Below are 230686 nucleotides of genomic sequence, written 5' to 3'. Positions count from 1 at the left end.
TGTCATGGGCAGGTTTCTTAGGTTGCACCAGTTACTTTGCTTCGCCAACAGGCGGCGTAAAAGGATTGGCAGGTAGCTTACTAACCAACATGACAGGCGTATTCTGGGCAATGGTGATTATCGAAAGCTCAACCTTCGCAGGGTTAGAGATTTTAGGCTATGTGATTACTGCTATTGTCGCTTTCTTTATGTGTATTCAAGCAAAACAAGCGTGGCTAGGTTATATCCCAGGAACCTTCATTGGTTGCTGTGCAACGTTTGCCGCAGGTGGCGATTGGCAACTTGTAGTGCCATCTTTACTGCTTGGTGGTGTATTTGGATACTTAATGAAAGCAACGGGGTTATGGCTTCACGAGAAATCGACCCAATCTTCGGAAGTTGTTGAACAACACGCTAAACAAGCAAAGGCTTAATTCGATAAGCTGGTCCTAGTTTAGTCACTGTGAACTCTTGCAAGATAACCCCCAATTAATTTGTATATCGATTTATACAGGCACACCATTTGGTGTGCCTTTTTTGGTTTTGGTTACTCTAAAAATACGATGCTCTTATCTACAGAAGAACTTATACCGTCTATCAGAAAAGCTAAAGGCTTAGGTATTCCCGTTTGCCATGGTGATAACACGTTTTAGCGTCCACCTTAACAACAATGGAATGCATTCTTGCCCTTGGTTTTCACAATGCGAGACGATAGCTAATGCAAGGTCTGGTTTTGCATGTTTCTTCAATACTTTAGCGACGACTTTCTTAGGAGGAATAGGGTGGTCGTAAGGGATCTTAACCATGTCACGGAAAAAGTTCTCGAATCCATTCATGTATAAGTAATGTTCGATGTCTTTGTCAGGCAACTCAGTTAAGCGATGACGTTCTTGGTCATTACCAAGTTTTGATAGCACGGTTGCTGCGTATTTTTTACCTGCTGCATCGCCGTCAGTCACCACATGCCAATCGATGCCAAATTCTTGCGCGACCTTAATCAATGCTTTGAGGCCTGATTGAGCGAATTCGATAATCTGCACACCTTCAGCAGCAAGGTTGTAACCACATTGGTTGGCTAACTCATTAAACAGCCATACTTCGGTTTCGCCCTCTACTAATAGCCAGCAACGCGCAAACAGTGCACCTGAACGGTGAAAGCGAATATGGAAACCAATTCGCCTTAGCTCATCTTTACTGAAGTGGTTCATGTTGAGTTGATTAGCGATGGTTTTGTCGGACTGACGTACCAATCGACGAATCGATTGAAGAGGTACAGCTGCGAGTAGATCGCCACTGTTGGTGGTGAGGATCTTCTGCATTGGCAGTTTTTGCATCAAACTCCAAGCCCTTGCCAAGTGGGTTGGATGCAATCGACCTTCGGGATCTTCAAGGATCAAAAGAGGGCGCGCGCATCGTCTTAAGTCATTTGGCCCTTTAGCCTGTAGATACGCGTTCAGTAACCCCATGAATAATAAGCGAGTTTGTTTGTTCTTAGTCTCTTCGACAAGCTGATGAATGCTCTGATCATTAGCACCTGCAGAATAGAGTAAGCCATCGCGCTGTTTTCTAGGATTACGTCGAGAGTTACTCTTGAAAGAAAAGTAGTGTTCAATCAGGCTTTGCATCGATTCTAAACTGCTGCGCATCTCGCCTTTGTTTACGTGGCCTGGAATCGCCATTAAACGTCGGCAGGTGTTATCAATGCGTTTTTCTATTCGAGCCTGACGAGCGTTTCCATTCCCATTTCCATTAGAAGCATGTCCATTGCCGTTGCCATTATTACCACCGTTACCGTTAGCTCCATTGCCGTTCGCATTGCCATGGATGTGGCCATTGTGGTTAAGTGACTTGCCATTGAATGGACGATCGAAGTGCCTTGCATCTCGTAAGCGAATCACAGGGTGCAAGGTCATTAATTCTTGAGCGAGCTTTTCAGAATGGTGAAGCTTGAGTGGGTTACCGTCCAAACCTAAAAATGCGTAGTGAGTGGTAGTTTCGTACTGTTCTAACGTGGCGCTGATTCGGTAATAAATACGATAGACACCGAACTCATCCTGAACCCAAATCGGTTTGAGTTTACGATAACGACCTGCGTTGAGTTCGCTCTTGTCGTTGGCCTTTAATGCGAGAACAATTTGAAGATGTTGAGATTGTGGGTGTGAAACAGAGTAATCGACATGAAAATCGGTCATTTCAAAGTGATATGGCACACCGTCTGAAGGAAGAACGACGGAAAGGGCATCCAATAATGAAGACTTACCCCAAGTATTTTCACCAATAAGCGTGGTTAGCTCGTCAAACGCGAGTGACATGCGCTTGATACCTCGAAAGCCAGAAATCTCGATTCTTTCTAATTGCATAGGCTTACTCCTAACGGAAGGCTCTGCTAATTGTTTGAAAGCTAACAGATATCTTTAATCATAATCGAAAATCACCAATTCGGTATGCTCTTCGGTCACAAAACCCATTGATTATTTATACGGCGCAAAATGAGATTTTTGATCTATCTCGAGTATTTTTTTGCAGTGCAGTTTCATAAAATTCACGATTCTGTCATGATTCTCGACCTAGTATGAAGGGACAAAGAGAGAAGAAAATATGACTAAAAAGAATAAGCCGACAAAAATAGTGTTGGCACACATCAACGACACCCACTCATACTTCGAACCAACCTCATTACAGCTATCACTTAAAATGAACAACCACATCATTGAACCTTATGTCAGTGCTGGTGGCTTTGCTCGAATTTCAACGCGCTTTAAACAGATAGAACAAGATGCCCAGCGACAAAAGGTTGGAACCCTGTTCCTGCATGCTGGGGACTGCTTTCAAGGCACCTTGTACTTTTCTCTGTTCAAGGGGAAAGCCAACGCCGATCTGTTGAATGCGCTCAATATTGATGCCATGACGCTTGGTAATCATGAATTAGACATGGGTAATGAACCTGTGGCGATTTTCGCGAAAAGAATCAAATTCCCACTGTTGGCCGGTAACTGGAATCTATCGAATGAGGATATCAATAAAACTCATACCTTAGCGGACAACAAGATTGTTAAGCCTTACCTGACGGAAACACGAAGTGCTTCTTTTATAACTAAAGAGTTTGATGGAGAGAAAGTTGCGATCTTCGGCTTAAGCATCGACAAGATGGCAGGTATTGCTAACCCAGATATTGATACACCGTTTGAAAACGCCTTAGAAACGGCAAAAGCAACGATAGAACAAATTCACCAGGCTGGTATTAACAAGATAGTGCTGCTTAGTCACCTTGGTTATGAAGCTGATTTAGAGCTAGCGGCGAATGTGCAAGGCATCGGTGTGATTGTTGGTGGCCACAGTCACCGCTTGCAAGGTGACTTCTCGGATATCGGCTTAGTGAAAGATGATGACTACGGTGTAAAAATTGGCGACACCTATGTTGTGCAAGCAGGTTTCCACGCAATGAGCCTAGGCCACTGTGAAATCGAGTTCGATGCTCAAGGTAAAGTGACGCACTTTAATGGTAAGAACGAACTGTTATTAGGTCGTCGACTCTTTATAGACGCGAAACTGAGTGAAGTCGGCCAAGGCGACGCACATGAGATGGCGTGTGAGTTTTTGAACAATCACCAGAACATCGCAGTGTGTAAGAAAGATCCTGAACTACAGAGTATTTTGACGGATAAGTATCAGCCTAGAGTTCGTAAGCTTCAGCAGCAAGTCATCGCTCATGCTGACAGTAAACTTCGTCATGTACGTATCCCTGATGAACAAGGGCCAAGTCAACTTGCGCCATTGGTGGCTCAGTCATTCCATTACTTGATGAACAAGAAAGGCCATCAGGTAGACTTTGCTATCCACAATTCTGGCGGTGTAAGAAATTCACTGAATAGCGGTGATGTTTCGGTTGCCGATATTGCCGGAAAACTACTACCGTTTGCCGTACCTATTGGTGTTTATGAAGTCAGAGGTGAAACGATCGCAGGCATGTTGGAAGGTGCTATCAATAACGCATTGGATAATGGTGTGGTTGGTACAGGGTCGGGTAGCTTCCCTTACACACACAACTTAAGGTTCTGTTACCACAAAGAAGCACCTTTAGGGCACAGAATTCATCACCTTGAAATCCACTCTGAAGAGGGTGGTTGGCAGGCAGTTTCGCGAGAACGTGTTTATCGCGGCGCATCATCAGCCTATACCATGAAAGGGAAAGAAGGTTATAACGCAGTCTTGGATATGATAGGAGATGGCATAGTCACAACCGACTCAATGGCAGACTGTTTCATTGCCTTTTTACAAGATCACCCTGAGTCACTTCAACACAACGAACCGTTGAATTGCATGGAATGTTTTAGGTAACAACGTCTAATATTTGCGCTTAGTATCATTATCTTGAGTGATTTATAAAATTGGCACTGTTTATGCTTTATTTCCCGGGTAACTTCCTGTGGAGGCAAAGCATGGATAGGAAAGATTGGTTAGACGCGGCTGCCGTTGTTGGTTGGGTGTCTGTTTGGTCTGCATTAGTGTACTTAGTACCAACAGCAGGTTTATAACTGTAGGTTTATAACACATGCGGTTTGAGATGCTCGTGAGTAGTTTGATTGAATAACGGGAATAGGGCAAAACCTGTTCATCGTATTCTTGGAATCAATACGAGTGTCGTTTTGACAAGCCGATAGAAATAAATAAGGAGCGTTTTGCTCCTTTTTTATTTATTTCTGCAAATTTATCTAGACGAAACAAAGTTAGGGGAATATTATCCACGCGTTTGGGGAGTAGTTAGCGCAAGTTTACATATCGTCATCTCGTTAGGCCAAGTGTCTATCCGGTATGTAAAGGTGAAATCCCATATTTCACTTCAACGAGACCAACGCAATCACAGTCAAGATCCGTAATGGAGCTTGATATGCTTTGTTTGCGGAAGGTCTTTGTACAGTTCTTCCGCCCGGAGGAATAATGAACTCAACTCAATCTCTATTATCTACAAATAGTGAATCCTTTTTTTCATCGCCGATCATGACGACTTATGCGGGCTTTTTCCTGCTGACGGTGATTCTTGTCTCTATTGATATCTATCAGACTCGTGGTGGCAACGTCACTATCAAGAAAGCGGCAATCTGGAGTGTTTTCTGGTTTGTACTTGCGTTTTTGTTTGCAGGTTCTATCTACCTATTTTGGGACATTTATGCGCCCAATAGCGACTACACAGCGCAAAAAGCAACAGTGTCATTTATTACCGGTTACTTGCTAGAGAAGTCATTGAGCGTAGACAACCTGTTTGTATTCGCGATGATCTTCGCTCAATACCAAGTTCCTGAGCATCTAAGACCACGTGCGCTTCTTTGGGGCGTAATTGGCGCATTGGTGCTTCGTGCAATTATGATCGCACTAGGCGCGCAACTATTGGCGGAATACCACTGGGTACTTTACGTGTTTGCTGCGTTCTTGATTGGTACTGGTATTAAACTGGCGTTAGACAAGGGCGAAGAAGAGAGTGTGAATACACTGCCTGAAAAGCTACTTCGTAAAATCATGCCGGTAACAGAAGACTTCCATGGCCCAGCGCTAATGATTAAGCAGGGTACCAAATGGGTACTAACACCAATGATGTTGGTGATTGGTGCTATCGCAGTCATGGACGTGATGTTTGCACTGGACTCTATCCCTGCAATCTTCGCGGTAACACAAGAACCGTTCTTGGTACTTGCTGCTAACGTGTTTGCGTTACTTGGCCTGCGTTCGTTGTACTTTGTACTTCAAGGCATGATGGATAAGTTCATCTACTTGAAGCCGGCACTGGCATTCATCATGGTCTTCATTGGTGTGAAAATGCTACTGGTCGACAGTGAATGGGCTATCCCAACTTACTGGTCTTTAGCGGTGCTGATTTCAACGATGACGATTGCGGTTATAGCGTCGATTTATGCAAAGAAGCCAGACATTGAACAAGTAAATTAAAACAAATATAACTTATCGAAAACTCGATAAGAGATAGGTGGTCGATGAAGCGGGAAATTTATTTATGTAAAATTTCTGTGACATCGACCACTTTTGTTTGAGGGGTATTTGTACTAAATGCATGATTTGAGCATTATATTGAATTTTAAATCACTGATAATGCATATGTATTTCGATGTGTTGTTAATGGTTTGTTTTATTAGAAAAACTAATCTGAATATCCAATTTTAGTCATTTTTTAACCTGCAAAAGATCACCTATTATTCTTGTCATCAGAACGAAACACACAAACAAATTTATAGAGAGGCAATCATGGCTCAAGCAGTACAAATGAATACTATCGCTGTTCCTAACTCTATGGATAAGAAGACCTACTCGGTTAACTTCAAAGGATTGATTGCACACATTTTCGATATTCTTTTCGTAGACAACTCTCCACGTAGTTACTACGCAAGCGACCTATCTGGTCACATGCAACGCGATATCGGTATCAACCGTTAATCTCAGCGTAAACGCATAGAATAAAAGAAAGACAGAATTTAAAAAACGCCAGCTTCTTAGCTGGCGTTTTTGTATCTGAAACAATTTGTATTTGAAAGAAAACGTTAAGTACCGCGGTCTATAGATAAGTAGCTTCTATGAGGATCACGGTATGTCACACGCCAAACACAACACATCATTGATCAAACTCTGCTTATTTGCCTTACCGATCGGCTTCTATTCTTCAGTGTCGAATGCACAAACCTGGAGTAACGAAGGGCAACCTGCGCAGGTTATCGAGCTGTTCACCTCTGAAGGTTGTTCGAGTTGTCCACCTGCTGATGCCTACCTCAGTACTTTTGAAGATGACCCAGCACTCTGGACACAAGTCATCCCACTCGCGTATCACGTCGATTACTGGGATTACCTCGGCTGGGGGGATAAGTTCGCAAGCAAAGCATTCAGTCAGAAGCAACGTTTGTATAAAGCTTATGGTGTAACGAGCGGGGTCTATACTCCAGGTTTTGTTGTTGATGGAAAAGAGTGGCGCGGTTATTTCAATTGGCTCGATAGAACGTTACCTTCGCTTCCACAACAGAATAATCCCAAGCTGACGGTCAATCATAAAGGCGACACGTTCAGCGTGAATTACGAAGGCAAAGGTAATTATGTGGCTCATATTGCCTTGTTAGCGATGAACGAAGTTACCAGCGTCAAAGCGGGCGAAAACAGAGGTAAGAAACTCGAACACGATTTTGTCGTGGTTTACGATGGTTACCAACGTGGTGAATCTGAGTGGCAATTCAATGTGGATTTTGATCCTCTTGTCGCTGCGCCCGATGCCGTAGCGGTATGGTTAACCGCACCTAATTCGTATGCACCTGAACAGACGGTAGCAGGGTGGTTGAATTAAACTCAGGGAACTCAATTTCAACAGTCCGATATTTATAAAGCAAAGCAGGTTGGGCGACACTAAACAGCTACTGTGTCGCCTTTGTCCCGTTCTGCTTGGTCTAAATTGCTGTTAGAGGCTTGAAATGGGCGATTTAGTTACGTAATACAGCTGAAATACGTTAATATAGCGCGCTATTATTTTAGCTTTGAGTTCCTGCAATTAATGACTAACACCACGACACCAACCAACTTCTCTGATCTTGGCTTAATTTCTCCTTTAATGGCTCGTCTTACCGAGCTTGAATACCAACAGCCAACGCCTATCCAAGCGCAAGTTATTCCAAGTGTGTTAGCAGGACGCGATCTAATTGCAGGCGCAAATACGGGTTCAGGTAAAACCGCGGCATTTGCACTTCCTCTGTTACAACAGATCCATGAAGATGCACCTTTGGACCGTCGTTCGGGCAAAGGTAACTTCGTTTCTGGCCTTATCTTAGTGCCTACTCGTGAACTGGCTAAGCAAGTTGCTGACAGCGTTAAATCTTACGCAGTCCATTTTAACGGTGCGATTAAAACGGTTTGTGTATTTGGTGGTGTGTCTGTGAACACTCAGATGCAAGCACTACGTGGCGGTACTGATATCTTGGTGGCGACACCGGGTCGTTTACTTGACCTTATTTCAAGCAACGCTATCAAGCTTGATAAAGTGAAAACGCTTGTGCTTGATGAAGCTGACCGTATGCTAAGCCTTGGCTTTACAGAAGAACTAGATGCTATCTTGAAGCTACTGCCAAGCAAGAAGCAAACTCTATTGTTCTCTGCAACGTTCCCAGAGCAAGTTCAAACGCTTACTCATGAGCTACTGACTGACCCAATTGAAGTCCAACTTCAAAGTGCTAACGCGAGCACACTGGTTCAGCGTGTATTCGAAGTAGAAAAAGGCCGTAAGACAGCATTGTTAGCTCACCTAATTCAACAACACGAATGGCGCCAAGCTCTGATCTTCGTGAATGCAAAAAACAGCTGTGAACACCTAGCAGACAAGCTATACAAGCGCGGTATCATTGCAGAAGTATTCCACGGTGATAAAGGCCAAGGTTCACGTACTCGTATCCTTGAAGATTTCAAATCTGGCGAGATCGATGTTCTGATCGCGACAGACATCGCAGCACGTGGTCTAGATATTGAAAAGCTTCCAGTGGTTATCAACTTTGATTTACCGCGTAGTCCATCAGACTACATGCACCGTATTGGCCGAAGTGGTCGTGCCGGTGAAGTTGGTCTAGCGTTGTCTCTGATCGATCATGAAGATTACCATCACTTCAAAATCATCGAGAAGAAGAACAAGATTCGTCTTGAGCGTGAGCAAATCGAAGGTTTTGAAGTCGATGAAGAAGCTACAGCTGAACTGATTGCCGCGCTTAAACCTGTTGCGCCACCTGCTGGCACGGGCAAGAAGAAAAAGAAGAAGAAAGCAGCACAAAACCAAGATGTGTGGCTGAAAAACAACTGATACTGATTCAGTAAACAATCGATATTTTAAAGGCGCTTAATTGCGCCTTTTTTGTGTCTGTAATACGAGGACTGTAAGTAGCTAGAGTAACGTGTACTGGTATTCAAATTCAGCTAAGTTTGTACGTAGGGTTGCGTCCTTCATAAGAGATTCCGTGATTTCACGCTTTGCTCATAACCTATTCGGGTTCTAAGCAACTGGGTAACGGCGTGAAGACCTCGATTAAACAAGTAATATTGGTAGCTTCACTCTTCATGGTTACTCATCCCGCAGCGATAGGTGCAGACTTCAATATTAAAGGGCTGAACAAAACTCTCACTGAAAATGTTGAGTTATACTTAGAACCTTTGGTTGATGTCCCAGCTTCACAGCTATCGCACACTAAGTTATTGAAACGGGTTCAAGACGCGCTCAACCCTTATGGCTACTATCATCCTGAGATAGATATCGAACTTGATGACAGCGATAACCTAACCTTGAACGTCGATTCTGGCCCTGTCATGTACATTGCAGAATCGGTTGTAAAAGTCACAGGTGAAGCGAGTAGAGATGAAGAATTCATCAAAATACTCACGGAAAGTCAGTTAGATTCAGGCTCACCATTATCCCATCAAGAATACGACCAAACTAAACGGGCGATTTTCTCTTTGGCAAAACGTAAAGGCTATTTCGACGGAAGGTTTGTCGAGTCTAAGATTGAAGTGATTCCTAGCGAAAATATCGCCAATATTCACCTGCATTTTTCAAGTGGCCCACGCTACAAGTTTGGCGCTATCAGTATTCCTGATGATGGTGTTGAACCTGGGCGTATCGAGAAAATTCCCACATTCAAACAAGGGGACGACTTTGACACCATCAAGTTGGGTGAGCTGCAGTCTGACTTGTTTGAAACTCAGTGGTTTCGCAGTGTCGTGGTACACGGTGACTTTAATCATCTTGATAACAATCTAGAAGTGCCAATCGAAATCATTGCTGAGCCAAGCTCTCGTAATGTTGTGCAGGTGGGTGGCGGTTATTCTACCGATCTGGGTTTAAGAGCGTCTTTAAATTGGTCAAAGCCTTGGTATAACCGAAGAGGACACAGCTTTGAAACACAGACGTATCTGTCTGAACAAGAGCAATCACTGCAACTAGGGTACAAAATCCCCACGGAGAAAGTCACGACCGATTACTTTGGTATTCAGTTTGAATCGAAACGAATTGATCATCGAGACACTAATAGCTTTTCAAACGATCTTAAGTTCGAACGTTATTGGCAATTAGACAGCGATTGGCAAAGCACCATTTACGTCAAGTACTTGCACGAACAGTACCGTCAGGCGTCTGAGGAAGACCAATCGCAATTACTGTTGCCTGGCATCAGTTTTTCTCAGGTTGATCGTAAAAATGATCAATTGGAGCTCAATCATCGACACATCTATTCTGTTGAGTATTCTGACCCTAATCTGTTCTCTGATTCAAGACTGTTGCGGTTGGAAGGAAACAGCGTGCTTTCGTGGGATATTAGCGAAAGTCAGAAGCTCCATTTCCGGTCAAATGTCGGCATTAACATAGCTAAATCGTTGTCGGATGTACCGTCGTCACTGCGTTTTTTTGCTGGTGGCGATGGGAACTTACGAGGCTATGGTTATGAATCGATTTCTCCAAAAGATGACAACGGTGAATTAACAGGTGCGCGTTATATGCTAACAGCAGGGCTTGAGTACCAACATCAGGTTTACCGCTCGATCTGGATGGGTGCGTTTCTGGATGTTGGTGATGCGTTTGATGATGAAGCTGATTGGAAGCGTGGTACAGGCCTTAGCCTGATTTGGAACTCACAATTGGTGCCTATAAAACTCGATTTTGCTTACGGGTTAGATGCGCCTCAAGGCGATGAGTTTCGTATTCACTTTTCTTTGGGGACTCAATTCTAATATTTGTGCGTTGTTTAAGCTCTCGCGAGGATACGATCCATCCAATGGGATTCAATCAAATCGACAGAGCGTAATAACCTTTGTGCTCTAGCAAACACAAAGGTAAAAACAATGAAAAAGGTACGATTTGGTGTATTTGGTAACATGGGCCCTGAAGCGGATGCTCTGTTCCAAGATATCGTCGCTAAGAAAGAGATTGAACACGGCGCGCTTAAAGACCAAGACCACATGGCCATGATTGTGGTTAAAAATTCAGATATCCCAGACCGCTCTGAAGCAATCAACGAAGGCGGTATCGACCCTGTTCCAGAGCTAATTGAGTCAGCAAGCATTTTAGAACACGCCAATGTTCAATTTGGCGTAATGACCTGCAATACCGCTCATTACTTCAGACCTGAAGTTCAAAAACATACCAATGTTTATATCGTCGATATGCTTCAAACCACGGTTGATCAAATCAAAGAGCAGAATCCTGAATCTATTGTCGGTATTTTATGTACCAACGGCACATACAACTCGGGAATCTATGACCGTTACCTAACTGACGCCAATCTCGTATTCGTTAAGCCAGATGCTTTTGAGCAAGAGCATAACGTTCATAGCGCTATCTATGGCGAAGTGACGGGCGAGATGACCGCATGTGGGCAAGCAATCCGAGAAACCAACGGCATTAAAGCGGGCGAGTTTGACCGTAATGCGGCACTTTTAGCTGTTGCGGTTCAAAGCATCGTAGAGAAGGGCGTTGATACGGTTATTTTGGGATGCACGGAACTCCCTTTGGTTAGAAAGCAACTTGAGACGGCATTTCCAACAGTCACTTTTATAGATCCGATGGAAGCGGTAGCTGAGCGTGTCGTTGATATTTATCGTCTCGCTGAGCAGTATGTTGAGCGTGGACATGTGGATTACGACATTAACGATGTTAATTCGATCTTCACAACGCTTGATATGGTGAACTACGTAGCCAAAAGAGCGATGACCTACCGTCTGTAAGCTTAGATACGTGTATTTGAACCATGAGAAAGCCGCGAATTACGCGGCTTTTTTGCATTTGGTGTACCGTCCTAAATATGGTTGACACATTTCCAACATGAAATTGGAGAGTGTCATGAAAACAACAAGTAGACGTACTCAACGAGATTATTCTCTTGCCTTTAAATTGGCAGTAGTAAGCCAAGTTGAAAAAGGCGAAATGACTTATAAGCAGGCTCAAGAGCGTTATGGGATCCAAGGTCGCTCTACCGTTTTAGTTTGGCTTCGCAAACATGGTCAACTAGATTGGTCTAAAGGAATAGAACAATCGAGAGCGTTAGGAGCGACTATGTCAAACTCTTCCTCAACTCAAACCCCAGAGCAACGAATCAAAGAACTCGAACAGCAATTAGAAGAAACTCAGCTTAAAGCTGAGTTCTTTGAAGCGGTTGTAAAAGTCATGGATCGAGATTTCGGTGTCCGAATCTCAAAGAAGCGCAAGGCCGAGTTATTAAGGAAAAAACGGTCAGAAAGTTGACCGTCACTAAAGCTTGTCACTTCATCGGTATTACACGACAAGCTTTCTACAAGCGCTGTGTTGCGGAAATTCATCAGACAAAGAAAGATGAATCAGTACTCGGTTTTGTGAAGGAGCAAAGGATGATGCACCCTCGTATAGGAACTCGTAAGATCAAGTATTTACTTGCTCAGAACGATATTGAAATCGGGCGAGACCGCTTATTCTCTCTACTGAGAATGAATCGATTATTAGTGCAGAATCGAAGGGCTTATCATCGAACCACAAACAGTAATCATCGCTTTTACTGCCATCCAAATCGAATCAAAGAAGGCTTAATACCGGAAAGACCAGAGCAATTATGGGTTGCCGATATTACTTATCTAGCAACGCGGTGTGGTAGTACTTATCTCAGTTTAGTGACGGACGCTTATTCAAGAAAAATCGTGGGCTATCACATAGGTGATGATATGAAAGCTCGCACGGTCAAGCAGGCCTTTTTAAACGCGTTGAAAGAGCGGAAGAATACAGGTGAGCTTGTTCATCACTCAGATCGAGGTGTTCAGTACTGCTCTGTTGAATACCAAGAGTTGCATCGACAGTATGATGTATCTTGCTCAATGACTGATGGCTATGACTGTTATCAAAATGCGTTAGCAGAGAGGATCAACGGAATATTGAAGATGGAGTATCTGTTGAATAAACCGAATGATTTAGATGAAGCAAAGAAAATGGTCGCCGAATCAGTAAAAATCTATAATGAATATAGGCCTCACACTGCTCTAAAATACAAAACGCCCAATGAAATACATCGAGCGTTTTAGTCAATCAAGTGTCAACCCATATCAGGACGGTACATGGACAGGTGAAAGATTAAAAACTAAAATTCGAAGCCCGACACTTAAAGCTCGAACTCGCCATTCATTTTTCGAAATAACCAATCTGGTACCTTGTTCCATGAACTGTAGTTTGGATTCTTAGTATGGCTTTGGTCTCCTGAAGTCCAGCTCGTCTCACCTGATTGTTCTCGCGATACAGCCCAGAACAAATCCTCTTTCTGACGTGTTAAGTAGTGTGTCACTTGCTTCGCAAACTCTTCACTCTCAATCAACACACCAAACTCAACGTTGAGAAAGTCTGATCTTGGATCAAAGTTAGAAGAGCCTATATAGGTTAGACGCTCATCTAAAATTACTGTCTTGTTGTGGTAGTAGGTATCAACATGAAAGTAGTGATCATCATTGATCGCTTGGCTTTTGTACTCGTAGATACTTATGCCTTTGTCGAGTAAAGTCTCACGGTGTTTTTCGTAATACGCAGGAACAAAGCCCGAATCATTAGAAGCCGATGAATTCGTCAGTAAGGTGACTTCGGCTTGATTATCTGTAAGCGCATCGATAAAGACAAACTGGTTATCGCTTGGAACCATGTAAGGCGTAGAAATCATAACCTTAGAAGGTGTCGGCACTTTTTGGTTCATTAAGTGCTCTGTACGTTGACGAAAGTAGGGCTTGTTGTCATTGAGTTTCTCTAATGAATCAAATAAAGGCGTTACCGATGCTTTAATAAATCTTGGTTCGCTCAGGCGGGTTATCTGTTGCTCAACATCGAAAGTAATCGGTTTTTTATTCTTCTCACCTTTATTTATTGCCTTGGTAAACGCTTTGTATTGGCCTTGTTCTTTGACTTTGATTCGTTCTTGAATTGGCACAACATATTCGCTATCCCAAAGTGCTTGGTAATTGTTGTCGAAAGACGCGATTACGTCACCTCGAAACAAAACGTCCATATCAAAGAAATTGGCATTCTCGCTATAGCCAAAGTAATCATTGCCAATGTTTCTTCCACCTAAAATCATCGAGTGATGATCAACGTTAAAGTACTTCTCGTGAAGCCGATTATCTAGTTGTTTTTGATGAGTGGAGAAGTTGAACGCACGACCAATCCAGCCAGCTTTACGTGATTCAAAAGGGTTGAAAAGTCGAATCTCAATATTAGGGTGTGAGTCCAATTCCGCTAGCCATTTATCATTAAAAACCAGTAGGTCATCTAAGGTTAGTCGCACGTGAACATCACGATCTGCCGCTTGCTTTAGCTCGTTTAGAAGCATCAAACCAAGTGTGTCACGTTCCCAAGAGAAGTAGGTCATATCAATAGAGTGTTGCGCTTGGCGAACGAGCTCGATACGACGAGCGAAGGCCTCTGGTGCAGTTGGGATCAGGTACACCTCAGCTTGGTGCTCCGTGCTTTGCCAGTTTGCTTCGAAGTCAGGTTCAACATCGGGGTATGGTTGGGCGCAGCCAGTTATCAAGATCGACAAAAGCAACACCATCAACGCATTAATACGTGTGAAGTTCATAATGGGGTTCCGCGTGGAATATATAAATGACAGTGGCCATTAATTGGCCACTGTTGAGGGGGCGCTACTGTTTTTCAGGAATCGAGTAATCGGGCATGTACTTCAATGTCAGACCCAAATCATTCAAGCCTTGAAGTCTGCCATTACGCATATCGGTGTCTTCACCAGCATTTTTAACTGAATCCCAGTCGACCTCTTGGCTTAGCGAACCATCACTATTAATAGAAAGCACGTTGTCCAGTTGTGTGCTGTACGTATAGTCGCTAAATAGACGGTCACTGAACCATAAACGCGACATGTCATTCATAAGTGCGCGATCTTTCGATGTTGGGCGAACTGATGTGCCGTCTAACTTTAATGGTTTGTTAAAAACAAACGGCAGTTCCGATGCATTACAAGCAGCTGAGATACATGCGATAGTTTTTAAAGCATCGCCAATATCTAGGTCACCATTCTCACCACTAGTGTTGTATGTCCAAACGTTAAAGCTAGGCTTATACGCAAAGTGGTACATAGACACTGGGGCGTTCATATCTTCAGAAGAAAGAATCGCTTGGTTTCGTGCAGGGGCTTGGAACAGCATGTCATTCATTAATGTCTTGAACTGTGACATGTTCTTTGTTGCACCACCAAGTTCATTCTCAGACCATGGCGCGTAATCGGATAAACCTAGTACATCATTGTTGAAGTCAGCATTGCCTAGACCGAAAAACAACTTAGTTACCGCTTCGTACGCCGTTGATGGCAATAAGTCGAGTAGGTCACCTAGTTCGATCTGTGTTTGAACTTCTTCTAACGAAAGCGCTGAAACTACATCGATTACTCGTTGTTGGTTGTCATCAACTTGAAGCCATACCGCTAATTCTAAATCTTTATTGCCTTCGCTAAGTGATTCAAAAGTACCGTTGTCGATATCCTCTTGTAATAACTCCAAAATAGTTGGAATCAAGAACGTGAGAGTAGGTAACATGCTCATAGTGTTAGCGTCTTTTTCATTGTTACCGATGACAGTTGGTACTGAAAAATTTTCAGATACCGGTTGGCTGGTTAGGTGTAAACCTTGATTTGTACCATTGCTGTCTATATATGGTGCAAATGGCATTAAATTCGACATTGGAGTATTGCTATCATCATTTATAACCCCTAGCACACTGTTTTCAGCCCAATTTAGTACCTTGTTTATTGGTGAAAGTAAGGTGTCACGTTGTGCTTCGAGGATCTTGTCTAGTGTTAAATTTTGTTGCTGATCGATAGAGTCATCTGCACATACAGTTACAGTTGCAAAATATGGCAGGTCATCGGCGATAGATTCCAAAACGTTTTGTATGTCCTCTGGTAGTATATTCAAAGTCAGTAAAGCTTCTAAAGCGACTTTTAAGGCATTTAATTGAGTCTTTGTATCAGTTGTCTCTAATGCTTCACACACAGATACACTACTATCTTGTGCTGTTGCGTTGCTTTTGTATTCAAAACCGTAAGGGTTACTCTGCATAATCGCACGATCAAAGTACTTCATGTCACCGTTAACATTGACTATAGAATCCACCACGTTATCTTGTTGAAGAATACCCACAGACATCGCACCTGATCCTTGTCCCATCAAAGTGACATCCTCAGCATTACCGCCAAATTTAGAAATGTTCTCGTTCACCCATTGAAGTGCACGTTTTTGATCACCGATGCCGAAATTACCGCTTTTTTCGTCGTCTACCCACATAGAACCCAAAAGCCCCAAACGGTAGTTAAACGACACATAGATAAAAGGATTACCTTCACTAGCACCTTGAGCTACAACATTATCGCCTTGAATCAGAGGCTCAGCACCTGAGCCATATTCAAAGTCACCACCGTGGATGAATACATAAACCGGTAGATCTGCATCAGAATCTACGCCTGCTGGACGCCAGATATTGAGGTTAAGGCAGTTCTCATCTTGTGTTTGTGATGTCGTTTTTAGTTGAGGACAAGCATCCCCAAATTTAGTTGCGTCAATAACTTCAAATTCATCTGTATTATCTGATAAAGTCAGCATATTGCTGTGCTCAAAGCGCTGAGCCTCGGCATATTGAATCCCTTTGAAAGACTCAACAGAAGCCAGTTTGTCATCTTCGGTATTCGAAGTTATAACCAGTTCTTCTATGGTCGCTTTAATCGTTACGTCACCGATTTGAGCATCAAACGGTTTAGCCGGTGCCGGAACTAACGGTTCAGGCTTGTCTGGTAATGGAACGGTAGGGGCAGTATCAGTATCGCAACCTGCTAAGGTTGCAGCAATTGTCAGAGCGATCATTGAACGGTATGCAATAGTCATAAAAAAGTTTCCACAATAGTATTCGGCGCAGTCTGTTTCATCGTCATCTACTTAGATAACAGAGCTACAAATTTCTTATCAAGAACAACCTGGTTTAAGGGCTAGGCTGATATTCAAAGTTCGGTGACTAGAATCGGTAACCCAGGTTCAGCGTTACAGCCGAACGAGTTTCGCCTTTGTTGTACAACATGGTCATGTTGTAGTTTTTGCCGATCTGCTTGTTAACTCCTGTTAGGAATGCCCACTGATCGATGTCGACACCAACGTCATAATCAAATTCGATGTCATCGGTTTTTACGGTACCTTGCATACGTGAATTTAAACCTTGGTATTCAGCACCCACGAAAAACTGAGCTCGATAATCGACTAATTGGTAACCCAGCATAGGTTGAACCGTGACAATGCCATCGCCCCAATCGTCTAGCCCTTTAAGGCGGGTTTGTGAGTAAGTGCCAGTAACAGAAGCAAAGAACTCTTTGTAACCAACAGACAACGTTGTACCTACACCGCGCAAGTCATATTCGAGGTGCAATGGGACATTTAAACGTCCACGGTTACACAGAGCAGAAACTTCTCTACAAAGCAGATCACCTGCGCCATCAAATTGATCATTGAGCTTGTCTTTTAAGTATTCACCTGCTGCGCCGGTATAAGAGGCGTCCACGTTCGCATCAACGTTTACCTTTCCTACGTATCCGAATACATTCCAGAATGGCAGGATATTTACGTCACCGCGTATCGAAACACTTTCCGCTTTGACCGTCGCAACACTATCTTCCGGGTCAAATAAATCATTCAAGCGCACACCACCAATCACGTAATCTGTCATCGGAATATCCATGTCTTGATTTCGATAAGCCACTGACACGCCGAATGGAAGGGGTAAATCGATACCTTGGCGTCGTACCATGTCGCCCATTAAAGGGAAGATACGGTCTAGCTTGACGCTCGCTTCTAACATTCTTGGGTCTGATACTTCTTGAAGCCTCGCTTCATTGACCACTTGTACGCCGTTATCCTCTTCATAAAACGCAACAGGCTCGACGATGCTCGTCATCTTCATTGGCTTGTTCTTGGTTGTACCAACCACTTGAGTTGTTTTTCGCGCGATGACTAACTTGTCCGTCGGTAAAGAGTGAAACTCAATCTCTTGCTGATAGCTTTCTACCTTGTAGGTATGGTGCTTGAATGGCTTTTCATTGCTGATCAGCATGCGTTTTGGTTCACCGTCGATTAACTCAATGTCGACATTCAAAAAACGGAAATATGCGATGTCTTGAGGGAGACCATATTTCGAATAATCGAAGCTGATGATTACTTTGTTATCGTCGATTTCTTTTACGCGAACCGAGGATGAATCAAAGCTTTCTGCATAGTCACGTAAGCGATATTCGGTACGTGTGAAGGCTTCTATTTCATCGAGCAGGTTTTCGTTATCATCCAGTTCTTCTGGGTTATATTTGATACGAAGATCGATGTTGCCTTTAGTGTCGGTGTTCTTAACGAGATAGACGCTTGAGTCACGAACGTCATCACCAATTTCTAGAGTACGATGTGCGTGTTCAACTAGGTGTTCGCCCTGTACAAGTGAACTGATTGCTAGCTTTGGTAAATCATGACTGATGCCATATTTGTCAAATAGTGCTCGACCTTTTTCCATGACTTCGCTGTAAGTCTTGGTTTCTGCTGCAGACGCAAAATTGGGTGTGGTAAGTAATAGGGCGCTCGCTAACACAGAAAGAGTATGGGTCTTACAGGCGCTGGTGCGTATTTCAAAAAAACTCATGACGGTTTCCACGCTGAGTGGCCTCAAACCTTCGAGACTCAAACAGTCGATGTAATACTGAACGTCGTGTTCAGTTGTTATGTATTTATCCGTTAGGATTGCTAGTGTGAATGTCGCGACTAAAAATGCATTGCGTCAATCAATGAGAGGATTTTAAGAGGAGGTGGCAGATCGCGTTAATCGCGTTTGATGGACGCTATCCTCACTTAGCAATAATTAGCGTTAATCAACTGATTTATATTGATTTTAAATAGATACAAAAACGGCCTGCGAAGTAAAAATACTTGGCAGGCCGTTTTGTTATGAGGGGATTTAGTGTATCCAGTTCTAAGCGGTTACTTTTACTCTGAATAGATCAGTAAACAGCTTCGCGATCATTAAAATGATCAAAATATTCACCAACATCAACAGTGGCGTTTCTATTCTATAAACAGGAGTGAGGTTAAGCGCACCAGATGTAAGAACAACCAACAAATTGATACCCAAAATTCGATGTACCATGAGCTTAGGTGTCGCGAACACTTTCCATATCACCATAATGTTAAGGAAGTAGAACAGCCCCAGCTCCCATAGTTCTGTCATTAATGGCATCACAAAGATGTATTGCAACAGAATCACCGACCCTGTACCCAACACACCATAAAAAGCATCCTTAATAACGCTTGGTGGCATGGTCGGCACCATAGAAGAGAATACACCGGCTAACATAGGAAATATGAAACCACCTGGAACTGGAAGATAAATCCAAATGAACAGCGATGTGATAAACATCGACACGCCTTGCAGCACCTTGCGCCCATCTTCATTCAAATGTTCAACAAACGTCCGATGAGCATGATGCCAAGACACGTCTTTATGAGCGCCCATGACATTGAGTTCACCCTCAACAAGAGATTGATCTGGTGTTAATACATCGAACGTCTTCAAGTTGTGAGTAAGAACTGCCCACTGGATATCTAAGTCTGATTCGCTGTTAATTTGTTTGAGTAATGTATCTTGGATATGTGCCATTTCATCGATACGCAAGCGCCATGTTTGGATGTTCTCTTTAAGGTGGTAGCTTCCAGTCAATGGCAGATCTAAAAGTTGATACAGCTTATCAATATTCGCGGTGTTGCTTTCAAGTGCGGCAATGTCGATGTTGTCTGTTTTTTCCATCGCATCTAACAAGGCTTGTTTACTGGTTTCGAAACGTTGTACAAAGTTGAGTTCAGTATTCACAGGCCACACGATGCGATACACAATAGAGAACACAACAACGCCTAATAGTGTTTCTTGAAGTCTAAGCACTGCAAAGTGAAAGGTGGTTTGGCTATCAAACCCGCCCATACAAGCAACAATCGAACACACGGCAAATCCTATTGAAAAGATATAGCCGTATTTCTCGTCGCTCGACATGAAGATACATACCCCAAGGAACAGGGTGAAAAATGTTAGAAACAAGAAGCGATCTTGAGAAAACATGGCGATAAGGAAAAAGGCATAACCGGTCCCTAACAAGGTTCCCATTAACCGGTTATGGCCTTTGTTTATTGAATGGGCGAAACTCTCGTTCAATGCCATCACTGCGACGGCTATCGCAGCCCAATACGGTTTTTCCCAACCGAACCACAACGCTAGGCAGATTGCGATAACGATAGAGAGTGCGGCTTTAATCGCGTCTTTAGTCGATGCAGTGAACATAAGAATCACCTAGCTATTTTTGATTATTTTGATCGAGGCAGTCATACCAACACGCAGTTGTACGTCTTCCGGTATTTTGTCTAACTTCACTTTGATAGGGATACGTTGAGCGAGACGTATCCATTGGAAGTTTGGATTCACGTTCGGCAATAAATCATTACCTGTGCTGCCGTCTTGCTTCGCGATACCAAAACCAATACTTTTGATATGGCCTTCTAGCTGAACATTGTTGTGCATCATTAAGGTCACATAAGCAGCGTCCTGAGCATCGACACCGACTAAATCAGTCTCTTTGAAATAACCTTCAATCCAGAAGCTATCTTCATCAATTAGTGCAACCACAGGTGAATTCGCGACAACTTGAGAGCCAACACGTAGGTTCAGGTTTGTGATATAGCCGTTAGTAGGCGCATATACCTTGGTGTACTCAAGGTTGAGATGTGCTTCTTCTACGTTCGCTTTTGCCAGTTCGACATTTGCGGCGCTGGTTTCTACCGCGTTGTTCAAGTTGTTTAGAGTAAGCACGGGCACGGCACCGGGCGTTCTTTTCTCTAAGTTCAACGCGCGTTGCTCTTCGTTTTTGGCTTTGGCGAGTAGGGCAAACGCTTGTTTTTGAGTCGCAAGTGCTTTTCTGTAGGTCGCCTTATAAATACTCGGATCGATTTCAAAAAGAAGATCGCCTTTTTTTACCTTCGAGTTGTCTTCGACATGCACTTCAATGACTTGACCCGTGACTCGAGGTGTAATCGAGACAATATAAGCGCTGACTTGTCCGTCTCTGGTCCATGGGTTACTTGAGTACGACTGGTAATAGCTATAAACCACAGTTCCTGCAGCAGCCAATAATAAAAGTGTGATGAGATAACGTTTGATCACAGTAAGTGCCTCAAAAAATGGTAATAAAATGGCCGATAGCGCCAGTAAAAATCACGATCAAGCTCAGTTCTGCTATTGCAGGAAAGGCGACGTACTTATGAAGGCCAAACCGTGTCGCGATTGACCCTGTTAGCATTGTCAGTATGTAAGCCAGTGCGATAACCAATAACAGCGGTGGGAAGTAGACTTCACCCCACACAAGCTCATGTGGCATTGTGTTCATGGTTCTGTTCTCTATTTGTTTGATGAATGCAACGATAACGGAGTTCGATTTATTGTGATAATCGCTTATAGAGGATCGGATCCATCAAAATCTAACTTTATTCGGTGATTATGCCGACTGCCTCTTTGTTGAGAGCCGTAAGCCAGTAAAACAAGGGTAGTTAGATTGGAGTTCTTGAAGTGAAAACACTTAATTGAAATTGATTTCGAAAATTATCTACTTTTGCTGGTTTAAGATAAATCTATTTAAAACAGTCACTTCAGATGTAGATTGAACTTAAATAACTCTTCAAACAGTTAAAGTGATGATTTGATCCATCAAATGGGATTACATAATAAAACCTTTTGTTCTTAATATTCGGTTCGAAGCAACGAGATGCTTTATTTATTTTGAATAATCCAACAAATATCATTATTAAGTTATTCGTTAGATTATTTACTCCTTATATTTAGTAACAAGAGTAAATTTGTCATGGACATTATTTCTAATCTGTTTGACATGGCACCATTTGTCGCACTATTTATTACACTATCATTAGGTTATATGGTTGGTAAAATTACTATCGGCCGATTTGTTTTAGGCGGAGTAGCCGGAACATTATTAATGGGCGTAATTATTGGGCAATTTGGTGTTCAGATTGATCCCGGCGTAAAAAGTATTTTCTTCGCGCTCTTTATTTATGCTGTGGGTTATCAAGGCGGTGCACAATTCTTTAAAGCACTTAACTTCAGAACCATTAACATTCTGCTCTCTGCGGTTGTGATGACGGTTTCAGGTTTATTGTGTGTACTTGCCGCTGCGTGGTTATTTGACCTAGATAGAGGTACAGCTGCAGGTCTAGCGGCTGGTGGCTTAACTCAATCTGCGATCATTGGTACTGCAGGTGATGCGATTGCACGTTTAGGCGGCGTATCTGAAGAAGCCAAACACCTGATGCAAACAAATGTAGCGGTTGGTTACGCGGTAACATACATCTTTGGTTCATTAGGCCCAATCTTGATGGTGACTTGGGTATTCCCAACGCTCATGAAGTGGGATATCCGATCTGAAGCTATCGCTCTAGAAGAGAAAAACTCTAACGGTAAACGTGATTTAGCAGACGGCGAATTTAACGCTGTCACGGCTTTAGTTACGCGTGCTTTCAAAGTGACTAACGACGACCAACTTGTTGGTAAAACATTAGCGCAATTGAACCAATCATCACTAGCTGCGTGTATTGAACTTGTTGAACGCGATGAAAAAGAGCTGAGTGCAGACAAGTTCACAGCGCTTAAAGTGGGCGACCTTGTTGTGGTTACTGGCCGTAGAAACGCGGTTCATGAGCTTCAGAGCAAGGCACAAAGCAATGAAGTCGCATTACCGGAAAGCTATGAAGTTATTGAAGAAAATCGTCAACTTATCGCTGATAACCGCAAGCTAATTGGTCGTTCGCTAAGAGAAATCAAAGACAGCTCAAACGAACGCTCATTCCGCGGCGTGTATGTGACAGATTACATCCGAGAAGGTGCTTCAGTCGCTATTACTGATGACCTAATTGTTGAGAAAAACGACGTTATTCAATTAACGGGTACCGCACAAGACATCAACCGAGTTGAAAAACACATCGGTAAGCGTATGGGTTCTGCGACTATGACTGATTTCATCGTACTGGGTTTCGGTATGGTATTGGGTCTTCTTATTGGCCTAATCAGCTTCAAGATTGCAGGTATTCCAGTAACGATTGGATCTGGTGCAGGTTGTTTGATTTCTGGCTTGCTTGTTGGGTGGTTACGCAGTCGAAACCCACATGTGGCTCAGTTCCCTGCGGGTGCAGCAAATTTCATTCGTGATTTTGGTTTAGCAGCGTTTGTTGGCATTGTTGGCTTAGAAGCTGGCCCTCAAGCGGTTGATACCATAAAAGAACACGGTATGTCGCTTCTGTTCTTGGGTATGGCGGTCACCATCATTCCACAGATTATTTCATTCTTTTTCTCGTACTTTGTATTGAAGATCAAGAACCCAGTAGAAGCGTTAGGTTGTGTGACTGGCGGTCGAAGTGCAAACCCAGCATTCGCAGCATTGATGGAAAAAACAGGCAATGCAACGCCAGTATTCTCTTTCACTGTGACTTACGCAGTAGCCAACGTATTACTGACGCTATGGGGACCAATTATCGTCGGGATTATTACCGTTAATGCGGGTATGTAATTAAAATCGCAAACTCATTATAGATTTAAAACAATCATCAACTTATTAACAGACCTACCCAATAAAAAAGAGTGGGCCTGAATAATCACACTTAAGTAAAACACTTTATTGAATTGCAAGTGTTTAAGATTAAATTATCAGGTAAATATTATGACTACACAAAATACTACGATCGACTTTTCAAAATTCGCTGATTTAAGCCCGTTTGAATTAAAAGATAAATTAATTGAAGTAGCACAAACAGTACCAGACCGTGCTTTATTAGACGCAGGACGTGGTAACCCAAACTTCCTAGCAACACTACCACGTAAAGCATTTATTCGTTTAGGTGAATTCGCAGTAATGGAAGCGGAGCGTACATACTCATATCTAGACGGTAGCTTTGGTGGTATTCCAGATGGTGTTGGTATTGTTGAGCGTTTTGATTCTTACGCAAACAGCAATCAACAGAACCTAGGCGTTCAGTTCATTGAAAAAGCTCTGAGCTACGCAAAAGACCGCTTAGGTATCGAGAAGCAAGTGTTCTTAAATGAGCTTGTGAATGCGTACTTAGCGTGTAACTACCCAGTACCGCCACGCATGCTGACGAATATTGAAAGCGTAGTAAAACAATACATTGCAGAAGAGATGTACGGCCCAATGCCAATGACGACAGATTTCGATCTATTTGCAACGGAAGGTGGTACGGCATCAATGACGTACACGTTCCAAACCATGTTTCACAACGGTCTACTAAAGAAAGGCGATAAGGTAGCGTTGATCACACCAATCTTCACACCTTACTTAGAAATCCCTGAGCTTTCAGAATACGAACTTGAGATTGTAGAGCTTCGTTTGGATGAGACAACATGGCAGTTACCTATGTCTGAAATCGAAAAACTTGAAGACAAAGACATTAAACTGCTGTGTGTGGTAAACCCAGCAAACCCAGCATCAGTGAAGTTCTCTGATGAGACTCTGAATAACCTATCAGACTTCGTCAACACACAACGTAGTGATCTGTTCATTATCACCGATGATGTGTACGGCACATTCGCAGACGATTTCGTTTCTCTGTTTGCCAAACTTCCATACAACACGCTTTGTGTTTACTCATTCTCTAAGTACTTCGGAGCGACAGGCTGGCGCCTTGGCTCAATTGCGATTCAGCACAACAACGTGTTCGATGATGCAATGCGCAGCCTACCAGAATCTCGTCAACTGGAACTGGATGATCGATACAAAACGCTAGACCCAGAACCACGCGGTATTAAATTCATCGACCGTATTGTTGCAGACAGCCGCAGTGTTGCACTAAACCACACTGCGGGTCTTTCACTACCACAACAAGTTCAGATGGCACTGTTCTCATTGAACTGCCTAATGGATTCAGAGCAAAACTACAAAGAAGCGTGCAAACGCATTATTCGCGAACGTTACAAAACTTTGTACAAAAACATGGGTGTCGAAATTGAAGAAAACAAAGATCGTGTGGACTACTACACATTGCTTGAGCTCGACACTTTGGGCGGCAAATTGTACGGACCAGCTTTCGTTGAATGGTTCAAAGCGAACGAGAAGGGCAAAGACTTCTTGTTCCGACTTGCACATGAAACTGGCGTTATCTTGCTTCCTGGCAAAGGCTTCGATGTAGTACACGCTTCTGTTCGTGTATCGCTAGCTAACCTTACTCACCATGAGTACGAACTGATTGGCCGCGCAACTCGCAAGGTGTTGGACGAGCACTTCGCTGAGTTCCAAGGCGCATAAGTTCTAATCAGGCTTAGAAGCGAATTCATGATTTTAAGCTAACGATCTTCATATCACTAAGAATAAGCCTCGGCGATGTCGAGGCTATTCCGACCAAATAAGCACAGTGTTCAAGTAGCTATCTATTGGATGCAATCGTTGTGTTTATTTAGTCGCCAAATCCAAACGAAATTCATTCCGACAAAATCAGAAGAGCGGCGTATGAAAAGTATTATTTCTATTCAATCTCACGTGGTTTATGGGCATGCAGGCAACAGCTCTGTGGTTTTTCCAATCCAAAGAATGGGACTCGATGTATGGCCAATCCATACTGTTCAGTTCTCTAATCACACTCAATATGAGCAAGGTTGGACAGGAAAGACATTTAGTTCAGATGACATTCGAAGTTTAATTCGAGGCTTAGACAACATCAGTGCATTGAAAGACTGTGGCGCGATCCTTTCGGGTTATCAAGGAAGTGCAGACCAATGTAAAGCGGTCGCCGAGGCGGTTAACCTCATCAAAGAAAAGAACCACAGCGCACTCTACATTTGTGACCCTGTAATGGGTGACCCAGATAAAGGTTGCATTGTTGATGATGGCGTGAAAGCGGCTATTGCCCAACATTTGCTGCCCATAGCTGATGTCATCGTGCCTAACCAATTTGAGTTGAGCGAATTGACCGATACCAAAATCCACTCGCTTTATGATGCGGTTACAGCCTGTAAAAAAGCTCTGGAACTTGGGCCAAAGATGGTGCTCGTGAAACATCTGCATTCGTTACCCGATGATGCGTTCAGCATGATCCTCGCAACGAAAAAAGCATGCTATTTAGCCCAGCGCCCGAATATCGAATTTGATAAACAGCCAGTTGGTGTTGGCGACCTTATCTCCGGTCTATTTGCAGCGGGATTAATGAAAAGAATGTCACCGGTGGCTGCATTCCGTCATGTAAACAACGCGGTTTATGGTGTGTTGGAGCTGACTAAGAGCTATGGCACTTGGGAGTTGCAAACCATTAATGCACAGTATGAATTTGTAGAGCCTACCCACGATTTCAACGTGGTCAAAATAGGCTAGAGCGATTAACTCCAACAGTGGTTAAGGTCAGTTAAGGGGGGCTACTATTCGATGGATAGCGTCCTACAAACGAGATTACGAGTTAAGCCGGATACTAGCTATATTACGACCACAAAGAGATGGACTTCACTTTATCCCTATTTATTAACCTCTCTGTTTTTTAGTTTTCTTATTTATAAACAGAGTCTCTGAATCACTTTAGAGAACACTAAATGAGCCTAAATATGAACCGTCTAATCTCTTCGGGTCTTACCGTTGCTTTGTCATTCTTGGTAGTGGCTTGCAGTTCACCTCACACGCTAGACGTACGTGTAAACAAAGATAATTACAAAGAAGTTACTGTAGAAGATGCATCATCAGTCGCTGAGCCATTGCGTATTTGGGCTAGTGAGTCACCAGACTTCTTATACTCTCCAGCCGATAAAACCACGCCGATTACCGTGTCAGGCGACCAATTGAATATCTTGGCCTTGTCGGGAGGTGGTGCCAACGGAGCCTTTGGTGCCGGTATCTTGATTGGGCTTGAAGAATCAGGCCAGCTGAAAGATTACTCGATAGTCACTGGTATCAGCGCAGGCGCTTTAATGGCACCGTTTGTGTTCATCGGAGGAGATGCGTTCTCTAAGATGAAGGACGTGATGTTGAACATAAACGATAAATCCGTACTCGGTAAAAAGAATTTTTTGAACACCGTCTTTAAAGATGCGTTTACCGATGGCGAAAACTTATATCAGTTTATTGCTGAAGCTTTCCCAGAACCGATGATCGAGCAAATCGCAGCACAACATCGTAGCGGTAAGCGTCTGTTTATAGGTAGCACTCATTTTGATTCTGGTGAACTTGTCATTTGGAATGTAGGTGCAATTGCAAATAGCGACATGCCAGATAAGTCTGAACTTATATATAAGGTGTTGGCCGCAAGTGCGTCTATTCCTGGTGTGTTCCCACCGCAGTTCATCGATGTAGAGCATGAAGGTGAAATCTTTGAAGAACTGCACGTCGATGGCGGTTTAGCGACTCAAGTGTTCTTCAATCCATCTAACTTCGACTATCAACAGATCTCAGATGCACTTGGGTTAGAAACTCAACCACAACTCGATGTTATTCGAAATGGCGCGCTAAAAGCCCCGTATCACTCGCTAAGAGATAAGGGACTCGATTTGGTAGCAAAGAGCGTCTCAAGCCTGACGCTTGCACAAACGCGTGGAGACTTATATCGAATGAAATACATCAGTGAAATCAACAATATTGATATGCAATTTACTTACATCGAGCACGACTTTAGTTACGCCAAACGAACCAAAGACATGTTTGATGAACATTACTTATTAACCATATATGAATATGGTTATCACAAAGCAACTCAGGGGAAACCTTGGGTAACCGAATTACCTTGATTAGGGATATTAAAAAATGAAAAGAACAGCATTAACGCTACTTATCTTAGCAACGTCTAGCGCTGCAATGGCACAAAACGCAACCTCAATGGACCAGCAAAAAGTCGATAACGACATGCTACAACTGGCCGACGTTCAGCAAGAAGCGGCGTTGATCATGGTCGAAGAGAATTCAGACTACGTGGCGATTGATTATATTGGAAAGTGGGTTGAGGTGAACAATTACGTCACACATAACGAAGCCAAGCAACGTCAACTTCAAAAGAGCACCAAGAAATACATTTACTCGCAAACGGGTGAAACTCTAGAGTCGATTGAGCAACGTATTGCTGAACACATTCAAGCGGATCAGCCTAGATACTTCAGTGTCGATGTTTACCGTAATTACCACGGTGACTCAGGCGATTTCAATTACCTAGCTCGTGTTATCGAATACATTTAAGTTATTCGTTACGCATTAATGATAGAACCTACTGACTTAAGTAGGTTTTTTTGTTTCAAAAAGACGAATTCATTTCACTATTATTATTCTAACAAAGTAGATATTTCGTCAACCTGTGATAATTTAAATACATAACGACTAAAAGTAAGCACAACAAAATGAATTTCAGCATTGAACAACTTCTCGCGTTCGTTACCGTTTATGATCAGCTCTCTTTCAGTAAAGCTGCCGTTAAGCTCAACAAGCACAGAACGACAATCGGGCAGGTGATTACAAACCTCGAAGACCAACTCGCGGTAAACCTTTTTGAAAGAGTCGGTCGCTCGGTAGAACCCACAGAAGACGGACATCTTCTTTATCACTATGCCAAGCAAACCATTGAGCAAGCACGTACCTTCGACAAAGTTGCGTTGAGCCTTTCTTATGGGGGATTAGAAAACATCACAATCGCTTATTCGAGCGTGATTCCTCAGCGTGTTTTGGTTGATATTCGAAAGCAGCTCAAACGTGATTTCCCAATGATGCGAGTTAACTTTCTGGTTCGTAATAAGAAAGCGATCAAGCAAGGAATACAGGACGGTGAGTATCACTTTGGTTTGGTGAATGTTCACGATAGCCGTGCGATGCACAGTTTAGACGCCACTTTTTTAGGTCATATTGAATTCTATCCGTTCGTACAAAAGGGCGGTGAATTTACCAATTTAGACAAAGAAGACGTACTGGTTGCTTTAAGAAACTCGAAACAGTTTGTACTGAGATCTCTGATTGAAGAAGGGATGTCGGAAAAAATCGTTGTAAGTTCAGACCACGAAGAGATCGATCAACTTGCGTTGGTGATCAAAATGGTGGAAGAAGGCTTGGGTTGGGCACTTTTACCTAAATCATTTTTCTCTGACCCAGAGTTTTCTCAACACGAAATTGAACCTATTCAAACAGCAGAGTTATTTGAAGGGTTCAAATTTGGTTTTGCACTGTGGTGTCCTCATTCGAAACAGGTCAGTGATATCAAGGGCTCTTTGACTTCAGTGATTTCAGAATACCGAGAGCGATTAATCAGTAACTACCGACCATAACTTATGTTTATTTGAATGGTTTATTTCAATGGTTAATATGTAGTAATTCTTAACCGTTACTTATACAGTTATTTCCCCAAAAGGCTCACTTAGAGCCTTTTTTTGTATCCGCATTCTGAGCTTCATCTCGTTAGTAAAGATCATGTTTTGATGGGTTTGCTCCTCTATATGAGAGTAGGGCAATACCAATGTTTGGCCTATTCTAGTCCTGTCGATTAAGGACCCCCTTTATTGGCAATAAGTGTTTAATTTCTATGTTTACTGCAAGGACGCAGACTTTCGGCCGGGTTTCATTACCCGGCCTTTTTTATGAGGCCAATCTTATGACTCGCTGCGGCGGCTTTGTTCTTCTTTCCTGCTCTCTGTTTACCACTTCTTCTTTAGCGTCGTTTTATGATCCTGTTGATGGTCAATTTGATATGGGGCATCACCTTGCAGAAAATGCCCATGGCTTTTTGCCTATTCCGATTTTGATTACCGAACCAGCGGTAGGTTACGGTGGCGGGGTAGCTGGCTTGTTCTTGCACGAGACAGATGAAGAGAAGCGACAACGAAAGCAGGCAGCGCTATCTGCTATTGATGGTGGTGCGCAGCTTGTTCCTTCTGCCATGTCAGTGGTTGGCGCAGTTGGTACAGAAAACGAGACTTGGTTTGTTTTTGGTGGTCACAGACGTTCATGGATGAATGACTCTATCCGTTATACAGGTGGTGGCGGCTTTGGTGTTGCGAATTTGGATTTGTATCTAACGGATAAGATTGGACTTGAAACGTCTACCGCTGTTGCTGTTATATCGCAACAAATTCAATTTAGGGTTGCAACAACACCTTGGATGTTAGGGGTAAAGCACTTGCTTGCTCAATCAACATTGGAATTAAATCTACCTTATTTAAATAAGTCATTAAAAGTTAACGACGATTCTGTAACTTCTGGAATAGGTTTAACTGCTGAATATGACACAAGAGATAACTTATTTTATCCAACGAAGGGCTATAAGTTGTCCGCGGATTACATGATTTTCGACGATGCGATTGGTAGTGACTACAATTACCGTAATTTGAATATTGATGGGGAAGCCTATATCCCAATTACCAATAAATGGACATTAGGCTTGGCCGCAAACTATCAAAATTTCGAACAGCAAGACCTGTTTGTATCGCCCACAGCAAAACCGTATGTGTCATTGCGTGGTGTGTCTTCTTATCGTTATCAAGGGGATGAGATTGAAACAATCCAAGGTCAATTGACGTATAGCATCAACCATCGTTGGAAGGTTTCAGGATTCTACGGTTCTGGAACTGCAAAACAAGATAGCAGTATAAGTCACGATAATACCGTGAATGCAGGAGGTGTCGGTTTCCGATATCAAATCGCAAGACGTTACGGTTTACACCTTGGAATGGACTACGCGCAAAGCCATGAAGAACGCGCTATCTACTTTAATATCGGTAGTGGTTTTTAAGACAACTCGTCAGTTGAATTTTTCCCAAGAAAAAAGGCGCTAGTCAGCGCCTTTTTTAATTTCTTATCACTGCTACAGTAAGATTACTTCTTACGGCAGAACTCAGCGATTACATACATTGATTGACCGCCGTTTGTTTTACCAGAAACAAGCTTAGGATCGTCACCAACGCTGATACCACGGATAACAGTACCTTGCTTAATCACTTGGTTAGTACCTTTGATTGGCAGGTCTTTGATTACTGTTACGTCGTCACCTTTCTTAAGTTCAACGCCGTTCACGTCAAGAGGTTTGTCATCAGCAGACATACCGATTTGTGCCCAAACTGACGTTTCTTCTTCAAGGTACATCATGTCTAGCGCGTCTTGAGCCCAGCTTTCTGTGTTCAGACGAGTAAGTTGACGCCATGCAGTTACTTGAACTGGCGCTTCTTGACTCCACATGCTGTCAGTTAGACAACGCCAGTGGTTGATATCTTTAGGATCGTCAATCTCACCAAGACATTTGTCACATACCATGATGCCGTGATCCACTGTTACGTGGCTGTGTGGCGGCACTGCGTATGCAGTAAGAGAAGAATCAGAACCACATAGTTCACATTTAGATTGGCAGCGTTCTAGCATAGTAGCTTCAGAAGACATAATGGACTCACATTTATTAGGTATTAAATTTACGGGGCTATTATCCACTTTATTTACAATAAAGAAAGAGGCCGTACGGTATTCTGTCTTGATTAATTTTAGCTGAGATCAACCATTTGTGTTTTAAAGTTTTATGCAAACGGTTAACTAGGGAAGGTTGGGCAGTCATAGAAATGAAAATGCCAGCGGTTAGGCTGGCATTTGGTATAGTCCTTGGTAAGCGGCAAGTTGATTATTCAAGTAAAGATGTGTCAGTCACTGCGTTGGTTACGCTATCAGTATCTAAGAAGTCAGCTGCTTGTGATCGCATTGATAATGTGTGGTCTTTATCAGATAGATCGGCTTGTGGGCCAATAATCGTAGAGTGCTTAGCTGTTTCGTTATACTGAATGAACAAACGGTTACCAATTGTAGGACTCGCTTTTGTAGAGTTGCTCAATCCTAACGTTGTACCTAACCCTTCAGAACCAACAAATGAAGCCGTAAAAGACGTGGCAATTCCGGTATTAGGAACTGTTTTGTCATTTTGCGACTGGATCAACAACGTTGGATAATTAGAGCTAAATGATGACAAATCTTCAGTATTGGACAGTGAATGTGGATCGACAGTATCAATAAGGGTTTGAGCGGCGACTTTAAATGCAACTAACTCAGTTTCAATTGCTGCAGCGTTAGTTGGATTTCCCTTAGCAAAAGCGGTGTAACAGTCACCATCTTCAATGTTGTTGGTCGCGCAAGCTGTAGCGACTGAATCCTTGTAAGCCGTATTCAGCTGCTTAGCTAAATTATGTTTAATTTCCGGGCCAAACGTTTCAGAAGCAAACAATAATTCAGCTATGTGACCACCTGAATTAGCATATACCGCCGAGCTAAATTTATGTGTGCCAGCAATTTCTGACGTAGCTACTGAAGTAAATCCAGTAATACCGCCCAGTGAGTGGCCCATAAACTTAACGGTTGTGTCTTTTACATCAACTCCTGCCAATGGTGTGCCGGAAAAATCATTCCCCACTTTTTCAAGAGCCATACGAAGACCTATTACATCAAGCGCACTTTGACGGATATTGTCACGGGCAACAGGCAAAGCACTTAGATTCAAGTAGTACAGAGCATTATCGTTCGTTGATATAGCACCGCCAGCAAGTGATCGCGAGCCATGAATAGGGTGATCAATTGCTATTACTGCAAGACCCTCGGCTGTTAAATTAGCAGCAAATGCATACGCATTCTCTTTTACAGTGGTAATACCGTGCTGATAAATAACTACACCTGAAGGAGTCCCTACTGTTGGTGTGAATAAAAGTACATCAACAGCCTCGAGTGATTTAATTTGTGGTATTGGCGAATACTGAGTGACAATGCGTTCACTATCTAGGGCTGTTCCACTCGAATCCTTTGTAAGTGTTTTTCCCATCAATGTAGTTACGTCTGCAGCACTGAGGTTTGCTGGGTCTAAGCCTAATGCTAATAGCTGAGCACCTACGTGAGAACTTGTAGAACTATCAGTTAGTGCATTTTTGATAACCGCTAAACTGTCCAATGCTGATGCAAATGGCGTCACTGAAAACTTAGTGGGATCAGTTTCTAAGAAGTAGGGAAGCTGAATGGTACCTTTGGTTACATTAACATCAGATCGGATAATAGCAGGGGAGTTTAAGGCGTAAATACCTTGGATCCCACCAATTAATGCAGCTGTTTCCGAATCACTGTCATTTCCGAGATATTTTTTGAAGTTGGCATCATCAGCGATTGCAGCGTCAAATAGTGCTGTTGATGACGTATCTAGGTTGAGATCATAAGCATTAGTTAAATCAACATTATTTGGGTTTGCGCTACCATTCCAGTAAGTGGAAAGTGGTGCTCCAGCATCTATCATTCCACCAATCAACGATGCTGTAGAGGCTAGAACATCACCAACGGAAGTTGTAGTAAACCAAGCAGAATAAACAATCTTTTCCGAATCGACACCAACAGCCGTAGCTATAGCTTCTTGACCTTTAATTAAAGTTTGCGCACTAGCTAAGTCACCTGTTGAATAAGTCTTAGTGTCTGTTTTGAGAGCCGCATAGCTTTGCGATGTACCTACTGGGTTACCATTTACATCAGTAACGTCGTCAGTAATTACAAGCAAATATTCAGACTTCTCATCAAAGGGAGTATTAGGCGTTATTGCTAGGTTTGAGCCAACTTTGATAACTCTGTATTCAGAGCTAGCAACAGGTGTTGGTACTTGCGCAGCTGTGGATGTGTCTGTTAACTTTTTAGAAAGCTTCAACAATGTCACTCCAGAAGTAATAACTGAAGGGGTGTCGCCAAAACCATCGCCTTCAAACTCGATGTAAATGGGCATGCTGGTCGAAAAGCCATCGGCATAGTTGAGTGCTGCTTTTGGGTTAGAAATGCTATCGTCTCCACTTGTTGGGATCGCTAGCGTGCCATCTGTAGAGTCAAATAATAGGTTATTGCTTAAAGGAACTGATGCATTACTGCCTTGCAAGAGCATTTTTTGAGTTGTCGCTCTTGCCAGAGACGTTTCTAGATAAGCTTCAAGTTGTTGGTTACTTGTACCCGAACTTTCAGTGTTGTCGCCACAACCTGCTAGTAGGATCGCTGAACATAGTAGAGAGATCTTAAAGTTACGTTTCATGATACGATCCTGATTTAGTTAAAGGTGTAATTAAGCTGAACTGAAGAAAGGTAAGCGGTGCCTTCTGCTTCGAAAGTCCTCTCTTGCTGGGCGCCATTTGTCTCAGTGAACTCACCGTCATCACTTACTACAAGTGCAAATCCGGCATCGACAGTCATATTTTCGCTCCAAACATAAGTGAAACCAGCGCTGTACCACATACGATCACTATCAGGAATACTTAAAGTTGCTTCACCAGCTTGTTCGTCATAAGCGTAACCGGCTCTTAATGTCCATTTACTGTTTAGTTGGTACGTTGCGCCTAGTGAATATCGATTGTTGTCTTCATATTTTTCCGGTTTGTAGAAGCACTGACCAGCTACACCGTTGTCAGTACAATCTGGACTTGTTGCTTTTAACTCTTTGAAAGTGCTCCAATCGGTTTGTTGCCAACCGTAGTGAATTGACCATTGTTCGTTAAGTTGGTGAAAGGCTGAAAGCTCCAGAATAGAAGGAAGCTCGATTTGAAGACGACCATCAACCTTGGGAGATGTTGCTCTACCTGAGTCGTAGCTGGTAAATTCTCCGTCATCGAAATCAAGATCAACAGAAGAGCGATAACCGATACTAAAGCGGTTATTTTCGTTCAACTCATACATCGCCCCAACGTTCCAACCATAGCTAAATGTTTCGCCAGTCATACCGATAAGTTTGTCAGACGGATTCCCACCAACCAAACCTGCTAGCTCACCTTTGTGGCGAGTAAGTTCAGCTTCCGCATACACAAGGTTTAGACCTGCACCAACGCTAAATGCTTCATTCACGCGATATGCAATGTTTGGATTGAGATTGACAGACAAGAGCGACGTATCACCAGCCATATCACCAGCCGAGATGTCATCAGGGTAATCTGTAGCAACACCATAATTGGTGAACATACCGATACCCCAAGCCCATTTTTCGTTAATTGGGCTGATGTAATATGCGGCTGGCACTACTTGCAATGGAGCAACATCTTTAGAATGCTCGTTAGCATCAACGTCGTAAACGTTAACCTCGGGATCAACGATAGAAACCGCGCCTGAAAACTGTGCTGTATCAAATAGGGTCATTGCGGCGGGGTTTCTCGCTAGTACACTCGCGTTATCAGCTACTGCACCTTCACCTGAAAAGGCTCGACCAAGACCTGAGGCAGAATGCTCAGCAACTTGGAAGCCAGCCGCAAGTGAGTTACATGCAAATAGTACTGAAAGTGAAACGAGAGAGCGTTGTATTGTTTTCATCCTTGACCCTCCTAGGGCATCGAATTTCGTTATTATGGTTTGAAAACACACTGAGCATTTTTGGTGTTGAAGCTCTAATGTAAATGGCATGTTAAATTCATATTTTATATAAAGTCAAAGAAAGAGTTGTTATTTTGTGAGGTTATGTTTTAAAGGGGCGGCACTTTAACATCAATAATATAAACATAATCAATGATTTATTTGTGGTTGGAGGTGTGACCAGAGTGTTTATGCATCGTTACGGTATAAATAGTGTTCAATAGCTCAATATGTAACAACTTTGTTTCTGTTTACCGCCATTCGCTAAATCGGCATAATATCGACTCATTTTGATAGTCATTAAATTGGAATTTTTAGTTTGGAATTACTCGCGATAGAGTTTCTTGGTAAACCGCTTCGTTTAGAAGGATCAATGGCAGGGTGGCAGCAACTGTTTTGGGACAACACGTTAGTGTCTCAACTGGATGCGACTTCAGAAGACGACGATGTAAGAACACACATATTTACGCTTCGTTCTGGTGAAGAAACGTTGCAGTGTCACGTTGAGTCTTCGGTTCAATGGCAACCCTTTGAGATGACGTATAAAGCATCGGTTAATGGGCAAACTATTACCGAAGGAAATCGCAGCACCAAAGATATCGAACAGCAAACACCAGTTGTGGCACCTAAGCCTGAAAAACGTTTTAGTTTGATTGGTTTGGTGTCACTCGGAATGAAAGCGCTGAAGAGTGCTAAGTTGATTAAAGTTGTGCTTGCTTCTGCCAGTTTAGCGGCATATTCATGGCTGTTTTCTATTCAGTTCGCACTGGCCCTGATTGCTTGTCTTATGTTCCATGAGTACGGCCATATCAGAGCGATGAAGTACTTTGGGATGAAGACAAAAGGGATCTACTTGATCCCGTTCCTTGGCGGATTAGCACTTTCAGACGAAAAGATTAATACTCGTTGGCAAGATGTGGTTATCTCGATCATGGGACCACTGTTTGGTCTGATACTGTCGTTGGTATTTACGGTCTTGTACTGGGCAACTGGCGAGATGTTCTTCGCTGGTCTTGCCGTGTTTAACGCCTTATTAAATCTATTCAATTTACTGCCAATTTTGCCACTCGATGGTGGCCACGTGTTGAAAAGTATCAGTTTTTCGATGAATAGCGTGTTGGGCATTGTACTGTGTGTCGCTGCAGCCGTAGCAGGTGTCGTGTTGAGTTACCAATTGAACTTAACCCTGTTTGGTTTCTTATTGATCATGGGTAGTGTCGAGATTCTGTTCGAGTGGAGAGGCCGTCACCATAGCCATTTATTGCCATTAAACAGATACGGCCAAATTGTATCCTTCCTTTGGTATGTGGGCTTAGTAACGGGATTGATCGGTGTTATCTGGTACTTCGCTTCAACCGGCGACCAATTACTGAGCCTACCGTTACAGATTCTAGGCACTTAACGCATATCTATAACTGAGTGACTGGTTCATAAAGCGCAGGGTCACCCAATACAAACAAAACGAAAAACGCCCTAACCATTTGGATAGGGCGTTTTAATATCTGCGGTTCTAACTTGTACGTTCGTCAAATCAAACTTTGCAATTTGGTTTAACAACGTTCGATTGAGGCAGTGTCGTGATCTTGGTTTGTAGATCTTTAATTCGGGTACTGTGAGAAGGGTGCGTCGAGAGTAATTCTGGTGGTTGACTGCCGCCTGATGCTTTCGCCATGTTCTTCCATAAATCGATACTCTGGTTTGGATCAAACCCAGCTTTCGCCATGTACTCTAGGCCAACAATATCAGCTTCAGATTCTTGAGTGCGACCATAAGGCAGAATCACACCATATTGAACACCCAAGCCTAATGCGGCCATGGTCATGCCTTGATACTGTTTGTATTCTGATGAGCCAAGAGCAACACTGGTGATCGACAAACCTGTATTGGCGAGTTGTGATTGTGATAGGCGTTCGTTACTGTGGTCAGCAAGAACGTGTGCCACCTCATGTCCAATAACCGTTGCCAGTTGGTCTTGGTTTACCGCAACATTGAGTAGACCCGTGTAGACGCCAATTTTTCCGCCTGGCAGAGCGAACGCATTCACTTGGTCGCTATCAAAAACCACCACTTCCCATTCACTAAAGCCTTGCTTAGGAATGTGTTGAGTAATACTGTTCGCTACGCACTGAACATACGCGTTGGTTTTTGCATCTTTACTGATGGGTTGCTCTTTCTTCATTTGTTCGAAAGACTGTGCCCCAAGCTGAGACATATCTTGGTCTGAAAAAAGCAACAGTTGGTTTCTTCCTGTCGGGGAAGCGCTACACGCGGTTAGGCCTGCAAGAGTGAGAAGCGAGGCAAACTTCGTCCATGACGTCATACAATATCCTCTGTGTATTCGGTTTTTATGCATGTTAACATCAACTTGCGTAATAACTAAGGGCTGTAAGATAACTAACAGCCAGTAATATAGAAAAAGCTATGCACGCGATAACAAGATCAATAATTAAGGACCCCACATGAGTATTTGGAAAAAGCCCGTTGACCTAGACACCTTCAACGCGACCTCAAAAAATACCTTAATTGAGCACCTCAACATTGTTTACACCGAGGTTAACGATAATTCCTTGGTGGCAACCATGCCAGTTTGTCATTTCACGCACCAGCCACTGGGCATGCTTCACGGCGGTGCATCCGTGGTTTTAGCAGAAACACTTGGCTCACTCGCTGCAAACTTCTGCGTACCCGATGGTTACTATTGCGTAGGGCTAGACATTAACGCTAATCACGTTCGTTCTATGCGTGAAGGGAACGTTATCGGCACCGCTGAGCCTATCCACCTTGGCGTATCTACTCAAGTATGGCAGATAAACATTACTGATGAACGTCAACGCTTGATTTGTACAAGCCGTTTGACCATTGCAGTGAAGAAACACAAACGTTAGTTCATTAATCAAGGTGAGGTGCAGTAATCATCCTAACCACACCTTATAAAACCTCATTTACACGCTGTTTATTTTAGTTAGAGAAATCCATGGTCATAACGTTTAAAAGTGGAAAAGTCATAGCAACCGCGCACGAATTGGTTGTTCGTTTGGATGGAGAGCATAGAGTCACATTACAAGCTCAAGTTGATGCAGTTCAGCTGATCGGAAAAGGGGCAAACGTCATTTCTGTAAATGGATCTGAGTGCAAATGGTCGATTAAATTAGACAACGAACAACAGCTTCGTGACATTGCCAATGAAATCGGCTGTGATGTGATGTAATTAGCGGTTATCACAGCGTTTATTTCAGCTTTTAACTCTCTGTTAGAGGCACTAAATCTGTTCACATTTGCAATCCCTTCGTAAAATAGTATTAAGTTCGATTGATTTTGACTCATAAAATAGGGAAACTGAATTCAATATCCTTTGAATAAGTTTTCCTCTTTATGAGTAGCCCAAGACTTCGCGTTCAATTTGAAACCCTTTTTGAATACTTCGATGGCAAAGATTCTGATGTTCAGCTTGATGACATAACAGATGTGCTCTGTTGTACACGTCGTAATGCCAGAATGGTACTGAATAAGCTCGAAGAAGAAGGCTGGGTAGAGTGGTTACCTGCAGCGGGGCGCGGTAAGTTATCTCAACTTATCTTTAAACAGAATCGTTGCGATGTTAGTGAGAACCTAGCACGCCGCTACTTAGAAGAAGGTAAAATTGGTCAAGCTCTGTCAGTACTTGACCAAAATGCCGCCAAACTTACTCAAGTTATTCAAAACTACTTAGGCGTGCAGTATCAAGAGGGTGAACAGGTTATTCGTTTACCTTACTACCGTCCGCTGTCCATGCTTAATCCAACCAAATCGATGCGACGTTCAGAGCAACACATCGCTTGTCAGGTATTCAGTGGGTTAACTCGCTTAGATGAGAACGATCAGCTTCAACCTGATCTCGCGCATTCATGGCAAAAGATAAACGACCACCAATGGCGATTTTTCCTAAGGCCGGGCGTCTGTTTCCATAATGGTGAACCGTTGTTAACGAGCCACGTTGTGGATACGCTGCTTTTACTCGAACCGCTCAATATGTTCTCACATATCAAAGACGTGTCTTCACCAGCAAATTGCGTGGTAGATGTCTTTTTAACGCGCCCAGATAAATACTTTCCACTCGCGTTAACTGAATCCGTCGCAAAAGTGACTCTGCCGATGATTTTACGTGGTGAAGATTACGATATTCGTCCAATTGGTACTGGCCCTTATCGCATTGAAAAGAATGACGAAAAACAGCTCGTGTTAACCGCTTTCAATGGATACTTTGGTTTTAGGCCGCTGATCGATCGTGTGGAGGTTTGGGTGGTTGATGAAGCCTATTCGTCGATGGTTTACCCAAGCCTTTCTAAGCCGATAATGGCAGACCGTGGTGATAGTGATGATGAAGTAGAACTTGATCCGGGCTGTACATATTTACTATTGAATAGAAAGAAGGGTATCGCACAAGATCCTGCTTGGGCTGAGTTTCTATCGAACGCGTTAAATGCGTCTGATTTGTTTGTGCATATTCCTAAAGAGACCGTTATCGACTTGGGTGTGCTCCATGCTTACGGAATCAAACCCGGTTGGTATGACATCAAGTTAAAGGTGCCAGTTTGTCCACCAGCAAGTGTTAAACCAAGTATCAAATTGGCGTATCAATGCCAACATCCGATGTTCCCAACCCTTGCAAAAGCGATTGTTACAGTGTTGAAGCAGTACAATGTCGATGTTGAGCTATTCGGTTACGAAACCGACCCGCCACACGCTGATGATGTCGATATTTGGATTAACCCAATGGGGATTGCCAACAACCGAGACGATGCATTGGCCGGATGGTTGATGGATTACAGCTTTCTGGATGAATCGAGCCCAGCAGAAGACTTTGATCAATGGTGTCACATGATTGATCGTTGGCGCTCCGGCGAGTTTGAACAATTTCCAGCAAGACAACTCGGTAAACAACTTGTACAAAGCAACCAATTGATTCCAATGTTCCACTGCTGGCTAGGCGTAAACAAAGACCAATGCGGTACGCTGCAAAACGCTAAGTGTAATGCACTCGGATGGTTCGACTTTAGCCAAGTTTGGGTAAAACCAGAAGTTGATTGAAACCAAGGATAACTCGATTAGGACAACACAATGCAAACCGTGATTATCACATTCATTACGCTGGTGGCATTTGCTGCCAATTCAGTATTGTGTCGTTGGGCTTTAATGGATCAAACGATTGATCCTTTGAGTTTTTCAGTCGTACGCATCTTATCGGGTGCACTCACACTGTTGATTTTATTGACCTTATCTTCAAACGCTAAACGCAAACAAGACAAGGTTGAAAACAGCACTTCTATGTATACCAAGATTCGCTCTGAGCTCAATTTAACTGCGATATTGGCGCTACTGGTTTACATGTTCGGCTTCTCGTTTGCTTACCTCACATTAGGTGCAGGGCTTGGAGCTTTGGTACTGTTTGTTGCGGTTCAATTCACCATGATTGCTGCACACCTATTCGCAGGCAACAGAATGTCGTCGATTGAATGGGGTGGCTGTTTGTTGTCTGCTGCGGGGCTTGTTTATTTGTTAATGCCGACGGGCGCAACAAGCTCACCAGATCTAATCTCCATTGTTCTGATGGTATTAGCTGGCAGTGGGTGGGGCGTTTACACACTGGCAGGCAAGAAATCTAAGAACGCACTTCAATCGACTACGGCCAATTTTGGTTTTGGTTCGTTAGTCATTCTTGCGTTGTTAAGTCTTCTAGCTTTCATTCCGAGCGTCACGGCACAAATATCCATAACCGAGCAAGGTTTGATCTACGCAGTATTGTCGGGAGCCGTAGCTTCTGGCGTGGGTTATAGCTTGTGGTATTACGTTGTGAAGAAACTAAACACAGTTGTTGCATCTATCGCACAGCTCTCTGTTCCGGTTATCGCAACACTAGGTGGTGTCTTACTGTTATCTGAGCCAGTCACTATGCAATTTGTTATCTCCTCGACTGTCATTTTACTGGGGATAAGCTTAGTTCTTGTCGCCCCTAAACTTAAGAAATAAAGAGTTCAATCACTAGGGCGTGTTGATCTTTCGAGCTGATTTTTGCAGCGAGTTGCTGGGTATTTATACAAGGCAGAGGCGTCGATGTGTAGCTAGCCTACATGAGAAGTCGATAACGTAGTAGAAATGACCAGCAAACGCTGCCCGAAGGGTTCGGCTAAAAGCGTTTTACTCTTTGTTGAGGGAGATTTGCTTAGAATGACTAGGCTACTTCTCCCTCGCCGCGATTAAAACGCTTTTATCTCGAACAAAATTTAACCACGAAAGGTCAACACGCCCTAACTACTATGGCTAAACCAAACAAGAAACAACCGACCAAGACGGTTCAGATTTTCTGTGCGAAATGTAAGACACAACTTTTCAAATATCGGAAAGGTGGCAAAGGTGCTCTCGTTAAGTGTTTTAAAGAACGCATCGTTGAAGATTTCACGACAGAGCCCTGCATTTGCCCTGAATGCGGTATAGAGTTCGCACGCGATACCTTAGTTCGAGGCACGCCAGCCTACAAGTTTGTTGGCGGTAAAGTAACGATGAAATAAAAATGCCACAGCACGAATTGTGTGTAGCATTTCAGACCTGCTTCTGAAGTTAAGAAATGTTATTGAAGTTAACAATCAGAGGCGAGTATCAATGAACTCTAACTCGCCCTTGAAGTTTGAGAAATAACAACGAGACTATCGCTCCGGTTGTATCGCAAAGCATGTCTTTCTGAGCGTCCCAAATATCACCTTGTGAGCCTAAGAATGCGATACCTTCATCACCACCTGCAATCTCCGCATACCACCACTCAATAATCTCATAACCTGCTGCAACACTCATGATGGCAAACAGAGCAAAGAAACACGCCAACACAGGTTGAGCCAATTTCTTACGGATCAGATACTCAGCGAGCGGGTAAGCGTAAAGACCAATCGAAAAGTGCGCGACGCGATCGAAGTTATTACGTTCAGATCCAATCAGGTTATTAAACCAATCAAAGGGGACTTCAGCGAAGGTGTATTTAGCGCCAATCGTATGCAGAACTAACCAGATGAACATCAAAACGTAAGCCGTCTTGGAAAAGGTGATCTTGGTAGAGAGCCACCATATCCCGACAAGAATACCGAGCGCAGGAATGATCTCAGCAATCCAAACGGCCCGAGAAGAGGGTGCAAACGCTGAAAAAAGAAAGATAACAAGATAGACAGTAGTTAATGAGAGTAGAGGTCTATTTTGAGCAAGTGGCGTAATTGTCATCATCAGATCCTATATAAGTTTCATCCATAGTTACACAATAATGAACACTGTTCAATTGTGGTTTTATCACCAAATTTGTTGAAAAGTAGCGTTATCGCCCAGTATCTAGACAAACGGTTGCGAGAGTTTCACAAAAGTTTGATTTACAACAAAGCGAACCATAAAATCCCTCTATCACTACATAACAAGAAAGAAAGTCATGAAACTGGAAACTGTCGATTATCTTGCTGACGACGCAGCAGAACAATTTGTTCGCTCTCTACGTGAAACTGGATTTGGTGTACTAAAAAACCACCCAATCCCGAAAGAGCTTGTTGAGTCAATTTACGAAAACTGGTACCAATTCTTCATTTCTGAAGAGAAAGAGAACTTCCACTTTAATGTTGAAACACAAGATGGATATTTTCCACCTTCAGTGTCGGAAGTTGCAAAGGGCCACACTGTAAAAGATATTAAAGAGTACTTTCATGTATACCCTTGGGGTCAGATTCCTGAACAGCTGAAAGAACAGATTCTAGATTACTACCAACGCGCTAATGCTTTTGCTCAAGAGCTATTAGGTTGGGTTGAAGCTCACGCGCCTCAAGAAGTACAAGAGAAGTTCTCAATCGCACTTTCTGAAATGATTAATGGCAGCGAGCAAACTCTGCTTCGCGTACTTCACTACCCACCAATGCAGGGTGATGAAGAGCCTGGCGCAATCCGTGCTGCTGCACACGAAGACATCAACCTTTTAACGGTTCTTCCTGCTGCAAACGAACCAGGTCTTCAGGTAAAAGCTCAGAATGATGAGTGGTTAGATGTACCGTGTGATTTCGGTAACATGATCATCAACATCGGTGACATGCTGCAAGAAGCGTCTGGTGGTTACTTCCCATCAACGACTCACCGTGTAATCAATCCATCTGGTGCTCGCCAAGAGAAATCTCGTATTTCTTTACCTCTATTCTTGCACCCGAAACCAGAAGTGGTTCTGTCTGAGAAGTACACAGCAAATGAATACCTAATGGAACGCCTAAGAGAGCTTGGCGTTATCTAATTAGTCAGATTTCATACTCTAAAGGCCAGCACATTGCTGGCCTTTTTGTTTGATAAGCACATAACTGATTGAAATTTATTTAGTTTGAAACTCGACAAACAGCACCAGATCGCTTTCAATTAATAAGATACACAAATGCATATGCCAATGGACTCAGTTAATCATGTTAGACAACACCGAATCATCGAGTCACCAAGATATTAGTCCTCAGTTTCAGGCTCATATGGAAAACCCGTTGCTTTGGCCGATCATGGAAGTGCTCAAACAAAAGCCGAGCGGATGGAAAGTGCATACTTTGGCGGCGCACCTCAACGAACTCGGTTTAGTTCCTGTATTAGATACCGTGCCTGAGAAAGAACTGTTTAAGAAGAACTTCTTAATCATGAATGCGCTCTATCAGTTGCAAGAGACCCTATATCCAGATAGCTGGCTTCAGGTCCAAGCCATGGACATTGAATTGATGAACGGGCGTTATCACGGCAGTACTCATACAATCGATCTTGAAGACCCACTGCGTGATTACTATATCAATTGGATCAACTATGAAGCTGATGAAGGTGAAGTAAAGCGGCTGTTGAATGAGTTTTGGACGCGCTACAAGAAGTTTGTCGGTGGCAGTGACACGGATATGGATCGAACCCATGCACTCAATTTATTCGAATTGCCACTGGACGCGACTCAACAGGATATTCGAAAGCGATGGAGACGCCTTGCGTTACGTTGGCATCCCGACAGGGACGAAGGCAACACGGCTAAGTTTCAAACGCTATGCGAAGCGTGGAATGTATTGCGCGGCTAAAAAATTCAGCTTGGCCGATTTGATTTATTAAGATGCCAGAAGATAGAAGACAAAAGAAAGCCCCACATGCGATCAGTGGGGCTTTGCGTTTTTTGCGAGTGAAAAGTAATGACTTATGAGTGGTCTTTACTCACTCCGCTCTTATGCTCAAATGCGTAATCAAGTACCTTACGAATGTATGGCGCACCAACTTTCGAGCCACCATTACCATGCTCGATAACCACTGTCGCAACGTATTCAGGATTATCATAAGGTGCAAACGCGGTATAAAGCGCGTGGTCGAGTAGGTGACGGGCTAATTTCTTCGAGTTATAGACCTGATCTTTTGCCAAGTCGAAAACTTGTGCCGTACCTGATTTACCACCACTGACGTAGTCTGCGCCCTTGAAGGCTCTTCGACCGCTACCTCGACTCCCGTTGTTTACCAACCTCATTGCATTAATTGGTACATCCCAAATTTCATCGGGAACTTCGTCAATTGATGCCATCTGTTTTGGTACAACAGGCGTTTGCGTATCAAAGTCTTCACCATGATCTAGTGTTGCTCTTAGAATATGTGGAGGCATTACCTTGCCGTGATTCACTAGCACAGAAGTGGCTTTGGCTAATTGCAATGGAGTAGAAGTCCAATAACCTTGCCCGATACCAATCGGCACAGTATCACCTTGATACCAAGGCGTACGATAGCGCATCATCTTCCAATCACGAGTCGGCATGTTTGCAGTACTTTCTTCATAGATGTCGATACCTGTCGGTTTACCAAATCCGAAGCGGTTCATCCACGTTGAAATGCGGTCGATGCCTAAATCAAAGGCCGTTTGATAGAAGAATGAATCCACTGACTCCTCAATCGCTTGTGTCACATCAACCGGGCCATGACCCCAACGTTTCCAATCTCGCCACGCTTTAGAGTTAGGTTTAGAACCGGGGATGCGCCATGAGCCGTGGTCATCACGAATGGTGTGCTCCGAGATAACATGCTCTTGCAAACCAGCAACGGCCATAAAAGGTTTTACGGTCGAAGCAGGTGGGTAAACACCTAATGTTGTGCGATTCACCAATGGGTGTGCAGGGTCGTTAAGCAGTGTTCGGTAGTTTTTGCTTGAAATGCCGTCCACGAACAGGTTTGGGTCATAGCTTGGGCTCGACGCCATTGCCAATACGCTGTTGTCTTTAGGATCTAGAATCACAGCACTGCCCGTTCGGTTATCGAGTTGGTCGAACACGTATTTTTGTAGCTCGATGTCGATGTTAAGGACAATGTCTTTACCTGCGACTGGAGGAACATACTGAATTGTTCTAACAATGCGTCCACGGCTGTTAACTTCAACTTCTTGATAACCCTTGGTGCCATGAAGGAGGTCTTCGTAGTATCTCTCTACACCGAGCTTACCGATAACGGTTGTTGCTTGGTAGTTGGACTCTTTACCTTGCTCATCAAGCTTTCTTAAATCGCTGTCGTTGATGTGTGCCACATAGCCCAAGACATGGGTAAGTATTTCACCATTTGGGTAGAAACGTTTTAGGCTGGTATCGATCGATAAGCCGGGGAATTGATATTGTTGAACAGAGAACTTAGCGATCTCTTCTTCGTTAAGACCTTCTAATATCGTGACGGGCTTAAAACGACGGGTATTGTGATAACGCTGTTTAAATCGCTCGATTTGTTCATCATTGAGAGGGATGAATTTATTGAGCTTGCTCAGCATAACATCAACGTCATCGGTCTTTTCAGGGATCATGGTTAAATCGAAGACGAGTTGGTTCTCGGCTAATAACACACCATTGCGATCGTAGATCAAACCGCGCGTAGGAGCGATGGGAAGTACTTTAATTCGGTTTCCGTCAGCTCGGGTTTGGTAACTTTTGAAATCTTGTACTTGGAGCCTGTAGAGGTTTCCAATCAGAACGAGGGTGAAGACTAAAATCCCTGCAAACGCGACGATTACTCGGTTTCGAAACAGGTTTACTTCGCTTTTATGATCACGCATTTTGACGCGTTGGTGGTTCATCAAAACCTCAGACTTTTACATTTAGTTACATTTGTAGAGTCGGGACTTTATCCGAATATCACTATGGCTTTGTAAAAGCTGTGTCATGATTCTTGGTATTTCCAAGATAAGTAGTGCTGTAGCCTACTAGAAGTGCTAGTTAGTCACGAGCCTACTGCATGGATCTGAACAACTAGTTGTGAATTGGTTTGTGAGATAGGCACTTCAGAAGGGATAGAAGGTAAATGGGGCTGCTAGGTAAACGAAGTAAAAAACGGCCCTCGAAAGTGAGAGCCGTTGAAAGGAATTACTGATGTTTAGCTAAATCTTAGTTCGAAGGTTTGAACTGAGATTTACGCATACGGTTCAAGGCAGCCATGATATCCAACGTTCTTGGTTTCGCTAGGTCACCATATTTCGGCATGTTAGCGTGCCATTCGTTTTCTAAAATAGTATTGAACTCTTTCGCTGGGTTGTTTGACCAACCTGGAGTTTGCGCAAACTGGAACCAAGCCCAGCCGATCGCATTGACCTCTGATGTTGACTCAAGTTGCTCTAACGCAGAAAGGTCGGCGAACTCTTTACCAAAGCGCAGTGATTCTTTGCCTTTCGCGCTAACACGGAACTTGCCATCCATAAGAATGTTCATCAGCGATGCGCGGTTCAATGAACGCGGCACAAACATCTCTAACGCCGTTTCACATTCATTCGAACGTTGAGTAGGGTGCTGAACAATCACTTCTTTTGCTTTTTCAGTCACGTCTACCGCTTGGTAGTCGTGCATTTGAATCACAGTGTTTGCTACGTCTAAGTAGTCACCTGAACCGCCCATTACCACGATGGTTGAGATGTCCATCTCTTCACGTAGTTGGCCAATACGGTCAACAAGTGGTGTGATTGGCTCGTCGCCTTTAGACACAAGCGCCTGCATGCGCTCATCACGAATCATGAAGTTAGTCGCTGACGTATCTTCATCGATAAGGAGCGTTTGTACACCGGCTTCAATCGACTCTTGTAACCAAGCTGCTTGCGACGTAGAACCCGAAGCATCTTGAGTGCTGAAGTCAGACGTATCTTTCTTCATTGGTAAATGGTTGATGTAGTTTGATAGGTTCAAGCTGTGCACACATCGACCATCTTCCGCACGAATTTTCATCGTATCAATCGCAGTCACAATACCTTCACGACCATCACCAGGGATATGGTTGTAGATAGAGCGTTCAACAGCGTTCAATAGTGTCGATTTACCGTGGAAACCACCACCAACGATCAGTGTGATGCCTTTAGGGATACCTAGGCCAGTCACATCACCTTGGTTTGGTGTGTTTAGTGTTACGCTCAATGATTCTGGCGCTGCAAAAGGAACGGCATCTTTCATTGGAAGATCACAGTTACCCGCGATACGCGGTAGCACACTGCCGTTAGCAACGAATGAAGCTAGGTTGTGCTCGTCTAATTGAGCACGAAGCGCTTCTTGGTCTTCAATCGTTTCACAATGTTTGATCATCGCATCGATGTTCAGTTCGCGTTCAAGCGTTGCACGACGAATAAACTTCGGTAAGTAAAAAGTGATGATGTTGATTGCTTTCTTAGCAAGGATGCTACGGCCATCAGCTGGTAGGTTGATACGGAAACGAAGTTCGATACCGTGCTCAGTGAACACTACCGATGTGCTGTCTAAAACCGTTTGGCCAGTAAGAGCGATTGAAACAGTCGATTCTTGCTTAGCGAATTCAGAAAAGCTGCGCGCAATAAAGTCACGAGCAGCAACTTGGTATTCGTAAGACTTTTCTTTCAGCCAATCTAACCCAGTTAACGACCACGCGCGTGTTGCGCGAAAACGAGAAGCTGACGCGTAAGGGTCACCTTGAATGTGGTCGATGTGTAATTCAAAATCAGCAAAGTCGTATTGACCTTTAATTTGTTGATATGCACGGTAGTTTTGTTTTTCGAGCTTTTTAAGCTTTGCAGTCAACTGATCCATAACGAGGAATGCCTATATAAGGGGAAAGATAAAAACAGAAAGGCGGCGATTATAAAAATCACCACCTTTAGAGTAAAGAGAAAGTAGGCCTAAATCCAAAACTAACTGCTCTTTTTCGCTTTAAGCGTAACGAGTTGTCCCCAAATAGTTTTGATTGATTAAGCTGTGTTCGAATTCTTGGCTCGGCATTGGTCTTCCATAGAGGTAACCTTGGCCAACATCGCAGCCTTCATCGATAATAAACTTCTCCTGAGCTTCTGATTCTATGCCTTCAATCGTGACTTTAAGGTCGAGTTTTTTCGCGATTTGGACAATCGAACGAACAATTTCCGAGTCTCCATCTGAGTTGAGCATTTGATCAATAAAGCTCTTATCAATCTTAATCGTGTCGAATGGAAATTTCTTCAGGTAACTGAAAGAGGCGTAGCCAGTGCCGAAGTCATCGAGTGACAATGTAACGCCTATATCATGCAAAGATTCCAACGTGTTCTTGGCGACAACTTCATCGGCGATCAAACCGCTTTCGGTGACTTCAAGCTCTAAGAAGCGGGGCTCGAGGTGATAGGTTTCCAATAGGTGAATCACTTGCTCTGCAAAATGCGCGTTTTTGAGTTGCACAGCAGAAACGTTAACCGCCATTTTGAAATCTTCAACGTATTCAGACCACTCTTTGGCTTTTTCAATCGCATTGCGTAAAACAAAGCTGCCCACTTCGAAAATCAAGCCATTTTGTTCAGCCATGTGTATCAGGGTTTCATTGGAGATATCGCCTAACACGGGATGTCTCCAGCGGAGCAGTGCTTCGGCGCCAACCCAGCGATGAGTCACAGGGCTTACTTTAGGTTGGAAGTAGAGCATCAAGTCATCATTACGAACGGCTTGTAGCAAATAGCCTTCAATCTTATTGATGTGGCTTTGTTCTTCTGTATGAGACTGAGAGTAGTAAGCGTATTTTTGACCAGAATCTTTACAGGCAAGCATCGCTTCTGATGATTTTTGAAGAATGCTCTCCGCATCATCCTCACTGTCTGTAATCGCAATCCCAATATAGGCATGCAAATGAACTTTATCACTTTCAATATCAAACTCGGAATGTCCGACTCGTACTAACGTTTGACTCAGCTCTTCGAGGCGGTGGTGAAGATCCTTCACACTGAATGCCAGAACAAGGTCGACAGAAGTAGGGCGCGCTGTTAAAACCTCGATGTCAGTAATGCTGTCGATACGGTGTCGATATTCTACAAGTACTTGGTCTAGCGCACTGTAACCGTAACGTGCTTGTATTCTCCTGCCGTTGGTAAATCCAATATGAATAACGGCGAAGGAACCTTCAGTCAGCCTTCGTTGTGCGATCAGCTTGTGATTTAAGCGAGATTCAAAGGCACTTCGGTTTAAAAATCCCGTACCGAGGTCATGATTCTTTTGGAAATTAATCTTCTGTTCAGCCGCTTTTCGCTTATCAATTTCTTGATTCAATGAGTAATTAAGGCTAGCAAGATCTTTAGTGCGATTGTAAACACGGTTTTTCAAGTCGCGATTCATTTGAGTAAGCTTGGCGTGTTGGAACAGGGTTTTAAGCTGAGATTCAATCGAAGTCCGAAAGCTCTCTAACAGTTTGATATAAGTAGAGGTGTAGTGGTTCTCTTTCGAGTCCAAGATACAAATGGTGCCGAACAGTTCACCGTTAGGCCAGAGTAATGGAATACCACAATAGGAGACTAAACCGAGTTTGATGTCTGGGTTGTTTTCCCACTTAGGATCGGTAAGCGCGTTAGGCACAAGAAGCTGTCGTTGAGTTTCCATCACGGTTTCGCAGTACAGCCCATTCCCCAACGTTTCAGAATCGCCTTTGTTGTATGGGTTATTCTCGCTGCGGCTGGTTGAGAAGACTTCAATGTAATTGGCGTGAACACGCATGATCAGTGCCGCGGGCACTTGAGTAATTTGAGCTAAGAGGTCGACAATATTCTGCCAACCGTGCTCCATATCGTCTGGGATATCTAAATCGAGAGTTTTTATTTTCTTCATATGACTCCGAGTCAATTATGCTAAATGCATCAACACATCCTGTGTTAATTATTATGAACCAAAGAAAACTGTGAATCTTACGTTAAGTAAGTATAAGAAATGTTGCACAAAAAAACCTCGGCAATTTTGCAGAGGTTTTCAAATGTGAATACGGGTCTCAGTAATGAGATAAATTTCGATTAGGGCTTTAATTTTATAAAGTCTTCGCTATTCAGTTTCTTACTGTAATCTACTGATGGTTGCGCGAACCCGTTTAGCTGTAAGAACTCATCTTTGAATCCTTGGTAATCACCCAAAGTTTGGAAATTGCTTTCGTCCATTTTATCCAGCAATTCGGTCACATGTGCTTGGGTTTCAGGATCTAACTCCCAATCATCCATACGAATCAGACGTTCACCATCAAGCGGAACTTTGGTTTGTCCATACAGTTTGCTGCTAAACAAGCGCTGCATCTGTTCGATACAACCTTCGTGGGTTTCTTTCTCTTTCATCACTTTGTACAAAGCAAGCAGGTAAGGGCTTAACCCTGGAATGAATACACTTGCTTTTGTTACCAACGCTTTACACACGGTAGCGTAAGCGTTGCCGTCGAAGTTAGCTAGTTCAAGGTTGAGTGCGTGACTGGTTTGATGAAGGTCGATCTTAGCGCGACCTAAAGTACCGTCTAGGTAGATAGGGTGCGTCACTTCAGGGCCAACGTAGGAGAACGCGATCGTCTTACAACCCGGAGCAATCGACTCCGCGTTGATCAGTTCATCTATCCAGTTTTCCCAATCTTCACCACCCATTACTTTGAGTGTGCTTTCGGCTTCTTCTTCTGTTGCAGCGTCGAGCGTGTTGGTCACCCAGTTGTCGTGCTCAAGAGAAATCGTCGCGCCAGTAACGCTTTCGCCAATCGGTTTGATAGCCGAGCGCCAAAATTCTTCAGAATCCGGTTTTGGTCTCACACCCGCGGCTAAGCTGTAGATGATGAGATCGACTTCACCTTCGAAATAGGTCTCGATGGCTTCGACAACTTGGGAGCGTGTTTCTTTAGAAAAGGCATCGCCAACGATGTTGATAGCAGTGCGCTGCTCGCGTTCGGCTTCTTTCTTGAAGTAGATGTTGTTGTACCAACCGGCACTACCGAGGGATTTTTCGTTGGGACCGCGTTCGAATGAGACGCCGATGGTATCAGCTTTTGCACCGCCAAAGGTAAGGGCGATACGAGCGGCAAGGCCGAAGCCAGAGGAAGCGCCGATGATCAGTACTCGTTTAGGGCCATCTTTGATTTGCGGCGCACTCTTAACAAACTTGATTTGTTGCTTTACGGCTTCTTGACAGCCAATAGGGTGAGCGCTTTTAGCTACCACACCCTTGATAACAGGTTCGATCAGCATAAATAACCTTACAGTTCACGGTGATATGCACTCAGGCTAACGTAAAGCTGTGTAAAATTTATTGAGCTAGACCATTAAAACCTAAAGATACTGATATAATTCTTCGGCGACAAATTCAGCGATCCAAGGTTGAGCTTCTGGTTTAGGATGCAAGCCATCGTTCATCATCCACTCAGGTTTAAGGATGATATGTTCTAGAAAGAACGGCAGAAGCGGCACATTTTGTTGATCAGCTAAAGCCGCAAAAACGTACTCAAATTGTTGGTTATAACGTTTACCGTAATTTGGTGGAATTTTAATCTGCATCATAATCGGTTTTGCGCCTGAGGCTTTTATCTGCTCAATGATTTGATCTAGGTTCGCAGACATCAGCTTAGGTGGAAAACCACGAAGGCCATCATTCGCTCCTAGCTCAATAAGAACGGTGTCTGGAGCATGTTCTTCAAGTAGTTGAGGCAAACGAGCTAAACCGTTGCCCGTTGTGTCACCAGAGATACTCCCGTTAACCACGGTAACCGCTTTATCATGTTTTGCTAGCGCGTCTGGTAACAAACTTGGCCAGCTCTGTTTGATATCCATGTTGTAACCAGCACTCAAACTATCGCCAAGTACCAATAACTTTGAATCTTGAGCTGACGCAGAGCCTTGAGCTAAAGAAGCGGTTGAAAATAAAATAAAGAATAAAAAGGAAATTAGTCGAGTCATGCATACATCCATCATTAAAGCAGAAGCTGTTTCCAAGACAGTGTCTACTAATCAAGAACATTTAACAATCCTAGAGCACGTTGATATCGATATTCGTGAAGGCGAAACAGTCGCGATCGTAGGCACGTCGGGTGCAGGTAAATCGACACTAATGACGCTGTTAGCAGGGCTTGACGTACCAACCAAAGGTGAGATTAGCCTCTTAGGACAACCACTTTCGCAACTTGATGATGAAGCAAGGGCTAAAATCCGTAGCGAATCCGTTGGGTTCGTATTTCAAAGCTTCTTGTTAATCCCAAGCCTGTCTGCACTACAAAACGTCACGCTTCCTTGTTTATTGAAAGGTGAAGACGAAGACATTGAACGAGCGACCGCTCTGCTTGAATCGGTTGGTTTAAAAGACAGACTTGATCACTTGCCGTCTCAGTTATCAGGTGGTGAACAACAAAGGGTCGCTTTAGCACGTGCCTTTATGATCAAGCCAAAAATCCTATTTGCTGACGAACCTACAGGCAACCTAGACCAACAAACTGCAGCCAAAATTGTGGAGTTACTGTTTGAATTGAACTCTTCGCACGGCACAACTCTAGTATTGGTGACACACGATCCTAAGCTTGCACAACGCTGCCAACGAACGCTTAAGATGCATGTCGGTCAAATAGAGGAAGTTTAAATTGAACTCATCAAACGGACTGAACAAACGCCTGTTTTCGTGGAGCATCGAAGAAATTCGACATGGTCAGCTGTGGCCGGTATCCATCGCGTTAACCTTGATCATCGCTTGTGTTTTCGCATTGTCGGCGCTCGCCGAGCGGATGGAGCAGGTGATCGTTAAGCAGGGTAAAGACGCACTGACTGCTGATAGTGTGTTTATCTCAGCAAATCCAATTCCACAATCTTTGCTCGACCTGACTCAAGTGGAGCAGCTAGAAAGTTCAGAGTTGACGCGTTTCTCCACCATGGCATTCAGTGATAACTCAATGCAATTGGTGACGGTAAAAGCGGTCGAAAGTAACTATCCACTGCGCGGTGAAATGATACTAGAAGGCGCTAATAATGCGTCGAGTAATCATGTTGAACCGGGTGAACTTTGGCTCGATGAGCGTATATTTGCGCAACTTGAAGTTAAAATCGGTGACAATGTCACTATTGGTGATGCCGATTTAACAATAACAGGGCGCATCACGCAAGAGCCGGGGTTGAGCTTTAATCCGTTCCAGCAAATGCCTGCTGTATTAATACACAAAAGTGATATCGACGCGACGGGTGCTATTCAGCCGGGAAGCCGTGTGAGCTTCAGGCTGTTCTTGAACGGTGATGATGCAAAGCTCAAAGCGGCACAAGACAGTATCGAGCTAACACCAAGTGATCGCTGGCGCACACAAGATTCGGCAAGTCGCACTAATGATATGTTTGAAAGCACGACGCAATACTTATCGTTGACTGTTGCTATTGTTGTGATCATGGCGGCAACCACTTTGGTACTCACGTGCCAACACTATGTGGCAAGCCGTCGTAAAACCATCGCTATGTTGAAAAGTTTGGGCGCAAGCAAACAGTGGATCGTTAAGTGGCTGTCGGTTCAGGTGTCTCTATTGGTCGTTATTGGTGCTGTGCTAGGTATCACGATTGGTATTGGCTTAGAATTTTTGCTTCGAATCCCACTGGGTGACTTATTGCCATCGCCACTTCCAAGCTATGGCATCGAACCAGCTATCTTGGCGATTTTATCAAGCATTCTGATTGGTGTGCCTGCCTTAGGGATCCCACTGATTGGCTTAGTTAATACATCAGCCATCAGCGTAATTCAATCAAGTCATAAATCACACGACAGCTACAAAAAGTTCGCGCTGCTGCTAGTACCTATCATCCCGATGATGCTGATGTACGGCGATAACCTATTGGTATGGATTGTTCTAGCCGGTATTGCGTGTCTGTTTTTGGTGTTAGCTGCTGTCAGCACGATTGTTCTGCGCTTGTTCGGCAAGTTACCGACGTCGACATCAATGCGCTTGGCGTTAAGCCGAATCAATCGTACTCCGCTAGCAACAGGTATTCAGTTTGGCTCGTTGGCGCTTTCGTTGATGTTGTTGTCGATTATTTGGTTGGTGAGAAGTGATCTGCTATCCGATTGGCAACAAACCTTGCCAGAGAACGCACCGAATGCGTTTGCGCTTAACATTGCGAGCTACGAGAAAGACAGTTACTTAGCGACCATCGACTCAAATGAAGTGGAGCGCACTCAAGCATTCCCAATCATCCGCGGAAGACTGACGACCATTAACGGCGTAGAAGCGGCTGAATACAGTGATACATCTGAACAAACTGACGCATTGAGTCGTGAAATCAACTTCACATGGGGTGATCAGTTACCTGAGTACAATGAAGTGCTTGAAGGCAGTTGGACGCAAGAGCAGGGCGTGTCTGTTGAATCGGATGTCGCTGAACAACTTGGTTTAAAAATTGGTGATGAGCTTTCATTCACTATTAACAGCCAAAATGTGTCAGCCAAACTTAATAGCATCCGAAAAGTAGAGTGGCGCGAAATGAAGCCAAACTTCTACTTCATCTTTACTCCAGATGTATTGAGTTCGATTCCATCAACCTGGTTGGTGAGCTTCAGACTCGAAGATAAACACGACCAAATGCTCAACGAGCTCTCTCGAAATCACCCAACCGTGAGTTTGATGGATATCCGTGTGATGGGTAGCAAGATCCAAGAACTGCTTAAGCAGATTGTTTGGTCAATCACGGTGCTCGCTGCGCTTGGTGTCGTTGCTGGGTTATTGCTTATCTTTACTCTGTTGCGTCTTAGCTTGTCTCAAAGGCAACAAGAGATTCGCTTGTATCGAACCTTAGGAGCGAGTAAGAAGCGCATCCTCAATACCATTTGGTGTGAATATGGGTTGATGGCGCTTGTGGCAGGTTCGATTGCGGCGCTGGGTTCCGAGCTCAGTGTTGCAGGAGTGATGAACTTTGGTTTTGAGCTAGAACCATCACTTCACCCGATGCTTTGGATTACATTACCGGTGCTCACGTTTATGACATTAGCTGCCGTCGTAAACAGCTTGATCAAGCGCTTATTGGCACCAGTAAACAAGGATTTCGGTTAATTAATCACTAAAGCGTCAATAGACTGAATGAAACGGCCTAGTCGCGAATATTTTATGGGTAGTAGCAAGCTATTTATAAAACCAAGCGATAGGCCGTTTTTTATTTGACCAACTGGTAGCATAAGTAAGAGATATCACACCCTAATTTCATCGGTTTTCAGCATAATTTAAAACTCATTGTTCAATAGTGCCGATTTAATGAACAGCGGTTAGTCCCTGTAAACAAAGGGTTTGCGCAACTTAGCAAGAACGTTATCAACAGTTATCCACAAAAACGGTGGATAACTTTAGGGATAAGTTAACATCTGTGTTTTAAGAGTATTGAGACAGCCTTTATGTGGCGTCACTTAGGACAAATTTGACTGTTAGAATAACCTTTAAAACTTCATATCGAGTTATTGAGTCAAGAGATTATTTATGTTTTTTACATAGATATTAATTAGCACCAAGCTAAGACCTTGATAAAAATGTGTTTTAATTCGTCGCCGAACAAAAGTAGAATAGCGTTAGTTAATCTTATTCTACAGAACACGATGAACCACAACAAAACGGATACAAATCAACCTTCTATTGCCATTGTTGGTGGTGGTATTGCCGGAACCACAAGCGCGATTCACTTTAGTGAGTTGGGTTTTAAGGTCACTATCTTGGAAAAAGGGCCGAGTTTGGTTAATGGTCCACCAATTTGCCACCTGCACGCCGGCGGCAATTTGTATCGAGATATTTCTGTAGAGCAGTGTCTTCAGTTGCTCACACAGTCAATTGATACCGTCCGCTTGTTCCCTCATACCATCAATATTCGCCCAACAATCATCGCTGTGCCACATAGTGATGGCGGTGAACCGATGGATCTACTTCCGCGTCTCAAGATAATCAAAAGCGCTTATGCTGAGCTTGTTAAACAAGATAAAAGCAACCAAGTGCTTGGTGACCCGGAAGAATACTACAAGCTCTACAGCAAAGAAGAGTTGTTAGAGATAGCTGAACGAACTCAGCCCCTAAAACCCATGTCGCTCGATGATTGGTGTATTCCTTTTGCTAAGCACACAGATTTAGACACGCTGAAATACCCAGTTGCTATGGTTCAAGAGTATGGTTGGAGCGTATTCCGACTCTCTGCCACGGCTCAACTGTCTTTAGGTCAGCAATCTAATTGCACCGTGTTAACCAACAGCCGTTTACAGTCGGTTGAATCAACTGGTGACGGTTGGTCTTTGACTTACACCGATCGTGAAAACCAAAGCTGCAATCTAACAACTGATTATCTGATTAATGCCAGTGGCTTCGAAACGGGCATTGTTGATGACTTTGTTGGTTCTAAGCAGCAGCGATTAGTCGAATTTAAAGCCGCGTACGTGACAGAGTGGCCATTCTCGCAAGAGTGTAAGGAAGAGTGGCCAGAGGTTATCTTTCATGGCCCTAGAGGCACACCACAAGGCATGGCTCAACTAACTCCGTATGCTGATGGTGTATTCCAACTTCATGGTATGACAGAAGGGATAACGCTATTTGAGGGCGGGCTTGTTTCATCGTCAACGGATTCATCACAGCCTCAGCTGCCATCCAAGCTTCTTAAGAAAATTGTATCAGGTTGGAGCGAGGAGCAACTGGAACTAAGAACTCGAGCTGCGATTACGCATATGTCTCAGTTCATCCCAAGTTTTCGTTCTGCACAAGTTGGTGGTAAGCCTCTGTTCGGGGCGCAGCAAATCCCCGGAACTGACCCTAGCTTAAGGGCTTCTGACGTGTCTTTCTGTGGTGAGCGTTATGCTCGACTTGAAGTAGTAAAGGCGTCTTCAACGTTAGAAGCAGCACAAAAAGTGGCAGAACAATGGTTTGATATTACTGAAGCGGTTTCTATTGAAGATACTCATTCAGTGACAATGTCACTTACATTAAATGATATTGAAAACAGAGCGATAGGTTTGACTCAGGAGCGCGGTTACCCAGATGCGCTTGCTAAGGTATCAGGTCAAGATCACGGTTAAAACTGGCTAAATTGCCTAGAGTTTTAATTATGACTGGCTCACCAAAAACAAAATCCCGCTTGCTGAAACAGTAAGCGGGATTTTTAGTCTATACGTCTCAGTTCGTGCTTTTAATCGAGTGGTATTCATTTACAGAGACAGTGCATCAATAACCGAAAAATTGCGCCCACTGACACCACACATCTTGTAAGCCCAATCGGTCGCCTTTACTAAACGATATTTCGTGCCCAGGTTTGGCTTGTGCTAAGCGCGGTAAGTCGATTCTCGCAACACAACCAATCTTTGGGTAACCACCAATAGTTTGTCGGTCGTTGAGCAACACTATAGGTTGCCCATCTTGGGGAATTTGAATAGCCCCAAGTGCAATGCCTTCCGACAATAAGGAAATATCTGGAGACTCAACCACATCGCCATTGAGCCGGTAACCCATTCGATTCGAGTTTTGGTCAACGGTGTATTGAGAGTTGTAGAAGGTCTCTTTTGCGGACTCTGAGAATAGCTCACTCTGATAGCCTTCAATCACGCGTAAGTTGACTGGCAAATTGTAATCCGGTTTGTATCGGAAGGTGATACTCACGGCCTTAAAAGGTTTAGATAGGTCATGTTGAGTAAAACTTATCTTTTGGCCTTTTTGACAAGGCTGCCCATCTTGCGTCAAGCCTCCAATCTTTTCTCGCGTCACAGTCGAGCTGCTATTGAGGGTATTAGCAACGTTGAAGCCGCCTTTAATCGCCAGATATGCTCGCAACCCATTCTTAGGTAATCCAAACGAGAGGACTTGTCCTTTAAAGGCTTGGAAGGTACTCCAATTATCTAATGGCTTTCCATCTAAGGAGGCTTGTAAATCGCCGCCGCACAACGCCATCTCGCAATCTGAGTCGATTTTTAATACACATTGTCCAAGAGTGATCTCTAATGCTGCTTGATTGACTGGGTTTCCAAGTAAATGATTAGCCCAACTATAAGAATAGTCATCAACAGGGCCACCTTGTGTAAGCCCGAGGTGAGCAACGCCAAAACGGCCAAAGTCTTGAATCAGACTCAATGGTCCAGGTTTGATTACGGTGAGGGTTGGATTGGCCTTTAACTTACCCATGAGCGTCACCTCCACCAATCTCCACAGACCTAAGCTCCATAAACTCGTGTTTTGATATCGATTTGAAACGCACACTGTCGCCGACATTAAGCAGGGATAATGGACCTTGTGTAACATTAACCTTACTCAATTGGCTATGGTCAAACAGCGATAAAGGGCAGTTACCAATAATGTTCCAACCACCTGGTGAATCAGATGGGTAAACCGCAGTTTTCGAGTCTGCAATTGCGATGCTGCCTTTAGGAACACTTAAACGTGGCGTTGACTGGCGAGGTAAAGCCAGTTCACTGACCACATCCGACATAAAAGCAAAGCCGGGAATGAATCCTATTGCGCTGACACTATATGTCTGTGAGGTGTGATGTTGAATGATATCGTCCAGAGATAATCCTTTCTCTTGATATCTATCTAAATCGAGTGCTGTTTCAGATGAATAATAGGCAGGAAGTTCAATAATGTTCGCCGTATCGGTGGTATTTGAAAATGAAGACAAGGCCTGAGTTAACAGTGAATTTAGCTGTGTAATAAACAGCTGTTCTGAAATTCTATAAGGTAGGTAGTCAACCAGTATAGTGTGGTAAGCCGGTGTCACATTCATTAAGACTGACGCTAGGTCTTGGCGAATAACATTGGAAAAATGCGCCATATACTGCGCATCGATAGCACTAGAGTGAGGTTTTGAAGGCATTAGCGTAACGAGAACGCTGCATTCAGCGACAGGATCTATATTGAATTCAATCTGATTTTTCGTCATTTCCTTTCCATACATTTATTTCAACTTCCATGTTGAGCGCAGTATCAGCTTACAAAGTGTTCTTAGCCAACGAGCAGAAACGGATTCAAGTCTCACTGGCATAAATTGAAAGCACTGATATTAATTAAAAGCGTTGAGGTCTTGTCGGATTTTTCTAATTAATGCGATGGATTGAGGGTTATCTCCGTGAACACAGATGGTATCAGCTTCAATAGGTAACCGTTCGCCCTCAATGGTTGTTACAGACCCGTAATTGATGATTTGCATGACTTGGTTATAAATATCGTCTTGATTGACGTACACCGAGCCTTTTTGTGTTCGTGGCGCTAGATGACCATTATTTAAGTAAGCTCTGTCGGCGAAGGCTTCAAACAAAAGCGGTAAATCATGATCGTCAGCAATATCCAGATACTGTTGATTGTCAGACGATGACAGGATCATCAGCGGAATATTGAATTCAGCCACAGCTTGAGCAACGGCGTTAAACACATCCGTGTTTGCCATCATATCGTTGTATAGAGCTCCATGAGGCTTCACATATCCAACCGTAGTATGGTGATAACGACAAAGGGCTTGTAGTGCACCGATCTGATAACACACCAACTCGCTGATCTCGTCCATGGTGTGGGGGATTGATCGACGTCCAAACCCAATAAGATCTTGATAACCCGGGTGAGCCCCAATTTGCGTGTTGTAGTGCTGCGCAAGCTTTATGGTCTTGGACATGACGTGAGGATCGGACGCATGAAAACCACAAGCGATGTTAGCCATATCGACCCATTCCATGACAGATTCATCATCTCCCATCTTCCAGTTGCCGAAACTTTCTCCCATGTCGCAATTAAGCAAAATCTTCGTTGTCACTTGGTGCTAATCCTTTACGTTGTGGTATCTAAAGACGTTCGTATAAATGACAGAATTAAACAGTGACCCAATTCAAAGTTTTGTTATTGATAATTTATTAGTACGGCATTTCATATATAGTTCCCATATCAAAAAAGAATACTATTTATTTGTAGATTAGGTGAGCGCATGATTTCCCGACCAGTTTGCTTAGGATTGGCATTAACCACACCTGCTTGTGTAATGGCTCAGGAAAACTCCTTAGATCAGCTCATGTCTATGAGCCTTGAAGAGCTGTCGATGCTTGATGTTGAAATGGAAACGGCATCTAAGGTCACACAAAAACTGACAGATATTCCGTCATCTGTGTACGTACTTTCCAATGAGAGGATTCAGCGCAGCGGTGCGAAAAGCATTGCCGAAGTTTTAATGCTGGTGCCGGGGCTAAAAGTCACTAAATTCAATGAAACGTCATGGTTTGTGTCTACTCGAGGTTTTCATGACGGTTTATACAATAAAATGCTCGTCATGATGGATGGACGTAGTTTGTTCAGCCCTGTTTATGGTGGCACTTATTGGAGCGACGTTGACTATATTCTTGCTGATATTGAACGAATCGAGGTGCTTAAAGGGCCGGGTGGCACAATTTGGGGCGGTAATGCCGTCAATGGTGTGGTCAACATCATCACGAAATCAGCTAGCGACACTCAAGGTACTTATATTTCTGGTTTAGCGTCTAGTACTGATAACTATGAAATCAGCGTCAGGCAAGGCTTAAGCTTAAATTCAGATGTGAATGCGCGTGCGTTCTACAAATACCGCGAAGAACCTTCTTACTGCTCTAACGAATCTGAAAAATGGAAAGCGCAATCTGCTGGAATGGTATTTCAACCAAGTGATGAAGAACAACATTGGTCTTTAAGGATTGGCGGAGAAAAGAGCTTTTACGAATCTGAGTTATATTCTGTTCAATACGATACCTCTGGTACTCTCGTTGATTACCAAGCTAATGATTTTGATAACGAAAGCCACTCTTTTTACCTACAGTTTAATAACGCTCAAAACATCAGTGACAACTCGACGCTCTCATACTCGTTATGGGGCGAATACAATAAAGATAACGCGCCCGACGCGCCGGGAAGTTATACCACCGTTGATTTTGACTCGACGTTGATCAATCAGTTATCACTGAGCCATCAGGTAACATTAGGCGGTGGACTGCGATACATGCACCTCGATTTCTCATCCAATCAGTTAAGTGACGTCGATTGGTATAACCCTAGCTATTACGGGCGTGCCTACAACATAGAAACGGCCAACGATTACATCGCCAATGCGTTCGTGCAGTCACAAATGCAATGGACAGAAGCACTTTCAATCACGATTGGCGCAAAATTAGAGCATTTCACTCAAAACCATTCTTCTGAGATTTCGCCTCAAATTCGCGGATTATATAAGCTCAATCTTCGTCACTCTATTTGGGCAGGTGTCAGTAAGGCGGTAGTTGCACCTTCTTATATGGACAGTAACTCCGCATATTACTTTAATAGTTACTATCCGGACTCTGGAGCGGGCTACTTAGATGTCTATAAATCGAATTCCAATCTTGATAACGAAAATGTTGTGACTGTTGAAGTGGGTTATCGCTACACCAACGATTCAGATTTTGAGCTAGATGCGACGATCTATTTAAGTGAACACGATAACCTTCGCTTTCATAGTTACGATCCTACGGATATTCCGGCTAATCACGTTTATGTCGGTGCATTGTCTGATGATTACCAAGCTCAAACCTATGGCCTAGAACTCGGTGCGACTTACAAACTGACGAAAGACGTTACCAGCTATTTTAGTTACGCCTACTCGACATTAGAGGGCGAAAGCAAAGGAAACGACCCTAAGTCCAACCCACAGAATAGCGTGTACTATGACATCGATAATGAACACTTAGCGACGGCGCAACTGATGTGGAACATTACAGATAGCTGGCAATTTGATGTGATTGGACAGTACATCAATGTGAATTACCCTGATTACTGGGTCGCTGAAGACGGAACTCAATATGAATGGCAATCTTACCCTCATGAGGTGACCTTTGATGCCCGATTGGCGTGGAAGAAATCACAAGCCGCTCCTTTAATTGAATTGGTCGTCGAGAACATTGGTAAAGATAATGGCTATCAGGCTGAAATGACTTCCGATAAAAGTGTCAATCAAGAGTCTGTCTATGTAAGGGTATCTCATGAGTTTTAGACGGTTAGTTAGCCGACTTATTTATTGCATGGTTTTTGCAATAACGTTCTCGCCGATTGTTAGCGCCGAGGGCTTTAAACCTTATGAAGTTAAAGCGGTTTACCTGTTTAGGATTGCCAATTTTATTCAATGGCACAATGAAAGTTCGATGGACTCTGTTCAGTTCTGCGTTATGGGGAATCAGAAAGTTGCCGAGACTTTAATTTCTATTACGAATGGTAAGTCGATTCGCTCATTGCCGATTCACGTTCAGCAAACTATTTCTCCCGAATGTAATATTACTTATCTATCTGATGTCGAACGCGGTTCGATTGAGACTGAACTCAATAGTAATGACGTATCGCCCAATATGGTTACCATTAGCGACACATTAAATTTCACTGAGCTCGGGGGAGTCATAGAGCTCACTCGCATCAACAATAAAATCAAGCCAAAGATCAACTTAACCAACGCTAAAAGAGGTAACTACATTATCGGCTCAAACCTTCTACGTATCTCAATTGTGGAGGGTAAGTAATGTTGTCTTTCATCAATAACATCTCCATTAAGAACAAGCTTATTCTGCCGATCATTCTGTTTATCTCGGTTGCGTTTATTACGATTCAATCAATAAATTACACTGTCACTTTTGAGCGCGAGAAAGATAACCTAATACAACGAGTGAAAGTCTTAGCGCAGGGCGTTGCTTATAACTTGCAAGCAGCCATCTTATTTGAAGATAAAACATCAGCTAACGAGATTCTATCGGCATTCGTAGCTGATGGAGACATTGTTCGAGTCAAACTGTTTGATAAGCAAGGCGAGCTATTCGCGAGCTATCAAGTCAGCGATATCGAACTACCAAGGCCTACTGCCGAGGAGCGCAAGGATATTGGCTCCCAACAATTTGCGATTTCAGAGAACTATATCTATCTGTTGGTGCCCGTGATTCTCGATAATGAAAACATCGCAAATCTACGCGTGACCATTTCTAAACAAACCTTTTCCAAGATCTTCACCAATATATTTAAAGTCGCAGGGATCTACCTTGTTCTTTTGATCGTGCTCGGAGGCGTGTTAGTTAAGCTTATACAACGTTTTATCATTGACCCAATGTTCGAACTTAACGAAGCAATGCAGGCGTTTGTAGAACGTCGCGCAGAGCAACCTAGACTGATTACGTCTAATAATGACGAGATAGGTGAACTGGTTCGTGCTTTCAACACCATGTTAGAGCGTTTAAAGCATCGCGACAGCCAAATCAATTTCACGCTTGATAAGCTACAAGAAGAGAAAGCTTTTGCGAATGAAGTAATCGAGACTGTTCAGCATTCGCTCCTCGTTGTCGATAACAAGGGAATGATTATACATGCCAACATGGCCACGCGTGACATATTCAAATGCACGGAGGCGTTTCTTGAAAACCTAACCATTCAAGAGTTAGTTCAAACCAAGCAGGCCGGTTTCTTACAAGGAATTATCGATTCTAATATTGAGCTAAACGATGAGTTAATCAAAGCTACTGATCTCTTTCAAAATAAACAGTGGCTTCAGGTGAGCAGCCGATCGCTATCCAAAAACGGGAATACCTTGTTTGCTATACAAGACGTAACCGATATAGAAACCGCCATGAGCCGTCAACGTATTGCGGCCGGTGTTTTTGAGAACAGTAAAGATGGATTGATCGTGCTGAACTCGTCAAACGTGATCACCATGGTTAACCCAGCAGTCACACAGCTACTTGGCTATCACGCAGATCTGCTGGTGGGCAAAACACCGTTTGAAGTCTTCTCTTGGCAACAGTTTTCATCGTTAATGCCTACAATTCGAAGCTCATTGGAAAATTATGGTCAATGGCAAGGGGAGGTGTGGGAGAAAAATGTATCCGGCACCGTGGTTCCGATGTTCGTCAAAGTGAACCGAGTTCTATCTGACAATAAAAAAGGTGAGTTTGATATGGTTCTGACTTTATCTGACTTATCTAATGTCAAAGAGATGGAGAGGCTTGAACATTTAGCCCATCACGACGCATTAACGGGCTTAGCCAATAGGGCACAACTGTACAAGTTTTTAGATGATGTTGTCACGTCTAGCCATTATTCAAATCAACACTTTGCTGTGATCTACTTAGATCTAGATGGTTTCAAGCACGTCAATGACACCTATGGTCATGATGCAGGCGATGAAATACTCAAAGAAATCTCTAGTCGCCTCTTATCACAAGTGCGCGCCGGTGATTTAGTGGCTCGTTTGTCGGGCGACGAATTTGTTCTTATTATTAAACAGACAAACAAGACCTTGTTAGCTAGGTTAGCTGAACGTTTGTTGGGGCTTATCGAGCAAGAAGTGAGTTATAAGCAGCGCTCACTGCATGTTGGAGCAAGCCTAGGCATCCATTTGGTTGACGGGGTAGAACGAGACCTTGATGGGATATTGAAACTTGCCGATGAGGCGATGTATCAAGCGAAACATAAAGGAAAAGGTCAGTTTGTGTTCTCTGATGAGAGCGAATAACTCCATAGGTTTGTGACCAGCACCTAAGTTGTTGTATCATAAGTGATAGGTTGAGTATTTTAAATTTAAGGTCTACTAAACATGAATGTTTTAGTTACAGGTGGCATGGGTTACATTGGCAGCCATACAAGTATCCAGATGATTCACGCAGGCATGACACCTGTTCTTTTCGATAACTTGTACAACAGTAAGCCAAGCGTTCTTGATCGTATCGAGAAGGTGTCTGGTGTTCGCCCTATTTTCATTGAAGGCGATATTCGCGATAAGGCACTCTTAGCTGAAACAATGAAGCAACATAATATCGAAGCGGTTATCCACTTTGCAGGACTAAAGGCTGTAGGAGAGTCCGTTGAGAAGCCTCTTGAATACTACGACAACAATGTGAACGGCACTTTGGTCCTGGTTGATGCGATGCGCGAATCTGGTGTAAAAACACTGGTATTCAGCTCATCAGCAACAGTATATGGCGATCCTGCTAGTGTTCCTATTACAGAAGACTTCCCAACAAGCGCGACTAACCCATACGGGCGCAGTAAGTTAATGGTTGAAGAGTGTCTTACTGACTTCCAAAAAGCGAATCCAGACTGGAGCATCACGCTACTTCGCTACTTTAACCCTGTTGGTTCACATCCAAGTGGTGAGCTAGGTGAAGATCCACAAGGCATCCCAAACAACCTAATGCCGTTTGTTTCTCAAGTAGCCGTAGGCCGCCGTGAATTCTTATCGGTATTTGGTAGCGATTATCCTACTAAAGATGGGACCGGTGTTCGTGATTACATCCACGTTATGGATCTTTCTGATGGACACATTGCAGCTCTTGAGAAAGTAGGGCGTAAAGACGGTCTTCATATCTATAACCTTGGTACAGGCAATGGTTCAAGTGTTTTAGACATGGTTAAGGCGTTTGAACAAGCAAGTGGTAAGGAAATCCCTTATAAACTTGTTGAGCGACGCGCTGGTGACATCGCAGAATGCTGGGCAGATCCGGCTAAAGCTCAGAAGGAGCTTGGGTGGAACGCGACACGTACACTGACAGAAATGACCGAAGATACATGGCGCTGGCAGTCAACTAACCCTGATGGTTTCCCTAGTTAATCTAGTTGTTTCATGAATGATTAACTTATAAAAAGATGCTTTAGGGCATCTTTTTTGATCTAAATCGAATAAAAAGTAAATTAGAGGTTAAAAAGTATCATTCTGTATTCGTTGTGTTACTATGCACGCGAATTATATGTTTAATGTTAATTTTCTTTGGAGTTAATCATGGAACTAGGCCTAATCATCACTTTCATCGTTGCTGCTGCAGTAATGGTTAAGAAAGAAATGGCAGAGAAGTAATTTCACTTTATACCTTTTTTATACAATTTTTAGTGAAATAGAAAAAAGCCAGCTTATAGCTGGCTTTTTAGTTTCTGCAATTCAGGTTTGTAACGAATTAGAATTCGTAGTTTGCAGATAAGCCCCAGTTACGACCAGGTTGAGACTTAATGTCTGTATTGAAGTCAGAATCGTGCGCGCTACCAGACATGTCGCTGTACAACCAGTACTTCTTATCTAGAGCGTTAAATAGACCCGCTCGCAGAGTTAAATCGGTCATCGGGCGGTAATAAGCCGTTAAATCAACAACTGTGTATCCAGATACATCGACATTGTCGTCAGAGTTCCAATCATCCTTCGAAGCAACCATTTTAACATTCAACGCTGAACCGAAGTTATCACGTTCAATACCTAAACCGATTGTACTTGTTAGAGGTGCAACTGAATCAATTGACTTACCAGTCGACTTGTCTTCGCCATCTGCATAAGCAACAGCTAAGCGAGTGTAAGTTCCGTAAGGTGCATCAAACAGAGTATCAAGGTTAATGGTTGACGAGAATTCAGCACCATAGATAGTTACTTCATCTAAGTTTTCTTTCGTAAATACGTCTTTTCCACCTTGCTCACCTGTTTTCGTTTCGTTGATGAAATCAGTGTAGTCAGTGTAGAAAGTGCTTAATTCGAAGCGAGCATACTGGTTGCTACCACGTAGACCTAGCTCATAAGAAAGGCTTCTTTCTGCTTTCAGGTTAGGGTTTGCCTCTACGATAGCGCCTTGGTTATAGAAGTAGTAAAGGTCATAAACAGAAGGAGCTTTGAAGCCTTGACCAATCTGACCAAATACAGACAAGCTATCATTGATGTGGTAAACCGAGCCTAATTTGGCTGTAAATGCGTCATCTTCATTCTTGTCGTATTCAGTTGTGTAGCCTTCGTCAGTTGATGGGTCAGCAACAAACGAGTCATAACGTAGACCACCCGTTACTATGAGCTTGTCATCCATGAAGAATGCTTGATCTTGAAGGAAAACACCCCATTGCGTGATTTTTGCGTCAGGGATACCTGTACTACCTGGAGTAACGGTACCTCGGTCAAACTTGTAGTCGGTGTTGTCTAACTCAAAATCATTTTGCAGGTAAGTGAAACCATACGTAAACTCATGATCAGCACCACTAATGTTCACCAACTTAGAAAGCTGCGTATCGACTTGCATGTTCACATCTGATGCATCACGTTCACGAAGTCGACGGCCGTTAAAGCCTGTTGTATCGTAGTTTTTATTCAGAGTACTTGAATCTTGGTAGCTTAAAGACCAGTCCAAAGAGTCTGCAATAGAAGAGTTAAGCTTAAGCTGCTGTTCCAATGTTGCACGGAAGCGTTTGTTGGTGTCTTCATTGTAGTTATCCGTGTATACAAAGCCCGGCATTAGCGTGTAACCGTTGTAATTTAACTCATCTTCATCATATTGACGCTGATAATGTTCTACGGTTAAGCCGATCTTGTTTGAATCCGATACATTATAAAATGCTTTTGCTAAAAAGTTGCTTAGTTCGGTATCTGCAGGGTTAGCTGCACCACGGTCAGGGCCTTCAATATCACTTCCTGACGAATGCGCTTCAGTTTCATGACCTTGAGCGTATGTCGCCATTACGATAGTTTCTAGCTTGTCTTTACGCATAGCCCAAGAAAGCGTGTTCTTAAACTGTTCGTCAGCAGAAGTGTAGCTAGATTTGATGCCAAAACGGTTTTCATCGCCGTCTGTTCTAAGCATATCCTCTGGGTTCTTCGTTCTTAGTAGTACAGCACCACCAATAGCGTCAGAACCATAAAGCGTAGAAGCAGGTCCTTTATTCACCTCGATCACACTCAATGTGTCTACTTCAATCGCATTCGAATATTTGCGTTGTTCAGATGCACCTGGATTATATGGAGTAGGTTGTTGAACACCATCGACCATCAATTTAACGCGGTCACCTTCAACACCACGAATGTTGAAGCCTGAAATACCAAAACGTCCACTACCTTGAGCTTCTACGCCAGGTGTGTACTGAAGTGCTTGCTTTATGTCGTTAGACATTTGATTATCAATATCTTCCGAAGATACTGATTCAATAGAGCTTGAAACATCTGCTTTGCTTTGTTCAGTACGAGTTGCCGATACAACAACCTCGTCAAATAGGGCATAATCTTCAGCAAAGGCTGATGTTGATGAAAGCGCTAAAACGATTGAAGCAGAGAGTAGGGATTGCTTATACATCTGATAGTTACCTTAATTCCATAGTATTATCTTGATTTCGCGAAAGATAATATTGGATCTAAATGATAATTACTATTATTTGCATTTCAATTTATTTGTACTTTTATCATTAAAAGCATGCTTAAACCGTATAACTCATTGTATTAAAAGACCTTTAATGGTTCCATTTATCTGGTGAATGCTTCCATTTTTGTGATTAACCTCTCATTTATAAAGTAGGAAACTGATGCATAGCCCAATAACACTTGAAGCGTTACACATCCTAGATGCCATTGATCGACGTGGAAGTTTCGCCGCTGCGGCCAATGAAATGGATAGAGCACCCTCATCACTTAGCTATCAAATTCAAAAGCTCGAGCAAGACCTAGATATCATGATTTTTGACCGTTCAGGTCACCGTGCAAACTTCACGGAAGCGGGGCAATTGATACTTGAGCAAGGCAGAGTCATTCTTGGTGCGACAGAAAGATTGGTAAACGAGGCGAGCATTCTAGCCAATGGTTGGGAGTTGGATTTGACCATCGCCTTTGATGGCATCATCCCAATTGCCAACTTCTTTCCACTTGTCGATGAACTAGGAAAAATCAGTAAGACACGTGTTCGATTGCAAGAAGAGATCCTTGCAGGTTGTTGGGAGTCACTGACCGATGGCCGTGCAGACTTGCTGGTGTGCCCGAAGGTCGACACAATTCCAAATGATATGAAAAGTGACGTAATTGGTAAAATGGAAATGGTTTGGGTTGCGGCATCAAGCCACTATGTTCACAAACGTTCTGGTGAGTTTGACCAAGCAGCAAGAGAAAGTTACAGGGTAATCGCAATTGCGGATACAGCCCGAGATCAACCTGCTTTAAGTCGTAATATTCTAGAGAAGCAGCCGCGGTTAACAGTAACAAGCTTCTCCGCAAAAGTAGAAGCGTTAACGACTGGACTAGGTATAGGAACCTTGCCTTGTAGTGTTGCTAAGCCTTTGATCGAATCGGGCGTTTTAATACAGATTGCCGGTACCGAGCCGCAGCCAATCGACATTGTGATGGCTTGGCGACGCAATAAAATGGGCGACGCCAAGTCTTGGTGTATTCAACACCTTAAAAAAACATGGTCACTCAAGTAACGGTAACACCATATCTGCCGTGCCATCTTCAAAACTGATATCTAGCTTAAAACCGAGTTTTTGAGCTAGTGTCAGCATTCCTCTATTGGTTGGCATCGTCATTCCAGACATCTGCTTGGTCTGTTTCGCACGGCAGTAATCGATTACTTTAGTCATCAAAATACGACCTAAGCCAACACCTTTCAGATCTGAACGAATCAGTATCGCAAACTCGGCATCTGTGTTCTCTGGGTTAATCAGCGCTCGGGATACACCAATAATCGCAGGAACGCCTTGTTCCTTACGCACCACAACAAAAGCGATCTCTCTATCAAAATCGATCTGAGTAAAGTTCGCTAATGCTTCGTGATTGAACTCACCGACATCACTAAAGAAGCGTTTATAGAGATCCTCTTTTGATACTCGGTTAATAAAGTCAGCATGAAGCGGCTCGTCTTCAGGAAGAATAGGGCGCAGCAGTACTTCAGTGCCGTCTTTCAACTGTATCGTCTCTTCAAGTTCGACTGGATACGGGCGAATCGCGAGTCGCTCCTGAGGATCGCCTTCATACGCTTTCAAGATTATATCGGCATCCAATATCGTGAATTTGTCTCCATTGGCAAGTACTGGATGGATATCCAAATCGTGTATTTCAGGGCAATCAACCACCATTTGAGATATACGAACCAACAATTCAGAAAGCCCCTCGATATCGATCGGGTTAGGTAATTTCTGCAAACGGATCTTGCCACTCTTTATCGCTCGAATAATCAAGTAACGAGCCAGTGTCATGTTAAGAGGTGGAAATGCGGCTGCCGCATCGATCGATTCGTCCCATTCAGAGCCCCCTTGGCCGAGTAGGATGATCGGCCCGAAGGTTTCATCGGTTGTTACTTTCACTCGAAGCTCTTGGCCGCCGGCAAGCTTGGCCATGCCTTGAATCAACAAACCGTGAATATGGGCGGTAGGGAATGACAACTGAGATCGGTCGAGAATCGCTTGAGCAGCGTTAGCGACCTCGCTGCTGTTTCTTAGATTAAGCATCACACCTTGTACATCTGACTTATGCGCGATGTCTGGAGAACGGAGTTTTACCGCAACGGGATAACCAATCGTTTCAGCAATATGTACCGCCTCGCTTGGGTCAGAAGCGATCCAAGTCGGTAGAACATCCAAGTTGAAGTGTTTGAAAAACTGGCTGTTTTGGTGGGTATCAAGACTAACTGTATCTTTATCCAGTAATTGGCGTTCAATCCAATTTTTCGCATCAGCCAAGTCTTCAATATGTACTTTTTCAGCCGTGGTTGGCGTTTCCATTAACTGACGCTGGTTACGTCGGTACTCGACCAAGTGCATGAAGGCAACCACCGAACTTTCTGGGGTGCGATAGGTTGGAATTCCCGCTTCAGTAAACAGTTTTCTCGCAGGCCTTGCGGTGAGCTCGCCAGACCAATTGGTTAAGATATTGAATCGTTTATGACGAGGATGCTTCTTGATCGCTTCGATGATTCTTTCCGCGGTTTGAGCCGAATGCGCGACAGCCGAAGGACTGTGCATAATCAGAATGGCATCGGCTTCATCACCATTAAGCAGAGTATTAATGGTATCGATGTAACGCTGATCGCCAGCATCACCAACAATGTCGATAGGATTGCTGTGAGACCAGCTTGATGGTAGCACCTTGCTGAGCTTATCAAGTGTCTCATCTGAGAGTTCTGCTAATTTACCACCACGATCAAATAGTGTATCCACCGCCATAATTGCAGGGCCACCGCCGTTAGTGACAATGGCAAGACGTTCACCACGCAGTGGTACAGAATGAGTTAGGGTTTCTACCGCAGCAAACAGCTCATGCAAGTTCTTAACTCGCAACATGCCACTGCGTCGAATTGCGGAATCATAGATAATATCTAGTGTGTCAGCGCCGCCAGTATGTGCCATAGCAGCAGCTCTTCCTTTCGCCGTTCGACCACCTTTTAATACGAGGATTCGTCGGTTACGTGAGGCTGCTCGAGCTGCAGAGATAAAACGCCTCGCATCAGTAATGCTGTCGACATAGAGCAAGATTGCTTCGGTGTGAGAATCGGTACTCAAGTAATCCAACAGTTCCGAAAACTCAATGTCACTGCCATTGCCGATTGATATAAACGCAGAGAAGCCAATCTCTTTGTCGTTGGCCCAATCGAGTATGGTGGTGCATACCGCTGCCGATTGAGAAACAAAGGCAATTTTTCCTGGAAGTGCAGTAACAGGAGAGAAAGAGGCATTTAGGTTTAGCCAAGGAACAATAACCCCTAAGCTATTTGAACCGAGCACGCGAATATTGTGTTTTTTGGCGATCGCTAGGCACCTTTCATCAAACGTCTCACCATTATCGCTTAGCTGTTGCATGTCCGAAGAAAGGACAATAACAGACGCAATTCCTTTCTCGGCTAGCTCTTCAAAAATGGCAACATTACGTGTCGCGTTAGTGCATAAGATGGCAAGATCGGGAACGATAGGCAGTGACAAAATGTTCTTATAAGAGAGAACACCCGCCACAGAGTCATATTTAGGTGTAACCGGCATCACGGCACCTTTAAAATCCCCGTGCAATAAATTATTCATAACAATATAACCCGCGCGCGTTTCTCGTTGCGAAGCGCCAACAACAGCGATAGAGCGGGGTTTAAGTAGGGGATCAAGATGATTCATAGACATATCCTAGCAATGCACGTAAGTTCATCGTAACTTACTTTTCGATGACAGGTTGATGGTAAATTCACCGAATTAAGATGAAGAAGCAAACACTGCATAAAGTTTGTGAAATAGGTCACCCACTAATGGTGTATAATCTCAAAGTTAACTTGATTCTAAACCGACGTATCGGCATGATTTATAGTAATTATTATTAAGGACATAGAGCTTTCCATGAAAAAAATTGCAATTGCGACTTTGCCTCTGCTCTTGGCTGCATGTGTATCTGAAAACTACATCACGGATGTGACTTCAGACAGTTATCAAGAAGAGTACAAAACTGCCAAAGTTGAAGCTCCAGTTGTATCTCAATCTGAGCAAACAGGCGTTGTTGAAGAGAACGTCGTTAACGTTATCAAGACTGAACCTGTAGAACAGAAAGTCACTCAAACAACTAGGGCTAAACCAGTTGCAACCGTGACAGGTCCGACGAAGAAACAACAGGACATGAACCAGCGCTTTGGTTACACGGTTCAAGTTGTTGCTGTTGGCAGCCAAAGTAAAGTCGACTCTTTCGTGAAAATGCTACCAACAACTTCTCAACCAGTTTGGGAAAACTACAAAATGGTTAACGGCACGAAGTGGTTCACAGTACTTTACGGTGACTACGCAACACGCTTAGAAGCAAAAAAGGCGATTTCAACACTGCCAACCACTTTCCAAAACTTGAAGCCGTTCGTTAAGAGTATTGATGACATCAAGAACTCTGAATACCCAACGCTTAACAAGTTAAACTAAGTTTTGATTCATAAAAGAGGGAGCAACTGCTCCTTCTTTTGTTTTAAGACTCGCTGTTTTGTTTAATTGTTAATCGCTCAATCTTTCGAACGCAATTTTGACAATCAAAACACTGTACCTATCTCGACTTTTGTTTATCATTGAAGTCAGTATTCCTAGTTTCAAGGACCGATTTTACCCATGAACAGCACAAACATTCTTCTACTTTGCGGCGGTGGATCTTCAGAGCATGAAGTGTCTTTAGTTTCAGCCAATTACCTTTTTGAACAACTCAATAGCGTTGCCGACTTCAACGTTGTAAGAGTTGAGATAAAGAACGAAGGCTGGTGTCTTGATTCAGGTGAATTGGTTTACCTTGATATTAACGATCAAACCCTACGTGGCGACAATCTAGAATCGAAAGTCGATTTCATCGTACCTTGTATTCACGGTTTCCCAGGTGAAACGGGTGATATCCAATCACTGTTCGAAATGGCTAAGATTCCATACCTAGGCTGTGGTTCTGAGGCGAGCAACAATAGCTTCAATAAAATCACATCAAAACTGTGGTATGACGCACTGGGCATTCCAAACACACCATACCTGTTCTTATCAGACAACACGGAACAAGCTCACGCACAAGCAACTCAAGCTTTTGAAACTTGGGGTAAAGTGTTCGTGAAGGCTGCACGTCAAGGTTCTTCTGTTGGTTGTTACCAAGTCAACAAAATCGAAGATCTAAGCGAAGCGATCAACAAAGCATTTACCTTCTCGGATCAAGTACTTGTTGAGAAATCAGTAGTACCAAGAGAGCTAGAAGTCGCAGCATATGAAATCGACGGCGAGCTACACATTAGTAAGCCGGGCGAGGTGATTGCACCGAATGGCGCGTTTTACTCTTATGAAGAGAAGTACAGTGCAGACAGTCACTCAATCACTGAAGTTGAAGCAAGTAACCTGACTGACGAACAGCGTGATTTGATCGCAGACAGCGCGCGTAAAGTATTTACACAGATGAAGCTTCGCCACTTATCTCGTATCGACTTCTTCTTAACACAAGATAACGAGATCTACCTAAACGAAGTAAACACCTTCCCAGGTATGACGCCAATTTCTATGTTCCCTAAAATGGTGGAACATGATGGCCACAAGTTCAGCCAGTTCCTAGAGAACTGCGTTAGAACGAGCCTTGCTTAATTCATCTAACGAACCTTCGTTCATCTGAACCTAACAACACAATGCCTTAAGCTTTCCGCCAAGGCATTGTTAGTTTTTAGAGGCCAATTTTTAACGCCTATGATGCTATTCGTAATTTCCTTGAGGAGTTTAGTGACCTGATGGCCAAAGCTTATTGCCAAGGAATCAAAGCTTTGAATTTCATTTTCTCGCTCTCAGCAGTCCCAGAATAACCCACATATTGAGCGGGCATAGCAGGGCTGAGCCAACGACCAAAATCCTGAATTTCTTTTACCTTAAGACCTTGTTTCGAAAGCTCTTGTGCAGCACCAACACGAATCGAGTTACCTGAGAAATGGTGGTTTTCTGCAAGCTGCAGTAAATCACTCGCTCTGCGTAAAATTCGATAGATTGACGAATCGTCCAAAGGTTGAAGCCCGATGTTTTCATGCTTATCTATTGCACGGAACACGGGCAAATCCTCTTGCGTTCCAATAAACGAAAGCCAACGACCTAGAGCGAAACTCGCGACTTGCGAAAGCTCATACACAGAATCCTTAATTGTGATTTGGTAATCGCTATCGGTACTCTCGATGTCGTTCGTCGATAACAACTTAAGTTCTGAACGCTTCAGAGCACACTCGAACATCACATTGTAAATAGCGATGTCACGAATCTCTTTTAAGTTGGCCTTATTATGCGAGAGCAATGTGTTTAACTCAGTGAGATGTGCAGACGTCATAGCGTTAGTTTGCTTCGAATCGCCCGCCATTCGAGCTTGCAAGTGGAGCAGGGTAAAGCGAACTTGTCGATGTTTGATAGGATTAGCGAAGCCAAGCACTGTGTGTAACAAGCTAAGCGTTGCAGTGTAACGTTTTAGCGATGCATATTTTCTGTCATTGGATTCAGTCTCTAGAAAACGACGAATAGCGGTCACAGATGCAGGGAGCGTATTGATACGGTTTTTATTACAGAACGCGTGGTAGCGATTCCAATCACTGTAGATGCCTAACAGTGAATTGCGAGAATACTGGTATCCTGTTAACTCATCTATAATTTCAATTGACGCAGTGTTGTTCAATTTTTCAACAAATGAATTAATTATCACAGAGTCAGATAAAATAGGGACTTTTTTTCTCAAATTACCGTACCTTAGCAGGTGTTTTTGCCATATTATGCTTGATATCATTAAAAGTATACTTATGATTAATGCAGCGAAAACAAAAAGATGATCAATAGATATGGCTAATTCAATTTACCGAAGCATCCATCTTCAATCGACGGATGCCACTAACACGGTTTGGCGTGCGAAGTTAAAAAATAATGTTATTCAAGGCAACCTAGCTGCCGTTAAGAAGAGTATTGATTGGTGGATTGAAACCGCATCTATTATTGATCCAAAAGAATTCACTGCGTTAAATAAGTCGAGAGGAACTGGTGGTTCGACCGAAAACTTCAACGGCTACCAAATCAAGAATGACACCGGTGAGCCTAATGCGTGGTATTGCATGTTTAATGGTCGCCTAATTAAAGGCGGCAAAATTGCGATTCAACGTCATATAGAAGCTTACTTACTCGCAAAACAAAAAGCAGAGCAACAAAAGAAGTAAATTATGAGCCTAGTATATTCAACAGAAACAGGTCGTATTAAGCCTGAAGAAGAGAAAGTCCAACGTCCCAAAGGCGATGGGATTATTCGAATCCAAAAAGAAACCAAAGGCCGTAAAGGCAAAGGCGTTTCTGTCGTAACTGGCTTAGACCTAGATGACGCACCATTAAAACTCATGGCAGCAGAACTTAAGAAAGTATGTGGCTGTGGCGGCTCAGTAAAAGATGGCAACATCGAAATTCAAGGCGACGCACGCGACAAGATCAAAGCGCATCTTGAAAAGAAAGGCTACAAAGTTAAATTCGCTGGCGGTTAATCTCTAACTAATACCAGGGTTAAAATCGAAGATTATTATCACTGGATATTAGGTATTTTATGGTAAATAACCATTATGGTTAAATACACAGTATAAATCAGAGAATATCGACAACAAATAAAGGCAGGGCATCACATAAAGATACCTGCCTTATAAACACCAAATTCAATTTAACAATTCTGGGTTTCAACGGTGTTCATGAATGAAGATGCTCCAAAATTAGCGCTAAGCACTTGTTGCCTATATGTTTTATTGTTCAAGCCAAAACTTTTCCAACTCATGAACCTCAATTTACTTCATGAACTGTCAATTCTCCGCTCAAATTTCGTTCAACTTCAGTTTCTAGGTTCATGAACCTTTTTCTTACTAATATGTATTTAACGCAACGTTTCATATCGTAATTGTCTTCTCTGAAGTAGCGCAGTTCACCAACTCGGTAATCACTTATCGGCTTAACGCACTGCGAAAAACAATTAATGTACTGTATTTCAAACTACTATCTCGACGATATCTTTGAGCAGCCATTGTGAATTCCATTTTCCTTTCAGTTTCTCTATTACCACTCACAGTACCAAGCAAAATTCGAATTACTTACAGCGGCGCAAAATCGAGTAGCTCGATTTCGATTCAAACGCTACAACGTCACTTTTAAGTGTAAAGGAAACTCAACGATAAGTGATAAAGAGAGGCAACAAAGACAAGCTAACCTAGAATCAGTTTTATCTACCAACACAAAGTTGGGCTTTGAATTGACGGATACGCTACTTTTGTTGGTTTTTCTGGCCAGAATATCGTGACATCGAATAGGTGTAACAATTAGGTGAAGAAAAGAGTAATGGTGGCCGCCAACTAACGAGGACGTTCTCAATAAGGATGTCCTTTTTAATAATCACAAACCATACGGTGGTTGGTATATCTCAACGAGACCGGACAATTATTTGAGTGGAGTGCTACCACAGTGAACGGAGTAGAGAGCAGGACGAATATTGGACGTGACGAACAAACCGTATTAGAAACAATTAGTAACAAACAAGAGATATGTCTAACCCCCTAGTTTTGAAGGGCTATAACACAAACGAATAATGCGAATTACCATTCGTTATATACAAAAACCATACAATAAAACATAACTTTTCCACATGGAGCGGCAATGAAACTCAAAGCAATCGCACTGGCAAGTTTAAGTCTTTTCGGGTCAAACGTACATGCATCAGAGCAAAAAATTTGGGAAATTGATACGGACGAGGGCTGGGCGACAGCTCCACTGGCGACCAAATTCGGGGACGAAGCTGATAGCCTGAAGATGGACACCCTGATTACTCGTCAAGTGTATCAAGCGTACGGGGACGTCTACTTCATCACGCCAATCTTCGTTCGTTGGTTAGACAACAATAAGCATGAAGAAATTTGTAACGAAACCAAGAAAGGAAACTGGAACACGCTGCCGATTGAAGTTAGTGGGGAGTGGATAACGATGAGCTACTGGTGCAGCAATGACACTATTGCATACATGCCACAGAAAGGTCGTGATCGAGCGAACCTTGACAATATATTCAAGCGAAGCCGGACAGTAACAGTTTTCGGTCACGAAGTGACCGCAACGGGCTATACAGCAACTAACAGTCAACTTAAGAACATGTATGGATTACGATAATGAAATTTAAACATCTACGCAACTACCTGATGATGCAAGTAACAGCGTTCGCACCGTTCCTGATTTACCCTGAGGGCGGGATCGCACTAATGGCAGTTGGGGTGATTCTGGCTTGGGGTGTAATGATGAAACTAAAAGCATGGGAAGCGTAATGGAAGCCATAAAGAAGAAAAGCGGAGTAGCTATATTCATCGGAGCGGCAATGACCTTTTGTATGTGGTCGATTACGATGGTTATTTGTATCTTCTTTAACATCGCAGTGTTCCATGACCTGAACGCATCTTGGTTCGGTGAGGCATTTGCGACAATCGGCTCAGCCGTCGGAGTCATCGCAGCAATAATGTACCCATTCTACAAAACATTTAAATACACAGAAGCTCAGTGATGAAGAAGTTATCAGTAGTTACCCTCAGCATCCTTGCGAAAGTTGTGTTGTTATCCGAAATCCAAGAAGAGCAGGGAAACAATACCTAATCCCTTGCTGAAAAGGAAAGTCTTACAAATAGCGTCCACATAAGGGCGTTTCAGCATGTTCCTTTTACATCTCCATTTGACGTATTTAGAACTCGATTATGTCTAACTCTATTGATAGGAAGTATCAAAGTACGATTCAGTTGCTAAGTAGTTTACTGAAAAAACACGAAATTCAAAGCATCAAAGAGCTGGTGCTGTCGTGCCGAAGCAACAGTGAATTCATGCAAGAATGGCTATCTATATGGAAAGAGTGTGCCATGAATAATGGTGGTAAATTAGGTTTGGGAACCGTTGGTACTATTATAGGGGCTTCTTTAGGTGGTGTTGGTATAGCAATGGCAGGGACGGCTTTTGGCGCTCCATTAGCTGCAATACTTGGTTTGGGTGGTCTCATCTCTGGCAGTTATCTTGATTCAATTGATTTGTTTTCAAAAGAAAAAATGTTGAAAACTAAGGTCTCAGAGGAACTATATAACAAGATAAAACACGACTCAGACTACCTTGATATTAATGTAGAGCAGCTACTTATAATCATGATTCACAGTTTCTATGAAAGAGATGGTACACGGGTGTCTCCAGTCGATATCAAATCTCAATAAGAAGAACTGAATGGGACAAAAACGCCTTAGTGTCAGATAATTACGTTTTGAGTGTGTTGACCTAGAACGACACACGCAGAGTTGATAAAGTGCAGCATATTATTAAAGAGTGACGTAACGGGTAATCGATGCGATTTTTTACTAAGAATAGAAGTTCAAAGAAAAGAATAATCGAAGAATGGGTATATGAGCTAGTTGCTGATGAACTGAGTGTTGGAGAAATACGCAAAGGTTTGTGGACTAAAGCTCGTGGGTTATCTGAAGGCGATACAAATAAATGTGAAAGCATTTATATACAGCTTAGAGCTGAATCGATTGTTGATGAAGCGAAGGTTCTCAATGAAGCTTGTGAAATGTTTGCTCGCAATGAGGCGAAAAGAGAAATAAAAGCAGCCACGGAACTACAAGAGCAAGCCTCAGAAGCTTGGGAATCTCATTTGCTATTATCTATTCACAATGAAGATTACGACAAGGTACATGGTGTCATTCGCTCTGGTGTCACTATCCCGAATGAGGAGTTTGCAGAAAAGTGCAAGTTTCTACTTATTAAGTGCAAGAGCCAAGATTTGGTTAAGCTTGTCACCTTTTTTCTGAAACAAAGTAACTACTAGTGCGATGATGTGGCCCTACGGTACAAATAGACTTAGGTATTGAATAAAATGTACTTCCATCAAATACTAAAATTGTTCGTTAAAGACAAGAAAACATCCCAAGTCGACGGGATAGTCAACACACAAAATAATAAGGTATCAGACACAAGCTTGGATGATTTAGTAACTAAATGTGATACAGAACAAAACGAGACTCTACCTGAAATTGATAGCGAGACCGACTCAATGCAAATGCAGCAGTCCAGTTTACCTTCCGATAAAGTAGTCCCGGAAATAAATCCACTTCAGGGGTTAGCTGAACGAGCGTTTAAGGAAAGTGGTGCGAGTTTTCATAGCGAGCTATTCCCCAATAATGAATCGAATAACACTAGGTCCAATCGAAACAACCCAAGAGTGATCGTTAAACCATCAAAAGAGAGCGATTTTTTTGATCTTTGTATGAATAACATCCGACACGTGAGTGTTGGTGACTATTTAAGGGTCAGACAAAATGGCATATATAACGATGCTAACTGTTTGGTGAGTGATTTCGATAGTGTAAGTCAAAAAATTAAGTATAGAGACAGCCTAAAAGTTGAAGAAGTGTTTGAGGCTACGCTTACTGCTCCTGCATATTTGAAAGTTGAGGTGATTGGTTATGAGTTGCTATTGGTTGATTATGTTGAACTAGAGCGTAAAAACGTCAAAACCCATGACGGACAAAACCTTTTATCAGTAGCAAGAGACTACGTTGAAAATACAAATCGATCAAAGAAAAATTATGGATACAAATTACACCTAGTTGAAGATGGATATACATACTACGTACTCCTTTATTACGGCTCAATAGAGCGAGCTAGTGTGATTGATTTTGGTATAGATGGTCAGGGTTCTGATGGCTGTATCGTATTAGGAACAGCATCGGCGGGGTTAATTTCTGATTCAACACGTTCTCAAATGTTTGAAGTTACAGATGAATATGACAGACCCCATCCTAGCCAGAGGTGCCTTGGATGGAAATCATCGTTAGAGCTAATCGTTGAACATGGAAAAATCTACCTATGTATATTTGATACTCAAAAGCCTGTTAGGCAGTTAAGCGATACGACTATAAGACATAACTCTCAGCCTAACAAAGCCAATGGTTATGTACGCCTAGAGAATGGAAAGTATCGCTGTGCGAGTACCGATGACATATTTGTATCTTGCTGGTTTTTCAGTAAAAAGCATAGTGTCAAACTTAGTGATGTGGATGTTTTGAGAGCAGCACAAGCAGATAGTATTAGACATGAGAAAAAATGCCGAATTGAGTTTGAATCCGCTAGGCAGGTTTGGGGTGACTACGTTTATATGTATCCAGAAAAGTGGCTTGAGCACCAAAGCCCAAGGCTTTGGTGAGTGTTTCCTTCAGAATCTTTGGATTAGCTTTGAGGCAAAGACTCGGCACAGTGTGAAAGTGGTCATGTTAGCCGACACCCAAGAAGAGTAGGAAACAAGACCTAATCCCTAGACGAGAAAGAAGGTAAAGTATTACAACAAACGTCCACATAAGGGCGCTCTATAGTAATCACGAATACTAATAATCATGAACCTAAAAAAACTACGCAATTCAAAGTTATGAACCTAAGTATTACCCCAACACATTTAACAATTCTGGGTTGTGGGCAGGTGCGTGAGTGAGTAAATGCTTATAATTGACGTTATTTTAGTCACTTACCGTCAAAGAAGTAACGAACTTGTACTCATGAACCTAAATTTAGTTCATAAATTAGCTCCTTTTATACTGTCGCGTGACATATCAGCATTTCAACTTCATGAACTATGAGACTCACTCTCAAGGCCAATTGCAGTGGGAATACTTCATTGCACCTGTAATGATACTGTACACCCTTCTGGGGTAACTTACACATATCCCATGTTTTGAGGAGCACAACGAAAGCAACCGACATTGCTTAAGTAATCCTGTATTTGTATCGTCCCGTAATTTATTGGAAGTAAGAAATCGATATTATCTGTATAGAATACATAGGAATAGCAGCTTCATTGATAGCTGTCTGCTATAGAAGGTATGATGTGCATGAGGTATACTAGTTGCTCCGTTGCATAAATACCTGATATCAATGAATGAGCTAGCATATATCCCGAGACATTTTAGAAAATGTGTGAAGTACAAAAATCTGATAAAAATCGAAGATTTCAAGAATAATGACAAACTTAACAAAGTTTGTACAAACGCATATAAGAAAGTTCAAACAGGGTGTGAGTGGACTGGTTCAATCAGTACTACGTCTGTTAAAGGCAAGAGGGCGTACACTTTATCTACACCAGAGTCACTGCTAGTCAATAACCTACTTATTAATAATATTAGTTATCGATATAAAACAAAATGTATCGACCGAGATGTAACTATACGGCTCCTAATATCACATCTTAAAGATTCTTATGGATTCACTGTACATCGATTAGATGTAAAGTCATTCTATGAGTCTTTCGACCGAAATAGTATTATTCATAAGTTAAAATCAGATGCAAAGTTGTCAAGAAAGACATTGTTTACATTAGATAACTTATTTAAAGAGCTAAATCTTCTCGGTGTAGAGGGGTTACCAAGAGGTATGGGTATAAGTTCTACACTGTCAGAATTAATGATGTCTGATTTTGATACTTGTTTAAGCTCAAAAAAGGGAATTTTATTTTACAGTAGATTTGTTGATGACATCATAATCCTATCTACACCGAGCGTAACAAAAAATAAATTGGCTGAATTTATATCGGATGCTCCGTTCCCAAAAGGACTAGAGTTCCATAAACATGGTCCTAAAGTAACTTACAAAAAGATAAAAAAGACATCTGAAGACTCTGAAATAATTGAGGATTTTGACTTTCTTGGTTATCAGTTTAAAGTGAAATCCATTGAAAATGAAATAGGCACCAAGTTGAAAGTTGGTAGGCGAATATTAGAAGTGGAAGTGTCTGATGAAAAGATCGAAAAAATAAAGAAAAGAATAATAAGCTCTTTCTGTAAGTTTATATCCAGTAACAAACCATTGGACGAAAAGCTTTCTATATTGAGGAAAAGATTAGATTTTCTATCTAAGAATTACCCTTTAGTGAATGCATCAGATAAAAGTCAGGTTTTATCAGGAATATATTTCAATTATAAATATACATCTAATCCAGATAAGATACGTAAAATTGATAACTTTTACAAAAGCTTATTATTTGGTAATAAAAGTAACTTAAGTAAACGAATTAGAAAAAAAATCAGTTACAAAGATAGATACATACTTTCAAAGATATCTTTCTTTGATGGATTTAACGAAAAGAGATTCTGCAAATTTTCATATAAAGATTTTAAAGAAATCAAGCAGGCTTGGATATAGTATGAAAAAAACGTTAAAAAAAGGGGACTATAACAGAGTTCTTCTTTCTGAAACTGCGCCACTTGATGTGCCTGTTATATTTTCGAACAATTGGTTTTATGAACATATTTCAGATTTTGATTTAGGCTCATCTTCAGAACTGAAGCGTAAAATAGTTGAGCATTTGTTTATATGCAAAGATCCAAATAAAGATTTTGTTCCTATTAAGTACTCTATACTCAAATCGAATGGTGGTACAAGACACCTTGGTTTACTTCACCCTTCAAGCCAAACACAAGCAATAGAACTTTATAGAATATTTTCAGATAGAATTATACACTCTTGCAAAAAGAGCTCTTATTCTATACGAAAACCTATCTCAATATCTTCATGTTATTATCTCAAGAGACAAAAAAGTAACACTTCTAATATTCATCAACCATCAACTTTTCTAAGCTATGGTAGTTATAGTAAGCTTAATAAATTCTTTGATTCGAGAGAGTTTCTTCTACTCGAAAGGAAGTTTAACCATTTTTGGTCCATTGATATTTCAAAATTTTTTGATAGCATCTATACACATTCGATATCATGGGCGCTAAAGAGCAAGGATTTTGCGAAAGAAAGTAGAGAAAAAAGTGATTACTCTTCTTTTTTCGATAAATTAATGCAGAGGTCTAATTATAATGAGACTAACGGCATCGTAATAGGGAATGAAGTTAGCCGTATCTTTGCTGAAACAATAATGCAAGCAATCGACTCAGATGTAGAGTATGAATTGGAAGAGAAATCTCAACTGAAACATGGAAGTGATTACTCAATTCGTCGGTATGTAGATGATTACTTCATATTTGGTAATAGTACATCTGATCTTGACTTGATTATATCGAAAATAGAATCAAAACTAAGATTTTATAAGCTTCACCTCAATGAAAAAAAGTTTATCAAGAGAAATAGACCTTTTATTACTAACATAACGAGAGCTAAGATTGATACTCTAGATGCTATCGGTTGGTTGTTCGATTTAATATTCGGGAAAAGTGATAGCCAAAAGCTTTCGCTTATAAAAAAACCTAATGTTGTTAAAAGGAAATTTATCGATAGAATAATGGCAGCATCTTATCAAGACCAAGATGCTTATGTTGTTATGTGTAATTATTCAATCGCAGCTATTGAGAACAAGATAAACTCTATAATAAAATCTGAAGAATTTATTTCATCGGATTTTTCTTCTCAAAAAAATGCGCTATTAACCTTGCTTGATATATCATTCCACTTGTTTAATATATCTCCTAATTCATCAAATAGTTTGAAGGTCAGTAAGGCCTGCTATTCAATCTATAAGTTCTTCCTTGAAAACCATGACGAAGATATAGATATGTTGGCTTTGGAGATAAGCAACCAGATAGAGTCATTTTTCTCTAGTGGTACATTTAATAACATGGCCTCAAATGTGAATGCATTTGTACCAATTGAATTTTCAAATATTTTATGTATATCAAAAGTGATGGGTGATCACTACCTTCTTACAAATTCAGCATTCTCTAATGTATTTAATATTGAAGGACTCCGTTCGACCTCTACAGAGTATTTAACAAGTGAAGACTGCTGCGATTACTTCCATATTATGACAGCATTGTATTATGCTGGTGATGTCGAGGAATATAGCCGATTCATTGACACAATAACTAAAGAGATAGGTAAAAGACTAGGCGATCTTTCACGTATAAGATTTGACGCAAGAATTTGTTACTTGTTTTTGGATTCTATGTCTTGCCCATACATAGATGGCAGACGAAAACGCAACTGGGCGAAAAAGTTTGAAAAAGACATGTTCAAAAGGGAATTGCCGGAGGATGAATCTGAAGAGCTGTATCAAACTTTGATTTCTAATACTTGGTTTATTTGTTGGGACAAGGAAAAAGTTCTTGAAAACCTGATGGAAAACAAAGAGTTGTTATTTGGTTACAGTTAGTGTATATTCCTTTTGAACGGTGACATCTGTGCAAGGCGCTTTTTAAGTGCTTCACAGTTACTTCAATAGTAATGTTGATTATAGCTGTCCCATTGACGTTTTTCCTAAGCCTTCCGGCTGTGGGCGAAATTTCATTGCGGTGCCACGCTCTAGCTTGGCACACACACCTAACAGTGTCACCTTTCCCCTTCGGGGCTTCCTTTTCAACCGTATGAAACCAGTATATTTTAAGTAACCACTGGTACTTCGACGATAATTATCTTGCTCAATTAAGTAAAGTATCTTTTCTCGTAAGTAGTAGCAGCCTTTAGTCGACTGTTTATCTTGATTTTAGTATTGATGTTGACAGTATTATCATTAACTGTGAATATACGCGACTTTTTGAGAACTACATGTCAATGACACTCGAAAGCCCAAGGTTATGTTCAACGTATCCACTAGCTTTAACCTCTTTTAAGAACATGCTTCCTGATACAACCCCTTATAAACAGGCAGCTCTCGATTCAACATGCCAAGTAAAAGATATCTATGGTCACAAAGTAACCCACCGTCATTTTGCGGGTTATAGGAGTTCACCAGCGTCGATTTTAGAGGCGATGATATGGCGATTACCACATAACCTAGTTCCCAGTTCTTTTCATGAACTGATTTATGACGTTTCAATTCCCAATGAAGATAACCCTAGGTTTCGCTTTGAGTATACTGCGATTCGCTCTACCGGAACATGTCCAGTGATGATGTTCGCAGATCTAGATGTTTTTGTCGGGCTTCTTTTGATTATGGACAAAAAAAGAGCCAATCGTGGAGGGGTGGTTGAATTTGATACGAGAGATGTATTGTCGCTTACAAACCCAAGGGTTACGAAAAATCGTAGATCTAGATATCAAGCTATCAATGAAAGTTTGCTGCGTATTTTGAATACGAAATTTGACTTAATATCACTAGCCGATGGTAATGAGCGTTCAAAGTTTGATTGGGTAAAATACCATCATAGTAAAGGCGTTTCTTGTTCATTAATGGAGTTTTGTGTCGCTCCAAATTTGGATTTACTACACCAACTCTTAAAATCTGTTTTTACACGTGAGGGTAGTTGGAATATTGTATCGGGCAGTCAGCGCCATAGCTTGAACTTAGATTACGGAATACCATTTGATGATGAGCAAGCCCCTCGCGAAACACTGTCAATGGAAAGAAAGATCAATAGGATTTATCGTTCTTATATGCAAAAGGATTAAACAACGATTCTTAAGGATTATAAATTGAAACCTCTGAGCTTTTTCTTTCACTTCATTTGATGTTTACACAACTAGTGTGGTGTGTCTCTGGTTAAAATCTATCTGCTTGTAGCAACGATGCAGACCGAAAGTAACGTTCTAAGTCATGACAAATAAGAGCGTTCGTATTCATTTTAGTTTCGAGGCAAAGATGGTGGGGGAGTTTTCTTTGCCATTTACAGCTAACTGCGCTCATACTAGTTCCCAAAATTGGAAAGCTCATGTTTATCTTAACCGAAACCCGCCTAAAACTTGTGCTTGATGGGTTTATGCGTGCGCATAAAACTAATATATTTAACCTGATTGAACGTTAGTTACCCGCAGATCTCCGCGCTCTCGTTTTATGGATCAATTGTCTTAGATATGTTTGTCGCTTGTGTCCTTTGTTACCACTGTTTATCGCATGTAAAAATGTCTCTTTAGCTCCAACAATATGCACACTAACCTTTGCTCTGGTTATGGCAGTATAGAGCCATGATCTATCAACTAGATTACAATATTTTTTGTTCTCACCCATTCGAATTAACCAGTCATCAACATAGAACTCACAAAACCTCCCCACAATCATAACCACTACATATTGTGTTGTCTTTTAGATTGATTGGACATATATTGTGTATCGCAAGTTATATGAAATCGATCTAATAACAAAACTAACAATAAGGACATGGCATGGCTACAGTTAAGTTTTATCCCGTCGGTAATGGGGATTCAAGTCTAATTACCTTACAAAATGGGAAGCATATTTTAATGGACTATCGACAGCATAATCTTGCTACTGATAGCTCAAAACCTCAATTCGACATAGCTACCGATATTAAGAAAACATTCGAAGAGGCTAATAAAGATTGCCTTGAGGTACTAGCTTTTACGCATGCAGATAAAGATCATATCGAGGGAAGTACAGAATTTTTTTACCTAGAACATGCCAATAAATATCAAGGCGAAGGCCGTATTAAGATTGAGCAACTTTGGGTTCCTGCCGCGATGTTACTGGAATCTGTTGATAGAGATAATCTTTCCTCAGAGTTTGCTATATGGCGCTCAGAGGCTCGTTATCGATTAAAGAACAAGAACGGGATACGTGTATTTTCACAACCGGACGAACTAGTAAAGTTAATCGAGAGCTGGCAGATGAACATCAATGAATTCTCTGATTTTATTGTTGATGCAGGCACTGTGGTTGATACATTTTCGCTCGAACGTGACAACGTCGAATTCTTTGTTCACTCACCGTTTATGGCGCACTGTGAAGAGTCAGGAAAAGACGTAAAGAAAATACGTAATCAGGCCTCTCTTATCTTCAATATTAGATTTAATGAAGGAGGTGAGGTTTATGATTATCTCGCAATTGGTGATTCAGAATGGGAGGTTTTAGAGGACATCGTTTCTATTACTCAATACTACAATAATGAAGATCGTTTACGTTGGGATCTGTTGAATATCCCTCATCACTGTAGCTACCTCGCTCTTTCGGATGAAAAGGGCGATAACGAAACAGAACCTACAGAAAAGGTCGCAGAACTTCTTTTATCAGGTAATAAAGATGCCTATTTGATCTGTTCAAGTAATTATTTTAATGAATCAACTTCTGAAGCATTAAGTTCAACTCAACCACCTCATTTACAAGCAAAACGTTGCTATGAACGATATCTGCGTGATGTTGGTGGACGTAGCTTAATCGTCACGATGGAAAATGAGAGTAAAACTAAGCCTAAGCCTGTAATTATAGAATTCACTTCTTCAGGCTTATCGAAAAAAAGTTGCAAGATGACAGCAGCGCTAACTACTGCTGCTGCGACTCCAACGCGCGCGGGATAATTTCCATGGCTGATTTCTTTCCTATTGAAGCAGATGAAATTGATCAGAAAAAAGTGGAGTTATCCGGCTCCATTTCCATGATCAAAGCAGTTGCTAAAGGCCGTAACACTACACTCATTGATCTACGTGCAAGAGTTTCCGCAGGTAAAAGAGTGGAATTTATTACTGTAGATGTTTGTAACGACGACGTGCCCTCTAGAAACTCGGTCGGTATCTGCTATCAAGAGCGCATCGTTTACGCATTTGACAAAGAAAGTGAATTACCGTCAACTTATGCCCTTCGCAAAGACTTTCCTATTACTATGCATCAGAACAGTCCGTCTGAAGATGCAGCCAAATCTCTCTGCTTATACCTCGACCCAACAGATGTAGTCGCAGCGTCATGGACAGCTGAAAAGCATTTGAAGCGTACTAACTGGTGGTTAACACAGGCATCTCTGGGTAAATTACATCCTGATGACCAAGGTATTGAACAACTATTTTTCAATCCACGATTAACACTTGTCCTACCGTATGATTACGATCGTGCTCAAAACCATGGAAGACAATTAAACGCGGTAGCGTATGAAAAAAAAGACAAAGTAGAAGGGGGAGCTTTTATTGTAACAGATTGGGAAAAGCAAAGCCCTTATCGATATGACGTATCAATAAATGTTGTGACCATTACAACCCCTTCTGTTGTTCACGGGATTGTTAATAGGAATGTAAACACGATATCAAAGCTCAATGACCTACTGAAACCGTTGGGAGTTGAACTTGTGCAGCTAATACGAGAACAATTGTTGGAAGCTATAAATTCTGGAGCATATCGTTTAGACATAGATACTACAGCTTTCATTCTAACTTTCCCAATGCAACGTTCTTCCAATGGCCCAGTAGAAGCTCGTCAAACGATGGCTATCATCGCCCTTGAATCATTAGCTGAATTAGCCGTTAAATTTGAGGTAACTAACGAAATCACTAATCTAGTCAGAACAAATGCCCTCGGTAAATTGCTACCAATGAATAGTGATGAGGTTGGTCTAAACATTGAATTCATGGAATGCCTAAAAAAAGCGGGGGCAGAAGAACGTCGTCTTCAGTCCGGCATTATAAAACCATTTGGCAAAGGAACAATTATCGGGGCTGGGGCGTTAGGAGGAGCTCTATTAGATTTTTGGGTGAAAGCAGGTTGGGGGTCATGGACTGTTGTTGATGAAGACTCCTTTCGACCACATAATTTTACTCGACACGTTATTCCCCCAACAGCTATTGGACAGAATAAGGCTGAGGTCGTCGCTGACCATTATTCAAGTTATTTTCAAGACTGTAAGTTAACTGGCATCAATATCGATGCAAAAAAATTCGAGACACCACAAGTTAAAGAATATCTAAGTCAATCAGACATTGTGATTGATGCTAGTGCATCTTTAAGCTACCCGCGGGCCATTAGTCAAAATGGATACGGCCCTAGGCATATATCTGCATTTTTCATTCCGAGTGGTAGCGGTGCAGTATTACTTGTCGAGGACAAGAAAAGGAAGGTGCGCCTTTCTTCATTAGAAGCACAATATTATAGAGTCATAATCAATAAACCTATTGGCGATAAGTACCTTGTAAGTAAACCTGATCAGTTTCGTTCAGGTGTAAGTTGTCGTGACAATTCATTTGTTATGTCTCACTCACGGGTTATGGCTTGTTCATCCTTGTTATCGGAACACATCATTAAAGCTAGTAATCAAGATGAGCCAATTATTATGATTTGGCATGATGACATTGAAACAGGAGAGCGTTCATCTTATAGGGCTGTCGCTCGTAAAAGTATCACGATCAACAATCACACTCTTAATAAGTTTAAAGTGTACTGGGACGAGGGTATTGAAGAGCGCATCAGAGAATTAAGAGCTCTAAGTTTACCCAATGAAACTGGAGGTATTTTGATTGGGTATCATGACATGACTCATAAGGTTGTTTATATCGTTGATGCATTACCTGCTCCAGACGATAGTATTGGCACTCCTACTTCATTTCAAAGAGGAACGAACGGTATTTTAGAAAAGTTAGATGAGGTTGCTAATCGCACAGCTAATAATGTGGGTTATATTGGTGAATGGCACAGTCACCCGAGAGGCGCATCCGCTCGTATGAGCACACTTGATATCGAACAGCTCACTAATCTAGCAATTAATTTATCAGAAGACGGGCTACCTGCGTACCAAATGATCGTTGGAGAGAATGAAACCAAAGTTTACGAGAAGGTGTTAGATAGTGAGTAACAGATCCAAAAAAGGTTTGGCTTTATCAGGCGGTGGCTTTAGAGCCACACTTTATGCGTTGGGCTCTCTATGGAGGATGAATGAGGATGGGTTGTTGACGAGCCTCGATACGATAACTTCTGTATCTGGTGGTTCTATTGCCGCAGGTTTATTAATGCTTAAGTGGGGCGACCTTACGTTTGAAGAAGTAGATGGTGCTCAAGGGCGTTATCGCGCAACTAACTTTGAAGAAGTAATAGCAGCCCCCCTCCTTGAATTTTGTTCTTTAACTATCACTTGTAAAGCTAGGATAATACTGCACACACTCAACCCAACAACAACAGCTGTAAATGAAGTTCGTAAGAAATATGAAAATTTGTTGTTCGGTGGAACCCGTCTTTGTGACATCCCTGATCACCATTTAGCTCCAGAATTTATTTTTTATGGTACAAACCTCGATACTGGTGCAAGCGTTAGAATCTCAAAGCATGAAATTCGAGATTATAATATCGGTTCCGCTTCAGAACACGGTATTACGTTGGCGCAAGCTATATCGATATCTAGTGGATTTCCTCCATTTTTAGCACCAATAAGGTTATACGGAAGAGCTTGGACTTGGAGTGACACACAATATAGTCGCCTCCCTTCAGAACAAATTACAAAGTTTCGTGAGTGCTTAAACTTATGTGATGGTGGTCTCTATGACAATATGGGGTTAGAGATGATATGGAAGCATGGTGCTGACAGAGAGTATGATTCAGTATTCTGTTGTGATGCAGGGGCACTGCTTCCTGTACCATGGGAAGGGTGGCTAAAGACAATAAAAAGTAAGTTTGGTTTATCCCTCAGAATGACTGACATTATGATTAATCAGCAAAGGGCATTACGCAAACGAACACTGATGCGTAATTACATTACTGGCGAATATAATGGTGGTTATTGGTCTATATCTAGTGATGTGAAAAACTTCCAAGCTATCGATCCACTGTTGTCCGATAGAAAAGCTGAACAGTATAAGCACCTTGCTAACCTAGGGACTCAATTAGACGGGTTCTCAGCCAGAGAGAACAAAATGCTCGTTAATTTAGGTTTTTGTCATGCAGATATGAGTATGAGATTAAACTACGATAAAACGCTTAGACGTCCTTCATTACCTTTTAGTACGAATACTAACGAAGATGATGCAACTCAAGACTCTCTTGCAAGTAGTCCACCACCACAATTCTAAATAGAAAGAAAGTAACTAGAATCAATGGCATTCCATCGTTGTCCATTCGTGGACAACGATGGACAATAAGCAAAGTTTTTCGACTTTAAATGCTTTTCCCGAAAGCGAATACAGTGCTAATTCCGATCTAAGCGTAATCACTCGTTGGAAAAATATTTTATAGTTAGCTATATGACGTTTTCATCCAATTCATAACCCTTAACCTTGGCTAATTTCTTGTCTACTTTGCCTTTAGTCCCACTAAGTAACGTTTACTTGGTTGATTTGGATCCAATGAATAAAGACTAATAGGAACGAGTGATTAACACATTTCATAAAAACATTGAGGATGTCAAATCAGTATGGGAAAAGTAGCCGTACGGTAATACTATTTGAGAAATATCTTATCGTAAAGAAGGCAACTGATAGAGCAGGCCGAGTTGGGTACAGATAGCTTTCAAAAATTAACTAATGCCCCTTTTTTAGACTATATCTGTTAAGCGTACATCTGTTTGCCTCCCCCAATCAGGTCTCCTCGCATAGGTGTAGGTTCTGGTCGAGTATATTCAAACGCTTCGGATATATGAAAGCGACTATCAGGTTTCTCAATGATGACTTCCCTTGCTAGGTCAGGTTTTAAACTGGGTGCATGTTCCTCTTGATTTACGGGAGAGGCTGGAGTTGCTTCTTGTTCTTTTGACGTATTTTCTCCCGGTTTGACTAGATTATCTAATATATATTCATCTACTTGTTCCTTCGCTTTGCCCTTAAAGAGATCAATTGCATAGTCTAAAAGGGTTTTCTGAGTTTTCGTTCCGCCTGTAACTATCTCAGTAACAACATTCCACATAGGTCCAAAGTACACCTGAGCGGCTTTATATTCGTCTTGCCTTGATATTAGTTCTAGTTCGGTTTCGCTGTATTCTATTTGAGGCCCCCTTGTATTAGCGCTTATTGTAGGGCCTTTGTGTGGAGGACTGGCTTTTATTGTCTCACCCACTAACCGACATCGATCGGGAGTCTGAATCGGTTGTTCAGTAATGTTTGTTAGAAACAGCTGAGATTTGGTTAGCGATTTTCTGTATTCGTCTAGAAATTGAGTCATTACTGCTCACCCACAATTGCTGATAGGTAGAGGTCGAGATAAAAATCAGCCTCCTCAGTATCGCTAAAGGGAGAATTGCTATCTAACGAATTTCCTATCACTTGAAGTTTCCACATACCTGTTTTCGGGTCGACATTGTGCAGCGCAGAGCCGCGAAATACTTGGTCCTTACCGCCTTTACCGTCGTTTCCAAAAGGTAATACCCTACCTAAATATATACTTCTATCGTCGTCATCAACTGACATAGAAGGCGGTTCAATTTTAACACGCCACGACTTTTTACTACTTCCAACCGAGACTCCTCTCATACGGACGTAGTCTAATCCACTAAATAAATTGTCAGGCATTTCGAATTGAATTAGGCCGCTCCCTATAGAGCTTGGATCCCAGCCTCCTGTTTCAGTGCTTAATTTTTTTATAGTGCAGTCATTTTTAATCGAAACACGAATCACGATATCTTGGTCGGATATAAGCCGCTGTTGCAAAACTAAGACTAATTGACGTGTCCAAGATTTCAACTTATCGAGGCTATCTACTGATGTCGGCGTAATGTTTGGGAAATCCGGTAAGCTTAGTTCATTTTGTTGGTTGAAATTAATCCCATATATCGGAGTGACCGCATCTCTAACAGATAATAAGCGGCGATATGCACCAGCTAGGTCGACATCGAACTGCTCTTTGATTGAATCGAACCTTTTTTTGTAATTTGTAGGGGAGCCATCCATCGCCATCCTACCGTTAATTACTTTCTGAGCGTCTAGCTCTGTATTGTATTTAGCTTCGATTGTACTTTTGCGAACTTCTTCCAATATTTGTTGGGATTTGTGTAATTCAATCTTCGCTTGAATTGTTTCACTTTCGAATCTTAAGTTCTCGTACTCGATAGTGTCTGTGCTACCGGTATAATTTCCTATCAACTGCTCAATAAAAACTTTGCGCTGAGTTACTGTCTCTAATTCAAGTTTGCTGGACTCATGATTGATGGTAAAAAGACCTTTGTTTATTTCTTTTAAAGTTTCCTCATGTATCTTTCTTTGTTTATAAGTAGATAATACCGTTCTAAAAAAACTCTCTTGTATGTCGTAGGCTAATTTTCGGCTATCTGTACACCTGTCCAGTAGCGAAATTGCTTCACTAAGGTTCTTCTCGAGTTGTAGTTTTTTGAAGTTTACATGTTGACTAAAATCGGCAGCATTGACTGCTTCGAAAGCATTAATGTCAATTGGGTCTAATAGTGAGTAACCGTTTTCAGTTTTGAAATCATCTAATTGACCACCGACTGTACTTATTAGTTCAGACCAAGACATTGTCATAATACCTTCCTTTTTACCATAAGACGTGCAATGAGAATTACGGGTGATAGTGTTTTCTTTCTCTCAGTTGAATGTAACAAGTATGAATATAGGAGATTTTTTAAGCTATATGCAATTTGATCTGATAAATCAGACACCAAACACAATAATGTGAAACGATATTTGTATTTTTTTGCATCTAAACTAGCTTTTCGAGGGAAACTATATCAATAGCTAACTAGATATCTACATGTCAGTAACTGAGTGGAGCGACATTAACTTGATACATTTTATATTAGCAGTAGCTATCGTTGGTTTTAGCTCTAGTTCATATGCTAATTGCTATAAAGCAGCCAAAAACGACATTGCATATTGCAGCTATAAACGGTTTGATGTTTGGCTGGCATGTAGACAGAGAGGAGCTATTCTTGCAACAGCAGAACTAGGGCCAGATACTGGCTCAGTAGATACGTCGAACCGAAACTATTTCCTAGATCCAACGGCAAATGAGCTTGGGTGTCAACAGTCGTCTGATAGCACATATGCATCGCATCATAAAGGCTATGATGTAGGACATCTAATTGCGATTGACCATTTTGACGATAGCTACGTAGACGCATTAGAAACTAACGTGATGGTAAACATGGTTCCTCAGGCAACTTCATTCAATAGAAATGGAGCTTGGAAAAAAACGGAATCTCTAACGGAATGTTTTCGAGATGAAAAGTCGTATGGCCCACTCACCATTTATGCTGGTGTAATATACGGCAACGACATAACTAATGATTACTACTCTGTAAGCCACGGTTTACCAAATACTCCTGACTACCTATGGAAGCTAATATTTTTCAATAGAGTAAACTCTTACGACCTATGGGTTATGAGTAACAAGGATGAATCTACAGCAAAAACATTATCTCAATCGAGAAGAACAATAGATTCTCTAATACAAACACTCGAGGGAGAAGATGAGAGTTACTATAATCCGGCTATTTTCGAACTATTGAAGATACGTGTAAAAAAACCTAAGCAGATTGAACTAAAGAACAACTCACGTTGCAGACAAAGAGTTGGCTGAGGAAATACCTGATATGACAACTAAGACTGAACTCATAAGCAAGCTTGAGAACAATACAAGAAACAAATATTTGTACAGCATAATAAAGTTGTCAGCGGTATTCTTTGTTATTGCAATGGTTGCTAGTCACTTTGGGCTAACAACGATGTCTACTGACCTAGGAATGATTTCAGAAAATACGTTCATGGCACATATAACGTTTATTGGTTTTATTATTCTAATTAATGAGAGGATTATTGAAGCCTTTAAACGAACATTTAGAAGACGTACTTCAACTGAGTATTTAAATGAATTAACAAGAGCACAAGACGACCTAGCGATGAACCCAACAGACGAGGCCTTGAAAGATAGAGTTAGAGTCTGGACTAGTGTAGTCAATGACTATTCAGCAGAGACGGGAAGAATGTGCTTAGTTGCTTCTCTACTAGTTGGATGTAGCCTAGCGTCCGTCGGTGCCGTGAGAGTACTCGGTGGTCTCGAAGACTCTAGTCAGTTTGCTAGTCCATTACATGTCATGCTGTTTGATAGTATTGATGTCGTATTAACTGGTTGGATTGTTTCGGGAGGGTCTGAAGGCTGGACAAATTTTCTATACAACGTGAAGTCAATGATTCCTGTTCATCCTAAATAAGTACAATTTCAGCGTATGCTAGGCACAATCCCACACTACAACCCATCGATTACGTTGGAGGTTAAGGAAATTATACGGATTTGTGTTCAATGTAACCTATTCCTAGTAGGTCGCTGTGTAGTGGCATAGTGAATTTGGTCACTTAGTTAGAGGTGATATCATCACCTCATAAGTTAATAGGTGACATTATGACAAAACGTACAAGACGACTGTTTAGTGCCGAATTCAAACTGGAAGCGGCACAGTTAGTGCTCGATCAAAACTACTCCGTAGCTGAAGCTGCTCAAGCCATGAATGTAGGTAAATCTACGATGGATAAATGGGTTCGCCAGCTTAGAGAAGAACGCCAAGGGAAAGCACCGAAAGCTTCACCTATGACTCCTGAGCAAATAGAAATTCGGGAATTAAAAAAGAAGCTGGCTCGCCTTGAAGAGCATAATGAAATATTAAAAAAAGCCACGGCTCTGTTGATGTCGGACTCACTGAACAATTCTTGATAATCAAGAAACTCAAGCAGAGCTACAGCGTAAAAACATTATGCGAAGTCTTCAATGTTCATCGAAGTAGTTATCACTATTGGCTTAAACGCCCAACGGTAATTAATGCTGAAACAGTAAAATTGCGTAGCTTAGTCAGTGAGGCTCACGCTGCAAGTAATGGCTCTGCGGGAGCGAGAACCATTGCAGATATAGTCACAAATCAGGGCGTAAAGTTGAGTCGTTACCGAGCAAAAAAACTGATGAGAACTCTTGGTTTAGTGAGTTGCCAAGAGCCAAAACATCGTTACAGAAAGGCTTCACAAGAACACATTGAAATTCCAAATCACTTAGGTCGCCAGTTTGCGGTTACCGCCCCAAATGAAGTTTGGGCTGGTGATGTTACGTATATTTGGACAGGTAATCGGTGGATGTATTTAGCGGTTGTTATCGATCTTTTTGCCCGTAAAGTGATTGGTTGGTCGATGTCGTTATCACCTGATTCAAGGCTAACAGGCAAAACTCTTTCGATGGCTTATGAGTCTCGTGGAAAGCCTAAAGGTGTCATGTTCCACAGCGATCAAGGTAGTCACTATACCAGTCGTAAATACCGCCAATTACTGTGGCGTTTTCAAATAAAGCAGAGTTTATCTCGTCGAGGAAACTGCTGGGATAATGCGCCGATGGAGCGCTTCTTTAGAAGTCTGAAAACGGAATGGGTGCCAACGGTGGGTTATCGTAGCTTTGCTGAGGCTCAATAAGAGATCACTCGCTACATCATTGGATATTACTGCCAACTCAGACCACATCAGTATAACGGTGGTCTAACTCCCAATGAATCAGAACGATTATATTGGGAAAATTCTAAAACCGTGGCCAATTTTAGTTGACCACTACACACTAACTATTTTACCCAGAATGCTGTTATGTATACGGACAGACTGGAATCTACAAACTTAAAATGACTCTTAATACAATTACTTATTTACAAATTTTACGCTTGTTTGCTTCGATATTTTCTTGGGCATGGACCCTTTTTTAATGCATGGGATTGTAAAAGCCTCATTTATGTTTCCGGCTGATGGCATAGGTATTTTATTACCATCTTTATCTTTTCGATATTTAACGACCCTACGAACAGTAACTTTGTTGCCAGCGACAGGGATGCCTAGATGCATGTTCCAACCCTTAAATATGGCTGAAAGTTTACAGAGCAAAGAGTAGCTTGTAGATTCATGTACCAAAGATTGAAGATAATTACGTACTTGATATTCGATGTCATCTTCAGATTCTAATCCCAATGAGGAAATAATTCGAGTGAGGTATGTTTCTGGAGATATGGGTAGATTTTCATTAAGTAGGCTTGCTTTGATCTTTTGTTTTATCAAGTAATGGGCAAAAGCGTAGATCGCCTCGGACACTTGGCTCTCAAGTTTGTGTCTTTTTACTATCTTAGAAACAAAATCGACAGACAATGCTAATTCTTCATTTTCCTCTACATAAGCAAGAATTTCTGATGGTTGAAACAAGGTACCTTGAGTGCCCCGGAATGCATAAGGATTAGGTGTCATACCAAATGCTTTTGATAGCATAGCTACACGAGATAACACTTGAGCGTTAACTTGAACCCCCGACATCTCTAGAACTTGGGATCTAGAGCGTAGATTACCAACATCTATATTTGCAAAGGACAGATCGTCCGTCACATCATAAATAATCGGTGTAATAAAGCCTGTATTCGATTCATGCGAGGCTTCTAAGCGGTGATGACCATTAAGGATTTCACCATCAAAAGAAATGAGAATGGGTTCCCCCGTAAGACACCATTTTCCGTTCTTCATCGAATCTGCGTACATTTTTACTCTTGTTCTGCTTATTTTCCGGTTTGCGTGACTAGAGTTAATCAAACCACGGCGGGAAAACTGCAACATATCACGTGCAAGCTGAGGGCTGATATAAATAACAATACACTTCAACGTTGTTTGAACAGTTCTTACACCAGAATAATAACGAGCCTTTGATTGAAAAATATCATCAATTTGTTGAGACGACAGTAATGCTGCTGTTTTTAACAACGCCTTTGAGCTACCCAAATAGCTATTTATTTTCTTTTCATCGCGTCGTAATAACAAGCTATCTACTATTGAGTCTTCCAAGTCATCATCTGATATCTCATTGATATTTTGACTATTTGTTTTATCTTTCATGCTAACACCTATCAATCGTGGCACAATCGCTATTTAATAACCTATGACTCTAAGGTACCTATATAGTATTGATCCGACATAGCTGTCGGATCAAGCTTTATTTTTGTATTAGAGTAAATTTACTCGGTAAGTGGATGTAATTCTTTGAAAATTTCAGATAAAAAAATTAGTGGTATGTTAGTTACGTCACAGGGGCGGACACAGAAAACGCTCATCACTACGATGCCAATGATAGAAATTGGGGCATACTTCAATACAAGTACGTTATTGAATGAAATGACGTGGGCTGTCGATGCTGCTGTTAACTCAAAAAATGCTGAAAAGGTTCAGCAAATACAGGCAGAGCTAGAGAGTATTGTAATGGAGCGGACAGTTGGTGTGCCGTTATCATTGACTTTTGCTGTTGTCGGTAGACCTGAACTTACAAATGCTTCTAGTAAACAGTCTTCTGTATTAGGTTATGACTCATCTAACACATGCGTTGTCGAAAACGTTTTAGGATTGATTGCAATCTGCAAATTTTTTGGCCTAAAAACATTTTTGTTTAGTTCAAGACTAAGTGTTAAAGAGACTAGTCAGAGAAGCGAACTAAGACAACGTCTAGCAATGGAGAGTGTTGAAGTGCGTATTGTTTTTGATAACGAACGCGGCATGGATGCTAAGCATGTTATTGAATTATTCAAGAACAGCAATATTTTCAATTCACCATTAAGCCTTCCACACCTTAGTAATGGGAAAAATTTGCTACCTGATGATTACTTCCCTTTAAAGCCTTTTATTGAAGAACTAATACAAGACACAGATATTGAATCTTATGGTGGTGTAAATTTTAACTCCAAACACGTAAAAGTGTCAGAGCATTACATAACAACGCAATATATCCTATTCAAGTTGATTGTCGGTGCTGTTGCGGGAATGGGTACGCAGGAATACAGTAAGATGTCGAAAGACGTAACGTTACCTGATGGTACGCAACTTACTTTAGCTCTATCTGAAGGTTATATGGATAAAATATCTTCGTTTATGAGCGCATGGCTTGAGTCGCTGAAAGATTCTTTTGTAAAAGACCGTTCTGGATATCATTTGTCCCCTCAAATTTGGCAAGCATTAGGCTTGACTATCCATCGACTAGCTAGCAATGGAGCTTCGCTAAGCGAATTGAAAGCGGCAGGCCAAGCATTAGGTACGCTTGATTACAGTAAGAGTGCGGCGCATTGGGATAACTGCTCAGTAATGGAACTAGATGTGAAAGGGCGTATTTACAAGAATTCAGCGACATCGACTCGGTTATTTAGAGTCGGGTTGTTTGAGCATTTTGTTAAGTTCTTGGCGCGATAGAATACAAACTCTACTGAAACCACACTTTGTTGTAGCTCTTAACCACTGATTCTAAAAGATTACAAATAATCTCTATTACTTTAGACAGGAATACGTTAGTTGAGCAACAGCGTTCAAGTTAGAGTCGACATCAATAATCTAAGCTTCTAGTAGATTTATTTTGACCTAGATATATCAATAATAACAACTACTAAACACTCACCTCGAATGCAGTTAATTGAATATTAAAAAGCGTAAGAATGTATATCCATGATAGGATAAACTCGGAATATGTGGGACTTATACATGTATACCCACTCAGACACCGAAAGGGGGGATTTAAGTTAAATGGCAATTATTGATAAACAAGTATTTTCCATCAAAGATATGCTCGAACTCCCTTTGACGATCCCGGATTATCAGCGCCCATATAAATGGCACGCAAGACATGTCAATCAACTACTCGATGATGTGCTACGTCATCGTAATAAAAGCAGTTACCGCCTTGGGACAGTGGTTATTCATGAAGAACAAGCAAACCAATCTCAATCTTTTCAACAACTTTCAATTGTTGATGGGCAACAGCGTTTATTGACATTAACGTTACTGTGTAACTTAATTGACAATAAACGTGTCTGTAACCCTACATTGCTAGAGCATAACTTTGATTCTCCGACTACAGTTAGAAACCTTCAGCACAATGCCGCGATTATTCAAAGCAGATTGAAACAACTCAGTGAAGCCGACCGTGAAGAGTTAGTCGAATTTCTATTGCATAAGTGCGAGTTAATAAGTGTAAAGCTTGATGACTTGAGTGAAGCCTTCCAATTCTTTGATTCACAAAATGCCCGAGGTAAGGCACTTGCACCTTACGACTTGTTAAAAGCTTTCCATTTACGTGAAATGGCCGTTAATAGTGAGCAAGAAAGATTAGCGTGTGTTGATAGTTGGGAGAGCGGTGTTAGCCCTGACAACAAAGCGCCTAGTTTACAAATGATCATGAGCGATATTCTTTTCAGACTAAGACGTTGGTCTGAAGGAGAACAAGGTAAATACTTTACCCGTAATAACATTGATGTATTCAAAGGTGTGAACTTAAGTTCTGCAACTTATCGTTATGCAGAATCTTTAAGGGCTATGGACTATATGGTTGATGAGTACAACTCCGACCGCGTGCGCCATTGGGATCAACAGATGATGCCTTACCCATTCTTGGTTGATCAAACCATACTCAACGGCAAGAGATTTTTCGAATACATTGAACACTATACAAAGGCCTACCAGAACCTATTTATTGATGAAAAGCCTGAACTGACAAAGATATTGAAAACCATCACAAGCTACAAAGGTCGTAACCGGGTAGGCGACCATTATGTCCGAAACCTCTTCTATTGCGCCGTGCTTTACTATTATGACAAATTTGGCGATGCCGAATTAGAAAAAGCGGCATTGCTATGTTTCGTTTGGAGCTATCGCATCCGCTTGGTACAGCACCGTGTTGTTATTGAATCGATAGATAACCCTGCAATGGAAAAACAGGGAATATTCAAGGTTATAAAGAAAGCGCTTCACCCTCATGAAGTCTTCTCTTTTGCCGTTGAACCTGTACACGAGTCCGATATTAAAGGGACAAAAATTGACGGGTTAATCGAGATGTTTAAAGCCTTGGGGTATGTACAAAGTGAGCAGTAATCAAAGCATTCAAGAGTTGTCAGTTGCCGAGCTCTTTCAACAAGGTGATTATATTATCCCAATCTATCAGCGTAATTACGCATGGGGGGAACCTGAAGTCGAACAACTCCTTCAAGATGTGTGGGATATTGCTTCAAAAAGTAAAGGGAAAAGCACTTATTACATTGGTAGTCTAGTCGCCTATAAACGCGATGATAATCGATATGAGACAATCGATGGGCAACAACGGCACACTACACTTAGTATCATCCTATCAGTGTTAAAGAATGAGTTTTCGACAATACTGCCAGATATTCAAAAATTGAATCTTGGTTTTGATAGCCGCCCTAAATCTGTTCAAACCTTACGAAAGCTGTTTAACGAGCCTAATCGTCGAGGGGATGAACTTGAAGAAGCAAACATTCGATCTGCTTATGAAATTTCAAAACGCTTCCTGTCTAATCACATAAAGGATATTGCACAATTTAGTGATTACTTGCTGAACAACGTGAGAATTCTACGGGTGATCGTTCCTGAAGATACAGATCTGAATCATTACTTTGAGATCATGAATAACCGTGGAGAACAACTCGAAAAGCATGAAGTCCTAAAAGCACGATTGATGTCTGAACTGATCAATGATGATGAGAGAAATGCGTTTGCAAGCGTATGGGATGCTTGCTCGGAAATGAATCGCTATGTTCAATTAGGGATTCATTCTAAGATCAGAAGTCATGTGTTTGGTTTAGATTGGAATCACATTCCTCAGAGTTTTGAGGTTCTGTGCCAGCAAATAAAAGCAGAGAGCACCAATAATCAAGTAAGAACCATGGCTGACATCATCGCAACCCCTCAGCTTCACGCAAAAAAGGTATCTTCTCCCGATGAGAATGAGGAAACAGGTACTTTTGGTTCCGTTATCAATTTCTCGAACTTCTTACTTCATGTACTGCGCGTTACACTGAAAAAAGACATCCCTTTGGATGATAAACGACTGTTGGAGATCTTTTCAGATGAAAAGCCCAACGCTCACCAGTTTTCCCTCAACTTGCTGAAATGTCGTATGTTATTCGATCGCTACATTATCAAGCGTGAGAACGATGAAGACTGGAGTTTAAAAACGCTGAAACTTTATGAAAATAAAAAGCGTACTTTTAGTTATACCAACAGTGCTTCCGAAGACCACAATCAGCAATTGATCATGTTACTTTCAATGTTTCATGTGTCTTTTCCTACTCTTGTCTATAAGCATTGGCTGAATGCTTCATTACACTATCTTTATGAAAATTCGTCAGAAAGTGGCGATGTTGACTCATCTGAGTATACGGCCTTCCTAGAACATTTAAGTGACCGATTCTTCTTTGGACGATTTGGACAACTAACTATTGATGCTGAACATACTGATTATTACGAACTAACGTTCACTGATGTTGAGCTACAAGAGGTAAAACTTGACCGTACGTATTTAAATCAAGGTACTGGAGTTCAGAACTTTATATTTAATCGACTTGATTACAAGCTTTGGAAGCAGCTCAAGAAAGGTAAGTCGTTCTCAGGTGTAAACATGGATTATGTACGCAAGCGTGTTGCAGGGTTCAGCTTTTCTTTCAGAACGTCGGTTGAGCATTATTTCCCACAGAATCCACTGGGTAGTGAACCAATAAATAAATCTGATGAGTTACCAATGGGCGTGGATAGTTTTGGTAACCTTTGCCTGATAAGTCGCCATAACAACTCTAAACTAAGTAACTATTTGCCGACAGCAAAGAAAGAGCATTACGAGAAAGCAACAACTGTCGAGAGCCTTAAACAGATCTTTATGATGAGCTATGGCCAATGGGGAGTAGGGAGTGAAGAGGGGCTTAAAAACATAGCAGATCATGAAACTATGATGATTGAAGAGCTTAGTACACGTTCGGCATAAGCGCACACGAATAGAGATAGCTTTAAACTATTGATATAAAATAACCTTTTTGAAATAATCGATAGATTAAGGTTATTTCTATTCGTAAGTTCGTACACATTAGGTTGGCGTTCAAACATTAGTCACAAAAGAAGGAACAGGGATGCGCTTCTCTCTGAAAGCATTAGTAAAAACATTGTTTGGCCGTCAATCTGAGCATTCGAGTAACAAGTCAGAAGCAGCAAGTAGTAATAGGGGCGTTGTACAGCAATTCACATCGAATAAGCAATCGTTGTTAACTGATTCTCAAATACTCTCTGTACTGGATTACTGGCTGGATTTTGAGTTATTTGATATTCCAGAATGCCCTTATGATTTCAAGAAAGGCATTGTTAGCGAACCTGCTGATGATTTTGATAAAAAGTGGTTGGATGATGAACAACCATTTCCTGCGATTAAGAAAGACAGCAAACTGTTTGTGATGTTTCAGTGCCATCGTGCCGGATATTTGTTCAAAAATGAGGATGGCGAAAACGGTAAGCCTTTACATCCTAATACGGTAACTCCTAAAAGCTATTTACTGGGTGTCGCTTTAATTCCAACCTTAAATACTCATGATTCTACAGGTGAGAAATATCTAACTTGGCAACTTTCCGAAGAAGATCAAGACAAAGTCGTTAACCTTGCAACTATCCGTACTATTTATCGACGATGTAGGTCTTCAGTGCCTGCCAATATGACTTTAACTGATTGGGTTAATACCTGTTTTGAATCAATTGATCAGCTGCTAAATAAACATCTTTCTGGGAAAAAAAATCCTGAAACTGATGCGGTAGAGCCTCTGACTACAGAACAGTTAAAGTCGGCAATCATTGAAATAAATCGCTGTATTGCAAGAGAGTTTTGGCCAACCCATGAATCACGAAAATTCATGGAGAAGTATGCTAAAGCTGTCGAATTAAACAAGCAAGATAGGTACGATGAAGCGATAAACCCTAGCAAGATTAAACCTCACTTAGAAGATATCACTACATTTCGTTGGCGCTTTTGTTATTACCCTGATGGGAATGAGCAAAATCAGTTAGGCCCATTTTTTGCCGATGATTTGAATTATATTGCGGAACAAATCGGTAACACATCTGCCAAGAATGCATTGTCTCCAGCGCTTTACCAATATTTACTCGGTAATGATGACCAAGTGATGCTTGGCTCTGCGAGAGAAGACGCTGATAAGTACCATAATATGACTAGAGGCTTCTTTAAAGGTCGCTGGCCTGAAAATCCGGATTATGGCTTGAGTCTATTGCAATCTTGCGCTGTAAACTTAGCGACAAAGAAAATTGATAACCCTATCGTGGCTGTTAACGGCCCTCCCGGTACTGGTAAAACGACATTACTCAAAGATGTTATCGCTGACCGATTTGTTACTAGAACAATTAAATTGCTTGAAGCTGAATCTGAAGATAAGGATTGGTTGGCATCTGATAGCGCGCTGGAAGCTGTACTAGATGCTTCAATTGTTGTTGCATCTAGTAACAACAAAGCGGTCGAAAACATATCAATGGAATTACCAGCTCTAGGTAAAATTCATGAATCATATCGCGATGATATCGGTTACTTCCGCCATCAATCACAAAGTGATGAATGGGGTATGTTCTGTGCTGTACTAGGAAACAGTAGCAATAGAAAAGCATTTTGTGACAATAAGTTAAACAAGTTATTACGATACCTAAAAGGGTTGAGTAATTACCTTGGTTTGTCTCCTTTAGTGTATCAGCTGAAAGAAAAATCTCTGGATGAAGCTCAGAGCCTGCTTAACGACTACTTTGGGGAATTAAAAGCAACAGGGAAAATTTCTGCTTTTATTCAAGGTATTGCGTCCAGTCAAAAATTCTTAAAAGCACATATGGGATTTTTAGCACCCTTGAGTGAAGCACTTGAAAAAGTAGCTGATGATGAACTGTTAGTTGAAGAGTTCATCAAAAAATGGTGCCAACTAGATGAAAAACTTTGGCTAGAATCCCTCACTGCTTTACAAAAATTAGCACAGGTTTGGTGGAAATCAGAGCTTTGGAAACATGAGTTAGAAGCTGAGTATAAAGATGCAAAGGATGTTTTTAACACTTTGCTTAAGAACCATAGTGATGCGCTAGAAGATTTAAACTCAAGTAATTTTGATAAATGGGGAATAGACCCATGTAGCCATTTAATTACTAAGGCTGCATTTGGGTTACAGGGTAATGAAGAAAACCATGATGCTGAAGCCCGTATCCAACAATTATCACCAATTGGCAGTAAGGGTATCAATCAGCTCAGAAGTGAGCTTTTCGTTGCGGCCTTGCGTGTTAACGAGGCAATGATAAAGCTAAATGCAGCTGAGCATCATAATACTTTCAAATTGTTACCACAGCTCATCAACGGTAAATATCAAAGTCATGAAAACACTCCTAACCATGAAACATTGTGGGGGCTTTTATTCCTTTTGTATCCAGTAATGTCGACATCGCTATCATCAGTAGAAAGCCAATTCCGCTTAATGCAAAAGAAAGCAACGATAGGCTTAGCAATGTTCGATGAGGCGGGACAGTCAGTTAATTATCATGTCGTTGGGTTACTCCAGCGCTGCAAACAGGCTATGGTTGTTGGGGATCCTATTCAGCTTGAACCTGTGGTTCCAGTGCAAGGCGAAATTGACAGAGGTATTGCATCTGATTTTATTGCTATATCCAACAAAGATGGTGAAACCTCGTGGGGTGACTGCTTCCTTGTTAGCGAGTCTTCAGCTCAGTTATTAGCAGATAGAGCCGGACCAATAAAAGCGTTGATAGGCCAACGACAGGTTGGACTGCCTTTGTTAGTTCACCGCCGCTGTACAGAACCAATGTTCTCTATTGCTAATAGTATTGCCTACGATAATAAAATGGTTATAGCTACAGTACCTTACAAGTGGAAATCTATTTCTTCAGGCTGGTTTAACGTGGTTGAGAGTAAAGATTCTATTAAACGCCAGCGTTACAATAACCATACTGAAGCCGATTCTGCATTTGAATTAGTACGTTACCTTGTTGAAAATCAGCCGAATATGGCGAAAGGTGGTATTTATCTAATTACACCTTTTACTCACATGAAGAATGAACTTCAGAGTAACTGGAAATCTTTATACAAACAGCCTTTGAACAAACAATGGATGCACCAAGCGGCTCAACTCGGTGGTAAAGGAGGGGCTGAAGTCGCTGATTTTATAAAAGATAACATTGGCACCGTTCATACTTTCCAAGGCAAAGAAGCATCTGTTGTTATCTTCTGTTTGGCCGCATCGAAGGCTAGGGGAACCACAGGTGGCATTAAGTGGGTAAACAGTAAGCCTAACCTGATAAATGTTGCTGTTACACGAGCAAAGCACCATTTATTCATTGTTGGTAACTACAAGGATTGGTGTCACGAATCTTGTTCAAGCCAACTTATTCGTGATGGTATGACAATCTATAACAGCATGGATGAGATCAGAGCTAATACGCCGTTATTACTGGAAGAACACTTAAAGAATACAGTTAATATTCCAGAAGAATGCGTAGATCCAAATTATTCTAATTTCAGTAATGTTTGGTAATTTTGTCTTCAAATAAGAACATAATTCTTGAGTATTTTGATTGCAGCATGTAAGCAGAATACTCTATATTTAGGTGATCTGATTTCTCTTTCGTCATATTCAGTTGTGAAGTTTACACAACGTTGGCTCAACAAACGTCAGTTACTGCTTTCCATCATTGCTTACCCAAGACTCTTTTTATTATTTGCTGTTTCTTTTCCTTTCTGCTAATTCCCGAATTAGATGATCAGCAAGTAAATCCTCAACATTGATAGGACTCTGTAGATCAACATACTCGATGATGTCTGTGACAGCTAGGATGTTACGCTCATACCTTGCCCTGAAGTCTTTAAGCTCACAATCAAGGCGGTTAGCCTTCTTTATATAGGCAGCTCCTGTTCGCCCATTAGCCAGCATGTCTTTCTCTTCGGTGGTTAATTCACGCTTACCATCCTCATGATTATTATGCTGCCGAAGTTTATAGTCATTGATGATGTCCCTCCGGGAAGTCAGGGTGCTAACTCCCCCCTTGATGATACCTTTGATCTTAAGGCGTGCATGGAGTGTAGCTGGTTGGATAGGGGACTTCTCAAGCCCCTCTCGAAGCATGGTTTGCAGTTCAGCTTTAATGTAATAAGTAAGCTCCGCCCCTTGAATTACTTTGTCATCAGCATTTCTACTCCGTGGTGTCTTAGCCATTATTCTCTTCCTTCTTTGCAGCATTTATCTCCAAGCGTTTCTGTTCGATAAAGAACAGGTCAGCAAGGGTTTTAGGGGTCTTACCAACTAACATTTGGTCATTAATTCTCGCAGCGATTCGCCTAAAAGGGTTGTCCATATCGTCCGATATGATATCTACTAGCTTCTTGGCTCTATGAGTCTCGATGGCATCAGCTTCCAAAGCTTCCAGCACAAGGAGAGCCTCTTCTTGCTCTTCTAAAGCGAATTTGAAATTAGGGTCATCTTCAGCTAATTTACGAAGCACAATAATCTCATCTTTCTTGACAGTCAGACGTCGAGATGCTTCTTCAGCTTCCCCCAAGCGACCTGTAAGAGTGAAGTAAGCACATGGTAATCCTGACTGACATTTCACTGAATGAGGGCAGCCCCAGCGAGCAACGTCACGTGTGCAACCACCGAACCCGAGAGGGTGAAGTTTTGCATGTCGCTCTAGTAGTTCTTTCGCCTTTTGTGCTAAGCCTTGCTGCACTAGCTTGTCATGAGCGGCTTTAAGCTCTGGGAGAAACTTATGCGACATTGCACCGGCTATGTAATCTGTAACTTCAGCAGTTGTTTCACCAAAAGTCTGCATATTCTGCTTAAGGTTATGCTCATCGCTAAGGTGAGGGTTTACTGCCATTGAAGCAGATGCTTTAACATTAGCAACGCCTGTGTTCTTGATAGATCTAGCTGTTCTGGCAAAGGCAGCCAACCGGCGATTAACCAACGACTTAGGTGGCTTATGTATTGCTGGTGCAGTAGGATCAGGCTGAAGTGCGGGTTCACCTACGATATCAAAGAGGGATAACTGATCATCCTTTGAAAGAGTCTTTTTGTTCTCCTCATAAGCTTTCTCTAGCATAGTCACTGCCAATGAAGCTGTTTGATATGACTGTGATTGGGCTTGGTGCTGATAGTATTTATTCTGGGTTATATCAACACGGCCCATCAAGATAGCTTGGATGTGGTCAGTCACGCCTGCGATAGCTAAGAAAGTATTGATGTTATGCCTTGGTACGTGCTTTTTAAGCTTAATTCGGGCCCCATCATCCTCGAATAAATTAAAGTAATCGAAGATAGATTTACGGGTATCATCGGGACTACCTAACCATGTCTCAACCGAATGCTCATCCAGAGGAACTATGTTCTGTAATGAAACAAAATCTTGAACAATACCAAAAGCACCTTTCGGCACAATGAACATTAAGTCTTCGTAGTTGAAATGCTCCCAGTCACCATTATCTTTTACCGACAACACACACTGGTGCCCATGCGTGAAATTCTTAGATTTGACATAACGACGATAGACGTAATCATTCAACTGCCCTTTGGTGAAATACCAATTATTCTCATTATTATCAATAGGGATGACATTAGGCTTATGACCAGCATATTCTAAAATTGACGAACGAATACTTACACCGACGTCTTTACGTGAACCGCCCGTACCAGTGAACATAATTCCAAAGAGTTCATCTTGCTCAATCCATTCATCTTGCAGTTCATAAATCTTACTAGGCAAAAAATTGGTGAAATTAGATTCCCTTAAGCCTTTTACTGTCTCACGGAACCCTGCGGTTAACTCTTCAACCTGTTCATAGATCATCTCTATGATTGGATAAGAGGTTGGTGCAAGCCAGTGAATTCGCCAACCTGATTTTTTTGCACCAAGATATTCGATACCTAGCTTGTAAGTAGGCCAGCCGTTGTCAATAGCGTGCTGGCGTTGACTCTCATCTGTGATTTCCCTTTTAACCAATGAATCCATCCTCATCGTCATATACTCTTGGAAGCGGAAGCCACAGATGATGCAAAGTAACAACATATTATAGAAGATACGTTGATAATCGTTTTCAGCTAGTGCCATCAACTCAATGACACTCATAAAAGCACGGATTGAGATAAGCTTTTTATCGTTAGTGTCATCTGGGTTTAATTGTTCAGCCTTCTTTCTTGCGTTTGTACCAACAGTAGTATTACGAGACTCATGTTTATTTTCGACTTCGATGTTCACCATAAACAGGTCGTATTGGCGGAGCCGTTTGATAATACTTACGGCAACATCACAATAGTCACTAACATTGGAAGGACTAGTCGAATTATCATAGTGACGATCCATGGCTGCATGAATGATGTCGGCAGTCAGATGCATTGGATGAGTACAACCGTTTGTTTGGACCATCTCCCAATACCAGCGCTTCATGACTTGCAATGGCTTATCCAGTGTTGAACCCGATAATGTGCCATCGGAAGTGCTAACCTGATACATGTGGTAGGCACGCATAAAGTCTTGAAACTCGATGGATATGCTCACTTTAGTGAGACCCTTCATGCGTTTTGAAACTTCTTCCCATTTAACCCCGTGGTTTTTAGTTTCTTTTAACCATGCAACACCTTTCTCTCCAAAAGGCCAAGAACCTGCATTCCAGTCCAATTGCCCAACTGCATTATGTTTAGCAAGTTCCTCCTCGAATTTAGCTTTATATTTGTCAATAAACGCGACTAAGTTCTTTGCATACTTATTATTTAGAGTTGTGACTTCCCGTGCCATTTATTCGCTTTCATCCTTGCTCTTAACCATTTTAATGCGAGCCATTACCTGAACTACATGATCTTTCCGACGTACTAACTCTGTCATTAGCGGGTGGTGTAGCAATCCAGCATCATCAGCAACGTTACGAATCTCGTCTAGTTCATCAAAAAATGAATTGAGTACTGCCTGATGGTTACCGTCAATAAAGGGCATAAAGTACAGGCACCCATAGCACCCACGACCTTGGGAGAAAGGGCAAATATTTTCTTCGTAATTGCAGCCACCGATGTGATGGTGTAATTTGCCACCAATTGATGCGGCAACCCGACGATCTTGCCATTCATTACTCAGGATTAGATTTCCAGTCAACATCAATGCGAGCATGTTTTTGAACACAGGATTTCGACCTAAAGCCTGCTCACGGATGTCAGATATTTCTGGGGTAGCTGCGATATATCTGTCAGCAACAGTAAAGGTAGACTGTCCCATGATGTAAGCAATTTCAGGGGCGCTCGCACCATTCATTGCCATAGAATGACCTACGTTATGGCGAAACAGACTCGCTGGGTATACAGGTAGCACGTAACCATCAGTCCACACTGCCTCTTGAATATCTTTGGGAGAGAATTTGAGAAGCATGCTCTTAATAGACTTATCAACCATTTTTACTGTAGAAACTTTGGAAGAAAACAACGGCTCTTCGTCTCCAATACCACTTAGATACTTATACAAACTGACCAATTTCCCAAGCTCTTCTGGAATAGCAACCCGAATTCGGTCGATGGTGAGTTTTGTCTTCTTGGCATATGGCACTAGCAACGAGTAGCGCATTCCTCTTTTATTTTCAGTGTCCACCACATAGTCACCTCCCGCCATTTTATTGATTTGAACTGGTCTTGCTCCCGTATAGTAGACTATGCCAATAATTATACAGTCTCTTAAAACATCGAGATTGGCGGCTTTCTTAACTTTTTTTATGTGGGTAAGCTTAAGTTCTTTGTTGTCTAGTTTCGGGCATAATTTGGATGACCATTGTTGTACACCGTTCTCGATCATTAGGCATACCTCATCAGGGATAACGAGGTCTAGGTTTTGGTAACGTCCCCAGTTACTGTTTCGAGGGCGTGGAACTTTGAGTAACAAATCTTCGAGGTCACCTTTAACACCAGTATATTTAAAGAATTTACTACGTTCGAGTTTGCGTAAGGCATATAGTGTGTAGTAGAACTGGCTATTGTCCGAGTGATTTCTGCCAACTTTGAAAACAAGCTGCTGTAACTTTTCAATAAGACTCTCGCGTCTAACTTCTTCAATCTCGGTAAAAGTTCTAGCAATTAAAATTGCGAATTTATCAGCAACTCCTGCAGAATTTTCCTTGATATATTCAAGAGTTAAGTATTTTATGAGGGTGATTGTTTCTGGCAAAAGATTACGAAAATGCGAACCACTACTGAAAAGGATGGCTTTGTTATCACCCGAAAATCTGTAGCGCCAATCACTAGGAATCAGGCTCAAAAACTGGTCATCAAACTCCGTTGCACTCACGAGGAGCAACCTTGACGGTAGATCGATATTTTTAATCCATTGAAGCTGCTCAGAGGTGAACATGGAAGACTTCTGTTTCAATGGACTCGGCTCTTGTGCAGAGTTATTAGTTAAATAAGTCGTCGAACGGGATTTCATCATCGTATCCATCATCTTTTAATGAGTTATCTGGTGATTCCACTTTATGTAGCGAAACCCTTCTTTCTGGTATAGCTGTCTGCCAATCCGCTCGCTTTGTTCGTCTGATATTGCTCTCGTTACTAACTATTTCAACGAATCGTTTTGCATACATTAAAGGAAGCTGACTCTTCACAGACCAGCCACCTAGTTTGCGAAGCTTTTCTACAGCAGCATCCATTTCGCCGTTCATCCTCGCTCGAATGCCGTAATCGCGAGCCATCATTAAGCTTTCTTTCAGAATTTCGTTGTAGATGAACTCAAGAGTGATGTACGCCCATGTATGTCGCCCAACATGGGGAGTCAAAGTAACCATGTAATCAATATTCATTTTGCCTTTTGCCCGATAATATGGGTAATGGGCAATAAAAATAGGGTCAATCTTGTCTCTGTAAAGGGTGCGTACCCCATCGTAAGATATAGGTGCTAACGTACCTCTGCTCTTGACGAACAGAACCTTATGGTCTTCGATACCTTGTTCTTTAAACAAAGGAGTACGATATTGTTCAATGAAAATCGTCAATAAGATGAAGTCATCATCAGTAAGTTCGATCTGACGATATGAGTGTTGCGTCTTTATAGACGGTGGTTTCTTCCTAGGGTCAATCACACCATCAGGTAAGTTCTGGACAATTAGGATGAATCGAGTCTTCCCGCGTGAATCAGGTAGCGTCTCCCCAATGGAGTCTAACGAAATCAACTGGACTTCACCGACACGCAAACCATAGGTATACATCAACCTATGCATAAGATAATTACGATATTGAAGAAACCCTTCTTTAAATGGGTTCTGTGGGTTGATCACTTCTTCAAAATGCTCACCAGTTTCCAGATCAGTAAAAGCTGGGGTAGAGGGGATAAGCATATTGTTCAGCTCGATGTTCTGCTGTTCCGAGATACTTTTATACCTATTGGCTGGTTCGTTTTTAGATACCTCTATACGATTGAAAGTACGTAGTTTTTCATCAAGCTGTTTAGAGTTTTCAGTAGTTATCTCGTGAGCTCTTACTGGGGATACATCTTGGTATTTTAAGTTCATGTATCGAAAATTGAGATACCGAAAAAAGCGACCAACATTTCTTATATGATTGCCATAGGTGACCTTATTTGTTTTGTAGATAGGAGTATCTAAGTGCACGAGAGCAATAATATCTTCGTTATCTTTACGATGTTGTTTACCGAGTAGGTAATTGAAGAATCCATCAATCTCATGGATAAAAGTTGAAATGTTGTACTTACGTTGATAGAAGTCGAAATCAAAGGTTTGCTTATATTTCTTATAGTAGTAGACGTAGAAGAACCGCAATGAAACAAGGATATTTTCCTGAGTCCCCAAACTTTTTTTGCTTAGTTCATTTCTTCCATAATTTGCAACGAAAATGGACGGTAAAGTCGTCACGTTATCGATCATAACGTGTGATCGCTGTCCGTTTCGTGAGATATGTAAGTTTGTGTACGTCATAACCCTAACGAAAGCCCTCAAATAATCGGGGCTGAGATATCTGTTTGGTCACCACGACACTTCTAGTCGTTGTGAGTTCAAAGAAATGACACTGAAGCTTTTCTACTTCGAAAAGGCGTGAAAGATCGTAACGTAAAACCGTAACATTATGCATACAAAACCCAAAGAACACTTCTACCTAACAATTAGCTAAGCACATAAAACCAATAAATGCCAAATATTGGGCTAAATAAACTTTTAATGAGAGCATATGCAGCGATTCCTGTGGCACAATGACTACATACGGTTACACTGTAACAGATTAATAAACTGGTTAATGACAATTAAGAAAAACTTAATCAGGAAAGTTGTTACACATAAAAAATAATTAGAGTTATATCGTTATTTATTTTTTTTACCTATTTAACTAGCAAAACACTAGATTCGATTGGTGTGCGAAAGAACAGTTTGAGAGATTAGCGATTTATAAATGCTCATGGAATACTAAGCTTGAAGCTATGCGGGAAAAGGAGGACATCATTCGTAACTCTCATTATGATAGTCAATCAGTAGAAATTGAGCCGAAATACAATGAACTTTTGCGGTTGCCAAGCACCAGACAAAGAATTGGACAAAGGTATTAGATTAAATCTCTGTCACGTGCTTTCTCAGATGCCAAGATAATTTAAGTTTTTTCGAAAGTTGTGACTTATAAGGTTAACAAGCTGACCAGCATTATAGATAGATCAGAAAGCACTTAAGAAGCATAAACAACTAAATGAGTAGAAAAGCAGGACATTTTTATATGTTACGTCTGGTATTTAAGGTGAGGGTGTTGTTCGCAACTCACTTTGAACCAAAAGTTAACACTCAGATTAAACAAGTTTCTATCTAATACATTTGTAACCCACAATACAATCGGGGAACATGGTAATACCAAAATATTGTTGTCCAAGAATGCTAAGCATTCGCAGAGCAACAATATTTATGGATATTAGCTATTTTATGGTAAATAAGCATACTGTTAAATACCATATCTATATGAACCTAACATAAACAGCATAATGTTAACTTATGAAGCTACTCGTAGCCTCATCACTAAAAATGGGAAGTGAATGACATAGTAGGTAAGTGACTGATTTAACCATAGGCATGAACCTAAGTATTAACCCAACATATTTAACATAACGTACATAATACGCAGTGGGATAGGCAAAAAATAAAGGCATCTTTCTTAACTAAATCAATTAGATACCCTTACTTTTTGCCTATCTGATTATGCAGTCTTTTTATCTTCGGTTAATCGCTCTAATGCTTCAATAGCACGCCCGTTTTTTGATCGTTCAGCAATAATAGCTAACAAAACAAAATCTACATCTAACCCCAATGTTTCTGCTATTTCACACGCTATATCATCGCTCATTGTGCCGCCGTGACGCCATCTTTGAACCGAAGGCTGACTTAATCCTAAGTATTTGGCGACCTGTCTATCGCTATCTAATTGTTTTTCAACACGTAATCGGTTGAGCAGTTCTAGTGTAGTTATCATGTTTTCACCTCTTAACTAAGGATAGATTACGTCACTGGTGATAAACAACTGACTATCATTCAAATTCAAAATGATCTTTAATCTACTTCGTCAAGTCGGGAGACTTTGCGAACATCCTTTAAGCCCCCTAATTGATTCGAAGCTTTTACGGGGGCTGTCTGAAAAGAAAAGTGATGTTCCAAGGCTTTAAGTATTGACCAGACTTATTAAAAAAGGATTAGAACCATGTCAAATCAACGTAAAACCCCTACCGATATAATTAATGACCGAATGGCAGTGTTAGAAAAACACCGTGACGATTACCAATCGAACCCATCTTTAAGCCAGCACGGAAAAGAAGCATCAGCTAATTACTACCGTGGTGCTCTAAATGAGCTTTACCGCCTTACAAAAGTGCTAGAGGCTCAATAACCTTTCATGGAACTCACGCCGTACCAGCAAGAACTCACCAAGTACAACAAAGCAGCAGCTAAGAAAGCCGCTGACGGTGGTTCACCTTACTTACACAAAGGTAAAGCTGATGTCTTTAGATACTTCTCTAAGAACGGCGCACTAACTCAAGCCTCTATTATAAACCGTCTACGCAAGTATCACGGTATCGATACATTCCAAAAGCAAAACCGCCGTAATAACTTCACTGAGGTTTGTAAGTGGATCGTTGCTAACGTCTGCCTAGAAACACGTACTTTCTCAAGTAACGGTACTCAAGGTCAAATCGCAAAATCTATCGGCATCAATCAAGCTACAGTGTCACGTATTATTTCACTAATGATTAAGATGGGTGTTATACGCCCTGCTTTCACAGACAGCGAAAACCCAAATGTACAGAACGCTGGTGTGGTTGGTGATAAAGACGGAATCCCACTTAATAACGTTTATGTCGTTCAAGATGATTTCTGTTTACTAGCTGGTCCTACGGCTGGAACAAAGCTTATCACAGCCTTTCAAACCGCTGATGAGAAAGCAGAAGCAAAAACAGGATGGACACTTAAAGAGCGTTTAATCACAGTGCGCAATACACTGTGGGAAGGCACAATCGAAAGACGCATCAAGCAAATCACAGAGGGCTGCTTTAAAAAGGTTGTGGCAAAGGCTACAGACCGTTCTAGAGCCGTTCAAATCATCATGAAACGCATGATAGACCGTGGTGAAGACCGCGAACTTACCGACAGCCAATTTGACCGCATAGTCAATTACAGGCTCAAATCTTGTGGCTTTTCTGCATAATCTACACCCCGTAGAGAATAACGCGATCCCCCTACTTTATATCTAGCTCCAAACTCCATTTATTCACGCTGTAAACCTATCCACAGGGCGCATTTGTCCACATTTCTACATCTGTATTCAGGAAACTACTCACACCCCACAGGCTAACGCAGTGAGTTATTATTATGTAGTGCATAAGAGGTTTTAGGGTTTAAGGCATACCACGAGATTTTAATGGCATAACCTTTCTTAACAGTTAATAAATATATAGAAGAACTATAATTACCCCGAGAAACTCGGGGATAAGTTAATGAAGCGGCCTCTCTTAGTCGCAAGCGACTTGCGGCCTTGTGTGCCTGTGGACGAAACACAACAAAGGAATGGTGATTCTACGGGTGGGGATTAGTTGGACGTGATTCTAAGAGCCTATCGCTACGCGATGATTCTAGCAGGAAGAAAAGGCAAGATTTAAGGCCTCGAGAGAATTACAGGTACAAGCTTTCAAACCATCTAGCGAGTGTTTCAACATCACTAGAATTATTCACAATCAATTTGAAATTCGGTGCAGTCAGTTCTTTGGTCTCTACATCAAAATCAAAAGCGGTGTATTCATTGGAATATTCAATAGACCTTTGGTTTATCTGTATCGTTATCGTCATATCAACAAGTACAAGCCTTACTTGTTTTAGCTGGAGTTCATTACTCATATGGCATTGCCTCTAATTATTTCAAATCGGATTTAAATCTATCCGATATATTCAATTTGTTGTATCATTTTTCACCGATGATTCGTAAAAACCCTAAGACTTGTTTCTATAACGTCAGTTAAGGATAACAAGCCATGAGCCTATTATTAGAAAAGTACCAACAGCTAGAAACCGCATTAGGTGAGTATCTAGAAAACCTCAACGCTAAACCCCCTCTAGGGTTTGGAACGTTTTTAAAACCTCTCAACCAATCTTTTCAATTGTGCCGCATCCAAGGCCGCTTGATTAAAGACCAAGCAAAGAAACTCGATGAGCTCGAAAAGCAGCTGTCTACCCTAGCCCCTCAAGCTACGGAGGCTGCAACCGATGAGTGATACACGCGAACCGATCGGCTTTAGAGCTTGTAAAAAGTGCCTATCTTTAAAATCCATCTTCCAAGGCCAAGGAAAGCGCGCGCGTTTTCTCTATGCCAAATGTAATTGCGGTTTAGACCAGCGCACTGGTGAACCCGTTCAAGCCTCTTTCGCTAACCACAAATCGAAAGAAGAAGCACAAGCCGAGCTTGAAACATTCAAGCTACCGAAACCAACCGAACCACCAAAGGAAAAAAGCAGCAAAGCCCCATGGGTGATTGCTGGCGTTCTTGGTGTGTTTGGCCTGTTAAGTCTTAGGGGGTAGCTGTGACGTTTTTTATGATCGGCTTTTTTGGCTTGTGGTTTCTGTTCAATATTTATTATGGCGTTCGTCAGTACCAGAAACTTATCAAATGGAAAAAGCAGCTTAATAACTTCAGTACCACGTTAAACGCTGAATATGCCTTTCTTGAAGCGTGTGAACGTGATTTAAGCCACCGTGAGAAAGTTTGGAATGATTTGAAAGTCAAAATTGAAAAGGATTCGAAATGGAAGTTGAAGAACTAGAAGTACCAACCTACAGCGAAGATGAAGCCGCATTTATCGCATCACTTGAGAGTGACAGCGCAACGTTTACCGATGATGCAACCGAAACGGCCAGCGATGCGCTCGATATGCAAGGCGCAACAGCAACCGCTTTGATGCTGCTAAACACAGTCGAAGCTATTACAAAACAAATGGCTCACCCTGCTTTCTCTTTGGGCGATGCTGAGAAACAAGCCACAGCCGAAGCAGTCGCGCCGGCACTGGCTAAAAATGGTGGTCAGCTTCCTGAATGGCTAGAACCTTACAAAGAAGAAATGATCGCCTTGTTTGCGGTTGGCTCTTTGGCGTTTGGTGGCTACATGCAGGTTAAGCAGCTGCGAGAGCTTGAAGCCCTAAAAGCGAAACAAGAACCGGAGCAGAACCCAGAACTAGCAGAGGACAAACCTATTGCAGCCTAAGAACCCAAACAACGACTTAAAAAATGGTCACGTTTGGATTGCTGGCATGAGTGGTAGCGGTAAAACCTACCACACCCAGAACACGCTTATTAAGCCAAGTGACAGAGTAATTATATTTGATCCATTAGGAGATTATACGGGCATAAAAATAGGGAGTACGGTGGTCAGAACATACCGTTCTTTTGAAACTTTCGTTCAAGCGGTGTTCGCAGCTCGAAAAACAAAGCAAAGTTTTAAAATTGCGTGGCACCCAAATAAAAGGCGGAAAGAAAAATGGAAAGACCTAGACGAATTTTGCCGCTTAATATGGGCAATTGGTGACGGGAGTTACTCACATCCAATTAAGGTTATATGTGAAGAACTAGCATCAAATAGCATGAATACCCAAAAGACCTCCCCTTATCATGAGGAGCTATTAGGGATGGGACGTAAATTTAATATTCATACCATTAATTGCTTCCAGCGTGGGCAATCTGTATCTAAAACAATGATAGATAACTGTCACACCTGCGTGATTATGATGCAGAAAACCACCAAGTCAGCGCGGTATCTGGAAGATTTAACCGGCATACCGTGGAAGACAATTGACGATATCGAAGAGTATCAACACATACTGCAAGTCGGTAAAAAGTGGACAGCAAGCAAAAAGCCCCGTTAATCGGGGCTCTTTTTTGAAACCTTTCAAATTTATTCCAAACACATTGCAAATAAGTGTTTGTAAACCATTCCAAATAACCCCGTTTAATTGCCGTGTCCTTGCTCACTTGAGCTTTTATTAACACGGAGTTACACCATGAAAAAATATCTGATTACTGCTGGCATTGCGCTAGTAACAATGGCCGTTGCTAACCGCATCCAGCCAGTTAAAAACGTAGTCAATCCGTAAGCGATTTTCTTATTTAAATTTCATTAGATAGGAGAATTTTCTAATGGCACGACGTTTAAAAAAACTACCGTCTATTTCTAATGTAGCCGCAGGTTCTACCGCTACGCTAGAGCTACCGCGTGGTCTTTCTTATCACCAGATCATTTTGAAATACACGAACGTGACCCTTGCGCAGTTGAAAAACATTCGCATGGAAGTGAACGGCAAAGTATTCCAAACGCACAAAGACGGTGTGGAGCTAGACACTATCAATGGTCACTTTAACCGTGGTAAAGCAGAAAACGGTTTTATCGTTCTTCACTTCGCACGTCCAGAGCTAGACGACCTACTTCAACAACGTACTTTTGCGCTAGGTACTGCCGATATTTCAACGCTGGCACTTCGCATTGATATCGATGCAGCCGCAACGAACCCAGTACTAGAAGCGCATGCACTACAAGGCCAAGACGCGCCGATGGGTTACATCACTAAGTTGAAGTCTTACCCAGTGAGCTACGCGACTTCGGGCGTTCATGAACTGGATAAATTGCCGACTCCGGCTTCAGCTCGTATCGCTGCTATTCACTTAATGACAGACAAGGTGAGTCACGCAGAGCTAGAAGTTGACGGCAATATCGCTTTCCAAGCGGAGAAGCTACTCGAAGCGAAGATCCAAAAAGACGCTGGCCGCGTCCCAACTACTGGCAAATTCACGCTTGATTTCATCAAAGAGAACGACACGGCACAGGCTCAAGTTCTTGCAGGTGTTCAAGATTTCCGCATCCGTATGGATCTCACGGAAGCAACGGCTTTTAACGTGTTGGTCGAGTACCTAGACGTTCAGCAAGGGCTGTAAGGGGGCTACATGGATTTAGGTGGCTTGATGAGCAGCGGCGGCGATATGTTCGATAAGGGCATGAATTACTGGCTTCAATATGAAGCAATTCAGCAAGGCGCAGACTTTGCCGGTACTTCTCAAAACCTTGTCAACAATACGCCCGAAGTTGTCGCACCAGAGCCTAACCCTACCCCAGCACCAGTACCAGCGGCTACAAATGTCGCTGGCGTACCGGTGACTTACCTTGTGTTAGGTGGTGTGGTTTTGGTTGGCGCAGTTTTGATCGCTAAAAGTTAGGGGGCTGCATGTTTGGAGCTATGACAAGTTTGACCGGTGGCGGTGGTTTACAAGGCGGAAGCGCCGGACCATCTACCGCAACCAGTACAAGCAACACCACAAATAACAGTGGTTTTAGTGCGGCCTCTTATAACTTCGGTTCGAATAACGGGATACCGAGTTGGGCATTGATTGCCGGCGCGGTCGCTGTGGGGCTGTATGTGTATAAGTCGAAGAAATAACTTTTACTCGATGCCATGGGAATTAGCACGCCCTCACCTACTTGATGCGCTAGACGGTTACGACCCTAGCGCAGAAGTAGAAGCCGGTCGTGCTTTTGCTTTCCATCTAGACGGGGCTTACATGCTAGTGAGAACAGAAGATAAAGAATTGGTTGTGATCGCGTTTAATGGGGTTCACAAGCTCAAGAACGCAAGCCAAATCATTATCGAGTTAGCCAAGCAAATCAAAGCCCATTCAATTCGAGTTCATACAAAAAGGCGTGGTGAACAACGCTTTTTAAATTCAAATGGATGTGATTTCCAACTCGCGGAAAAGCGCGGTGAAGAATTCATATTAAGGATGGTGATTAATGGGCGGTAGTTCCAAGAGTTCCAACAGTACCACCAACAACACGACCACCAATAACGAAAGTAACAGCGCGGCGTTCAATGGTGATATGTCGGGGCATGTAATGTCGGGTATTAAAGATTCGACCATCAACATGACTGACGGGGGCGCAGTCAACAAAGCGTTAGAGGCGATGTTTGAAAACAGCAAAGAAGCCTTTTCGTTTGGTGAAGAAGCTCTAAACGTGAATGAAGCGGTTACCAAAGCGGCGATTAATAGCAGCACGAACGTATTTGAAGACGCTTTAAATTTTGGCCGTGAAGCGATGCAATCAGCCGAAAGTGCAACAGATTCCGCTTTAGGTGTGGCTAAGAACTTATCGCTTGATAGTGACGCAGCTACAGCGCGAGACGCTAACAAGAACATGATGTACACCACCGTTGCAATTGCGGTAGCTGTCGCAATCATTGCCTTTAAAAAGTAGGTGTAACCATGGCGATTAACAAAGTAATAGCAAGACCGACCATTTACACATTCACAGGCCAAGGGCGAATCTTTCAGCTTTTAAGCGGTGCACAAGTACACCTTCGTTTTCGTGGTATCGATGACACTTGGAGCGAAGAAGTTGATCTAACCGTTGGCGATTCACTCAAGTTCGACCGTGACTATTTCAACATTGAAATTAGCAGCGAATTTGAAACGGCTATTGAGTTCTATTCTGGCTTTGCCGATATGCGCCGAGCTAGAACCGATTTAACACCGGTTGGAGCAACACAAATCAAGTCGAGAATGGTTCAAGTCTTCAAAGGCGAAAAGATGCTGATTGAGGCTAACCGCAACCGCCGAAGCTTAACAATAAAGCCTTTAAGCGGTGAGATTTACATCGGCGCGTTAAGCACTTCGATGAATGACAAAATGCCGGTTGAAGTTGGCGTTCCTTTACAGCTCGATGTGCAGGGGGCGGTTTACGCCCAAATCAGTCCGAACTTCGAACGTACCACTGTAGACGTTCGAATCATTGAGGAAATTAACTAATGACAGTGACGTATCAAGTTTTAAATGTGGCTAACGGTGGCGGTAGTGAAAATCTACTGATTAACCCTCGCGGCAAGATTAACCAAGCCAACGAAAGTGACGGTGTACTGAGTGCCGGTCAATATTTTTGTGATGGTTGGAAAGCTGGCGCAGCCGGTGCCGAAGTGTACCGTGATGCAGACGGGTTCCGGCTGATTAGTGGCTCTATTCTGCAATTAGTACCAAACAACCTAGACGCAGGCCGACCGATTAAAGGGAATCTAGATGTAATTTCCGGCACCCCAGTCGTTCGCATTAATGGCGGTACAGGTAGCGAGTCATCAAACGCTCAAACCTATATCACGTTTGAAGTGGTGGGCAATAACTCGAAGTTCACGCGCTTAATTTTGGCCGAGTCAGAAGATTTACCAATCTATCAGCAATCAAGCGATGAGTTAATGCCCTGTAAGCAATTTTTGTGGGTTTATGGTGGGAGACTTCACCGATATATAGGCGTGGTGGCGCAATGCTTTTGGGATGAAATTGTATGTGATTTTCACAAAGTCCCCGCTATTACCTATAGCGCAAAGTCACCAGATACCGCAACGGTGGTAACGTGGGCAAAAGGCTTTCATATAAACACAAACGCAAACACCGCCGCAGTTTGGTTGGACAATATAACTTTGGACGCGAGGCCATAACATGAAATACGCAAACCAAGGTAAAAACGCAGTTATCTGTAATCACCCAACCAACGGCCAAGAATGGACAGTCCCTCGCGGTCACCGTTTTTGGAGTGAATTTGGGATTGACCAAGCCGAGCAGCGCGGAGAAATAGCCGATGCAGACCCGCAACCAGATCTTACTGTTAGCTAGTGCAGCCGCAGCCGGCGCACTGCTTTACCTTTACCGGAAGCAATCAAGCGATGATGCAGACCATTATTCGCTTGATAACTTCCCTTTTCCAAACAGCAACAACGGGACGTTTGATATGGGAAAAATACTAGACCAGGCACATAGGCCGCGTGGTATCCGAAACAACAACCCAGGGAACATTGAAGACAACGGCACACCGTGGAAAGGTCGCACCGGAAACGATGGGCGTTTTATCACATTCGATAAACCTGAAAACGGCATTCGTGCGATAGCTCGAATTCTTAACACCTACTCCAACTCTCACGGTATCAACACACTTGAAACCATTATTTCAAGATGGGCACCACCAGTAGAGAACGACACCGAGTCTTATATCAAGCATGCAGAAAAAGAACTGAACGTCTCGCGTCATGTTCCTGTAGGTGAACAACACAAGGCCGCATTAATCAAAGTGATCATTGCACACGAAAACGGCCAACAACCCTACAGCGACAAGGTGATTTATGACGGTATCGCCACAGCTTGAAAAACGTCTAATTGACTTGGGTTTTGTCGTGGTTGGTGGCTTAACTGTTTGGTATCTAACACAAAAGATAGGTACACACCTGCAGAAGACAGCCAGCAAAGCGACACAACCCGTCGGTGAGCTACTCAGTGACCTAACCGCCGGCTTAAACGGTTGGGAAGCAGTGGAGCTTTCCCCCTTAATGATTCGTGACAGCTATCTGAATGATGATTACACCCTCACCCCAGAAGCAAGCGCGACACTTTGGAAAATTGACCAGTATTACCCGTTAATGCTGAAAATCTTCGGGTATCAAGGCGGCACAATGAACGCCAAATATCACCCACTAATCAATGTACCTATACAGGGCTAGAACAATGAAAATACAACCATCAACAATAAAAGGTTTAACACTCTTACTTTCGACCGTTGCCGCGTTCTTTGGATATGGAAACCTATTCAGCGCAGAAATTACCGACCAAGGTTTAGAACTTGGTGGCGTGATTGGTGCAGCTGTGCCGGTGGCCGTTGGCGTTTATGAAGTCGTACGCGATGAAGTCAAAGGCGCGCACAAATTACTAGAAAGGGATGGTGATGAGCGAATTACTACAATATCTAAATAGTATTGGCCTTTCTCCTACGACAATTGCAGTTATCGCGCTGTTATGGAAGCTAGATAAACGCTTAACTATCCTAGAGATTAAGACAGGTTAAATGATACCTACAAACTTTGATGTATCGGTGAACACACCAGAACCCGTGACAGTGAAAATAGACGTAACAGAGCGAACCATTATCCTCGTGTCTGTTGTCGCTGTCATAGCTGGCGCAGTAGTCATTAAACTTAAGAAATAGCAGGGCGTGCGCCCTGCTTTTTAAGTTTAAATCGTCTCTTTTTTTTTCGTCTGAACTGAATCACATTCGAAGTCAGATCAAGACTCATCTTGATATCTAACTCCATCAAATCAAACGCGGTAAGCTCTCGCCCTCCGGGAGTGTAAAGAACATCCCCCCGAATCTTAAAACCTCGCCACGGCTTAGACGTGGGTAAATATCCCCTATGCATAACCAGAAGTAACCGAACCACAGACAACGGCCAATTACCCTTGCTGATCCAGTTTTTCACCGTCTGAGGTGTTACACCGAAGTATTCCGCCGCTTCATCGTGGCCATCGAAGTGCCATAGCAACAAATCATTAACTTGGTTGATGTATAGGCCGTTATTGAATAGCTCATCTTTTATCTTATTTTTCATGTGATCTTTGTCTCATTCTTATAAATGGGACGAAAATCATATTTTTGTACGGCTTTAGTGACAATCTACATAAGAGCTTCATATATACAAATATCTATAATTGTGAGTGGCTTATAAGTTGTCTATCAAATGCATAGTGTTAATTTAAACATTAGTGTAACTAATTGAACATAAAAACAAATAATACGCAGTGACGGACATTAAAATCTGAGCACATTCAGCACCTTAGTCTTTATGGATTTTGCACACAACGCCGGATTAAGTCCTTCATGTTATGGGTTTTATGGATTTTGGCTGTCTGTTTAAACGCGTTGACGTGGCCAACGTCTACATCGTTCTAAACAACAACTTTAATAACGAGAACTTTTGGTCTTCTGATCAAACTTACCACTATTTCTATTTACACCAATGATTCGAGGTACTGTGAGTCAACCTTGTGTGTATCGCTCTGTTCGTTTCGCTTCAGATTTCACACACACGAGCGTGTTTTTAATCAACTCCACACGCTGAACTCTGTTGTGAGTTACCTGCCAATTCAGACTCGTTAGGAATTTCGTACGCTTACAAAGTTTTCTAGAAAGCTCTCATCATCCCTCAAGTACAATAAATATTGAGCTGTATTTTCGAAAACTTCTTGGATTACACCTTCAATACCATATTCATGAAAATACCTCGATTTATCCAAATAAATTGCGCTATCAGAAAAATCGATACCTCCAGCAGCAGCGGCTAATCCTGCCAGTTTAAATACCTCATCAAAAATTATTGGAGTACCAAGCTTATGCGACAATCGATTTCTAATGTTATTCACACCGCGTAGACATTCCATGCCGTTCTGAGCAATAGTCCTCTGCTTCCATTCTTGTAAAAACGTGACACTGCAACGAAAATGTACTCGAGAATTATAAGTATTATGACTGAACGTCCATTACATCGGGGCAAATTTGACTCCATAACCGTTCTCTTAATTCTGTACGCCACAAAACATGCCCTTTTAATTTAACTGTATATTTATACAGTCAAACTGTTCTCCCCGTAAAAACCGTACTTATTGATTAAATATCAAGCAAAAACAACAATGTACGAGGGTACTTTGATCTCATTATGAGTTTAATAAATCTGTTTCCTGTATAAAAGTCGGCTGTTTCTTCGTTTTTGGATGCTACGATTCCACAACACCGCTATTCAAAAGTAATCTTTGGTTGCGCCAGAATAAGGCATCGCGCATAATCACACAGTCATGCGTACGGATTAATATTATGAGCGATAAAGCTTTCAGACAACTCAACATATTCCTTTCTGTTTTTTGCCTGGCAGTCACCCTGCTGTCGTTGATATCTTTTCGTACGATCATGGATAAGAACTACATTATCACACCAGACAGATACCCGACCCTCGTTAACACTGACAGAGACCATGATGGCGGCACGATAGGTTCACTACACAACTCAAAAGATGGAATTGAGTTACAGTGTAACTTTAAGCGGACTTATAGCGCTCCATTCTGTGAGATTGAATTCGTAATATCGACAGAAGGCAAAGGGCTCGATCTCTCTACCTATGATTCAGTCACTATCAACATGGATTACCAAGGCCAAGAGAACCCAAGATTTCGCTTCTACATTCGTAACTACGATGAGAACTACAGCGTTCAAGGCGACGCAATGTCTAACAAGTTCAATCGCTTAGATTTCTCGTTACCCGATATAGGCAACATCGACTTAGATTACTTCAATGTTCCGCTTTGGTGGATTGACTATTACAACCACCCTATTACGAATAGCGCGGTGGATATTACCAATGCCGTTTCTGTTGAGCTTGGACTTGGCGCTAGCACGCTTGACGGCCACCATAAACTCGCGGTGAAAAGTATTTTATTCCATGGCAAGACGATGGACCGTGTTGTGCTAGGAAAGATGTTGATTGGATTATGGGTGATGTACGCGCTCTACTACATATCTTGTGCTTTATACATCGCCAAGCGAGCGAAAAACGTTGCGGCAGAACAAAGGCATTTGTTAACCCAAGAGATCGAAGAGTTAAAGGTAAAGGCAACAACCGACCCTTTAACAGGTTGCAGAAACCGAACAGAAGCGTTGGATACCTTCTATGATTTTGAACGTCTTGCGCAACAAGGTAAGTCGATTCATATCGCTCTATTCGACCTAGACCATTTCAAGCAAGTAAACGACCAATACGGCCATGAAGTGGGTGATCAGGTTCTGATTCAGTTTGTCGCTACAGCAGCCGATAGCCTAGGTGAACACTATTTGCTATATCGTTGGGGTGGTGAGGAGTTTCTACTGGTCTGCATCGATCAAAATACGCTACAGTGTAACGAAAGTATCACTAATCTCTATGATGCGCTTGAGCAAAGCGATTGGCCATTTAAACTTGCGATCACTGCATCTGCTGGATTTACACAACTGACGCAGAATGAATCAATTCGTTCTGCTATTAAACGGGCAGATCAGGCGCTCTACCAAGCCAAGGACAACGGACGAAACCAAGTCGTTACGTCTTATTAGGTTCTCTAGAACATCTAAAGCTATACAACACTCAATTAATGCTCTGTCGCTACCTGCATCGTATAGTAACCAATAGATTCTCAACAGCTGATTAAACGAAGTCATAAATTAGCTTTGCTGACTCGACATAGCTACTCTAATCGACTCACACCTTTATACTCCCTCTTCTTACCTGAATAACGCGACAGTACGACTCTCAGGGGGATTGTATCCTCCCAGATTACAGCCCTATTAAGAGCTTCTTTACGCTCTATGTTCCTAAATATCTATTCTTAAATTCGCATATTTGACCAACTAAGATTGGGTAAAGCCGAGTTAAATCGATCCCGCTATCGGTATTTAGCAGTTCGGTTACTACTTATTTAACTCTGTTCTTAGTTCAAATGCCCAATCATCTACTTACGCACATTCTCCTGAGCATATGCTTTCAAAATCGAAGTCACAGCGTCACTAGATCGAAAAAACGCCATATATTTAACCACTTAGGCATGGTGACATAAATGCTGACACCTAAGGTGACAGTTGTTTTACTTTCAGATCTATTTGTAATTAAATTACAAATGGAAAGCGAGAAAAGCCAACAAAGTGGATTAATCTAATGTAACTAACTGAATAGGCTCAATTTAAGTGTTTTGGATAGGTCAAGATTTAGGGTGGATAATGTATTGGTATGAACGAGATAATATACTAGATAGCAATCCATCTAGTTATAGTGCATTAGGAGGGTAAAAAAGAAGGGCTGATGCCCTACTCTTCTTTTTTACTCATTTCTTCACGAATTTGCTCAGCAACGATTTTGATAGCTTGTGCTGTGCTGATGCCCTGAGTCATCATTTCTTGAATTCGTTCAACAGCTTTCTGTTGTTCTTCGTGAGAAAGGGTTGGTAAGTCGTTTAGCATGCTCTGCTCCTTTGTTTAAGAGCAGAACTATATAAGGACTGTTAGTAACTAGCAAGGAAATTGATAGAAGCGCCCATAGCATTTTCATTCGTGTAGTTAGCACTAATATCTAACTGGAATAAATTAAGCGGAGACAAACCAATACCGGCTGTGACTGTTCCTTCCGAATCCGAATAAGCCAGGTTCTTGTAGTACCCTCCCCTTAGCTTAAGCTGTCGTAGTAGGTCTACTTCAGTACCCACACGAATCATCTGCTCATTATCATCAAAGGACGTGAATTTTTCTGTCTCATTCAAATCGTAATCGACACTTAACGTAAAGTAGTCAGACACTATACCAGCACCAACTGTGTAAACTGGCTCAAGTTGGTAAGTGTATTTACCACCTACAAGGTTACTTTCTGAACCACTCGTTAGTAACTTAGTAGTATCTTTAGTTTCAATATCTCGAGAGATCAAGTTGGTTGCCGCAACACCGACTCGGAATGGCCCGAAGAACCAAAGTGCACCAGCATCTATATTAAAAGCTGTTTCGCCGTCACCATTTTCTCTTACATCAGACAAGTCGTAATCATTAACGGAGGCAACGTAGTTGTAGGTGTAAATACGCTGTATCTTAGGTGTGACACCGAATGAGATATGTTGGCCCATGAAGGTTTGGTATTTGGCTAAAGAAAGGCCAACTTCAGTAACACCGATCGATACTGCTTCTACTGTAGATAGCTCTAGCTGCTGTTGATCTGTTCCTTGAGTATGAACATCAGGAGTAGCAAACGACTCTGTGTAGGCTTTCGCGAAAAGGTTTGCAGCAATAAATTGATTAGGTAAGGCGAATGCGACAACACCCCCCAGTTCAACGTTGGCTTGGTTACCATCAAGTTTTTTTAGAGCAGCATCTATCTCGCCAGGAGTTGTCGCGTCGATAACATTATCGATATTCGATTTCATGTCATCAGGGTCGTTATAGCTACCACCAAAGCTTGGTGTAATCATGCCCATGTCATCGTTACGACGATAGATCGCAACCAATGCTGGATTATAGAATGGAGCGGTTAGGAAGTTTGCAGAAACAACACCAACACCACCCATCGCATCACCACGCGCTTCAATGGCGTAGTTTGCTGCTGAAAGAGGAAGACTGGCGAATGCAATTGACGCTGCGAGTAGTTTAGTAGTTTTTTTCATGCCGTTTATCTTTGTTAGATCCCTTACATAGTTAACGGCACAATTTTAAATTACTTTAACTCTTCTTCGCTAGAAATATCATAAGTTTTACTGATAGTTTGTGCTTGTTCTATCGCTATGTCACCTTGCCAACGCGAATGCACCATTGAAACGGCAAGTACGTAGCGATCATTGGGTAGATCTTCGCCCGTAAGATTCATCGGGTAATCAGATTCGTAACTCTTTCCCCAGACTTCTTCATAGTGTTCGTCGACATAATCGTACAAACCGACTTCAAGTTTAGGAAGTGGACAATAAGGGTTGAGCAGTTCTTTCTTATCGATACGCCACGTGTCTTTAGATGCCCAGCGAACTTGCTGACGCATGGCAACTTCACCAAGAATAACCCAAGTGCTCCAAGAGTTACCGCCATCGCCTTTCACGTTTAAACGATACAGTCCAGAATCGAGCTGAGACGCTAAATTATAGCGCTTCCGATACAAGTTGACTGAGGCATTGTTGACAACTTCGTTTTCTTTGGTGAATTCACTATCAGACGATACAACTTTATCGACCCATTTTTCGAAGGTGATATCTTGAATGTTGTTATCAGATTCGACCTCAATCGCAACACGGAATGTATCTCGCCCCGGGCTTTGAATCACGTGTCTTTTTACAACCACCGAACTGACCCAATCCGGTAATGTCTTTTTGGTGAGGGTTTTACCGCAATCTTTATTCAACGCTTGGTCGAACAATTCATTGAGGTGATCTTCTCGAGACTGAGAAGCATTGATCTGCCAAACTTCCACTAATGAATCAAACATCTGGGACAAATCGTTATCCAGTAGATGTTTGTGTACTTGGGTTAGAGCATCACTGTTCTTAAACCAATCTGCAGCGTGCGCGTTATTGAACGCGCCAGACAGCAATAATAGTGGAAGTAAGGCTTTTTTCATTACGCTTTCATCTTGTAGCCAACGCCACGTAGCGTTTCGATTTCTAGACCCGGCAATTTCTGTCTAAGTTGCAGAACGTGTGTGTCTACTGTACGTGTTGTTGGGAAGTGGTTGTAACCCCATACGTGATCAAGCAGCTCGTCACGAGTGAAAACGCGACCAAGGTTGCTTGCCAAGAACAATAGTAAGTCAAACTCTGTGCGTGTTAGCGTTACTTCTTGTTCGTTGAAAAACACTTCACGAGTTGCTTTATCGATAACAAGATTTTGAGCGATGACTTTTGATGCATCTTGTTCTTCAGCATCTGGTAAGCGAAGTTGAGCACGAATACGAGCAAACAGCTCTGCTTCTGCAAATGGCTTAGTTAGGTAGTCGTTAGCGCCTGAATCTAGGCCCGCTACTTTGTCTTTTACTGTAACTAATGCTGTTAGCAAAATTACAGGGATATCTTTCTTCTTCTTCCAACCAGGAAGTGAATCTACTGAGTCACCATCAGGAAGTTGACGGTCTAGAATAACCAGATCCGCTTGTTCCCAATAGCCTTCAACTTCAGAGATCAGTTCTGCATGCAAACATTCATATCCAGCTTGCTCAAGGCTAACTAATAAACCGTCAGCTAAATTTTTATCATCTTCAACGAGAAGCAATGTCTGTTTCACAAGGTATCTCCAAAATAAATGTTGTTGGGGGGCCGATAAGCGTCATGTGACCGCCCATTTTTCCGACCATAGATTCCACTATCGTCAGGCCTAAACCGAGTCCACTCTTACTAACGAATGGCTTTCTTAGTTGCCCCCAATCTTTGCGGGACAAGTCTCCATTATCTATAACTTTGAATGTCAGCTTCTTGTCAGAAGTATTCAGTTCTAGTATCACTGGTGCGACACCGTATTTAACAGCATTCCTGATCAGGTTATCGATACACGTTCCTAACCAATACACGTTTACTTTTGCAGCAATATCTTTGTTAACACGCAGTTCAATTCCCGGCGCGAAATCTTCTTCAACTTTGTACTGAAGCCACTCTTCGACACTCGGCACCCACTCTGTCGCGAGAGGTTGATTGTCTGACTGCAAATAGTCTTTACTTGCTTCAGCTAACTGTCTTAAACGACGAGTATCTTCACACAATCTACGGAACTCATCATATACCGATTCTGGTAAGTGTTCGAACTCGCGTCTGAACCCTTCAACCGTCAATGATAAACTCGCAATTGGCGTTCTTAATTCGTGCGTTAGGATTTGAAGAACCAACATACGGCTCTTCATCTCTTGTTTCTTACTGTTCCAACGATAAACGGCCCAACCCAACACCAGCATGATGTTGGCGATCACCAAGATAAACATGGCGACTTGCAACAGTTCAGAATGGTCTTCTATTTCCCAACAGACGTTGCCACGTTGAACAAAACAACTATTGCCTTCTGAAGACAAACTAAACGACAACCCTGCAAGCGTGGCGTTTTCGTTCCAGACTGATTCTTTATACAGGTAATATCTGTCGCCGCGTTTTACCCACATTTCGTCCAGTTCAACAAACATGCTCGCACCAGCTAACAGCGCAGTAATGGCTTCGCTATCCATCTGCTGCAAACGAGACAGCAATTCGTCATGTTCGGCGTTTGGTCGCTCCTGAATGTGCATATAGCGCTTCAAAGAATCGAACTTTTCTGGGTACTTCTCAACGTAACGAGCAGCGTAAGAACCACCACCTGGGTGAATCAAACCACTACGACTAAACCAACGGTCTGAAAGCTTGGTGCCTTTACACATCGCACGAGTAAAAACCAAAGGCTCCGTGATCAAAGGGCTTAACGGCAACTTTCCACTACACGTTTTTGATAACTGGTATAAGCGTTGGATGTCTTTTAACGGATACTCTGCCGTTTGTGGCAGCATTGAAGACGGCATGATCAAGCGAGTTGGATAATCAGCCTGAAGCAATCGAATGTCATAAGATTCAACTGCCGTTTCATGATCAAAGAGTTTGGTGAAGTTATCGATACGCTCAGGCAAAGAGTCAGCAAACGCGTTTACTGACACTGACAATGTAGCGATAAGAAGCGTAAATTTTCTTTTGATGATCACAAACCAGCGCAAATTCATATAGATCAATCAAATATATACCATTCGTTATCAAAGATAAATTTTTAACCGCATGAAAAACAGTGAGAATGACGACTATCAGCGGTTAATTCCATGATAATACGGTGGTGCCGTGCATGCGTACTAGTTTATTGATTTAATAACACGTCAATCCAAGGGCGGATCTTTCTTGATGATCTCTTTGCGATTATATGTGAATGATTATCAAAGAATGACTTTCCGCTGATCAAAAAAAGGAGCTCATATGAGCTCCTTCGTTTACAGGTGTTTTTAGAACAAGCCTTATAGGTGCTCTAAAATCCCTAGACAGCTCTGTTTCGCATCGCCAAACAGCATCTGTGTGTTCTCTTTAAAGAACAGTGGGTTTTGAACACCGGCGTAACCTGTGTTCATAGAACGTTTGAACACGATAACATTTTGAGCGTTCCAAACTTCCAGAACTGGCATGCCAGCAATTGGGCTGTTTGGATCTTCAAGTGCTGCAGGGTTCACGGTGTCGTTTGCACCAATAACCAATACAGTATCTGTCTCATCGAAGTCATCGTTGATTTCGTCCATTTCAAGAACGATATCGTAAGGTACTTTTGCTTCAGCAAGCAGTACGTTCATGTGACCCGGTAACCTACCCGCAACTGGGTGGATGCCAAATCGAACATTTACGCCCTGCGCTCTTAGCTTCTCAGTGATTTCGTGCACTGGGTACTGAGCTTGAGCTACTGCCATGCCGTATCCCGGAGTGATGATTACTGACTTAGAGTTCTTAAGCATGTCAGCCACATCTTCAGCTGAAGTTTCACGGTGTTCACCCTGCTCTTCATCGCCATCAGATACTGTGACTTCTTGGCCAAAGCCACCAGCGATAACACTAATGAACGAACGGTTCATCGCCTTACACATAATGTACGACAGGATTGCACCTGACGAACCAACGAGTGCACCGGTTACGATAAGCAAGTCGTTTGCAAGCATGAAACCTGCCGCCGCCGCTGCCCAACCTGAGTACGAGTTCAGCATAGAAACAACCACTGGCATATCTGCGCCACCAATCGATGCCACCAGGTGGTAACCGAAAGCGAACGCGATAAGTGTCATCACCATCAGTGCGAACATGCTGCCGTCTGCTTTCACAAACATAATCATAAGCAGTGTCGAAACAACGATAGCCGCTAGGTTCCACTTGTGCTTGTGAGGAATGTTCAGTGCAGATGAAGAGATAACGCCACGAAGCTTACCAAACGCAACAATCGAACCTGTGAACGTCACAGCACCGATAAACACGCCAAGGAACACTTCCACTAAGTGGATCACGTGCTCTGCATGAATATCAGCAGGGTTAAGTGACACAGCCGCTGGTGGATCGATGTAGCTGTTGTAACCCACAAGTACCGCTGCCATACCTACGAAGCTGTGCAGAATTGCCACCAGCTCAGGCATTTCAGTCATTTCTACTTTTCTTGCGTAGTGGATACCAATACCACCACCGATCACCATTGCGATGATGATCCACACAATACCCGCTGAGTGAGGGCCAAAGATCGTCGCGATCAACGCGATTGCCATACCCGTGATACCGTAATAGTTACCTGCACGTGCAGATTCCTGCTTCGATAATCCAGCCAAGCTCATAATAAAGAATACAGCAGCAACAATATAAGCTGCTTGTACTAATCCTTCAGACATCTGTTACTCCTTAGTCTTTACGGAACATTTCAAGCATACGTTTGGTCACGGTAAAGCCACCAAAGATATTGATACTTGCAATTAAAACGGCAATGAAAGATAGGAAAGTCACGACGCCGCTTCCTTGTCCAATCTGTAATAGCGCACCTACCACAATGATCCCTGAAATCGCATTCGTTACAGACATCAAAGGCGTATGAAGAGAATGGCTAACATTCCAAACTACGTAATAACCCACCACACAAGCGAGAACAAAAACGGTAAAGTGAGATAAGAACGCAGCAGGAGCAACCGACGCTATCCAAGCGAATGCACCAACAGCAACCGCCATACCCGCCGCTTTCTTAATTGGAGAAACAGGTTCTTCAACTTTAGGCTCGGGTTTCGCTGCTTTTGGTTTCGCTTGTTGTTGAGGTTGAGCAGAAACTTGAATTGGGGGAGCTGGCCAGGTGACTTCGCCCTCTTTAACCACTGTAACACCGCGCAGCACAACATCTTCAAAATCGATATTGATGTTGCCGTCTTTCTCTTTGCAAAGCAGTTTCAGTAAGTTAACGAGGTTAGTCGCGTACAGCTGAGAGGATTGAGTCGGTAAACGACCAACCATATCAGTGTAACCAACAACTTTTACGCCATTCGCAGTAGTGATGACTTGATCCGCAACCGTGTATTCACAGTTACCGCCATTCGCAGCCGCCAGATCCACAATCACGCTGCCCGCACTCATGCTATCTACCATCTCTTTGGTAATCAGCTTAGGTGCAGGGCGACCTGGAATCAGTGCCGTTGTAATGATGATATCAACGTCTTTTGCTTGAGCCGCATAGAGCTCTTCCGCTTTCTTGTTGAATGCTTCAGACATCTCTTTCGCATAGCCATCACCAGCGCCGGTATCCTCTTGGAAATCAACTTCCAAGAATTCAGCACCCATCGACTCTACTTGCTCTTTTACTTCAGGACGAACATCGAATGAACGAACAATCGCACCTAAGCTACCTGCTGCACCAATTGCCGCTAGGCCAGCAACACCCGCACCTGCAACCAGTACTTTCGCTGGTGGTACTTTACCTGCCGCTGTAATTTGACCTGTGAAGAATCGACCAAATTCATGCGCCGCTTCAACAACTGCACGATAACCCGCAATGTTTGCCATAGAACTTAATGCATCAAGTGCTTGAGCTCTTGAAATACGAGGCACCGAATCCATCGCCATCACGTTGATGTTACGACTGGACAATTGTTCCATTAATTCTGGGTTTTGAGCAGGCCAAATAAAGCTGACCAATGTTGCGCCATCTTTAAGAAGATCGATTTCATTTTTAGATTCGTCAACGATCGGGGCGTTAACTTTAAAGATAATATCGGATTTCCAAGCTTCATCTGCGCTTACAACTTTTGCACCAGCTTGTTCATAAGCTGAATCTTCAAAACTTGCTAGCGCACCTGCTTGTGATTCAACACAAACTTCAAATCCTAACTTTAGAAGCTGTTCGACCGATTTCGGCGATGCAGCGACTCGCGTTTCACCAGCGAGCGTTTCTCTTGGTACACCTATCAACAAATTAGACTCCTTGTGTATCAATTTGTGATTATTATTCTTACCAAAGACAAATTAAAGAGGTCGTAAGCGCACTTGGCTACACCAATTTGCATAGCGACACTTCAACTATTGGCACAATGACTTATTCGTTTGTATCTAACGACAACTAATACTTCAAGCGTTTTGTTCAAAGAACAGAAAAAGTTATTACTTATAACGATTTGGATGGAATTTGAGCGCTTAATTTCGATAAATGAAGGCCCTCTCGAATAAAGAGGTCAAACCACTTGCCAATAATCCTTTTAATAACAACCGACTAGCTGTTCTTTATCCCTAAAACTAAAAAGAGCTTTCAGCATATACACTGAAAGCTCTCTAAATTATGACCAACATCAATTCTAACCCTAATTGGTTAGCTAAATATGTTGTCGCCCATTTGGTCGATGAACATCTGCGATTTCTTAAGCATCAATTCGTTGGCGTCTTCTTTGTTTGAAACAACATCTGAACGAATAAAACGATGAGTTTTAATTTCACCGTCAATTTCTTTCTCGATTCGCCCAGCAACACGGTATTGACCAGATTCAGCAATGGCATCTTGATAGATATTGAAGCCTTTATATTCGACTGGCTCAATCTCTACTTTTTGTTCGGTTTTTTCTTTGCCACCAAATAATCTAGAAAAGAATCCCACGTTTTTTACTCCTTAAATGACCGTACTGACACTAAACTATCATGACTGTTTACGGTTCAACAATGGCTTTTCATACCATTGCAATTCTACGTCATCATCAAAATTGTGTTGAGTAAATATAACGGGCACATTGTCGTTACGTTCACGTCTTCGATCGTCAATAATCATACTTTCTGCATTTTTGACCGCGATCTCACTATTACGTTTGTAGAGCACCAATTTGTCTTCCGGCAGCGCTGAAAGAAAATCGATATCGAAACGAATATAGATCGGTTTAAGCTGTCCTAAAGCCAGGCACGCAAGATCCGCCAACTGTTCGTTGGTATAACTAGACACATATTCCTCGGTAGCCAACACGTGGCCCACCAGAGTTTCCATATAATTATGTACATCCACACTTATTTGCATACTACACCTCCATTTGTAGCGGTTGTTTATGACCGAGTACTGAACAATGAACAACCTAATCGCAAAACTCACTGTAACTTCGTTATAAACCTTACTCGAACTTCATTACAGATTTACATTTCTTGCTTGCTTGCTTGCTTGCTTGCTTGCTGCTCAGCATGTAACCATTAAGTACAAACCACCTAGGTTTTGTTAAGTATCTATAACGACTAATTAATTTCTCATATATACTGTGTAGTTCGTTCTATGGTTAATAGCAACTCAAATACATATAAAAATGGTTGCACCAATAGCGACCTATGGCTATGTTTTTACTCTCATTTAAGCAAAATGCTTGGCAATCGCTTGTTTAACCGTATCCTACGTATAGTATTAATTAATAAGATCATCATTATAGTTAGGCTCACCACATAAATGGCATCATCTTTTGTAACGTCGAGCATGTTTCGATTTTGCTTCCCTTTACTCCTTCTAGCAATTTTACTTGCAGGTATGAACAACGTCATTCTTGTGACGGATTCAAACTTAGGGTTTGCTAGCAACCTCCCATATATTTTATTGAGCGTTGCGGTTTTACTGTGCCACACATTTAAACAAGGTCGAATGGCTATGGTGTCTGTCACCATGCTGCTCGCTTACCTGATCATCCAAGTTCGCTTACAAACACCTCTCAATACTGGCACAACACTATTAGAGCTCTCGTTGCTTGCAGCTCTAGTACCTGTCACTTGTTTACTGGTCTACGCCTTCCCTGATAACGGCGTTAATTCAAAGTCGATGTTTCTATATGCCTTGGTTCTTGTTCTATTTATGGTTTGGGCGCAACTGATCGTGTCTCACTTCCATGCCGGAGGTTTTGAATCATGGAGTGAAGGGATTCTGTTCATTGTCAGAGATTTCTCAAAACTGCCCTTCGTATTGGTTCTCTATAGCCTTTGCTTGCTTGGTTTAACTTCAATTTTGGTTCTGGTGTACAACCGAGCGATTGATGTGGTGGTCTACAGCGCTATTTTACTCGCGTCATGTACATTCATCTTTTTTGACGTGCAGTACATCTCAAGCACTATGTTTTCTCTGTCAGGAACCTTGATTATTATCTACGTGATGTCTGCAAGCCACGACATGGCCTTTAATGACCAACTGACTAACATCCCTGGCCGTCATGCTCTAGAAGTGGATATGAAGCACTTAGGGCGTAAGTACTCAATGGCGATGGTCGATATCGATCACTTCAAGAAATTTAACGATACCTACGGACACGACATTGGCGACGATGTATTGAAGCTAGTCGCTCGTATATTGAGAGAAACAACTGGTGGTGCAAAAGCTTATCGCTATGGTGGTGAAGAGTTCACGATCATTTTCAAAGGTAAGCACACCGAGCAAGTAAAAGAGCATCTGCAAGTTTTGATTTCTGAGATTCAGAATTACGATATGATCATTCGTAACACAAACGACCGCCCTGATGACCATGAAGTAGGAATGAAAAAACGTGGCAAGAATGGCAAGCCAAATGAAGTGGTGAATGTGACTATCAGTATTGGACTGTCTGATAGTACAACCACCAGACACCCTGAAGAAGTATTGAAGCTTGCCGATAACGCGCTCTACAAAGCGAAAGAAACCGGACGAAACAAACTGTGCGTTAATAGTTAACGTCATAGTTAAAAGATCGAGTCACTATAACGCCAAACTATTTATTGTAAGGCAGCCTACGCTTGGTGGAGTTGGTGGTACTTGGTCAGTGTTTAATCTTGGTTAAAGAAGATCACCAAGCTACCGCCTTTCAAACTGCTTCCGTAATTGATGGTAAAGCCAATGCCCACATTATCGACCCATTCGTTAAATAGGTTTGGGTTAAGCAGCCAGCCTACACTGCCCTCGTAATACGACGTTGTACCCATAGGCACGACGGTATCACCACCAATATCAATTCTCTTGATGCTCGAATACATGGACGTAATGTTCTTATCCCAACGAACTAAGTCATAAAATATCTTCGCTTCATTGGCGATGTACCAACCTTCTGGGTGGCCTACATTACCGTTATTGGCGTCTCCCCAACCGAGACCGTTGAAATAATGCCAACTCGTACTGAGTTTATATTTGCCCCAGTTATTCTTGTCTTCATAGATCAATTTAATCTTAGGTTCTACTATGTAAGCCCAAGCGTCAGTATTGAGATAAACCCCATCAATCGCATCTACCAAAGGCTGGGGTACATTACCGCGATAATCGTATTCATTGCGATAATATGAGATGTGATTGCCAATACTAGAATGAAAGCTCCAGTATTCATCTAATTGGGCGACATTCGAAAACTCAACATACCCCGAAATGACTGTCTCTTTTTGAAAATCAGACACGGACGCTGATGAATAATTGACTTCATTCTCTGTGCGCAATGCAGACAGACGCAGCGTCACCTCTTGGTGGTTATCTTCAATAGTGGCGGGTAATTTGAAAGTATAAGGTAGGCTGAGAGAGGCCATATTTTGTCTTCTGCTTACCGAATCACTCGAACCAATCTCTTCATTGTCTAAGCGAAATACTTCGTTTGGGTCAAAGTTATTGATACCAAAGGTAAATACATCGGTGTCGTTAAGAAGCACGCTGGTTGCAAAATTTCGCTCAATCTCCTTGCGAATGAGATCAGATATCTCATTTGCAGAAGCAATACTGGGAACAGATAAACAGAGTACAGGGACAACCAGTGTCCAACATGAATGAGCCAAAGAAAATGGCTTTGAATGTGGCATTTCTCTTATCACTAAAGTACTTCCTAGCTCAAACGCTAATAGAAGTATAAATTCAAATTTCTAAAAGAGCTCGCTAACTAACGAGCAAGCTCCAAAATGTTGCGTTGTATGAAGGTGTTTCTGCCACTTTGCTTTGCTTGGTAAAGCGCTTGGTCGACCTTTTCGTATATAGAAGCGATGGATTCATCACCTTCAGGTACAAATGAGAGTACGCCTTGTGACGCTGTCACTCTATCTGATACGGTTGAGTGGTCATGGGCATAATTCATTTCATGCAACGCTTCTTTTACTCGAGTCGCGTGTAATTTAGCGGCTTCGCTGTCCGTGTCGCTTAAGATCAAAACAAACTCTTCACCACCGTAGCGGCCAACAAACTCTCCCGCACGAACGAACAGCTGTTTCAAGGTATTGGCAAGCCCTTGTAAGCACTTATCCCCTTGAATGTGGCCGTAATTATCGTTGTAAGGTTTAAAGAAGTCTACATCTAGAAGTATGACAGTCATGGATATATTACGTCTTCCGTGCCACGCAATGCTCTCTTCAAGCTTAGTATCCATATATCGACGGTTGTATAATTTGGTTAAGCCGTCTTCGTTGGCTTGTTGTTGTAGGAGTATATTGAGTTCTTCGAGTTTCGCGGTACTTTGTTTTAACTCACGCCTCATGTGCGCGATACGTTGCATCGCAATCAACTTAGAATTGAGAACCACTTTGTTTACCGGCTTGATAAGGTAATCATCACCACCAGCATCAATCGCTTTAGCGATCATTTCTGGTTCTTCGTGGCCACTCAAGAAGATGATAGGCACCCACTCTGGGAATTGTCGACGAACCTCATTAGCGACCTCAAAACCATCCATGTCTGGCATGCTGATATCAAGTAAAACAAGTTCAGGATCAAAATCAGAATAGACGTTCAGGGCTTCTTTTCCGCTACCGACAGCTTCCACAATATGACCCAGCTGCTTGAGTCGAATAGCAAGTTGCATCCTGTCTAGTTGAACATCATCAACCAGCAATATGCGCATCGAAGATCCCTTTTCTATCATCACATCACCTTTATCTAGTGTTGAATATTCAAAGTAGCTCAAATTTGGGCTTAAATCATGCCCTAATCTCTATATTATATTGACTTTTTTACAGATCTTTTTAGCATTGTTTCTTTTTAAAGAGAAATACTATGTCAGACGCTACAAACAACGAAGTACAAGAAATCGATTTAACCACTATCTCGCCAGAGCTTCGCCAAGTTATCGAATTTGATGAAGTGCCTAAAGAGATGCACAACATGGTTACTTCAATTCATGAGGTGTCTGAAGAAGCAGTTCGTGAAACTTGGAGCAGCCTTCCAGCAAGCGCACAAAATGTTTTGGACAACTTCGAGCAATTCCACGCTCTAATCTCTGTTAGCCAAGCTTTTGCTGGTGTAAACATGATGGAAGAGTTCCCTACTCTTAAACTTCCAGAAGGCATGACTGACGAAGAAAAAGAAGAGTACCGAGCTCAACTGCTAGACCAAATTTTACATAACTGTGTAAAAGACATGGCTAAGCAAATCAAGAAAGCTCGTCGTGATGCTATCTTGAAGCGTGATTTTAAAGAAGTTTTTACTAAGTAAATCGCCAAGCGCCTAACTTTAGGCTAGCGCCAACTGTAATACTGATGACTAAGCCGCTTGTTGCTTCAACAAGCGGCTTTTTTGTACCTGTTGCTTTCTCTAGTCTCGTCACTTATCTGTTTACTCGTCGATGTGTCATCTCGTTAAGTCATTACGCAAACAATATGACTTTGCACTCATACAGTGTGGCTCAAAACTGGCAGTTATACCGTATAAAAATGACGCATGTCTCCATTCATGGAATCAAGATCGTATTTTCAGAACCTAGAATCGGCAGTATAACGACAATATCGAAAAACTGACCTTGTCAGATTTAATGTGTCACCGCGATATCTCGTTGAGCAACACTCACACCTTTGATCTGCGCATAAACGCGTTGGCCAATTTCTAGATTAAGTTCATCTAATGCCCACAAGGTAATGGTTGCCCATAAGTAACATCCAGGCTCCAACTCTAATTCAACGGCAACACTCTGCTTGTTTGTGCCCTGCTGGTGAGTCTCTACGCTTTTAATGGTCACAGGAAGGATGTTACGTATTGATGTGCCTTGCGGCTGTTCTAGCGCGACTGAGACATCATTTGCCCTAACTTGCAGCCTAACTGTCGCACCAATCTCACTCGATACCTTCTGAACCCATAACGACGTCGATCTTCCAAGCGTTAAGCGAGACAGCGCATAATCATCATTGTGCTCCGCGAGAGTCGCTTCAAACAACGAGCTTTGTTCAGAGAAAGATTGCCAAGGCTGCATGGCTCTTGATGCCCATACTTCTTCCGTGACACCCGAAGATATCACTTTGCCTTGATCGATAATCACCAAGTGATTCGCCAAACGTAAGATCTCGTTGAGACTATGCGTGACATAGATAATTGGGATTTGCACCGTTTCGGATAAGTTCTCCAAAAACGGCATCACTTCACGCTTACGAGGTAAGTCGAGAGAGGCTAAAGGCTCATCCATCAACAGAATACTCGGCTTAGACAACAAAGCACGGCCTATCGCTACACGTTGCTTCTCTCCACCTGACAAACGAGCCGGATAACGATCAAGTAATGAGCCCAAAGACAACAATGACACGATTTGCTCAAAATGCGCTTTATCAACGCCTTTCATTCCGTATTTGAGATTCGCTGACACCTTCATGTGTGGGAACAATCGAGACTCTTGGAACACATAACCCACATTGCGTTTATGCGTCGGCAAGTTAATGCCCTTGCCACTATCAAATAAGGTGGTCTCTGATACGCTGATCAACCCTTTATCTGGCTGTTTAAGGCCACTAATCGCATTAATAAGTGATGTTTTACCCGCACCAGAACGACCAAAAATAGCCGTAATGCCACTACTTGGTAGTTCTAAGTCGATATCGAAGAAAGTTTCGCCAAGTTGTTGTTGGTATTGGAGGATCAAAGCACTCATGCATTACCTCCTAGTCGTTGTGCCGACTTCTTATTGAGCCATTCAGAGAGCATCAATGAACCTAGCGCTATCACAATAGAAATCACACACAAACGTGCTGCTTCCATCTCTGCACCAGGAGTTTCAATAAAGGTGTACATAGCCAAAGGAATGGTTTGAGTTTCACCGGGGATATTTGAAACGAAACTGATTGTCGCGCCAAACTCACCCAAGCTTCGTGCGAAAGAAAGCATGGTGCCAGTAATGATCCCAGGGATCATAAGAGGCAATGTAATTGTGAAGAACACGCGAATAGGTGACGCCCCCAATGTGGCTGCCGCTTCTTCCAGTTTGCTGTCGACTGTTTCTAAGCTAAGTCGGATCGAGCGAACCATCAGTGGCAACGCGACAACAACACACGCCAATGCCGCTCCCTTCCAACTGAAGCTGAATACAATACCAAACACCTCATTAAGCCAAGAGCCAATGATGCCTTGTCTCCCCATCATCACCAGCAACAAATAACCAATGACCACTGGAGGAAGCACCAAAGGCAAATGCACGATGCTCTCTACAATACTTTTGCCGACAAATTGTTTCTTAGCAAGCAACCACGCTAAACCAATGCCGATAGGAATCAACCATAAGATGGCAAACCCAGCGACTTTCAAGCTCAGCATTAAGGCTTGGTATTCGTATTCCGATAAGTAACTCATTTAGCGCACTTCAAATCCAAAACTGTTCAAGATGTCCTTCGCTTTTTCTGTGTCTAGGAAAGTATAGAACTCTTCTGCAATCACTTTGTCGCTCATTTTCGCTACAGGGTAACGTATTGGGGTGTGCAAATCAGACGGGAACGTCTTAACTAGATTCACTTCTTTAGAGAGCAACGCATCGGTTTTGTAGACAATTCCGAGTTTGGCTTCACTGCGTTCGACTAAAGCCAATGCCATACGAACATTGTTACTTGGTGCCAATCGACTGCTCACATCATTCCATACACCTAACGTTTCTAATGCTTCTTTCGCATAGATACCCGCAGGAACAGACATTGTGTTACCTACTGCAAGTCTTTCATTCGTCAACAGTTTAGTCCATTGCTCCCCCTGTGAGAGATCCAACGATACCGAAGAATCTTTAGGGGCAATCAGCACAAGTTCGTTCTCACACAAATTAGTGACATTGTCACTAGATACGTATTTTCGGTCGACTAAATGCGTCATCCATTTTTCATTGGCTGAGATAAAAATGTCTGCTGGTGCCCCTCTTTCAATCTGTCTCACCAAAGATGATGTACTGGCATACACAGGAATAACATCAACCGTATGGTTCTTTTCAAACTCTTCAACCAATAGGTTAACCGCGTTGGTCATAGACGATGCAGCGTAAACTCGTAGCTTTTCTGCCGCTAGAAGATGAGTCGAGCTCAACGAAGCCGTTAATGCTAAGGTGACAAGGGTGACTAGCTTTTTCATTGTTCTCACTTATCTATTGTTCGTTTGATTTCTTAACCGATATTTCCAGTTCAAACCTTGGCTTTAAGCTCAGGCCAAAGCAAATCAAGATTTAAGTGCTCTTCGATAGCATCAGCGATTCGATTAATACCCAACTCTTTAAGTTGTTCATGGTCAATCGCTGTTACATCACTGGCTCCTGCCCATTCGCAGATCAAAGATAACGCATCACTGTTATCAAATACGCCATGCAGGTAAGTACCAAAAATAGAGTCATTTTGATTTACCGCGCCATCAAGGCTGCCTGATTCTAACTGAACCGGTAAAGCCGTTTCATTGACATCAGTCCTACCTACGTGAATTTCATAACCTTTTACTTGCGCTGTTTTTCCATCTAGCGTCATGGTGCCGCGCACGTTAGTTAAGGTTTTCTGCTGCGTTAAGGTCGTTTCAGTATCAAGATACCCTAACCCTTCACTACTGCCAGGTTCGCCCTCGACACCATCGGGATCGTGAATGATATTTCCTAGCATTTGGTAACCACCACAAATGCCCATTACTTTGCCACCTAAACGTAAGTGACGTTGAATATCTTTATCCCAACCTTGCTTTTTTAGGTAATCCAAATCGGCTCTTACTGACTTTGTACCCGGTAGGATGATCAAATCCGCGTTGTTAACACGCTCGCCTTTGCCAACGTAACGTAAATCAATCGAAGGATTGAGCCTTAGTGCATCAAAGTCCGTGTGATTGCTGATTCTAGTTAGCACTGGAACCACGACCTTAAGCTTAGCTTCTCCGTCAGACTCTTGAGCAGAGGTAATGGCATCCTCCGCTTCTAAGTTAAAGCCATGCAGGTACGGCAATACACCAATCACAGGTTTGCCAGTTTTCTCTTCCAACCAATCGAGACCCGATTGAAGCAACGCGATATCGCCTCTAAAACGATTTATGACAAAGCCTTTAACGCGAGCTTGTTCAGATTCAGATAATAGTGCCAATGTGCCGTAGAGATGCGCGAACACGCCGCCACGGTCGATATCAGCCACGATGATGACTGGGATATCCGCTTTCTCAGCAAATCCCATGTTGGCGATATCATTTTCACGTAGATTGATTTCAGCTGGGCTGCCCGCGCCTTCAATCATCACACTTTCATATTCAGCAGAAAGTCGATCAAATGAATCGATTACCGTATTCATCGCGACTTTCTTGTAATCGTGATAACCCGTCGCTTCCATATTACTCAGCGCGCGGCCTTGCAGAATTACTTGTGCACCCGTATCTGAGTTTGGTTTCAGCAATACAGGATTCATGTGAACCGACGGTTCAATATTACAAGCTTGTGCCTGAACCGCTTGAGCACGACCAATTTCACCACCATCTTTTGTCACTGCACTGTTTAAAGCCATGTTTTGTGGCTTAAACGGTGCCACTTTGATGCCTTTTCTGGCCAATACACGGCATAAACCTGCCACCAAAACACTTTTTCCGGCATCTGACGTTGTCCCTTGAACCATAAGGGCGCTTAATGGTGCTCGCATTCGTACTTCAATCCTTAATGTTTTATTCAATTTATAGCGATAGGCAATCTTTCACTTCCACCATCTTAACGCCATTGCCGAGTAGATGCTCAATAAAATGAATGGAAAATGAATACCTTACTCACTCTGGATTCAACCCTAGTGTTGTTTAATAGCTCCATCGAAACGCAGCTTACAAACGAAAATAAGCGCATCTACAAAAAACTTACTAACGAAAAGAAATGTTTCAAATTCAGAACAACGTTTCTACTAAAAACAACATTAAGGGATTCATCATGAAAAAAACTGTATTAGCTATCGCAACCACTATTATTCTTGCTCCTACTTTCGCAATGGCTGGTGACCACCGTAACAACACAAACAGTAACAGCAACAAGCACGAGAGCCCTATTGCTTACACTGGACCAATTGAAACCGTATCTGTTGCGACACTACTTGCAGACACAAGCATGTTCTCAGAGCAGGACGCGATTGTAGACGGCAAGATTGTTCGTCAACTTAAGAATGACACGTTTATCTTCTCTGACGGCCAGAGCGAAATTCAAATCGAGCTAGATGACGATATCCATCTAGCACAACCGCTAACGGCAGATACTAAAGTACGTATCTTCGGTGAGTACGAAGGTGGTAAAACACCAGAGATCGAAGTTGACCACATCCAAGTGTTGTAAGCTTCAAAACTCAAAGATCTCGCTTTAAATAACGAGCTCCAATAAATTGGCCTGCATATTGCAGGCTTTTTTGTATATACTGCCGAAAATACAATTTATATGGAGTCACCATGCTAGGTCGCACAAACAAGACTGTCCTTCTGGGGTTAGCTGCACTGTGTTCATTCTCTGCGTCTGCAAACAACTTTAACTACAACACATTCGAGCTACGCATGGGTACAAGCCCGAGTACTTTCGGTGGTGAAGTGACGACAATGTTCACCCAGAACTCTCACTTTGTTGCACGTATCGATTCTGAGTTTGAGAGCGATTGGGATGCGGCTGTAGGTATGGGATTTAACGGTCCAATTAGTCAATTTGCTGACGTTACTGGCCAAATGCTGTTACACAACATTGAACGTAACGATGACAACCACATCAAAACTGAGATTAACATCGGTTTAAGAGCTTGGTTAATGGCGAACGTTGAAGTTAACGCACGTCTTGGTCAACTGATCGACAACGACGATACGCGTTCAATTGTTGGTGTTGGTGCGCGTTTCCACTCTACTGATCAACTTTCCGTTGGCCTAGATATGCGAAACAATGGTACTTACGGTCACCAAATCCTAATGTCAGCTCGATTCGGTTTCTAGAACCAATAAACAGCTAAAACATGGTAAGTAACTAATTTTGTTAAAGTTAACTTACTGTGCCAAGCTTCAAGGCTAATCGATTTTGATACTGGTTAGCCTTAATTACCCTCTTATTATCTCCTGCTTTGTTTCGATCTTTTTGATGCAAAAACCTAAAATCCTTTCGATGATTCTCCGCACTAACTCTCTGTATTAAAGTTATTTTTATATAACAAATTTATTAATAAAAGCTAATTGATAAAACCACTTTACGGTAGTACGACGTACTGATACTCTCTTTCGAAATTCAAACAGAGTGAAGTACCGTAAATGGGTTTTAGCAACATTTCAATCAAGAACAAATTAACATTGATGTTTGTCATCGTTATTTTCGCGATGACAATGATTCAGACGTATATAACAGGGAAGCAACTTCTTAACGAAACCTACCGCTCTATTCAGCAGTATTCGACAACCCTGACCAATGCCAATGTATCGGGTATCGAAAAATGGGTTGCAGGACGTATCAACGTGGTTAACGCAGCCAAAGATGCGTTCAAATACACCGATGACCCAACCAGTTACTTCACGCAGAGCACCAACGCAGGTCAATTCCAAATCGCTTATGCTGGCCTTTCTGATGGCCGCTTTTTACAAGGTGTAGACTTGCCGATTCCTCAAGGTTATGACCCTCGTACCCGTGATTGGTACAAAAAACCGATGGCAACGGGTCAAACCGTAGTCACCGAACCCTACATTGATGTGGCAACCAATGACCTTGTAGTAACCATCGCTAGCCCATTTAGCACTAACGGTTATTCTGGCGTTATTGGCGCAGACCTTAATCTCAATACATTAATCAAAGATGTCGTGAGTATCGAGCAGCCTGGCGTTTACGCATTCCTCGTCGATGGCGAAGGTAATATCGTTGCCCATAGGGATCGCAATCTTACGCTTAAATCGGTTTCAAACATTTCAAACAACCTATCAGCTCAAAAGATTCAATCACTCGCTCGATACCCCGAATTTGAAGAACTGACAATCGACGGTACGGAATCTTTACTCTCGGCACAGAAAGTCCCACACACTGACTGGTATTTCACCGTTGTTATCGACAAAACCAAATCTTTTGCCTCTTACCGTTCATTACTTCGTCAATCGGCGATCTTTGGCCTTATTCAACTTGCCGTTATCGCCTTTGTGGCAATGTTTATCATCAAGAAGGCGCTTGCGCCATTAACGACGCTAAGCTCGGCAATGGAAGCACTGTCTAAAGGTGATGGTGACTTAACACAGCGTATTACGGTAAACAGCAAAGACGAAATCGGCACGTTAGCGCACCACGTCAACGCTTTCATCGCTAAGCTTCAAGAGATTGTGCGTGATATTGCCGACTCTTCTCATCAGCTTAATCAGCAATCTGAAGTCAGTACCAATGTTGCGCGCCAAACCAGTGAAGGCTTGTCAGTACAACTTCATGAGATCTCACAAATTGCCACGGCAGTACACGAGATGTCGGCAACGGCAGAAGAAGTGGCAAACAACGCTCAAATGACGGCAGATTCAGCGATCGGTTCTACGGAAAACTGTGAACAAGGCAAGCAAGTGATCATTCGTAACCAAGATTCGATCACCAACCTCGCCCAACAAGTTGAAAATGCATCAGGGATCATTCAAGAAGTTGAGAAAAATGCCCTGGATATCAATGCGATATTGGCAACGATTTCAGATATTGCAGAGCAAACCAACCTACTCGCTTTGAATGCGGCTATTGAAGCAGCACGTGCCGGTGAACAAGGTCGTGGCTTTGCGGTAGTAGCAGACGAAGTTCGCGTTCTGTCTCAGCGTACTCACAGTTCAACTGACGAGATTCGCGAAATGATTGAGACTCTGCAGAAGAACAGCGTGAGTGCCGTGGAATCAATGCAACGCAGTCAAGACTTGGCACAATCGAGTGTCGATGATGCAAACAATGCGACGACAGCATTAGAAGAGATCGCGACGTCGATCCAACAGATCTCGGATATGGCTTCACACATCTCAAACGCGGCGTCTGAACAAAGAACCGTAACTGGCGAAGTGAGCAAGAACATTCAGTTAGTTAATGATGTGTCAGACAACATGTCGACTGAGGCAGATAACTCTCGTCAACTTTCTGAAGAACTGCGTGGCATCGCCCAACAGTTGAACACGCAAGTACAGTTGTTCAAATACTGATTAGACATCTAGATCTAATCGAAACAAAAAGCCCCCGACCACTTATGTGTTCGGGGGCTTTTTATATTCTCATGTCGATGAATCGTTAACTGTTATAAGTTAACCATCAACATCTTTTTCTGGTGATCGAGGTACTCTTCGTAAGTACCTTGGAAGCTCACTAGCTGTTGGTCTTTCACATCAATGATGTGCGTTGCCAATGAAGATACAAACTCGCGGTCATGGCTCACGAAGATAAGCGTGCCAGTGTAAACCTTAAGTGCATCGTTTAGGGCTTGGATTGCTTCCATGTCCATGTGGTTGGTTGGTTCGTCCATCACAAGCACGTTGATGTCTTGCATCATTAACTTGCCGAATAACAGACGGTTCTTCTCACCACCTGAACAGTTACGAGCTTTCTTATTCGCATCGTCAGCCGTAAACAGTAGACGACCAAGAATACCGCGTACCATTAGGTCATCGTGCTTCGCTGTACGCCATTGTGAGATCCAATCGAAGATGCTCAGATCGTTATCAAAGTCCTTAGTGCTGTCTTGTGGGCAGTAACCTACAGAAGCATTTTCAGACCATTTAACGATACCTTCGTTCTGCTCTAGCTCTTGAACCAGACAACGTAGCAGCGTGGTTTTACCTACACCGTTCTCACCGATAACCGCAAGGCGCGTACCAGCTTCAAGCAGTAAATTACCACCAGCAAACAGTCTTTCGCCATCGAAGCCGTGACCAAGTTCTTGAAGTTCAAGCGCTTGACGGTGCAGTTTCTTGCCTTCACCAAAATCGATTGATGGGCTCATACGGCTCGATGATTTCACTTCATCAAGCGTGATTTTGTCCATTTTCTTAGCACGTGAACTTGCTTGCTTCGCTTTAGATGCGTTAGCACCAAAACGGTTTACGAAGTCTTGAAGCTCGCTGATTTCAGCCGCTTTCTTAGCATTGCTTGCTAGAAGTTGTTCGCGAATCAAGCCAGATGCTTCTAGGAAGTACTCGTAGTTACCTGGGTAAATACGTAGCTCACCGTAGTCGATGTCCGCCATGTGCGTACATACAGAGTTCAGGAAGTGTCTATCGTGCGAGATGATGATCATTGTACATTTACGTTGGTTTAGCTCTTCAGCCAGCCAGTTGATCGTGTGAATGTCCAAGTTGTTGGTTGGCTCATCAAGTAGCAGAATATCTGGGTTTGCAAATAGCGCTTGTGCCAATAGCACACGCAGTTTCCAACCCGGAGCTACTTGCTGCATCAGACCGAAGTGGAACTCTTCTTCGATACCTGCTTGAATCAGGATGTCACCCGCACGGCTTTCTGCTGTGTAGCCGTCCATTTCTGCGAATTCACTTTCAAGCTCAGCGACTTTCATACCATCGTCTTCACTCATTTCTGGCAAAGAGTAAATGCGGTCACGTTCTTGTTTTACTTCCCACAGCTTTCTATCGCCCATGATTACAACGTCGATAACGCTGTACTGTTCGAATGCGAACTGATCTTGGCTCAAAACACCCAGTTTTTCTCCTGGAGTGATAGAAACATTGCCCGAACTTGGCGTTAGTGCGCCACTTAGGATTTTCATGAACGTTGATTTGCCGCAACCATTAGCGCCGATCAAACCATAGCGGTTGCCGTTACCAAATTTAGCAGAGATGTTTTCAAACAGCGGCTCTGCGCCAAATTGCATTGTGATGTTCGCGGTAGATATCAAAGAACTAATTCCTAAGCGTGTACTGACAGATAATTATTAGGCAGAAAGACGTGCCTAAATAAGAAGTACGAAAGTATGGATTAAACATAAAACGAAGCGCGGATTATATAGAGATCAGGATCACATTGTCGAGGTTAAACAGTGAACGGATAGCGAACAATGCACAATTAAATGCATTTCGTCGGTTATTACGCCATAAATAGAAAAAATCCCCGCTAATTCCATTAGCAGGGATTCGATTTATCAAAACAGAAACGTCAGATTGAGTCAGAACTCATAGACTTAAATCTATTTAGTGATTTTCTTCTGAACGTATTTTTTGCTCACATCGACAACCGCAACATCTCTAAAGAAGCTTCTACCCAACAGAAGTGGGAAAGAAAGATGCGTTCGGTCGGCTAGCGTAAATTCAGTTTTGTCTTTTAGGTCACCAATTTGAATTGAAGCCACAACCACTGCGCGTCGTTGTGTACCTTCTGCACTTGATTGCTTGATCTTAACCCAGCGCTCTACTGGTAAGCTGATCTCTTCAGTTGTGATGCCGTCGTGTTCAATCTTGAACTTAACCCAGTCTTTGCCGTTACGTTCAAAATCAACAATATCAACTGCACTGATTGAAGAGGTTGTTGCACCTGTATCGACACGCGCTTTAAACGCTTCTTTTAAACCAGGAACAAACACCCACTCTTCTTCACCAAGAATCAGTTTGCCGTCACTTGTTTTTCTAACCTTCTCTACTGGTTTTTCAACAGGCGCAGGTTTCACTTCTGGTTCAGTTGGTTTTACTTCTTCAGGCTTCTCAGTAGGTTCCGTTACTTTCTCGCCTTCTGTTGCATCCGTTTTTGAAGAGTCATCTACAACAGGTTGTTCAATCTGAGGCTTTTGCTCTGGCTCGACAGGAACTTGAGTCGTCGTCGAACAAGCAAACAAGCCGCCACTTAACGTTAGGGTAATAATCGCTTTCCAATTATACATTCAGTCACCTTCTATTTTGATACGTTGGCTATCGCTTTTGCTACATAAGGAATATGGGATTCAGAAAGACCTGCAATATTGATGCGTCCATCACCAACACCGTAGATGCCATATTCTTCACGTAATTGATTCATTTGAGTTTCTTTAAAGCCTAGTACAGTAAACATACCTTTATGGCTTTCAATGAAATCAAATTGTGACGTGTTATAAGTATTTCGCAATTCATCACATAAACTTTGGCGCAGATTCAACAAACGTTGCTGCATTTCACTCAATTCTTGCTTCCAAATCGTTGTTAACTCTTGATTCTGAAGAATTGTTTTCACCAAAGCCGCACCGTGGTCTGGCGGCATAGTGTAAGTTGAACGAGCAAGGGTCAGCAGTTTACCTTTGGCATTACCAACGTGTTCGCTGTTCTTGCCAATAACAATTGCTGCACCCGTTCTTTCACGGTACAAACCGAAGTTCTTTGAGCAAGATGTTGTGATCAGCATCTCTTCAACGTTGTTCGCCATATGTTGAAGACCTTTCGCATCTTCTTCTAGACCGTCACCAAAGCCTTGGTAAGCAATATCAACGAATGGTAAGAAACCATTCTTTTGCGATAACTTAGTGATTTCCTGCCACGCTTCAAAGTCGATATCCGCACCCGTTGGGTTATGACAGCAACCGTGCAGTAGTACCACGTCTGATGGACCCGCTTTTGAAAGGTCATCCAACATTTTTGCAGTATCAACTTGCTTCGTTTCAGGACTGAAGTAATTGTAGTAGCGAACTTTTAAGCCTGCCGCTTCCATCACCGGTTTATGGTTAACGTAGCTTGGGTTTGAAATCCAAACAGTGGTGTCTGGTTGAGAAACTTTCATTAAGTCGCCCAACATACGAAGTGCGCCACTTGCACCCGGTGTTTGAATCGCTGCTACGCGATCCATAGCAGAAGTCCCTTTAAGCAGCAGATCAACCATGCTCTGGTTAAACTCTTCACAGCCTGCTAGGCCAACGTAAGCTTTGGTTTTCTGAGTTTCAACAACGATATCTTGAGCCTTAGAAACGGCTTTCATGATCGGTGTTTCACCTTGGTCGTTTTTATAAACGCCAATGCCTAAATCGACTTTATCAGTACGAGTATCGCCGCGGTAAGCAACAGAAAGAGATAGAATTGGATCTAAAGTTGGTTTTGGTAGATGTGAAAACATGAAAGTCACAACCCTTTGAAATTCAAGTAATGGATTTCACGTTAACATTTTCGTACTAAAATCAGAAACATTTTTTAATAGAAGCGCTTAGTTACCATAAGTAATCAGAGATTGGTCGTTTCAAACGGATAAATAGTGCAAATTTCAATCACCTAATGACCCATTGCACAACTCAAAGCGCTTTATTTCTATGTGTCGATACGTCTTATGTAGCCATATGCTCTATTAAGATTGAGCACTCTGTTTGAATTGTCTTGGTGTCATTCCCGACCATGCCTTAAACCGAGTGCTAAAGTTAGCGGCATTGGGATATCCAACTATCTCGCCAATGTGTTGAATCGACCAATCACTCGACCTAAGCAGTCTTGCAGCGTATTCCATCCTCATACGCATAATATGAGTCATCGGGCTATGAGAGTAATAACGTTGGCACAAGCGGTGGAAGTGCGGCTCTGAACACGGGAATAGGTTTGCTAGCTCAAACACATTCCACTCTTTATGCAGCTGTTTTTGCACGCTGTCGAACACTCGCCTCAAGCGAATCAAATTTCGAGACTGTTGCTGCGGGACTGGTGCATTAATCATGGACTCTATTTGCGCTACGCTGTGATTGGCAATCGCTCCACCGAGATCAATCGGCAAGGCAATACTTCTCAGCAAGGTATGAATACAAGACGAGACGACTTCGGCTGCAGGAGAAAGCGTATAACTAACCTCATCACTGACGACATTATCCCATTGCTTATCAGGCGATAGAAAGATCCACGCTATCTGCCATGTTTCTTCTTCAATACCAAAACCGTTCTCCACGCCTGCAGGCACAGTAATGCACGACCCCGACTCTAGAATGTATCGACACCCTTCGCTTTCGAGCCACCCTTTGCCTCTCACGGTGTACAGCAGCATGTGTTTTTGTTGGTTCTTTCGGTAGACAGAAAAGAAATCACGGCACGAAGCTGTCCCACATTGAACGATACCGAGCTCTTCGAATGCCAATACATGGCTTTGATCGACAAACTCTTGATGGGTCTTTTCAGAGATCTCGTACCGTTCTTGTTTCTCGCTCATACCGTCGCTAGCTCGTTCATGTTGCCGAACCACTAAAGTGGATAGTTTGGCAAAAGTTTGTGATGAACCTGAACAATACAGCTATAACAAATGCCGATAAACTTCTCGCATATTCAACAGAGGGGAAATGTGATGCTCTCGACATATCGTCATTTAGACAAAGAGTTTTGGCAAAAGCTAATACACATCGGTTTACCAGTCTCACTACAAACCATGTTGTTTTCATTGCTCGGCGTGGTCGATATTTTCATGGTCAATCAGCTTGGTGATGCGGCAACCGCAGCAGTCGGCGTTGGCAACCGTATCTTCTTCTTTAACTTGATCATGGTATCGGGAATTAGCGGTGCAGTCAGTGTGCTAGCTTCGCAATATTTTGGAGCGGGCGATTTCAATGGTATTCGGCGTGTCTTGTCGCAATCTTGGGCTCTGTCTATCTTTGCCATCATCCCTTTTGTTTTGATTTATACACTGGTTCCTGATTCAGTCGTGTCTGTAGTGGCCTCAGACCCTGATTACGTCCGCTTGGCAACGGATTACCTTTGGATAACAGGAGCCAGCCTTATTGGTACCGCGATCGTCGTACCGCTAGAAAGCGCATTGCGATCGGTCGGTGAAGCCAAATTGCCCACCAAGATAAGTATTTGGGCAATCATCGTTAATGCGATTCTCAATGCCCTACTGATCTTCGGACTATTTGGCTTTCCGGAACTCGGTGTGGTTGGCGCAGCGATTGGTACCACGGTTTCTCGATTCTTTCAGACGATTGCATTGCTTGTTATGGCGAGAAAACATTACTCGCATCTATTCCCTACAATTGAGAGTTGGCGTGATGCAATCTTACCTAAGCACAGAAAGAAGTACTTTAAGATTGCTATTCCTATGTTAGTTCACGATACGGCATGGGCTGGTGGAATACTGATTTACAACGTTATTGTTGGGCAGATTGGGGTTGGTGAACTTGCGATCATCTCACTCTTATCACCAGTGGAAAGCATCTTAATTTCAGCTTTCTTAGGCTTTGCCGTTGCCGCTTCAATCATTCTCGGTAACGAGATCGGCGCGAAGAACTATCAACGTGTTGAAAATACCGCTTGGGGCTATGTACTTGTGAGTTGTGCGCTTGCGACACTATTGGCTGTGCTGTGTTTTATCGCCAAGCCAGCCATTATTCAATTAATCGATTTAACGCACTTGGCACTCAAAGATACAGCGGTCAACGTCGCCTTAGTGATGGCGGCAGGGATGATATTGAGAGTATTCAACATGGTTGGTATCGGAGGTGTGTTAAAAAGTGGTGGAGACATCAATTACAGCATCTTCATCGACATATTCGGCCAGTGGGCAATTGGCATTCCCCTCGCCTATTTCACCGCTTTGGTGCTGGGCTGGTCTTTAGAATGGGTGTTGATGATTGTGTTACTGGAGGAGTTAGCGAAGATAGCTTTAACCAGCCAGAGGATTCACTCTAAGAAATGGATCAACAACTTAATAGAAGAGCCCGATAAGGTCACTGCTTGAATGGCAGTTTAAGCGAATAAACGAAAAGAACTCACACCCAAGGGCCGATTGGATACATTGCGCTAACCATGACGCCCTTTTTCGTTTTACGAGTGTGCTAAGTCACGACAACCGTTATATGTCAGTGAATCGATGGATGATTTGATTTGAACTGCCACGCCAATCTAGCATTGGATCCGCTTTGTCTTGCTCGAAACGACCGTCAATTAAGGTGTCTACGTATTCAAGCACTTGCTTCTGCTTTTCATCCAGTTCGTCTAGCTCGTAACCCGTCCACATCCAGATATCTTTGCCTTCACATTCCGCTTTCACGCGCTGAACCAACTTGAGTACTTCAGACACATTCGCAGGATGGAGCGGATCACCACCAGACAGCGACAAACCACGACGTTTGATTCGCGGATCATTCAGATCTGCAATAATGTGGTCTTGAAGTTCTTGAGTAAACAAATGCCCAGAGTCCAACCTTTGCGTCGATTGGTTATAGCACCCGCGGCACTGATGCACACAACCCGACACAAACAAGGTGCAGCGTGTTCCTGGGCCATTTACAACGTCGATTGGGTGATATTGGTGATAGTTCATAAGGCAGTATTGAAAACTCGTTATGGCTTAATAGTTTGAAGTGAAGTGCTGTCACAGCTGAAGCGAAAGAACTGGTATCGACATAACGCCGATACCAATCTTATTTCTTGAAACGTAGATCTTCTTAGTAAGCTAGCTAATGATCTTAGTAGTTACTATAGGTGCTTCACGCGGCGTTTAACTTCTTCTTGTTTACCGAAGTTAAATGGTCGTGCATCTGGGCTACCAAGGTAACCACAAACACGGCGTGTTACCGATACTTTGGTTGAGTCGTGGTTGCCACACTTAGGACACGTAAAGCCCTTACTTGTACAATCAAACTCGCCGTTGTAACCACACTCGTAACACTCATCAATCGGTGTATTCGTGCCGTAGTAAGGTACGCGTGTGTAGCTGTAGTCCCATACGTTTTCTAGTGCTTCAATGTTCTTCTGCATATTCGGGAACTCACCGTAACAGATGAAACCGCCGCTAGAGATTTCAGGATAAGGCATCTCGAAATCGATCTTGTCGTATGGGTTCACTTTCTTCTGCACATCTAAGTGGAAGCTGTTGGTGTAGTAACCGCGGTCCGTTACACCATCAATCACACCAAACTCTTTGGTATCGATGCTGCAGAAACGGCTACATAGGTTTTCACTTGGTGTGCCGTACAGGCTGAACGCGTAACCAGTCTCTTTCGTCCAAGATTCCACTTCACGCTTCATGTACTCCACTAACTCAAGCGCTTTAGCACGCATTTCGCCATCGTCGTACAGGTGAACGTCGGTACCGTAAAGAGCTGTCATCGCTTCGTGGATACCGATGTAACCAAGAGAAACAGACGCACGACCGTTCTTGAAGATATCAGCGATTGAGTCGTCTGCTTTCAAACGAACGCCACATGCACCTTCCATATATAGGATTGGAGCAACACGTGCTTTCACGTTTTCTAGACGAGAAATACGAGTTTCTAATGCACGACGAGCAAGCTTAAGTTTTTCATCAAGCAGTTCGTAGAACTTAGCCATATCTTGCTTCGCGTTAATCGCGATACGTGGCAAGTTCAGGCTAACAACACCTAAGTTGTTACGACCTTCATGAATCAACTCACCGTTTTCTTCGTATGTATTCAAGAAGCTACGGCAGCCCATCGGCGTTTTAAATGACCCTGTCACTTCTACTACTTTGTCGTAGTTAAGAATGTCTGGGTACATACGCTTAGAAGCACACTCAAGCGCTAATTGCTTGATGTCGTAGTTCGGATCTTGCTTCTGGTGGTTCAAACCATCTTTAATTGCAAACACCAGTTTAGGGAATACGGCAGTTTTACGGTTCTTACCCAAACCTGCGATGCGGTTTTTCAAGATAGATTGCTGGATAAGTTTCGAACCCCAGCTTTCGCCTAGACCAAAACCAAACGTAACGAATGGTGTTTGACCGTTAGCTGTGTGCAGCGTGTTTACTTCGTATTCTAGAGATTGGAATGCGTCGTAACACTCTTTCTCTGTACGAGAGATAGCAAAAGCTTCTGGGCTATGAATGTCCCACTCTTTCGCTAATGATAAATGCTTCTCGTAGCTCGCCATTACGTAAGGTTCTAGAACCTCATCGATACGGTTAATCGTTGTACCGCCGTAAATGTGGCTCGCCACTTGTGCGATGATCTGTGCTGTTACCGCTGTTGCTGTAGAAATAGACTTTGGTGTGTCAATTTCTGCGTTACCCATCTTGAAGCCATGCGTTAACATGCCTTTCAGATCGATAAGCATACAGTTAAACATTGGGAAGAACGGTGCGTAGTCTAGATCGTGGTAATGAATGTCACCACACTCGTGAGCTTGTACGATGTCACGTGGCAAAATGTGAGTTTTCGCATAGTGTTTAGCCACGATCCCCGCCAGAAGGTCACGCTGAGTTGGGATAACTTTGCCGTCTTTGTTGGCATTCTCATTGATCAGATCAACATTGCTTTCTTCGATCAAACCTTCGATCTCGCGAGTTAAAGCGCTTTGCTTTTCACGCGCGATGTCGCGGTCATGACGATATTCAATGTAGGCACGAGCCAGAGACTTATAAGGTCCCTGCATTAGCTCGTTCTCGACCATAGTTTGAATTTCAGAGATATGAACTTCATCGTAGTCTTCGAGCTTCAACTCAACTGCTAATGCCACATTCAGTGCATAAATAGCAATTTCCTTATCGGCTTTGTCTGATGCTGCTTCCACTGCAGCTTGGATGCGATCTCTACTGAATGGAGCCCTTGAGCCATCACGCTTGATTACGATTGATTTCACCACTTCTCCTTACTCATGAGGTATTCACAGACTTATCCACAAACACACTATATAGAGCGATTTATCGTTTAACTAACACTAGATATTGTGGCGTATTTAACGAGAACCACCAACTTTGAGTATTGATTTGGATCAACAAAAAGAGAACGCTGACTAAGATCAATTCAATATTATTACGCTAGTTCTCAAGTCGAAAAGAAACAATGTAACAATAAAAAAACTGCTAAAAAGAGTTGAATTTTTGGTAAGTGTTGTAGGATAACGGCTCATCAATATTGGAAGACAAAATTAGGGATATTTGGCATGAAACGACTTCGAAACTGGATAATGTTAGGTTGCTTACTCAGTAGCCACGCATTTGCTGAACCTTTGACCATATCCAGTTGGAATATCGAATGGTTATCAACCAACGAGGCTGTGAATAAGTTTTCCGCCCAACGTGATCAAGCTGATTTCGATAAACTCAAACAGTACTTCCAATCTTTAGACGCAGACGTGGTTGCTTTTCAAGAAGTCGATGACGCAGATGCCATTCAGCGTGTGGCTGGCGATCAATACAAGATATTGATGTCTGACCGAGCATTACCAGAAAACAGTAACCGCCAGTTCAAAGAAGTGAACCAATACACAGGCTTCGCAGTTCTTAAAGGCATCACACTCACCGACTACGCTGACTTTCCTCTGGAGTCGAGTTCTAACAGCAAGCTTAGGTTTGCCAGTTACATGGTCGTTGAAACAGGCTCAAAACCAATTCACATGCTGTCTGTGCATTTAAAGGCAGGCTGCAGCGGCGCGTATAAGTCTAACCGCGATTGTTCACGCCTAAAAGACCAAGCTCAACAACTCAATAAGTGGATACAACAAAGAGAACGTAAAGGTGAAGACTATGCGATCTTAGGCGACTTCAACCATAACCTATCCTACTCAAGAGATTGGATGTGGAAGGATTTAACTGAAAACACGGATGCTCGTTTGGCGACAAGAAAGACCCGTGCGGATTGTAAGGTTCGATCAAATCGTAATAACCACCGCACACACCAATTCCGCTCTGTGATTGATCACATTGTGGTTAGCGATTCATTGAGTGCGTCACCTGCGAAACAGAAGGTATTCGAAACGCAAGATGTGCTGGATTACAAACTTAGCGACCACTGCCCAGTTTCAACGACCATCAAGTAATAAATAGAGATGTAAAAAAGGCTGACGCGCTTTCAAATTCCAGCGCGTCAGCCTCTCAAATGCTTATATCAAGCCTACTCGATAAGCGGTAGGTTGAACGTTAGCAAGCTTTATTCGTTCGACCAGCCAACCACATTCCCGCCAGCATGCTAATCATAAACACCCACACGGTTGGGTTACCGCCACTGAGACTCGTCACCGCAGGCCCTGGGCAGAAGCCTGCAATCCCCCAACCTAATCCAAACGCTGTTGAACCTAGAATCAGCTTTCTGTCGATTCGAGGGTTGTTGCGGCTATCTAACGGCTCGCCATTGATTGCTTTAGCGCGCTTTTTAATAACGAGGTGATAAAACGGAGCGAACACCAGTAGCGCACCACCCATGACGAATGCCAAGCTGATATCCCAATTGCCAGTCACATCTAAGAAGCCGAGTACTTTGTTCGGGTCAACCATACCTGAGATGATCATACCCGAGCCAAACAAGATCCCAGCCAATAAACCGACAATGATAGTAAATGAAGAGTTTTTCATTACGCCCCCAATCCCATCAGGTTCTTGATAAGCACGGTTGCTATTGCTACACCCATAAATACACACGTCGCGATAATCGAGCGTTTAGACAAACGCGCCATTCCCACAATGCCATGTCCGCTAGTACACCCATTCGCCGTTTTAGTGCCAAAGCCGACTAACAGGCCAGCGATAACGACTACCAAGAGGTTCATCTCTTCCAATTGAAGGAGTTGGTAACCGGCAGGAATCAACAACCAACCACTTACGACCATTCCAACAATAAATGCGATACGCCAATGCTTGTCAGTTTTATCTGTATCCACGCCTTCGCTTTCTTTGTTGCTGGTGCCAACTGGCAATAAACGGCTAACAATGCCACTAATACCTGCAACTCGACCAATGCCCAACATTAAAACAATGGCCGACACACCTAACAACATGCCACCGAAAAACGCATCCCAAGGAATCAAACTAAGCACAGACCTCTCCTATCAACAAACATCATAAACTCATAACAATCTTTAAATTAGAGTTTACTAATAAATATAAATTAGTCAATGCTAATATAGATCACCTTACTTGTCCTTACGCGTGTTTGATCTGTTACTCAGCCTGCACAAAGCCACAAAAAAGCCCTTAGGCTTAACCTAAGGGCTTATGATTTAATTCGGTTGTATTGGTTGTATTGTGTAAGCTACTTAGTCTTGTTCTTTTCAGCTATCCACTGCGACATGTACTTGGTACTCGCCATGCTGTGGTGCTTAAGCATCGAGCCAAAGAAGTTATCCAATCGATGAGATTTAAGCTCAGACTCTAGCGCAATCAATCGCTCGATCAATTTGTCGCCCAGTTGATTCTGTTCATAGTGTGCTTCAAGGATTGAGTGACATTGGCTTTGAGCCTTAAGCCAACTCTCTTCATCTTTATAGAGAGCAACAGCTTGTTCAACAAACTCATCAATATCATCTGCCACCGCGCCAGGCCATTGTAGTTCGCCTTGCGGTAGCATGCCTTCACTGCCGATCTCGCTGGTTACATTCGGAGTTTGCAGCTTCATCGCATCAAGCAACTTACCTTTAATGCCAGCACCAAAACGTAATGGCGCAACACAAACACGCGCCTGTTCCATTACTTCTTGAGCGTCTTTCGCCCAACCTTTGATATGGAAACCGGTTTTAGGGTTATGCAAAGCCGTTGCTTTCGGCGGCGGGTAAGATCCGTAAATATGAAGTTCAGTGTCAGGTAACTGCTTACGAATCTTCGGCCAAATCTTCTGTAACTGAAGCACTGCATCCCAGTTAGGCGCATGTCTAAAGTTACCTATCGTCATGAAATTCTTACGTTCTTCAAAGCTTTTCGTGCTTTTAGGTAACGTATTGAGATCAACCATGAACGGAAGATGATGAAGTAACTTTGGATCAATATTGAATTCAGATTGCAGCAGTTCCATCTCGTAGCTTGAGATGATCAACGAAAGATCACATCGCAGAATCGCAGCAATTTCACGTTTCGCTAAGTCACTGTACAGGTGCTCTTTCGTTAACTCTGTCTCTTTCTTAACAGCTTCATGTCGAGCATTACGTAGGAACTGTAAATCCTCAGTATCCAGTAGCTTAAAGGAATTCGGACATACCTTCTCAACACGCCAACCGAACTGCTCTTCCATCATAAAACGGTCAAACATCACGACATCTGGCTGCAGCTCTTCGATGTACTGGTCAAAGCTATCGCAATTTAGCTGAATAGATTGGCTTGTGATGCCCTCTTCAGAGAGATCAATCATGTGCTCGGTTTCTTGAGCTGGCGTTGCGAACTCAACAGACCAACCTTGTCTCTTAAATAGACGTAATAGAGACATCATATGGCTGCCAGCCGCCGATGAATTTGGTTCTGGCCAAACGTAGCCAATTGCTAAAACTTTCTTCAAAACACTTCCTAAGAAATAACAAAAGGGACTGTAGAAGTCCCTATTTAAACGTAAATCGATTTATACCGCTGATTATAATTAGTTTTAAAACTCAACGATCAGATTCGCTCACCGACATTGCGAGCTATCATAAGCACTTCATCCGCAGAATACAGGTTTGAAATCGTGGTTTCGACTTCTGCACCCAACGTCGATTGATAAAGCTTTTGTGCAAAGTTGTCTGCTCTGGTGGTCACTAATACATGTTTTAGTGTCGAGCCTTGCTCTGCTAGCTTCTGCTTCACTTGCGGCAAAGAGTCTAGAATCAGTTTTTTACCCAATCCTTGCCCCTGCGCGCTCGGTAACACAGCAAGTTGCTCTAGTTCCAAAACAGCTTCAGGTCTAAACCCACTCTTTTGCACCCAAATAATGTAGCCGACAATCTCGCCTTCGTTTTCGGCAACGAAGTTAAGAAAGCGTGGCGCTGCATTTAAGTTACATTGTAACCAATCTTTTGAACTTTGCTGTCGAACAAAAGTAGCTTGGTGAACTAAAGCCGCCCCATCAAGGTCAGCTTCTGTCATAAAACGAACTTGCACCATGCTGCTACTCGTTCTCAGAATTAGGACGCGTTTTACAGTGTAAAATGGCTCTTTCTAAAAGATCTAAAGCCGACTTATCCGCTTCTGGTAGCTTAGCATCCGATTGACCTAGTGGTTCAACACGGCTACCCCATTTAATATGACCAGCACCCCAAGTTAAACCGGCACCGAATGCCGCTACAAGGATGTTTGAGTTAGGTTTAACAAAGCCTTGCTCTAACGATTCACATAAAGCAATTGGCACAGTCGCAGCCGACGTGTTGCCGTAGTTTTGAATGTTCACGAACGCTTTCTCACGTTCAATGCCCGCCATATCACACAGAGTTTGAATAATTCGGATATTTGCTTGGTGAGGAATCACAACATCGATGTTGTCTGTTGAGATACCTGTACGGCTCAATACAGTATGTGCTGCCGCACCCATGCCTTTAACCGCACGTTTGAAGATCTCTTTACCTACGAAATCAAAGTCCCAGTAACCGTTGTCAGCAGCGAAGCGATCCATAGAAGTACCGAACTTTGGTACTGCTAGAATATCGCGGCCTTCGGCGTCACAACCGATCTGCGCTTCTTGCAGGCCAACTTGCTCTTCAGTGCGAGATAGAACCACAGCGCCAGCGCCGTCACCGAATAGAACCGCAGTATCACGCTTGGTCCAGTCAATGAAGAATGAAAGACGTTCTGCGCCCACAACGATCGCATTGCGGTAGTTGCCCGCTTGAATCAATCGAGTCGCGGTTTCAACACCGTAAATGAAGCCAGTACATGCTGCATTAAGGTCAAAAGCCGCTGCGCTCTTGATGCCTAAGTTCTGTTGAACTTTAGACGCAGTATTTGGAATAAGAGAGTCAGGACTGCACGTTGCGATGATCACGAGGTCGATATCTTCGGCAGTAAGGCCAGCACACGCCATTGCGTGTTGAGCAGCAACAGTCGCTAGCTCAGAGGTATTTACATGACTGATACGACGGTTTTCGATACCAGTTCGAGTACGAATCCACTCGTCAGACGTATCAATGAAAGTGCTTAAATCATCATTGGACAGCACGGCTGGTGGCAGACACTTTCCCCAGCCAGTAATCTCGGCGTAAAATTTTGTCATCATTTACCTGTTTATTGTTTGTTTTTATTTAAGTATCGTATTCTTGTTTTAAACAGTATAAGCGTTCCGTGCGTGATTCGTAAATCGCGTTAGACACGGAGTTGCAATAAAAAGAGAAAGTTATGTCTACATTCAACACACGTTGCCCTTCTTGCGGTGGCGTAAACCGAGTTCCTTCAGAACGAATTTCAGAAAGCCCAACTTGTGGTAAATGCAAAAACGCATTACTAGATGGCGCGCCAATCGAAGGCACGTCATTGAATTTCCAATCTATTTTGAACAGTTCACAGCCTGTGGTTGTCGATTTCTGGGCAACATGGTGTAACCCATGCGTGGGCTTCGCCCCTGTGTTTAGTGACGTTGCAAAAGAGCGTTCTGGAGATGTTCGATTCGTTAAAATTGATACTGAAGCTCAGCAGCAACTTGCCGCAATGTACCAAATCAGGAGCATTCCTACTGTGATGGTATTTAAAGACGGTAAACGTGTCGACACGATCAACGGTGCGTTACCAAAAGGTCAATTTGATCAATGGCTTAATCAAGCTCTAACTAAGTAAGTTTGTTTCGATTCTTTCAGTAACCAACAAACAAAATAGGTTAAGGACCCTTAATGGATAAGGCTCCCTAACCTATTGTAAATCCGCCTGTTATTTCTAACCTGTGCTTCTAACCAGTCATTTCATGTTCTGCGCTCTCATTCGCGCCTTCCTTGTTTACACTGTCTTTCTTATCCAAGCTATATTGCTCTTTAATCTGATCAGCGACTTTCTCAGCAATCATTATGGTTGGCGCATTAGTATTGGCCCCGACTAATGTCGGCATAACCGACGCATCAATGACTCTTAAATTATCCAATCCATAAACTTTCAAATCTTTGTCCACCACGGCTAATGAATCACCACTAGTTCCCATTTTACAGGTTCCAACAGGGTGATATTGGGTATCAGCGCGGTTACGGATGTCTTGTTCGATAGCCTTGTCATCACTAGCATCGACAGGATAAAAAGCATTACCACGAATATCATCGAACGCTTCACTCTCTAGCATTTGATACTGCTTCTTCCATCCTTTAATCATGATCTCCATATCTTCAGGGTGACTAAAAAACGCAGGATCGATCTTTGGCGGATCGTATGGATCGGCGCTATTCAGTGTTACGGTGCCATGGCTCTTAGGTCTAAGTAAGGTGACATGTGAGGTAAACCCATGACTGGTATGGATTTTTCTCGCATGGTCATCGACTACTGCGACCACAAATACAAACTCTAAATCCGGCACAGCGATATGATCATCGGAACAAAGAAAACCGATTCCCTCTGCAAAGTTACTGCTCATCTTGCCACGGCGTTCTTTATGCCATAGCGGTAAAGCTTTGGTCATTTCAGATGCCATTTGCAGCGAGATACCAAAAGTTTCGCGCTTTTCGCTGCACTTATATGAGTGAACTAAGTCGATATGATCTTGCAGGCTCTTACCCACTCCCGGTAACTCGTGAACTTGCTCTATGCCATGAACCGCCAACTCATCTTTAGCGCCAACGCCCGATAGCAACAGCAACTGAGGAGAGCCAAAAGCACCTGCAGACAAAATGACTTCCTTGTTGCATCGGATCTGATAACGTTTGCCATTCGAGCCGTATTCAACACCGACCGCTTTCTTACCTTCAAACAAAACCTTATGTGTGGTTGCTTTAGTTACCACAGTAAGATTGGGTCGTGACAAGTTTGGCGTCAAGTAAGCCTTAGCAGCGCTACATCGTTCACCATTCAGCTGAGTCACCTGCGTCGGCATTGCACCAAACTGAGCGGCACCGTTGATGTCTTCATTGCGAGGCACACCTATCGACTCACACGCAGTTAAATAGCGTTCCAACATTGGGCTTGGCGACCTAAGGTTCGCCACATTCAATGGACCGCCTTGGCCATGGTACTCATCTTGATGGACTTCGTTATTCTCTGCTTTCTTAAAGTAAGGCAGACACGATTCATAGTTCCAGCCAACATTACCTAAGCTTTCCCAAGTGTCGTAGTCATAGCGATGCCCACGGGCGTACATCATGGCATTGATAGAGCTAGAGCCACCGAGTGTCTTACCTCTCGGTTGGTAGCCTTTACGACCATTTAAACCCGGCTGTTCAACGGTCTCGAAAGCCCAGTTGTTGAGCTTGGTTGGCATCATCGCCACAACACCCACTGGAGTATGGATAAATGGGCTCATGTCTTTGCCACCAGCCTCCAATAAACAAACGGTCGTATTTGGATCTTCAGACAGCCGAGAAGCCATCACACAACCAGCGGAGCCACCGCCCACGATAATAAAGTCATAGTTATCCATTGATTGCCTCCGCGACTTCTAGAGGGTGCAACTCTCGCTTCAATATTTTACCTGTTGCCGTCATGGGTAATGCACTACGAATGAATACTTTACGAGGGTATTTGTAATCGGCTAGTTGCTCACGACACCAAGTCATCAAGGCTTTGCTATCACATTGGGTATGCTCGTGAAGCACCACATGCGCATGAATCTCTTCACCTAGCTGCTCATGATGTTCACCCACTACCGCCACCATTTCTACATCAGGGTGACACATCAATACTTCTTCTATTTCTCGTGGATAAACGTTGTAACCACCGCGGATGATCATGTCTTTCACACGATCAACAATGAACAAGTTACCTTGCTCATCAACGCGTCCGATATCACCCGTTAAAAACCAACCATCTCGGATCGCTTCTGCCGTCGCTTCCGGTCGTTGATAGTAACCTTTCATGACACTTGGGCTCTTAATGCACACTTCGCCCAATTCTCCCATTGCCACCGAGTTGCCTTGTACATCAGTAATCTTGATAAGGTGACCACACAGCGGTTGACCAACACTGCCCGAAAGACGATCTCCATCAATGTGATTGAAAGTCGCGACTGGCGCTGTTTCAGATAACCCGTATCCTTCCAATACTGGTAATTCAAAGCGTGATTCAAACTGACGAATGACCTCAAGTGGCATCGAAGCACCACCAGACACGCCAAGCCTCAAGCTATGTTTAACCTGTTCAGACCGTTTGCTTGTTTGCTCTGAAGTGTCGGGAGACTCCTCTCCCGCCTTTAGCAACGCGATATACATAGTGGGAACGCCAGCAAAGACACTCACTTTGTGATTAATGATCTGATCGATCACCAGAGATGGCTCAAAGCGCGGAATCAGGACCATGGTTGAACCCGTCAACACACTCGCGTTCATCATGACGGTTTGGCCAAAGCTATGGAACAGAGGAAGCGTAGCCATCGTCGTGTCGCTGTATTCCAATCTCATAAGATACTGTGACGACATCGCATTGGTTTGCATGTTGGTGTGTGAAAGCTCAGCGCCCTTTGGCTGACCTGTGGTACCCGAGGTATACAGAATTACCGCGGTATCATCGCCATGACACGCTACAGACTCAAATAAATCCAAAGGTTGTGCTAGCCAATCTGCAATCGTTTCTTGCTGCTCGTGGTTTTCTGAGAGCGTGGATGTTGCGCCGCTAGGTATTGGCATAGACACGAAATGTTCGCAGTTATCGGCCTGCGCAAAACCTTGTAATCCATAGCGCCCAATAGGTAACTCTTCACTGCCCTCAAAGCATAAATAAGCTTTCGCGTCAGAGTCATTGAGGTGATAAGCGATCTCTCTGGCCTTAAACAACACGTTTAAAGGCACTACGACACAGCCAGCTTTTAGAATGCCGTAATAAGCGATGGGGAAATAAGTCACATTGGGACACGACAGCGCGACCTTATCGCCCTTATTTAAGCCAAGTCGTTCTAAATTGGCAGCTACCTTCCCAGCAAGTTGTTCCAACTGAGCGAAGCTGACTTCATCCGTGCCCATACGCAGAGCGGCTTTAGTTGGAAACAGCGAAGCGCTACGTTCCAAGTTAACAGCAAGATTGTGCATCCATGATCTCCTTATTTGGCTAGACCTATCGGTCACATTCGCCTTAGACGTTTTAATCGTTGTAATAAGTGTGTCTTTGTTGCTATCAGAGCCTGCACATTGGTGTGTCATGTAGGTAAAAGTCGTTATTGAGCAAAATGTTTGAGACGCTCCAATGTGCAACTCATCAAATTACAACATTTTGATAACATATCGAACAGGTTTCAAAAAGACAAAAACCGGTGATATTCGGACATAGCTCTATCAAGCCAAGTAAAACCTTGCACACATCAAGCAAAAGTCTGAACAAGCTTAGGAAAGTGAGAACAAGCAACAGGCGTAAATGTTAAAAGTTCGGTTAAGATGACGATATTCAACAAGAGGCATCCTATGGAATACACCGCAGTCTACGAACCCGATATGCAAGCATTCGGTATTCTTGATCTTCAACTACTGCATCGTTACATGTCACCAGCTCTCAGTATCGAAGCCTTGCTGGAAGGCAGTAACATTGATGACCTTCAGCTCAATACACCAGACACGCACATTACGTTGGCACAAAAGTTGGCGGTGTTTAGCAATGCACTGGCGAATACTGATGAAGACGGTTTAGGGTTAAGAGTTGGCCAACAAGCTCGGTTTAGCGACTTTGGTGTCTTGGGTTATGCGGTGTTCAGTAGCGAAACGCTGTTAGATGCTTTGCTAATTGGATTTAAATATCTCCAACTTGCCGGCCCGGTGCTGAGAAAAACCATGTCGGTAGAGGATAACGTTGGGTACTTTAGAGCGGAACAGCTGATCGACTTGGACTCTCTGCTGCCGTTTTGTTGCGAGTATTGGTTCGTGGCAATTCAAAGCCTGTGTGAAGAAGTCCTGCAACAACCCTTTCCATCCCAAGTGATCCGCTTCCCTTATCCGAAGCCAGAATACGGTGACCTCTATACCGAGATTTTCCGTTGTCCTGTTGAATTTAATAGTGACCGCCTTGAATGGCAGTTTGATGCAACTAGCTTGTACTCGCCTCTTCCTACGGCCAATACCATCACGTTACAGATGTGTCTTAAATCATGTGATGACATGTTGGCAAAAGTCAGTGCGTCCACCAGCCTTAAAGAAAAGGTCTCGCAAATGCTGCTTGAGAGGCCAGGAAGTTACCCATCAATAGAGTCGATCTCGTCAGAACTGGGGATGTCTTCTCGCACACTGCGTAGACACCTTAAAGCTGCCGATACCAGCTATCAGAAGATACTCGACCATGTCCGCTTTCATCTGTCTCGACACTACCTGTCTTCGACCAAAATGAGCATTGAGGAGATCTCTGAGCGTGTGGGATTTTCAGATAGCGCGAACTTTCGTCATGCCTTCCGTAAGTGGAGTGGAAGCTCGCCACGCCAATACCGTAAAGAGGCGGTCTAATAGAAAATCACGCATTTAATTAAATTCTAGTCATCGTAATTAAATTGCTATCGCCTTCTCTATTAAACGACCGATGAACAAAGGTTTAACGGCTTTTTGACCACATAAAATCTCGTCAATTAACCAAATATCGTAACGGTATTTTAGTTTCGTTAGTCGATAAAATTCTTTTATCTTAACGACCATTTTTATTCGTTTTACCCAATTCAGTTTCTCCCCCATAGTCGCGGAAAATTCATCGTTTCTTTCACTATCGGAGGCTCCTGCATTGGACAACATCCAACCAACAACTCGCATAACCGTTCCAGTTATTGCACTGTCTTTCTACGCGATCGCTTCAGGCTACTTGATGAGCTCTTTGCCATTAATGCTGTCTGAATATGGCCTAGACAGTAATCTATCGAGTTGGTTGGCGAGTGCCTTTTACGCAGGTCTTCTAGCGGGTACGTTATTGATTGAGCGTGCCATTGCTCGTATTGGTCATAAAGACGCGTTCGTAGTGGCACTGAGTGTGTTCATTGCAACGATCCTTGTGTTGCCATTGATCCCACATCAAGCGGTATGGCTATTGGCTCGTTTTGTTGCTGGTGTAGCGGTAGCAGGCATTTTCGTAATTGTTGAATCATGGCTTATGAGCGGTGACGAATCACAACGAGCTAAACGCCTAGCGATTTACATGTGTTCACTATACGGCGGTTCTGCGGTTGGTCAACTCGGTATTGGTTACCTAGGTATCACAGGCGGCGTACCTTTTATCGCGATGTTCACACTGCTATTTGGTGCGATCATTGTGCTGATGTACGGACAAGCAACACCACCACAGATTCACGATGCTCAGTCTCTGTCTCTAAAACAGGTCAGCAAATTGAGCCACAGCGCTTTAATTGGCTGCATTGTGTCTGGGCTTACACTGGGTGCTATATACGGTTTAATGCCAGTAGAGCTTGCTCAACGTAACATTGCGCATGAAGACATTGGTGGCTTGATGGCTTTAGTGATCATGGGTGGCATGGCTGTACAGCCGATGGTGACTTGGTTATCTCACCATGTAGGGCAAGTGTTGTTAATGGCTTTGTTCTGCCTATTAGGTGTTGCGAGCATTGGCGTACTAACGATCAATCATGACTTCTACGTACTAGGCATGAGCCTGTTCGTGCTAGGCATGGCAACGTTCGCGCTTTACCCAATTGCAATTAACTTGGGCTGCCGTAACTTAGATCCAAGCTACTTGGTGTCAGTGACTCAAATCATGCTGCTTTGCTACAGCATAGGTTCAGTTGCAGGTCCAATCGTGGCAGACAGTTTCATGGATTCTCAAGCAGGGTTATTCACTTACCTGTTCGCGTCTCTGCTAGCGACAACGATCTACATGCTGATCGCAAGCCTAAAACGCTCTCCGCTACAAATCGCTGGCGAGTAATCGCTTTTAATCTTGTAAGATTGAACGATACACTGAGGGGCTCTTCACCAAAGACGATAAGTCTGAAGGAAGCGCCCTTTTTTATACGCGATACTTAGTGGTGAACACTATGGTTGAAACACATAGCCTTCGCCAGTGATCGTTAAGATCAATCCATCACCAAGAATTGAGCGTATCTCTGAAATAGCGACAATCACCGAAGAGTTGGTGACCTTCTCACCTTCCCAACCGATGTTTTTTAGCTGGCGGACACTGAATAGTTGTCCACGATGACGATTCATAGAGAGAATCATTTTTCTGTAAGCTAATGGCATCGTTCCAACGATATAACCATTTTCTAGATTGCGTATGAGCTTTGTGTTCAGCTCAATAACCTTTCCGTTTACCTCCAAGACCTCGTTTTGTTCTACACGTTTACCTTCAATTACAGGGGAAGAGTCCGTATTCATATAATATTCCCTAATAGAGCAACCAACGACACAACTTTATTAAGAGATGTGTTTAATAACGTCACTTATAAATGGACGCTTAAAATCGAAGATAATGAAAGCAGCGTATACGGTAAAGAGATTAAATTTTTATTATAAGAATATGAACAGAATATCAACAGCAGGGTCTGGGCTCTAACAAATAGCCTTCATTCGGTATGGTATAGATGCATTTACAGTCTATCATTCTGCGAATTTCATAAATGGCAACAAGCACTGAAGCGGATGTCACAGACTTACCAGGCCACCCTACACGCTTGAGAATATTCTTGCTGATGACCACGCCTTTGTTCTGGTAAAGATAGAAAAGTACCTTACGGTGTGGTTCAGATAATGTCCCGACGATTGACCCGTTCTCTTCCTTTCGGACCAATTTCGTTTTAGTATTCACTTCTCGCCTGTTAAGAACGATTACCCGTTCAGAACTAAAGTCCGGCATGTCCGTTATATCTTGTGGCATCACTTACCTCTTATTTTGTGAATCAGCCATACCGATTTGCCTAGGCATGACCATAAAAGTAAGAGAAAAGTACATAACCCCGATCGTTAACAATACAGTAAATCTACTGCATTCTTCAGTTATCAGACATCGTAAATGAACACTGTTTTATATTGGATTTTCAGTTAAATTTCGTCCAAATATCAGACACGTTCCTCCGGACCTTTTACTTTGATTTTCAGATCAATAAGTTAGCGTGTCAGGCGGTGACTTTTACGATATTGGCTCGGAGATAATCCAAAATGCTTCTTAAACCGATGTGAGAAATTATATGGGTCTTTATAACCCAGACGATTGGCTATCATCGACACCGACCAATCTTGCTGCTTCAACAAACTAGTCGCTTTATCCATTCTCAACTGAATCAATTTGCTGCGCGGAGAAACATTGAACAGCGACTTCGTAACTCGATTTAACTGCTCTTCACTAATAAACACACGCTCAGCCATGCCTGCTACTGTCCACGCTAAATGCAGACTGCTTTCGATTTCGTTGTATAACGCCTGAACACGTGCCGTGGTGCTGGTCGATTTAGGTTCAAACCCTGTTAACGTGCGTATGATTTCGCTCATCAGCAGCTTTCTGTAACTAGCCCTGCCATCAATTTCAAAGTGAACCAAGTTCATCAGAGACCAGATTTGTTCGCACTCGCCGAAAGGGACAATGCTCTGACCTAAGCTCGCAATATGTTGCCACTGCTGGGTATCAGGCGTCAGCATCCACGCCATTTTCCAATAGTTATATTGAGGATCGAGTTCAAAGCGAAATGGGGTTCCAGCAGGAAGAACCACCAGCGTGTATGGCGTAATCGCTTGCACTGAGGTCTCGGTGGTAAGGATTCCGCCCCCTTCTTGAGTAAAAATCAACGTATGAACATTTACAGATTCACGTTCAACCCAATACGCGTCATGCAGCTTTGCCATGCCACCCATGTAGACACCGCAGCTTTTCATCTCTGGGATATCTTCAACGGTCAAAAAACGTTCTTTACATTGTTCCGCGAGAAAAACATCATCTTGCCACGTTGATTTAGGCTTCATGGTATCAATGACGGATTCGCACAGGTTTTGTTGTTTTTTAAACATGTTGTTACTTCGCTCAAATCACTATAGTTCTGCCATAAATCGGAGAGCTTATGACAACTAACATCAACCCTAACTCATCTATGAATTACAAGCCAGAGAGCATCTTACCTCGTATCGTAAAACTTGGTTTGCCTGTTGCTTTGCAAAGTGCGCTAGTTGCTATTCTTGCCCTTGCTGACGTCTTAATGGTCAGTGACTTTGGTATGGAAGCAGCTGCCGCTGTGGGAATTGCATCAAAATGGCACTTCGTTGCTATTATGATTATGGCAGGGTTGGCCTCAGCAAACGGAACGTTAGTCGCTCAATATTGGGGAAAGAACGACCGTAAAAGCGCGCGCACAGTATCGTCTATCGCGATGGTATTTGGCTTAAAAGTTCTGCTGCCTGTGACTGCAATCATCACTCTTGGTTCCCAGTTTTTGATGATGTTGCAAACCAGCGATCAAACCGTGATTAAACTTGGCGCAACTTACCTTTGGTATGGATTCCCTGTTCTGCTGCTGACTCATATTGTCGTAGTGGTAGAAGCAAGCATGCGCTCATCAGGTGACACCGTAACACCACTATTACTTGGTGCGGTGACGATTGCCCTTAACATCGCACTTAACTTCGTACTCATTAAAGGTGCCTTCGGTATTCCAGCGATGGGCGTTGCAGGTGCGGCATTAGCAACCACTTTAGCGCGCTTGATTCAAGTGGGCTTGATGTATGGCTACATGCGTATGCGTAACCATTGGTTATTAACCACGCCGAGTTCACCACATCGTCCGTCGCTTTGGTTGTCTTATCGTCGTATTGCGCTTCCACTGACCATGAATGCCGTTTTATGGGCAATGGGTACTATGGCTTACCAAATGATCTTTGGTCACATGGGCACAACGGAGCTCGCAGTATTCTCAATGCTCGCGCCTTTTGAGTCGCTGTGCTACTCGATATTCTTTGGTATCTCGGTTGCGTGTTCAGTGTTGCTTGGTCACTCACTCGGTCGTGATGAGTTTGATGACGCTATGAGCATGGGTCTGACATTCATTAAAGCCGTGGTTGGTTTTGGTGCGGTTGTAGGCTTACTATTGTTTATGGGTAAAGAGCATGTTCTATCATGGCTAAACCTGACCACAGACGCTTTATACCCGCTCGCTTCGCCTGCAATGATGATCATGTGCTTTGCTGTCGTGATTCGTATGCTCAACATGGTGATCATTAACGGTATTATTCGTGCTGGTGGTGATAACGCTTTCTGCCTTCGCATGGATTTCATCGCGATGTGGATGGTGGGCATTCCAGTATGTGTTTATGGCGCGTTTGTCGCTGGATGGGACTTCAAATACATCTATGGACTGATGTTAGTAGAAGAAGTAGTGAAATTGGCTATCTGTTCACACCGTTACTTGAGCAGACGCTGGATCAATAACCTAACGGTGACCTACGAAGAGCCACAAGCAGCGTAAATTACAGTTACCTGGCTATATTCAAGCTTAGATAAAACGTATCTACATCAAAAAAGGTCTGAGAAATCAGGCCTTTTTCGTTTCTTTAAAAACTACTTTAAAGCGCAAGTTACTTCTTATTCATTCGAATATGGCGGTTCGACACATTCGGCAATGGCTTTTCCGGCACTTTTCGTTTTTCATGAATCAGATGTCGAATCGCTAAAATAGGATGCTTAAGTAGCATTCTTGGCCCGGCATAGCGCATCACCAATCGCATTTGCTCTTTCGGATCCGGTTTATAGCAGTGAATTGGACACTTGTTACAGGTCGGTTTTGCTTCGCCATAAGGACATCTATCCAGTCGTGTTTCGGCGTAACGCAACAGTTGCTCACACTCCTTACATAACGCGTTATTCTTACGAACTTCACTGTGGTGATCTTTGCAATAGATGTGCACCATCGCAATAACGGTTTTGTACTCCGTTGCAAGCTCGCCTTGTAGAATATTGTTATGTTGGAACATGTTTTAATTACCTAATGAGAAACCGTACAGGTTGAGATTAACGCTTTCGCTGATCACATCTTCAACTCGCTCGAACACAAAACCTAACTTAGTCAGTAATGCGATACTTCGAATGTTATCAGAGGTTGTGATGGCAACTAAATGATCGATATCAGCATTCTGCTTAGCTTGTTCAATTATCACCTTTGCTGCTTCTCGGGCAAAGCCTTGACCATAAAACTCAGGAACAAACCCGTAGCCAATATCATGCGACTCTAAGGTATCCCTTTTGATTAGTCCGCAGATACCAATTGGCGTTGAAGTCTCCTTGATTTCAACCATCAACAAACAAACACCCTTCTCTTGGTGCATTTTGAGAATGTTGTTTTTGATGTATTCGACAGCCTTTTCAGTGTCGTTGATTTCCTTATCACCGATGTAACGCAAGAAATCTTCTGAGCTGTATAATCGTTGAATAAACGTCGCATCTCGAGGTGTGATCATTCTTAATCTTAAACGTTCGGTCTCGACTGCCTGCATAGTGATATTTTCCTTGCTGAATACCATGTAAATATTGAGTTCTAGAGCTAAAATGATTATCCTCCACCGCCTAAACTAAATACAAGGCTATGCAGCAATGAACCGTAAGAAAAAAATCAATCAAATTCTAAAAAAGAAGCAGAAACAGGCGAATTCTAAACTGCATAGTAGCAACAAGCCTCGCTACATTTCTAAAGCTGACCGCGCAAAAATGGAAGCTGAAGAACAAGCGAAAGCAGCTCAAGAGCAAGCTGAAGGTTCAGTAGAAACAACTGTTGAAGCTGAAGAGACAAAAACTGCAGAATAAGCTTAAACTCGCAGTCCTCTTGTCTGACACTCTTTTCAGAGCCAACAGGCAAGAACAAAAAAAGCAGCCTTTATTTGGGCTGCTTTTTTGATCCTACCATTTGTAATCGCGCTGATTAGCCTTTGAATGGCTGCACTTCCCAACGGGCAAACGGCGCTTTTCCATTAATCCCAGCTCTACCCCAACGATCAACAGAATCCACCACTAAGATACGCTCATTCGGTACCAATGATTTAATCAAGTTACTTGGCTTTTTCGCTGTGACTACCCATAGAGCATCGTCTTCTGAGAACATCTCTTTAAGCTTGGCTTTGTCTTTGTCTGTCCACTCAAGCTCGGCTTTGAACATACGCTCTTCAACAAACAATTGGCTGCCAGAGGCAAAATCTTCCAAGCTTTCTGAAAGCAACAATACTGAATCTACGTCATTATCTAGCAATACTGCTTGCTGCTTGTTGATCAGTTCACGAACATCCAACATCACACGTTGTAAGTTACTATCAATCGTTTCAGCTTGCGCAGGCCACAACAACTTAAAGTCGTCAGCCACAATCGCCGCCATACGCGTTAAGTTGGTCGGGTTTAACCACGCGTATTTAGACACATCACCATTCGACAATGTAAGCGCCGCAACGCCTTGTGCACGCGGTGTAATCGCTTGAGCGGCATCAACCTCAACTAAGCGGATATTGCCTTGTCTTGCGTAGACAAAGGTAGGATCCGCTTGCCAGATGGATGACAGTGTTACCGCAACGGTCGCCTTTTCACCCGATTGAAGCACTTTACTCGCACCCTTGGTACCAAACCAATTCGGCAGACGGTCAATACCGTAGCGCTTGGGTGGCAGGTATTCGGTCGTAATGTCCGTGCCTTTGGTTAGCTCTGTCGCCAATGCATAAGTCACAGGTGCACTGGTTAGAATATCTTCTGCATTCACGTTCAGTGACAGCACAGAACCAGCCATTAACACACTACCCAGCACACTCACTTGAGCCGCTGCTTTTACTGAGCTAGCGATACGATTCATTAAACAAGTCATGATTACGCCTTTCTTACAATTCGGTATAGCGTTGCTGCTAGGAAAAATGTTGCAGAAACGATGATGATTGACGCGCCCGATGGCACTGGCAGTTTGAGCTCCATAGGCAATACTGTTCCAACCAAACACGCGATGGTCGCGAGTAATGCCGACAGCAGTACAAAGCTCCCCATACGTTTAGTCAACAAACGAGCTGTCGCACCTGGAATCAGCAATAACGCACCCACTAGAACTGCACCTACGATCTTCACGGCCGCAATTGTTACTAAGGTGATCATCATGACAAACAAATAATCGTAAAAGCTGGTGTTGTAACCACGTACCTTCGCAATATCAGGGCTGATACAAGTCAGGAGAATGCGGTTAAACGTCGGTATCAAGAGCAAGATGATGATCGCGCAACTTCCTGCGAGAATCGCTAAGTCTTGGTCAGTTACGGTAAGAATCGAGCCGAACAATACGTTTTCAAGCATGTGGATATTGATCTTACGAGCAACGTACATCAGCAATGCCGCGCCTACTGCTAGAGCTAATGCTAGAAACACACCGACTAAAGTATCGTATGGTACGTTGGTTCTGTTTCTTACAAAGTGAAGAAGCAGAGCAAAGATCATGCAGAAGCTAAACAGACCAATGATTGGGTTTTCTGGTGGCTCGCCAAGCAAAACACCAATAGCGATACCGGTTAATGCTGCGTGACCGACGGCTTCTGAGAAGAAAGCCAGACGCTTGGCAATCACCAAGGTACCAAGCCCACCTAACAGAGGGCCAAGTAGTAACGCTGCAACCAGAGCATTAACCATAAAGGCATACATGAAGCTGTCTGATAACCAGCCCGCTTCCACACCACTAATGGCAAGTTGTCGTAACCAATCCATTACGCAACCTCCTTCGATTTGGTCATGGCAGAGCCACTGCTGTAGTGCTGGAATAGACTCTCGATTTTACTTGGGTGTAATACTTCTTCGTGTGGACCACTATCAACCAAGAATCGGTTCACAACATGTACGTTCGCTTCGAGTCGACGCACTGCCGTGACATCGTGGTGCACCGCAAGGATCGTACGACCTTCATGAACACATTCACGAATTAACGATTCAAGGTAACGAACACCCTGCTCGTCCATGCCCGTGGTTGGTTCATCCAACACAAGTAGACTTGGGTTATCTAATAGCGCTTGGGCAAACAGCACGCGTTGCTGCTCACCACCAGACAACTGTCCCATACGGCGGTCGCTACGAATCGCCATGCCCACGCGATCTAACTGTGCGAGTGCAAGATCTAATTGCTTAGACTTACGACGCCAAAATAGCGGAATTCGAGTTTGGTTAAGCAGTACGAAATCCATTACCGTCAGGGGTAAGCTCGATTCAAAGGTCGCTTTTTGAGGAACGTAACCAATACTTGGCTTTTCTGGCCAATGAATATTGATTTGCCCAGAGAAAGGCGTCAAACCAAGCACAGAGCGCAGCAAAGATGTTTTGCCTCCACCGTTTGGCCCCATGATCACATGGCACTGACCCGCATTAAGTTCGAGTGAAATATCATCAAGAATTACATTGTTGTCGTATTGCAGACCAAGTTGATTGATTGAAATTGATGGACCTAGCATTATGCGTTCCCGCTTTTAGCTTGGTTAGCCGCAGCAAATTTCATTGCTTCGATTAACGTTTCTAGGTTCTTCTTCATCTCAACTTCCACTTTATCGTCTTCATATTCGCCGTGCGTCATGTGAGAAAAACGGTAAAGCTGAACGCCTGTTTCCGCTTCAATGGTGTCAACAAAACGGTTTGGCATGTTTAGCTCGTAGAACAGAACATCAATGCCTGATGCGCGGATCTTCTCGATGGTCTCTTGCAGCTGGCTAGCACTTGGTTCAACACCGTGTGCCGGCTCGATTACAGCCGCGACATCCACACCAAACTCTTGAAGGATGTAACCATAAGCGTTGTGCGTAGTTGCGACCTTCATACCTGATGTGTCTAGCTCACCTAATGACAACATCGCATCGCGCTTCATAAAGCGAAATTGCTTGGCGTATTTACGCGCGTTCTTACGATAAAACGCCGCATTGTCAGGGTCGAGCTTAGACACTTCACTGGCGATGGTGTAAACCTTTTGAATCGTTGTCGAAAGCCCGACAAAGGTGTGCGGGTTAACGGCGCCTTGACCAACAGACTGACCCAGTGCAGGAAGTAGAGGCACTTCTTTGTTTGCTTCGATCACCACTAAGTCATCACGTTGCGCGGCTGAAATCACTTTAAGCGCGAAGTCATCGTGACCAATACCGTTTACTACGATTGCATCCATCTGGCTCAATCGTTTTAAATCATTGGGTTGTGGTAAATAGTTATGTGGGTTGAAACCTGCGTCAACCAAAGGAAGAATGTTCACTTTGTCACCTACTACGGCTTTCACGTAGCTGTAGTAAGGCTGAAGCGTGATACCAATCGTCAGTTTATCGCTGTCGATCTTATATTCTTTTGCCAATGCATTGGGTGCCATGAACACCGCTAATAACGACATGAACAGAGTCATAATTCGCATAGTAATTCTCTTATTATTAGTGAGCATCGCTTTCATGATGCTGTTCAATTTCTGATTCGTTAACAACCATTTTCCAACCAGTAGACTCAAGCGTGTGTTGGTCAAAAGTAGCTGGCTGTTTCGCTACACCACCCAAGAAGATCCAGATTTCAGGAGAAACGCTGTTCGCGTTTAAAATAAAGGAATCCGCAGAACCATGATCGGTTGGTTTAGCTTGTACACTAGGTGTCGCATATTCACTTGGAGTAGAGAAGTAATAACCTCGCTCGTCCAGTACCCAAGCATGAGAGCCTTTGCGCTTCCAACTCTGATCTTCTACAAACGGGGCAACCCATTCATCTTTAAGTGATGCAACACTCGGCCATTCTCCTTCTGAGTCCATGCGCAGGTCACGAATTTCTTCATGCGCTAAACGCAGCTCTGATAGCATCGCCAAGTTTTCTTGTTCAACATCAGTCACAAGAATTTGATGATCAAGCACTGCTTTAACGTGTGATTCTGCTTGATGAAATGGGATCGCGACGGTTGCAAAGCAAAGGATGAATACAATGATCAGCCCTACCCATTTGCCCTCTCTGCCGCCCGTATCAGCACGTACGCTTTGAATCATCATTTTTCGCTGATCTCAACAACATCAACTTCAACGGGAAACTCATGGCCTGAATCGAACACTAGGTAGAACTCAGTGTCAGGATGTGGGAACTCAACGATCGAACGTTTATCTGTCATCTCTTTTGCAATCAAGTTGTCTTCGTAATCGTACATCTCAACTGCGTAATCAATCGCTTTGCTGCCATCCGAATAACCCGCTTCACAAGCAACAGTCTTGCCTTCAAACCAGCAGCTCATCAGTGGAAAGTGTGCTTGTGCAGGTAATGCAGCGAAACCAAGTCCCAGTGCTAAGCAAGGAGTCATTAAAGCGTTAAGTTTTGTTTTTATTGTCATGGTTCGTACCCTAGCCACAGTGCAAATTCTCAGAAGTAAACTGAGCGATAAAGGGCTCAAATGAGCCCTTAAGTTTTTTGGTTCTTAATCAGGGATCTAGCCCCGATATCACAGACTATTGAAGCAGTGCTTCGAACGTTAGGTGAACGTTCGCGCTTGCTTTGTCTGCCAGTGGGTTGTCAATCAACTCACCTTTGTAGTTCGCTTTCATTACGTAACGACCCGCTACGTCCGGAGTAAACGTGATTTCACCGTTCTCATCACTCACCACATCAATCTGCTCTTGGTGGTTGCGGTAAAGCGTACCTTCACGAGTAATCTCGGCTTTCACGTCTTTCTGGATTTCACCGTTGTAGAAGAACTGGAATGTTACTGGTTCGCCTTCAACGATATCTGAAGGGTGTGTCACAGGCTTCATTTCCAGAAGCTTGCCTTCAATTATGAACACCGAATCCGTTGGCTTACCTACCGTGATGTAGCTTTCTGCACGAGTGAAGCTGATCTGTGTTACCACGTCACGTGACTTTTCAGGCAGAACTGAGTCACGCTCAGCTTTGTTTGCTTTAATCCACTTCACCGTGTCACGGCGACCTGCTTTGTATTGCGTGTAGTAAGACGGCTGGTTGTTGATCGCCACTTTGTGTGTACCTTCTTCTTCAAAATAGAAGTCGAAGATTGAACGACGCTTGCCACGAATAACAAAGTTAGGACGCTCGCTGCGGCCATCAGGCATGATGACATGAGCATTTTCGCTGCCAGCAGGCTTATCAAAAACAAACGTACCGTGAGACGCAGTAACGTCGAACGTTAGCCAATCACCACCTTCTTTAGATACAGTGAAGTGAGATGGCAAAATCCAACGTGGGTGAGCTTGTGCCGTTGTCGTTGCTGCTAGGCCGAATGCCATCACACCCGCTAGAGCAAGTGCTTTGATTTTTGTCTGTTTCATCATGTTCAATTCCATTATTTATAATTGTTAGCCGTGTCGCTCTATCTGAGCCTACGATGACCACTGTCTATTCTGTTCAACTTGGTTTTACTGTTCGTACTTACTATTTAGCGATGTAGTTCAGGGTAATTTCACCCGTCTCTTCCGTTGCTTTTAATTCGTAAGACGCATTTGAATCTGTGAGTGATACTTTTTGGCGAAGATAGTTACGGCCACCGTGTTCGCGAACCACTTCGATATGAACCGTGTACTCGCCCTGCTCTAAGGCTTCACCGCTGTCGCTCTTACCATCCCAAACGAAACGGTACTGACCAGCAGGACGTGTTGCAGACGTCACAGCATCAACCAGTTCACGATCGTAACGGCCAACCTTTCTCCACCAACTACGCAGATCCTTTAGCCATTCGTCTTTACCGACCCAAAGCTCGATGGTTTTCACTGACTTTCGTTCGCTGTTCTCTACCCACACCGCCACATAAGGACGCGCATACATAGAAGTATCAATCTTTGGAAGCTCAAAGCTGACATCCAGTTTTGCCGTATCAGGAATCGCTTGTGCCATACCTAGGCTTGGCAAAAGAGATAAAGCAAGAAGCGCCTTGCTCCAGTTCATTTTTTTCATTTTTAACAACCTTTTAAATCCGTTTAACCTTAAGTTCGCTCTTCAATCCGATTCATCAATCGAATCAAGCTTTAAGGCACGGCGACAAAATAGATAACAAGTGAGATTGCAGACCCAAACACCGTCCATTTGATGGAAGTATTAAGCGTCTTTTTCTTAGGTAACAGTAAGCACACGCCAGTCAGCACAAAGAAGATCATCAATAGCGCTGTGATATCGATAAACCATTTCCATACTTCACCGCTGTTACGACCTTTATGTAGATCGTTCAACAATGCGATAACGCCGTAATTCGTGGTTTCGACTTCTACCATTTCAGACGTAACGTCAACAAACACGGAAGCGTTGTAGCCGGGTCCTTTGAAGTCCATAGACACTTCACCGATGAGCAACTCACCGTCTTCAATCTCTGCGTAGATGTCCAAACCTGAAGGAACGCCGGAAAGGTTAGCTTCTTCAAACAGAAACGTTTCGAAGGCTGTCTCGTCAGCTTTTAAACGCCCGTCTTGGACCGTAAATAAACTTGAAGGAAGCGTTAGCGTAGAGCGTTGAATATTGGGTTGGCTTGATTCAAATAACTCAGGTCGGTTCAGGGTGATACCTGTCACTGAGAAAAAAAGAACCACGAACAGAAGCGCCATAGAAATATAAACATGAAGTCGACGAGCCCATGACTGAACCGCCCTACTTTTTAACGACATACAAACCAATACCTATAAATTTTATGGCGACAATTTAGTTGATAATCATTCGTATTGGCATTCAATTTACATTGTTTACGTTTGCCGAGTGGCGTAAGGAAATTTACATAACATTACATGGGAAGTAATCGAACTGTATGCATATTCTTGCTAACGTGTACTAGAGGGATTTGATTCGTTCTAATAGAGGTTATCGATAACAGGGTCAAAGCTCAAAAAAGCTCAATCTCAACACGCTTAATTGAGATGGCTATAAGGTAACAGTCGTAGCTTTAAGGATAGAAAGTTGGGACTATTTGATCACTGGTTTGATGATAGCTAATGAAGCTTAAAAGGATTTGAAATGCGTATTTTTGTTTTGGCTTTTGCTGCGCTAGCGACTGCGTGTACCAGCCAAATAATCAGCACAGAAGAACATATTCAACAATACATCGGTTCAGACATAACCGATGTACAAGAACGTTATCTCACCGAACGGTCACGCCCTATCAGTTTTTGGGCATCTAGAAACTATGCTTGGATTGAAACCAAGAAACCGTTAGACAATGGTTATACCGTGCATGCCTTTAAAAACCCTTATCGTGACTGCACTATTAATTGGGTTGCTGATACCAGCGGCGTGATTCAAAGTGCAACGTCCAGCGGCACGATGTGCGAGCCTTAATCGCCAAAAATTAAAAAGGGTGTCATTTGAACCATCAAATGACACCCTTTTCTATTGACTACTTTCTCTTGTCTTCTTTTGTGTTAACAGCAGTTAGACGTTGCCGTTATCACTCACTGTTCTTAGCTGAGTCAGATATTTAATCCAACCTTTTGCTTCAGAAGAAGGCTCAATGTTGTTCGCACGTTTCGCTTGAGCAAGAGCATTATCAAGATTCTTTAGCTTGTACCATGAACGTACTTTCGCTAAAGCAACATCGGCTTGCTTGTTCTTGTCTTTCACTTTATCCAAAACAACCAGAGCACGATCGTAGTAACCTTGTTGAACCAGTAATTGAGCCACATTCCAATGATATTGCGTGTCCTTTTTAGACGCTAACGTCCACACTTCAATAGCACTGTCCCACTCTTTCGCTAACTGCCAGTAGGTTGCTTGCTCAGCCAGAAGTTGAACATCGCTGTTCGCGTCATCTAGCTTGGCAATCTCTTGTGCTGCACGCTCTGGAATACCGCGTTTAGCATATAGCTGAGCCAATAATCGACGGTCTGAGTTTTTCAGCTCAACACCTTGTAGATCAGCCAGCGCGAGTGTGTTCAATGCATCGCGGTTGCGCTCTAGTCTTAACTGAATACCCACAAGTTGACGCCACCAGTTGTCTTTTTCTGGCTGAAGTTCAATCAGGCTTTCCAGTGTTGGAATAGATTGCTTCCACTGCTTTAACTGTAGTTGCGCACCCAGTTTTAGAGACAGAGGCGACAGTTCTGATTTTGCATTGAACTTGTCACGATTACCAATCGCTACGAGTACTTTTGACCAGTTCTCGATTTGGTATTCCGCTTGTGCAATTCGCATCCAAAGTACGTCTTTCTTTTCTGCCTCTGGCGCTGTTTTTACTAGCTCATAGTAATGCGGAAGCGCGTTTTTGAACTGCTGATTGTTTAATAACAGATCAGCAAGCATACGCTTCGTTATCCAAGCTTGTTCATCCACCAGCAAATTAGTGTCTACGGCGTAAGTAAGCTGCTTAATTGCCTTATCGGTTTTACCGTCTCGCCAATAAAACACACCCAGCATACGAGCTACGTACGCTTTGTCGTAGCCCTTAGAAAGCTCTAAACCTGCAAGTACGTCAATGGCCTGTTTAACCTGTTCATCTTGAGCAAGCTTATGCGCCTTTTGAACACGAATAGCAGTATATTGGGTTAGCTCTTGTGCCTGTGTTGTAAGGGGCATTAACAACAAGCCCACTAATATCCATATCTGTTTCATCATTTTGCCAACTTAAACTCTAGTTTCACGGTTTGACCAACCTGAGCTATCGCTTTTCCATCGACGACTTTCGGTTGATATTTCCATTTTTTAAGTGCTCTCATCGCTTCACGTTCAAACATACGACGTGGGTTTGCGTCAGTGACTTGAATGTCAATTGGGCGTCCCGTTTCATCGATAGTAAAAGACATAATCACATGGCCTTCAGCTCCACGCTTAAGTGCTTTCGCTGGGTAACGAGGCTCTACTCGATACAAAGGCATTGCCTGTTGGTTTGACCCAAAATCAGAGAATGTCGGTGCGTTAATCGCTAAGCCATCAATGGATGTATTCAAATCCAATGAAGGTAAAGAAGACATCGAATTCAAAGGCGTAACCTCAGCTTGTGACTGAGATGTTTGCGCTTCCGGTGGCGGCTCTGGCATTTCTGGTTTTTCAGGGACTGCACGTTGTCTTCTTTGAACTTCTTGTTCTTGTTCCACCATCACCATGTTGAAACTTAACGTCTCGCTATCGTCTGGTGAACGTTGGTGGCCGTTATCGACCATCCAAGCCATGAAAGAAAACAGCGCTAAGCCCAACGCACCCGCTAGCGGTAAAGCAAGAAATAGGCGAATCATTTATGAAGATCCTCCAAGATCATCGCTTATCAGCAGCAAGCGCAATGTTTTTAACACCAGCACCTTTCGCGGCATCCATCACTTTAACAACGGTCCCGTTGTAAGCGTGTTCATCCGCTTGAATAACCAAAGAAGCATCAGGTTGTTCTAGCAACAAATGTTCTAACGTCGCTTGGACACGTTCAACATCAACGACACGCTTATCAATGAAAATGTCGTTTGCAGAAGTAATCGCAACAAAGATACCCGCATCCTTTTGGCTAACTACGTTAGAAGCTTGTGGGCGATTGACTTCAACCCCTGATTCACGAACAAATGAACTGGTCACAATAAAGAAAATAAGCATGATAAAGACTATATCAAGCATCGAAGTAAGGTCTATTTGAGCCTCTTCGTTTTTAGAATGACGTCGACCGAGTCTCATCGTTGACTCCTTAAAGATTTTTCTAATTTCAATTCTAAGCGGTTACACACTTTCGCTAATCGAGCGTGAACAAACATGCCCGCTAACGCTGCAACCATGCCTGCCATGGTCGGCAGTGTTGCTAACGAGATACCTGAAGCCATCAATTTAGGGTCACTGCTACCTTGTGTCGCCATGACATCAAAAACAGAGATCATACCGGTTACGGTACCTAACAAGCCCAACATCGGACAAATAGCGACTAACAGCTTAATAAAATTCAAGTTTTGGTTAAGCAAGATGCTCGCTTGCCCTAACCAACCTTCACGAATGGCTTTAGCATGCCAAGAAGAGTGATCTTCTCTTTCATGCCATTTCGCTATCCAAGCTTGGCGTTGCTTAGGAAAATAGAACGCAAGATAAAGCACACGTTCTACCACAAGCACCCAATACACTAGGACGACAGCCGCTAGCCACCACAGGACGAAACCGCCCTGCTCCATAAAGCTTGATAAAGACAGCAGCCAGTCACTCGTTAACCAACTCGCTGGTAATAGAGAACCCGACAAAATATCCATTACGCAGCGGTCCCAACTGGTGAAACAACAGCGTTTGATTCAACGGTCTTTTCAGCCTGCTCAGCAACTAGACCAATACCCTGCTTCTCAAGAATATTACGAATGTTTTCTGCTTGAGTGCTAAGAATGTTATGTGCCAGTAGAAGAGGCATTGCCGCAACCAGACCAAGTACCGTAGTGACAAGCGCCATCGAAATACCGCCCGCCATCACTTTAGGGTCGCCATTACCAAACTGTGTAATCACTTGGAATGTTTCGATCATGCCAGTTACTGTACCTAAAAGACCTAACATTGGTGCTAGTGCCGCCAATAGTTTAAGCATCGATAGGCCTTTCTCTAAGTGAGTCTGCTCATCAACAACCGCTTCTAAAAGACGTAGCTCTAACGCTTCAACCGTTTGGTTTTGTTCTTTGTTGTAAACTGCAAGAACACGGCCTAGAGGGTTATCACCCGCTTGCTCAGGGTTCTTAAGTTGCGCGCGAATTTTCTGACGAGCAATAGCTAATGAAACACCACGAACCAATGCGATGATTAGACCAATCGCTAGTAGGCCAAGAATCACTTTACCAACCACACCACCCGCTTGTAGACGGTCAGTTAGGCTTGGCGTAAGTGCTAATTGCTCTAGCATAAATCCGCGAGAAGGATCGACAACCACGTTAGATACTTCACCATTCGCTAACGAAGAAAGTGACGCTAACGTTGGACCATTTTGTGGTTGCTTAAGATAGGCGATCGCATCTTCACGCTGAGTGTTCCAGCTAACATAGCCTTGCTCTGTCACAAGACCAATCGAACCTAAGCGGTAAGCGTCAACTTTGTTTGTATTGCCTTCACCATTAATGAATACAATTTGAGATTTGCTAAGCTCAGAACTTGCTTGAATCTGCTCAACCATGCTCATCCACAAACCAGAAAGCTGTGGCATTGATGGCAGGGATTTAGCATCGATAATTTGGTCAACGGTCGCTGTGTGCTCAGCGCGATCAACGCTATTTACGGTTGAACTAAGCTCTGCGCCTAGTTCTTTCGCGTTTTGACGAACGACACCAAATAACTCACCAAGGCTACCCGTTTCTAAACGCAGTTTTTCTTCTAAACGAGCCAGCTTGTTTTCGTTGTCGCTGAAGGTTTGAGTAAGAACGTCTGTTGCGTTTTGAACCGATGTACGTTTCGCTTCAAGCTCTGCTTTGATCGCTTTAAGCTCTTGTTCAGTCTTTTTGAAGTCAGCTTCACGAACTACGTTGTGAGAAGCTTGAGTGCGGTTTTCGGATTTTGCTTTGTTAACGAGCTGGGCCGTTGAGTCTGAAGCTGAGAAAGCAGAAAATGAAAGTGATGTAATGCAAAGCAATGCTGCTAATGGTTTTAAGTTCATTACTTAACCTCCGCAACAGTTAAAGAAACAGGTAAAGTAATCAAGCTTGGAGCAGCTTGTTGGCCAGCAATATCGTACGCTTTATCTAGCTCTGACTTCATAGAAGAATCAAGTTCTTGCCATTGAGCTTCTGTTTGATTCCAAGCCCAGTATTGGCTGCCATTGAGGTTACGAGCAACCAAAGAGATACGACCTAGGTGCAGAACATCTGCCTCGATTGTTTTATCACTCGCCAATGCGACACGACCTTGGTAAACACCCAGCTTAATGCCGTAGTCCATTTCGATTTGGTATGCCTCTAGGATGCGACGGTATTTCTCAGCATCACTTACGTCAGCACGAATCATCATTGCTTGTAGCTTTTCTACTCTTTCTAGACGCTGTTCTTTCTTAATCGGCACGTCTTTCTCTACCAACTGTTCAAGACCATCGATCATTTGATACATCAATGGCACGACACCTTGGCGTGTGTATTTGATTTCTTCGATCTGATCTTCAATGCTTTGAGCTTCTTGGTTTTGGCTCTCAACTAATGCAGCAAGGTGATCGTGATAGATTTCTAGGTTTTTAACTTCTTCTTGCAGACGCTCAATCTCAGCTTGCAGCATTAAAGTCGCTTGTGAGCTTTTATCAATAACCTTTTGGCTCGAAGCCGACGCGTTATTGGTCTTGTTTTGAATTGATTGAGCTTGATCCAAGCTGTTTGCCATAGAAGACGTTGCAACCAAACTGATGGCAAGCGCTAGGCTAGATTTTAAAAGATTCATAATTGTAGTCATTTACTATAAGAAGAAGGTCAAATGAATTTTATTGATAAGCACTCTCATTATCATTAAAAGTCACTCACATTACTAGGGATATTTTACCAAATAGCAGAACCACGAAAGGGGAAAGCCGAAACTTTCCCCTTAGCATTTAGGCTACCAATAGTACCCTACTAACAAATTAGTATTTCACCTGTAAAGTTGCCATGTAGTTGCGGCCTTCGCCAACAACAACGTTGCTCGTGCTGCCACCTTCAAGGTAATCAGTATCAAACAGGTTCTCTACATTGAAGCGTGCAACGAAATCTAGGTTCTCGTCATACTTCATTGTATGTGCGATACCCATATCTACACGAGTGTATGCGTCTTTTTTGAAGGTGTTTGAATCTTCAGTGTAACGCTCACCTACGTGGTAAACACCAAGGTTTACGTCAGTACCGTTATTGAACGAGTAAGTAGACCAAATACTCGCAGTAAACTCTGGTACGTCAGCAGGTGTTTTGCCTTCAAGAGCTGGGTCATTCTGGTACTCAGCATCTAGGAACATTGTAGATGCACTTACAGAGAATGCTTGAGTCACGTAACCAGTTGCAGCCAATTCAACACCAGTGTGAACTTGTTCACCAACTTGAGTTGTACGTGTTTCTTTGCCGTTATTACTTGCGGGGTCTAGATCTTCAGTCACTTGCATGTTCGATTGAGTGATCTGGAACAATGCTCCTGATACAAACAAACGTTCATCAAACAGTTCCCACTTAGAACCTAGCTCGTAAAGTGTACCTTTCTTAGCATCTTGAGACTGACCAAAGTTCACGTCATCTTGATCTGTGATTTCACCAACAGGTTCGAAACTTTCAGAGTAAACTGCGTAAATTGAACCATTTGAAGCCGGAGAGTAAATTACACCAAACTTTGGAAGAATGTTGTTGTAGCTCTCTTCTTGATTAGAACTGCTCGTCGTTTTGTCGTATGCAAAACGAACGCCACCAAGAACTTGCCACTGGTCGTTAAGTGTTACTAAGTCTTGAACATATAGACCGTAGTGTTGGCTTTCAGAGTGAGATACTTCATTGTCGTTCTTGTAGCTAACGTTAGAAGGCATATCAAAACCATTACCACATGCAGCTTCTGCTTCTGCTTCAGTTGCATTTACACATGTGTAGCCAGAGTCGTATAAACGCTCGTAGTCGTAATGAAGGCCATTAACACCAACAAGTAGGCGGTGGTTTACACCTAGTGCATCGAAATCACCAGTAAAATCTACGTAAGCCGTGTCAAACGTCCACTCGTCGTGACGATCTGATACTTTGTAGCCGTAACCGCCGTTTTTATCGCTGTATACAGTATTGTTCGATTCTGTACGCTGACGCTCGTAGAACTGACGGCTAATACCTGTTTTAACAGACCAAGTTTCGTTTAAGTTAGCAGTTACCGAAGCGCCGTAGTTAGCAACGTCGTTATCTGTTTTAGCGAAACGTTGATCATTAACCGTGTTAGGGTCGATTGCCTTGCCTGTAGAAGTGTCGATTTTAGAACCATTGTCCAAATCGCCCTCTTCGATTGTGCGGTCGTAATGAACTGACAACATGATGTCTTCGTTAATATCGTAATCAACGAATAGACCACCAACAAAACGGTCGGTTTCTACATCTGTGCCATCAAAACGTGTGCGGTAAGAGTCTTGGTTTTCTTGTGAAACAATAAGACGAGCACGTAAAGTTTGGTCATCGTTTAGTGAACCACTTACATCAGCGGTTGTACGCGTGTAGCTATCAGAACCGATATCTTGGCTTACGTTTACTTGAGTCTCGTATGTAGGCTTCTTAGAAACCATGTTAACAAGGCCACCTGGTGCTGATTTACCGTAGAGTAAACCTGCTGGGCCTTTAAGTACTTCAACACGCTCTAATAGCTCTACTGGTTGGCGGTAATGAGACCAATGTTGAACACCGTCACGTAAGTAACCAGAGCTACTTTCTAAATCAAAACCACGAAGAGTGAAACGCTCACGGTTCGTTGATTTTGAACCCGCACCTACAGAAGCGTCGTTCTTAAGAACTTCACCTAGTGTGCTAGCACGCTGTTCATCGATGATCTGCTCATCGATTACTGAAACTTGTCCCGGAGTCTCTAATTGAGTCGCCTCCATGCGCATTGCTGTTGTGTTCGTGTCGGCTTTGTAACCGTAGTCACGACCTTCAACAACCATGTGCTCGTCTGTTTTTACTGTTTCTGCCAATACTGCTGGTGAAGCTAATACTGCGCCGATCACTAAAGCCAATGGGCTCTTTGAAAACATGTCCTTTACTCCGCTTTTATTCTTTTAGACGAACACTTTGTTATTTATTCGATGTGTTCGCTGAACCGTTGCCGGTACCACTGAATTATTTCGGGAGTGAATATAAGTGATAACTATTACCATTTGCATTAAATTTACATTCTTTGCATTCGTAAAGTTTTGTAAAGGCCTATCGGTGGGTCATATTTGAAGAGTTCAACAAAACCAATTCAATACAGATAGTTAAGATTCATTGGCGTAAATCGAGTGGTTATCTTCACCTAATTTTTTGAAACACGGATATAGGCTCAGTCAATTGAAGACGTGAAGATTGATAAGAAAATCATCTCTTCTTATTTACTACCTTTGAAACGACAAATTTATGTATAAAACCCTCGATAAATGTAAATTAATGGTGAATTATTTTGTTTTTATTTGTTTAATTTACACAATTATCAGTGATTTTGATCACATCTATAATTCCAAACTCATTTTTTGTTTTTCGAATTGATTATCCGACTGCTAATCTCCTGCTCACTTTGAAAAGGTATCAAAGTTATAAATAATAAGGAGTGTTCTAAATGAATACCAAGAAACCTATGTCTCTGACTGGTCGAGTAATCCTCGGTATGGTCGTAGGTATATTCACGGGATTTGCCATTCAATCCCTTTTTGCAGAAAGTGGATTTGTTAACAACTACATCGTTAACGGACTCTTTGAAGTAGGCGGGCAAATTTTTGTCGCCAGTTTAAAAATGCTTGTTGTCCCACTAGTCTTCGTTTCACTAGTATGTGGTACAAGTTCCCTTAAAGACTTATCAACTCTTGGCCGTATGGGTGGCAAAACACTTGCACTTTATATCGGTACTACAGCCGTTGCTATCACTCTAGCACTTACTATCGGTAACCTGTTCCAACCTGGAGCTGGTGCGGATCTTACTGCTGCGAGCTCTTTCAAATCAGCTGATGCCCCTTCTCTGGGCCAAGTAATCATCGACATGTTCCCAACCAACCCTATTCAGGCGATGGCTGAGGGCAAAACGTTACAAGTTATCGTATTTGCAGTGTTGTTTGGTATCGCAATCAGTGCAGCGGGCAAACCCGGTGAACGTATCGCTGCAGTTTTCTCTGATCTAAACGAAGTGATCATGAAGCTAGTTGCGCTACTAATGAACCTTGCTCCTTACGGCGTGTTCTTCTTAATGGCGAAACTGTTCTCTGGCCTTGGCTTGGGTGCGATTTGGAACCTAGCAGAATACTTCTTAGTACTTGCAGGTACCCTACTGTTACACGGTCTGGTTACTTACAGCGCAATGCTTAAAGGATTCACAGGCCTTAGCCCGATTACGTTCCTACGTAAGATGGAAGATGCAATCATGTTTGCATTCTCAACAGCATCTTCAAACGCAACGATTCCAGTAACCATGGAAACGGCGAAAAACCGCATGGGCGTAGACAACAAAGTAGCGTCTTTCACAGTACCACTAGGTGCAACTGTGAACATGGACGGTACTGCTATCATGCAAGGTGTTGCGACAGCGTTTATCGCACAAGCCTACAACATCGACCTTTCAATGGGTGATTACCTAATGGTTATCCTAACGGCGACACTGGCGTCTGTAGGTACTGCAGGTGTTCCTGGTGTTGGTCTTGTTATGCTAGCGATGGTATTGAACCAAGTTGGTCTACCGCTTGAAGGTATCGCTCTAATCATGGGTGTTGACCGTCTTCTTGATATGATTCGTACCGCTGTAAACATCACAGGTGATAGTGCCGTATCTATCATCGTGGCGAAGTCTGAAGGTGCTCTTGATGAGTCTCGCTTCAACGACCCAGCTGCCGGCGAGAAAGAAGAAGAAGTTAAGCTAGCACGCCAACAGGCATAATCTAGTTTCTATAACGCTCTTGCCTTCGAGCTAAGGTGTAATTAATGGCTACACCTTAACTCATAAAAAAGCGCATAAACAGAAACGCCACTGCAGATGCAGTGGCGTTTTTTATTGAGTATCGTTTTTAGAATTCGTATTCGGTATTAACTATCTCTAGAAAACGTACTTAAGTTAATCGTCGATTGGGAACATAAGATTGACCCTGAGCCCCCCACCTTCTCTATTCTCAGCAGTAACGTGCCCATTCATCACACCCATCGCTTCTTTAACAATCGCAAGTCCTAGGCCGTAACCACCAGACTGTTTGTCTCGAGCTGACTCAATGCGTGTAAACGGGTCGAATATACCTGCAATCTTGTTATCAGGAATGCCCTCACCGTCATCTTCTACAGATATGACACTGTAACGTTTATCCGACGTTTTTTCATAAGTGGTAACGACAACATGAGCATGTTCACCTGCATATTTAATGGCGTTGCCGACTAGATTACCAATCACTCTGAGAAGTAGTCTCTCATCAATATTCACCATCGATGTTGGCGTTAGTAAATCGCCCACCAGAGTTTGGTTTGGCTTTAAATCGTTTTGCATCTGAGCAATCAGCATCGAACAATAGTGTTCAAGGTGCATTAAAGTTAATTTGGAATCATAACGAGACGTTTCTAGTCTGCTGAATTCTAGGATCTCCCCCACCAGCTTGTTCATCTCTTCAGTTTCACTTTCCATACGATCGAGCAAACCAATACTCTTATCATCGACCTTACTTCGCAATAAGTGTAAAGCGAGGTTTTGCCTTGCTAATGGCGTTCTAAGTTCATGAGAGACATCACGAATCAAACGACGCTGCTTTTCGGCCAGTGATTTGATTTCAAACGTCATATGATCAAAATCCACCGCTAGTTCATTAAATTCTCGTGTATTTGATTTCAATTCAGAGACGACTTGCACCGAGAAGTCACCTTCCGCTAAACGTCGACTCGCCTCTCGCAAACGATCCAAAGGCTGTTGTAGCCTGCGCGCCATAATTAAAGAGAATAAAGATAGGATGATGAAAGCGATAAAGACCTTCATCAAGGTCGAGTACAAACCAAACGACTTTGCAGGATGGAACCGGTGCGGTAATTGGATAACTAGGCTTTTGCCGCCATTTAAAGGTAGGCCAAATATCGGCCGATTCACAACAGCATCCAATTGATGGTCTAACGTTCTTAAGAAACGCAACTTAAATTCAAAGTGTGGGTGCATGTGCCTATGTGTGATCGGGTGATTGTCTTTTCCCAAAACAAATAGGTAATACTGCTGAGCGTTGGCCCAGTCGGCAAGTTCATCCATGTCCCCTTCTTCGATTAACACATTAGCTTGATATGCGAGGTCTAGCATCTCGTGCTTCACAGAGTCTGGGACTTTCAGTAATGCCTTCATCAAGGCCTTCTCAGCTACCGCTTGAAAAATAAAAATGCTGATAATGATAATCGTCAAGTACGAGAAAAGTTGGAATGTTAAGCCATCTTTCCGCTTAGCGATAAAGTCCGGGCAGCGTATCAGCTTGGCACTCATGCTCCTACCGACTCTAGATAACTGTAGCCTTTACCACGGACGGTTTTGATGTGTTGTTTAGATAAGCCTGCCTGCACCAATTTTCGACGGATATTACTGATGTGCATGTCTAAATTACGGTCAAAGGGGCAAAGCTCTTTCTTCAAAACATGAATTTGAAGATCGGATTTAGAGACAACGATACCGTCATTTTTGATTAGATAATCAAGCAGATCTTTTTCAGTGCCCGTTAACGGTAAACGAGAGAGCTGTTCACACAAGCCATGGTTTGATGAGGCTAAAGATTGTCTCTGACGCTCAAAACCCACTCGGCGTAAAATCACCTTAATACGAGTTAGGAGCTCAGGAACATTGAAAGGTTTGGCGATATACTGGTCGGCGCCCGCTTGGTAGCCATCAAGCATTGAAGCGTCATCATTAAGCGCGGTCAACATAAGAATAGGAGTAGCAAAACGCTGACAAATGCGTCTTGCTACTTGAATACCGCTTAGGTTTGGAAGCATTACATCGAGTAAAACTAAATCGACAGGGTTCGATTGAATAAACTCAAGCGCGGACTCACCGCAGTGAACAGTATCAACGTGATACCCCTCATTTTCTAACACTTCACCCAATAATTCACACAACTGAATATCATCATCAACAACTAAAACGCGCGACATCATACAAACCGATAAATAATAATAGTTTGCATTTTAATTATCGTTATTATTGATTTCAATTATAAAATGAGAGATTAACCCTAAAGAAGGAAATCTTTTTCAATCGGTACAAATTTTGAGGCTGAATCGATAAGATTTTGAGCAGTTAATCCCGGAACACCGTACACCTCGACAGGCTTACCAAAACGTTCCTTGATTCGTTCTACGAGGATTTCAAAATCACCGTCTCCAGATACCAGAACGATCGTATCAACCGTTTCAGCCAGTTCTATAGCATCTAAAGCTATACCCACATCCCAGTCACCTTTTGCACTGCCATCTCGGCGCTGGATAAATGGTTTCAACTTTACATTAAAGCCGACACCTCGAAGGATATGATGAAATTGACGCTGTTTAGGATCTTGGCTAGAGATTGCGTAAGCATTGGCGGCAACAACGTTACGCCCTTCCGTGGCAACATACCAAAACTGGTTATAGTCGAAGTTAGAACAGTATTTATCGCGTGTCGTGTAGTAAACGTTCTGAACGTCGACCAAAATTGCTATGTTTTCCATAAATTCATACCTTTAGATTTTCCGTATACCCTATTCTATTCAATTGTAAAATGCGAGTCGCTTTACTCAATAAAAATGAACCTGTCGGCTATCGTTAACGTAAATCTGGTTATATTTAGTGGTGACCTAAGCACCTTTGGCGTAAACCTAACTATGCTTAAGGTAAGTCGATTTGTTCTGGTGCTATATAGCGCCTTGTTTCATGAGCTTCATTCACGTCACAACCGAATCGTACACAGGCTTAGCGTATTAAAAGGAGGTTGGCTATGCTACACCGACAAACACACAAATCGTGCACAAGCATGGAAACATCCAAAGCTGCACAAGCAGTCAATCGCTCGAACGTTTGGTCTAATGTTTTACAGGTTCTAACTATTAGTACGGTGTTAATCATGAGCTTAACCATCAACTCAGTGCTTGCCTACCCAGCTTATTCTCATTCCAGTCAGCTGCCACACCGAAGCGTCATCTATTTCGCGCCAACAGAAGACTCTGTCGTCAAAGAGTTTCTAAACGAAGTGTTGATCAACAACTGTCAATTGGACGAACGTGATGTGGTTATCATGGTGATTGCAGAGAGTGGCTACACCGTACCCACTTGGTTAGAAGAAGAGTTTAACCTAGAGGCAGTAACCAGCGTTTATGAGATCCCTAAAGGGTCACACACCGCTGTATTGATTGGTAAAGACGGAAAAGAGAAGCACAGATGGAACGGTAAGACAGACTGGCAAAAAATCACCAATATCATCGACGAAATGCCCATGCGCCAACAAGAAATGCAGCGACAAAGTAGCCGCTGCAGCATTTAACTTTATACAAATCGATTAAGCGTGACTTGGTTACTTGTTAAACCAATCGAGTTTTTCATGAAGCTGAGCCACGCTGCCAACAACGATCAAAGCCGGGCTTTTAGCGACGCTCGCAAGGTTAGCTAAGTCACTCAATCCACCTCGATACACCTTTTGCTCTTGGCGTGTCCCGTTTTCAATGATGGCTACAGGCATATCTGCTCGCATACCATTATCAAGCAAATTCTTTTGAATATTCGGGCTCTCTTTTAAACCCATGTAGAACACGATCGTGTGATTATGTTGAGCAAGAGATTGCCAGTCGATATCTTCGCCATCTTTCTTTAAGTGGCCGGTAATAAACTGGACGCTTTGCGCGTGGTCACGGTGAGTTAACGGGATGCCCGCATAAGCCGTAGCACCAGCGGCTGCCGTAATACCAGGAATGACTTCAAATCTCACATCATTCTCAGCCAGAGTTTCACACTCTTCGCCACCACGGCCAAAGATAAATGAGTCACCACCTTTCAGGCGTACTACATGCTTATTCTCTTGCGCTTTGGTGACCAACAATTGGTTGATCTGATCTTGCGGTACACAGTGATGATCAAGCTTTTTACCCACATACAGCATTTCTGCGTCTGGGTTAGCCATCGCCAAGATATCTTTTGATACCAAGCGGTCATATACCAAGACGTCTGCTTGTTGAATCACTCGTGCCGCTTTTAGCGTAAGTAAGTCTGGGTCGCCTGGACCTGCACCTACCAATGAAACAAATCCTTTGTTTACTTCTTTAACATTCGATGACGATACTTCTGACATGCTGTGCTCCGAAGGTTTGCTTGTTTTATCTCAAGCTTCAATCTATGTGATAAGTCACTGTATTCATGATGACTTATCCAAATCCTTAACCCTTAGACTATCAGGTGTTGATATAAATATTCAGTTTAAATACTAACGAAGATAGAAGTAATTATAACAAAACGATCTATTGCAGGTATTAGATACCAATCGTAGTAAATAACTGTTCATCCTAGCTGGTTAAAACGCTCGATAACTTCGTTAGAATTTTTGATTGTAGGATAACTACTTATCGAAAAATTCTGTCTCGTTCTCAAGCCTTTTTCCTGCGCTATTTCTGATCACTTACTTACTGTGATTGGTATTACTCAATAAGAATCAACACCTTGATGCTTAAGGCATTTGAACGAAAAAAGCCCCAAACATTTCGTTGGGGCTTTCAATCTCATACTAAATTACGTTTCACCGTATTCAGAATTACTTAGCGCCTAGAGAAGGAGCTGTTTTAGCGTGAGTTAGGTATAGAGGAACACATGTCATTAGTAGACCACCAACGATGTTACCTAGGATTGTTGGGATAAGGTTGAAGTTCAACCATGTCGCGATACCGAAGTCAGCGCCAAGAATCATACCCAGTGGGAATAGGAACATGTTTACTACTGTGTGCTCAAATACTAGTGCGAAGAAGATGAAGATTGGGAACCACATCATTGCTACACGGCCAGACACAGTACGTGCTGTCATGTTACCAATCACACCTAGACATACCATTAGGTTACAGAAGATGCCGCGTACGAAACACGTGATCCATCCGTCCATACCCATGTTTTCAAAACCTAAGCTACGGCCTGTAGAAACAGCAATGAACTTTTGAGCAACAGCGTTTGGCTCTAGAGAGAAGTTACCTGTTAATGAAACAGCCACTAGGAAAGCAACAATCAAAGAACCAATAAGGTTACCAAGACCAACAATACCCCAACAACGTAGGATACGGCCCCAAGTGATGCCTGGGCGGTTGTCGAATTTAGCTAAAGGAGCAAGGCCGAAAACGCCAGTTACTAGGTCGTAACCCATAACACTTAGAATAACGAAACCAACTGGGAACACTAATGCGCCAACAAGGCCAATGCCGGTTTGTACCATTGCTGTAATAGCAACAACAACCGCGAGAGAAAGGATGATACCAGCCATAGTGCTTCGAATCAGAAGATCGCGAGTACTTGTTTTAGTTTTCGCTTCACCCACATCAATCATCGTTTGAACGAATTCAGCTGGTTTGTAATCAGGAGACATAATGTTGTCCTTAAAAAAGTAAAATTAAAAGTTAAAATTGGATAGGAAAAGGCTCTAGTTGCCGAGTTAAGGCAATATCGAGAACTAGAACCCTTGAACTATCAAATCTTACTCATCCAAAGATTAAGCAGAGATTTCTACAGCACCTTTGGTAACACGAGCTTTGTACGCTTTCACGTTGAAGTTCTCGTCTTCCATGCACGCACCTGTTGTCAGGTTAAAGCGTTGCTTCTTAAGCGGGCTTGCCACCCAAAGCTCTTCTTTGTGCTCAACAATCAGACCACGTGATAACACGTTAGACTGGAAGTAAGGGTCTGTGTTGCTAATCGCGAATACTTCTTCAGCCTTAGTTGGGCGGAAGACTGCTACTTGCTCACCACCAACCAATGCACAAACACCTGTACCTGGAATAATATCTTCGATCTTACAAACTTTGGTAAATGCCATGATGTCGTCTCCCAATTAAACCAGTTCAACGTGAAGGATATCGCCCTTCGCTTCAGGGTGTTTCTCAGTGAATGTCGCTGGGCGGTGTTGTTCACGGCCATCATCAACAAACACAACGTTCTCATCACGGTCATCAGCATTGATAAAGTGTGCAAAGCGCTTAAGTTGAGCTTCGTCGTTGATTGTATCTGTCCACTCACAAGCAAAGTTATCAACCAAGCCTGCAATGTCAGTTTCAAGCTGGTCATTGATACCAAGCTTGTTGTCTACAATCACTTCACGTAGGTAATCAACACCACCTTCTAGGTTGTCCATCCATACCGAAGTACGTTGTAGTGGAGCAGCCGTGCGGATGTAGAACATCATGAAACGGTCAATGTATTTGATCAGCGTTTCTTGGTCTAGGTCGCTTGCTAGCAGGTCTGCGTGACGAGGTTTCATACCACCGTTACCACACACATACATGTTCCAACCTGCGTCAGTTGCGATGATACCTAAGTCTTTACCTTGAGCTTCAGCACACTCACGAGTACAGCCAGACACACCAAACTTCATCTTATGAGGAGTACGGATGCCTTTGTAACGGTTCTCGATCATCACGCCTAGGCCAACTGAATCTTGAACGCCGTAACGACACCAAGTAGAACCAACACATGTCTTAGCCATACGAAGTGCTTTTGCGTAAGCTTGACCTGTTTCGTAACCTGCAGCGATTAACTTCTTCCAGATAGCTGGTAAGTCATCTTTCTGAGCGCCGAATAGACCGATACGTTGCGCACCCGTGATTTTGGTATACAGGTTGTATTCAGCAGCAACATCAGCAAGAACGCTTAGTGCTTGAGGCGTTACTTCACCACCCGCCATACGAGGGATAACAGAGTAAGTACCGTCTTTTTGCATGTTACCTAGGAAGTTATCGTTGGTATCGTGCAGCTTCACTAGTTCAGGCTTAAGGATGTGCTCACCCCAGCAAGAAGCAAGGATAGAACCCGCTAGAGGCTTACATACTTCACAACCGTAACCTTTACCGTATTTCTCTAATAGCTCGTCGAACGTTTTGATTTCTTCGATGCGAATTAGGTGGAAAAGCTCTTGGCGAGAGTAAGCAAAGTGCTCACATACGTCGTTCTTCACTTCAACACCGGCTTTAGCTAGTTCAGCGTTTAGTACTGAAGTCACTAGAGGAATACAACCACCACAACCAGTACCTGCGCCAGTTACTGCTTTGATATCACCAATGGTGTGGTGACCTTCAGCAACCGCTTGAGCGACTTTGCCTTTAGTCACATCGAAACAAGAACAGATAACTGCAGATTCAGGAAGCGAGTCTGCGCCGAGTGTTGGCTTTTCAGCGCCAGCGTGTGCAGGAAGAATTAGAGCATCTGGGTGTTCTGGTAGGTCGATTTCGTTCAGCATAAGCTGTAGAAGATCGCCGTAGTCAGAGGTATCACCGACCATTACCGCACCAAGAAGCTTCTTGTTGTCTTCAGAAACGATTAGACGCTTGTAAACTTCTTGCTCTTCGTTTTGGTAAACGTAGCTCTTACAGCCAGGAGTACGACCGTTTGCATCACCAATAGAACCTACTTTCACGCCTAGAAGCTTAAGCTTCGCAGACATGTCAGCACCTTCGAATGTGCTTTCGTTACCAACAACGTGGTCAACCGCTACCGTCGCCATTTTGTAACCAGGAGCAACAAGGCCGTAGAACGTTTGGTTCCAAGACGCACACTCACCGATTGCGTAGATATCTTTGTCTGTCGTTTGACAGTGATCGTTAATCTCGATACCGCCACGAGGTGCAATACCTAGACCCATTTGACGAGCAAGTTTGTCTTGAGGGCGAATACCAGCAGAGAATACGATGAAATCAGTTTCTAGCTCAGTACCGTCTGCGAAGCGCATTACGTTACGAGCTTCAGTGCCTTCAGGAGCAATCTCAAGCGTGTTCTTGCTTGTATGTACGTTAACGCCCATACGTTCGATTTTTTGACGAAGTTGGTTACCACCCGCTTGGTCAAGCTGCTCAGCCATTAGCTTAGGAGCAAACTCAACAACGTGTGTGGTTACGCCAAGTGCTTTAAGTGCGCCTGCCGCTTCAAGGCCAAGTAGACCACCACCAACAACAACACCAGACTTAGAGTTCTTAGCCGTTGCTTCGATCGCTTTCAGATCTTCAATTGTGCGGTAAACAAAACAGTCTTTACCTTCGTTGCCTTTGATTGGCGGAACGAATGGGAATGAACCTGTAGCAAGGATGAGTTTGTCGTATTGGATTTCACGACCAGTGCTTGAGTAAACTGTTTTCTTTTCACGGTTAACGTTAATAGCACGTTCGCCGATCAGCATGTTGATGCCGTGTTTCTCGTAGAAGCCTTCTTTAACTAAAGAAAGTTCGTCCGCAGTATGGTGTGAAAAATAAGAAGAAAGGTGTACACGATCATAGGCTACGCGAGGCTCTTCACAGAACACCGTGATGTCCATGTTAGCAACATCTGTCTTCTCGACTAAATCTTCGATATAGCGATGACCGACCATCCCGTTACCGATTACGACTAGCTTCATCTTGCTCATAAGAATTCCTGAAGGTTATATATTTCTTAACTGAGCGAATAATGAATTATGAAAGAAAATGAAAATATGATGTAAATCAATTACGAAATCGAACTACCCAAAAGGGGTAGAACAAAAGAGGTAGAAGTGGCTAATTTTACGCCATAGCAAACGAATAACCATAGGTTTGATAAGGTTTAGAGGCGTTTTATAGGCAATTTCACACACAAGCATGCTTGTTGTAATATTTCACAATAGACTAGCAATAACGCAAGTAAATGACAATCATTTTCATTTGCAGTCATAAGAAGTGTAATAACTCATGAAAGCGTTACAGGTTCATGAGCAACTGTGTATAAATGTGAAGAACTGGATGACCAAAACACAGCCGTCCCGCTTCCCTTCCCATCGATTCCATTTAAAAATCGCACACTCGATTAACTTGGGCTTTCTTGCTGAGCTACTAGCAGTTTTCTTCAAACAACTTTCTCAGAAATACGTTTGGCCAACTTATACAACTTGTGCAATAAAGCGCCTTGATAGCGTAGAACTCCGTAAAGCAGAACAATCGGATTGAGTCATCTAGCCAGAAGTGCGATTCAATGAATGGACGGCGTTAGAATTTAGGAAAGTACAAAGAAGTGGAATTTCAGATAGCAAAAAGGCCAGCATTTCTGCTGGCCTTTTAACTTTGAATAGTGGAGGCGCCTCCCGGAGTCGAACCGAGGTCCACGGATTTGCAATCCGCTGCATAGCCACTCTGCCAAGGCGCCTTCAATAGTGTTTTAAGAGAACAACTCTTTTGAACATCACCAAACAAGGTAACAATCAAATAGATGGTGCCCCGGGCCGGACTTGAACCGGCACAACGCGAACGTCGAGGGATTTTAAATCCCTTGTGTCTACCAATTCCACCACCAGGGCACGCAATTCTTTATTGCGATGCCGATTACTGAAAAGTAAAACACCATCTTAATGTCGAAACGAATCAACATTACAAAATTTGGAGCGATACATCGGGTTCGAACCGATGACCTCAACCTTGGCAAGGTTGCGCTCTACCAACTGAGCTAGTATCGCATTTTCATTCATTTTCTTTCTAAAATGAAAGAGAGAATGGAGGCGCCTCCCGGAGTCGAACCGAGGTCCACGGATTTGCAATCCGCTGCATAGCCACTCTGCCAAGGCGCCTTTAATAGTGATTTAAGAGAACAACTCTTTGTTCATCACTCTACTCAAAAGTAGAAGCAAGATAGATGGTGCCCCGGGCCGGACTTGAACCGGCACAGCGCGAACGCCGAGGGATTTTAAATCCCTTGTGTCTACCAATTCCACCACCAGGGCAACGCAATCTTGCGATGCTGATTACTGAAAAGTAAAACACCATCTCTCAGCGACCTAAGCCGTGAGAACGAGGTGTACTTTAACGGATGGAAAAAATTCGTCAACAATAAATTTTATCTTTTAATTCAAGTGATTAATTATCACTCTCCAAAGAATAAATTTAGTGCAGCTTGTACGGTTCTTATACATTGCTCTCTAGTTTTACAACGCTATTTTCTAACTAGGATTAACTTAGGCGACAGCGGCCTATTTCGATTTTTCTATAACGAATCAAGTAAATGGTGTTTTCATGTGCTTTTCACATTCAACGTCTAGAGTTTTAAGTAACCCTTATTAAGAAATCAAAATGTGAAACCATTAAAACGATACCAATATGAGCGCTATGCCGTTCTTTGTAACCTCGCCTACCCTAGAGTTTTTAAGCAAACTCGCTATGGTTTCGATCCTAATGGACAGCGCATCATAAAGAATCAGTTCGGTAAAACCATGATTCGAGTGTTGTGGAGCAGCGACAAAGACGAAGTGGTTGTCGTTATTAAAGGGTCACACAGCGTGCCAGACTGGCTGCTTAACTTTGCCCTATGGACAAGAAGCTGCAAAAGGATTGGACTCAATTACCGCGTGCATGCTGGCTTCTATCATCTGATGTTTCAGGAAAGCCAACCAAATCGTAATGAAGATAAGCTTGGCTTAACGGTAATTGAACGGTTGGAAGCGACGCTCATCCCGCTTTTAGAACAAGGAAAAAGAATCTCGATTACCGGTCACTCATCCGGTGGTGCTATTGGTTGTGTGTTTGCTGACTACTTTGAGCAAAAGTATCCAGGCTGCATTAAGCGAATCGTGACCTTTGGACAACCTGCGATCGGTGATTGGAGTTTCCGAAAGCACTATCGCTTGAGTAAGAAGACTTACCGCATCTGTTGTGACATCGACATCGTGACCTTCATGCCACCCGTACCTTTACTGTACTGGCATGTAGGAAAGGTGCTTTGGCTCTACAACGGCAGAATCTATGAGAACACCCCAACTTTTATTCGCCTTGGACGTTCTATTTTTAGTTGGTTGATAAGACCTTTCTCTTACCACTTGATGAGCAAGTATATCCGGAATAAGGATTTCTTTGACCAACACTGAACATCTATCTATCTATCTATCTATCTATCTAATAAAGAAAGAGCACAGACTTATTACAGTCTGTGCTCTTTTAGTCTCTAACTTATATTGGTGTTTGTTTAGCTATTAAAGCTTAAATCGTGACAACTCTTGCTTCAAATCGCTGGCTAAGTGGCTGAGCTGATCCGCTTGCGAAACAGCGTCTGTTGCGTCGAGTGCCATAACATCACTCACTTCACGTACAGACTCAGTATTGGCATTAATTTCTGCAGTAACCAGTGATTGCTCTTCAGCAGCAGAAGCGATCTGAGTCGCCATATCGCTTATCATCTGAATTGCCTCACGGATTTGAGCCAAACTCTCTCCCGCCATGTCTACATCGTGCACACTTGTCTTCGCCATATCATGGCTTTGTGTCATCACTTTCACCGCACCATTGGTCGCTTGTTGCAATCGCTTGATTTTGTCTTCAATTTCTTCTGTTGAAGCATGAGTTCGTTGAGACAGTACTCGAACCTCATCAGCAACCACAGCAAAGCCACGACCTTGTTCGCCAGCCCTAGCAGCTTCAATCGCAGCATTAAGCGCTAACAAGTTAGTTTGCTCGGCTATTTCACGTATTGTCGCTAAGATAGAGGCAATTTGCTGACCGTGTTCTTCCAACTCACTAATGATAGACACAGCACTTGTAAGCTCGGTTGCTAGTTCATTAATTGATGATTGGCTTTTTGCCATCTGCTGGAAGCCTTGCTCGCTCAATTCAACCGAGTGAGTCGCGCTTTTGGCTGTGTTATCAGCGTTAGCGGCAATTTCAGAGGTCGCTGTCGCCATTTCTGTCACAGCTGTTGCTACCATGGTTATTTCGTCTTGCTGCCTGCTAACGCTATCACTTCGCTTCAACGCGCTGCTATTAGCGTGCTCTGCACCATTGTTCATTGCAGTTGAAACTTGTGTCACGTTCGTCATCATTCCATGAAGTCGATCTACGAACACATTAAACTTATCGGCGAGTTGCCCTACTTCGTCTTTGCTTGATACTTGAAGGCGCTGCGTTAAATCACCTTCGCCTTCAGCAATATCCGCCAGCGCTTCGCTCACTCGTCCTAACTCCACCAGCTGTCGAGCAACAAACCAAGACGTTGCAGCTGCCATCACGATCAAGACAATCAAACCGGTAGTAATTTGGCTGATCAACATGTCGAACAAAGGCTGTTCTAAAACTTCTTTGTCCATTTCAATCACAAGTAGCCAGTCCGTGCCTTTAATAGGCTCGGCCATGAGCACTCGTTCACTGCCATCAACTTGAGTAAAGATCGTCGTTAGATTTTGTGCAGCACTGTTCAAACCAGAAACACTGAGTTCTGGCGCAATCTCAGTCACTTGTTTGAGAATGAACTCTTTATTTTGGTGAGCAACGACCGTACCTTCTTTATCAATGAGAATCGCACGTCCATTACCCGGAACCTGAATCGCCAATACGTCCTCGATCAGTTTGTCTAATGCTAAATTAGACGCAACAACACCGATGATCGAGCCATTCTCCGTGACAGGATCAGTAAGTGTTACCACTAACGCTTGCATTGTGACGCTAACATACGGCTTTGTAGTGACGGCTTTATTCTGAGCTAAAGTCTCTTTGTACCAACCTCGGACTCTTGGGTCATAGCCCGCTTTATTAAGCGAAGGGTCATGACGGAACATCTCCCCCTCTTTATTACCGTAATAACTTAACCCAAAGCCACCAGATACAAGAGTTTGACGCAAATGAGGTACGATATCTAAGGAAGGGTTTAGCTGCACCTGTTGCTGTAAGCCATGCACGGCTTGTTTCTTATCGTGAAACCAATCACTGATCCCTTTCGCGTGTGCATGCAGTGTGTTACGACTCTCACTTTCTATTGCTTGCCAGCTGTTGTTTTGAAAGGTTTTATAACCCATGAAAAGAAGAATGGCAGATGTCACTGCAATCGCCAAAACTACAGAGAAAACCATCTTTCTCTTTAGACTAAATTGCATATTAAGAACCTCTTATAGAACAATTAAGGAAATATAAAGAGGAACACTATCACTCATAGTCATGTTTTAATTAGGGTTATCCCAAAAAACCATGAAACAAATTGAGCATTATGTTTAATTGTGACTTCTATTTATTTACGGGTTTATCAACGACACATGAATTGTAGGTTTAAGCGAAGATAACTCAGAATAGAAAAGATAATGAAGTGGTGAAGTAAGTTGTTTAAGAACAGAAATAGTGACTCAAAGACAGGGAAGCCAGAAACGAAAAAACCAGCCTCTAGGACTGGTTTTTTCTGAATGATGGAGGCGCCTCCCGGAGTCGAACCGAGGTCCACGGATTTGCAATCCGCTGCATAGCCACTCTGCCAAGGCGCCTTCAATAGTGTTTTAAGAGAACAACTCTTTTTAACATCACCAATAACAGGTAACAATCAAATAGATGGTGCCCCGGGCCGGACTTGAACCGGCACAACGCGAACGTCGAGGGATTTTAAATCCCTTGTGTCTACCAATTCCACCACCAGGGCACGCAATTCTTTATTGCGATGCCGATTACTGAAAAGTAAAACACCATCTTAATGTCGAAATGAATCAACATTACAAAATTTGGAGCGATACATCGGGTTCGAACCGATGACCTCAACCTTGGCAAGGTTGCGCTCTACCAACTGAGCTAGTATCGCATTTTCATCCGTCAGCTTTCTAAAATGAAAGAGAGAATGGAGGCGCCTCCCGGAGTCGAACCGAGGTCCACGGATTTGCAATCCGCTGCATAGCCACTCTGCCAAGGCGCCTTTTTAATTCAACACTTTAGAGACTAAAGTAAGCTGCTCCGCTGTGTTCGGATGCCTACTTTACGGATTGAGAGGAGATAGTCAAACAAAAAAGTGAATTTAAATTCCGTTTGCTGACATTTAAATCAAATTGCTGCATGTTCGATCTCTTCTATCAAAAAACACACAGCAAAATGAATTCAATTTAGGTTTTGGACGCTACCACTTTTTCATAAAACGACCAACCAAGCTTGGGTGATATGCCCAACAATGGTCAAACATGGTCATGAGTTGAGGGTTACCGTACTTAGATAAGCTCACCGCATGGAAACGGTTTTTGTGTTCTTTCAGCTTTTCGACTTGAGCGATCATCTCGTCTGACTGCTTAGGTGCAATAAAATCAGAAAGCACAATCAAATCTGCGTTTTTATACTTATCACCCGTCATCAAATCAATCGACTTCATCAGCACAGGTTCTAAATCCGTACCGCCGTGGAATGAGTAGCTTAAGAAATCACTCGCCTCACGCAGGCCATCTTGTCGTGTTAGCTCATAGGTGATCTGCTCAGAAGAAAACAGAATCACGTAGCAGTCTCGTTCTTCCGCGAGAGCGATTTGCATCAAAGCATAAGCCATTGCTTTGGCAGATTGCTCTGGGAAGCCGCTCATCGAGCCAGAAGCGTCCACACAAACGATGAACGGGCCTTTTTCGATATCAACGTTCTTGCTATCCGGCTTTTGCGCCTTCACTTTGCGTAACGTTCGGGATTTACCTTGCGAACGGTAGCTGAGTAATCGCTTGTCAGCCAAGTGTTTGTAGAAGATAACCTCAAGTTCTGGATAAGCTAGGAACATGGTTTCGTTTGGCAACATCTTATTGAGGTCATCACTCTCGTGAATCCCGACAATGTCATCAACCGCTTCATCGCTCTTCTCTTCGACCATCTGCAGTTCTTCTACAGGGGCTTTGTGTAGCGAAGGATCATCTTCCTCACCAGCCATGCGGCCAAGTTTTTCGGCGATCTCTTGCAGACCTTTGTGCTTATTCAAAAATTCAGCATGACGCTTCATTACGGTCAAGTCAGTTTTACTTAACTTAGCCGATGCCATGTCCCACAAGCGCCCTACGCTACCTTCATCACCAGATTCCGTCACTTTATCCATGTTTTTCATGGTTTCCATGCGCTGGTATAGATCGGCTAAGACTTTCTCTTTGCTGGTTTCAAGTTCGGTAACTTGCGCTTGCTTGATCGCGTCAGACAGTGATTGATACCACTGGTCGCAGAAATAGTGCGGGAACATCGCATTGTAAACGCCCTTGTTGTGTTCCATCAGGCGTCTGGCTTGAAGGTAAAACGCTGAGTGCCACTCCAATTTTTTGATGACACTGTCGATCTCATCAAAAAACTGGGGTTCATCCCAGTGAATGACTTCTTGGTAAAGTGCGATTTCTTCTTGGAATCGGTCCGTTTCACACACTTTAGTGACGCGTTTTTTCACTTTGCCGCGCCATTTCACCAAGTGGTTTTTTACCGACGTTTTCACGCCTTTGTTCTCAGCAGCCATCATGACCTGAGAACGAGCGATGAGATCATTCATCGCTGTATCTATGATGCCTGAGTCAGCAACCATTAAAGCAAGGTTTAAGCCGTCTGCTCCTAACATACTTGTCTCCCCTTACTCGAAGTACTGACTCATAAACTTAATGCGCTGTGCGATCTTGCTGCTCTTCACCTTTGTGGTTTCCAAGTCTTGTGTAACTGCTTGTAAGCTTGATTCCATCGCTTTAGGGAGCTCTGGGTCAATGTAGTTATGTGGCAACGCATCATGGAATTCAGTACGCACTCGTTTCAACTTGAACTCGGCCTCTGTAAGTTGCTCTAACGCTCTCTCTGCGCCAGTTAGCCATTTGTTGTAAAGCTCTTGGTCCAAACCGTCGGTTGTCACGACACTGACTAGTACCGAGCGATTTGCGATATCTTTAATAACCAATTGGTTCGATGCATCAAGATCCAGCTTCAAGCGACACAGATTCTTGTTTTCGTTAACGTAACCGTAAATGTCACCATGGCCTTCTTTCAGCACACGGTCAAAATCGTCTTTGGCTACGTATACCCAGCGACTATCGCCTTTCTCAGATTCCGAAACTGACATGTTGCTTTGCAGAAGAACCAGTTTCACTAAGTTGTATGCGCTACCCACGCTGTACATCTTCGCGTTCTTGATATCGTTCTGGTAAACGTCTTTACGTAGCAAGCCACTGGTAGACTCCATCGACAAAGACACAGACAGCGTCGATTCAACGTCGTCCTGAATTTCTTCAAGCTCTTCACGAGACATTTCGATTTGCGCTTTTGACTCTTGCTGATCGAACGCACGGTTCAATGCAAAGTCTTTAACCACGCTACGAACCACATCACGTGATTCTGGACTGTGCCATAAACAGTCTTGTAGAAGCATGATATCTAGCGGGTTTACGTTGTCTCGACCACTAAAGAAAGCACTCGCCTTTAATAACTTAACGGCTTTCTTCCAACGTCTATCCGATACGTACAAGTCAGACTCTGATGCTGAACCTCGCTTCTTAACTGTTTCCTCAAGCATAGTTTTCAGTTCATACAGCTTGTTAAACGAGTTATCGGTCAGTTCTAGCTTGTCGAGTTCTTTCTGCCATTGATGGTATTCAATGTCAGTGATCGCCAAACCTTTTGGAATCACAGCTTCTTGAGATGTCCCAGTCGTCAGCATCGATTTGAAGTTTTGTTTGTTTTGAATACGGTTTACAAACACGCGAACCAACATACGGTCATAAAGCGCTTCTAGGCCGCTGTCTTCGTCTGGAAGTTCATTCGATGCAGAAACTAACAAACGCATTGGCACACGTTCAATGTCGCTGCCGTTCTTAAACGTTTTTTCGTTCACCACAGTTAGAAGTGTGTTTAGGATTGCAGGGCCTGCTTTCCAGATCTCATCAAGGAACACAACTTGTGCTGTTGGTAGGTAGCCTTCGGTCAGTCTTACATAGCGACCGTTATCTTTTAATTCTTGGATACTTAGCGGGCCGAACACTTCCTCTGGCGTAGAGAAACGTGTCATCAAATATTCGAAATAGCTGCTGTTGTCAAAAGCCTGGATCAGGCGTTTAGCGATAAGGCTTTTTGCGATGCCCGGAGGGCCTAATAGGAATACACTTTCGCCGGCGAGAGCCGCCAGTAGACAGAGCTTAATCGTGTCTTCTCTTTCATAGACACCATCGGATAGAGCATGCGCTAATTTATTGATTCTTTCAGAGAGTAGCGCTTTGTCAGCATGTGAGGAAATAGAAGGGTTCATGCGTTACTCCGGAAATCTTTTAACTGTTGAGAGTGTAGATATGTTTTTATACATTTGTTAGCACTTTGTTACAAGTGTATTTTATTATTGAGTTGCATTTATATCAGATGGTTAGGGCCGTAATTTTCATGTAATCATAGATTCCAAATATGAGAGTAACATCACGAACGGCGTAAAACGAAATCTAAAACTAAACCCAATTTTTCTTTTATTTTCGACACCATAGACGTTATGGTGGTGCACGTCTTCAGTTATCGACAAATTGGCAAGGAATGTGGCCAGACTGCATGAGTAAAGTTATCCATCAATGGAAAAGTATTTCTCTTATAGAAGAGAACGTGACGCTCCCAACGAACGTCGTGGTAAAACATACAACAATCAACCACCCTGGCGCGGCCGTTATTCTTCCTATCACTTCGTCTGGAAAGATTATTCTCATTAACCAATTTCGCCCTTCTCTCAAAAAGTGGCTTCTAGAGTTACCTGCGGGCACTATGGAAATTGATGAGACACCCCTTGAATGCGCGCAGCGCGAATTGGAAGAAGAAACAGGTTACAGTGCAACTTCTTTTCAAAGCTTAGGGCAAGTTACGCCTTTAGCTGGCTTCTGCGATGAGATACAGCATCTATTCGTCGCAAAAGACCTTAGCCTCACTACCCGCTTTGAATGTGACGAAGATGAAGTCATAGAAGTGATCGAACTGAGCTTAGAAGAACTGCACAACAAAATACGACACGATCAAATCACCGATACAAAAACTATCGCTTGTTTAAGTAAAGCCCAACTCTGCGGCTACCTATAATACTTTAGGAGAGAAACATGGACTTTCGTTCTGATACCGTAACTAAACCCTCACAAGCTATGCGCGATGTAATGGCAAATGCAGAAGTTGGTGATGATGTATATGGTGACGACCCAACAGTAAATGAGCTTGAGCAGTGGGCAGCTAACGAAACGGGCTTTGAAGCCGCTATGTTCACCTCTTCAGGCACGCAAGCCAACCTACTCGGCCTAATGGCACACTGCGAACGTGGTGATGAATACCTTTGTGGCCAACAAGCGCACAACTACAAATACGAAGCTGGCGGCGCTGCGGTACTGGGGTCGATTCAACCTCAACCAATCGAAAACAACCCGGATGGCACTCTTGATTTCAAAAAGCTTGCTGCTGCTATTAAGCCAGACGACAGCCACTTCGCTCGCACTAAGCTTTTGAGCCTAGAAAACACGATCAATGGCAAAGTACTGCCAATGTCTTACCTAGCGGAAGCTCGTGAGTTCGTAAACCAACATGGCTTGCAAATGCACTTAGACGGCGCGCGAGTATATAACGCAGCAGTGGCACTAGACGTGCACATCAAAGAGATCGCACAACACTTCGATTCGATGACGATTTGTTTATCGAAAGGTTTGGGTGCGCCAGTCGGCTCTCTGCTACTTGGTAGTAAAGAGTACATCGCTAAAGCGCGTCGACTACGTAAAATGGTCGGTGGCGGTATGCGTCAAGCAGGCATCCTTGCTGCTGCAGGTAAAATGGCGCTGACTGAGAACGTTAATCAACTTAAAGCTGACCATGAAAACGCGAAAAACCTAGCGATTGGCCTAAGCAAGCTTGATGGCTTTTCGGTTAACCCTGACTTCATTCAAACGAACATCGTGTTCGCTAAGTTAGATGAGTCTGTTGATATCAACCGCATCGCACGAGAGTTAGGTGAAAAAGGCATTACTATGTCGCCAAGCAACCCAGTGCGCTTTGTTACTCACCGTGACATTAGCGCAGAAGACATTTCTCGATTCCTAACGGAATTGGAAAAAGCACTGTAGCTCCCAATAAAGTTCTCAGCTATCGCTATTAATACTTGAGCTTCCCCTAAGGGGAAGCTTTATACTTTTGTTTTCACAGGAGTATATACGTGTACAACAAGTCTCTAGCTTTATTCATTGCTACTCTCTCTTTCACACTTCACGCAGAAGACTTTGGCGACCCAGAACTCGGTAAACTGAAATCCCCGAGCTGCGTTTTTTGCCATTCAGTCACTGGCGACAACACAAATCAAAACTACCCCGACCTTAAAGGCCAAGATCCGCTCTATTTGTTCAATGCTATGAAAACGTATAAGAACGACCAACGTGAAGGTGCCTATGCTGACATGATGAAGGCTCAATTAAGCCGACTTTCTGAACAAGATATAAAAGATATTGCAGCCTATTACGCTTCATTGTCCAAATAGCGAACTATTCCATATCGAGAGCGAATAAATAAAACTCATCATCTTTATGTTAATTAATCAGATCTTTACGTTTACTAGATATATGAATTGACCCCCTCCAATAGGTGAGTGATATTTTTATTCATACCACGCTGTCGTTACTATAAATAAATCACCCACCAACAACCCTTTTCATGGAAAACAAACTTAACATCGGTCATGAAATTAACTGGCTAAGTAACTACCCTGACGATCAAAGATCTTACCTTGCGGAGGTTTACGTTAGCGTAATGAACGAAGACCTAGACCAACTAATGAGCGCAAGGCCTGAGCGCACAAGCACCTTGCAAGTCATACACCGTATAAAAGGTGGCCTTTCATCAATCGGACATTTTTCGCTAGAGCAACAAATAAAAGCGGAAGAAACAGCGTTGAAATTAGGAAATAATAGTGTTGAAGAAACCAACCTCAACACTATTAAATTAATTTTACATAGCGTTAATTTAATTGAGGAATGGCTAGAGATTAATAACGTAGGAAACTAATCGAATCAGTGTAGGACTTTTCTTATTTTAATTCAGTATCGATTTTCGCTATTTCCGTTTTGTTACAATTAGCTAAATTTGGTCAACAGTTAAAATAATGAATAAAGATATTAAAAAATATACGGTATTGGTTGCAGACGACTCGCGTCTGGTTACAAGTAGTGTAACCACAATCTTGCGCCAAATCGGCTTTGAGTCCATATTTTATGTATACAAACCCTTCGACGTAATTCATCAATGCCGTCAGAACGCGTTTGATATTATTATCTGTGACTATAACTTCCAAACCCAATTGACTGGCTATCAGCTTTTGGAAGAACTCAAGCACGCTCGAATCCTAAAATCGACTACGGTTTTTATGTTCCTCACAGGCGAAAATGATTACAACGTCGTGCGCTCAATCGTGGACTCTGACCCTGACGATTACCTACTTAAGCCGTTTAACAAGCAGTTCTTTATCAAACGGATATTTTCAGCCCTCAATCGAAAATTGATCCTTGCACCAATCTTTGAAAAGTTAACCGAATTCGATTTTTCTGGCGTTGTACGCGAGTGCGATGAACTTCAACCGTTTCACCCTGAATATTCAAAGCTTATCCGAAAATACAAAGCCTCTGCCTTATTGAAAAGTAAGCAATTTAATAAGGCTCAGGAGGAGTATGAAAGCCTTCTCGAAGAAGATGACTTAGATTGGATCAAAACAGGTCTTGCAAGCACACTGATTGAAACAGACCAAGTGGATGAAGCAAAAGAGATACTCAGCCTAGTTAAATCAAAGAAAAACAACCCCTACTTTCACGACGAAATGTCGAACATCTATTCGATTGAAGACGACCTACCCAACGCGATCGACCACTTGAAACAGTCGGCTATGTTACTCGATGCGGGAGCGCACCGTGAATTGGTGATCGCGAATTTATCTATCGCTGCAGAAGCGTATCAAGATGCCTTCACCTATATGAAAAGGTATTACGAAAAGAACATTAATACGTTCCGTGGTGGGTTTTATACCAAGATTAACTACATGCGTACGTTTCTTTACAAGCAACCACTTGGTGGCTCAATAAACCTCTTTGAAAGGCAGCTTGCCTCGTACAACTTAATTCTCAACGATATTGGTAAAACGCCAGAGCTTATTCTTCAGGACAAACTGATTTCTGCCCACATTGCATTGATCAAAGGCGACCTAAAGACGGCAACACTGAGTATAAAACAAGCGTTGAATTATACTTCCGATTTTCACTTTTATGACTTCTACCACCTGTGCTTCTTATTGGAACAGTGCTCTTTCTTGAGTGAAACGCCAACGTTCGTGAAAAGGTTGGAAGACAGCATTAATCAAGACCAACACACAAGTATTATTCGTAGCCAAATTCATATGCTTAATGGTTTTAAGGAACGTCTACAAACCTCACAGCAGCACTTGAGTAATATCCGCAAAGAAATGGTGTTAATGAAATCGTCGGATCGTTTAACGAAAGACAAGCATCTTGATTACTATTTAGACATCCACGACCTTTTGCCACACTCAAAAAAGACCTGTTTAGCCATAATCAAGCTTTCAGCTCTGCTGAGCACTCCCTATGAAGGCAAACACGATATTCGTATTAAAATAAACAAGTGCAATGACGTATTGGTTAACTTACATACAAAAGAAGAGCTAAACAGTATCAATTACAATCAAATCTTGTATAAAGCCCGTGGTAGAACCACCTATTAATGACGCTAGTTTTGGGAGAACAATAAGCTAGAACTCTCTTAAACCACCTGATTTTCAAAATATTAAAATGTCATTTTCACCCTAACTACTTTGTTTTTACATAGAATTATTGCTTATCACAATCTTAGAACTCAAAGAGACAGGATGTCACACAGCAATATTTTAGGTGACTTATGAAAAATCAGAACGTTCTAATCATAGATGAACAGCCGCTTTATCGTGAAGCCCTTGCAGAGTTGGTTATGGACTCGTTAGAGTTTGACGATCTGCATAAAACCACCGATACCGATAAAGTTTTAAAGCTCGTGAAAAGCCAAAGCATCGACTTGATTGTTCTTGATGTGACCTTGGCAAACAACGATGGTATGAACCTCGCTAAAATAATCAAAGCGCACGGTTATGAAGGAAAGTTACTGTTTGTTTCTTCTTCAGATAGCTCAAGCTTATCAGAGGCGGCTCAATCACTTGGTGCCAATGGGTTCCTGAGTAAAAGCGAAAGCCATGAATCCATTCGCTTCGCCCTATCCAGCATTATGAAAGGTTATTCGTTGTTCAAATCAGACCAAAAGAACAATGGCAAGAACACAAAACTCTCTAACAAAGAAGCGATCGTGTATCAGTACCTGATTCAAGGACACTCGAACAAGCTTATTTCAGAAAAACTGTCTCTAAGTGCCAAAACTATTAGTACCTATAAAACACGAATCCTAAACAAGTACAGAGCCAATTCAATCGTCGAGCTGGTTCAACTGAACGATGCACTTTAATTACTTAACTAGCTAGTCGGTGAGCCTAATTTAAGTACTTCTCCATCACATCAATAAGCAATCGATGTAACGCGTTGTTGCGGTGGGTTTGCTTGATGTAAGCCGCGATTTTGGGGCGACCTGTCGCATAATATGATTCTGGTATTTCAATCGATTTAAAGCCTTCAATCGAACGACCAAAATTCATCATTATGGTGGCGCATCTTCGACGCTTTAACAGTCCGAGTAATAGACCCACATCCCCAACGGTGACCTTAGATTCAATTTCAAACCCTTTCTTCTCTAAAATCATTCGCACCACTTGCTTAGAGCCCTTCCAGCCTTTTAGCTCCAGGAAAATAAAGGGCAATGACAATGCCGTTTCTAAAGAGTCTGCCTCCATGTCATCAGGAAGTACGATGCCGACTGGTAATGAACCAACAGGTAGTTGATAGATACTCTTAGGACATTCTTCATTAAAATTGTGCATGTACACATCCACATTGCCATCTAAGATACTTTCGATTGGGCGATCACTTGGGCTCACGATACTAATGGGCGCGTTAGGAAACAGTTCAAACAGGTCATTCAATATCAGTTCACCCAAAAAATACTGGGCAACTTGGGGCATCGAGATAGTGATGGGCTTGTCATAAGTTAGCGGATCAAAAGTACTCGTCCCCATACAAGATTCAAGACTGTCTAACCCAGCCTGAATGACGGGAAGCTGTTTCTTAAGAAAATCGGTACTTTCAAAATGGTGTGCATGTCGAATAAACAACTCGTCACCAAGTTGCTCTCTTAAGCGAGCCAGGTACTTACTGATAGATGCCTCGCTCTTGCCCAGAATCTTAGCCACTGGCTTAAGTTGTTGGTGTTTATCCAACAACACCAAGATACGTAGAAGATTTAGATCTAAATCTTTATTCACAGCAATAACCCTTCATCGTAAATTCATAAACTTAGCTAACATGTACACGTTAGTATCTAAGTTTAGTCAATACAAGGGAGCGAGCCATTGCTGACGCTATCCTTTCCACCAGCCGCTATATCTGACGTTGATCTAACATAGCGAAGCATCAAATCGATAAGTTGGATGAAGTAAGCAGCCAATTAGCGCTGTGCTTTTTGCTCATATAGCTTTTCATCGGCTTTGTGAAACACACTTTCCAGTGACTCACTCGCACCTTTGAAGGCGACCCCAACACTCACGGAAACATCAAAGCCCAATGAAGCGACTTTAGACTCTGTCACTTGCCTTTGTAGGATCTCTGAAGCTTTCTTAGCATTTTCAAAACTGCAATTCGGCATAATAACGATAAATTCATCGCCACCAGCTCTTATCAAGAAGTCATCACGGCGGAAAACGTCTTTCATTGAATGAGCGATGTGTTGAATCACTTCATCTCCCCAACTGTGACCAAGGCTATCGTTGATCTTTTTAATTCGGTCGCCATCAATGGCGATAACCGAACACGCTTTTCCTTGCACCGCTTGATTAAACGATGTCTCGTTATAAATTCGACGGTTGTACAACCCTGTCAGCTCGTCCTTTAGCGCCGAGTGTTTCGCATCTACCAATTCGTCTTTGGCGATCCTGGCCTTATTGACATAAAAGAGATAGTTCAGGCTAGCGAGCAGCAAAACAACAAACACCCAAAAGTAATCAATAACCAACTTGGAATATGGATAGCGATACGTATAAGTGGTCTGGTTATCGGCAACCGTCGTCTTACTGTAATTGAGGTATGAGTACGGGTAACCTGGATACGTTACTATTAAGTTGTTGGTGTTATTCTTCGTCTCGTAACCCACATCTAAACCACCGCTTATATAAAGGTCTATATTCACGTTCAACACGTAATCACCAATGATGCTCCCCTCGTCATACACTGGGGTCACAATCGAAATGATTTCCTTTTGGCTTATCAACCCAATGTGAGGCTGCGATATGATCACCCTATCCGTCAATTGGTATTCTTTCGCGGTGATCGAACACACCTCACTTCCAAGGCAAATGTCTCGTGAAAGATGCGCTTCTGACGGTGTGAAGTTCTCAAATTTGTTCGGGAATATGTATTTTGAACCCGAATATGAACGATAGAAATAGACGAAATTATCGTCGATACCACCGAGGTTTTTGTACAACGAAATTTGATGCATTAAGTGCCTAACAGCGATTTCAGCCTTATTCAATTCAGGATCACCAAGAGGATAAATGCTATCAACAAAGTTGATCTCATCAACGCTGTCAAAGTCATGGCTACCCATGTCTGATGTTTGATTAATCTGAGATTCCGTAAACAAGCCCAACAGAACTAAGTTGTCTTTATGTCTATCTAACTGCAACGTGCTTAAATCAAACTCTTTGATGTCATTGTTGATCGCTACCGTGCCAAAACTGACGATAAACAAGAGAAATGACATGGAAGAAAACGTCAGTGAGATCGTCGCAACTTTAAATTTTGGCATTAATTTGATGATTCGTTTAGTCGTCATAATTCAATCACTCTCGACAACTCGACAATACTGTCAACGCTGTACTTGGTAAGCATCCTTCTTTTGTAAGTACTGATTGTTTTCTCACTGATAGAGAGAAACTCGGCGGCATCTTTATTCGTCATTCCCTTAAGCAGTAATTTAGCGACCGTGGCTTCACGAGCAGAGAGCTTAAGCGTTCGTTTTGCCTTTTGTGGGTCATTAATCTCTTTAAAAAACGAATAACCTTTTGCAATGGCTTCAATCGCGTCTTTAAGTACGTTGTAATGCTCTGATTTGCACACATAACCATGAGCTCCCACTTTGAACGCCATTTCGCTGTAGTAAGCACTGGTTTCAGCAGAATAGAACACGACTCGCCCTTTGAACCCATGCGCTCTAATACGACGATAAAAGTCGAAGCCATCGCAATCATTCAAATTCACATCCAAGATCAGTAAGTCGATGTTTGATTTACGAACAAACTCATTAGCAGTTTTTAACTCTGAAGCCACGTTGACTTGAGCAATATGAGGTGAAGATTCAACAAGTGACTTGATCGCAACACAAACCAGAGGGTGATCATCGAAAATTAAACAGTTCATTTGATATCTATATCTATTTGTTTGACTAGTTCTAACGGCAACGGTTTAGAGACAAAATATCCCTGACACACTTCTACACCGTATTCCTTTAGCAAAGACCAAGTTTCGTGGTCTTCTACCCCTTCAGCGACAAGCTTAATGCCAAGGTTTTTCGCTAAGCCACATATTGATAAAACGATATTCTTTTTCTTTTGGTCATCTTTAATTTCAAAGACAAACGAACGGTCAATTTTCATTTCGTTGAACGGCAGTTGAGCCAACTTCTCCAAAGTTGAATTACCCGTTCCAAAATCATCAATCGATACAGTCACGTCATTCACCCTCAGCTTAGTGAGGTTCTTGTACAAAGAGACACTGTTACGGTACGTGTCACGCTCGGTGATCTCGATAATGAACGCCGAAGGGTTCACCTCTCGCTCTAGGCATCGAGTAATAAAAGTTTGGGCAAAGTCGCTGTCTTCTAAGTTGAACTGATCGACATTAATAGCGATTTTCTTGTCGAGATTTCGAATTTTAATGTCATCTAGCGCGTTGTTGAGCACGGTATCAAACAGCTCTGCTGACAATTTACATCGAGTCACAATAGGCAAGAACACATCCGGTGTTAGCACGCCGTATTCAGGGTGTACCCATCGAGCCAGCGCTTCATAACCAGACAAACGCTCCGTGACAAAGTCCACTTTAGGCTGGTAGTAGTTCTGTATTTGGCCATTGGCTAATGCCACCAGAAACTCTTCGTCAGTGACCTCGATCTTCTTTCTCGCTGGACAAGCTTTGTTGGCAGACTTGAGCCTCATCGCTAACACATCTTCAATCGACTTTTGGGTATAAGGTTTTTCAATGATGTCTAACACATCGAATGGAAAGCCTTCACACATAGCACGAATAGCCGAAATCACCGTCAGTTCAACGGAGCTAATCAAGACAACATTGCCTTGGTAATTCGCTTCGTCCAACATAAACATCATGTCGATTCCGTCATATACTGGCATTTGAATATCACAAAAGATGATGTCGTAATGTGTAGCAATAACGCTTTCACATGCCTCTAACGCGTTATCGAAAACGGTAACTTTACAGCTTAGCTTGGTCAGCAGCTGTTTTAACAAGATCAGATGAATCGGGTGATCGTCGACAATCATAATATTAAGATTAGTGTTCATTGGCTTTTAACCACGCTTTTGTAAATTCAATTTCTGACTCAATGGCCCCGACCAGTTTCTCTAACTTTTCTTTATTCACTTTTGGTTCACAACACTCAACGTCTTGGCATAGCGCAGAGATTTCACTCGCTCCGATTGCGTTTAACGCCCCTTTAATTCGGTGTACGGTTCGGTTTATGGTTGGCGAATGGAAATCGAAATTCGCGACATCCTCAGCCATGGTGTCGATAAACACGTTAGCAACCGCAATCGCGTCATTTTTCTCGAATCGTTCTAACCAACTGGGAGCGCGGCTAGCTGGCGTTGCGTGCTTCTCCAAAATATCCAATAATTTCGACACACTGTATGGCTTATAAAGAATGTCATCGATCGCTATGTCTTTGGTTTTCTCACGCGCTACTCGCGAGTCTTCCGCTGTGATACCAATCACGACAATATCTTTAAATTGTTCACTGCTTTTGATCTTGCTTACCAACTCATAACCATCCATTTCGGGCATGTGGAAATCAGTAAGCAGTACCTTAATCGAGTTGTGATTAATGTAATCCCATGCCTGAAGTCCGGTATCCACAAACACAGGTTTGATGCCGAGTTCGTTCATTTGCAATGTCATCACACTCTGGTTAATTGGATTATCTTCTGCGATAAGAACATCGCCGTATTGCCAATCGCTCACAGCGTCTGGAGTCAGTAAATTAACGGTGTTCTCATCTGGTTTTACGATCAAATTCAGCAAGCTGTCTGGGTACTTCAACTGTTCTTGTGAAATCGTTGTTTGGTCATTCAAGTTTCGGCGAACCATCATGCTGACAAGATTAGATTGCGAACTCTGCGTGATATAAAGATCAGGTGTATTCTCAGATTCTGTTAGCTTCCATTCATGACACCAACCCTTTAAGTTGTCAGGGAGATCTCGCGAATACGTTAGGCTTCTAATGGAATAGACCTCATCATCGTCACATCTTACAAACGGGATAGAGACATTGATTGTTGTACCGTGATTCAACTCAGACTCTATGTGCAGTTCGCCACCCATGCATTGCAGGAGCTGGTCAACAATGCTGAGCCCTAGCCCTGTTCCACCGTAATGTCTTGTTATGCTGTCATCTGCTTGTACGAAGGGTTTCAGCACTTGCTGTTGTTGTGTTGGAGTCATACCAATACCGGTATCGGTTATCTCGACAACTAGCTGATTATCGACAGCTGCAACCACAACACTGATCTCTCCTTCTGAGGTGAACTTCACGGCATTCGACAGCAGGTTCGTGAGTATTTGAGACACACGAATGCCATCAACCATGATCCATCGATCAGCAAAGGGATGAATCTCAACACGGTAATGAAGGTTCTTGCTTTTAGAAATCGGTTCAAAGGTTCTGAATACATCGCAAAGAAGCGGTAATAGTTCGACCTTTTCAGCTTTAACAGACAGTACCCCTGATTCGATCTTCGACAGATCAAGTACACCATCCACCAGCTTATTTAGGTGATCGAGAGAACGAATAGCTTGGTCGACTAAATGACTGTCTTTATCGTTAACTGCATTGATTTTAATGATGTCGAGCAACCCATGCACAGCAGATAAAGGCGTGCGAAGTTCATGGCTCATGGTAGTGAGTAGGTTCTCTCTTGCTTCAACTGCAAGTTTCGCCTCTTTCTCGGCTTTGATTAACGCGTTTTCACGGTTCTTTTGCGCAGATACATCAAGCAGAGACGTCAGGATAAAGCGCTTATCGCTGTTCGATGATGAAATCGTTTTACTCTCTCTGTGAACATGAGAGATATCTAGACGGCAGTCTTCGGCCAAGTGAGTATCGTTGAGATTATCACCATCAAGAATCGTTTTGATCTCAATCTGATTTCCGACCAATGAAGCCCCGCTCGCTTGCGACTTCATGGTACAAACCTGACATTCATTCGATTGAAACTTAGGACAGTTACTCAGTAATATCTCGTTCTTATCATTATGAATAAAAACGATATTGTTTATCTCTTGAATGATTTCAGAGAGCCAGATTTTCTCTTTCTCTTCATTACCTGCATTTAGCTCCGCCAGTTTGACTTTGTAGCGCAGATTCACCAAAAGCAGGTAACCAAGGTATGACAGAGTCACAAAAACGACCGATACCAAAGCCGCAAATTTATTCACGTTACTGCTGTCGTAACCGTAGACCAGATCGAATTTACGATAGTTACGGCGAAGCTTTTCAATTTCTTCGACACTCACCGTATCAATGATGCTGTTCAATACATTCTTTAACTCGACATTTTTCTTGGAAACTGCGAATGCGATTGAATACGTGATGCCCTCGTCTTTATCAAAAGTCAGTCCCTCAGACGAATCATTCAGAATCATCGAGTACGTAATGTCGTTCGGCACATACGCCGCCGAGATCTCACCACTTCTTAAGTCATCCAGAATCTCTTTCATATCACGATAGCGTGTGATGTTTCTGTCTTCGCGTTCACCAACATTAATGATGCCTTGCTTGCTGACACTCAGAAGAATGCCTTTCTTTTCTGTTTTAGGCAGAGTGCTGGCTTCGTTATGGGTTACTTTGGTAAAGCTTGCGTTCATAAATGGCTTAGTGATTAGCCACTGGGCAGCCTTAGTTTTCGTCCTATCACGATATAACACAGGTACAATATCTGCGTTGTAAGAGGTGTAACTGGATTCTAGGTTCAACTCAGGGACGACATAATTAAACCCAAGCCCTGTTCTTGCAGAAATTAACGCCAGATACTCCACCAGCATGCCATCGAGCTGTCTCTTTTCATTCTCGAAAAGAAACGGATACGCCTCACCATTTGAACTGTATGTGATGACATCTTTGCCGTTCTGGTGAGCTTTAAATTGCGAGATAAGCTTGTCGCTAACGTGGTAAGGGTTCTTTGAGGCGACCGAGCGAATGCCACGCCCTTCGACTTCCCACAACAGAATAGAGTCGATGTCTTCTATTAGCTCTGAGTTATCTTTACTGGAAATGAAACGAATTTTCTCTTCAGGTAACCATGAAGGAACATCAACAGCACCTCTCATCACGTCTTTATGATCAAGATATTCGTTAATTGAAACGTAGGTAGTCACAAGCGCATCAGCCTTCCCCTGCAGGACTGCTTCGAATGCATCATCTCGTGACGTAGCTTGATAGATTTGCTGTACACCACGCTTCTCAATAAGTTGGCAATACACGCTTTTGTTGACACACGCCCAAGTGAGTTGCTGTTGGTTACTGTTTTTCAGATACGCATCTCGGTACCAAACAGCCAAAGTGGTAGAAAAAATGGGTGCCGAAAATGCAAACTTCTTTTCTCGTTCTGCTGTTTTGCTAAACCCTAATGCGCCATCAATTTTATTTGCTTCGACATCGCCAAGCAGCTCAGGAATATTTTGGTAGTGCTTAATTTCTAATTTTAAATTTAAGAAGTGACTTATATTTGATAGGTAATCTAAGCTGATACCATAAATAGCCTCAAAGTTACCATGCTCATCACGACTGTTATCTGACAGCACACCCACAACAATTTTGTCGTCCCTTTCTTCAGATGCGACAGTGGTCTCTGGAATGACAAAACAGACCAAAGTAATGGCAATAAAAGCGATTGTATTTCTATAGTTCAACATGTAACTTTCCTACAAAACAGGTCGGACATCCTAAACTTGACATCTAATTTGTCAAATTAGGCAACAACCCGCATGTGAAAATAAGTTACTGTTATTTAAAACTTAATATGAATAAGTAGGAAAATTCTCACAACCTTTTCCGCTAAGGACTACGAATAAGGTTCTAAGGATTTGACATGAAACAATACTATTAAAGCTGCACTCAAAAACTCATTAATAAAATATATGTAATTATACAAGTTTATGAAGATCTCACCATTGGTAATGACAATCCACCACGCCATAATTGATGCGGTGTTGTTACAAAAACGAAAACTGACAAAAGCACCAAATGCTGTATAAATCAGCATAAATTAAAATAACAAAGAATATTTAACTGCTATTGTCCTTAAACCATTAAGGTACGAAACCATACTTGCTCTCTCTTGGGTCATTTGTCTAACCGTATTTGTTAGAACTCTTCAGAATAATTACCAATTAGTAAAACCAAAGTATATTAAACTTATATCACAAGCTAACAATATACATATATGTAGATTGGTAGAATATTAGATTCTTTCAGCGATAACCTCACTGTACCTAAATAGCCTCTTCACTAGTCACCGTACGACGCTCAGCATTTGTTGGAGTTTCTCTGCCTGCACTTTTTCTCTTTTTCAAGCATCTAAAAATAGCTAAATCACCTCAAACTATGCACCTGTTCTACCACTAAACAAAAGTGACAAAAAATAATAACCTCATTAATTCATATACTTAATGATGAATTACAAGGTCACTTTTTGTTGTTAGCTTTACCTTCGCCATCTATGAATAATGCACACCCGACACATGAATTCACACCAATACCCTTGAGTTTCGTCATGCGACGAATATCGACGTGAAATTTCGAGAACACCGTGTGACATGTACAAAGAATCGATTTCAAGGACCGCATGCTCTCGAGCACCAACAAGGACGATTAAAGTAAGACTACTATTGAGATTGTTATGAACGCGATAAAATTGTCTTTAATATCCCTGATTTCTGTAGCGACAGTAAACAACGCGTACGCTGTAGAGTGGGACCAATTCAGTGGCGAGATTCTTTTTGCTACCCTCTATACTCATTCTGATTCAAACCTCTACACAGAGAGCAACCCAAATCTAGGCGAAGATTCCAACCGCGGTGATAATGGCGATAAAACCCTGTTGTTTCCCCTTGGTATCGTTAACTTTGATTTTGGCAAAGATCGAGCTCACCGCTTATACATGGGTACCTCTCGTGATGACTTATCCGTCGGTACGTTGGCATTCGAGTTCGGTTACCACAAACAACTGGATTCCGGTACCACCTTTGATCTGGCCTATCTACCAACCGTTATCCCTGGGGAAGTTTGGACCAACCCTTACGACATGGACGAAACCAGACAAAAGACCGATGTTGATGGAGGTGCGATACGAATGAAACTGAGTAACCTTGCACAAACCAACATTTCTTTGGATATGGCCTATGCCTTCGCGGATGTCGAAGAAGATCATGTTCCTGACGAGCTTCTAGAACGTGATAGCAAAGCTTATTTCATCAAAGCCCAATATCTCTCGATGTTAAGCCCTCAATCTGGCATCAACTACGGGGTAAGCTACAACTTTCATGATGCTGAAGGTAAAGCAAACCAATATAATCGATATGCCGTTGAAGCCTCATACTTTTTTGTTTCTTCTACTTATGCTTTAGCTGTAACGGGCAATTATGCGCACAGCGATTACCGTGCAGACAACCCAGTATTTGACCGCAGCCGAGCAGATAACAGCTACAAGTTGTTTATCGCCTACGAATACAAAGACCTCGGCAGTTGGGAAAACTGGAGCGTCGCGACCTTTACTGGCACAAGAAAGAATGAATCTAATATCGATTTCTTCACGCACCGTGAATGGCTACTGTCAGCGTCACTGAACTACGCTTTCTAACCTAGTTTAGCTACTTCCCCCTTTATAGCCAAAGCGACATCACAGATACCCAACAAGCCGTTAGCTTCTATCGCTAGCGGCTTTCTATTGCTTGCTTATTGTTGTGTGAACACAACTAGTGGGCTAATACTTCAAGAAAAAGGACTACAGCGATACATTTCGGCTTAGTGGCGATAACGTAACTAAAATGCGATAATAAATTCAGTTTCTATTCAGTTATTTACCTATGGCCAAACTCACTTTAGAACCACCTGTTTACCTGATCGGTGAATACTTATATTCATCAACATCAGGGGTATTGTCTAAGGACGATAACCTTACTCGTCTAAGAGCAAAAGAATCGGCTTTGCTGAATGCATTGATCAAGCAGGTTCCTGACGTTCTATCTCGTGAGAACATCGTTCAAGAGCTGTATGAGAACACCTATGCGACGGATGCGACGATCAACCAACTGGTCAAACGTTTAAGAAAGGCTATGGGAGACGACCAGCGCTCGCTGATTAGAACGATTCCAAAGCAAGGCTACTTGTTAGCCATAGCACCTAAATTAGTCGAAAAACACCCTCATTCTTCACCAGAAATACCTGCAAAATACTTAGCTGTAGAGCATGGAGACTTCGACCCTGTTGATGTCAAAGTTGAAGAACTGAACCGTGTAAACACCCATTTTATTCAAGCGAAAGATGAAAGCCGCCTACAACGTTTTGGCGCTGCTACCGTGATAGGCTGTTTATTGGCGGTAATCATAGGTTATGGACTGGGTTCTTGGTTCGCTCCATCGGCACGTTATCTAGAACAAGTTTCAGTGTTCGAAGCAGAAGCCCAACACATAGACACGTTATCCCAAACACCAACAGTGGTCATCGACAACAATCAACAAGTTGTGGCGATCTATTTAAAAGACGATGAAGAAACCGTTCATTGTGCTCATCAAGAGCAAGTTACGTTATGCAATTAAAATCGAAGCACTATAAAGTGCTCTCCATCTGGGCGATATGTGTCGTGCTTGGCTATCTGCTATTCCAGCTGAACTACACACCAACGAAGCCATTTACTGGGTTTTGGAGCGGTCACACGACTGTTGACTATGGCGAGCGCTCACTAAACATCAGCACTCAACTCATCATTGATGGCCCCGAATCTGAGAGTGCGCGGTTAATTACCACGTTCGAACCAAAATCTAGCACTGCTGCGCCTTTTCAAACCAGCGTCACCAGTAACATACAAGTTCAAGGGCGAGTCGACTCAAAGATCACCTTCTCTTTAACCGAATTAAATTACACCAACAAAGAAGCACTTGAAGCCTACTTGAAGCGCCAGTTACCACAAACAGGTAGCCTAGTCTCAGGCAAATCATGGGCCGTCGATGATGATGAAATTTTCATGTACCTAACCCTCGCATTCGGTGAGAAAATGGGGGTTATTCTTAAGCGTCGAGAATAAGTGTTAGAGTGTTCACTGGTACTGACTGCTATCACAAGAGATAGGAACAACAGTTTTGCCGCCTGTTGTTAAATAAACATCAAGAAGTGTGCGTTCGCAGCTCTACAGCTAAAATCTTGCGCTGATTGAAAAAAGTGCCTTACGGCACTTTATTCAAACATCTCTAACCCAAACATCTTTAACATGTTGATTAAGTAAATCAATCACGCTTTGATGAATAAAAACCAAGCCATAATCTTCTTCTAGTTTGAATATAAGCCTATCTTTTAGTGGAATATTATCTAACTTAGAAAAGTCAAACTCGGTGTTTTCAGCATCTATCCAATTAAGCTTACCAAACTGTTTTTCTTGATTCGTCAATTTGTAAGTTTGGTGAATGTAAGGCATCCGATAGTCTTCATACACCTTAATTTGATCCTCCGACGGTTGGCTTGGAGAACAGTCGACGCGAGCATCAAACCAGTCAACTCCGTGTACGACCAATTGTTCTACTTTTGAAGCGATATCGCCAATAATAAAAAGCTTTGGTGAGAAGGTCATTTCCAGTAACAAGTCTGGTTCCACAGGTACAATTGACTTTGGAGTTTGTTGGAATGGAAATTCTGTTAAGTTTTGCTTTGATAAAACACTATATTGATTTTTCATTATCGCCTCAATATTTCGGTACTTCTTGATTGCAATCTAGCTTAAACATCCTCAAATCAGAATAACGGTCATCTTGAGCTACTAGATCGTAAATTTCCTCACAAAATACTGTTGCAGTATCAGCGCCTTGCACCCTTAATAAAATACGTTTTTGGAAAGGTATTTGTGCCAGTTTAACTTCGGACAAATACAACTCCATAACAAGGATTTTGTTTCTCTTAGGAGATTTTCTAGTTCGAGACTTAAAATCGTCAATAACATCAATAACATTGTTAAGAGCAAGTATATATCTATCAGTCAACGAGCCATCACTTAATTTTAGTGTAGCTGGGTAGCACTCTATACCATAAGGGTCAAAGCTCATCACGATCTCAGCAAACTCCTTGGTAACACAAAGATCACCATTATCGGCTATATTTCCAACTTGTTCAGTCGAACTGTCCAGTGCTTCCCACACTATTGGTGATTTCGAGCTCGTAGGTTCATATTCGGATTTGCTATATAGTGGTTCTCTGTTATCTACACATTGAAATTGTGTTGTGCTTCGGTTGAAGTTTTCTGAAATTATTGCAAACTTCATCAACTATCCTTTTTATTAACTTATTCTCAGGCTTTGATTTTTGAGAAATTGACATCGAACATAGGGACAAAATATCTGTCGACATTTACTAACAAAGCGCCTTTTGGCGCTTTGTTATCTTTCATGGTAACAATTTAATAGCGACCGTATGGCGCTGTTGTATCGTACCAAACATCAACACAACCTGCTGACTTTAAGTCTTTAACGAAGTCTTCACTAATATACAACTCATTATTTTCGTTAAAAGCAAAAGCATGTTTTTCTTCGGTGTCTAAGTTCGTGATTGTAGGAAATTGCAATAATTCAATTGTTTTATAATCATCAAACTGTCTGTCATAATCATCAGGGTGACTACCAAAATCAAAATTACTATCCCACGTATCTTTTCCTTCTAACCAAATTTTATTTAACTTGCCTAAAATTTCTTCCCAAATTACAAACCGGATATTATCATTGAAAATAACAAATAAATCAGGGTTCGAAAAAATCATACCTGGTCTTTTTTCAGGTAATAATTTACTAATATTATCTTTATTAAACTTGATATACATATCAACCGGCCCACGCTTCATTAAAGTGTTCTATTGGTATAAATTCAACACCATTTGGAGTTGTTGATTCAATTTCTTTTACTATACTTGCGTGAAAGAATGTGTGAAATCCCCAAGCCGAGTCTCTAAATACTAGTCTTTTTTGAAGAGGAATTGATAAAATTTTCTGAGGATCAATGACGATTTTTTTCATACCTGAGATATTTCCGCGTTTGAACCTTTTGAAATTACTCTGTTCATGACAGATGACATCTTGTTCATTTGCTAACTGCAACATCATGAAATCATGTTCACCTTTATCAATTAATTTGATATTTATCCAGTTAGAACCATACAAGTTTGCAATATTCAATCTATCATATATATTTCTAGATATGGAAAAATCAGGCTCCATTATGACATCTGGTATTATATACTTTTCGTCTGGCTTATATTTTGCTAAAACAGGCACAGGGCTACATGGAAAAGTAAATATTGTGCTGTATGCCGCTTCTTCATATTCATCAGGAACTGCATAAATTGGTGTAATTTGGTTTTCTTTTACGAAAAAATAATCACTCATGAGCCTGCCTCTAACTTTCTAGGTTCCATTACCTTACCTAGTTTATTCCGAATTGCGTGCCCAGTTCCAGTAATATTAAGCCTATGAGGACATTCTTCTCTACTTTTTTTCTCGCTTTCAATGTGACCACCTCCACATCCAATTTTTGAGCTCGGAGCATAATCTTTACCAAATCTGGACAGAGTCCAATGAAAGCTATTTAGTTTGTCCACTATATCTTCCGCTGCGTCATCGAGATCCTCGGTAAACTCTTTTTTCTTGGAGCTTTTACAGTAATATTTTTTCTCGGCTCTTTTTTTAATCTCGCTTATTTGTTTGTTTACTCCTTTCAAGTAGGTGCGTAATTCACTATATAGCTTCTCGCACTCTTCATCTGGGATTTCTTCGGGCTTAGCCTTGCCTCCCCAGTACTTATCTAAAACGGTGTCGTAATCAAGACCTCGATTGTGATTGGAGCGATGAACATGTGTTTCTACTTGGCAAGCAATAATAGTGCTACTTGGCAGTATCACACCATTATTTGCCCTGTTAATGTCATACTCATAAGCCTCTCTCCATAATTTCCACAAATGACCATCCAATGATTCAGTGGTAACAATATGGTGCGCTTGCAAGCCACCTTTTTCAGTATTGTACTTAGAGTCATACCAAGGATGGTTTTTTAGATCACTCGACCATTTATTTTTTGCTATAGCTTTAGCTAGCTTGGAACCGCTTCCTATTATCAATTTATGTTCTGATATTTTGCTATCTGACGGCTTTTTAGACACAGCTGCTCCTCCTCAATAAGCGTCACATTTCTCTGGTTTCTTCTTGCAAACAGGACAAACAAACTCTTTTTTATCCTTTTTCTCATTGGTGTTATCGTTACTCCTCCCTGACTGAGCAGATTTACCAGTGTCATGTTTCACTTTTGCGGGGTATGCTCTCTCACTTTTACCCAAAATTCGAGCGAATAACTGGTCAAACTCACCCATCGCTTCTTTTAGTTTATCCGGCACCATTTTATCGATGATTTTCACTTCATCGGCTAACTTTAAGAAGTATTCTGCTAGTTCATCAGCTCCCATGCGATTGGCGTAAGAAGCAAGTTCACTCGCCACTTCGATACAAGGTTTTAGAACATCCGATACAATATTGCTCGCCTGCTTGGCGTAATCAACCCAATCTAATGTACGTAAGAACTTTTCTGGGTCACCTTTACCCATACCACGAAGTACCGCGAGTAAAGTGTCTTTCGATGTACCCTTACCACCTTTCAAAGCGACTTTACATGTACCTTTAACTGCACTGCCAAACGTTGGGACACAGCCAATCAAAGTCAAAGAGAGTGCCAACCAATTTTCTGGCTTATCTCGCTCTTCTTCACTTAATAGTGTCATGATATTTGCTGAAAGGTCTCGTACGTCTGCTGCTTGGTCCACGACGGGAATCATTGTTAGCGCTGTGTTGGCAATGATTTGCTCTACCGATGCGTCATCATTAAAGTCACCTAAAATTACTCCCCAGATCCAGCTGGCAGCGCCAGACATTCTCTTCCAAGAGTTTTCCCAGAAACCAACCTCGCCTCGCTTTGCTTCTTCAATAATTAATTGAGCATTCGCATTTGGGTTGAAATTAGGGTTGGTTTTGGTTGGGATGTTTGGCATGAATTCGCGACTATCTTCACCATAGTCAATGTTAAATTCACCAGGTGCAACACCACTCACCGAAGCTTTGCCTGCATTATCTAATGTACCTTCAAAGGAAGCGCCGGTTTGATCAATCAGTTTATATGTAGCCCCTTGGACAGGCTCCCCATCAGAATAAGAAAGAAACAGATCAACCGTATACGTCCCTTCTTGATCTTCAGTTACAGAAACCGAAGGGTTTTGAGCGCCGCCTAAACACATGGTGTTGGCTTTATTCATGGTCATTTGGTCAGAAAGGCGGCATACACCGATGCCTTCGAACTTTACGGTAGGAGAAGCTGATATGAATTCGGCCTCAGCTTCAATAGTGCCTGAGGCTACGCCCTTTTTATCACCACCGGCATCGCCAGTACTGGCACTGAATTTACTGCCTTTAATAGCAATGCTGTTACCGCCATCCATAGAGACGGTCGTAGTGCCTCCCGCTAAATCGGCGGATTTTGCATTGTTACCATAAGGGATAGGAACAACAGGTTTGCCGACTGTTGTTAAACAAACATCAGGAAGTGTTGCGTTCGCTTCTCCTCCTGAGCCTTTATGAACTACACTGAGTCCATTAGCACAAACTGTTACGCCCATAGTAAATCCAATTAAATTCCAATAGATGTATGATAAAAGAGATTGCTTGCTGCAATCTCTCTAAGTACTTAGTGAAAATGAAGGATGAGACTGTTACTTCGATTCTATTTTTAAAAACGGACAGAAGATCTCACAAGTAAATCTAATGCTACTGATACACATCCAGAAGCTGCTGAAATTTTAGGTCAATAACCAAGTAAGTCGCGGCATACATAACGCCAAAGATGACAGTACTGACACCAAGAATTAACTTAGGGGAAATAACCCGTTTGAGCGGTTTTTTTAAGTACTTCGCCTTTAAGTTAACTAACGTTACTTTTTCCTGTTCAGCTAAACGCTCGTCTCTAACTAAGCGATAGATAGTATTTCCTATCTCTGAAAGCTTTTCGTTGCCACGCTCTTCTCGACCATACTTGCCTTGGAACCCTAGCTGCAGCAATAAATAGAGGAATTCTATTACGTGTCTATATTTTCTAGGGTCAGCTTTTAAGCGCTCTAAGATGGTGAAGAACTTGTCGCCACCCGATGTTTCATTGTGAAACTCAGACAACAAACTATTCGTACTCCAATGACTGTTCGCCCCCCACTCTTGTCGACATACAGATTCGTCTATCGCAGCACATAAGCAATAGCGTATGACCAATATTGATGCTCGATCCAACTCCATTTCATTGAGCTTTCGTTCACCTTTCCGAATTTCTCGTGCAACTTGTTCTCTAAAAGGGCCAGGGTCGTCCAACCAAGGAATCGAAGACATGCATGAGAGACTGGCGATTAACCAAGTAAACTGATCGACCAAAGGGTTAACACCCATACTCTCAACATTTAGGTCTCTTACCGCAATATTTCTAGATAAATCAGGTGCAGGCATAACCTCCATTGGCTTGCCAGGCTCTGGTTGAAATAGTACTACGGTGACATCGTTTTCGGCGTAACTCATAGGCGTACAGCCCAAAGCTGTAGTGATAAGTTCGCGAAGTCACCTGCAATATGGACAGCGATGGCAGCGGTGTT

Annotated in this window: 206 protein-coding genes, 9 tRNA genes and 1 pseudogene (2 of these 216 running past the window's edge); 100 read left to right on the top strand and 116 right to left on the bottom strand. The window is 42.7% G+C overall.

Annotation, left to right across the window (positions count from 1 at the left end; all coding sequences use genetic code 11):
- Positions 1–413, top strand: the 3' portion of a protein-coding gene (locus OCV12_RS22420) for a DUF1097 domain-containing protein (RefSeq protein ID WP_017631155.1). The gene continues 82 nt to the left of window position 1, outside the view; 413 of the gene's 495 nt are visible here — the last part of the coding sequence; its start codon lies beyond the left edge, outside the window; the stop codon is at positions 411–413.
- Positions 414–593: 180 nt separating this feature from the next.
- Here the strand turns inward: OCV12_RS22420 and OCV12_RS22415 are convergent, their stop codons facing one another.
- Positions 594–2339 carry an ATP-dependent endonuclease gene (locus OCV12_RS22415; RefSeq protein ID WP_261886213.1) on the bottom strand — a complete coding sequence of 582 codons (1746 nt, stop codon included), beginning with the start codon at positions 2337–2339 and terminating at the stop codon, positions 594–596.
- Between the two features lie 238 nt (positions 2340–2577).
- On the opposite strand from OCV12_RS22415, the gene OCV12_RS22410 reads away from it, so the two are divergent.
- From OCV12_RS22410 to OCV12_RS22375, 8 genes are all read left to right on the top strand, one after another.
- On the top strand, positions 2578–4317 hold the full coding sequence (locus OCV12_RS22410; protein ID WP_261886212.1) for a bifunctional metallophosphatase/5'-nucleotidase: 1740 nt from the start codon (positions 2578–2580) through the stop codon (positions 4315–4317).
- A gap of 600 nt (positions 4318–4917) precedes the next feature.
- Positions 4918–5919: a TerC/Alx family metal homeostasis membrane protein gene (locus OCV12_RS22405; protein WP_048662004.1), complete on the top strand. Its 1002-nt coding sequence runs from the start codon at positions 4918–4920 to the stop codon at positions 5917–5919.
- Between the two features lie 312 nt (positions 5920–6231).
- Positions 6232–6420: a hypothetical protein gene (locus OCV12_RS22400; protein WP_017059812.1), complete on the top strand. Its 189-nt coding sequence runs from the start codon at positions 6232–6234 to the stop codon at positions 6418–6420.
- 151 nt (positions 6421–6571) lie between these two features.
- Positions 6572–7312 (top strand): DUF1223 domain-containing protein, encoded by a 741-nt coding sequence (locus OCV12_RS22395; protein ID WP_239846566.1) that lies wholly within the window; start codon positions 6572–6574, stop codon positions 7310–7312.
- A gap of 204 nt (positions 7313–7516) precedes the next feature.
- The gene (locus OCV12_RS22390) at positions 7517–8806 is read left to right on the top strand and encodes a DEAD/DEAH box helicase (protein WP_261886211.1); all 1290 of its coding nucleotides are present in this window, start codon (positions 7517–7519) and stop codon (positions 8804–8806) included.
- Positions 8807–9003: 197 nt separating this feature from the next.
- Entirely contained in the window at positions 9004–10722 is a 1719-nt protein-coding gene (locus OCV12_RS22385; protein WP_261887121.1) for an autotransporter assembly complex protein TamA, read from the top strand.
- 111 nt (positions 10723–10833) lie between these two features.
- On the top strand, positions 10834–11715 hold the full coding sequence (locus OCV12_RS22380; protein ID WP_261886210.1) for an aspartate/glutamate racemase family protein: 882 nt from the start codon (positions 10834–10836) through the stop codon (positions 11713–11715).
- 115 nt (positions 11716–11830) lie between these two features.
- Positions 11831–13035 (top strand): IS3 family transposase gene (locus tag OCV12_RS22375; protein ID WP_261886209.1). Its coding sequence is split into 2 segments (ribosomal slippage): positions 11831–12218 and positions 12218–13035, totalling 1206 coding nucleotides; the frame shifts between segments, so codons are not numbered across the junction.
- A gap of 77 nt (positions 13036–13112) precedes the next feature.
- Here the strand turns inward: OCV12_RS22375 and OCV12_RS22370 are convergent.
- From OCV12_RS22370 to OCV12_RS22345, 6 genes are all read right to left on the bottom strand, one after another.
- Positions 13113–14570: a phospholipase D family protein gene (locus tag OCV12_RS22370; protein ID WP_261886208.1), complete on the bottom strand. Its 1458-nt coding sequence runs from the start codon at positions 14568–14570 to the stop codon at positions 13113–13115.
- A gap of 64 nt (positions 14571–14634) precedes the next feature.
- Positions 14635–16881 carry a carboxylesterase family protein gene (locus OCV12_RS22365; protein ID WP_261886207.1) on the bottom strand — a complete coding sequence of 749 codons (2247 nt, stop codon included), beginning with the start codon at positions 16879–16881 and terminating at the stop codon, positions 14635–14637.
- 127 nt (positions 16882–17008) lie between these two features.
- The gene (locus OCV12_RS22360; protein ID WP_261886206.1) at positions 17009–18667 is read right to left on the bottom strand and encodes a hypothetical protein; all 1659 of its coding nucleotides are present in this window, start codon (positions 18665–18667) and stop codon (positions 17009–17011) included.
- Between the two features lie 327 nt (positions 18668–18994).
- The gene (locus OCV12_RS22355; RefSeq protein WP_261886205.1) at positions 18995–20350 is read right to left on the bottom strand and encodes an FUSC family protein; all 1356 of its coding nucleotides are present in this window, start codon (positions 20348–20350) and stop codon (positions 18995–18997) included.
- Between the two features lie 9 nt (positions 20351–20359).
- Positions 20360–21226 carry an HlyD family secretion protein gene (locus OCV12_RS22350; protein ID WP_261886204.1) on the bottom strand — a complete coding sequence of 289 codons (867 nt, stop codon included), beginning with the start codon at positions 21224–21226 and terminating at the stop codon, positions 20360–20362.
- A gap of 10 nt (positions 21227–21236) precedes the next feature.
- A complete protein-coding gene (locus OCV12_RS22345) occupies positions 21237–21449 on the bottom strand; it encodes a DUF1656 domain-containing protein (RefSeq protein WP_010429574.1) in 213 nt (70 codons plus the stop codon).
- 471 nt (positions 21450–21920) lie between these two features.
- Here OCV12_RS22345 and aspT point away from each other — a divergent pair, with 471 nt between their 5' ends.
- From aspT to OCV12_RS22310, 7 genes are all read left to right on the top strand, one after another.
- The gene (gene aspT, locus OCV12_RS22340; protein ID WP_261886203.1) at positions 21921–23636 is read left to right on the top strand and encodes an aspartate-alanine antiporter; all 1716 of its coding nucleotides are present in this window, start codon (positions 21921–21923) and stop codon (positions 23634–23636) included.
- A gap of 150 nt (positions 23637–23786) precedes the next feature.
- Complete coding sequence (locus tag OCV12_RS22335) at positions 23787–25385, top strand: bifunctional aspartate transaminase/aspartate 4-decarboxylase (RefSeq protein ID WP_261886202.1); 1599 nt, start codon at positions 23787–23789, stop codon at positions 25383–25385.
- 201 nt (positions 25386–25586) lie between these two features.
- Positions 25587–26444: a pyridoxal kinase PdxY gene (gene pdxY / locus OCV12_RS22330; RefSeq protein WP_261886201.1), complete on the top strand. Its 858-nt coding sequence runs from the start codon at positions 25587–25589 to the stop codon at positions 26442–26444.
- Positions 26445–26668: 224 nt separating this feature from the next.
- Positions 26669–27841, top strand: coding sequence for a patatin-like phospholipase family protein (locus OCV12_RS22325; RefSeq protein WP_261887120.1), 1173 nt, complete (start codon positions 26669–26671; stop codon positions 27839–27841).
- Between the two features lie 88 nt (positions 27842–27929).
- Complete coding sequence (locus OCV12_RS22320; RefSeq protein WP_370779746.1) at positions 27930–28283, top strand: hypothetical protein; 354 nt, start codon at positions 27930–27932, stop codon at positions 28281–28283.
- Between the two features lie 158 nt (positions 28284–28441).
- Entirely contained in the window at positions 28442–29356 is a 915-nt protein-coding gene (locus tag OCV12_RS22315; protein WP_176679705.1) for a LysR family transcriptional regulator, read from the top strand.
- A gap of 323 nt (positions 29357–29679) precedes the next feature.
- A complete protein-coding gene (locus OCV12_RS22310; RefSeq protein WP_261886200.1) occupies positions 29680–30816 on the top strand; it encodes a BamA/TamA family outer membrane protein in 1137 nt (378 codons plus the stop codon).
- Between the two features lie 83 nt (positions 30817–30899).
- On the opposite strand, the gene OCV12_RS22305 is transcribed toward OCV12_RS22310, so the two are convergent.
- The 3 genes from OCV12_RS22305 to OCV12_RS22295 all read right to left on the bottom strand — a co-directional run bounded on the left by OCV12_RS22305 (position 30900) and on the right by OCV12_RS22295 (position 35366).
- On the bottom strand, positions 30900–31457 hold the full coding sequence (locus OCV12_RS22305) for a PhnA domain-containing protein (RefSeq protein WP_017060062.1): 558 nt from the start codon (positions 31455–31457) through the stop codon (positions 30900–30902).
- A 232-nt stretch (positions 31458–31689) separates the two neighbouring features.
- Positions 31690–34104 carry a VolA/Pla-1 family phospholipase gene (locus OCV12_RS22300; protein ID WP_261886199.1) on the bottom strand — a complete coding sequence of 805 codons (2415 nt, stop codon included), beginning with the start codon at positions 34102–34104 and terminating at the stop codon, positions 31690–31692.
- A 14-nt stretch (positions 34105–34118) separates the two neighbouring features.
- Positions 34119–35366: an outer membrane protein transport protein gene (locus OCV12_RS22295; RefSeq protein ID WP_261886198.1), complete on the bottom strand. Its 1248-nt coding sequence runs from the start codon at positions 35364–35366 to the stop codon at positions 34119–34121.
- Between the two features lie 358 nt (positions 35367–35724).
- Here OCV12_RS22295 and OCV12_RS22290 point away from each other — a divergent pair, with 358 nt between their 5' ends.
- Positions 35725–36807, top strand: coding sequence for a site-2 protease family protein (locus OCV12_RS22290; RefSeq protein WP_261886197.1), 1083 nt, complete (start codon positions 35725–35727; stop codon positions 36805–36807).
- Positions 36808–36936: 129 nt separating this feature from the next.
- Here the strand turns inward: OCV12_RS22290 and OCV12_RS22285 are convergent, their stop codons facing one another.
- Positions 36937–37725 carry a M48 family metallopeptidase gene (locus OCV12_RS22285; RefSeq protein ID WP_261886196.1) on the bottom strand — a complete coding sequence of 263 codons (789 nt, stop codon included), beginning with the start codon at positions 37723–37725 and terminating at the stop codon, positions 36937–36939.
- A gap of 139 nt (positions 37726–37864) precedes the next feature.
- Between OCV12_RS22285 and OCV12_RS22280 the strand changes: the two genes are divergently transcribed.
- From OCV12_RS22280 to OCV12_RS22260, 5 genes are all read left to right on the top strand, one after another.
- Positions 37865–38290, top strand: coding sequence for a hotdog fold thioesterase (locus tag OCV12_RS22280; RefSeq protein WP_261886195.1), 426 nt, complete (start codon positions 37865–37867; stop codon positions 38288–38290).
- 89 nt (positions 38291–38379) lie between these two features.
- The gene (locus tag OCV12_RS22275; RefSeq protein ID WP_239829625.1) at positions 38380–38613 is read left to right on the top strand and encodes a DUF3389 domain-containing protein; all 234 of its coding nucleotides are present in this window, start codon (positions 38380–38382) and stop codon (positions 38611–38613) included.
- 164 nt (positions 38614–38777) lie between these two features.
- Positions 38778–40472, top strand: coding sequence for an SgrR family transcriptional regulator (locus tag OCV12_RS22270; RefSeq protein WP_261886194.1), 1695 nt, complete (start codon positions 38778–38780; stop codon positions 40470–40472).
- Positions 40473–40502: 30 nt separating this feature from the next.
- Positions 40503–41411 (top strand): DMT family transporter, encoded by a 909-nt coding sequence (locus OCV12_RS22265; protein ID WP_261886193.1) that lies wholly within the window; start codon positions 40503–40505, stop codon positions 41409–41411.
- Positions 41412–41698: 287 nt separating this feature from the next.
- On the top strand, positions 41699–41950 hold the full coding sequence (locus tag OCV12_RS22260) for a hypothetical protein (protein WP_017632610.1): 252 nt from the start codon (positions 41699–41701) through the stop codon (positions 41948–41950).
- Positions 41951–42038: 88 nt separating this feature from the next.
- On the opposite strand, the gene OCV12_RS22255 is transcribed toward OCV12_RS22260, so the two are convergent.
- Positions 42039–42647, bottom strand: a complete 609-nt coding sequence (locus tag OCV12_RS22255) for a DUF2238 domain-containing protein (protein ID WP_261886192.1) — start codon at positions 42645–42647, stop codon at positions 42039–42041.
- Between the two features lie 199 nt (positions 42648–42846).
- Here OCV12_RS22255 and OCV12_RS22250 point away from each other — a divergent pair, with 199 nt between their 5' ends.
- Positions 42847–43686, top strand: a complete 840-nt coding sequence (locus OCV12_RS22250; protein WP_017632612.1) for an isopenicillin N synthase family dioxygenase — start codon at positions 42847–42849, stop codon at positions 43684–43686.
- A 163-nt stretch (positions 43687–43849) separates the two neighbouring features.
- Positions 43850–44485 (top strand): DNA-J related domain-containing protein, encoded by a 636-nt coding sequence (locus OCV12_RS22245; RefSeq protein ID WP_261886191.1) that lies wholly within the window; start codon positions 43850–43852, stop codon positions 44483–44485.
- Positions 44486–44598: 113 nt separating this feature from the next.
- Here the strand turns inward: OCV12_RS22245 and mrdA are convergent, their stop codons facing one another.
- The 5 genes from mrdA to OCV12_RS22220 all read right to left on the bottom strand — a co-directional run bounded on the left by mrdA (position 44599) and on the right by OCV12_RS22220 (position 52572).
- On the bottom strand, positions 44599–46497 hold the full coding sequence (mrdA, locus tag OCV12_RS22240) for a penicillin-binding protein 2 (protein WP_017632614.1): 1899 nt from the start codon (positions 46495–46497) through the stop codon (positions 44599–44601).
- Positions 46498–46804: 307 nt separating this feature from the next.
- Positions 46805–48460, bottom strand: a complete 1656-nt coding sequence (locus OCV12_RS22235; protein WP_261886190.1) for an ABC-ATPase domain-containing protein — start codon at positions 48458–48460, stop codon at positions 46805–46807.
- Between the two features lie 120 nt (positions 48461–48580).
- Complete coding sequence (locus OCV12_RS22230) at positions 48581–50488, bottom strand: sensor domain-containing phosphodiesterase (protein ID WP_261886189.1); 1908 nt, start codon at positions 50486–50488, stop codon at positions 48581–48583.
- A gap of 179 nt (positions 50489–50667) precedes the next feature.
- The gene (gene fabV / locus OCV12_RS22225) at positions 50668–51867 is read right to left on the bottom strand and encodes an enoyl-ACP reductase FabV (protein WP_261886188.1); all 1200 of its coding nucleotides are present in this window, start codon (positions 51865–51867) and stop codon (positions 50668–50670) included.
- Between the two features lie 81 nt (positions 51868–51948).
- Entirely contained in the window at positions 51949–52572 is a 624-nt protein-coding gene (locus OCV12_RS22220) for an arylesterase (RefSeq protein WP_261886187.1), read from the bottom strand.
- Between OCV12_RS22220 and OCV12_RS22215 the strand changes: the two genes are divergently transcribed.
- The 3 genes from OCV12_RS22215 (at position 52571) to OCV12_RS22205 (ending at position 57673) form a co-directional block, all read left to right on the top strand.
- The gene (locus tag OCV12_RS22215; protein WP_004730959.1) at positions 52571–53245 is read left to right on the top strand and encodes an ABC transporter ATP-binding protein; all 675 of its coding nucleotides are present in this window, start codon (positions 52571–52573) and stop codon (positions 53243–53245) included. The genes OCV12_RS22220 and OCV12_RS22215 overlap by 2 nt on opposite strands.
- Before the next feature lies 1 nt (position 53246).
- On the top strand, positions 53247–55685 hold the full coding sequence (locus tag OCV12_RS22210) for an ABC transporter permease (RefSeq protein WP_261886186.1): 2439 nt from the start codon (positions 53247–53249) through the stop codon (positions 55683–55685).
- A 533-nt stretch (positions 55686–56218) separates the two neighbouring features.
- Positions 56219–57673 carry an FAD-dependent oxidoreductase gene (locus OCV12_RS22205; RefSeq protein WP_261886185.1) on the top strand — a complete coding sequence of 485 codons (1455 nt, stop codon included), beginning with the start codon at positions 56219–56221 and terminating at the stop codon, positions 57671–57673.
- Positions 57674–57818: 145 nt separating this feature from the next.
- Here the strand turns inward: OCV12_RS22205 and OCV12_RS22200 are convergent, their stop codons facing one another.
- From OCV12_RS22200 to OCV12_RS22190, 3 genes are all read right to left on the bottom strand, one after another.
- A complete protein-coding gene (locus OCV12_RS22200; RefSeq protein ID WP_261886184.1) occupies positions 57819–58769 on the bottom strand; it encodes a 5-oxoprolinase subunit C family protein in 951 nt (316 codons plus the stop codon).
- Entirely contained in the window at positions 58762–59523 is a 762-nt protein-coding gene (locus tag OCV12_RS22195; protein WP_261886183.1) for a 5-oxoprolinase subunit B family protein, read from the bottom strand. The genes OCV12_RS22200 and OCV12_RS22195 overlap by 8 nt, the downstream gene beginning before the upstream one ends.
- A 120-nt stretch (positions 59524–59643) precedes the next feature.
- On the bottom strand, positions 59644–60387 hold the full coding sequence (locus tag OCV12_RS22190; RefSeq protein WP_026084423.1) for a 5-oxoprolinase subunit PxpA: 744 nt from the start codon (positions 60385–60387) through the stop codon (positions 59644–59646).
- A gap of 168 nt (positions 60388–60555) precedes the next feature.
- On the opposite strand from OCV12_RS22190, the gene OCV12_RS22185 reads away from it, so the two are divergent.
- The 4 genes from OCV12_RS22185 to galE all read left to right on the top strand — a co-directional run bounded on the left by OCV12_RS22185 (position 60556) and on the right by galE (position 66207).
- Positions 60556–62619, top strand: a complete 2064-nt coding sequence (locus tag OCV12_RS22185; protein WP_261886182.1) for a TonB-dependent receptor plug domain-containing protein — start codon at positions 60556–60558, stop codon at positions 62617–62619.
- A gap of 28 nt (positions 62620–62647) precedes the next feature.
- A complete protein-coding gene (locus tag OCV12_RS22180; RefSeq protein WP_315972809.1) occupies positions 62648–63136 on the top strand; it encodes a YfiR family protein in 489 nt (162 codons plus the stop codon).
- Positions 63136–65112 (top strand): sensor domain-containing diguanylate cyclase, encoded by a 1977-nt coding sequence (locus OCV12_RS22175; RefSeq protein ID WP_261886180.1) that lies wholly within the window; start codon positions 63136–63138, stop codon positions 65110–65112. The genes OCV12_RS22180 and OCV12_RS22175 overlap by 1 nt, the downstream gene beginning before the upstream one ends.
- A gap of 81 nt (positions 65113–65193) precedes the next feature.
- Complete coding sequence (galE, locus tag OCV12_RS22170) at positions 65194–66207, top strand: UDP-glucose 4-epimerase GalE (protein WP_261886179.1); 1014 nt, start codon at positions 65194–65196, stop codon at positions 66205–66207.
- A gap of 340 nt (positions 66208–66547) precedes the next feature.
- Here the strand turns inward: galE and OCV12_RS22165 are convergent, their stop codons facing one another.
- On the bottom strand, positions 66548–68686 hold the full coding sequence (locus tag OCV12_RS22165) for a TonB-dependent hemoglobin/transferrin/lactoferrin family receptor (protein ID WP_261886178.1): 2139 nt from the start codon (positions 68684–68686) through the stop codon (positions 66548–66550).
- Positions 68687–68912: 226 nt separating this feature from the next.
- Between OCV12_RS22165 and OCV12_RS22160 the strand changes: the two genes are divergently transcribed.
- A complete protein-coding gene (locus OCV12_RS22160; protein WP_261886177.1) occupies positions 68913–69800 on the top strand; it encodes a LysR family transcriptional regulator in 888 nt (295 codons plus the stop codon).
- On the opposite strand, the gene OCV12_RS22155 is transcribed toward OCV12_RS22160, so the two are convergent.
- Positions 69789–72473 (bottom strand): bifunctional acetate--CoA ligase family protein/GNAT family N-acetyltransferase, encoded by a 2685-nt coding sequence (locus tag OCV12_RS22155; protein WP_261886176.1) that lies wholly within the window; start codon positions 72471–72473, stop codon positions 69789–69791. The two genes, OCV12_RS22160 and OCV12_RS22155, sit on opposite strands and share 12 nt — an antisense overlap.
- A gap of 216 nt (positions 72474–72689) precedes the next feature.
- Here OCV12_RS22155 and OCV12_RS22150 point away from each other — a divergent pair, with 216 nt between their 5' ends.
- Together OCV12_RS22150 and OCV12_RS22145 are read left to right on the top strand one after the other, a co-directional pair.
- The gene (locus tag OCV12_RS22150; RefSeq protein WP_017632853.1) at positions 72690–73253 is read left to right on the top strand and encodes an SPOR domain-containing protein; all 564 of its coding nucleotides are present in this window, start codon (positions 72690–72692) and stop codon (positions 73251–73253) included.
- A 180-nt stretch (positions 73254–73433) separates the two neighbouring features.
- Positions 73434–74429: a D-alanine--D-alanine ligase gene (locus tag OCV12_RS22145; RefSeq protein WP_261886175.1), complete on the top strand. Its 996-nt coding sequence runs from the start codon at positions 73434–73436 to the stop codon at positions 74427–74429.
- A 151-nt stretch (positions 74430–74580) separates the two neighbouring features.
- Here the strand turns inward: OCV12_RS22145 and OCV12_RS22140 are convergent, their stop codons facing one another.
- Positions 74581–75549: a tyrosine-type recombinase/integrase gene (locus OCV12_RS22140; protein ID WP_261886174.1), complete on the bottom strand. Its 969-nt coding sequence runs from the start codon at positions 75547–75549 to the stop codon at positions 74581–74583.
- 100 nt (positions 75550–75649) lie between these two features.
- On the opposite strand from OCV12_RS22140, the gene OCV12_RS22135 reads away from it, so the two are divergent.
- The 14 genes from OCV12_RS22135 to OCV12_RS22070 all read left to right on the top strand — a co-directional run bounded on the left by OCV12_RS22135 (position 75650) and on the right by OCV12_RS22070 (position 91541).
- Positions 75650–76018 carry a DUF3319 domain-containing protein gene (locus OCV12_RS22135; protein WP_102383143.1) on the top strand — a complete coding sequence of 123 codons (369 nt, stop codon included), beginning with the start codon at positions 75650–75652 and terminating at the stop codon, positions 76016–76018.
- Between the two features lie 3 nt (positions 76019–76021).
- On the top strand, positions 76022–76333 hold the full coding sequence (yciH, locus tag OCV12_RS22130) for a stress response translation initiation inhibitor YciH (RefSeq protein ID WP_261886173.1): 312 nt from the start codon (positions 76022–76024) through the stop codon (positions 76331–76333).
- Between the two features lie 1150 nt (positions 76334–77483).
- Complete coding sequence (locus tag OCV12_RS22125) at positions 77484–77987, top strand: hypothetical protein (RefSeq protein WP_261886172.1); 504 nt, start codon at positions 77484–77486, stop codon at positions 77985–77987.
- Positions 77987–78139 (top strand): hypothetical protein, encoded by a 153-nt coding sequence (locus tag OCV12_RS22120; RefSeq protein ID WP_261886171.1) that lies wholly within the window; start codon positions 77987–77989, stop codon positions 78137–78139. Before OCV12_RS22125 ends, OCV12_RS22120 begins: the two co-directional genes overlap by 1 nt.
- Positions 78139–78372 carry a hypothetical protein gene (locus OCV12_RS22115; protein ID WP_261886170.1) on the top strand — a complete coding sequence of 78 codons (234 nt, stop codon included), beginning with the start codon at positions 78139–78141 and terminating at the stop codon, positions 78370–78372. Before OCV12_RS22120 ends, OCV12_RS22115 begins: the two co-directional genes overlap by 1 nt.
- Before the next feature lie 187 nt (positions 78373–78559).
- Complete coding sequence (locus OCV12_RS22110; RefSeq protein ID WP_261886169.1) at positions 78560–79060, top strand: hypothetical protein; 501 nt, start codon at positions 78560–78562, stop codon at positions 79058–79060.
- Positions 79061–79188: 128 nt separating this feature from the next.
- On the top strand, positions 79189–79671 hold the full coding sequence (locus tag OCV12_RS22105; RefSeq protein ID WP_261886168.1) for a hypothetical protein: 483 nt from the start codon (positions 79189–79191) through the stop codon (positions 79669–79671).
- Positions 79672–79719: 48 nt separating this feature from the next.
- On the top strand, positions 79720–81048 hold the full coding sequence (locus OCV12_RS22100) for a hypothetical protein (protein ID WP_261886167.1): 1329 nt from the start codon (positions 79720–79722) through the stop codon (positions 81046–81048).
- 722 nt (positions 81049–81770) lie between these two features.
- Entirely contained in the window at positions 81771–83033 is a 1263-nt protein-coding gene (gene drt3a / locus OCV12_RS22095; protein WP_261886166.1) for an antiviral reverse transcriptase Drt3a, read from the top strand.
- A 1-nt stretch (position 83034) separates the two neighbouring features.
- Positions 83035–84984, top strand: coding sequence for an antiviral reverse transcriptase Drt3b (gene drt3b, locus OCV12_RS22090; protein WP_261886165.1), 1950 nt, complete (start codon positions 83035–83037; stop codon positions 84982–84984).
- 392 nt (positions 84985–85376) lie between these two features.
- Complete coding sequence (locus OCV12_RS22085; protein WP_261886164.1) at positions 85377–86219, top strand: hypothetical protein; 843 nt, start codon at positions 85377–85379, stop codon at positions 86217–86219.
- Between the two features lie 711 nt (positions 86220–86930).
- On the top strand, positions 86931–88079 hold the full coding sequence (locus OCV12_RS22080; protein ID WP_261886163.1) for a ComEC/Rec2 family competence protein: 1149 nt from the start codon (positions 86931–86933) through the stop codon (positions 88077–88079).
- 5 nt (positions 88080–88084) lie between these two features.
- Positions 88085–90334, top strand: a complete 2250-nt coding sequence (locus OCV12_RS22075; RefSeq protein ID WP_261886162.1) for a ThiF family adenylyltransferase — start codon at positions 88085–88087, stop codon at positions 90332–90334.
- The gene (locus tag OCV12_RS22070) at positions 90327–91541 is read left to right on the top strand and encodes a patatin-like phospholipase family protein (protein WP_261886161.1); all 1215 of its coding nucleotides are present in this window, start codon (positions 90327–90329) and stop codon (positions 91539–91541) included. Before OCV12_RS22075 ends, OCV12_RS22070 begins: the two co-directional genes overlap by 8 nt.
- A gap of 475 nt (positions 91542–92016) precedes the next feature.
- Here OCV12_RS22070 and OCV12_RS22065 read toward each other — a convergent pair whose 3' ends face one another.
- Together OCV12_RS22065 and OCV12_RS22060 are read right to left on the bottom strand one after the other, a co-directional pair.
- Positions 92017–92625, bottom strand: coding sequence for a hypothetical protein (locus tag OCV12_RS22065; RefSeq protein WP_261886160.1), 609 nt, complete (start codon positions 92623–92625; stop codon positions 92017–92019).
- Positions 92625–93938, bottom strand: a complete 1314-nt coding sequence (locus tag OCV12_RS22060) for a hypothetical protein (RefSeq protein ID WP_261886159.1) — start codon at positions 93936–93938, stop codon at positions 92625–92627. Before OCV12_RS22060 ends, OCV12_RS22065 begins: the two co-directional genes overlap by 1 nt.
- A 229-nt stretch (positions 93939–94167) precedes the next feature.
- Between OCV12_RS22060 and OCV12_RS22055 the strand changes: the two genes are divergently transcribed.
- From OCV12_RS22055 to OCV12_RS22045, 3 genes and pseudogenes are all read left to right on the top strand, one after another.
- A complete protein-coding gene (locus OCV12_RS22055; RefSeq protein ID WP_261886158.1) occupies positions 94168–94995 on the top strand; it encodes a DNA/RNA non-specific endonuclease in 828 nt (275 codons plus the stop codon).
- 13 nt (positions 94996–95008) lie between these two features.
- Positions 95009–95626 carry a hypothetical protein gene (locus OCV12_RS22050; RefSeq protein WP_261886157.1) on the top strand — a complete coding sequence of 206 codons (618 nt, stop codon included), beginning with the start codon at positions 95009–95011 and terminating at the stop codon, positions 95624–95626.
- A 188-nt stretch (positions 95627–95814) separates the two neighbouring features.
- Positions 95815–96992, top strand: a pseudogene (locus tag OCV12_RS22045) (IS3 family transposase).
- An 87-nt stretch (positions 96993–97079) separates the two neighbouring features.
- On the opposite strand, the gene OCV12_RS22040 reads toward OCV12_RS22045, so the two are convergent.
- Positions 97080–98309 (bottom strand): chromosome partitioning protein ParB, encoded by a 1230-nt coding sequence (locus OCV12_RS22040; RefSeq protein ID WP_261886156.1) that lies wholly within the window; start codon positions 98307–98309, stop codon positions 97080–97082.
- A 222-nt stretch (positions 98310–98531) separates the two neighbouring features.
- Here OCV12_RS22040 and OCV12_RS22035 point away from each other — a divergent pair, with 222 nt between their 5' ends.
- The 4 genes from OCV12_RS22035 to OCV12_RS22020 all read left to right on the top strand — a co-directional run bounded on the left by OCV12_RS22035 (position 98532) and on the right by OCV12_RS22020 (position 106810).
- Positions 98532–99647: a hypothetical protein gene (locus OCV12_RS22035; RefSeq protein ID WP_390904574.1), complete on the top strand. Its 1116-nt coding sequence runs from the start codon at positions 98532–98534 to the stop codon at positions 99645–99647.
- 327 nt (positions 99648–99974) lie between these two features.
- On the top strand, positions 99975–101318 hold the full coding sequence (locus OCV12_RS22030) for a DUF262 domain-containing protein (RefSeq protein WP_261886154.1): 1344 nt from the start codon (positions 99975–99977) through the stop codon (positions 101316–101318).
- A complete protein-coding gene (locus OCV12_RS22025; RefSeq protein ID WP_261886153.1) occupies positions 101308–103221 on the top strand; it encodes a DUF262 domain-containing HNH endonuclease family protein in 1914 nt (637 codons plus the stop codon). Before OCV12_RS22030 ends, OCV12_RS22025 begins: the two co-directional genes overlap by 11 nt.
- Before the next feature lie 142 nt (positions 103222–103363).
- Entirely contained in the window at positions 103364–106810 is a 3447-nt protein-coding gene (locus tag OCV12_RS22020) for a DEAD/DEAH box helicase (RefSeq protein ID WP_261886152.1), read from the top strand.
- A 180-nt stretch (positions 106811–106990) separates the two neighbouring features.
- Here the strand turns inward: OCV12_RS22020 and OCV12_RS22015 are convergent, their stop codons facing one another.
- The 5 genes from OCV12_RS22015 to OCV12_RS21995 form a co-directional block, all read right to left on the bottom strand.
- Positions 106991–107488: a hypothetical protein gene (locus tag OCV12_RS22015; RefSeq protein WP_261886151.1), complete on the bottom strand. Its 498-nt coding sequence runs from the start codon at positions 107486–107488 to the stop codon at positions 106991–106993.
- Positions 107481–110060 (bottom strand): hypothetical protein, encoded by a 2580-nt coding sequence (locus OCV12_RS22010; RefSeq protein WP_261886150.1) that lies wholly within the window; start codon positions 110058–110060, stop codon positions 107481–107483. The genes OCV12_RS22015 and OCV12_RS22010 overlap by 8 nt, the downstream gene beginning before the upstream one ends.
- Positions 110061–111725: a site-specific integrase gene (locus OCV12_RS22005; RefSeq protein ID WP_261886149.1), complete on the bottom strand. Its 1665-nt coding sequence runs from the start codon at positions 111723–111725 to the stop codon at positions 110061–110063.
- Positions 111694–113163, bottom strand: coding sequence for a site-specific integrase (locus tag OCV12_RS22000; RefSeq protein ID WP_261886148.1), 1470 nt, complete (start codon positions 113161–113163; stop codon positions 111694–111696). Before OCV12_RS22000 ends, OCV12_RS22005 begins: the two co-directional genes overlap by 32 nt.
- Positions 113164–114481: 1318 nt before the next feature.
- Entirely contained in the window at positions 114482–114754 is a 273-nt protein-coding gene (locus OCV12_RS21995; protein WP_017112013.1) for a helix-turn-helix domain-containing protein, read from the bottom strand.
- Between the two features lie 225 nt (positions 114755–114979).
- Here OCV12_RS21995 and OCV12_RS21990 point away from each other — a divergent pair, with 225 nt between their 5' ends.
- Positions 114980–115165 carry a hypothetical protein gene (locus OCV12_RS21990; RefSeq protein ID WP_261886147.1) on the top strand — a complete coding sequence of 62 codons (186 nt, stop codon included), beginning with the start codon at positions 114980–114982 and terminating at the stop codon, positions 115163–115165.
- A gap of 6 nt (positions 115166–115171) precedes the next feature.
- Complete coding sequence (locus tag OCV12_RS21985) at positions 115172–115981, top strand: winged helix-turn-helix domain-containing protein (RefSeq protein ID WP_102535744.1); 810 nt, start codon at positions 115172–115174, stop codon at positions 115979–115981.
- A gap of 464 nt (positions 115982–116445) precedes the next feature.
- Here the strand turns inward: OCV12_RS21985 and OCV12_RS21980 are convergent, their stop codons facing one another.
- On the bottom strand, positions 116446–116667 hold the full coding sequence (locus tag OCV12_RS21980; RefSeq protein WP_261886146.1) for a hypothetical protein: 222 nt from the start codon (positions 116665–116667) through the stop codon (positions 116446–116448).
- A 134-nt stretch (positions 116668–116801) separates the two neighbouring features.
- Between OCV12_RS21980 and OCV12_RS21975 the strand changes: the two genes are divergently transcribed.
- The 17 genes from OCV12_RS21975 to OCV12_RS21895 all read left to right on the top strand — a co-directional run bounded on the left by OCV12_RS21975 (position 116802) and on the right by OCV12_RS21895 (position 123823).
- Positions 116802–117041 carry a hypothetical protein gene (locus tag OCV12_RS21975; protein ID WP_102353486.1) on the top strand — a complete coding sequence of 80 codons (240 nt, stop codon included), beginning with the start codon at positions 116802–116804 and terminating at the stop codon, positions 117039–117041.
- The gene (locus tag OCV12_RS21970; RefSeq protein ID WP_102353485.1) at positions 117034–117345 is read left to right on the top strand and encodes a hypothetical protein; all 312 of its coding nucleotides are present in this window, start codon (positions 117034–117036) and stop codon (positions 117343–117345) included. Before OCV12_RS21975 ends, OCV12_RS21970 begins: the two co-directional genes overlap by 8 nt.
- A gap of 2 nt (positions 117346–117347) precedes the next feature.
- Positions 117348–117587 (top strand): hypothetical protein, encoded by a 240-nt coding sequence (locus tag OCV12_RS21965; protein ID WP_261886145.1) that lies wholly within the window; start codon positions 117348–117350, stop codon positions 117585–117587.
- Complete coding sequence (locus OCV12_RS21960) at positions 117569–118024, top strand: hypothetical protein (RefSeq protein ID WP_261886144.1); 456 nt, start codon at positions 117569–117571, stop codon at positions 118022–118024. Before OCV12_RS21965 ends, OCV12_RS21960 begins: the two co-directional genes overlap by 19 nt.
- Positions 118014–118682 (top strand): type IV secretory system conjugative DNA transfer family protein, encoded by a 669-nt coding sequence (locus tag OCV12_RS21955; RefSeq protein WP_261886143.1) that lies wholly within the window; start codon positions 118014–118016, stop codon positions 118680–118682. The genes OCV12_RS21960 and OCV12_RS21955 overlap by 11 nt, the downstream gene beginning before the upstream one ends.
- A 271-nt stretch (positions 118683–118953) precedes the next feature.
- The gene (locus tag OCV12_RS21950) at positions 118954–119745 is read left to right on the top strand and encodes a major capsid protein P2 (RefSeq protein ID WP_261886142.1); all 792 of its coding nucleotides are present in this window, start codon (positions 118954–118956) and stop codon (positions 119743–119745) included.
- Between the two features lie 9 nt (positions 119746–119754).
- Positions 119755–120024, top strand: coding sequence for a hypothetical protein (locus OCV12_RS21945; RefSeq protein ID WP_261886141.1), 270 nt, complete (start codon positions 119755–119757; stop codon positions 120022–120024).
- Positions 120025–120032: 8 nt separating this feature from the next.
- Positions 120033–120245, top strand: coding sequence for a hypothetical protein (locus OCV12_RS21940; RefSeq protein WP_017112114.1), 213 nt, complete (start codon positions 120033–120035; stop codon positions 120243–120245).
- 10 nt (positions 120246–120255) lie between these two features.
- Complete coding sequence (locus tag OCV12_RS21935; protein WP_102353479.1) at positions 120256–120606, top strand: hypothetical protein; 351 nt, start codon at positions 120256–120258, stop codon at positions 120604–120606.
- Positions 120596–121057 carry a hypothetical protein gene (locus tag OCV12_RS21930; RefSeq protein ID WP_261886140.1) on the top strand — a complete coding sequence of 154 codons (462 nt, stop codon included), beginning with the start codon at positions 120596–120598 and terminating at the stop codon, positions 121055–121057. Before OCV12_RS21935 ends, OCV12_RS21930 begins: the two co-directional genes overlap by 11 nt.
- Positions 121058–121065: 8 nt before the next feature.
- Positions 121066–121608: a hypothetical protein gene (locus OCV12_RS21925; RefSeq protein WP_261886139.1), complete on the top strand. Its 543-nt coding sequence runs from the start codon at positions 121066–121068 to the stop codon at positions 121606–121608.
- Entirely contained in the window at positions 121608–122288 is a 681-nt protein-coding gene (locus tag OCV12_RS21920; RefSeq protein WP_261886138.1) for a hypothetical protein, read from the top strand. The genes OCV12_RS21925 and OCV12_RS21920 overlap by 1 nt, the downstream gene beginning before the upstream one ends.
- Position 122289: 1 nt before the next feature.
- On the top strand, positions 122290–122463 hold the full coding sequence (locus tag OCV12_RS21915; protein WP_261886137.1) for a hypothetical protein: 174 nt from the start codon (positions 122290–122292) through the stop codon (positions 122461–122463).
- Positions 122429–122989 carry a structural protein P5 gene (locus OCV12_RS21910; RefSeq protein ID WP_261886136.1) on the top strand — a complete coding sequence of 187 codons (561 nt, stop codon included), beginning with the start codon at positions 122429–122431 and terminating at the stop codon, positions 122987–122989. Before OCV12_RS21915 ends, OCV12_RS21910 begins: the two co-directional genes overlap by 35 nt.
- Positions 122967–123341, top strand: coding sequence for a hypothetical protein (locus OCV12_RS21905; protein WP_017112107.1), 375 nt, complete (start codon positions 122967–122969; stop codon positions 123339–123341). The genes OCV12_RS21910 and OCV12_RS21905 overlap by 23 nt, the downstream gene beginning before the upstream one ends.
- Positions 123342–123345: 4 nt before the next feature.
- The gene (locus OCV12_RS21900; RefSeq protein WP_017112106.1) at positions 123346–123591 is read left to right on the top strand and encodes a hypothetical protein; all 246 of its coding nucleotides are present in this window, start codon (positions 123346–123348) and stop codon (positions 123589–123591) included.
- Positions 123592–123682: 91 nt separating this feature from the next.
- Complete coding sequence (locus tag OCV12_RS21895; protein ID WP_017112105.1) at positions 123683–123823, top strand: hypothetical protein; 141 nt, start codon at positions 123683–123685, stop codon at positions 123821–123823.
- Here the strand turns inward: OCV12_RS21895 and OCV12_RS21890 are convergent.
- On the bottom strand, positions 123813–124223 hold the full coding sequence (locus OCV12_RS21890; protein ID WP_017632832.1) for a DUF3653 domain-containing protein: 411 nt from the start codon (positions 124221–124223) through the stop codon (positions 123813–123815). The two genes, OCV12_RS21895 and OCV12_RS21890, sit on opposite strands and share 11 nt — an antisense overlap.
- Before the next feature lie 544 nt (positions 124224–124767).
- The gene (locus OCV12_RS21885) at positions 124768–125034 is read right to left on the bottom strand and encodes a glycyl-tRNA synthetase subunit alpha (protein ID WP_261886135.1); all 267 of its coding nucleotides are present in this window, start codon (positions 125032–125034) and stop codon (positions 124768–124770) included.
- A 448-nt stretch (positions 125035–125482) separates the two neighbouring features.
- Between OCV12_RS21885 and OCV12_RS21880 the strand changes: the two genes are divergently transcribed.
- On the top strand, positions 125483–126751 hold the full coding sequence (locus OCV12_RS21880; protein WP_261886134.1) for a GGDEF domain-containing protein: 1269 nt from the start codon (positions 125483–125485) through the stop codon (positions 126749–126751).
- Positions 126752–127498: 747 nt separating this feature from the next.
- Here the strand turns inward: OCV12_RS21880 and OCV12_RS21875 are convergent.
- The 9 genes from OCV12_RS21875 to OCV12_RS21835 all read right to left on the bottom strand — a co-directional run bounded on the left by OCV12_RS21875 (position 127499) and on the right by OCV12_RS21835 (position 136201).
- The gene (locus tag OCV12_RS21875) at positions 127499–127651 is read right to left on the bottom strand and encodes a YoaH family protein (protein WP_261886133.1); all 153 of its coding nucleotides are present in this window, start codon (positions 127649–127651) and stop codon (positions 127499–127501) included.
- 41 nt (positions 127652–127692) lie between these two features.
- Entirely contained in the window at positions 127693–128835 is a 1143-nt protein-coding gene (locus OCV12_RS21870) for a conjugal transfer protein TraF (protein ID WP_261886132.1), read from the bottom strand.
- A gap of 50 nt (positions 128836–128885) precedes the next feature.
- Positions 128886–129773, bottom strand: coding sequence for a DUF2861 family protein (locus OCV12_RS21865; RefSeq protein ID WP_261886131.1), 888 nt, complete (start codon positions 129771–129773; stop codon positions 128886–128888).
- Entirely contained in the window at positions 129773–130432 is a 660-nt protein-coding gene (gene vxrB / locus OCV12_RS21860) for a response regulator transcription factor VxrB (protein WP_017632827.1), read from the bottom strand. The genes OCV12_RS21865 and vxrB overlap by 1 nt, the downstream gene beginning before the upstream one ends.
- The gene (gene vxrA, locus OCV12_RS21855) at positions 130407–131879 is read right to left on the bottom strand and encodes a sensor histidine kinase VxrA (RefSeq protein ID WP_261886130.1); all 1473 of its coding nucleotides are present in this window, start codon (positions 131877–131879) and stop codon (positions 130407–130409) included. The genes vxrB and vxrA overlap by 26 nt, the downstream gene beginning before the upstream one ends.
- A gap of 282 nt (positions 131880–132161) precedes the next feature.
- The gene (gene pntB, locus OCV12_RS21850; protein WP_017632825.1) at positions 132162–133559 is read right to left on the bottom strand and encodes a Re/Si-specific NAD(P)(+) transhydrogenase subunit beta; all 1398 of its coding nucleotides are present in this window, start codon (positions 133557–133559) and stop codon (positions 132162–132164) included.
- Between the two features lie 10 nt (positions 133560–133569).
- Entirely contained in the window at positions 133570–135120 is a 1551-nt protein-coding gene (pntA, locus tag OCV12_RS21845) for a Re/Si-specific NAD(P)(+) transhydrogenase subunit alpha (protein WP_176679671.1), read from the bottom strand.
- Positions 135121–135511: 391 nt separating this feature from the next.
- Positions 135512–135793, bottom strand: a complete 282-nt coding sequence (locus OCV12_RS21840; protein WP_239846506.1) for an HlyU family transcriptional regulator — start codon at positions 135791–135793, stop codon at positions 135512–135514.
- Between the two features lie 39 nt (positions 135794–135832).
- A complete protein-coding gene (locus OCV12_RS21835; RefSeq protein ID WP_261886129.1) occupies positions 135833–136201 on the bottom strand; it encodes a late competence development ComFB family protein in 369 nt (122 codons plus the stop codon).
- Positions 136202–136615: 414 nt separating this feature from the next.
- On the opposite strand from OCV12_RS21835, the gene OCV12_RS21830 reads away from it, so the two are divergent.
- Positions 136616–137857, top strand: a complete 1242-nt coding sequence (locus OCV12_RS21830; protein WP_239846504.1) for a GGDEF domain-containing protein — start codon at positions 136616–136618, stop codon at positions 137855–137857.
- A 92-nt stretch (positions 137858–137949) separates the two neighbouring features.
- Here the strand turns inward: OCV12_RS21830 and OCV12_RS21825 are convergent, their stop codons facing one another.
- Positions 137950–138960, bottom strand: a complete 1011-nt coding sequence (locus tag OCV12_RS21825) for a Solitary outer membrane autotransporter beta-barrel domain (RefSeq protein ID WP_261886128.1) — start codon at positions 138958–138960, stop codon at positions 137950–137952.
- Between the two features lie 77 nt (positions 138961–139037).
- Positions 139038–140009, bottom strand: coding sequence for a GGDEF domain-containing response regulator (locus OCV12_RS21820; RefSeq protein WP_176679666.1), 972 nt, complete (start codon positions 140007–140009; stop codon positions 139038–139040).
- 131 nt (positions 140010–140140) lie between these two features.
- On the opposite strand from OCV12_RS21820, the gene OCV12_RS21815 reads away from it, so the two are divergent.
- Positions 140141–140578: a DUF3069 domain-containing protein gene (locus tag OCV12_RS21815; RefSeq protein ID WP_017632818.1), complete on the top strand. Its 438-nt coding sequence runs from the start codon at positions 140141–140143 to the stop codon at positions 140576–140578.
- 313 nt (positions 140579–140891) lie between these two features.
- Here the strand turns inward: OCV12_RS21815 and modC are convergent, their stop codons facing one another.
- The 4 genes from modC to OCV12_RS21795 are packed head-to-tail and all read right to left on the bottom strand — an operon-like array spanning position 140892 to position 144975.
- Positions 140892–141998: a molybdenum ABC transporter ATP-binding protein ModC gene (gene modC, locus OCV12_RS21810; RefSeq protein WP_261886127.1), complete on the bottom strand. Its 1107-nt coding sequence runs from the start codon at positions 141996–141998 to the stop codon at positions 140892–140894.
- Positions 141995–142693, bottom strand: a complete 699-nt coding sequence (gene modB, locus OCV12_RS21805; protein WP_239846500.1) for a molybdate ABC transporter permease subunit — start codon at positions 142691–142693, stop codon at positions 141995–141997. The genes modC and modB overlap by 4 nt, the downstream gene beginning before the upstream one ends.
- Positions 142694–143452 (bottom strand): molybdate ABC transporter substrate-binding protein, encoded by a 759-nt coding sequence (gene modA / locus OCV12_RS21800; protein ID WP_261886126.1) that lies wholly within the window; start codon positions 143450–143452, stop codon positions 142694–142696.
- Between the two features lie 50 nt (positions 143453–143502).
- Positions 143503–144975, bottom strand: coding sequence for a cobyric acid synthase (locus OCV12_RS21795; protein WP_261886125.1), 1473 nt, complete (start codon positions 144973–144975; stop codon positions 143503–143505).
- Positions 144976–145250: 275 nt separating this feature from the next.
- On the opposite strand from OCV12_RS21795, the gene OCV12_RS21790 reads away from it, so the two are divergent.
- The 3 genes from OCV12_RS21790 to OCV12_RS21780 all read left to right on the top strand — a co-directional run bounded on the left by OCV12_RS21790 (position 145251) and on the right by OCV12_RS21780 (position 148477).
- The gene (locus tag OCV12_RS21790; protein ID WP_261886124.1) at positions 145251–145646 is read left to right on the top strand and encodes a YgiW/YdeI family stress tolerance OB fold protein; all 396 of its coding nucleotides are present in this window, start codon (positions 145251–145253) and stop codon (positions 145644–145646) included.
- Positions 145647–145756: 110 nt separating this feature from the next.
- A complete protein-coding gene (locus OCV12_RS21785; protein ID WP_176679660.1) occupies positions 145757–146281 on the top strand; it encodes a hypothetical protein in 525 nt (174 codons plus the stop codon).
- Between the two features lie 309 nt (positions 146282–146590).
- Positions 146591–148477, top strand: coding sequence for a methyl-accepting chemotaxis protein (locus tag OCV12_RS21780; protein ID WP_261886123.1), 1887 nt, complete (start codon positions 146591–146593; stop codon positions 148475–148477).
- A 92-nt stretch (positions 148478–148569) separates the two neighbouring features.
- On the opposite strand, the gene OCV12_RS21775 is transcribed toward OCV12_RS21780, so the two are convergent.
- From OCV12_RS21775 to OCV12_RS21760, 4 genes are all read right to left on the bottom strand, one after another.
- Entirely contained in the window at positions 148570–150177 is a 1608-nt protein-coding gene (locus OCV12_RS21775; protein ID WP_390904563.1) for an ABC-F family ATPase, read from the bottom strand.
- A 288-nt stretch (positions 150178–150465) separates the two neighbouring features.
- Complete coding sequence (locus OCV12_RS21770; protein ID WP_261886122.1) at positions 150466–151152, bottom strand: putative ATP-dependent zinc protease; 687 nt, start codon at positions 151150–151152, stop codon at positions 150466–150468.
- Between the two features lie 11 nt (positions 151153–151163).
- Positions 151164–152348 carry an amino acid aminotransferase gene (locus OCV12_RS21765; protein ID WP_017632435.1) on the bottom strand — a complete coding sequence of 395 codons (1185 nt, stop codon included), beginning with the start codon at positions 152346–152348 and terminating at the stop codon, positions 151164–151166.
- A gap of 225 nt (positions 152349–152573) precedes the next feature.
- Positions 152574–153416 (bottom strand): AraC family transcriptional regulator, encoded by an 843-nt coding sequence (locus OCV12_RS21760; protein WP_261886121.1) that lies wholly within the window; start codon positions 153414–153416, stop codon positions 152574–152576.
- Positions 153417–153506: 90 nt separating this feature from the next.
- Between OCV12_RS21760 and OCV12_RS21755 the strand changes: the two genes are divergently transcribed.
- Entirely contained in the window at positions 153507–154934 is a 1428-nt protein-coding gene (locus tag OCV12_RS21755; RefSeq protein ID WP_261886120.1) for an MATE family efflux transporter, read from the top strand.
- Between the two features lie 114 nt (positions 154935–155048).
- On the opposite strand, the gene nrdG is transcribed toward OCV12_RS21755, so the two are convergent.
- Together nrdG and nrdD are read right to left on the bottom strand one after the other, a co-directional pair.
- Positions 155049–155519: an anaerobic ribonucleoside-triphosphate reductase-activating protein gene (gene nrdG / locus OCV12_RS21750; RefSeq protein ID WP_012600613.1), complete on the bottom strand. Its 471-nt coding sequence runs from the start codon at positions 155517–155519 to the stop codon at positions 155049–155051.
- A gap of 155 nt (positions 155520–155674) precedes the next feature.
- Positions 155675–157795, bottom strand: a complete 2121-nt coding sequence (gene nrdD / locus OCV12_RS21745) for an anaerobic ribonucleoside-triphosphate reductase (protein WP_017109601.1) — start codon at positions 157793–157795, stop codon at positions 155675–155677.
- A gap of 303 nt (positions 157796–158098) precedes the next feature.
- Between nrdD and OCV12_RS21740 the strand changes: the two genes are divergently transcribed.
- On the top strand, positions 158099–158974 hold the full coding sequence (locus OCV12_RS21740) for an endonuclease/exonuclease/phosphatase family protein (RefSeq protein ID WP_261886119.1): 876 nt from the start codon (positions 158099–158101) through the stop codon (positions 158972–158974).
- Positions 158975–159074: 100 nt separating this feature from the next.
- On the opposite strand, the gene OCV12_RS21735 is transcribed toward OCV12_RS21740, so the two are convergent.
- The 5 genes from OCV12_RS21735 to OCV12_RS21715 form a co-directional block, all read right to left on the bottom strand.
- Positions 159075–159506 (bottom strand): YeeE/YedE family protein, encoded by a 432-nt coding sequence (locus OCV12_RS21735; RefSeq protein WP_261886118.1) that lies wholly within the window; start codon positions 159504–159506, stop codon positions 159075–159077.
- On the bottom strand, positions 159506–159967 hold the full coding sequence (locus OCV12_RS21730) for a YeeE/YedE family protein (RefSeq protein WP_261886117.1): 462 nt from the start codon (positions 159965–159967) through the stop codon (positions 159506–159508). Before OCV12_RS21730 ends, OCV12_RS21735 begins: the two co-directional genes overlap by 1 nt.
- A gap of 215 nt (positions 159968–160182) precedes the next feature.
- Positions 160183–161415, bottom strand: coding sequence for a glycosyltransferase (locus tag OCV12_RS21725; RefSeq protein WP_261886116.1), 1233 nt, complete (start codon positions 161413–161415; stop codon positions 160183–160185).
- 98 nt (positions 161416–161513) lie between these two features.
- Complete coding sequence (locus OCV12_RS21720; RefSeq protein WP_161749315.1) at positions 161514–161978, bottom strand: GNAT family N-acetyltransferase; 465 nt, start codon at positions 161976–161978, stop codon at positions 161514–161516.
- Positions 161979–162000: 22 nt separating this feature from the next.
- The gene (locus tag OCV12_RS21715; protein ID WP_261887118.1) at positions 162001–163098 is read right to left on the bottom strand and encodes a ketoacyl-ACP synthase III; all 1098 of its coding nucleotides are present in this window, start codon (positions 163096–163098) and stop codon (positions 162001–162003) included.
- A gap of 122 nt (positions 163099–163220) precedes the next feature.
- On the opposite strand from OCV12_RS21715, the gene trxC reads away from it, so the two are divergent.
- Positions 163221–163655: a thioredoxin TrxC gene (gene trxC, locus OCV12_RS21710; protein ID WP_008224637.1), complete on the top strand. Its 435-nt coding sequence runs from the start codon at positions 163221–163223 to the stop codon at positions 163653–163655.
- Between the two features lie 109 nt (positions 163656–163764).
- Here the strand turns inward: trxC and OCV12_RS21705 are convergent, their stop codons facing one another.
- A complete protein-coding gene (locus OCV12_RS21705; RefSeq protein WP_261886115.1) occupies positions 163765–165432 on the bottom strand; it encodes a GMC family oxidoreductase in 1668 nt (555 codons plus the stop codon).
- The gene (locus tag OCV12_RS21700; protein WP_261886114.1) at positions 165425–167032 is read right to left on the bottom strand and encodes a long-chain-fatty-acid--CoA ligase; all 1608 of its coding nucleotides are present in this window, start codon (positions 167030–167032) and stop codon (positions 165425–165427) included. The genes OCV12_RS21705 and OCV12_RS21700 overlap by 8 nt, the downstream gene beginning before the upstream one ends.
- Positions 167033–167401: 369 nt before the next feature.
- On the opposite strand from OCV12_RS21700, the gene OCV12_RS21695 reads away from it, so the two are divergent.
- Positions 167402–168427: an AraC family transcriptional regulator gene (locus OCV12_RS21695; protein WP_261886113.1), complete on the top strand. Its 1026-nt coding sequence runs from the start codon at positions 167402–167404 to the stop codon at positions 168425–168427.
- Positions 168428–168466: 39 nt separating this feature from the next.
- Here OCV12_RS21695 and OCV12_RS21690 read toward each other — a convergent pair whose 3' ends face one another.
- Positions 168467–168724, bottom strand: coding sequence for a hypothetical protein (locus OCV12_RS21690; protein WP_261887152.1), 258 nt, complete (start codon positions 168722–168724; stop codon positions 168467–168469).
- On the opposite strand from OCV12_RS21690, the gene OCV12_RS21685 reads away from it, so the two are divergent.
- Positions 168696–169847 carry an MFS transporter gene (locus OCV12_RS21685; protein ID WP_017632410.1) on the top strand — a complete coding sequence of 384 codons (1152 nt, stop codon included), beginning with the start codon at positions 168696–168698 and terminating at the stop codon, positions 169845–169847. The genes OCV12_RS21690 and OCV12_RS21685 overlap by 29 nt on opposite strands.
- 107 nt (positions 169848–169954) lie before the next feature.
- Here the strand turns inward: OCV12_RS21685 and OCV12_RS21680 are convergent, their stop codons facing one another.
- From OCV12_RS21680 to OCV12_RS21670, 3 genes are all read right to left on the bottom strand, one after another.
- Entirely contained in the window at positions 169955–170296 is a 342-nt protein-coding gene (locus OCV12_RS21680; RefSeq protein ID WP_017632411.1) for a winged helix-turn-helix domain-containing protein, read from the bottom strand.
- 154 nt (positions 170297–170450) lie between these two features.
- On the bottom strand, positions 170451–170774 hold the full coding sequence (locus tag OCV12_RS21675) for a winged helix-turn-helix domain-containing protein (RefSeq protein ID WP_370779744.1): 324 nt from the start codon (positions 170772–170774) through the stop codon (positions 170451–170453).
- 251 nt (positions 170775–171025) lie between these two features.
- Complete coding sequence (locus tag OCV12_RS21670) at positions 171026–171919, bottom strand: helix-turn-helix domain-containing protein (RefSeq protein WP_261886112.1); 894 nt, start codon at positions 171917–171919, stop codon at positions 171026–171028.
- A gap of 50 nt (positions 171920–171969) precedes the next feature.
- Here OCV12_RS21670 and OCV12_RS21665 point away from each other — a divergent pair, with 50 nt between their 5' ends.
- Entirely contained in the window at positions 171970–173367 is a 1398-nt protein-coding gene (locus tag OCV12_RS21665) for an MATE family efflux transporter (RefSeq protein ID WP_261886111.1), read from the top strand.
- Positions 173368–173476: 109 nt separating this feature from the next.
- Here the strand turns inward: OCV12_RS21665 and OCV12_RS21660 are convergent, their stop codons facing one another.
- Positions 173477–173872: a nitrous oxide-stimulated promoter family protein gene (locus OCV12_RS21660; protein ID WP_261886110.1), complete on the bottom strand. Its 396-nt coding sequence runs from the start codon at positions 173870–173872 to the stop codon at positions 173477–173479.
- 3 nt (positions 173873–173875) lie between these two features.
- Positions 173876–174391: a GNAT family N-acetyltransferase gene (locus OCV12_RS21655; protein ID WP_261886109.1), complete on the bottom strand. Its 516-nt coding sequence runs from the start codon at positions 174389–174391 to the stop codon at positions 173876–173878.
- A 97-nt stretch (positions 174392–174488) separates the two neighbouring features.
- Here OCV12_RS21655 and OCV12_RS21650 point away from each other — a divergent pair, with 97 nt between their 5' ends.
- A complete protein-coding gene (locus OCV12_RS21650) occupies positions 174489–174698 on the top strand; it encodes a DUF2986 domain-containing protein (RefSeq protein WP_171731484.1) in 210 nt (69 codons plus the stop codon).
- Positions 174699–174813: 115 nt separating this feature from the next.
- Here OCV12_RS21650 and OCV12_RS21645 read toward each other — a convergent pair whose 3' ends face one another.
- From OCV12_RS21645 to OCV12_RS21605, 9 genes are all read right to left on the bottom strand, one after another.
- Positions 174814–175737 carry a metal ABC transporter substrate-binding protein gene (locus OCV12_RS21645; RefSeq protein WP_261886108.1) on the bottom strand — a complete coding sequence of 308 codons (924 nt, stop codon included), beginning with the start codon at positions 175735–175737 and terminating at the stop codon, positions 174814–174816.
- Positions 175738–175739: 2 nt separating this feature from the next.
- The gene (locus OCV12_RS21640) at positions 175740–176615 is read right to left on the bottom strand and encodes a metal ABC transporter permease (protein WP_065206162.1); all 876 of its coding nucleotides are present in this window, start codon (positions 176613–176615) and stop codon (positions 175740–175742) included.
- Complete coding sequence (locus OCV12_RS21635; RefSeq protein ID WP_261886107.1) at positions 176615–177349, bottom strand: metal ABC transporter ATP-binding protein; 735 nt, start codon at positions 177347–177349, stop codon at positions 176615–176617. The genes OCV12_RS21640 and OCV12_RS21635 overlap by 1 nt, the downstream gene beginning before the upstream one ends.
- A complete protein-coding gene (locus tag OCV12_RS21630; protein ID WP_102361645.1) occupies positions 177349–178284 on the bottom strand; it encodes a metal ABC transporter solute-binding protein, Zn/Mn family in 936 nt (311 codons plus the stop codon). Before OCV12_RS21630 ends, OCV12_RS21635 begins: the two co-directional genes overlap by 1 nt.
- A gap of 16 nt (positions 178285–178300) precedes the next feature.
- Positions 178301–178897 (bottom strand): DUF6162 family protein, encoded by a 597-nt coding sequence (locus tag OCV12_RS21625; protein ID WP_261886106.1) that lies wholly within the window; start codon positions 178895–178897, stop codon positions 178301–178303.
- Positions 178894–179229 (bottom strand): hypothetical protein, encoded by a 336-nt coding sequence (locus OCV12_RS21620; RefSeq protein ID WP_017062543.1) that lies wholly within the window; start codon positions 179227–179229, stop codon positions 178894–178896. Before OCV12_RS21620 ends, OCV12_RS21625 begins: the two co-directional genes overlap by 4 nt.
- A 115-nt stretch (positions 179230–179344) precedes the next feature.
- Positions 179345–180181 carry a DUF4198 domain-containing protein gene (locus OCV12_RS21615; protein ID WP_261886105.1) on the bottom strand — a complete coding sequence of 279 codons (837 nt, stop codon included), beginning with the start codon at positions 180179–180181 and terminating at the stop codon, positions 179345–179347.
- A 100-nt stretch (positions 180182–180281) separates the two neighbouring features.
- Positions 180282–180800, bottom strand: a complete 519-nt coding sequence (locus OCV12_RS21610) for a DUF2271 domain-containing protein (protein ID WP_261886104.1) — start codon at positions 180798–180800, stop codon at positions 180282–180284.
- A gap of 71 nt (positions 180801–180871) precedes the next feature.
- Positions 180872–181501 (bottom strand): PepSY-associated TM helix domain-containing protein, encoded by a 630-nt coding sequence (locus tag OCV12_RS21605; protein ID WP_261886103.1) that lies wholly within the window; start codon positions 181499–181501, stop codon positions 180872–180874.
- 343 nt (positions 181502–181844) lie between these two features.
- Here OCV12_RS21605 and OCV12_RS21600 point away from each other — a divergent pair, with 343 nt between their 5' ends.
- A complete protein-coding gene (locus OCV12_RS21600; protein WP_261886102.1) occupies positions 181845–182165 on the top strand; it encodes a hypothetical protein in 321 nt (106 codons plus the stop codon).
- A 93-nt stretch (positions 182166–182258) separates the two neighbouring features.
- On the opposite strand, the gene OCV12_RS21595 is transcribed toward OCV12_RS21600, so the two are convergent.
- From OCV12_RS21595 to OCV12_RS21565, 7 genes are all read right to left on the bottom strand, one after another.
- On the bottom strand, positions 182259–183437 hold the full coding sequence (locus OCV12_RS21595) for a tetratricopeptide repeat protein (RefSeq protein ID WP_261886101.1): 1179 nt from the start codon (positions 183435–183437) through the stop codon (positions 182259–182261).
- Positions 183434–184054, bottom strand: a complete 621-nt coding sequence (locus OCV12_RS21590; protein WP_008219721.1) for an energy transducer TonB — start codon at positions 184052–184054, stop codon at positions 183434–183436. The genes OCV12_RS21595 and OCV12_RS21590 overlap by 4 nt, the downstream gene beginning before the upstream one ends.
- A gap of 19 nt (positions 184055–184073) precedes the next feature.
- Positions 184074–184478, bottom strand: a complete 405-nt coding sequence (locus OCV12_RS21585) for an ExbD/TolR family protein (protein ID WP_004739212.1) — start codon at positions 184476–184478, stop codon at positions 184074–184076.
- Positions 184475–185035, bottom strand: a complete 561-nt coding sequence (locus tag OCV12_RS21580) for a MotA/TolQ/ExbB proton channel family protein (RefSeq protein ID WP_010429842.1) — start codon at positions 185033–185035, stop codon at positions 184475–184477. Before OCV12_RS21580 ends, OCV12_RS21585 begins: the two co-directional genes overlap by 4 nt.
- A complete protein-coding gene (locus OCV12_RS21575; protein ID WP_261886100.1) occupies positions 185035–186411 on the bottom strand; it encodes a MotA/TolQ/ExbB proton channel family protein in 1377 nt (458 codons plus the stop codon). The genes OCV12_RS21580 and OCV12_RS21575 overlap by 1 nt, the downstream gene beginning before the upstream one ends.
- Entirely contained in the window at positions 186411–187178 is a 768-nt protein-coding gene (locus tag OCV12_RS21570; RefSeq protein ID WP_261886099.1) for a DUF3450 domain-containing protein, read from the bottom strand. Before OCV12_RS21570 ends, OCV12_RS21575 begins: the two co-directional genes overlap by 1 nt.
- Positions 187179–187356: 178 nt before the next feature.
- Complete coding sequence (locus OCV12_RS21565; RefSeq protein WP_261886098.1) at positions 187357–189474, bottom strand: TonB-dependent siderophore receptor; 2118 nt, start codon at positions 189472–189474, stop codon at positions 187357–187359.
- Positions 189475–190034: 560 nt separating this feature from the next.
- On the opposite strand from OCV12_RS21565, the gene OCV12_RS21560 reads away from it, so the two are divergent.
- On the top strand, positions 190035–191339 hold the full coding sequence (locus OCV12_RS21560; protein ID WP_076651207.1) for a dicarboxylate/amino acid:cation symporter: 1305 nt from the start codon (positions 190035–190037) through the stop codon (positions 191337–191339).
- A gap of 174 nt (positions 191340–191513) precedes the next feature.
- Here OCV12_RS21560 and OCV12_RS21555 read toward each other — a convergent pair whose 3' ends face one another.
- The 3 genes from OCV12_RS21555 to OCV12_RS21545 all read right to left on the bottom strand — a co-directional run bounded on the left by OCV12_RS21555 (position 191514) and on the right by OCV12_RS21545 (position 194115).
- On the bottom strand, positions 191514–192899 hold the full coding sequence (locus OCV12_RS21555) for a sensor histidine kinase (RefSeq protein ID WP_261886097.1): 1386 nt from the start codon (positions 192897–192899) through the stop codon (positions 191514–191516).
- The gene (locus OCV12_RS21550) at positions 192896–193561 is read right to left on the bottom strand and encodes a response regulator transcription factor (RefSeq protein ID WP_017630134.1); all 666 of its coding nucleotides are present in this window, start codon (positions 193559–193561) and stop codon (positions 192896–192898) included. The genes OCV12_RS21555 and OCV12_RS21550 overlap by 4 nt, the downstream gene beginning before the upstream one ends.
- Positions 193562–193641: 80 nt before the next feature.
- On the bottom strand, positions 193642–194115 hold the full coding sequence (locus OCV12_RS21545; protein ID WP_261886096.1) for a LabA-like NYN domain-containing protein: 474 nt from the start codon (positions 194113–194115) through the stop codon (positions 193642–193644).
- Positions 194116–194417: 302 nt separating this feature from the next.
- On the opposite strand from OCV12_RS21545, the gene OCV12_RS21540 reads away from it, so the two are divergent.
- Complete coding sequence (locus OCV12_RS21540; RefSeq protein ID WP_390904573.1) at positions 194418–194924, top strand: DUF4174 domain-containing protein; 507 nt, start codon at positions 194418–194420, stop codon at positions 194922–194924.
- Between the two features lie 30 nt (positions 194925–194954).
- Here OCV12_RS21540 and cobA read toward each other — a convergent pair whose 3' ends face one another.
- The 9 genes from cobA to OCV12_RS21495 form a co-directional block, all read right to left on the bottom strand.
- Positions 194955–195725: a uroporphyrinogen-III C-methyltransferase gene (gene cobA / locus OCV12_RS21535; RefSeq protein ID WP_261886094.1), complete on the bottom strand. Its 771-nt coding sequence runs from the start codon at positions 195723–195725 to the stop codon at positions 194955–194957.
- Between the two features lie 456 nt (positions 195726–196181).
- Entirely contained in the window at positions 196182–196997 is an 816-nt protein-coding gene (locus OCV12_RS21530; RefSeq protein WP_017062558.1) for a formate/nitrite transporter family protein, read from the bottom strand.
- A gap of 123 nt (positions 196998–197120) precedes the next feature.
- Positions 197121–197444: a nitrite reductase small subunit NirD gene (gene nirD, locus OCV12_RS21525; protein ID WP_017066844.1), complete on the bottom strand. Its 324-nt coding sequence runs from the start codon at positions 197442–197444 to the stop codon at positions 197121–197123.
- Positions 197445–197459: 15 nt separating this feature from the next.
- Complete coding sequence (gene nirB, locus OCV12_RS21520; RefSeq protein WP_261886093.1) at positions 197460–200018, bottom strand: nitrite reductase large subunit NirB; 2559 nt, start codon at positions 200016–200018, stop codon at positions 197460–197462.
- Positions 200019–200696: 678 nt separating this feature from the next.
- Positions 200697–200770 (bottom strand) — tRNA-Cys (locus OCV12_RS21515).
- Between the two features lie 64 nt (positions 200771–200834).
- A tRNA-Leu gene (locus tag OCV12_RS21510) sits at positions 200835–200921 on the bottom strand.
- An 80-nt stretch (positions 200922–201001) separates the two neighbouring features.
- Positions 201002–201077 (bottom strand) — tRNA-Gly (locus tag OCV12_RS21505).
- A gap of 37 nt (positions 201078–201114) precedes the next feature.
- Positions 201115–201188 (bottom strand) — tRNA-Cys (locus OCV12_RS21500).
- A 66-nt stretch (positions 201189–201254) separates the two neighbouring features.
- Positions 201255–201341, bottom strand: a tRNA-Leu gene (locus tag OCV12_RS21495).
- A gap of 348 nt (positions 201342–201689) precedes the next feature.
- Here OCV12_RS21495 and OCV12_RS21490 point away from each other — a divergent pair.
- Positions 201690–202478, top strand: coding sequence for a lipase family protein (locus tag OCV12_RS21490; RefSeq protein WP_261886092.1), 789 nt, complete (start codon positions 201690–201692; stop codon positions 202476–202478).
- Between the two features lie 105 nt (positions 202479–202583).
- On the opposite strand, the gene OCV12_RS21485 is transcribed toward OCV12_RS21490, so the two are convergent.
- From OCV12_RS21485 to OCV12_RS21455, 7 genes are all read right to left on the bottom strand, one after another.
- Positions 202584–204473, bottom strand: a complete 1890-nt coding sequence (locus OCV12_RS21485; protein ID WP_446033457.1) for a methyl-accepting chemotaxis protein — start codon at positions 204471–204473, stop codon at positions 202584–202586.
- A 304-nt stretch (positions 204474–204777) separates the two neighbouring features.
- Positions 204778–204851, bottom strand: a tRNA-Cys gene (locus tag OCV12_RS21480).
- 65 nt (positions 204852–204916) lie between these two features.
- Positions 204917–205003 (bottom strand) — tRNA-Leu (locus OCV12_RS21475).
- Between the two features lie 80 nt (positions 205004–205083).
- A tRNA-Gly gene (locus OCV12_RS21470) sits at positions 205084–205159 on the bottom strand.
- A gap of 37 nt (positions 205160–205196) precedes the next feature.
- A tRNA-Cys gene (locus OCV12_RS21465) sits at positions 205197–205270 on the bottom strand.
- A gap of 198 nt (positions 205271–205468) precedes the next feature.
- Positions 205469–206914: an ATPase RavA stimulator ViaA gene (viaA, locus tag OCV12_RS21460; RefSeq protein WP_132788140.1), complete on the bottom strand. Its 1446-nt coding sequence runs from the start codon at positions 206912–206914 to the stop codon at positions 205469–205471.
- A 12-nt stretch (positions 206915–206926) separates the two neighbouring features.
- On the bottom strand, positions 206927–208582 hold the full coding sequence (locus OCV12_RS21455; protein WP_261886091.1) for an ATPase RavA domain-containing protein: 1656 nt from the start codon (positions 208580–208582) through the stop codon (positions 206927–206929).
- A 287-nt stretch (positions 208583–208869) separates the two neighbouring features.
- Here OCV12_RS21455 and OCV12_RS21450 point away from each other — a divergent pair, with 287 nt between their 5' ends.
- The 6 genes from OCV12_RS21450 (at position 208870) to OCV12_RS21425 (ending at position 213825) form a co-directional block, all read left to right on the top strand.
- Complete coding sequence (locus tag OCV12_RS21450; protein WP_146492494.1) at positions 208870–209385, top strand: NUDIX hydrolase; 516 nt, start codon at positions 208870–208872, stop codon at positions 209383–209385.
- 17 nt (positions 209386–209402) lie between these two features.
- Positions 209403–210407, top strand: a complete 1005-nt coding sequence (gene ltaE / locus OCV12_RS21445; protein WP_261886090.1) for a low-specificity L-threonine aldolase — start codon at positions 209403–209405, stop codon at positions 210405–210407.
- An 89-nt stretch (positions 210408–210496) separates the two neighbouring features.
- Positions 210497–210814, top strand: coding sequence for a c-type cytochrome (locus tag OCV12_RS21440; RefSeq protein WP_261886089.1), 318 nt, complete (start codon positions 210497–210499; stop codon positions 210812–210814).
- Between the two features lie 173 nt (positions 210815–210987).
- A complete protein-coding gene (locus OCV12_RS21435) occupies positions 210988–211338 on the top strand; it encodes an Hpt domain-containing protein (RefSeq protein WP_261886088.1) in 351 nt (116 codons plus the stop codon).
- 97 nt (positions 211339–211435) lie between these two features.
- Positions 211436–213058 (top strand): response regulator, encoded by a 1623-nt coding sequence (locus OCV12_RS21430; RefSeq protein WP_261886087.1) that lies wholly within the window; start codon positions 211436–211438, stop codon positions 213056–213058.
- A 173-nt stretch (positions 213059–213231) separates the two neighbouring features.
- The gene (locus OCV12_RS21425) at positions 213232–213825 is read left to right on the top strand and encodes a response regulator transcription factor (protein ID WP_261886086.1); all 594 of its coding nucleotides are present in this window, start codon (positions 213232–213234) and stop codon (positions 213823–213825) included.
- A gap of 25 nt (positions 213826–213850) precedes the next feature.
- Here the strand turns inward: OCV12_RS21425 and OCV12_RS21420 are convergent, their stop codons facing one another.
- From OCV12_RS21420 to OCV12_RS21400, 5 genes are all read right to left on the bottom strand, one after another.
- The gene (locus OCV12_RS21420) at positions 213851–214735 is read right to left on the bottom strand and encodes a LysR family transcriptional regulator (RefSeq protein WP_176679619.1); all 885 of its coding nucleotides are present in this window, start codon (positions 214733–214735) and stop codon (positions 213851–213853) included.
- A gap of 182 nt (positions 214736–214917) precedes the next feature.
- The gene (locus OCV12_RS21415; RefSeq protein WP_261886085.1) at positions 214918–216303 is read right to left on the bottom strand and encodes a diguanylate cyclase; all 1386 of its coding nucleotides are present in this window, start codon (positions 216301–216303) and stop codon (positions 214918–214920) included.
- Entirely contained in the window at positions 216300–216887 is a 588-nt protein-coding gene (locus OCV12_RS21410) for a response regulator transcription factor (protein WP_261886084.1), read from the bottom strand. Before OCV12_RS21410 ends, OCV12_RS21415 begins: the two co-directional genes overlap by 4 nt.
- Positions 216884–218050: an EAL domain-containing response regulator gene (locus tag OCV12_RS21405; protein WP_261886083.1), complete on the bottom strand. Its 1167-nt coding sequence runs from the start codon at positions 218048–218050 to the stop codon at positions 216884–216886. Before OCV12_RS21405 ends, OCV12_RS21410 begins: the two co-directional genes overlap by 4 nt.
- Complete coding sequence (locus OCV12_RS21400; RefSeq protein WP_261886082.1) at positions 218040–221675, bottom strand: ATP-binding protein; 3636 nt, start codon at positions 221673–221675, stop codon at positions 218040–218042. The genes OCV12_RS21405 and OCV12_RS21400 overlap by 11 nt, the downstream gene beginning before the upstream one ends.
- 986 nt (positions 221676–222661) lie before the next feature.
- Between OCV12_RS21400 and OCV12_RS21395 the strand changes: the two genes are divergently transcribed.
- The 3 genes from OCV12_RS21395 to OCV12_RS21385 all read left to right on the top strand — a co-directional run bounded on the left by OCV12_RS21395 (position 222662) and on the right by OCV12_RS21385 (position 225064).
- Entirely contained in the window at positions 222662–223621 is a 960-nt protein-coding gene (locus tag OCV12_RS21395; protein ID WP_261886081.1) for a DUF2860 domain-containing protein, read from the top strand.
- A 226-nt stretch (positions 223622–223847) separates the two neighbouring features.
- On the top strand, positions 223848–224579 hold the full coding sequence (locus tag OCV12_RS21390) for a winged helix-turn-helix domain-containing protein (RefSeq protein ID WP_261886080.1): 732 nt from the start codon (positions 223848–223850) through the stop codon (positions 224577–224579).
- A complete protein-coding gene (locus OCV12_RS21385) occupies positions 224570–225064 on the top strand; it encodes a hypothetical protein (protein ID WP_261886079.1) in 495 nt (164 codons plus the stop codon). The genes OCV12_RS21390 and OCV12_RS21385 overlap by 10 nt, the downstream gene beginning before the upstream one ends.
- 153 nt (positions 225065–225217) lie before the next feature.
- On the opposite strand, the gene OCV12_RS21380 is transcribed toward OCV12_RS21385, so the two are convergent.
- The 8 genes from OCV12_RS21380 to tssK all read right to left on the bottom strand — a co-directional run.
- Positions 225218–225709, bottom strand: a complete 492-nt coding sequence (locus tag OCV12_RS21380) for a hypothetical protein (RefSeq protein ID WP_261886078.1) — start codon at positions 225707–225709, stop codon at positions 225218–225220.
- Positions 225710–225716: 7 nt separating this feature from the next.
- Entirely contained in the window at positions 225717–226289 is a 573-nt protein-coding gene (locus tag OCV12_RS21375) for a hypothetical protein (RefSeq protein ID WP_261886077.1), read from the bottom strand.
- Between the two features lie 134 nt (positions 226290–226423).
- Positions 226424–226861, bottom strand: coding sequence for a hypothetical protein (locus tag OCV12_RS21370; RefSeq protein ID WP_261886076.1), 438 nt, complete (start codon positions 226859–226861; stop codon positions 226424–226426).
- Positions 226842–227402 carry a hypothetical protein gene (locus tag OCV12_RS21365; RefSeq protein ID WP_261886075.1) on the bottom strand — a complete coding sequence of 187 codons (561 nt, stop codon included), beginning with the start codon at positions 227400–227402 and terminating at the stop codon, positions 226842–226844. Before OCV12_RS21365 ends, OCV12_RS21370 begins: the two co-directional genes overlap by 20 nt.
- Positions 227399–228172, bottom strand: coding sequence for an AHH domain-containing protein (locus tag OCV12_RS21360; protein WP_261886074.1), 774 nt, complete (start codon positions 228170–228172; stop codon positions 227399–227401). Before OCV12_RS21360 ends, OCV12_RS21365 begins: the two co-directional genes overlap by 4 nt.
- 12 nt (positions 228173–228184) lie before the next feature.
- On the bottom strand, positions 228185–229672 hold the full coding sequence (locus OCV12_RS21355; protein WP_261886073.1) for a PAAR-like domain-containing protein: 1488 nt from the start codon (positions 229670–229672) through the stop codon (positions 228185–228187).
- A gap of 148 nt (positions 229673–229820) precedes the next feature.
- Positions 229821–230612, bottom strand: a complete 792-nt coding sequence (gene icmH / locus OCV12_RS21350; RefSeq protein WP_017064531.1) for a type IVB secretion system protein IcmH/DotU — start codon at positions 230610–230612, stop codon at positions 229821–229823.
- On the bottom strand, positions 230609–230686 hold the 3' portion of the coding sequence (gene tssK / locus OCV12_RS21345; RefSeq protein ID WP_261886072.1) for a type VI secretion system baseplate subunit TssK. The gene runs 1248 nt beyond the window's last position; the window shows 78 of its 1326 coding nt (coding positions 1249–1326); the start codon falls outside the window, past its right edge — the gene reads right to left on this strand; the stop codon is at positions 230609–230611. Before tssK ends, icmH begins: the two co-directional genes overlap by 4 nt.

Source organism: Vibrio pomeroyi, from assembly GCF_024347595.1.
In the GTDB taxonomy this organism is placed as follows: Bacteria; Pseudomonadota; Gammaproteobacteria; order Enterobacterales; family Vibrionaceae; genus Vibrio; species Vibrio pomeroyi.
The sequence above is the reverse complement of the archived record's forward strand: the minus strand, read 5'-3'. Positions and strand labels throughout refer to the sequence as shown.

Bases quoted from the DNA above. Each gene is read 5' to 3' on its own strand.
- OCV12_RS22415 (WP_261886213.1), bottom strand. From the start codon at position 2,339: ATGCAATTAGAAAGAATCGAGATTTCTGGCTTTCGAGGTATCAAGCGC.
- OCV12_RS22410 (WP_261886212.1), top strand. From the start codon at position 2,578: ATGACTAAAAAGAATAAGCCGACAAAAATAGTGTTGGCACACATCAAC.
- OCV12_RS22405 (WP_048662004.1), top strand. From the start codon at position 4,918: ATGAACTCAACTCAATCTCTATTATCTACAAATAGTGAATCCTTTTTT.
- OCV12_RS22400 (WP_017059812.1), top strand. From the start codon at position 6,232: ATGGCTCAAGCAGTACAAATGAATACTATCGCTGTTCCTAACTCTATG.
- OCV12_RS22395 (WP_239846566.1), top strand. From the start codon at position 6,572: ATGTCACACGCCAAACACAACACATCATTGATCAAACTCTGCTTATTT.
- OCV12_RS22390 (WP_261886211.1), top strand. From the start codon at position 7,517: ATGACTAACACCACGACACCAACCAACTTCTCTGATCTTGGCTTAATT.
- OCV12_RS22380 (WP_261886210.1), top strand. From the start codon at position 10,834: ATGAAAAAGGTACGATTTGGTGTATTTGGTAACATGGGCCCTGAAGCG.
- OCV12_RS22370 (WP_261886208.1), bottom strand. From the start codon at position 14,570: ATGAACTTCACACGTATTAATGCGTTGATGGTGTTGCTTTTGTCGATC.
- OCV12_RS22365 (WP_261886207.1), bottom strand. From the start codon at position 16,881: ATGACTATTGCATACCGTTCAATGATCGCTCTGACAATTGCTGCAACC.
- OCV12_RS22360 (WP_261886206.1), bottom strand. From the start codon at position 18,667: ATGAGTTTTTTTGAAATACGCACCAGCGCCTGTAAGACCCATACTCTT.
- OCV12_RS22355 (WP_261886205.1), bottom strand. From the start codon at position 20,350: ATGTTCACTGCATCGACTAAAGACGCGATTAAAGCCGCACTCTCTATC.
- OCV12_RS22345 (WP_010429574.1), bottom strand. From the start codon at position 21,449: ATGAACACAATGCCACATGAGCTTGTGTGGGGTGAAGTCTACTTCCCA.
- aspT (WP_261886203.1), top strand. From the start codon at position 21,921: ATGGACATTATTTCTAATCTGTTTGACATGGCACCATTTGTCGCACTA.
- OCV12_RS22335 (WP_261886202.1), top strand. From the start codon at position 23,787: ATGACTACACAAAATACTACGATCGACTTTTCAAAATTCGCTGATTTA.
- pdxY (WP_261886201.1), top strand. From the start codon at position 25,587: ATGAAAAGTATTATTTCTATTCAATCTCACGTGGTTTATGGGCATGCA.
- OCV12_RS22325 (WP_261887120.1), top strand. From the start codon at position 26,669: ATGAACCGTCTAATCTCTTCGGGTCTTACCGTTGCTTTGTCATTCTTG.
- OCV12_RS22320 (WP_370779746.1), top strand. From the start codon at position 27,930: ATGGACCAGCAAAAAGTCGATAACGACATGCTACAACTGGCCGACGTT.
- OCV12_RS22315 (WP_176679705.1), top strand. From the start codon at position 28,442: ATGAATTTCAGCATTGAACAACTTCTCGCGTTCGTTACCGTTTATGAT.
- OCV12_RS22310 (WP_261886200.1), top strand. From the start codon at position 29,680: ATGACTCGCTGCGGCGGCTTTGTTCTTCTTTCCTGCTCTCTGTTTACC.
- OCV12_RS22305 (WP_017060062.1), bottom strand. From the start codon at position 31,457: ATGTCTTCTGAAGCTACTATGCTAGAACGCTGCCAATCTAAATGTGAA.
- OCV12_RS22300 (WP_261886199.1), bottom strand. From the start codon at position 34,104: ATGAAACGTAACTTTAAGATCTCTCTACTATGTTCAGCGATCCTACTA.
- OCV12_RS22295 (WP_261886198.1), bottom strand. From the start codon at position 35,366: ATGAAAACAATACAACGCTCTCTCGTTTCACTTTCAGTACTATTTGCA.
- OCV12_RS22285 (WP_261886196.1), bottom strand. From the start codon at position 37,725: ATGACGTCATGGACGAAGTTTGCCTCGCTTCTCACTCTTGCAGGCCTA.
- OCV12_RS22280 (WP_261886195.1), top strand. From the start codon at position 37,865: ATGAGTATTTGGAAAAAGCCCGTTGACCTAGACACCTTCAACGCGACC.
- OCV12_RS22275 (WP_239829625.1), top strand. From the start codon at position 38,380: ATGGTCATAACGTTTAAAAGTGGAAAAGTCATAGCAACCGCGCACGAA.
- OCV12_RS22270 (WP_261886194.1), top strand. From the start codon at position 38,778: ATGAGTAGCCCAAGACTTCGCGTTCAATTTGAAACCCTTTTTGAATAC.
- OCV12_RS22265 (WP_261886193.1), top strand. From the start codon at position 40,503: ATGCAAACCGTGATTATCACATTCATTACGCTGGTGGCATTTGCTGCC.
- OCV12_RS22260 (WP_017632610.1), top strand. From the start codon at position 41,699: ATGGCTAAACCAAACAAGAAACAACCGACCAAGACGGTTCAGATTTTC.
- OCV12_RS22255 (WP_261886192.1), bottom strand. From the start codon at position 42,647: ATGACAATTACGCCACTTGCTCAAAATAGACCTCTACTCTCATTAACT.
- OCV12_RS22250 (WP_017632612.1), top strand. From the start codon at position 42,847: ATGAAACTGGAAACTGTCGATTATCTTGCTGACGACGCAGCAGAACAA.
- OCV12_RS22245 (WP_261886191.1), top strand. From the start codon at position 43,850: ATGTTAGACAACACCGAATCATCGAGTCACCAAGATATTAGTCCTCAG.
- mrdA (WP_017632614.1), bottom strand. From the start codon at position 46,497: ATGAACCACCAACGCGTCAAAATGCGTGATCATAAAAGCGAAGTAAAC.
- OCV12_RS22235 (WP_261886190.1), bottom strand. From the start codon at position 48,460: ATGGATCAGTTGACTGCAAAGCTTAAAAAGCTCGAAAAACAAAACTAC.
- OCV12_RS22230 (WP_261886189.1), bottom strand. From the start codon at position 50,488: ATGAAGAAAATAAAAACTCTCGATTTAGATATCCCAGACGATATGGAG.
- fabV (WP_261886188.1), bottom strand. From the start codon at position 51,867: ATGCTGATCGAACCTGTTATCAAGGGTGTGGTAGCTAAAAGCGCTCAC.
- OCV12_RS22215 (WP_004730959.1), top strand. From the start codon at position 52,571: ATGCATACATCCATCATTAAAGCAGAAGCTGTTTCCAAGACAGTGTCT.
- OCV12_RS22220 (WP_261886187.1), bottom strand. From the start codon at position 52,572: ATGACTCGACTAATTTCCTTTTTATTCTTTATTTTATTTTCAACCGCT.
- OCV12_RS22205 (WP_261886185.1), top strand. From the start codon at position 56,219: ATGAACCACAACAAAACGGATACAAATCAACCTTCTATTGCCATTGTT.
- OCV12_RS22200 (WP_261886184.1), bottom strand. From the start codon at position 58,769: ATGGGTAAGTTAAAGGCCAATCCAACCCTCACCGTAATCAAACCTGGA.
- OCV12_RS22195 (WP_261886183.1), bottom strand. From the start codon at position 59,523: ATGACGAAAAATCAGATTGAATTCAATATAGATCCTGTCGCTGAATGC.
- OCV12_RS22185 (WP_261886182.1), top strand. From the start codon at position 60,556: ATGATTTCCCGACCAGTTTGCTTAGGATTGGCATTAACCACACCTGCT.
- OCV12_RS22180 (WP_315972809.1), top strand. From the start codon at position 62,648: ATGGTTTTTGCAATAACGTTCTCGCCGATTGTTAGCGCCGAGGGCTTT.
- OCV12_RS22175 (WP_261886180.1), top strand. From the start codon at position 63,136: ATGTTGTCTTTCATCAATAACATCTCCATTAAGAACAAGCTTATTCTG.
- galE (WP_261886179.1), top strand. From the start codon at position 65,194: ATGAATGTTTTAGTTACAGGTGGCATGGGTTACATTGGCAGCCATACA.
- OCV12_RS22165 (WP_261886178.1), bottom strand. From the start codon at position 68,686: ATGTATAAGCAATCCCTACTCTCTGCTTCAATCGTTTTAGCGCTTTCA.
- OCV12_RS22160 (WP_261886177.1), top strand. From the start codon at position 68,913: ATGCATAGCCCAATAACACTTGAAGCGTTACACATCCTAGATGCCATT.
- OCV12_RS22155 (WP_261886176.1), bottom strand. From the start codon at position 72,473: ATGAATCATCTTGATCCCCTACTTAAACCCCGCTCTATCGCTGTTGTT.
- OCV12_RS22150 (WP_017632853.1), top strand. From the start codon at position 72,690: ATGAAAAAAATTGCAATTGCGACTTTGCCTCTGCTCTTGGCTGCATGT.
- OCV12_RS22145 (WP_261886175.1), top strand. From the start codon at position 73,434: ATGAACAGCACAAACATTCTTCTACTTTGCGGCGGTGGATCTTCAGAG.
- OCV12_RS22135 (WP_102383143.1), top strand. From the start codon at position 75,650: ATGGCTAATTCAATTTACCGAAGCATCCATCTTCAATCGACGGATGCC.
- yciH (WP_261886173.1), top strand. From the start codon at position 76,022: ATGAGCCTAGTATATTCAACAGAAACAGGTCGTATTAAGCCTGAAGAA.
- OCV12_RS22125 (WP_261886172.1), top strand. From the start codon at position 77,484: ATGAAACTCAAAGCAATCGCACTGGCAAGTTTAAGTCTTTTCGGGTCA.
- OCV12_RS22120 (WP_261886171.1), top strand. From the start codon at position 77,987: ATGAAATTTAAACATCTACGCAACTACCTGATGATGCAAGTAACAGCG.
- OCV12_RS22115 (WP_261886170.1), top strand. From the start codon at position 78,139: ATGGAAGCCATAAAGAAGAAAAGCGGAGTAGCTATATTCATCGGAGCG.
- OCV12_RS22110 (WP_261886169.1), top strand. From the start codon at position 78,560: ATGTCTAACTCTATTGATAGGAAGTATCAAAGTACGATTCAGTTGCTA.
- OCV12_RS22105 (WP_261886168.1), top strand. From the start codon at position 79,189: ATGCGATTTTTTACTAAGAATAGAAGTTCAAAGAAAAGAATAATCGAA.
- OCV12_RS22100 (WP_261886167.1), top strand. From the start codon at position 79,720: ATGTACTTCCATCAAATACTAAAATTGTTCGTTAAAGACAAGAAAACA.
- drt3a (WP_261886166.1), top strand. From the start codon at position 81,771: ATGAATGAGCTAGCATATATCCCGAGACATTTTAGAAAATGTGTGAAG.
- drt3b (WP_261886165.1), top strand. From the start codon at position 83,035: ATGAAAAAAACGTTAAAAAAAGGGGACTATAACAGAGTTCTTCTTTCT.
- OCV12_RS22085 (WP_261886164.1), top strand. From the start codon at position 85,377: ATGTCAATGACACTCGAAAGCCCAAGGTTATGTTCAACGTATCCACTA.
- OCV12_RS22080 (WP_261886163.1), top strand. From the start codon at position 86,931: ATGGCTACAGTTAAGTTTTATCCCGTCGGTAATGGGGATTCAAGTCTA.
- OCV12_RS22075 (WP_261886162.1), top strand. From the start codon at position 88,085: ATGGCTGATTTCTTTCCTATTGAAGCAGATGAAATTGATCAGAAAAAA.
- OCV12_RS22065 (WP_261886160.1), bottom strand. From the start codon at position 92,625: ATGACTCAATTTCTAGACGAATACAGAAAATCGCTAACCAAATCTCAG.
- OCV12_RS22060 (WP_261886159.1), bottom strand. From the start codon at position 93,938: ATGACAATGTCTTGGTCTGAACTAATAAGTACAGTCGGTGGTCAATTA.
- OCV12_RS22055 (WP_261886158.1), top strand. From the start codon at position 94,168: ATGTCAGTAACTGAGTGGAGCGACATTAACTTGATACATTTTATATTA.
- OCV12_RS22050 (WP_261886157.1), top strand. From the start codon at position 95,009: ATGACAACTAAGACTGAACTCATAAGCAAGCTTGAGAACAATACAAGA.
- OCV12_RS22040 (WP_261886156.1), bottom strand. From the start codon at position 98,309: ATGAAAGATAAAACAAATAGTCAAAATATCAATGAGATATCAGATGAT.
- OCV12_RS22035 (WP_390904574.1), top strand. From the start codon at position 98,532: ATGCCAATGATAGAAATTGGGGCATACTTCAATACAAGTACGTTATTG.
- OCV12_RS22030 (WP_261886154.1), top strand. From the start codon at position 99,975: ATGGCAATTATTGATAAACAAGTATTTTCCATCAAAGATATGCTCGAA.
- OCV12_RS22020 (WP_261886152.1), top strand. From the start codon at position 103,364: ATGCGCTTCTCTCTGAAAGCATTAGTAAAAACATTGTTTGGCCGTCAA.
- OCV12_RS22015 (WP_261886151.1), bottom strand. From the start codon at position 107,488: ATGGCTAAGACACCACGGAGTAGAAATGCTGATGACAAAGTAATTCAA.
- OCV12_RS22010 (WP_261886150.1), bottom strand. From the start codon at position 110,060: ATGGCACGGGAAGTCACAACTCTAAATAATAAGTATGCAAAGAACTTA.
- OCV12_RS22005 (WP_261886149.1), bottom strand. From the start codon at position 111,725: ATGAAATCCCGTTCGACGACTTATTTAACTAATAACTCTGCACAAGAG.
- OCV12_RS21995 (WP_017112013.1), bottom strand. From the start codon at position 114,754: ATGATAACTACACTAGAACTGCTCAACCGATTACGTGTTGAAAAACAA.
- OCV12_RS21990 (WP_261886147.1), top strand. From the start codon at position 114,980: ATGTCAAATCAACGTAAAACCCCTACCGATATAATTAATGACCGAATG.
- OCV12_RS21985 (WP_102535744.1), top strand. From the start codon at position 115,172: ATGGAACTCACGCCGTACCAGCAAGAACTCACCAAGTACAACAAAGCA.
- OCV12_RS21980 (WP_261886146.1), bottom strand. From the start codon at position 116,667: ATGAGTAATGAACTCCAGCTAAAACAAGTAAGGCTTGTACTTGTTGAT.
- OCV12_RS21975 (WP_102353486.1), top strand. From the start codon at position 116,802: ATGAGCCTATTATTAGAAAAGTACCAACAGCTAGAAACCGCATTAGGT.
- OCV12_RS21970 (WP_102353485.1), top strand. From the start codon at position 117,034: ATGAGTGATACACGCGAACCGATCGGCTTTAGAGCTTGTAAAAAGTGC.
- OCV12_RS21960 (WP_261886144.1), top strand. From the start codon at position 117,569: ATGGAAGTTGAAGAACTAGAAGTACCAACCTACAGCGAAGATGAAGCC.
- OCV12_RS21950 (WP_261886142.1), top strand. From the start codon at position 118,954: ATGGCACGACGTTTAAAAAAACTACCGTCTATTTCTAATGTAGCCGCA.
- OCV12_RS21945 (WP_261886141.1), top strand. From the start codon at position 119,755: ATGGATTTAGGTGGCTTGATGAGCAGCGGCGGCGATATGTTCGATAAG.
- OCV12_RS21940 (WP_017112114.1), top strand. From the start codon at position 120,033: ATGTTTGGAGCTATGACAAGTTTGACCGGTGGCGGTGGTTTACAAGGC.
- OCV12_RS21935 (WP_102353479.1), top strand. From the start codon at position 120,256: ATGCCATGGGAATTAGCACGCCCTCACCTACTTGATGCGCTAGACGGT.
- OCV12_RS21930 (WP_261886140.1), top strand. From the start codon at position 120,596: ATGGGCGGTAGTTCCAAGAGTTCCAACAGTACCACCAACAACACGACC.
- OCV12_RS21925 (WP_261886139.1), top strand. From the start codon at position 121,066: ATGGCGATTAACAAAGTAATAGCAAGACCGACCATTTACACATTCACA.
- OCV12_RS21920 (WP_261886138.1), top strand. From the start codon at position 121,608: ATGACAGTGACGTATCAAGTTTTAAATGTGGCTAACGGTGGCGGTAGT.
- OCV12_RS21915 (WP_261886137.1), top strand. From the start codon at position 122,290: ATGAAATACGCAAACCAAGGTAAAAACGCAGTTATCTGTAATCACCCA.
- OCV12_RS21910 (WP_261886136.1), top strand. From the start codon at position 122,429: ATGCAGACCCGCAACCAGATCTTACTGTTAGCTAGTGCAGCCGCAGCC.
- OCV12_RS21905 (WP_017112107.1), top strand. From the start codon at position 122,967: ATGACGGTATCGCCACAGCTTGAAAAACGTCTAATTGACTTGGGTTTT.
- OCV12_RS21900 (WP_017112106.1), top strand. From the start codon at position 123,346: ATGAAAATACAACCATCAACAATAAAAGGTTTAACACTCTTACTTTCG.
- OCV12_RS21895 (WP_017112105.1), top strand. From the start codon at position 123,683: ATGATACCTACAAACTTTGATGTATCGGTGAACACACCAGAACCCGTG.
- OCV12_RS21890 (WP_017632832.1), bottom strand. From the start codon at position 124,223: ATGAAAAATAAGATAAAAGATGAGCTATTCAATAACGGCCTATACATC.
- OCV12_RS21880 (WP_261886134.1), top strand. From the start codon at position 125,483: ATGAGCGATAAAGCTTTCAGACAACTCAACATATTCCTTTCTGTTTTT.
- OCV12_RS21875 (WP_261886133.1), bottom strand. From the start codon at position 127,651: ATGCTAAACGACTTACCAACCCTTTCTCACGAAGAACAACAGAAAGCT.
- OCV12_RS21870 (WP_261886132.1), bottom strand. From the start codon at position 128,835: ATGAAAAAAACTACTAAACTACTCGCAGCGTCAATTGCATTCGCCAGT.
- OCV12_RS21865 (WP_261886131.1), bottom strand. From the start codon at position 129,773: ATGAAAAAAGCCTTACTTCCACTATTATTGCTGTCTGGCGCGTTCAAT.
- vxrA (WP_261886130.1), bottom strand. From the start codon at position 131,879: ATGAATTTGCGCTGGTTTGTGATCATCAAAAGAAAATTTACGCTTCTT.
- pntB (WP_017632825.1), bottom strand. From the start codon at position 133,559: ATGTCTGAAGGATTAGTACAAGCAGCTTATATTGTTGCTGCTGTATTC.
- OCV12_RS21835 (WP_261886129.1), bottom strand. From the start codon at position 136,201: ATGCAAATAAGTGTGGATGTACATAATTATATGGAAACTCTGGTGGGC.
- OCV12_RS21830 (WP_239846504.1), top strand. From the start codon at position 136,616: ATGGCATCATCTTTTGTAACGTCGAGCATGTTTCGATTTTGCTTCCCT.
- OCV12_RS21825 (WP_261886128.1), bottom strand. From the start codon at position 138,960: ATGCCACATTCAAAGCCATTTTCTTTGGCTCATTCATGTTGGACACTG.
- OCV12_RS21820 (WP_176679666.1), bottom strand. From the start codon at position 140,009: ATGATAGAAAAGGGATCTTCGATGCGCATATTGCTGGTTGATGATGTT.
- OCV12_RS21815 (WP_017632818.1), top strand. From the start codon at position 140,141: ATGTCAGACGCTACAAACAACGAAGTACAAGAAATCGATTTAACCACT.
- modC (WP_261886127.1), bottom strand. From the start codon at position 141,998: ATGAGTGCTTTGATCCTCCAATACCAACAACAACTTGGCGAAACTTTC.
- modB (WP_239846500.1), bottom strand. From the start codon at position 142,693: ATGAGTTACTTATCGGAATACGAATACCAAGCCTTAATGCTGAGCTTG.
- modA (WP_261886126.1), bottom strand. From the start codon at position 143,452: ATGAAAAAGCTAGTCACCCTTGTCACCTTAGCATTAACGGCTTCGTTG.
- OCV12_RS21795 (WP_261886125.1), bottom strand. From the start codon at position 144,975: ATGCGAGCACCATTAAGCGCCCTTATGGTTCAAGGGACAACGTCAGAT.
- OCV12_RS21790 (WP_261886124.1), top strand. From the start codon at position 145,251: ATGAAAAAAACTGTATTAGCTATCGCAACCACTATTATTCTTGCTCCT.
- OCV12_RS21785 (WP_176679660.1), top strand. From the start codon at position 145,757: ATGCTAGGTCGCACAAACAAGACTGTCCTTCTGGGGTTAGCTGCACTG.
- OCV12_RS21780 (WP_261886123.1), top strand. From the start codon at position 146,591: ATGGGTTTTAGCAACATTTCAATCAAGAACAAATTAACATTGATGTTT.
- OCV12_RS21770 (WP_261886122.1), bottom strand. From the start codon at position 151,152: ATGTATAATTGGAAAGCGATTATTACCCTAACGTTAAGTGGCGGCTTG.
- OCV12_RS21765 (WP_017632435.1), bottom strand. From the start codon at position 152,348: ATGTTTTCACATCTACCAAAACCAACTTTAGATCCAATTCTATCTCTT.
- OCV12_RS21760 (WP_261886121.1), bottom strand. From the start codon at position 153,416: ATGAGCGAGAAACAAGAACGGTACGAGATCTCTGAAAAGACCCATCAA.
- OCV12_RS21755 (WP_261886120.1), top strand. From the start codon at position 153,507: ATGCCGATAAACTTCTCGCATATTCAACAGAGGGGAAATGTGATGCTC.
- nrdG (WP_012600613.1), bottom strand. From the start codon at position 155,519: ATGAACTATCACCAATATCACCCAATCGACGTTGTAAATGGCCCAGGA.
- OCV12_RS21740 (WP_261886119.1), top strand. From the start codon at position 158,099: ATGAAACGACTTCGAAACTGGATAATGTTAGGTTGCTTACTCAGTAGC.
- OCV12_RS21735 (WP_261886118.1), bottom strand. From the start codon at position 159,506: ATGAAAAACTCTTCATTTACTATCATTGTCGGTTTATTGGCTGGGATC.
- OCV12_RS21720 (WP_161749315.1), bottom strand. From the start codon at position 161,978: ATGACAGAAGCTGACCTTGATGGGGCGGCTTTAGTTCACCAAGCTACT.
- OCV12_RS21715 (WP_261887118.1), bottom strand. From the start codon at position 163,098: ATGACAAAATTTTACGCCGAGATTACTGGCTGGGGAAAGTGTCTGCCA.
- trxC (WP_008224637.1), top strand. From the start codon at position 163,221: ATGTCTACATTCAACACACGTTGCCCTTCTTGCGGTGGCGTAAACCGA.
- OCV12_RS21705 (WP_261886115.1), bottom strand. From the start codon at position 165,432: ATGGATAACTATGACTTTATTATCGTGGGCGGTGGCTCCGCTGGTTGT.
- OCV12_RS21700 (WP_261886114.1), bottom strand. From the start codon at position 167,032: ATGCACAATCTTGCTGTTAACTTGGAACGTAGCGCTTCGCTGTTTCCA.
- OCV12_RS21695 (WP_261886113.1), top strand. From the start codon at position 167,402: ATGGAATACACCGCAGTCTACGAACCCGATATGCAAGCATTCGGTATT.
- OCV12_RS21690 (WP_261887152.1), bottom strand. From the start codon at position 168,724: ATGCGAGTTGTTGGTTGGATGTTGTCCAATGCAGGAGCCTCCGATAGT.
- OCV12_RS21680 (WP_017632411.1), bottom strand. From the start codon at position 170,296: ATGAATACGGACTCTTCCCCTGTAATTGAAGGTAAACGTGTAGAACAA.
- OCV12_RS21675 (WP_370779744.1), bottom strand. From the start codon at position 170,774: ATGCCGGACTTTAGTTCTGAACGGGTAATCGTTCTTAACAGGCGAGAA.
- OCV12_RS21670 (WP_261886112.1), bottom strand. From the start codon at position 171,919: ATGTTTAAAAAACAACAAAACCTGTGCGAATCCGTCATTGATACCATG.
- OCV12_RS21665 (WP_261886111.1), top strand. From the start codon at position 171,970: ATGACAACTAACATCAACCCTAACTCATCTATGAATTACAAGCCAGAG.
- OCV12_RS21660 (WP_261886110.1), bottom strand. From the start codon at position 173,872: ATGTTCCAACATAACAATATTCTACAAGGCGAGCTTGCAACGGAGTAC.
- OCV12_RS21655 (WP_261886109.1), bottom strand. From the start codon at position 174,391: ATGCAGGCAGTCGAGACCGAACGTTTAAGATTAAGAATGATCACACCT.
- OCV12_RS21650 (WP_171731484.1), top strand. From the start codon at position 174,489: ATGAACCGTAAGAAAAAAATCAATCAAATTCTAAAAAAGAAGCAGAAA.
- OCV12_RS21645 (WP_261886108.1), bottom strand. From the start codon at position 175,737: ATGACTTGTTTAATGAATCGTATCGCTAGCTCAGTAAAAGCAGCGGCT.
- OCV12_RS21640 (WP_065206162.1), bottom strand. From the start codon at position 176,615: ATGGATTGGTTACGACAACTTGCCATTAGTGGTGTGGAAGCGGGCTGG.
- OCV12_RS21635 (WP_261886107.1), bottom strand. From the start codon at position 177,349: ATGCTAGGTCCATCAATTTCAATCAATCAACTTGGTCTGCAATACGAC.
- OCV12_RS21630 (WP_102361645.1), bottom strand. From the start codon at position 178,284: ATGCGAATTATGACTCTGTTCATGTCGTTATTAGCGGTGTTCATGGCA.
- OCV12_RS21625 (WP_261886106.1), bottom strand. From the start codon at position 178,897: ATGATGATTCAAAGCGTACGTGCTGATACGGGCGGCAGAGAGGGCAAA.
- OCV12_RS21620 (WP_017062543.1), bottom strand. From the start codon at position 179,229: ATGACAATAAAAACAAAACTTAACGCTTTAATGACTCCTTGCTTAGCA.
- OCV12_RS21615 (WP_261886105.1), bottom strand. From the start codon at position 180,181: ATGATGAAACAGACAAAAATCAAAGCACTTGCTCTAGCGGGTGTGATG.
- OCV12_RS21610 (WP_261886104.1), bottom strand. From the start codon at position 180,800: ATGAAAAAAATGAACTGGAGCAAGGCGCTTCTTGCTTTATCTCTTTTG.
- OCV12_RS21605 (WP_261886103.1), bottom strand. From the start codon at position 181,501: ATGTCGTTAAAAAGTAGGGCGGTTCAGTCATGGGCTCGTCGACTTCAT.
- OCV12_RS21600 (WP_261886102.1), top strand. From the start codon at position 181,845: ATGCGTATTTTTGTTTTGGCTTTTGCTGCGCTAGCGACTGCGTGTACC.
- OCV12_RS21595 (WP_261886101.1), bottom strand. From the start codon at position 183,437: ATGATGAAACAGATATGGATATTAGTGGGCTTGTTGTTAATGCCCCTT.
- OCV12_RS21590 (WP_008219721.1), bottom strand. From the start codon at position 184,054: ATGATTCGCCTATTTCTTGCTTTACCGCTAGCGGGTGCGTTGGGCTTA.
- OCV12_RS21585 (WP_004739212.1), bottom strand. From the start codon at position 184,478: ATGAGACTCGGTCGACGTCATTCTAAAAACGAAGAGGCTCAAATAGAC.
- OCV12_RS21580 (WP_010429842.1), bottom strand. From the start codon at position 185,035: ATGGATATTTTGTCGGGTTCTCTATTACCAGCGAGTTGGTTAACGAGT.
- OCV12_RS21575 (WP_261886100.1), bottom strand. From the start codon at position 186,411: ATGAACTTAAAACCATTAGCAGCATTGCTTTGCATTACATCACTTTCA.
- OCV12_RS21570 (WP_261886099.1), bottom strand. From the start codon at position 187,178: ATGAATCTTTTAAAATCTAGCCTAGCGCTTGCCATCAGTTTGGTTGCA.
- OCV12_RS21565 (WP_261886098.1), bottom strand. From the start codon at position 189,474: ATGTTTTCAAAGAGCCCATTGGCTTTAGTGATCGGCGCAGTATTAGCT.
- OCV12_RS21560 (WP_076651207.1), top strand. From the start codon at position 190,035: ATGAATACCAAGAAACCTATGTCTCTGACTGGTCGAGTAATCCTCGGT.
- OCV12_RS21555 (WP_261886097.1), bottom strand. From the start codon at position 192,899: ATGAGTGCCAAGCTGATACGCTGCCCGGACTTTATCGCTAAGCGGAAA.
- OCV12_RS21550 (WP_017630134.1), bottom strand. From the start codon at position 193,561: ATGTCGCGCGTTTTAGTTGTTGATGATGATATTCAGTTGTGTGAATTA.
- OCV12_RS21545 (WP_261886096.1), bottom strand. From the start codon at position 194,115: ATGGAAAACATAGCAATTTTGGTCGACGTTCAGAACGTTTACTACACG.
- OCV12_RS21540 (WP_390904573.1), top strand. From the start codon at position 194,418: ATGGAAACATCCAAAGCTGCACAAGCAGTCAATCGCTCGAACGTTTGG.
- cobA (WP_261886094.1), bottom strand. From the start codon at position 195,725: ATGTCAGAAGTATCGTCATCGAATGTTAAAGAAGTAAACAAAGGATTT.
- OCV12_RS21530 (WP_017062558.1), bottom strand. From the start codon at position 196,997: ATGTCTCCTGATTACAAACCAGCTGAATTCGTTCAAACGATGATTGAT.
- nirD (WP_017066844.1), bottom strand. From the start codon at position 197,444: ATGGCATTTACCAAAGTTTGTAAGATCGAAGATATTATTCCAGGTACA.
- nirB (WP_261886093.1), bottom strand. From the start codon at position 200,018: ATGAGCAAGATGAAGCTAGTCGTAATCGGTAACGGGATGGTCGGTCAT.
- OCV12_RS21485 (WP_446033457.1), bottom strand. From the start codon at position 204,473: ATGCAATTTAGTCTAAAGAGAAAGATGGTTTTCTCTGTAGTTTTGGCG.
- viaA (WP_132788140.1), bottom strand. From the start codon at position 206,914: ATGTTAGGAGCAGACGGCTTAAACCTTGCTTTAATGGTTGCTGACTCA.
- OCV12_RS21455 (WP_261886091.1), bottom strand. From the start codon at position 208,582: ATGAACCCTTCTATTTCCTCACATGCTGACAAAGCGCTACTCTCTGAA.
- OCV12_RS21450 (WP_146492494.1), top strand. From the start codon at position 208,870: ATGAGTAAAGTTATCCATCAATGGAAAAGTATTTCTCTTATAGAAGAG.
- ltaE (WP_261886090.1), top strand. From the start codon at position 209,403: ATGGACTTTCGTTCTGATACCGTAACTAAACCCTCACAAGCTATGCGC.
- OCV12_RS21435 (WP_261886088.1), top strand. From the start codon at position 210,988: ATGGAAAACAAACTTAACATCGGTCATGAAATTAACTGGCTAAGTAAC.
- OCV12_RS21430 (WP_261886087.1), top strand. From the start codon at position 211,436: ATGAATAAAGATATTAAAAAATATACGGTATTGGTTGCAGACGACTCG.
- OCV12_RS21425 (WP_261886086.1), top strand. From the start codon at position 213,232: ATGAAAAATCAGAACGTTCTAATCATAGATGAACAGCCGCTTTATCGT.
- OCV12_RS21415 (WP_261886085.1), bottom strand. From the start codon at position 216,303: ATGACGACTAAACGAATCATCAAATTAATGCCAAAATTTAAAGTTGCG.
- OCV12_RS21410 (WP_261886084.1), bottom strand. From the start codon at position 216,887: ATGAACTGTTTAATTTTCGATGATCACCCTCTGGTTTGTGTTGCGATC.
- OCV12_RS21405 (WP_261886083.1), bottom strand. From the start codon at position 218,050: ATGAACACTAATCTTAATATTATGATTGTCGACGATCACCCGATTCAT.
- OCV12_RS21400 (WP_261886082.1), bottom strand. From the start codon at position 221,675: ATGTTGAACTATAGAAATACAATCGCTTTTATTGCCATTACTTTGGTC.
- OCV12_RS21395 (WP_261886081.1), top strand. From the start codon at position 222,662: ATGAACGCGATAAAATTGTCTTTAATATCCCTGATTTCTGTAGCGACA.
- OCV12_RS21390 (WP_261886080.1), top strand. From the start codon at position 223,848: ATGGCCAAACTCACTTTAGAACCACCTGTTTACCTGATCGGTGAATAC.
- OCV12_RS21385 (WP_261886079.1), top strand. From the start codon at position 224,570: ATGCAATTAAAATCGAAGCACTATAAAGTGCTCTCCATCTGGGCGATA.
- OCV12_RS21380 (WP_261886078.1), bottom strand. From the start codon at position 225,709: ATGAAAAATCAATATAGTGTTTTATCAAAGCAAAACTTAACAGAATTT.
- OCV12_RS21375 (WP_261886077.1), bottom strand. From the start codon at position 226,289: ATGAAGTTTGCAATAATTTCAGAAAACTTCAACCGAAGCACAACACAA.
- OCV12_RS21370 (WP_261886076.1), bottom strand. From the start codon at position 226,861: ATGAAGCGTGGGCCGGTTGATATGTATATCAAGTTTAATAAAGATAAT.
- OCV12_RS21365 (WP_261886075.1), bottom strand. From the start codon at position 227,402: ATGAGTGATTATTTTTTCGTAAAAGAAAACCAAATTACACCAATTTAT.
- OCV12_RS21355 (WP_261886073.1), bottom strand. From the start codon at position 229,672: ATGGGCGTAACAGTTTGTGCTAATGGACTCAGTGTAGTTCATAAAGGC.
- icmH (WP_017064531.1), bottom strand. From the start codon at position 230,612: ATGAGTTACGCCGAAAACGATGTCACCGTAGTACTATTTCAACCAGAG.